The organism is Galbitalea soli (genome assembly GCF_010686725.1).
Classification (GTDB): domain Bacteria; phylum Actinomycetota; class Actinomycetes; order Actinomycetales; family Microbacteriaceae; genus Galbitalea; species Galbitalea soli.
The window spans coordinates 566616-790566 of the sequence record NZ_JAAGWZ010000002.1 but is presented as its reverse complement, the minus strand read 5'-3'; the positions used below and the strand labels follow the sequence as shown (position 1 = coordinate 790566).

At 69.5% G+C, this 223951-nt stretch carries 218 protein-coding genes, 4 tRNA genes and 1 riboswitch (2 of these 223 only partly in view); of the genes, 75 read left to right on the top strand and 147 right to left on the bottom strand.

The window, feature by feature from the left end; all coding sequences use genetic code 11:
• Window positions 1-503 carry the 5' portion of a DUF8185 domain-containing protein gene (locus tag G3T37_RS09915; protein WP_163473525.1) on the bottom strand. 181 nt of this gene lie to the left of the window's left edge, so the window shows 503 of its 684 coding nt (coding positions 1-503); its start codon is at window positions 501-503; its stop codon lies beyond the left edge, outside the window.
• A 20-nt stretch (window positions 504-523) separates the two neighbouring features.
• On the opposite strand from G3T37_RS09915, the gene G3T37_RS09910 reads away from it, so the two are divergent.
• On the top strand, window positions 524-1399 hold the full coding sequence (locus tag G3T37_RS09910) for an acyl-CoA thioesterase (RefSeq protein ID WP_163473523.1): 876 nt from the start codon (window positions 524-526) through the stop codon (window positions 1397-1399).
• Between the two features lie 6 nt (window positions 1400-1405).
• Here G3T37_RS09910 and G3T37_RS09905 read toward each other — a convergent pair whose 3' ends face one another.
• The 5 genes from G3T37_RS09905 to msrA form a co-directional block, all read right to left on the bottom strand.
• Window positions 1406-1882 carry an acyl-CoA thioesterase gene (locus tag G3T37_RS09905; protein ID WP_163473768.1) on the bottom strand — a complete coding sequence of 159 codons (477 nt, stop codon included), beginning with the start codon at window positions 1880-1882 and terminating at the stop codon, window positions 1406-1408.
• Window positions 1883-1893: 11 nt separating this feature from the next.
• Complete coding sequence (gene ettA, locus G3T37_RS09900; RefSeq protein ID WP_163473521.1) at window positions 1894-3576, bottom strand: energy-dependent translational throttle protein EttA; 1683 nt, start codon at window positions 3574-3576, stop codon at window positions 1894-1896.
• 62 nt (window positions 3577-3638) lie between these two features.
• Window positions 3639-4127: a single-stranded DNA-binding protein gene (locus tag G3T37_RS09895; RefSeq protein ID WP_163473519.1), complete on the bottom strand. Its 489-nt coding sequence runs from the start codon at window positions 4125-4127 to the stop codon at window positions 3639-3641.
• Between the two features lie 174 nt (window positions 4128-4301).
• Complete coding sequence (locus G3T37_RS09890) at window positions 4302-4514, bottom strand: methyltransferase (RefSeq protein ID WP_163473517.1); 213 nt, start codon at window positions 4512-4514, stop codon at window positions 4302-4304.
• A 90-nt stretch (window positions 4515-4604) separates the two neighbouring features.
• Complete coding sequence (gene msrA, locus G3T37_RS09885; RefSeq protein WP_163473515.1) at window positions 4605-5132, bottom strand: peptide-methionine (S)-S-oxide reductase MsrA; 528 nt, start codon at window positions 5130-5132, stop codon at window positions 4605-4607.
• Window positions 5133-5240: 108 nt separating this feature from the next.
• Between msrA and G3T37_RS09880 the strand changes: the two genes are divergently transcribed.
• The 6 genes from G3T37_RS09880 (at window position 5241) to G3T37_RS09855 (ending at window position 10690) form a co-directional block, all read left to right on the top strand.
• Window positions 5241-6248 (top strand): aldo/keto reductase, encoded by a 1008-nt coding sequence (locus tag G3T37_RS09880; RefSeq protein WP_163473513.1) that lies wholly within the window; start codon window positions 5241-5243, stop codon window positions 6246-6248.
• A gap of 2 nt (window positions 6249-6250) precedes the next feature.
• Window positions 6251-7204, top strand: a complete 954-nt coding sequence (locus G3T37_RS09875; protein WP_163473511.1) for an EamA family transporter — start codon at window positions 6251-6253, stop codon at window positions 7202-7204.
• 51 nt (window positions 7205-7255) lie between these two features.
• Window positions 7256-7609 (top strand): hypothetical protein, encoded by a 354-nt coding sequence (locus tag G3T37_RS09870; RefSeq protein ID WP_241732294.1) that lies wholly within the window; start codon window positions 7256-7258, stop codon window positions 7607-7609.
• A gap of 132 nt (window positions 7610-7741) precedes the next feature.
• Window positions 7742-8665, top strand: coding sequence for a hypothetical protein (locus G3T37_RS09865; protein WP_163473509.1), 924 nt, complete (start codon window positions 7742-7744; stop codon window positions 8663-8665).
• Between the two features lie 235 nt (window positions 8666-8900).
• Window positions 8901-10052 (top strand): glycoside hydrolase family 6 protein, encoded by a 1152-nt coding sequence (locus tag G3T37_RS09860; protein ID WP_163473507.1) that lies wholly within the window; start codon window positions 8901-8903, stop codon window positions 10050-10052.
• Between the two features lie 80 nt (window positions 10053-10132).
• A complete protein-coding gene (locus G3T37_RS09855) occupies window positions 10133-10690 on the top strand; it encodes a GIY-YIG nuclease family protein (protein WP_163473505.1) in 558 nt (185 codons plus the stop codon).
• Between the two features lie 71 nt (window positions 10691-10761).
• Here G3T37_RS09855 and G3T37_RS09850 read toward each other — a convergent pair.
• The 3 genes from G3T37_RS09850 to G3T37_RS09840 form a co-directional block, all read right to left on the bottom strand.
• Window positions 10762-10834: transfer RNA gene (locus G3T37_RS09850), tRNA-Arg, on the bottom strand.
• A gap of 24 nt (window positions 10835-10858) precedes the next feature.
• Entirely contained in the window at window positions 10859-11077 is a 219-nt protein-coding gene (locus G3T37_RS09845; protein WP_241732293.1) for a thioredoxin, read from the bottom strand.
• An 83-nt stretch (window positions 11078-11160) separates the two neighbouring features.
• Window positions 11161-11436 (bottom strand): oligoribonuclease, encoded by a 276-nt coding sequence (locus G3T37_RS09840; protein WP_163473501.1) that lies wholly within the window; start codon window positions 11434-11436, stop codon window positions 11161-11163.
• A gap of 120 nt (window positions 11437-11556) precedes the next feature.
• Here G3T37_RS09840 and G3T37_RS09835 point away from each other — a divergent pair, with 120 nt between their 5' ends.
• The 8 genes from G3T37_RS09835 to G3T37_RS09800 all read left to right on the top strand — a co-directional run bounded on the left by G3T37_RS09835 (window position 11557) and on the right by G3T37_RS09800 (window position 16028).
• Window positions 11557-11985: a MarR family transcriptional regulator gene (locus G3T37_RS09835; RefSeq protein ID WP_163473499.1), complete on the top strand. Its 429-nt coding sequence runs from the start codon at window positions 11557-11559 to the stop codon at window positions 11983-11985.
• Window positions 11985-13205 (top strand): MFS transporter, encoded by a 1221-nt coding sequence (locus G3T37_RS09830; protein WP_163473497.1) that lies wholly within the window; start codon window positions 11985-11987, stop codon window positions 13203-13205. Before G3T37_RS09835 ends, G3T37_RS09830 begins: the two co-directional genes overlap by 1 nt.
• 142 nt (window positions 13206-13347) lie before the next feature.
• On the top strand, window positions 13348-13980 hold the full coding sequence (locus G3T37_RS09825) for a hypothetical protein (protein WP_163473495.1): 633 nt from the start codon (window positions 13348-13350) through the stop codon (window positions 13978-13980).
• Window positions 13981-14048: 68 nt separating this feature from the next.
• Window positions 14049-14669 (top strand): oligoribonuclease, encoded by a 621-nt coding sequence (gene orn, locus G3T37_RS09820; RefSeq protein WP_163473493.1) that lies wholly within the window; start codon window positions 14049-14051, stop codon window positions 14667-14669.
• A gap of 32 nt (window positions 14670-14701) precedes the next feature.
• Window positions 14702-14777 (top strand) — tRNA-His (locus G3T37_RS09815).
• A gap of 117 nt (window positions 14778-14894) precedes the next feature.
• Window positions 14895-15185 (top strand): ATP-dependent Clp protease adapter ClpS, encoded by a 291-nt coding sequence (gene clpS / locus G3T37_RS14935; RefSeq protein ID WP_422110978.1) that lies wholly within the window; start codon window positions 14895-14897, stop codon window positions 15183-15185.
• Window positions 15182-15673 (top strand): DUF2017 family protein, encoded by a 492-nt coding sequence (locus G3T37_RS09805; RefSeq protein WP_163473489.1) that lies wholly within the window; start codon window positions 15182-15184, stop codon window positions 15671-15673. The genes clpS and G3T37_RS09805 overlap by 4 nt, the downstream gene beginning before the upstream one ends.
• A gap of 73 nt (window positions 15674-15746) precedes the next feature.
• The gene (locus tag G3T37_RS09800; RefSeq protein ID WP_163473762.1) at window positions 15747-16028 is read left to right on the top strand and encodes a metallopeptidase family protein; all 282 of its coding nucleotides are present in this window, start codon (window positions 15747-15749) and stop codon (window positions 16026-16028) included.
• Window positions 16029-16097: 69 nt separating this feature from the next.
• Here the strand turns inward: G3T37_RS09800 and G3T37_RS09795 are convergent, their stop codons facing one another.
• The 5 genes from G3T37_RS09795 to G3T37_RS09775 form a co-directional block, all read right to left on the bottom strand.
• Window positions 16098-16616 (bottom strand): nucleoside/nucleotide kinase family protein, encoded by a 519-nt coding sequence (locus G3T37_RS09795; protein WP_194241519.1) that lies wholly within the window; start codon window positions 16614-16616, stop codon window positions 16098-16100.
• Window positions 16606-17394 (bottom strand): energy-coupling factor transporter transmembrane component T family protein, encoded by a 789-nt coding sequence (locus G3T37_RS09790; protein WP_338401234.1) that lies wholly within the window; start codon window positions 17392-17394, stop codon window positions 16606-16608. Before G3T37_RS09790 ends, G3T37_RS09795 begins: the two co-directional genes overlap by 11 nt.
• Entirely contained in the window at window positions 17391-18848 is a 1458-nt protein-coding gene (locus G3T37_RS09785) for an ABC transporter ATP-binding protein (protein ID WP_338401233.1), read from the bottom strand. Before G3T37_RS09785 ends, G3T37_RS09790 begins: the two co-directional genes overlap by 4 nt.
• Window positions 18849-18898: 50 nt before the next feature.
• Window positions 18899-19504: an ECF transporter S component gene (locus G3T37_RS14930; protein ID WP_163473485.1), complete on the bottom strand. Its 606-nt coding sequence runs from the start codon at window positions 19502-19504 to the stop codon at window positions 18899-18901.
• 32 nt (window positions 19505-19536) lie between these two features.
• Window positions 19537-19647, bottom strand: a riboswitch (TPP riboswitch).
• Between the two features lie 42 nt (window positions 19648-19689).
• Window positions 19690-20253 (bottom strand): DUF1697 domain-containing protein, encoded by a 564-nt coding sequence (locus G3T37_RS09775; RefSeq protein ID WP_163473483.1) that lies wholly within the window; start codon window positions 20251-20253, stop codon window positions 19690-19692.
• 72 nt (window positions 20254-20325) lie between these two features.
• On the opposite strand from G3T37_RS09775, the gene glgX (G3T37_RS09770) reads away from it, so the two are divergent.
• From glgX (G3T37_RS09770) to G3T37_RS09750, 5 genes are all read left to right on the top strand, one after another.
• Window positions 20326-22533, top strand: coding sequence for a glycogen debranching protein GlgX (gene glgX, locus G3T37_RS09770; protein WP_163473482.1), 2208 nt, complete (start codon window positions 20326-20328; stop codon window positions 22531-22533).
• The gene (gene treY, locus G3T37_RS09765) at window positions 22530-24839 is read left to right on the top strand and encodes a malto-oligosyltrehalose synthase (RefSeq protein WP_163473480.1); all 2310 of its coding nucleotides are present in this window, start codon (window positions 22530-22532) and stop codon (window positions 24837-24839) included. Before glgX (G3T37_RS09770) ends, treY begins: the two co-directional genes overlap by 4 nt.
• Window positions 24836-26557: a malto-oligosyltrehalose trehalohydrolase gene (gene treZ / locus G3T37_RS09760; protein WP_163473478.1), complete on the top strand. Its 1722-nt coding sequence runs from the start codon at window positions 24836-24838 to the stop codon at window positions 26555-26557. Before treY ends, treZ begins: the two co-directional genes overlap by 4 nt.
• 143 nt (window positions 26558-26700) lie before the next feature.
• Window positions 26701-26925 carry a hypothetical protein gene (locus G3T37_RS09755; protein WP_163473476.1) on the top strand — a complete coding sequence of 75 codons (225 nt, stop codon included), beginning with the start codon at window positions 26701-26703 and terminating at the stop codon, window positions 26923-26925.
• A 202-nt stretch (window positions 26926-27127) separates the two neighbouring features.
• Window positions 27128-27457: a DUF7882 family protein gene (locus G3T37_RS09750; protein ID WP_163473474.1), complete on the top strand. Its 330-nt coding sequence runs from the start codon at window positions 27128-27130 to the stop codon at window positions 27455-27457.
• A gap of 25 nt (window positions 27458-27482) precedes the next feature.
• On the opposite strand, the gene G3T37_RS09745 is transcribed toward G3T37_RS09750, so the two are convergent.
• Window positions 27483-28565 (bottom strand): VIT1/CCC1 transporter family protein, encoded by a 1083-nt coding sequence (locus tag G3T37_RS09745; protein ID WP_163473472.1) that lies wholly within the window; start codon window positions 28563-28565, stop codon window positions 27483-27485.
• Window positions 28566-28620: 55 nt separating this feature from the next.
• Here G3T37_RS09745 and G3T37_RS09740 point away from each other — a divergent pair, with 55 nt between their 5' ends.
• On the top strand, window positions 28621-29640 hold the full coding sequence (locus tag G3T37_RS09740; protein WP_163473470.1) for a magnesium and cobalt transport protein CorA: 1020 nt from the start codon (window positions 28621-28623) through the stop codon (window positions 29638-29640).
• A gap of 6 nt (window positions 29641-29646) precedes the next feature.
• On the opposite strand, the gene G3T37_RS09735 is transcribed toward G3T37_RS09740, so the two are convergent.
• The gene (locus tag G3T37_RS09735; protein ID WP_163473468.1) at window positions 29647-30138 is read right to left on the bottom strand and encodes a DUF427 domain-containing protein; all 492 of its coding nucleotides are present in this window, start codon (window positions 30136-30138) and stop codon (window positions 29647-29649) included.
• 49 nt (window positions 30139-30187) lie between these two features.
• Window positions 30188-31021: a DUF3097 family protein gene (locus G3T37_RS09730; protein ID WP_163473758.1), complete on the bottom strand. Its 834-nt coding sequence runs from the start codon at window positions 31019-31021 to the stop codon at window positions 30188-30190.
• A gap of 202 nt (window positions 31022-31223) precedes the next feature.
• Between G3T37_RS09730 and G3T37_RS09725 the strand changes: the two genes are divergently transcribed.
• A complete protein-coding gene (locus G3T37_RS09725) occupies window positions 31224-31661 on the top strand; it encodes a DUF1801 domain-containing protein (RefSeq protein ID WP_163473467.1) in 438 nt (145 codons plus the stop codon).
• Here G3T37_RS09725 and G3T37_RS09720 read toward each other — a convergent pair.
• Complete coding sequence (locus G3T37_RS09720; protein ID WP_163473465.1) at window positions 31658-32512, bottom strand: LysR substrate-binding domain-containing protein; 855 nt, start codon at window positions 32510-32512, stop codon at window positions 31658-31660. The genes G3T37_RS09725 and G3T37_RS09720 overlap by 4 nt on opposite strands.
• Window positions 32513-32687: 175 nt before the next feature.
• Between G3T37_RS09720 and G3T37_RS09715 the strand changes: the two genes are divergently transcribed.
• Entirely contained in the window at window positions 32688-33968 is a 1281-nt protein-coding gene (locus G3T37_RS09715; RefSeq protein WP_163473757.1) for an MFS transporter, read from the top strand.
• Between the two features lie 93 nt (window positions 33969-34061).
• On the opposite strand, the gene G3T37_RS09710 is transcribed toward G3T37_RS09715, so the two are convergent.
• A complete protein-coding gene (locus G3T37_RS09710) occupies window positions 34062-35603 on the bottom strand; it encodes a DUF7059 domain-containing protein (protein ID WP_163473462.1) in 1542 nt (513 codons plus the stop codon).
• 78 nt (window positions 35604-35681) lie between these two features.
• Here G3T37_RS09710 and G3T37_RS09705 point away from each other — a divergent pair, with 78 nt between their 5' ends.
• Both G3T37_RS09705 and G3T37_RS09700 read left to right on the top strand, forming a co-directional pair.
• Window positions 35682-36659: an aldo/keto reductase gene (locus G3T37_RS09705; protein WP_163473755.1), complete on the top strand. Its 978-nt coding sequence runs from the start codon at window positions 35682-35684 to the stop codon at window positions 36657-36659.
• Window positions 36660-36744: 85 nt separating this feature from the next.
• On the top strand, window positions 36745-37242 hold the full coding sequence (locus G3T37_RS09700) for an FBP domain-containing protein (RefSeq protein ID WP_163473460.1): 498 nt from the start codon (window positions 36745-36747) through the stop codon (window positions 37240-37242).
• Between the two features lie 129 nt (window positions 37243-37371).
• On the opposite strand, the gene G3T37_RS14550 is transcribed toward G3T37_RS09700, so the two are convergent.
• Window positions 37372-37545 carry a hypothetical protein gene (locus G3T37_RS14550; protein ID WP_174247761.1) on the bottom strand — a complete coding sequence of 58 codons (174 nt, stop codon included), beginning with the start codon at window positions 37543-37545 and terminating at the stop codon, window positions 37372-37374.
• Window positions 37546-37740: 195 nt separating this feature from the next.
• Between G3T37_RS14550 and G3T37_RS09695 the strand changes: the two genes are divergently transcribed.
• A complete protein-coding gene (locus G3T37_RS09695) occupies window positions 37741-39909 on the top strand; it encodes a UvrD-helicase domain-containing protein (protein WP_163473459.1) in 2169 nt (722 codons plus the stop codon).
• Window positions 39910-39925: 16 nt separating this feature from the next.
• Here G3T37_RS09695 and G3T37_RS09690 read toward each other — a convergent pair whose 3' ends face one another.
• Together G3T37_RS09690 and G3T37_RS09685 are read right to left on the bottom strand one after the other, a co-directional pair.
• A complete protein-coding gene (locus G3T37_RS09690; protein ID WP_163473457.1) occupies window positions 39926-40306 on the bottom strand; it encodes a DUF3054 domain-containing protein in 381 nt (126 codons plus the stop codon).
• A 10-nt stretch (window positions 40307-40316) separates the two neighbouring features.
• A complete protein-coding gene (locus G3T37_RS09685) occupies window positions 40317-41699 on the bottom strand; it encodes an LLM class flavin-dependent oxidoreductase (RefSeq protein WP_163473455.1) in 1383 nt (460 codons plus the stop codon).
• A 164-nt stretch (window positions 41700-41863) separates the two neighbouring features.
• Here G3T37_RS09685 and G3T37_RS15145 point away from each other — a divergent pair, with 164 nt between their 5' ends.
• Window positions 41864-41986, top strand: coding sequence for a hypothetical protein (locus G3T37_RS15145; RefSeq protein WP_277814851.1), 123 nt, complete (start codon window positions 41864-41866; stop codon window positions 41984-41986).
• Window positions 41987-42098: 112 nt separating this feature from the next.
• Here G3T37_RS15145 and G3T37_RS09680 read toward each other — a convergent pair whose 3' ends face one another.
• On the bottom strand, window positions 42099-42716 hold the full coding sequence (locus G3T37_RS09680) for a malonic semialdehyde reductase (protein WP_163473453.1): 618 nt from the start codon (window positions 42714-42716) through the stop codon (window positions 42099-42101).
• Between the two features lie 73 nt (window positions 42717-42789).
• Between G3T37_RS09680 and G3T37_RS09675 the strand changes: the two genes are divergently transcribed.
• From G3T37_RS09675 to G3T37_RS09665, 3 genes are all read left to right on the top strand, one after another.
• Window positions 42790-43122, top strand: a complete 333-nt coding sequence (locus tag G3T37_RS09675) for a winged helix-turn-helix transcriptional regulator (protein WP_163473451.1) — start codon at window positions 42790-42792, stop codon at window positions 43120-43122.
• Between the two features lie 41 nt (window positions 43123-43163).
• The gene (locus G3T37_RS09670; RefSeq protein WP_163473449.1) at window positions 43164-43724 is read left to right on the top strand and encodes a DinB family protein; all 561 of its coding nucleotides are present in this window, start codon (window positions 43164-43166) and stop codon (window positions 43722-43724) included.
• Window positions 43725-43858: 134 nt separating this feature from the next.
• A complete protein-coding gene (locus tag G3T37_RS09665) occupies window positions 43859-45343 on the top strand; it encodes an MDR family MFS transporter (RefSeq protein ID WP_163473447.1) in 1485 nt (494 codons plus the stop codon).
• Between the two features lie 30 nt (window positions 45344-45373).
• Here G3T37_RS09665 and G3T37_RS09660 read toward each other — a convergent pair whose 3' ends face one another.
• The 6 genes from G3T37_RS09660 to G3T37_RS09635 are packed head-to-tail and all read right to left on the bottom strand — an operon-like array spanning window position 45374 to window position 47683.
• Entirely contained in the window at window positions 45374-45553 is a 180-nt protein-coding gene (locus G3T37_RS09660; RefSeq protein WP_163473445.1) for a CsbD family protein, read from the bottom strand.
• Window positions 45554-45611: 58 nt separating this feature from the next.
• Entirely contained in the window at window positions 45612-46160 is a 549-nt protein-coding gene (locus tag G3T37_RS09655; RefSeq protein WP_163473443.1) for a hypothetical protein, read from the bottom strand.
• On the bottom strand, window positions 46157-46723 hold the full coding sequence (locus G3T37_RS09650) for a hypothetical protein (protein WP_163473441.1): 567 nt from the start codon (window positions 46721-46723) through the stop codon (window positions 46157-46159). Before G3T37_RS09650 ends, G3T37_RS09655 begins: the two co-directional genes overlap by 4 nt.
• The gene (locus G3T37_RS09645; RefSeq protein WP_163473440.1) at window positions 46720-47082 is read right to left on the bottom strand and encodes a hypothetical protein; all 363 of its coding nucleotides are present in this window, start codon (window positions 47080-47082) and stop codon (window positions 46720-46722) included. The genes G3T37_RS09650 and G3T37_RS09645 overlap by 4 nt, the downstream gene beginning before the upstream one ends.
• On the bottom strand, window positions 47082-47270 hold the full coding sequence (locus tag G3T37_RS09640) for a DUF2273 domain-containing protein (protein WP_163473438.1): 189 nt from the start codon (window positions 47268-47270) through the stop codon (window positions 47082-47084). Before G3T37_RS09640 ends, G3T37_RS09645 begins: the two co-directional genes overlap by 1 nt.
• Window positions 47267-47683, bottom strand: a complete 417-nt coding sequence (locus G3T37_RS09635; RefSeq protein ID WP_163473436.1) for an Asp23/Gls24 family envelope stress response protein — start codon at window positions 47681-47683, stop codon at window positions 47267-47269. The genes G3T37_RS09640 and G3T37_RS09635 overlap by 4 nt, the downstream gene beginning before the upstream one ends.
• 127 nt (window positions 47684-47810) lie before the next feature.
• Here G3T37_RS09635 and G3T37_RS09630 point away from each other — a divergent pair, with 127 nt between their 5' ends.
• The 6 genes from G3T37_RS09630 to G3T37_RS09605 all read left to right on the top strand — a co-directional run bounded on the left by G3T37_RS09630 (window position 47811) and on the right by G3T37_RS09605 (window position 51922).
• Window positions 47811-48359: an RNA polymerase sigma factor gene (locus G3T37_RS09630; RefSeq protein WP_163473435.1), complete on the top strand. Its 549-nt coding sequence runs from the start codon at window positions 47811-47813 to the stop codon at window positions 48357-48359.
• Window positions 48356-49009 (top strand): Asp23/Gls24 family envelope stress response protein, encoded by a 654-nt coding sequence (locus tag G3T37_RS09625; RefSeq protein ID WP_163473433.1) that lies wholly within the window; start codon window positions 48356-48358, stop codon window positions 49007-49009. The genes G3T37_RS09630 and G3T37_RS09625 overlap by 4 nt, the downstream gene beginning before the upstream one ends.
• Complete coding sequence (locus G3T37_RS09620) at window positions 49006-49320, top strand: hypothetical protein (protein ID WP_163473432.1); 315 nt, start codon at window positions 49006-49008, stop codon at window positions 49318-49320. Before G3T37_RS09625 ends, G3T37_RS09620 begins: the two co-directional genes overlap by 4 nt.
• 155 nt (window positions 49321-49475) lie before the next feature.
• Window positions 49476-49895, top strand: a complete 420-nt coding sequence (locus tag G3T37_RS09615; RefSeq protein WP_163473430.1) for an Hsp20/alpha crystallin family protein — start codon at window positions 49476-49478, stop codon at window positions 49893-49895.
• Window positions 49896-50030: 135 nt separating this feature from the next.
• Complete coding sequence (locus G3T37_RS09610) at window positions 50031-51464, top strand: serine hydrolase domain-containing protein (RefSeq protein ID WP_338401232.1); 1434 nt, start codon at window positions 50031-50033, stop codon at window positions 51462-51464.
• Window positions 51461-51922: a hypothetical protein gene (locus G3T37_RS09605; protein WP_163473426.1), complete on the top strand. Its 462-nt coding sequence runs from the start codon at window positions 51461-51463 to the stop codon at window positions 51920-51922. Before G3T37_RS09610 ends, G3T37_RS09605 begins: the two co-directional genes overlap by 4 nt.
• A gap of 72 nt (window positions 51923-51994) precedes the next feature.
• Here G3T37_RS09605 and G3T37_RS09600 read toward each other — a convergent pair whose 3' ends face one another.
• The 4 genes from G3T37_RS09600 to G3T37_RS09585 form a co-directional block, all read right to left on the bottom strand.
• Window positions 51995-52834 (bottom strand): aldo/keto reductase, encoded by an 840-nt coding sequence (locus G3T37_RS09600; RefSeq protein WP_163473424.1) that lies wholly within the window; start codon window positions 52832-52834, stop codon window positions 51995-51997.
• Window positions 52835-52843: 9 nt separating this feature from the next.
• Window positions 52844-54847 (bottom strand): acetate--CoA ligase, encoded by a 2004-nt coding sequence (gene acs, locus G3T37_RS09595; RefSeq protein ID WP_163473423.1) that lies wholly within the window; start codon window positions 54845-54847, stop codon window positions 52844-52846.
• 71 nt (window positions 54848-54918) lie between these two features.
• Window positions 54919-55416, bottom strand: coding sequence for an SRPBCC family protein (locus G3T37_RS09590; protein WP_163473421.1), 498 nt, complete (start codon window positions 55414-55416; stop codon window positions 54919-54921).
• Window positions 55417-55453: 37 nt separating this feature from the next.
• Window positions 55454-56518, bottom strand: a complete 1065-nt coding sequence (locus G3T37_RS09585; RefSeq protein ID WP_163473419.1) for a DNA glycosylase AlkZ-like family protein — start codon at window positions 56516-56518, stop codon at window positions 55454-55456.
• Window positions 56519-56608: 90 nt separating this feature from the next.
• On the opposite strand from G3T37_RS09585, the gene G3T37_RS09580 reads away from it, so the two are divergent.
• Entirely contained in the window at window positions 56609-57349 is a 741-nt protein-coding gene (locus tag G3T37_RS09580) for an alpha/beta fold hydrolase (protein ID WP_241732291.1), read from the top strand.
• Between the two features lie 13 nt (window positions 57350-57362).
• Here G3T37_RS09580 and G3T37_RS09575 read toward each other — a convergent pair whose 3' ends face one another.
• On the bottom strand, window positions 57363-57659 hold the full coding sequence (locus tag G3T37_RS09575; RefSeq protein ID WP_163473418.1) for a DUF1905 domain-containing protein: 297 nt from the start codon (window positions 57657-57659) through the stop codon (window positions 57363-57365).
• 10 nt (window positions 57660-57669) lie between these two features.
• Window positions 57670-59757 carry an SGNH hydrolase domain-containing protein gene (locus G3T37_RS09570; RefSeq protein ID WP_163473417.1) on the bottom strand — a complete coding sequence of 696 codons (2088 nt, stop codon included), beginning with the start codon at window positions 59755-59757 and terminating at the stop codon, window positions 57670-57672.
• An 83-nt stretch (window positions 59758-59840) separates the two neighbouring features.
• On the opposite strand from G3T37_RS09570, the gene G3T37_RS09565 reads away from it, so the two are divergent.
• Window positions 59841-60533, top strand: a complete 693-nt coding sequence (locus G3T37_RS09565; protein WP_163473415.1) for a DUF1294 domain-containing protein — start codon at window positions 59841-59843, stop codon at window positions 60531-60533.
• A gap of 21 nt (window positions 60534-60554) precedes the next feature.
• Here G3T37_RS09565 and gatB read toward each other — a convergent pair whose 3' ends face one another.
• A complete protein-coding gene (gene gatB / locus G3T37_RS09560) occupies window positions 60555-62069 on the bottom strand; it encodes an Asp-tRNA(Asn)/Glu-tRNA(Gln) amidotransferase subunit GatB (protein WP_163473413.1) in 1515 nt (504 codons plus the stop codon).
• A 29-nt stretch (window positions 62070-62098) separates the two neighbouring features.
• Window positions 62099-63094, bottom strand: coding sequence for an EamA family transporter (locus G3T37_RS09555; RefSeq protein WP_163473412.1), 996 nt, complete (start codon window positions 63092-63094; stop codon window positions 62099-62101).
• Window positions 63095-63176: 82 nt separating this feature from the next.
• Here G3T37_RS09555 and G3T37_RS09550 point away from each other — a divergent pair, with 82 nt between their 5' ends.
• Window positions 63177-63728, top strand: a complete 552-nt coding sequence (locus G3T37_RS09550; RefSeq protein ID WP_163473410.1) for a CGNR zinc finger domain-containing protein — start codon at window positions 63177-63179, stop codon at window positions 63726-63728.
• Window positions 63729-63740: 12 nt separating this feature from the next.
• Here G3T37_RS09550 and gatA read toward each other — a convergent pair whose 3' ends face one another.
• Entirely contained in the window at window positions 63741-65279 is a 1539-nt protein-coding gene (gatA, locus tag G3T37_RS09545) for an Asp-tRNA(Asn)/Glu-tRNA(Gln) amidotransferase subunit GatA (protein WP_163473408.1), read from the bottom strand.
• Window positions 65276-65575: an Asp-tRNA(Asn)/Glu-tRNA(Gln) amidotransferase subunit GatC gene (gene gatC, locus G3T37_RS09540; RefSeq protein ID WP_163473406.1), complete on the bottom strand. Its 300-nt coding sequence runs from the start codon at window positions 65573-65575 to the stop codon at window positions 65276-65278. Before gatC ends, gatA begins: the two co-directional genes overlap by 4 nt.
• A gap of 93 nt (window positions 65576-65668) precedes the next feature.
• Between gatC and G3T37_RS09535 the strand changes: the two genes are divergently transcribed.
• Window positions 65669-66472, top strand: a complete 804-nt coding sequence (locus tag G3T37_RS09535) for an META domain-containing protein (RefSeq protein WP_163473404.1) — start codon at window positions 65669-65671, stop codon at window positions 66470-66472.
• The gene (locus G3T37_RS09530; RefSeq protein ID WP_163473402.1) at window positions 66469-67275 is read left to right on the top strand and encodes a hypothetical protein; all 807 of its coding nucleotides are present in this window, start codon (window positions 66469-66471) and stop codon (window positions 67273-67275) included. Before G3T37_RS09535 ends, G3T37_RS09530 begins: the two co-directional genes overlap by 4 nt.
• A gap of 6 nt (window positions 67276-67281) precedes the next feature.
• Here the strand turns inward: G3T37_RS09530 and G3T37_RS09525 are convergent, their stop codons facing one another.
• The 6 genes from G3T37_RS09525 to G3T37_RS09500 all read right to left on the bottom strand — a co-directional run bounded on the left by G3T37_RS09525 (window position 67282) and on the right by G3T37_RS09500 (window position 74644).
• Entirely contained in the window at window positions 67282-67722 is a 441-nt protein-coding gene (locus G3T37_RS09525; RefSeq protein ID WP_163473400.1) for a hypothetical protein, read from the bottom strand.
• 36 nt (window positions 67723-67758) lie between these two features.
• Window positions 67759-69117, bottom strand: a complete 1359-nt coding sequence (locus tag G3T37_RS09520) for an alpha/beta hydrolase (RefSeq protein ID WP_163473398.1) — start codon at window positions 69115-69117, stop codon at window positions 67759-67761.
• 209 nt (window positions 69118-69326) lie between these two features.
• Window positions 69327-71597: an NAD-dependent DNA ligase LigA gene (gene ligA / locus G3T37_RS09515; protein ID WP_163473396.1), complete on the bottom strand. Its 2271-nt coding sequence runs from the start codon at window positions 71595-71597 to the stop codon at window positions 69327-69329.
• 95 nt (window positions 71598-71692) lie between these two features.
• Entirely contained in the window at window positions 71693-72799 is a 1107-nt protein-coding gene (gene mnmA / locus G3T37_RS09510) for a tRNA 2-thiouridine(34) synthase MnmA (RefSeq protein ID WP_163473394.1), read from the bottom strand.
• Window positions 72800-72912: 113 nt separating this feature from the next.
• Entirely contained in the window at window positions 72913-73473 is a 561-nt protein-coding gene (locus G3T37_RS09505; protein ID WP_163473392.1) for a hypothetical protein, read from the bottom strand.
• Entirely contained in the window at window positions 73466-74644 is a 1179-nt protein-coding gene (locus G3T37_RS09500; RefSeq protein ID WP_163473390.1) for a cysteine desulfurase family protein, read from the bottom strand. The genes G3T37_RS09505 and G3T37_RS09500 overlap by 8 nt, the downstream gene beginning before the upstream one ends.
• Window positions 74645-74705: 61 nt before the next feature.
• Here G3T37_RS09500 and glgX (G3T37_RS09495) point away from each other — a divergent pair, with 61 nt between their 5' ends.
• Both glgX (G3T37_RS09495) and ybaK read left to right on the top strand, forming a co-directional pair.
• The gene (glgX, locus tag G3T37_RS09495) at window positions 74706-76754 is read left to right on the top strand and encodes a glycogen debranching protein GlgX (protein WP_163473388.1); all 2049 of its coding nucleotides are present in this window, start codon (window positions 74706-74708) and stop codon (window positions 76752-76754) included.
• Between the two features lie 15 nt (window positions 76755-76769).
• Window positions 76770-77243, top strand: coding sequence for a Cys-tRNA(Pro) deacylase (gene ybaK / locus G3T37_RS09490; protein WP_163473386.1), 474 nt, complete (start codon window positions 76770-76772; stop codon window positions 77241-77243).
• Window positions 77244-77429: 186 nt separating this feature from the next.
• Here ybaK and G3T37_RS09485 read toward each other — a convergent pair whose 3' ends face one another.
• A complete protein-coding gene (locus G3T37_RS09485) occupies window positions 77430-77627 on the bottom strand; it encodes a hypothetical protein (RefSeq protein WP_163473384.1) in 198 nt (65 codons plus the stop codon).
• A gap of 321 nt (window positions 77628-77948) precedes the next feature.
• Entirely contained in the window at window positions 77949-80504 is a 2556-nt protein-coding gene (gene glgP, locus G3T37_RS09480) for an alpha-glucan family phosphorylase (RefSeq protein WP_163473382.1), read from the bottom strand.
• Window positions 80505-80652: 148 nt separating this feature from the next.
• Between glgP and G3T37_RS09475 the strand changes: the two genes are divergently transcribed.
• Both G3T37_RS09475 and glgB read left to right on the top strand, forming a co-directional pair.
• Window positions 80653-82689, top strand: a complete 2037-nt coding sequence (locus G3T37_RS09475; RefSeq protein ID WP_174247760.1) for a maltotransferase domain-containing protein — start codon at window positions 80653-80655, stop codon at window positions 82687-82689.
• Entirely contained in the window at window positions 82689-84872 is a 2184-nt protein-coding gene (gene glgB, locus G3T37_RS09470) for a 1,4-alpha-glucan branching protein GlgB (protein ID WP_163473380.1), read from the top strand. Before G3T37_RS09475 ends, glgB begins: the two co-directional genes overlap by 1 nt.
• 92 nt (window positions 84873-84964) lie before the next feature.
• Here glgB and G3T37_RS09465 read toward each other — a convergent pair whose 3' ends face one another.
• Window positions 84965-85870, bottom strand: coding sequence for a tetratricopeptide repeat protein (locus G3T37_RS09465; protein ID WP_163473379.1), 906 nt, complete (start codon window positions 85868-85870; stop codon window positions 84965-84967).
• Window positions 85867-87606 carry a DUF8094 domain-containing protein gene (locus G3T37_RS09460; RefSeq protein ID WP_163473377.1) on the bottom strand — a complete coding sequence of 580 codons (1740 nt, stop codon included), beginning with the start codon at window positions 87604-87606 and terminating at the stop codon, window positions 85867-85869. Before G3T37_RS09460 ends, G3T37_RS09465 begins: the two co-directional genes overlap by 4 nt.
• 266 nt (window positions 87607-87872) lie before the next feature.
• On the opposite strand from G3T37_RS09460, the gene G3T37_RS09455 reads away from it, so the two are divergent.
• On the top strand, window positions 87873-90518 hold the full coding sequence (locus G3T37_RS09455) for a DivIVA domain-containing protein (protein WP_163473375.1): 2646 nt from the start codon (window positions 87873-87875) through the stop codon (window positions 90516-90518).
• 32 nt (window positions 90519-90550) lie between these two features.
• Window positions 90551-91612: an AI-2E family transporter gene (locus tag G3T37_RS09450; protein WP_163473373.1), complete on the top strand. Its 1062-nt coding sequence runs from the start codon at window positions 90551-90553 to the stop codon at window positions 91610-91612.
• Between the two features lie 34 nt (window positions 91613-91646).
• On the opposite strand, the gene G3T37_RS09445 is transcribed toward G3T37_RS09450, so the two are convergent.
• The 10 genes from G3T37_RS09445 to rpsB all read right to left on the bottom strand — a co-directional run bounded on the left by G3T37_RS09445 (window position 91647) and on the right by rpsB (window position 100206).
• The gene (locus G3T37_RS09445) at window positions 91647-92375 is read right to left on the bottom strand and encodes an alpha/beta hydrolase (RefSeq protein ID WP_174247759.1); all 729 of its coding nucleotides are present in this window, start codon (window positions 92373-92375) and stop codon (window positions 91647-91649) included.
• On the bottom strand, window positions 92372-92677 hold the full coding sequence (locus tag G3T37_RS09440; RefSeq protein WP_163473371.1) for a hypothetical protein: 306 nt from the start codon (window positions 92675-92677) through the stop codon (window positions 92372-92374). The genes G3T37_RS09445 and G3T37_RS09440 overlap by 4 nt, the downstream gene beginning before the upstream one ends.
• Window positions 92678-92738: 61 nt before the next feature.
• Entirely contained in the window at window positions 92739-94490 is a 1752-nt protein-coding gene (locus G3T37_RS09435; protein ID WP_163473370.1) for a cation:proton antiporter, read from the bottom strand.
• A gap of 89 nt (window positions 94491-94579) precedes the next feature.
• Window positions 94580-95146, bottom strand: a complete 567-nt coding sequence (locus tag G3T37_RS09430) for an aggregation-promoting factor C-terminal-like domain-containing protein (protein WP_241732289.1) — start codon at window positions 95144-95146, stop codon at window positions 94580-94582.
• A 148-nt stretch (window positions 95147-95294) separates the two neighbouring features.
• Complete coding sequence (locus G3T37_RS09425) at window positions 95295-95846, bottom strand: DivIVA domain-containing protein (protein ID WP_163473368.1); 552 nt, start codon at window positions 95844-95846, stop codon at window positions 95295-95297.
• Between the two features lie 14 nt (window positions 95847-95860).
• Complete coding sequence (locus tag G3T37_RS09420; RefSeq protein WP_163473366.1) at window positions 95861-96808, bottom strand: phosphatidate cytidylyltransferase; 948 nt, start codon at window positions 96806-96808, stop codon at window positions 95861-95863.
• On the bottom strand, window positions 96808-97362 hold the full coding sequence (gene frr / locus G3T37_RS09415) for a ribosome recycling factor (RefSeq protein ID WP_163473365.1): 555 nt from the start codon (window positions 97360-97362) through the stop codon (window positions 96808-96810). The genes G3T37_RS09420 and frr overlap by 1 nt, the downstream gene beginning before the upstream one ends.
• 145 nt (window positions 97363-97507) lie before the next feature.
• The gene (pyrH, locus tag G3T37_RS09410) at window positions 97508-98221 is read right to left on the bottom strand and encodes a UMP kinase (protein WP_163473363.1); all 714 of its coding nucleotides are present in this window, start codon (window positions 98219-98221) and stop codon (window positions 97508-97510) included.
• 96 nt (window positions 98222-98317) lie between these two features.
• Entirely contained in the window at window positions 98318-99145 is an 828-nt protein-coding gene (gene tsf, locus G3T37_RS09405) for a translation elongation factor Ts (RefSeq protein WP_163473362.1), read from the bottom strand.
• Window positions 99146-99156: 11 nt separating this feature from the next.
• Window positions 99157-100206, bottom strand: coding sequence for a 30S ribosomal protein S2 (gene rpsB, locus G3T37_RS09400; RefSeq protein ID WP_163473360.1), 1050 nt, complete (start codon window positions 100204-100206; stop codon window positions 99157-99159).
• 319 nt (window positions 100207-100525) lie between these two features.
• Here rpsB and G3T37_RS14645 point away from each other — a divergent pair, with 319 nt between their 5' ends.
• Window positions 100526-101197: a M23 family metallopeptidase gene (locus G3T37_RS14645; protein WP_206673809.1), complete on the top strand. Its 672-nt coding sequence runs from the start codon at window positions 100526-100528 to the stop codon at window positions 101195-101197.
• Here the strand turns inward: G3T37_RS14645 and G3T37_RS09390 are convergent.
• Together G3T37_RS09390 and G3T37_RS09385 are read right to left on the bottom strand one after the other, a co-directional pair.
• Window positions 101160-102080 carry a tyrosine recombinase XerC gene (locus G3T37_RS09390; RefSeq protein ID WP_338401231.1) on the bottom strand — a complete coding sequence of 307 codons (921 nt, stop codon included), beginning with the start codon at window positions 102078-102080 and terminating at the stop codon, window positions 101160-101162. The genes G3T37_RS14645 and G3T37_RS09390 overlap by 38 nt on opposite strands.
• The gene (locus G3T37_RS09385) at window positions 102058-103326 is read right to left on the bottom strand and encodes an MFS transporter (RefSeq protein WP_338401230.1); all 1269 of its coding nucleotides are present in this window, start codon (window positions 103324-103326) and stop codon (window positions 102058-102060) included. The genes G3T37_RS09390 and G3T37_RS09385 overlap by 23 nt, the downstream gene beginning before the upstream one ends.
• 145 nt (window positions 103327-103471) lie before the next feature.
• Between G3T37_RS09385 and G3T37_RS09380 the strand changes: the two genes are divergently transcribed.
• The gene (locus G3T37_RS09380) at window positions 103472-104161 is read left to right on the top strand and encodes a GntR family transcriptional regulator (protein ID WP_163473356.1); all 690 of its coding nucleotides are present in this window, start codon (window positions 103472-103474) and stop codon (window positions 104159-104161) included.
• A 4-nt stretch (window positions 104162-104165) separates the two neighbouring features.
• Here G3T37_RS09380 and G3T37_RS09375 read toward each other — a convergent pair whose 3' ends face one another.
• A complete protein-coding gene (locus G3T37_RS09375) occupies window positions 104166-105089 on the bottom strand; it encodes a metallophosphoesterase (RefSeq protein WP_163473355.1) in 924 nt (307 codons plus the stop codon).
• Window positions 105090-105134: 45 nt separating this feature from the next.
• Between G3T37_RS09375 and G3T37_RS09370 the strand changes: the two genes are divergently transcribed.
• Window positions 105135-105722 (top strand): YdeI/OmpD-associated family protein, encoded by a 588-nt coding sequence (locus G3T37_RS09370; RefSeq protein ID WP_163473353.1) that lies wholly within the window; start codon window positions 105135-105137, stop codon window positions 105720-105722.
• 15 nt (window positions 105723-105737) lie between these two features.
• Window positions 105738-106337, top strand: a complete 600-nt coding sequence (locus G3T37_RS09365) for a hypothetical protein (protein ID WP_163473352.1) — start codon at window positions 105738-105740, stop codon at window positions 106335-106337.
• Window positions 106338-106344: 7 nt separating this feature from the next.
• Here the strand turns inward: G3T37_RS09365 and dprA are convergent, their stop codons facing one another.
• From dprA to rplS, 7 genes are all read right to left on the bottom strand, one after another.
• Window positions 106345-107550, bottom strand: a complete 1206-nt coding sequence (dprA, locus tag G3T37_RS09360) for a DNA-processing protein DprA (RefSeq protein ID WP_163473350.1) — start codon at window positions 107548-107550, stop codon at window positions 106345-106347.
• Entirely contained in the window at window positions 107547-109073 is a 1527-nt protein-coding gene (locus G3T37_RS09355) for a YifB family Mg chelatase-like AAA ATPase (RefSeq protein WP_163473348.1), read from the bottom strand. The genes dprA and G3T37_RS09355 overlap by 4 nt, the downstream gene beginning before the upstream one ends.
• Complete coding sequence (locus G3T37_RS09350; RefSeq protein WP_163473347.1) at window positions 109073-109426, bottom strand: YraN family protein; 354 nt, start codon at window positions 109424-109426, stop codon at window positions 109073-109075. Before G3T37_RS09350 ends, G3T37_RS09355 begins: the two co-directional genes overlap by 1 nt.
• Window positions 109427-109522: 96 nt before the next feature.
• Window positions 109523-109846: a DUF2469 family protein gene (locus G3T37_RS09345; protein WP_163473345.1), complete on the bottom strand. Its 324-nt coding sequence runs from the start codon at window positions 109844-109846 to the stop codon at window positions 109523-109525.
• Window positions 109847-109858: 12 nt separating this feature from the next.
• Window positions 109859-110506 carry a ribonuclease HII gene (locus G3T37_RS09340; protein ID WP_163473344.1) on the bottom strand — a complete coding sequence of 216 codons (648 nt, stop codon included), beginning with the start codon at window positions 110504-110506 and terminating at the stop codon, window positions 109859-109861.
• A 2-nt stretch (window positions 110507-110508) separates the two neighbouring features.
• Complete coding sequence (gene lepB, locus G3T37_RS09335) at window positions 110509-111270, bottom strand: signal peptidase I (protein WP_163473342.1); 762 nt, start codon at window positions 111268-111270, stop codon at window positions 110509-110511.
• Between the two features lie 70 nt (window positions 111271-111340).
• Entirely contained in the window at window positions 111341-111685 is a 345-nt protein-coding gene (gene rplS, locus G3T37_RS09330; RefSeq protein WP_163473340.1) for a 50S ribosomal protein L19, read from the bottom strand.
• A 153-nt stretch (window positions 111686-111838) separates the two neighbouring features.
• Between rplS and G3T37_RS09325 the strand changes: the two genes are divergently transcribed.
• On the top strand, window positions 111839-112489 hold the full coding sequence (locus G3T37_RS09325; protein WP_163473338.1) for a TetR/AcrR family transcriptional regulator: 651 nt from the start codon (window positions 111839-111841) through the stop codon (window positions 112487-112489).
• A complete protein-coding gene (gene map, locus G3T37_RS09320) occupies window positions 112482-113249 on the top strand; it encodes a type I methionyl aminopeptidase (RefSeq protein ID WP_163473336.1) in 768 nt (255 codons plus the stop codon). Before G3T37_RS09325 ends, map begins: the two co-directional genes overlap by 8 nt.
• A 19-nt stretch (window positions 113250-113268) precedes the next feature.
• On the opposite strand, the gene trmD is transcribed toward map, so the two are convergent.
• From trmD to G3T37_RS15140, 5 genes are all read right to left on the bottom strand, one after another.
• Window positions 113269-113946: a tRNA (guanosine(37)-N1)-methyltransferase TrmD gene (gene trmD, locus G3T37_RS09315; protein WP_163473335.1), complete on the bottom strand. Its 678-nt coding sequence runs from the start codon at window positions 113944-113946 to the stop codon at window positions 113269-113271.
• Between the two features lie 52 nt (window positions 113947-113998).
• On the bottom strand, window positions 113999-114667 hold the full coding sequence (gene rimM / locus G3T37_RS09310) for a ribosome maturation factor RimM (protein ID WP_338401229.1): 669 nt from the start codon (window positions 114665-114667) through the stop codon (window positions 113999-114001).
• A gap of 2 nt (window positions 114668-114669) precedes the next feature.
• On the bottom strand, window positions 114670-114906 hold the full coding sequence (locus G3T37_RS09305; RefSeq protein WP_163473334.1) for an RNA-binding protein: 237 nt from the start codon (window positions 114904-114906) through the stop codon (window positions 114670-114672).
• Between the two features lie 3 nt (window positions 114907-114909).
• Window positions 114910-115347, bottom strand: coding sequence for a 30S ribosomal protein S16 (gene rpsP / locus G3T37_RS09300; protein WP_163473332.1), 438 nt, complete (start codon window positions 115345-115347; stop codon window positions 114910-114912).
• A gap of 218 nt (window positions 115348-115565) precedes the next feature.
• Entirely contained in the window at window positions 115566-116465 is a 900-nt protein-coding gene (locus G3T37_RS15140; RefSeq protein ID WP_174247758.1) for an EamA family transporter, read from the bottom strand.
• A 143-nt stretch (window positions 116466-116608) separates the two neighbouring features.
• Between G3T37_RS15140 and G3T37_RS09290 the strand changes: the two genes are divergently transcribed.
• Complete coding sequence (locus G3T37_RS09290) at window positions 116609-117784, top strand: glutamate--cysteine ligase (protein WP_163473330.1); 1176 nt, start codon at window positions 116609-116611, stop codon at window positions 117782-117784.
• Between the two features lie 29 nt (window positions 117785-117813).
• Here the strand turns inward: G3T37_RS09290 and G3T37_RS09285 are convergent, their stop codons facing one another.
• Window positions 117814-118617, bottom strand: coding sequence for an LLM class F420-dependent oxidoreductase (locus G3T37_RS09285; protein ID WP_163473328.1), 804 nt, complete (start codon window positions 118615-118617; stop codon window positions 117814-117816).
• A gap of 38 nt (window positions 118618-118655) precedes the next feature.
• A complete protein-coding gene (gene ffh, locus G3T37_RS09280; RefSeq protein ID WP_163473326.1) occupies window positions 118656-120221 on the bottom strand; it encodes a signal recognition particle protein in 1566 nt (521 codons plus the stop codon).
• A gap of 72 nt (window positions 120222-120293) precedes the next feature.
• Between ffh and G3T37_RS09275 the strand changes: the two genes are divergently transcribed.
• Window positions 120294-120806, top strand: a complete 513-nt coding sequence (locus tag G3T37_RS09275) for a gamma carbonic anhydrase family protein (RefSeq protein WP_163473324.1) — start codon at window positions 120294-120296, stop codon at window positions 120804-120806.
• A 51-nt stretch (window positions 120807-120857) separates the two neighbouring features.
• Here G3T37_RS09275 and ftsY read toward each other — a convergent pair whose 3' ends face one another.
• Both ftsY and G3T37_RS09265 read right to left on the bottom strand, forming a co-directional pair.
• On the bottom strand, window positions 120858-121727 hold the full coding sequence (gene ftsY, locus G3T37_RS09270; RefSeq protein ID WP_163473322.1) for a signal recognition particle-docking protein FtsY: 870 nt from the start codon (window positions 121725-121727) through the stop codon (window positions 120858-120860).
• 125 nt (window positions 121728-121852) lie between these two features.
• The gene (locus tag G3T37_RS09265; RefSeq protein WP_163473320.1) at window positions 121853-125587 is read right to left on the bottom strand and encodes an AAA family ATPase; all 3735 of its coding nucleotides are present in this window, start codon (window positions 125585-125587) and stop codon (window positions 121853-121855) included.
• Between the two features lie 263 nt (window positions 125588-125850).
• Here G3T37_RS09265 and G3T37_RS09260 point away from each other — a divergent pair, with 263 nt between their 5' ends.
• Complete coding sequence (locus tag G3T37_RS09260) at window positions 125851-126534, top strand: response regulator transcription factor (RefSeq protein WP_163473318.1); 684 nt, start codon at window positions 125851-125853, stop codon at window positions 126532-126534.
• Window positions 126531-127892, top strand: coding sequence for a sensor histidine kinase (locus G3T37_RS09255; RefSeq protein WP_163473316.1), 1362 nt, complete (start codon window positions 126531-126533; stop codon window positions 127890-127892). The genes G3T37_RS09260 and G3T37_RS09255 overlap by 4 nt, the downstream gene beginning before the upstream one ends.
• 121 nt (window positions 127893-128013) lie before the next feature.
• On the opposite strand, the gene mutM is transcribed toward G3T37_RS09255, so the two are convergent.
• The 8 genes from mutM to G3T37_RS09215 form a co-directional block, all read right to left on the bottom strand.
• Complete coding sequence (gene mutM / locus G3T37_RS09250) at window positions 128014-128973, bottom strand: bifunctional DNA-formamidopyrimidine glycosylase/DNA-(apurinic or apyrimidinic site) lyase (protein WP_163473314.1); 960 nt, start codon at window positions 128971-128973, stop codon at window positions 128014-128016.
• A gap of 6 nt (window positions 128974-128979) precedes the next feature.
• Window positions 128980-129747 (bottom strand): ribonuclease III, encoded by a 768-nt coding sequence (rnc, locus tag G3T37_RS09245; protein WP_163473737.1) that lies wholly within the window; start codon window positions 129745-129747, stop codon window positions 128980-128982.
• 41 nt (window positions 129748-129788) lie between these two features.
• The gene (gene rpmF / locus G3T37_RS09240; protein ID WP_163473313.1) at window positions 129789-129992 is read right to left on the bottom strand and encodes a 50S ribosomal protein L32; all 204 of its coding nucleotides are present in this window, start codon (window positions 129990-129992) and stop codon (window positions 129789-129791) included.
• A gap of 2 nt (window positions 129993-129994) precedes the next feature.
• Window positions 129995-130585: a YceD family protein gene (locus tag G3T37_RS09235; RefSeq protein WP_338401228.1), complete on the bottom strand. Its 591-nt coding sequence runs from the start codon at window positions 130583-130585 to the stop codon at window positions 129995-129997.
• 46 nt (window positions 130586-130631) lie between these two features.
• Window positions 130632-131987, bottom strand: coding sequence for an aspartate aminotransferase family protein (locus tag G3T37_RS09230; protein WP_163473311.1), 1356 nt, complete (start codon window positions 131985-131987; stop codon window positions 130632-130634).
• A 69-nt stretch (window positions 131988-132056) separates the two neighbouring features.
• Window positions 132057-133088 (bottom strand): TIGR03842 family LLM class F420-dependent oxidoreductase, encoded by a 1032-nt coding sequence (locus G3T37_RS09225; protein ID WP_163473309.1) that lies wholly within the window; start codon window positions 133086-133088, stop codon window positions 132057-132059.
• An 8-nt stretch (window positions 133089-133096) separates the two neighbouring features.
• A complete protein-coding gene (hydA, locus tag G3T37_RS09220; protein ID WP_163473307.1) occupies window positions 133097-134515 on the bottom strand; it encodes a dihydropyrimidinase in 1419 nt (472 codons plus the stop codon).
• Window positions 134516-134537: 22 nt separating this feature from the next.
• A complete protein-coding gene (locus G3T37_RS09215; protein ID WP_163473305.1) occupies window positions 134538-135386 on the bottom strand; it encodes a nitrilase-related carbon-nitrogen hydrolase in 849 nt (282 codons plus the stop codon).
• 99 nt (window positions 135387-135485) lie between these two features.
• Between G3T37_RS09215 and G3T37_RS09210 the strand changes: the two genes are divergently transcribed.
• Entirely contained in the window at window positions 135486-136808 is a 1323-nt protein-coding gene (locus tag G3T37_RS09210) for an aminotransferase class I/II-fold pyridoxal phosphate-dependent enzyme (protein WP_163473304.1), read from the top strand.
• 76 nt (window positions 136809-136884) lie between these two features.
• On the opposite strand, the gene G3T37_RS09205 is transcribed toward G3T37_RS09210, so the two are convergent.
• The 3 genes from G3T37_RS09205 to G3T37_RS09195 all read right to left on the bottom strand — a co-directional run bounded on the left by G3T37_RS09205 (window position 136885) and on the right by G3T37_RS09195 (window position 141718).
• Window positions 136885-139311 carry a transglutaminase TgpA family protein gene (locus G3T37_RS09205; RefSeq protein ID WP_163473302.1) on the bottom strand — a complete coding sequence of 809 codons (2427 nt, stop codon included), beginning with the start codon at window positions 139309-139311 and terminating at the stop codon, window positions 136885-136887.
• Between the two features lie 78 nt (window positions 139312-139389).
• Window positions 139390-140733 (bottom strand): DUF58 domain-containing protein, encoded by a 1344-nt coding sequence (locus tag G3T37_RS09200; protein WP_163473300.1) that lies wholly within the window; start codon window positions 140731-140733, stop codon window positions 139390-139392.
• A gap of 10 nt (window positions 140734-140743) precedes the next feature.
• Complete coding sequence (locus tag G3T37_RS09195) at window positions 140744-141718, bottom strand: AAA family ATPase (protein ID WP_163473733.1); 975 nt, start codon at window positions 141716-141718, stop codon at window positions 140744-140746.
• A 324-nt stretch (window positions 141719-142042) separates the two neighbouring features.
• Here G3T37_RS09195 and cofD point away from each other — a divergent pair, with 324 nt between their 5' ends.
• Both cofD and G3T37_RS09185 read left to right on the top strand, forming a co-directional pair.
• Complete coding sequence (gene cofD, locus G3T37_RS09190; protein ID WP_163473298.1) at window positions 142043-143116, top strand: 2-phospho-L-lactate transferase; 1074 nt, start codon at window positions 142043-142045, stop codon at window positions 143114-143116.
• 224 nt (window positions 143117-143340) lie between these two features.
• Window positions 143341-145989, top strand: a complete 2649-nt coding sequence (locus tag G3T37_RS09185; RefSeq protein ID WP_338401227.1) for a bifunctional FO biosynthesis protein CofGH — start codon at window positions 143341-143343, stop codon at window positions 145987-145989.
• Between the two features lie 23 nt (window positions 145990-146012).
• On the opposite strand, the gene G3T37_RS09180 is transcribed toward G3T37_RS09185, so the two are convergent.
• The gene (locus tag G3T37_RS09180; protein WP_163473296.1) at window positions 146013-147422 is read right to left on the bottom strand and encodes an HNH endonuclease signature motif containing protein; all 1410 of its coding nucleotides are present in this window, start codon (window positions 147420-147422) and stop codon (window positions 146013-146015) included.
• A 226-nt stretch (window positions 147423-147648) separates the two neighbouring features.
• Between G3T37_RS09180 and G3T37_RS09175 the strand changes: the two genes are divergently transcribed.
• Entirely contained in the window at window positions 147649-148161 is a 513-nt protein-coding gene (locus G3T37_RS09175) for a hypothetical protein (RefSeq protein WP_163473294.1), read from the top strand.
• Between the two features lie 126 nt (window positions 148162-148287).
• Here G3T37_RS09175 and cofC read toward each other — a convergent pair whose 3' ends face one another.
• From cofC to G3T37_RS09150, 5 genes are all read right to left on the bottom strand, one after another.
• Window positions 148288-148944 (bottom strand): 2-phospho-L-lactate guanylyltransferase, encoded by a 657-nt coding sequence (gene cofC, locus G3T37_RS09170; protein WP_206673808.1) that lies wholly within the window; start codon window positions 148942-148944, stop codon window positions 148288-148290.
• Entirely contained in the window at window positions 148941-149789 is an 849-nt protein-coding gene (locus G3T37_RS09165; protein WP_338401226.1) for a coenzyme F420-0:L-glutamate ligase, read from the bottom strand. The genes cofC and G3T37_RS09165 overlap by 4 nt, the downstream gene beginning before the upstream one ends.
• A gap of 5 nt (window positions 149790-149794) precedes the next feature.
• Window positions 149795-150796, bottom strand: a complete 1002-nt coding sequence (locus G3T37_RS09160; RefSeq protein WP_163473292.1) for a TIGR03557 family F420-dependent LLM class oxidoreductase — start codon at window positions 150794-150796, stop codon at window positions 149795-149797.
• Window positions 150797-150861: 65 nt separating this feature from the next.
• On the bottom strand, window positions 150862-151341 hold the full coding sequence (coaD, locus tag G3T37_RS09155; protein ID WP_163473291.1) for a pantetheine-phosphate adenylyltransferase: 480 nt from the start codon (window positions 151339-151341) through the stop codon (window positions 150862-150864).
• 51 nt (window positions 151342-151392) lie between these two features.
• Window positions 151393-153570 (bottom strand): DEAD/DEAH box helicase, encoded by a 2178-nt coding sequence (locus G3T37_RS09150; protein WP_163473289.1) that lies wholly within the window; start codon window positions 153568-153570, stop codon window positions 151393-151395.
• A gap of 51 nt (window positions 153571-153621) precedes the next feature.
• Here G3T37_RS09150 and rsmD point away from each other — a divergent pair, with 51 nt between their 5' ends.
• A complete protein-coding gene (rsmD, locus tag G3T37_RS09145) occupies window positions 153622-154230 on the top strand; it encodes a 16S rRNA (guanine(966)-N(2))-methyltransferase RsmD (protein ID WP_163473287.1) in 609 nt (202 codons plus the stop codon).
• Here rsmD and G3T37_RS09140 read toward each other — a convergent pair.
• Together G3T37_RS09140 and thiL are read right to left on the bottom strand one after the other, a co-directional pair.
• A complete protein-coding gene (locus G3T37_RS09140) occupies window positions 154167-154442 on the bottom strand; it encodes an ArsR/SmtB family transcription factor (RefSeq protein ID WP_163473285.1) in 276 nt (91 codons plus the stop codon). The two genes, rsmD and G3T37_RS09140, sit on opposite strands and share 64 nt — an antisense overlap.
• Window positions 154439-155413, bottom strand: a complete 975-nt coding sequence (gene thiL, locus G3T37_RS09135; RefSeq protein WP_163473284.1) for a thiamine-phosphate kinase — start codon at window positions 155411-155413, stop codon at window positions 154439-154441. The genes G3T37_RS09140 and thiL overlap by 4 nt, the downstream gene beginning before the upstream one ends.
• On the opposite strand from thiL, the gene G3T37_RS09130 reads away from it, so the two are divergent.
• The gene (locus G3T37_RS09130) at window positions 155412-156026 is read left to right on the top strand and encodes a DUF3515 family protein (protein ID WP_241732288.1); all 615 of its coding nucleotides are present in this window, start codon (window positions 155412-155414) and stop codon (window positions 156024-156026) included. The two genes, thiL and G3T37_RS09130, sit on opposite strands and share 2 nt — an antisense overlap.
• A gap of 90 nt (window positions 156027-156116) precedes the next feature.
• Here the strand turns inward: G3T37_RS09130 and G3T37_RS09125 are convergent, their stop codons facing one another.
• The 8 genes from G3T37_RS09125 to G3T37_RS09090 all read right to left on the bottom strand — a co-directional run bounded on the left by G3T37_RS09125 (window position 156117) and on the right by G3T37_RS09090 (window position 164746).
• Window positions 156117-157208 carry a D-alanine--D-alanine ligase gene (locus G3T37_RS09125; RefSeq protein WP_163473282.1) on the bottom strand — a complete coding sequence of 364 codons (1092 nt, stop codon included), beginning with the start codon at window positions 157206-157208 and terminating at the stop codon, window positions 156117-156119.
• Between the two features lies 1 nt (window position 157209).
• Window positions 157210-158214, bottom strand: coding sequence for an NAD(P)H-dependent glycerol-3-phosphate dehydrogenase (locus G3T37_RS09120; protein WP_163473281.1), 1005 nt, complete (start codon window positions 158212-158214; stop codon window positions 157210-157212).
• Entirely contained in the window at window positions 158211-158987 is a 777-nt protein-coding gene (locus tag G3T37_RS09115; protein WP_422110976.1) for a lysophospholipid acyltransferase family protein, read from the bottom strand. The genes G3T37_RS09120 and G3T37_RS09115 overlap by 4 nt, the downstream gene beginning before the upstream one ends.
• A 7-nt stretch (window positions 158988-158994) precedes the next feature.
• Entirely contained in the window at window positions 158995-160362 is a 1368-nt protein-coding gene (gene murA, locus G3T37_RS09110) for a UDP-N-acetylglucosamine 1-carboxyvinyltransferase (protein ID WP_163473277.1), read from the bottom strand.
• Window positions 160363-160959 carry a 3-isopropylmalate dehydratase small subunit gene (leuD, locus tag G3T37_RS09105; protein WP_163473276.1) on the bottom strand — a complete coding sequence of 199 codons (597 nt, stop codon included), beginning with the start codon at window positions 160957-160959 and terminating at the stop codon, window positions 160363-160365.
• Window positions 160959-162512 carry a 3-isopropylmalate dehydratase large subunit gene (gene leuC / locus G3T37_RS09100; RefSeq protein ID WP_241732287.1) on the bottom strand — a complete coding sequence of 518 codons (1554 nt, stop codon included), beginning with the start codon at window positions 162510-162512 and terminating at the stop codon, window positions 160959-160961. The genes leuD and leuC overlap by 1 nt, the downstream gene beginning before the upstream one ends.
• 124 nt (window positions 162513-162636) lie before the next feature.
• On the bottom strand, window positions 162637-163659 hold the full coding sequence (locus tag G3T37_RS09095; RefSeq protein ID WP_174247757.1) for a TerC/Alx family metal homeostasis membrane protein: 1023 nt from the start codon (window positions 163657-163659) through the stop codon (window positions 162637-162639).
• Between the two features lie 196 nt (window positions 163660-163855).
• A complete protein-coding gene (locus G3T37_RS09090) occupies window positions 163856-164746 on the bottom strand; it encodes an SDR family oxidoreductase (RefSeq protein WP_163473275.1) in 891 nt (296 codons plus the stop codon).
• Between the two features lie 52 nt (window positions 164747-164798).
• On the opposite strand from G3T37_RS09090, the gene G3T37_RS09085 reads away from it, so the two are divergent.
• Both G3T37_RS09085 and G3T37_RS09080 read left to right on the top strand, forming a co-directional pair.
• Window positions 164799-165452, top strand: a complete 654-nt coding sequence (locus G3T37_RS09085) for a TetR/AcrR family transcriptional regulator (protein WP_163473273.1) — start codon at window positions 164799-164801, stop codon at window positions 165450-165452.
• Window positions 165453-165460: 8 nt separating this feature from the next.
• On the top strand, window positions 165461-165973 hold the full coding sequence (locus tag G3T37_RS09080) for a CarD family transcriptional regulator (protein ID WP_163473271.1): 513 nt from the start codon (window positions 165461-165463) through the stop codon (window positions 165971-165973).
• Between the two features lie 10 nt (window positions 165974-165983).
• Here G3T37_RS09080 and G3T37_RS15315 read toward each other — a convergent pair whose 3' ends face one another.
• The 4 genes from G3T37_RS15315 to G3T37_RS09060 form a co-directional block, all read right to left on the bottom strand.
• The gene (locus tag G3T37_RS15315) at window positions 165984-167834 is read right to left on the bottom strand and encodes an adenine deaminase C-terminal domain-containing protein (RefSeq protein ID WP_163473269.1); all 1851 of its coding nucleotides are present in this window, start codon (window positions 167832-167834) and stop codon (window positions 165984-165986) included.
• Window positions 167831-169036 carry a metal-dependent hydrolase family protein gene (locus G3T37_RS09070; protein ID WP_163473268.1) on the bottom strand — a complete coding sequence of 402 codons (1206 nt, stop codon included), beginning with the start codon at window positions 169034-169036 and terminating at the stop codon, window positions 167831-167833. The genes G3T37_RS15315 and G3T37_RS09070 overlap by 4 nt, the downstream gene beginning before the upstream one ends.
• A 28-nt stretch (window positions 169037-169064) precedes the next feature.
• Window positions 169065-170702: an amidohydrolase family protein gene (locus G3T37_RS09065; RefSeq protein ID WP_206673807.1), complete on the bottom strand. Its 1638-nt coding sequence runs from the start codon at window positions 170700-170702 to the stop codon at window positions 169065-169067.
• A gap of 224 nt (window positions 170703-170926) precedes the next feature.
• Window positions 170927-171718, bottom strand: coding sequence for a GntR family transcriptional regulator (locus tag G3T37_RS09060; RefSeq protein WP_163473264.1), 792 nt, complete (start codon window positions 171716-171718; stop codon window positions 170927-170929).
• Between the two features lie 138 nt (window positions 171719-171856).
• Here G3T37_RS09060 and G3T37_RS09055 point away from each other — a divergent pair, with 138 nt between their 5' ends.
• Together G3T37_RS09055 and add are read left to right on the top strand one after the other, a co-directional pair.
• Window positions 171857-172318 (top strand): PCC domain-containing protein, encoded by a 462-nt coding sequence (locus G3T37_RS09055; RefSeq protein ID WP_163473262.1) that lies wholly within the window; start codon window positions 171857-171859, stop codon window positions 172316-172318.
• Between the two features lie 64 nt (window positions 172319-172382).
• Window positions 172383-173468 carry an adenosine deaminase gene (add, locus tag G3T37_RS09050; protein WP_163473260.1) on the top strand — a complete coding sequence of 362 codons (1086 nt, stop codon included), beginning with the start codon at window positions 172383-172385 and terminating at the stop codon, window positions 173466-173468.
• Window positions 173469-173667: 199 nt separating this feature from the next.
• Here the strand turns inward: add and G3T37_RS09045 are convergent, their stop codons facing one another.
• From G3T37_RS09045 to G3T37_RS09025, 5 genes are all read right to left on the bottom strand, one after another.
• Entirely contained in the window at window positions 173668-174171 is a 504-nt protein-coding gene (locus G3T37_RS09045) for a hypothetical protein (protein ID WP_163473258.1), read from the bottom strand.
• A gap of 174 nt (window positions 174172-174345) precedes the next feature.
• The gene (locus G3T37_RS09040) at window positions 174346-175293 is read right to left on the bottom strand and encodes an ABC transporter permease (protein WP_163473256.1); all 948 of its coding nucleotides are present in this window, start codon (window positions 175291-175293) and stop codon (window positions 174346-174348) included.
• On the bottom strand, window positions 175290-176423 hold the full coding sequence (locus G3T37_RS09035) for an ABC transporter permease (protein ID WP_163473255.1): 1134 nt from the start codon (window positions 176421-176423) through the stop codon (window positions 175290-175292). The genes G3T37_RS09040 and G3T37_RS09035 overlap by 4 nt, the downstream gene beginning before the upstream one ends.
• Window positions 176420-177952 (bottom strand): ABC transporter ATP-binding protein, encoded by a 1533-nt coding sequence (locus G3T37_RS09030; RefSeq protein WP_163473254.1) that lies wholly within the window; start codon window positions 177950-177952, stop codon window positions 176420-176422. Before G3T37_RS09030 ends, G3T37_RS09035 begins: the two co-directional genes overlap by 4 nt.
• Before the next feature lie 38 nt (window positions 177953-177990).
• Window positions 177991-179004: a BMP family ABC transporter substrate-binding protein gene (locus G3T37_RS09025; protein ID WP_163473252.1), complete on the bottom strand. Its 1014-nt coding sequence runs from the start codon at window positions 179002-179004 to the stop codon at window positions 177991-177993.
• A gap of 377 nt (window positions 179005-179381) precedes the next feature.
• Here G3T37_RS09025 and G3T37_RS09020 point away from each other — a divergent pair, with 377 nt between their 5' ends.
• Both G3T37_RS09020 and G3T37_RS09015 read left to right on the top strand, forming a co-directional pair.
• Window positions 179382-180116: a creatininase family protein gene (locus G3T37_RS09020; protein ID WP_163473250.1), complete on the top strand. Its 735-nt coding sequence runs from the start codon at window positions 179382-179384 to the stop codon at window positions 180114-180116.
• Window positions 180113-180877 (top strand): TatD family hydrolase, encoded by a 765-nt coding sequence (locus G3T37_RS09015; RefSeq protein WP_163473248.1) that lies wholly within the window; start codon window positions 180113-180115, stop codon window positions 180875-180877. The genes G3T37_RS09020 and G3T37_RS09015 overlap by 4 nt, the downstream gene beginning before the upstream one ends.
• A gap of 64 nt (window positions 180878-180941) precedes the next feature.
• Here the strand turns inward: G3T37_RS09015 and G3T37_RS09010 are convergent, their stop codons facing one another.
• On the bottom strand, window positions 180942-182072 hold the full coding sequence (locus tag G3T37_RS09010; RefSeq protein WP_163473247.1) for an acyl-CoA dehydrogenase family protein: 1131 nt from the start codon (window positions 182070-182072) through the stop codon (window positions 180942-180944).
• A 270-nt stretch (window positions 182073-182342) separates the two neighbouring features.
• On the opposite strand from G3T37_RS09010, the gene G3T37_RS09005 reads away from it, so the two are divergent.
• Entirely contained in the window at window positions 182343-182921 is a 579-nt protein-coding gene (locus tag G3T37_RS09005) for a helix-turn-helix domain-containing protein (RefSeq protein ID WP_163473246.1), read from the top strand.
• Window positions 182908-183498 carry a DUF6036 family nucleotidyltransferase gene (locus G3T37_RS09000; protein ID WP_163473244.1) on the top strand — a complete coding sequence of 197 codons (591 nt, stop codon included), beginning with the start codon at window positions 182908-182910 and terminating at the stop codon, window positions 183496-183498. Before G3T37_RS09005 ends, G3T37_RS09000 begins: the two co-directional genes overlap by 14 nt.
• Window positions 183499-183974: 476 nt before the next feature.
• On the opposite strand, the gene G3T37_RS08995 is transcribed toward G3T37_RS09000, so the two are convergent.
• Window positions 183975-184202, bottom strand: coding sequence for a hypothetical protein (locus tag G3T37_RS08995; protein ID WP_163473242.1), 228 nt, complete (start codon window positions 184200-184202; stop codon window positions 183975-183977).
• A 172-nt stretch (window positions 184203-184374) separates the two neighbouring features.
• Between G3T37_RS08995 and G3T37_RS08990 the strand changes: the two genes are divergently transcribed.
• Window positions 184375-184671 (top strand): HigA family addiction module antitoxin, encoded by a 297-nt coding sequence (locus G3T37_RS08990; protein ID WP_163473241.1) that lies wholly within the window; start codon window positions 184375-184377, stop codon window positions 184669-184671.
• A gap of 31 nt (window positions 184672-184702) precedes the next feature.
• The gene (locus G3T37_RS08985) at window positions 184703-184984 is read left to right on the top strand and encodes a hypothetical protein (protein ID WP_163473240.1); all 282 of its coding nucleotides are present in this window, start codon (window positions 184703-184705) and stop codon (window positions 184982-184984) included.
• A 17-nt stretch (window positions 184985-185001) separates the two neighbouring features.
• On the opposite strand, the gene G3T37_RS08980 is transcribed toward G3T37_RS08985, so the two are convergent.
• The 4 genes from G3T37_RS08980 to G3T37_RS08960 all read right to left on the bottom strand — a co-directional run bounded on the left by G3T37_RS08980 (window position 185002) and on the right by G3T37_RS08960 (window position 188160).
• Window positions 185002-185289 (bottom strand): HigA family addiction module antitoxin, encoded by a 288-nt coding sequence (locus tag G3T37_RS08980; RefSeq protein ID WP_163473721.1) that lies wholly within the window; start codon window positions 185287-185289, stop codon window positions 185002-185004.
• A 230-nt stretch (window positions 185290-185519) separates the two neighbouring features.
• Window positions 185520-185595: transfer RNA gene (locus tag G3T37_RS08970), tRNA-Glu, on the bottom strand.
• A gap of 84 nt (window positions 185596-185679) precedes the next feature.
• A complete protein-coding gene (locus G3T37_RS08965) occupies window positions 185680-187131 on the bottom strand; it encodes an MFS transporter (RefSeq protein WP_163473238.1) in 1452 nt (483 codons plus the stop codon).
• A gap of 111 nt (window positions 187132-187242) precedes the next feature.
• A complete protein-coding gene (locus G3T37_RS08960) occupies window positions 187243-188160 on the bottom strand; it encodes a diacylglycerol kinase family protein (protein ID WP_163473236.1) in 918 nt (305 codons plus the stop codon).
• Window positions 188161-188225: 65 nt separating this feature from the next.
• Here G3T37_RS08960 and G3T37_RS08955 point away from each other — a divergent pair, with 65 nt between their 5' ends.
• On the top strand, window positions 188226-188861 hold the full coding sequence (locus G3T37_RS08955) for an MBL fold metallo-hydrolase (RefSeq protein WP_163473235.1): 636 nt from the start codon (window positions 188226-188228) through the stop codon (window positions 188859-188861).
• Here the strand turns inward: G3T37_RS08955 and G3T37_RS08950 are convergent.
• From G3T37_RS08950 to G3T37_RS08930, 5 genes are all read right to left on the bottom strand, one after another.
• Window positions 188858-189583, bottom strand: a complete 726-nt coding sequence (locus G3T37_RS08950) for a MerR family transcriptional regulator (RefSeq protein WP_241732284.1) — start codon at window positions 189581-189583, stop codon at window positions 188858-188860. The two genes, G3T37_RS08955 and G3T37_RS08950, sit on opposite strands and share 4 nt — an antisense overlap.
• A gap of 34 nt (window positions 189584-189617) precedes the next feature.
• Complete coding sequence (gene prpB, locus G3T37_RS08945) at window positions 189618-190511, bottom strand: methylisocitrate lyase (RefSeq protein ID WP_163473234.1); 894 nt, start codon at window positions 190509-190511, stop codon at window positions 189618-189620.
• Entirely contained in the window at window positions 190511-192010 is a 1500-nt protein-coding gene (locus G3T37_RS08940) for an MmgE/PrpD family protein (RefSeq protein ID WP_163473233.1), read from the bottom strand. The genes prpB and G3T37_RS08940 overlap by 1 nt, the downstream gene beginning before the upstream one ends.
• Entirely contained in the window at window positions 192007-192777 is a 771-nt protein-coding gene (locus tag G3T37_RS08935) for a GntR family transcriptional regulator (RefSeq protein ID WP_163473231.1), read from the bottom strand. The genes G3T37_RS08940 and G3T37_RS08935 overlap by 4 nt, the downstream gene beginning before the upstream one ends.
• Window positions 192778-192951: 174 nt before the next feature.
• Complete coding sequence (locus tag G3T37_RS08930; RefSeq protein WP_163473230.1) at window positions 192952-193326, bottom strand: hypothetical protein; 375 nt, start codon at window positions 193324-193326, stop codon at window positions 192952-192954.
• 143 nt (window positions 193327-193469) lie between these two features.
• Here G3T37_RS08930 and G3T37_RS08925 point away from each other — a divergent pair, with 143 nt between their 5' ends.
• Window positions 193470-193748, top strand: coding sequence for a hypothetical protein (locus tag G3T37_RS08925; protein WP_163473228.1), 279 nt, complete (start codon window positions 193470-193472; stop codon window positions 193746-193748).
• Here the strand turns inward: G3T37_RS08925 and G3T37_RS08920 are convergent.
• The 22 genes from G3T37_RS08920 to G3T37_RS08815 all read right to left on the bottom strand — a co-directional run.
• A complete protein-coding gene (locus G3T37_RS08920) occupies window positions 193733-193942 on the bottom strand; it encodes a nucleotidyl transferase AbiEii/AbiGii toxin family protein (RefSeq protein ID WP_206673805.1) in 210 nt (69 codons plus the stop codon). The two genes, G3T37_RS08925 and G3T37_RS08920, sit on opposite strands and share 16 nt — an antisense overlap.
• A 44-nt stretch (window positions 193943-193986) precedes the next feature.
• Window positions 193987-194577: a type IV toxin-antitoxin system AbiEi family antitoxin domain-containing protein gene (locus G3T37_RS08915; protein WP_163473226.1), complete on the bottom strand. Its 591-nt coding sequence runs from the start codon at window positions 194575-194577 to the stop codon at window positions 193987-193989.
• A 55-nt stretch (window positions 194578-194632) separates the two neighbouring features.
• Entirely contained in the window at window positions 194633-194956 is a 324-nt protein-coding gene (locus tag G3T37_RS08910) for a hypothetical protein (protein ID WP_163473225.1), read from the bottom strand.
• Between the two features lie 244 nt (window positions 194957-195200).
• On the bottom strand, window positions 195201-195821 hold the full coding sequence (locus G3T37_RS08905; RefSeq protein ID WP_163473223.1) for a hypothetical protein: 621 nt from the start codon (window positions 195819-195821) through the stop codon (window positions 195201-195203).
• Window positions 195818-196369, bottom strand: coding sequence for a hypothetical protein (locus G3T37_RS08900; RefSeq protein WP_163473221.1), 552 nt, complete (start codon window positions 196367-196369; stop codon window positions 195818-195820). Before G3T37_RS08900 ends, G3T37_RS08905 begins: the two co-directional genes overlap by 4 nt.
• A 64-nt stretch (window positions 196370-196433) precedes the next feature.
• Window positions 196434-197588, bottom strand: a complete 1155-nt coding sequence (locus G3T37_RS08895) for a hypothetical protein (protein ID WP_163473219.1) — start codon at window positions 197586-197588, stop codon at window positions 196434-196436.
• Window positions 197585-199936, bottom strand: a complete 2352-nt coding sequence (locus tag G3T37_RS08890; protein WP_163473218.1) for an ATP-binding protein — start codon at window positions 199934-199936, stop codon at window positions 197585-197587. The genes G3T37_RS08895 and G3T37_RS08890 overlap by 4 nt, the downstream gene beginning before the upstream one ends.
• Window positions 199933-201645, bottom strand: a complete 1713-nt coding sequence (locus tag G3T37_RS08885) for an Eco57I restriction-modification methylase domain-containing protein (protein ID WP_163473205.1) — start codon at window positions 201643-201645, stop codon at window positions 199933-199935. The genes G3T37_RS08890 and G3T37_RS08885 overlap by 4 nt, the downstream gene beginning before the upstream one ends.
• A 100-nt stretch (window positions 201646-201745) precedes the next feature.
• A complete protein-coding gene (gene brxL / locus G3T37_RS08880) occupies window positions 201746-203881 on the bottom strand; it encodes a BREX system Lon protease-like protein BrxL (protein WP_163473203.1) in 2136 nt (711 codons plus the stop codon).
• Window positions 203882-203891: 10 nt separating this feature from the next.
• Window positions 203892-206387: a BREX-1 system phosphatase PglZ type A gene (pglZ, locus tag G3T37_RS08875; RefSeq protein WP_163473201.1), complete on the bottom strand. Its 2496-nt coding sequence runs from the start codon at window positions 206385-206387 to the stop codon at window positions 203892-203894.
• On the bottom strand, window positions 206384-207643 hold the full coding sequence (locus tag G3T37_RS15310) for a Shedu anti-phage system protein SduA domain-containing protein (protein ID WP_163473199.1): 1260 nt from the start codon (window positions 207641-207643) through the stop codon (window positions 206384-206386). The genes pglZ and G3T37_RS15310 overlap by 4 nt, the downstream gene beginning before the upstream one ends.
• Window positions 207640-211143, bottom strand: a complete 3504-nt coding sequence (pglX, locus tag G3T37_RS08865) for a BREX-1 system adenine-specific DNA-methyltransferase PglX (protein ID WP_163473197.1) — start codon at window positions 211141-211143, stop codon at window positions 207640-207642. The genes G3T37_RS15310 and pglX overlap by 4 nt, the downstream gene beginning before the upstream one ends.
• A complete protein-coding gene (gene brxC, locus G3T37_RS08860) occupies window positions 211143-214631 on the bottom strand; it encodes a BREX system P-loop protein BrxC (RefSeq protein ID WP_163473715.1) in 3489 nt (1162 codons plus the stop codon). The genes pglX and brxC overlap by 1 nt, the downstream gene beginning before the upstream one ends.
• 5 nt (window positions 214632-214636) lie before the next feature.
• Window positions 214637-215239, bottom strand: coding sequence for a DUF1788 domain-containing protein (locus G3T37_RS08855; RefSeq protein WP_163473195.1), 603 nt, complete (start codon window positions 215237-215239; stop codon window positions 214637-214639).
• Window positions 215236-215853 carry a DUF1819 family protein gene (locus tag G3T37_RS08850; protein ID WP_338401225.1) on the bottom strand — a complete coding sequence of 206 codons (618 nt, stop codon included), beginning with the start codon at window positions 215851-215853 and terminating at the stop codon, window positions 215236-215238. The genes G3T37_RS08855 and G3T37_RS08850 overlap by 4 nt, the downstream gene beginning before the upstream one ends.
• A gap of 82 nt (window positions 215854-215935) precedes the next feature.
• Window positions 215936-216127: an excisionase family DNA-binding protein gene (locus G3T37_RS08845; protein WP_163473192.1), complete on the bottom strand. Its 192-nt coding sequence runs from the start codon at window positions 216125-216127 to the stop codon at window positions 215936-215938.
• Window positions 216128-216263: 136 nt separating this feature from the next.
• Window positions 216264-219704 carry a MobF family relaxase gene (gene mobF, locus G3T37_RS08840; RefSeq protein ID WP_163473191.1) on the bottom strand — a complete coding sequence of 1147 codons (3441 nt, stop codon included), beginning with the start codon at window positions 219702-219704 and terminating at the stop codon, window positions 216264-216266.
• 853 nt (window positions 219705-220557) lie between these two features.
• On the bottom strand, window positions 220558-221766 hold the full coding sequence (locus tag G3T37_RS08835; RefSeq protein WP_163473190.1) for a tyrosine-type recombinase/integrase: 1209 nt from the start codon (window positions 221764-221766) through the stop codon (window positions 220558-220560).
• Window positions 221759-221959: a helix-turn-helix transcriptional regulator gene (locus G3T37_RS08830; RefSeq protein WP_163473188.1), complete on the bottom strand. Its 201-nt coding sequence runs from the start codon at window positions 221957-221959 to the stop codon at window positions 221759-221761. Before G3T37_RS08830 ends, G3T37_RS08835 begins: the two co-directional genes overlap by 8 nt.
• A 190-nt stretch (window positions 221960-222149) precedes the next feature.
• A tRNA-Gln gene (locus tag G3T37_RS08825) sits at window positions 222150-222221 on the bottom strand.
• 118 nt (window positions 222222-222339) lie between these two features.
• Window positions 222340-223821 (bottom strand): glutamate--tRNA ligase, encoded by a 1482-nt coding sequence (gene gltX / locus G3T37_RS08820; RefSeq protein WP_163473186.1) that lies wholly within the window; start codon window positions 223819-223821, stop codon window positions 222340-222342.
• Between the two features lie 11 nt (window positions 223822-223832).
• Window positions 223833-223951, bottom strand: partial view of a putative sulfate exporter family transporter gene (locus G3T37_RS08815; protein ID WP_174247756.1) — the final stretch only. 898 nt of this gene lie beyond the right edge of the window; the window shows 119 of its 1017 coding nt (coding positions 899-1017); its start codon lies beyond the right edge, outside the window; the stop codon is at window positions 223833-223835.

Below are 223951 nucleotides of genomic sequence, written 5' to 3'. Positions count from 1 at the left end.
CGCCCCCACACCTCGGAGCGGACCCGGTGCACGATCTGCTCGCCGGTGCCGGTGGGGATGACCGCCGCCACCTCGTCGATGCCCGCCCGGGCCACGGTGTCGAGGAGGGTGCTACCGGTGGGTGGGAGGGCGACCCAGCCGCCCTTGGGCGGTGAGATGGCGGCCCAGGTCACGGTGTTCACCTCGATCGGGAGGGTCACGGTGACCTCGGCCTGGTCATCCGTCACCTGGTCGATCAGGCGGGTCAGGCGCTCCGTGAGCGAACGGATCGGCACGACCGCGTCGAAGGTCTCATCGGCGTGCACCGCAAAGGTGCGGAGGCCGAGGACGGTGGGCGCCTCGTCGAGCAGCCCGATCGGATACAGGATCGCGGTGTAGACCGCGAGCACTCCGTCGGCCGCGATGAGGCGCACAGAACCCTCCTCGATGCGGGCGGCGCGACCGAGGTAGATCTGCAGGTCGCGGAGGGCGAGGGAATCGGTGAGAGTGAATGTGCGGCTCATCTGCATCTAAACTACAGGGCATGAGCGACCCCCTGTCGGCACTGTTGGCAGCACTCGATCTCACCGACACGGGGGCGCGCACCACGGAGGACATCTTCACCGGTCCGAGCCAGTGGCAACCTCAGGGTCGCGTGTTCGGTGGCCAGGTGCTCGCGCAGTCCCTGATCGCGGCGATGCGCACCGTCGACGCGGAGCGGATCGTGCACTCGATGCACGGGTACTTCCTGCGGCCGGGCGACATGGCCGAGGGGATCACCTTCTCGGTCGACCGCATCCACGACGGTCGTTCGTTCAGCACGCGCCGCACACAGGCCTACCAGAAGGGTCTGCCGATCCTCTCGATGATCGCCTCCTTCCAGACGCCCGATGAGGGCCTCGACCACCAGGCCGCGATGCCCGCCGACATCCCCGATCCGGAGTCGCTGCCGAGCCTCGCCGAGTCACTCGACGGGGTCGATCATCCGGTCGCCCGCTACTGGGCGACCGAGCGGCCGTTCGACATGCGGCACGTCCCCTCACCCATCTACTTCGCGGTGGAGGGCGAGCGCACGGCTCATCAGGCGGTGTGGATGCGCGCGGTCGGCCCGCTGCCCGACGACCCCAATCTGCATCGCGCGGCCATGGCATACGCGAGCGACTACTCGATCCTGGAGTCGGCGATGCGCGCCCACGGCGTCGCCTGGGCGACCAGGGGGCTGCGCGCGGCGAGCCTCGACCACGCGATGTGGTGGCACCGCTTCGGCCGGGTGGACGAGTGGTTCCTCTATGTGCAGGAGTCCCCGAACGCGGTCGGCGGTCGCGGACTCTCGACCGGTCGCATGTTCAGCCGCGAGGGGCTGCTGCTCGCGAGTGTCGCCCAGGAGGGCATGATCAGGGTGCCCGCAGCGGCCGACTGAGGGCGATCAGCGCTTGGTGAACACGACGGGCTCTTCGACGTAGCCCGACCACACCTCACGAAGGTGCTCGGGAATCCGCTCCGGCCTGCCAGTGGCTGCCGTCACCATCACGAGTGTGGTCGCCGCCTTGGTGAAGAGGGTGCGCGGCGTCACGCCCACCGGCGAGTACAGCTCGTAGCAGATCTCCAGGCTGGCGCCGCCGATGCGTCCGATCCACAGCTCGATGTCGATGGGGGCGCGCATGTACGGGATCGGCGCGAGGTACTCGATCTCCTGCCGCGCGATGAGGGCGATTGTCTGCGCGCCGGGCCGCGCATCCATCACAGCCGTCTCGGAGGCCGGCTCGGTGCTCCCCTCATCGGGTCGCCAGAACGCCTGGATGCGCGCCTCCTCCAGGAGGCGCAGCATCTCGGCGTTGTTGACGTGAGCGTAGGCGTCGAAGTCCGACCAGCGGAGGGGGATCGCGATGTTGAGGCGCGTCATCGCCATCGCCCCTAGTCGCGGGTGAGCTTGCGGTAGGCGGAGCGGTGCGGCTTCGCCGCGTCCGGCCCGAGCCGCTCGATCTTGTTCTCCTCGTAGGCTTCGAAGTTGCCCTCGAACCAGTGCCAGTTGCCGGGGTTCTCGTCGGTGCCCTCGTAGGCGAGGATGTGCGTCGCGATGCGGTCGAGGAACCACCGGTCGTGGGTGATGACCACCGCGCAACCGGGGAACTCGAGCAGCGCGTTCTCGAGGCTGCCCAGGGTCTCGACGTCGAGGTCGTTGGTGGGCTCGTCGAGCAGCAGGAGGTTGCCGCCCTGCTTGAGGGTGAGGGCGAGGTTGAGTCGGTTGCGCTCGCCACCGGAGAGAACACCCGCCTTCTTCTGCTGGTCGGGCCCCTTGAAGCCGAACTGGGAGACGTAGGCGCGCGAGGGGATCTCGGTCTTGCCGACCTGGATGAAGTCGTGGCCGTCGCTCACGACCTCCCACAGCGTCTTGTTGGGGTCGATTCCGCCGCGACTCTGGTCGACGTAGGAGATGTCGACGGTCTCGCCGACCTTGAGGTTTCCGGCGTCGAGCGGCTCGAGCCCCACGATCGTCTTGAACAGCGTCGTCTTGCCCACGCCGTTCGGGCCGATCACTCCGACGATGCCGTTGCGCGGCAGCGTGAAGCTCAGGCCATCGATGAGCACGCGACCCTCGAAGCCCTTCTCGAGCTTGCTGGCCTCGATCACCTGCGAGCCGAGGCGGGGACCGACAGGGATGACGATCTCCTCGAAGTCGAGCTTGCGGGTCTTCTCGGCCTCCGCCGCCATCTCCTCGTAGCGCGCGAGTCGCGCCTTGGACTTCGCCTGCCGACCCTTCGCGTTGCTGCGCACCCAGTCGAGCTCCTCAGCGAGGCGCTTGGAGAGCTTTGCATCCTTCTTGCCCTGCACCTGCAGTCGCTCCTGCTTCTTCTGCAGGTACGTGGAGTAGTTGCCCTCGTAGGGGTAGAGGTGACCGCGGTCGACCTCGGCGATCCACTCCGCGACGTGGTCGAGGAAGTACCGGTCGTGAGTGACGGCGAGCACGGCGCCGGGGTATTTGGCGAGGTGTTGTTCGAGCCACAGAACGCTCTCGGCGTCGAGGTGGTTGGTCGGTTCGTCGAGGAGCAGCAGATCGGGCTTCTGCAGGAGCAGCTTCGTGAGCGCGACGCGCCGCTTCTCACCACCGGAGAGGTTGGCGATGGTGGCGTCGCCGGGCGGCGTGCGGAGAGCATCCATGGCCTGCTCGAGCTGGGAGTCGAGATCCCAGGCATCGGCCGCGTCGATCTCCTCCTGCAGCGTGCCCATCTCGGCGAGGAGCGTGTCGAAATCGGCGTCCGGGTCGGCCATCGCGAGGGAGATCTCGTTGAAGCGGTCGACCTTCGCCTTGATCGGCCCGACGCCCTCCTGAACGTTCTCGAGCACGGTCTTGCTCTCGTCGAGTTCGGGCTCCTGCATCAGGATGCCGACGCTGTAGCCGGGGCTGAGGCGCGCCTCCCCGTTCGACGGGGTGTCGAGCCCGGCCATGATCTTGAGGATGGTGGACTTTCCGGCGCCGTTGGGGCCGACCACTCCGATCTTCGCTCCAGGCAGGAAGGACATGGTGACGTCATCGAGGATGAGCTTGTCGCCGACCGCTTTCCGGGCGCGGACCATCGAGTAAATATATTCGGCCATGTCGCCCAGTCTACCGAGGTGCCCTCATCGGCCAGACAGCGCCGATGCACGCGCGACCCGCATCAGAACGGAACCGGCGTCGCGTCGTCGGGCACCGGCGAGGAGGGGTTCGCCGCGCTCTCCGCGGTGGGCTGATCGCTACCTGGGGCCGCACCTCCGCCGGGTGTGGGGCGGTCGGCAGCATCGTGCGCGGAGGAGGGATTGTGCGAGTACACCGCGGTGCCCCAGCTGAGGTCGGGCCCGATGGCCTCGGCCTCCACCTCCACCGTGGTGCCGCTCTTCTCCCCCGACTCCCAGTTGCGTACCCGCACCCGCCCGGCGACCACGACGCGGTCGCCCTTGCGCAGGGTGACTCCGGCGTTGCTGGCGAGCTGTCGGAACGCGGTCACCGTGTACCAGTTCGTCTCCACATCCACCCATCGCTCTTTCGCGCGGTCATACCGGCGCTGGCTGGAGGCCAGACGGAAGCTCGTGATGGCGAGGCCCTCCGCGGTCGTGAGGCTGCGGGGTGGCGTCGCGACCAGACCGGTGAGGCTGATGGTGTCGGGCATGGGATCTCCTTCGCGGCACGACAAGTGAGGCGAGGCCGGGGCGGCAGTCGTGCCGGGGATGAGCGCCCCGGCCTCGTGCGCACCAGTCTGTTGTGCACGCCGGTAACGACGATGCCGACCGCACTCCGCTGGGGAGTCCGGTCGGCATCGGGCCGCTGTGGAGGAGTGGCGGGGTCAGTGCTCCCGGAACTCCGGCCAGTCGGCCCCGTTCTCGAGAGCCGCGTGGAGCGCGCTCTTGGCGATCACCAGGCTCGGGTAGACCGACCTCGGCGAGGTGTCGCCGAGAAGCCGGAAGGTGTAGCCCTCCTCGACCTCGTGGACCGATCCCAGTGCACCCGCGGGGCCGAACGCGACCCAGGTGTGCCTTACCAGTGTTGTGTCACTCATCGTTGAGTTCCTTTTCTGTGCGTGCGGCCGCAGCCGTCGCATCCATTGTGCGCCCGAATCTCCGCAGACGCCGAGATTCGGGCGCTTCGCTCAGGATGCGAGCACGTACTCCGCGTACGACTTGCGGATCTTGTTGACCTTCGGCAGCGCGACCGCGAGGCAGTAGCCCTGCCCGGGGTTCTTCGCGAAGAAGTCCTGGTGGTACTCCTCCGCCTTCCACCAGTCGGCGAGCGGGCTGATCTCGGTGACGATCCCGCCGTCCCAGTACTCGGATGCGCGGTCTCGGGCAGCCTCGAACAGCGCCTTCTGCTCCTCGTCAGCGTAGAACATCGCCGAGCGGTACTGGGTGCCCACATCGTTGCCCTGGCGGTTCAACTGGCGCGGGTCGTGGAGGCTGAAGAAGACGTCGAGGATCACCGAGGCGGGAATCACCGTCTCATCGAAGGTCACCGCGACGGCCTCCGCGTGCCCGGTGCGCCCGGTGCAGACCGACTCGTAATCGGGGCGGGCGGTCTGCCCACCCGTGTAGCCGGACTCCACCTCCTGGACACCCTTGAGCGTGCGATAGACGGCGTCGAGACACCAGAAACAGCCACCGGCGAGAACGAATGTGGTCATGGTGCAACCCTACTTTCGGTTGGGTGATGGGGCACGAGCTGTGCCTCCTTCTACAACCTTCGATTCGGAGCGCGCATTCCTGTCGGCGGGCCGCCCTAGGCTGGGAACATGCCTTACTCCGCGAGCGATGACCGGTACGACTCCATGCACTACAAGCGGGTGGGCACGAGCGGCCTGAAGCTGCCGGGGGTCTCGCTCGGACTGTGGAACAACTTCGGTGGCGACCGCGCGCTGGAGACCCAGCGCGCCATCCTTCGCCGCGCCTTCGACCGGGGTGTGACGCACTTCGATCTCGCCAACAACTACGGGCCACCCGCGGGTTCGGCCGAGTCGAACTTCGGCCTCGTGCTGGCAGCGGACTTCCTGCCCTACCGCGACGAGATGATCATCTCCACGAAGGCCGGCTACGCGATGTGGGACGGGCCCTACGGGGAGTGGGGGTCGCGCAAGTCGATGCTCGCCTCCCTCGACCAGAGCCTCGGGCGCATGGGTCTCGACTACGTCGACATCTTCTACTCGCACCGACCCGACCCGGAGACGCCGATCGAGGAGACGATGGGCGCGCTCGCGACCGCCGTGCAGCAGGGCAAGACCCTCTACGTCGGCGTGTCGAATTACAGCCCGGAGCAGACGAGTGCGGCCGCCGCGGCACTCGCCGCCCACGGCATCCCGCTGACCATCCACCAACCCCGGTACAACATGTTCGATCGGCACATCGAGGCGGGGCTCTTCCCGGTGCTCGACGAGATCGGCGCGGGCAGCATCGTCTTCTCCCCGCTCGCCCAGGGGCTGCTCACCGACCGCTACATCGACGGCACCGTGCCGGCGGGCTCGCGCGTCGCCGAGGGTCGGTGGCTCAACGAGTCGACGATCACGGCGACCTACCTCGAACGAGTGCGCGCGCTCAACGAGATCGCGGCCGCTCGCGGCCAGTCGCTCGCACAGCTCGCCCTGAGCTGGGTGCTGCGCCACCGACAGGTCACCTCCGCACTCATCGGCGCGAGCAGTGTCGCCCAGCTCGACAACAATCTCGGGGCTCTCGATTCCGCTCCGCTCACGCCCGAGGAGATCGCCGCGATCGAGCCGTTCGCGGTCGACGGCACCAGCCTCGGCTGACCGTGGGCTATGTCTACGCGCTGCTCGCGGCGCTGCTGTTCGGCGCGAACGGCACGGTGACGAAGGTCGTCGTCGAGTCGGGACTCACGCCCCTGCAACTCACTCAGTTCCGGGTGCTCGGCACCGCCGCCATCGCGGGCGGCGTGCTTCTTGCGAGCAATCGCGGCGGCTTCCGCCTGCGCCCGAGGCAGCTCGGCACGATGGCGTTCCTCGGCGTGGTCGGAGTCGCCCTCCTGCAGGCGAGCTACGCGGCGGCCCTGCAGTTGCTCCCCGTCGGCATGACCCTCCTCATCGAGTACACCGCCGTGCTCCTCGTGGCACTCGTGGCGTTCTTCGTGTTCCACGAGCGCGTGCGGGCACGGCTCTGGGTGGCCATCGGCTGTGTGCTGCTCGGGCTCGCCGTCGTCGCCCGCATCTGGGCGAGCACGCTGAACCCGCTCGGGGTCGCCTTCTCGGTCGTCGCCGCTCTCACCCTCGCGATCTACTTCATCTTCGGCGAACGTCAGGTGGGGCAGACCTCACCGCTCGTCGTCGCCTTCTGGACGATGACCTTCGCCGCCGGGTTCTGGGCCTTCTTCTCCGGGTGGTGGATGATCGACCCCGCCGTGCTCGTCCGCCCTGTGTCGCTCGGCGGCACCCTCGCGGGCGTCCACCTCCCGCTCTGGGCTCCGCTCGCGTGGAACGTCGTGATGGGCACCTTCGCTCCGTTCTTCCTGTCGTTCCGGGCGCTCGGGCGGCTCAGCGCGACGGCCGCCGGGGTCGTCGCCACCTCCGAGGTCGTCTTCGCATTCCTCGTCGCGTGGCTGTGGCTGGGCGAGGGGCTGGACCTCGTGCAGATCCTCGGCGCCGCGGTCGTTCTGGTGGGAATCGTGCTGGCACAGACGGCCCGGGCGGAGAAGTCCGTCGATGCGGACCTCGCGCTCGCGCGCGCCGCCGATGTCGGTGGTCGGCCATAACCTGAGCGTGTCCTTGACCAGTCGGGCCGGCTGACCACCACGGAGTCCACCATGACCATCCTCGATTTCGCACCTCGTGAATCCCCCGCCCGCGCCGCGACCGGCGCCGGGTTCGACCCCCGCGCCACGACCGGCGCCGATGCGCAGCTCCACCACGCAGCCGTCGCCGGGCTGGGCGAGGTGGTGGTGCCGGCTCGCTACGGCATCACGCTCGTTCAGCTGCACGACAGCCTGTGGCGGGTGACCCGCCCGAGCGGTGACGTGCTCGGCTACATCGAGTCGTTCCCGGAGCGCGGCGAGACCCGGTTCCGCGCCAAGCGCATGTTCTCCTCCTCGCGACGCTCCCTGCCCCTCGGCGAGTTCTGGAGTATCGACGACGCGATCACCTGCTTTCGTTTCAGCTGAGCCGGCGGCAGCCGCGGCACGCGGCACCGCCCCGCGCCGGGCCTGCCAGACCAGAACGTGAAGCAATTTCGGCTCTGAGACACTCTGGGTGACCGCCCTCTTAACGGGGGCTTCACAGGTAGGGTGCGAGTTATGCAGTTCTGGAACGATTTCGTGACCTGGTTCAACTCCGCGGATGGCCAGCGCGTTGTCGGCGCGACCGTCCTCCCCTTCCTCGGCATCGTGGTCGCGGGAGTCATCGCCGCGCTCATCGGCCGCAGTTTCGCCACCCGCGTGCTCGACCAGCAGGATCGCGAGCTCAAGTCCGCCGCGATCATGGCGCTGATCGGTGCCGGGCGCAAGGCGACCATCTGGAGCTCGCTCGGTCTCGACGAGAAGCAGCACGTCGACAGCCTCGTGAGCGAGGCCGACATCCGCGTGCGGCTCCTGCCCATGACCGGCGCGAACGCCGCCGCCGACTGGGCCGCACACGAACTCAATGAGATGAAGAAGAACTCCGCGACCTTCAGCTTCCAGGCCGAGCAGAGCTTCGTCGACTACCGCGACCGGCTTCTCGAGTGGCAGAACAAGCCGAAGCGGGCGCGCAAGCTGTTCGCGTACGACCTCGCGCAGTGGCGCTACGAGACCGATGCCGCCGACAAGAAAGTCGTCGAGGAGCAGCAGCAGTGGGCCACCTCCCACGTCGACACCCCCGTCGCGAAGGCGGCACCCGTCGCCCTGGCCACCGCACCAGTGACGGCGCCCGCAACCGCGCCGACGCCGGCGAGTGCGCCGGTGGCGGCCACGGCTCCGGTGACGGCGAGCACGCCCGTCGTCGCACCGGCCACCTCCAGCTTCGCGCCGCCGCCCGCCCCCGCGAACCCCGACACGGCGTCCGTCCCGGTCGCGGCCGAGTCCACCGACGGCACCTGGACGGTCGACTCGACCGGCTCCGCCCGTCGCGAAGACGACGATGATGACACCGGCGACGAGCAGCCGGCGGGCTACGCCCCCGTCACCGCGGGCACCGTGCGTCAGCGCATCAACCCGGATAACTCGATCGACGAGGACCGCTGACCCGAGCGAGCCAGGCGTGGCACGCGAGCCCCGCGCGCCCCGTCAGCCCCGCGCGCCCTGTCAGTTGAGTGGGCCGCGCCCGCGCACACTGCCGCCGATCATCCACGACGCTTCCTGAAACCGGCCACAGCCTCGGGGTGGGTGCTGCGGTGGAACGGTCTGTCGTGCCACAATCGAGGCGAGGGCATCCGGGTCGGGTGGATGCCCGTTCGACAGGTTATGGGGGTGACTTGCCATGCGCATCACGCGTTCCACCGCACTTCTCGGGGCTTTCATCATCGGGGCGGCGACTCTCGTCGCGGTGCCGCTGCTCTCCCCGCGCCACACCCCGGCGTCGTCATCCCAGACCTCCGCCGTGCGCGGTGACGAGCCCGCCGCCACCGCCGCGCCTGCTGCGCCGACTGCCGCGCCCGCGCCCGCCACGGCGACGCCGCGCCCCAGCCGCAGCGCGCCCTCGCCGCTGCCCACGATGACGCTCACGAGCTCGACCGGGCGCTGGCAGGATACGGCGACCGCCACCGAGATCTACGCCGGGGGCCTGTGGCGCAACCCGCGCTCGCAACCCGCCCAGCAGGTGACGGCGCTGCTCGCGAGGGGCGACACGACCACCGCCACGCAGTTGACGCCGATCTCGTCGCAGCCCATCGCGACCTGGCTCACCGATGGCGCCACGCCGTCCATCACGATCAAGCACGTGCAGGAGGACATCGCGGCGGCGACGGCCGCCCACCGCACCGCGGTGTTCGTCACCTACGCCATCCCCAACCGCGACTGCGGCGGGTACTCGGCGGGCGGCTTCTCCACCTCCACCTATCTCGCGTGGAACGCGTCGATCGCCTCGGCGCTCGCCGGCCACCACGCGGTCGTGCTCATCGAGCCCGACTCCATCGCGATGCTCGGTCAGGCGAAGTGCGCCTCCGTCGCGACGAGCCGGCTCGCGCTGCTGCGCTCCGTCGTGCACGGGTACGCGTCGCACCACATCGATGTCTATCTCGACGGCGGCAACAGCCACTGGGTGAAGCCCGACGTGATGGCCTCCCGACTGCAGTCGGCCGACGTCGCCGAGGCCCGTGGCTTCTTCACCAACGTGAGCAACTTCTACACGCTGACCGATGAGCGCAACTACGCGGGCGCGATCAGCTCCCGCATCGGCAACAAGCACTTCGTGATCGATATCTCGCGCAACGGCCGCGGCTGGCTCGGCACCTGGTGCAATCCACCGGGGGCCGGGCTCGGGGCGAATCCCCACCTCGTCGGCTCGTCCCACCTCGACGCGGCCCTCTGGGTGAAGACGCCGGGGTCGAGCGACGGCACCTGCAACGGCGGCCCGCCCGCCGGAACCTGGTGGACGGACTACGCCGAGGCGCTCGTCCGCAACCGCGGCTGACCGTCGGTTGCAAGCAGCGAGGCACGGCCACGCTCCGGTCGCGCGACCGCACCGTCGGTGGCCCCGCCTAGAGTGCGGGCATGACAGAGTCGGGCGGCTGCGCGATCGCCGGTTGCGAGACGCGCCCCGATGCGGATGCCCCGCTCCCGCTCTGCGCCCCACACCTGCTCACCGCCTACGACTGGGTGGCCCGCGCGGTGGGCGTGACCGATGTGCTGCCGTCGCCGTGCCTCGCGTGCGGCTCGCGGACGGGCATCCGCTACCCCAGCGGCTGGCTCTGCGCGGTGTGCGAGTGGCGCGTGGGCGCCCTGCCCGACGGGGAGGCCGGTCGCACGCGTGTCGACGTGGTCTACTACCTGCGGTTCCGCGACCGGGTGAAGATCGGAACGACCGGCAACCCGCGAGCGCGCCTCGCCCAGCTGCGCTACGACGAGGTGCTCGCGTTCGAGCGGGGCGACCGGATGCTCGAGCAGCGGCGACACGCGCAGTTCGCCGCGCACCGCATCCACCGCTCCGAGTGGTTCGACCGTCACGCGGCGCTCGACGAGCACATCGCGCGGTTGAACGGGCCGGGGGTTGACCCGTGGGGGCTGCACCAGCGCTGGGTGAGCGAGGCGATCGCCGTCGCCGGGCGGTGACCCGGTCGGCGACGCACCCGCGTCACACTCCTCGCCTTCGGCGAACGCTGTGCACGCGGCTATCCGTGGCGTGCCCCCGGCAGGATTCGAACCTGCGACCAAGAGATTAGAAGGCTCCTGCTCTATCCCCTGAGCTACGGAGGCGGCCCCGCCAGATTACTACGCGGCTCAGACCGCCTTCGCGAGTGCGACGAGCACCTGGTTGAGCGTGGGGATGCCTTCCGCCCGAAACACCTCGCCGCCGTTCCCATCGCTCACGATGACGGTCGGCGCGGAGCGCACCCCGCGAGCCTCGGCCTCCGCCTCGTGGAGAACCACGTCGTGCTCGGCGAGGGTCATTCCGGGCACGAGGCGCGCCGCATCCGCGAGCACGGTGCGTGTCACCATGCACGGCTCGCAGAACGTCGTCGAGTAGAAATCCACCTTCATAGCAGGGTCAACGCCCGGGGCACCGCGACGATTCCGCGGGCTCAGCTGTCGTAGCGCTCGCTGGTGTCTTCGAGGTCGTCCGCGGTGGTCGGATCCCACACGTAGGTGACGTGCACGCTGTCTCCCACCTTCTTCGCCCCGCTCGCCCGGTAGGCGAATTCGGCGGCGGCGGTCGACTCCAGGCCGTTGACGATGATCTGCTCGTCCCAGCCCGCCTCGGTGGCGATGCGGTGGTCGGTCTGGCCGTCGCTCGGCCCGCCCGAGAAGATCACGATGTACTCGTCGCCTTTGGCGAGCGTGGGGGTTGCGTCTGTCATGACACCAGTCTTACACCCCGCGACCGACCGGCAGGATGCCCGGCGCGGACAGCATCCCACCCCTCGCGCTATGCATAACCTCGTTATGCACTTTGCATAACTACGTTATACAATTGTCGCGTGACCAGAACAGACGTAATCGAATCCCTCATCGTCTCCAGCACGCGCCTCACCCGCATCGCGGCGCAGCAGACCGGGAGCAAGACCCCCGCCTCCGTGTGGCGAACGCTGGGCATCCTCTCGGCGGACGGCGCCATGCGCGTGGGCGAGCTCGCCGCCGCGAGCCGCATCAGCCAGCCCGGCATGAGCAAGCTGATGCCCGGCCTCATCGAAGACGAGCTCGTGTACCGCATCGCCGACACCGCCGACTCGCGCGCCTGGCTCATCGCCATCAGCCCGAAGGGCGAGCGGGCGCTCGCCGACTGGCGCGTCGAACTCGCCGAAGCCATGACGCCGATGTTCGGCGACCTGGGCGAGGAGGAGTGGGCGACACTCACCGCAGCGGCAGGAATCCTACAGTCGCGCATCGCGCGGAAGGCGATCGCGTGATGGCCCGCCAGAGCAAGCAGGTCTGGGCCGTCGCGTTCGCCTGCGTCGTCGCGTTCATGGGCATCGGCCTCGTCGACCCCATCCTGCCCGCCATCGCGAGCGAGTTGAAGGCGACCCCGACCGAGACCGAGCTGTTGTTCACGAGCTACCTCTTCATCACCGGCGTCGCCATGCTCATCACGAGCTGGGTGTCGAGTCGCATCGGGGCCAAACGCACCCTCCTCATCGGACTCGCCCTGATCGTGGCGTTCGCGCTCGCGGCCGCGCTCAGCCCCACCGTGTGGTCGATCATCGGATTCCGGGCCGGCTGGGGGCTCGGCAACGCGCTGTTCATCTCCACGGCGCTCGCCACGATCGTGGGGGCGGCGAGCGGGGGGACCTCCGCGGCGATCATCCTGTACGAGGCCGCGCTGGGACTCGGCATCGCGATCGGGCCCCTGCTCGGTGGGTTGCTGGGGTCGATCAGCTGGCGGGGACCGTTCTTCGGAACGAGCATCCTCATGGCCATCGCCTTCGTCGCGATCGTCGCGCTGCTCGGCACCGACACCGCGGCGCGCACGCCGATCCGACTGTCGGCGCCGCTGCGCGCGCTGCGCCACCCCGCCCTCGGCCGCCTCGCGATCATCGCCCTGTTCTACAACATCGGTTTCTTCACGCTGCTGGCGTTCACGCCGTTCCCGCTGCAGCGCTTCGCCCACCAGACCGCGCTCGGGCTGGGCCTCACCTTCTTCGGCTGGGGCGTTGCGCTCGCCGTGACCAGTGTCTGGGTGGCACCACTGCTGACCAGGCGGATGTCGCGCACGACCGTGCTGGCGATCATCCTGCCGCTGCTCGCGGCCGACCTCGTGGTGGCGGGTGCCTTCGTGACCACCGCCGCCGTGCTGATCGCGTGCGTCGTCGCGGGCGGACTCCTCCTCGGCGTGATGAACACCGTGCTCACCGAGAGCGTGATGGAGGCCACCGAGCTGCCGCGCACGGTCGCGTCATCCGCCTACTCCGCGGTGCGGTTCATCGGCGGCGCCGTCGCACCGCCCCTCGCCGCGGTGCTCGCCGGCAGCGACCTCGCTCGGGCGGGACTGCCCTACTTCGTGGGCGCGGCCTCGCTCCTCGTCGCCATGATCGTCGTCATCACTGGGCGGCGCACGCTCGCCGTCGTCAATACGGGACCGGAGGACGCCCTCGAGGAGGCGGAGGCGATCGGCGCGGGCGAGGCGGCGTGACGGGTCGTGCGGCTCGCACCGTCGCGCGGTGATGCCCTCGCCGCAGCGCACAGTCGGCGACGAGACGCCATTGCAGTGACCGCGCACCACGGTGCACACTGGGCCTGTCCCGGGTCTGACCGGGTGAGGGAGGCATTCACTCATGGGGACGAACACCACCTCGGCGATCCACCGCACGACGCTGCTCGGGGGCGCGCTGCTCGCTGTCGCGGGCCTCATCGCCCTCCTCGGGTCGGCGCGCGTCACACTGCCGGACTCCGCAATCCCCTTCGGCAGCATCATCCCGGCCACGATCGCCGACATCGTGCTACTGGCCGCCTTCATCACGCTCGCTGTCGGGGTGCGGGGTGAGACCGGCATCGTCGGCACCTCAACCGTGGGTCGCGTGGCACTCATCCTGTTCGGCTGCGGGTATCTGCTCTTCGGCCTCTTCTCGCTGCTCCCCCTGAGCCCGGGCAGCGGAGCCGCGCTCGCGGCCGGGATCGTGCTCCAGGTGCTCATCGTCGCCGCCGGGCTCGTCGCCGGAGTGATCGCGCTGCGGGCCGGAGTGGTGAATGGCGCCGCGCGGTGGATTCTGCTGGCGGTGGTCGTGGGGAACGCCCTGTGGAGCATTCCCGCGTTCATCCCCGATGCCGCTCTGGCCCTCAGTCTGGCTGTTTGGAAGGCCGAGCTCGTCATGCCGGTCGGATTCGTGATCCTCGGCGTCAGCCTCGCGGTGCACGGGCGGTCCGCCGCGATCCGACACCGGCTCCACGCCATCAACGAGAACTGGTGACCGCGGCCTGATCGCGGCGGCCGCACCGGCCGCGAGGGCGCGTCGGGGGCCGTCGTTAGGATGGTCGCATGAGCTCTGCGGATGACCGTCTCGTCTGGATCGACTGTGAGATGACGGGGCTCGACCTCACCATCGACGAACTGGTCGAGGTGGCGGTCGTCATCACCGACTACGACCTGACGCCCGTGCATCCCGGATTTGACATCGTCATTCGCCCCGACCAGGCCGCGTGGGATCACATGGGCGACTTCGTGCGCGCCATGCACACCACGAGCGGTCTCATCGAGGAGATCCCGCGAGGGGTGACGCTCGCCGACGCCGAGTACCAGGTGCTCGAGTACATCCTGAAATACGTGCCCGCGCCCCAGAGCGCGCCGCTCGCCGGCAACACGATCGGCACCGACCGGGCCTTCCTCGCGAAGTTCATGCCCCGGGTCGACGGGCACCTGCACTACCGGAGCGTCGACGTCTCGTCGATCAAAGAACTCGCCCGGCACTGGTTCCCGCGGGTCTACTTCAACGCCCCGGCGAAGAACGGCGGGCACCGCGCCCTCGCCGACATCCTGGAGTCGATCCGAGAGCTGGAGTACTACCGCAGCGCCGCGTTCATCGCCGATCCGGGCCCCACCTCCGAGGAGGTTCAGGCGGTCTCGGCCGACGTGGTGGCGCGCTGGGCCTCCCGCTTGTAATAGAATCTTCGGGTTGCCCTTGGCAACGCATGGTGGGCGTAGCTCAGTTGGTAGAGCGCTGGCTTGTGGTGCCGGATGTCGCGGGTTCGAGTCCCGTCGTTCACCCCAGAGGATTGGCTCGGCTTCGGTCGGGCCAATTCGTCTTTGGGGCGCGGGCCGCGCGGCGACCGCCGCGCGAAGACAGGGGCTGACAGAGGCGCGGGAGGCGGCGACGTGGCACAGACGCTGGATCGCACCGACGCCGAACAGGGCACCGCCCTGCTCGAGGAGGTTCGGCTCGACACACCGTGGGTCACCGTCGTCTGGAACGACCCGGTCAACCTGATGTCGTACGTCTCCTACGTCTTCCGCAGCTACTTCGGGTTCAGTCGCGCCGAAGCCGAGCGACGCATGCTGCTCGTGCACAACGAGGGTCGGGCGGTCGTCGCCGCAGGGCCCCGCGAGGAGATGGAGCGCCACGTCGCCGCCATGCACGACTATGGGCTGTGGGCGACCGTGCAGAAGGACGACTCGTGAGCGGGTTCCGATCCGCGCCCGGGGGTGGGGCGCGAATCCGCCTGCACCCGCAGGAGGCGGCGTTCCTCGCCGACCTCGCGCGCCAGGTCGCCACCCTCATCGCCGACCGCACCGACGCCCACGACGATCCCGTGCTCGAACGACTGCTGCCCGACGCCTACCTCGACGCCCCCGAGGATGCGGCCGAGTTCCGGCGATTCACGGAAGACGAGCTCGGTGACGCGAAGGTGCGCAACGCGATGACGGTGCTCGAATCGGTGACGGCGGAACCCGGGGCGAAGCGCGTGGACATCGTCCTCGACGCCGCGGGAGTGGGCGCCTGGCTGCGGTCGCTCACCGACATCCGGCTGGCCCTCGCCATCCGGCTGGAGATCACCGAGGAGGGCGCGCCCCCCGACCTCGACGAGCCGGACCGCATCAACTACGCCATCTACAACTGGCTCGGGACCCTGCAGGGCTCCCTCGTCGCGGCCATCGATCGCCGGTGACCGCGTGATCGCGCCCTCGCCCGAGGAGTTCGAGGCGCTCGTCATCGCCGAACTCGACGCCCTCCCCGATGAGATGGTGGAGGGCCTCGACAACGTCGCCTTCGTGACCGAGGATCGGCCCGACGACGGATCCCTCGACCTCCTCGGTCTCTACGACGGGGTCGCCCTCACCGAGCGCGGCGAGTACGGCTACGGCGAACTGCCCGACCGCATCGTGCTCTACCGCGAACCGCTCGCCGACGTCTCCCGCGATCTCGACGAACTCCGGGAGCAGATCCACGTGACCCTCGTGCACGAGATCGCGCACTACTACGGCATCGATGACGAGGAACTGCACGAGCTCGGCTGGGGCTGATCGCGGGCGGTGAGAGGCAGACGCCTGGCGACGTGAGTCGCGGGCGATGGGTGGCAGACGCCCGGCGGCTCAGCCCGGCACGACGAGGTCGGCGAGCAGATCGGGTCGCTCGCGCGCGAAGAACTCCCGCTCCTGCGCGGCCCAGCGATCCCAGAACGGCGCGTACCGCTCCCCGTCGCGGGCGAGCGCCCGACTCTTGCGCGTGGGCTCGTCCAGCTCGATCCAGACACCGAGCGTCGCCCGTTCGCGGTTTCGCGCACTGAGCGCGCCCGACCCCTCGATGACGAGTCCACGCGAGGCATCGACCGGGTGCCACTCAGCGGGGCGGTCGGCCGCCCAGTCCCAGCGCCGCCAGCGCGAGGCGCCGAGCACGTCATCCCGCACCATGCGACTGGCCGCTTCGAGTCCGTCCCAGCCCGGGTAGAAGTCTTCGAGGCAGACGAGCTCGGCGCCCAGCAGCGGGGCGAGCACGCGAGCGAGTTCGGTCTTGCCCGCGCCCGAACCGCCGTCGAGCAGCACGATCGGGCGCGGCGCGGCGGAGGCGAGGGCCGCGATGCGGGCGGCACGGGCATCCGGCTCAGGTACCAAGGAATCTCCAGTGGCCGGTCGCGACCGACACCGTGATCGAGGCGGCCGCGATGAGAGCCCCGATCAGCATGAGCACGACGTCCGCGCGGTGCAGGGAGGATGGCCGTGCCCAGCTGCGGGGAGCCGAGGAGCCGAACCCCCGCGCCTCCATCGCCGTCGCGAGCTTGGTCGCCCGCCGGATCGACAGCACGAGCAGGGCGAACGCCTGGCTCAGCAGTCGCCGCAGGCGCCCCCGATCGGCGACGCCGCGGGCGCGGCGGGCGCGTTCGAGCGAGCGCCAGTCGTCGATGAACAGACCGACCAGCCGCACCGCGGCGAGCGCCCCGATCACGAACCGCGCGGGCAGCCGGAGCACCTGTGCGAGGCCGTCCGCGAGGTCGGTGGGGTCGACTGTGAGGAACAGCACGACGGCCGGGACCCCCACTGCGAGGATGCGCGCGAAGGTCGCGGTTGCCAGCTCGATCGAACCGGCGGTCACGTGCGCGAACAGGATGTTCAGGTAGCTGGCGCCCGACTCCGGCGCGTAGAGGGCGGTCATGAACGCCGCGGTGACAGCGCCGACGAGCACGGGGCTCAGTCGGATGGCCAGCCGACGCGGCGGGACGCCGGCCCAGAACAGCAGCACCGACTCGCAGGCGAGCGCGACCGAGGCCGACACCCAGTCGATGGAGAGCAGCACGCCCAGCCCGATGAGGAACGCCGCCGCCATCTTAGCCACCGGATTGATTCGGTAGATGAGCTGGGGTCCCGCGGTCGGCGTCAGGAGGTCGGCGGTCACCGCGCACCCACCGGGAGGTCGAAGGAGAGCACGTCATCGGCGAGCGCATCGACGAACGCCGCGTCGTGGGTGACGGCGACGAGCGCGCTGCCCTCGTCGAGCAGGGCGGACAGGAGGGCGACGAGCTCACGCCAGGTGCGGGCATCCTGCCCGAACGTGGGCTCGTCGAGTACGAGAAGGGCGGGCCGCGTGACGAGCGCCGTCGCGACCGACAGGCGTCGCTTCTCCCCGCCCGAGAGCGTGAACGGATTCGCCTCGAGCAGGTGCCCGAGCCGAAGTCGTTCGACGGCCGCATCGATGCGGCGACTCGCCTCGGCGCTCTCCACCCCGGCCGCTTTGGGCCCGACCGCGAGCTCGGCCGCGACCGTCGCCGCGACGAACTGGTGCTCCGGATCCTGAAAGACGCTGCCGATGCGCGAGACGAGGTCTCGGGAGCGCCAGCGATGCGGCTCGGCAGGCAGACCGCCCGCGATCGCCGAGGCATCGAGCGTGCCGCCGAGCGGTGGCAGGAGCCCGCCGAGCGTGAGGCCCAGCGTCGACTTGCCGGTGCCGTTGCTGCCGGTGACGGCCAGGGTGCGGCTCGCCGACACGGTGAGGTCGATTCCCTCGCGGATGACCACCCGCCGCTCCCTCCCCACCGCGAGGCCGCGCGCCTCCAGCACGGGCGTGCCCGTCGCCCCGCGGTCACGTGCCGGGGCCGCGGGCTCGAAGCCGGGCACCCACACCCCGCTCTCCGCGAGTCGCGCTCCCTCCGCACGCAGCACCTGGTCGGGGGTGCCGTCCGCCAGCACTCCCCCGCCCGGCGACAGCACGATGACGCGCGTGACGAGGTCGGCCCAGACGGCCACGCGATGCTCGATGACGATGAAGGTCGCGCGGGTGCGGTCGAGCACCTGCGCCATGGCCTCCCGCACCTCGGCGACGCCGAGCGGGTCGAGATTGGCGGTCGGCTCGTCGAGGAGGAGGAGCCCGGGGCGCATGGCGAGCACGCCCGCGAGCGCGAGTCGCTGCTTCTGGCCGCCGGAGAGCCCGCTCGTGGGGTGGTCGAGCGGCAGCGCCAGGCCGACCGCGTCGAGCGCCTCTCGCACCCGGGGCCAGATCTCGTCCCGGGGCACGCCGAGGTTCTCGCAGCCGAAGGCGACGTCGTCGCCGACTCGCGCGAGGATCACCTGGGAATCGGGGTCTTGGAGCACGAGCCCGACGCCGCCCCGGGCATCCCGCGGATTTCTGCCGTCGACCCGCAGCTCGCCGATCTCCTCGCCCGCCTCCTCGTCACCGAGCAGGCCGGCGAGGGCGGCGACGAGCGTCGACTTGCCCGCGCCCGAGGCACCGAGGAGGAGCACCCGCTCCCCCGGTTCGATACGAAGGTCGAGGCCCGAGACCGCGAAGCCCGGGCGATCGGCGTGCCGCCAGCCCCAGCCGCGCGCGTCGACTGCGACCGGGCGCGGCTGCACCCGGTCGACCGCCGTGCGTGATGTCGTGGTGTGCCCCTGAGCTCGCGCCGCTACTTGGTGCGCCCGGAGGCGAACCGCGCGAGCGCGCCGGTCTTGGCGAGGGCCCGGGTGAGGTACCACGACCCCAGCCCGGCGATCACGGCACCCGAGATGAGTCCGCCGACGATGTACGCGATCTTGTAGGGGACGCCCTGCGCCGCGTCGTACTGGAGCAGATCGTTCGCGACCATGCCGACCGCGGCACCCGCGCCCGCGAGCACGGCGACCCAGCGGTTCCAGGTCGCGTAGGCGAAGATCAGGAAGACCAGTTCCGCCCCCGCGCCCTGGATGACGCCCGACAGGATCGTCTGGAATCCGCCCCAGCTCGCACCGAGCAACGCCTCGACCACCGCGGCGACGACCTCGGTGAAGAGCGCGGCACCGGGCTTGCGCACGACGAGCCCGCCGAGCACGCCCGCGAACAGCCAGACCGCGTAGAGAAGGGCACCCGAACCGGGCAGAACCGCGGTGAACGGCGCCGTGACCGGAGCGTAGATCTGGTCCCAGCCGAAGAACACCACCCCGGCGGCGACGCCGATGACGGCGGCCACGATGATGTCGACCACCCGCCAGCGCGCGGTGATCCTGCGGGCGGAGAAGAGAGTTGTTACTGCCATGGACGTGCCTTTCGTGGAGGAAATGGCACGGGTTTCAAGAGAATCTGCCTCCCTGCGCTGGCATGATCCAGATCAGGTTCGACGGTCGAAGCTTGGAGAAGCTTCCTCTCAGCCCGGCTCACCGGACTCCCGTGTTCGCCCATCAGTGTACTCGCGCGGCGGGGCGACGAGCAGCACGCGCGGGACTAATGCGATGCGGTGAGCAGCGCGGCGATGCGACGCGAGGTCCGCAGGTTGCGTGCGGTCGCCTCCGCGCCGAACTGCCGCAGAAACGAGCTCGGCAATCTCGTGGCGAGCACGCCGTGGGGCAGCCACTGATAGATCGCCTCGCGGCCCAGGGCCAGGCGCTCGGGCGCGAGCTCGGCATCGCTCGGGCGCACGATCTGCGCGGGGTCGGGCATCCGCTCGACGAAGGTGATGAGGGCCCTCGATTCGTCGTCGGCCACCTCGCTGAACGGGAAGGCGTCGACGATCGCGAGGAACCGCGCGGCATCGACGACGACCACGCGACACGAGACCCCCGTGGCGGCCGCGATCGCCGCCTCCAACGCCCGGGCATCCGGATGCCCGGCCGCCGCATCCACGACCGCGTTGCCGCTCTGCAGCACCGTCTGCACCCGCTCGAAGCCCGCCTCCTCCAGCACCCGACGCAACTCGGCCATGGCGATCCTCTTCGACGGACCGACGTTGATTCCGCGCAGGAGGATCACGAATCTGCCGACGGGAGGCACTTCCCTAGCAGCAACCATGGGGCCAGTGTAAGTACCGCCCCCGTCATCGCCTTACGGCTAACGTGGAGAGTCGTCAACGATAAGGACCTCATGAAAACCTGGCCTGGATCCGCGTACCCCCTGGGCGCGACCTTCGATGGGAACGGCACCAACTTCGCGCTGTTTTCGGAAGTGGCGGAGAAGGTCGAGCTCTGCCTGTTCGACGACGCCGGCGCCGAGACGCGGGTCGAGCTCATCGAGGTCGACGCCTACGTCTGGCACGCCTACCTGCCGCAGATCCAGCCCGGGCAGAAGTACGGCTACCGCGTCTACGCGCCCTACGACCCGAAGTCCGGCAGCCGCAGCAACCCCTCCAAGCTGCTGCTCGACCCCTACGCGAAGGCGACGAGCGGTCAGATCGACTGGGATCAGGCGCTCTTCTCCTACAATTTCGGCGACCCCGACTCGGAGAACAACGACGACTCCGCCCCGCACATGATGATGGGCGTCGTCATCAACCCCTTCTTCGACTGGGCGGGAGACCGGCACCCGCGCGTGCCCTACGCGCAATCGGTGATCTACGAGGCGCACGTCAAGGGGCTCACCGAGCTGCACCCCGGAATCCCCGACGAGATCCGCGGAACCTACAGCGCGGTCGCTCACCCCGTGATCATCGAGCACCTCCAGAAGCTCGGCGTGACGGCGATCGAGCTCATGCCGGTGCACCAGTTCGTCGACGACTCCACGCTTGTCGAGAAGGGCCTCCACAACTACTGGGGCTACAACACCATCGGCTTCTTCGCGCCGCAGAACACCTACTCGGCGAGTGGCGACCGCGGGCAGCAGGTGCAGGAGTTCAAGGGCATGGTGCGTGCCCTCCACTCGGCCGGCATCGAGGTCATCCTCGACGTCGTCTACAACCACACCGCCGAGGGCAACCACCTGGGCCCCACGCTGTCGTTCAAGGGCATCGACAACGCGGCGTACTACCGGCTGGTCGACAAGACCCCGGAGTACTACATGGACTACACCGGCACCGGCAACTCGATGAACGTCAGCAACCCGCACTCGCTGCAGCTCATCATGGACAGCCTCCGCTACTGGGTGACCGAGATGCACGTCGACGGATTCCGCTTCGACCTCGCCGCCGCCCTCGCCCGCGAGTTCTACGACGTCGACCGCCTCGCCGCCTTCTTCGAGCTCGTGCAGCAGGATCCGATCGTGTCGCAGGTCAAGCTCATCGCCGAGCCCTGGGACGTCGGTCCCGGCGGCTACCAGGTGGGCAACTTCCCGCCGCTCTGGACGGAGTGGAACGGCAAGTACCGCGACACCGTGCGCGACTTCTGGCGCGGCGAGCCCTCGACGCTCGGGGAGTTCGCCGAGCGGATCACCGGCTCGAGCGACCTGTACGAGCACGAGGGCCGGCGGCCGGTCGCCTCCATCAACTTCGTGACCGCGCACGACGGCTTCACCCTCGCCGACCTCGTCTCCTACGACGAGAAGCACAACGATGCCAACGGCGAGAACGGGCAGGACGGCGAATCGACGAACCGCTCGGCCAACTACGGAGTCGAGGGCCCCACGACCGATCCCGCCATCCAGGCGATCCGCAGCCGCCAGCAGCGCAACTTCCTCGCGACGCTCATGATCTCGCAGGGCGTGCCGATGATCCTGCACGGCGACGAGCTCGGCCGCACCCAGGCGGGCAACAACAACGGCTACGCCCAGGACAACGAACTGACCTGGGTGCACTGGGACGAGGCGGACTCCTCGCTCATCGAGTTCACCGCCGCGGTCACCCGCCTGCGCAAGGAGCACCCCAGCTTCCGCCGCTCGCGATTCTTCGACGGTCGACCGGTGGTGCGCGGCGCGGGCGAGCCCCTGCCCGACCTCGTCTGGCTGCAGCCCGACGCCGCGGTCATGGCGCCCGAGGACTGGGATTCCGGCTTCGGCCGGTCGATCGCGATGTTCCTCAACGGCAACGGCATCGGCACCCGCGATCAGCGCGGCGAACCGATCACCGATGTGCACTTCCTCGTGCTGTTCAACGCGCACACCGACGTGGTGGAGTTCACCCTCCCCGCAGACGAGTACGCGGAGTTGTGGGAGATCGTGGTCGATACGGCGGGTGTGCAGGCCGACTCGCAGCCGCGAGGCCCCGGCGCGGTCATCCCCGTCGAGGCCCGCTCGCTCATGGTGCTGCGCCAGCACATCCCCACCGAGGCCGACAACGACCACTCGGTCGCCGCCTCGCTCACGGTGCTCACCGGCTCCACCGCCGACGACACCTCGAGCGCCCAGCCGGAGATGGCCGGATGACCGTCCCCGCCTCCACCTATCGCCTGCAGATCCGCCCCGGCTTCACGCTCGACGCCGCCGCCGACATCGCCGACTACCTCCGCGATCTGGGCATCGACTGGGTGTACGTCTCCCCTCTGCTCACGGCCGCCACCGGCTCCGACCACGGCTACGACGTCGTCGACCACGCCACGGTCGACCCGGCCCGCGGCGGAGCCGCCGCCCTCGAGCGCCTCTCGAGTGCCGTGCACGACCGCGGACTGGGCCTCCTCATCGACATCGTGCCCAACCACATGGGTGTCGCCGAGGCCGATCAGAACGCGTGGTGGTGGGACCTGCTCGAGCACGGGCGCGAGTCGCGCTACGCAGACGCCTTCGATGTCGACTGGGGCTTCGGCGACGGCAAGGTGCGCCTGCCGGTGCTGGGCGGCGCCGTGGAGGACGCGGTCGCCGCGGGCGAGCTGCGGATCGAGGCGGGCGAGCTGCGCTACTTCGAGCACCGCTTCCCGCTCGCGCCGGGATCCACCGACGACGGCGCCGACGTGCTCACCGTGCACCGCCGCCAGCACTACGAGCTCATGGACTGGCGTCGCGCCGATGCCGACCTCAACTATCGCCGCTTCTTCGCCGTGAGCTCGCTCGCCGCGATCCGCGTCGAGGTGCCGTGGGTGTTCGAGGAGAGCCACGCCGAGATCGTGCGCTGGGTGCGCGAGGGCATCGCGGACGGCCTGCGGGTCGATCATCCGGATGGGCTCGCCGACCCGGGCGGGTACCTCGACGACCTCGCCCGCGCGACCGGCGGCACCCAGGTCTGGGTGGAGAAGATCCTCGAGGGCAGCGAGCGCCTGCCCGCCTACTGGGCGACCGCCGGCACCACCGGCTACGACGCGCTCGCCGACCTCGACCGCGTGCTCGTCGATCCGGGCGGCCGACCGGCCCTCGACGAGCTCGACACCGAGCTGCGCGGGCGCGCCCAGCCGATCAACTGGGGCACGCTCATCCACGGCACCAAGCGGACGATCGCCGACGGGATCCTGCGCTCCGAGGTGCTGCGCCTCGAACGCGAGCTGCCCAACCGCATCGAGGGGGCGGCGGATGCCCTTGCCGAGCTGCTGGCGTGCTTCCCGCTGTACCGCTCCTACCTGCCCGACGGCGTGGAGCACCTGAACACCGCGGCGACGCTGGCCCGCAAGCACCGGCCCGAGCTCGTGCCCGTGATCGACCAGCTCGTCCCGGTGCTGCGCAACCCGGCCCAGCCCGCGGCACGCCGGTTTCAGCAGACCTCGGGCATGGTCATGGCCAAGGGGGTCGAAGACACGGCCTTCTACCGCTACTCCCGGCTCTCCTCGCTCACCGAGGTCGGCGCCGACCCCGCCGAGTTCTCGATCAACGTGGCCGAGTTCCACCGCCGTCAGATGGTGCGCCAAGCGAGCTACCCCGCCTCGCTCACGACGCTCTCCACCCACGACACGAAGCGCGGCGAAGACACCCGCGCCCGCATCTCGGTGCTCGCCGAACTGCCCGCGCTGTGGGAGGCGACCCTCGGCGAGCTGCGCGAGCGCTACCCGCTCGATGACGGCACGCTCGAGAACCTGCTGTGGGAGTCGATCATCGGCGCCTGGCCGGCGAGCCGCGAGCGCCTGCACGACTACGCGGAGAAGGCGGCCCGCGAGGCGGGCACCTCCACCAGCTGGAACGCGCCCGACGAGGAGTTCGAGGCGCGCATGCACGCGCTCGTCGACGCCGTCTTCGACGACGAGGAGATCGCGATCACGGTCTCGCGTTTCGTCGCCGTGACCCAGGATGCGGGCTGGTCGAACTCCCTCACCGCGAAACTGCTCCAGCTCACCGCCCCCGGCGTGCCCGACGTGTACCAGGGCAGCGAGCTGTGGGAGACCAGTCTCGTCGACCCCGACAACCGCAGGCCCGTCGACTTCGACATCCGTCAGCTCTACCTCGCCGCGATCGACGCCGGGGCGCACCCGCCCGTCGACGAGTCCGGCGCGGCGAAACTGCTCGTCACCGCGCGTGCCCTGCGACTGCGCCGGGATCATCCTGAGCTGTTCACCCGCTACGCCCCGCTGGGCGCGATCGGGGAGGCGGCGCGCCACGTGATCTCCTTCGACCGCGGCGGGGCGATCGCGATCGGAACGCGGCTTCCGGTCGGGCTCGTCGAGCGGGGCGGCTGGGGGGAGACGCAGCTGCTGCTGCCCGGTCATCCGATGGTCGACGTGATCTCGGACCGACGCCACAACGGCGGACCGACGCGACTGGATGACCTGCTCGCCCAGTACCCCGTCGCCCTCCTGGCCCCGGTCGCCGAGTGACCGTGCAGGTGTGGGCGCCCCTCGCCCAGCGCGTGCGTCTCGTCACCGCCGAGGGCGATCGCGAGATGCTTCCCGGGGAGGACGGCGTCTGGACCTCGGACGCGGTGCTTGAGCACGGCACGGACTACGTGTTCCGGCTCGACGACGCGCTCCCCGTGCCCGACCCGCGCTCGCGCTGGCAGCCCTTCGGCGTGCACGAGCCGAGCCGGGCCTTCGACGCCGAGCGGTACGCGTGGACGGACGGCGCCTGGACGGGCCGGCAGCTCGCCGGCGGCGTGATCTACGAACTGCATCTCGGCACCTTCACGCCGGAGGGCACCCTCGACTCGGCGATCGCGCGACTCGATCACCTCGTCGACATCGGGGTCGACTTCGTGGAGCTCCTGCCCGTGAACGCCTTCAACGGCAGCCACAACTGGGGCTACGACGGCGTGCAGTGGTACGCCGTGCACGAGGGCTACGGCGGCCCGACCGCATACCAGCGCTTCGTCGACGCCTGCCACGCGCGCGGCCTCGCCGTCATTCAGGATGTGGTCTACAACCACCTCGGACCGAGCGGCAACTACCTCCCGCAGTTCGGCCCCGTCTTCGCCGCCGAGGGCGCGAACACCTGGGGAGCCACCATCAACCTGGCGGAGCCCGCCGTGCGCCGGCTCATCCTCGACAACGCGGCGATGTGGCTGCGCGACTACCACGTGGACGGGTTGCGCCTCGATGCGGTGCACGCCCTCGTCGACGAGGCGCCCATCCACATCCTGCGGGAGCTCGCGGAGGAGACCGACGCGCTCAGCGCCTTCCTCGGGCGCCCGCTGAGCCTCATCGCCGAGTCGGACCTCAACGACCAGACGCTCATCCTGCCGAGGGAGGCCGGGGGCTACGGGCTCACCGCGCAGTGGAGCGACGACTACCACCACGCCCTGCACGTGGCCCTCACCGGCGAGACGGACGGCTACTACGCCGACTTCGCCTCGCTCGGCGCGCTCGCGAAGACCACGACCGGGGGCTTCTTCCACGACGGGAGCTACTCCTCGTTCCGGGGGCGGGAGCACGGTCATCCGCTCGACCCGGCGGTACCGTCGTGGCGGCTCGTCACCTTTTCTCAGGATCACGACCAGATCGGCAACCGGGCCGCGGGCGACCGGCTGGGCGACACCTGCGGCTACGGCCAGCTCGCGATCGCGGCGGTGCTCACGCTCACCGGCCCGTTCACGCCGATGCTGTTCATGGGCGAGGAGTGGGGAGCCTCGACGCCGTGGCAGTTCTTCACCTCGCACCCCGAGGAGGAGCTCGGCCGCGCCACCGCCCAGGGTCGCATCGAGGAGTTCGCCCGCATGGGCTGGGACGAGTCGTCGGTTCCCGACCCCCAGGACCCGCAGACCTTTCTGCGCTCGAAGCTCGACTGGGACGAGGCCGGCGAGGGGATGCACGCCCGCCTGCTTCAGCTCTACCGCGAGTTGGCCGCCCTCCGCCGCACGGTGCCCGAGCTGACCGATCCGCGGCTCTCCCGGGTGCGCGCGGAGTACGACGACGCGCAGCGGTGGTTCCGGGTGGAGCGGGGCGCGGTGGAGACCCTCGTGAACTTCTCGGGCGAGACGGTGAGCCTCGCGACGGTGCCCGGGACGGGCATCCTGTTCCGCACGGATCGTGACGCGACGATCGTCGGTGAGGCCGCGATACTCCCGCCGCATTCGGCCCTGATCATCCGCCACCCGGCCTGACCCCCGGCCACAGAACGGGCGTGGTTGTCAAGGGCCCATCGCCTTCTTGTCCTCATGTTTCCGGCGTGTTTCAATTGGCCAAGGCCCCCACTCGGGGGCGTACGGGCTCTTCTGCCCGGAGCTTGTCGGGAAAGGACACGACGATGGTTCTCCTCTCGCCCAAGGCTCGCGATCCACGCAGCGAACCGAACATCGCGCTCGTCTCGGATGACGTCTACAGCGTGATGACCGACCGGGAAACACTGGGCTACGTGCACAGGGTCGGAAACGTCTATGTCGCGCTCCGGGGTGACAGCCTCAAGCACTGTGTCGAGGTCGGCCAGTCGCTCTCCTGGGAGCATGCCCTCAGCCTCGTCCGGTTCGGGTAGGCACCACCCCCCAACCCACAGGGATCAGCCGAGGGGCCCGGATGTTCGCAGAGGAATGTCCGGGCCTCCCCCTGTCGGGACCGACAGCACGACACCGCAGACAGACCCCCGGCACGAATAGGAATGCGAGGGGGCCGAGCGTTACTCTCGGACTACTGCGACAACGCCGCACCGCGGCCATCCGGAAAGAAATGGAGTGCAGATGGGCAAGATCCTCTACGGCGACTCGGGCATCGAGATCGTTTTCGACGATCGTGACATGGCGCACCTGCAACTGGTCATCGGTGCCAAGCTCCGTCGCCACGAGAGCTTCTTCTTCTCCTGGAAGGACGACCCCAGCGTCGGCGACGGCCGCAGCAGCATCTGGATCGACGCCTCCATTCCGCTCTACTTCAAGTACTACGGCTCCAAGCCACCCACGATCAACCGCGAGTGGCTCGAACTCCTCACCCTCTCGGCCAACTCGGCGCAGGGCATGCAGTTCATGAACGAGCCGCAGGGCAACACCGAGCAGCCCAAGACCAAGGTCTGAGCGCGGTCGGTACCGCCAGACGGTCTCAGACCCCCGCGGCGCCGAACAGCAGTCCCAGCAGGTAGGTGATCCCCGCCGCCCCGAAGCCGATCGCGAGCTGACGCAGCGCGCGCCCGAGCGGCGAGGTGCCCGAGAGCAGCCCCACGATCGATCCGGTTCCCAGCAGCGCGATGCCCACGAGCACGAGCGCGACGATCATCGCCGGCACGCCGGTGAGGCCGAAGAGATAGGGGATGACCGGAATCACGGCCCCGCTCGCGAAGAAGCAGAAGCTCGAGAGCGCCGCGCCGATTCCGGTGCCGATCGCCTCGTGCGCGGCGTGCTCGGCGGCCGGTGGCGCCGGCTGCTCCCCGCGCGCGTGGAGGGACGCGAGCATGTCGGCGGCGTGGTCCGCGGCCTCGGCGGCGGTCATCCCCCGCGCCCGGTAGACGAGCTCGAGCTCGTTGGCGTCCACGTCGAGATGGGGCAGGGCGCGGTCGGCGTCCGGGTTGGGGATGCTCGCCTCCAGCAACTCGCGCTGGGACCGCACCGACACGTACTCCCCCGCACCCATCGAGAGCGCGCCGGCGAGGAGCCCCGCGATGCCGGTCGCGAGCACCGCGCCCGCCGGGATCCCGGCGGCGGTCACCCCGAGCACGAGCGAGAGGTTGCTGACGAGGCCGTCGTTGGCGCCGAACACCGCGGCCCGGAAGGTCCCGCTCAGTCGGTTGCGGCCGCGGGCGGCGAGACCGCGCACGACCTCCTCGTGGATCGCCTCGTCGGCCGCCATCGCGCTCGTGGCGTCATCGTCGTCTTCATAGGGCGAGCGGGCCTCGGCCCGCTGCGCGAGCGCGAGCACGAAGACGGAGCCGAAGCGTCGGGCGAGCACCGCGAGCATCCGCGTGCGCAGATCGCCGCGCAGCGGTTTGCCCACCTGGTCGCCCAGCAGTTCGAGCCAGTGCGCCTCGTGGCGGCCCTCGGCCTCGGCGAGCGCGAGCAGGATCTCGCGCTCCTCGCCGTCGCGGCGCCCCGCGAGTTCGCGGTAGACGGCGGCTTCGGCTCGCTCGTCGGCAAGATACTGGCGCCAGCGGCGGATGGTTCGTGGCGGCGGCGGAGTCGTCGTGTTCACACGACCATCCTTTCACCTGAACGATTTTGCTGTCGCGGTGGGTCACACTGGTGACATGCCGATCATCGACAACGCCGTCTACGTGAATGGCGAGCGCACCCGCAACCCCGACAGCCTCGAGGAGACCTACGAGGTGCTCCGCGCGCGTCACGGCATCGCCTGGATCGGCATGTATCGACCGACGCCCACCGAGGTGCAATCGGTGGCGACCGAGTTCAGCCTGCACCACCTCGCGGTGGAGGACACCCTCAACGGCCACCAGCGACCCAAGCTCGAGCGCTACGGCGACACCCAGTTCATCGTGCTGCGCCCCGCCCGCTACCTGGAGGCGTCGGAGGAGGTGGAGTTCGGCGAGGTGCACATGTTCGTCGGCCCCGACTTCGCGATCACGATCCGGCACGCCGAGTCGCCCGACCTCGGCCGCGTGCGCAAGCGCCTGGAGGCCAATCCCGGTCTGCTCGCGCTCGGTACCTACGCGATCATGTACGCGGTGCTCGACCAGGTGGTCGACGAGTACGCCCCCGTGATGTCGGGCCTCGAGAACGACATCGACGAGATCGAGGACCAGCTGTTCAACGAGGATCCGAACGTCTCCCGCCGCATCTACGACCTCTCGCGGGAGGTCATCGCGTTCCAGCGCGCCACCCAGCCGCTCGAGGGCATGCTCGAGACCCTGCGCGAGTACGTCGGTGCCGACAACGAGCTCATGATCGAGCTCCGACGCGACCTGCGCGACGTGCAGGACCACGTCATCCACATCGTCGAGCGCGTCGACGGCTTCCGGGTGCTCCTGCAGAACGCGCTCATGGTGCACTCCACGCTCGTGGCGCAGCGACAGAACGACGAGGTGAAGTCGCTCACGGAGGCGAGCCTGCGCCAGGCCGACCAGGCGAAGCGCATCTCGTCGTGGGCGGCCATCCTGTTCGCCCCGACGCTCGTCGCGGGGATCTACGGCATGAACTTCAAGGTCATCCCCGAGCTGCACTGGACCTACGGCTACCCCTATGCGCTGGGGCTCATGGTCGTGCTCGGTGTCGCCCTGTACGCGGCGTTCAAGCGTCGCGGCTGGTTGTAGGGCGGCTCACCAGCCCCAGGTGCCCGCCGCGCCCTTGAACGGGCCGACGATGTCGGCGGTGATCCAGCCGCCGTAGAAGTCGCCCTCCTGCGCCGTCACCGTCTCGCCGTCGACGGTGCACCGGTCCATCGCCGAGGGGTACACGGCGACCCGACCGGCGAGCAGCTCGAAGCCGGGGCGCGGCGCGGGATAGAACCAGGCGGCCCGTGGTGCACTGCCGACCGAGAGATAGCGTGCCTCGCCCTTGAACTCGCAGACGCTGGAGCCGGGAGCGGGCTGAAGCACCCCGCTCGCGAAGGCCTCCCGCGGCAGGTAGTAGACGGGCGGATGGCTCGTCTCGAGCACGCGCACGGCATCGCTGGTGTCGGCGATCACGCGGCCTCCGAGCTCGATCACGATGCGCTTCGCGGTGCGCTCGACGCGGGGCGGCCGGGGGTAGTCCCACACGGACTCCTGGCCGGGGCCGGGGATGACGGGCTTCGGAGTGCTCCTGCTCATGCGCCCACGCTACGCCCGGGTGCTGGGCGGCGGCCGCGAGCGCGAAGGGCTACTCGGTGACGAAGTCGATGAGCTGCTCGACCCGACCGAGCAGCACGGGTTCGAGGTCGGCGTAGCTGTCGACGCGGGAGAGGATCTGCTTCCACGCGCGCGCGATGTCGGCCTGATCGGCGTGCGGCCAGCCGAGCGCCGCGCAGATGCCGTGCTTCCACTCGACGCCCCGCGGGATCACCGGCCACTCCTGCAGCCCCAGGCGCGACGGCTTGACCGCCTGCCAGATATCGATGAACGGATGACCGACCACGAGCACCGCGTCCCCGTGCGGCCCGTGCGTCACCGCGTCGGCGATGCGGCTCTCCTTCGATCCCGGCACGAGGTGGTCGACGAGAACGCCGATGCGCCGCCCCGGCCCCGGGGCGAAGTCGCGCACGATCGTGGCGAGGTCATCCACGCCCTCCAGGTACTCGACCACGACGCCCTCCACCCGGAGGTCGGCGCCCCAGACCCGCTCGACGAGTTCCGCGTCGTGACGCCCCTCGACGAAGATGCGGCTGGCGCGCGCGATTCGGGCCCGGTGCTGCTCGACGGCGAAGGACCCGGAGGCGGTGCGCGCGGGGGTGGACGGCTTCGTGGGGGCGGGCAGCTTGAGCGCGACCGGCTCTCCGTCGAGCAGAAAGCCGGGGCCGATCGGGAAGAGACGGATCGCGCCGCGCCGATCCTCGAGCCGGATGAGACGTCCCTCGTAGCCGACCACGGCGCCGACGTAGCCGGTGGCGACCTCCTCCACGACGAGGTCGCGTTCGGCCTCCACCACGCGCGGCTGCACGCGGGGAGCGCGCCGTCCGAAGTCGGCCAGGACGTCGCTGCCGTAGGGGTCGTCGATCACCCGTCCACGGTATCCGCGCGGCGGCGCGGGGAGCGCCAGCGCGGCCGCGAACGCGCGCGTGTCGCCGCGATCGGCCGCGCGCCCGGCCGATCCCGCGCGCGCCGCAGCCGCCCGCACGCCGCGCCGTCCGGCCGCGCACCGTCCGGACCGAGCAGTTTCGGAGAAGTGCCGCGCACGGCTCCCTCCCTACGATGGGCTCATGGCAACCACGAAGAAGACATCCTCAGGCCCCGGTTTCTCGGCGGAGGAGAAGGCAGCGATGAAGCAGCGCGCCGCCGAGCTCAAGCTCGCGGCGACCCGGGAGGCGGGAGCGCAGGCCCTGGCCGACGCGATCGCGGGTATGACGGGACTCGATCAGGTGCTCGCGCAGCAGCTCGACGAGATCATCATGGCCGCCGTCCCCGAGTTCGCGAAGAAGACCTACTACGGCTTCCCCGCCTACGTGCGCAATGACAAGACGATCCTGTTCTTCAAGCCCGCGGCGAAGTTCAAGGAGCGCTACGCGACCCTGACCTTCGAGTCGGTCGCGACGCTCGACGACGGCACCATGTGGCCGGTCGCCTACGCGGTGACCGCGCCGCTCACCGCCGAGCAGGCGGCCACGGTGACCGAGCTCGTGCGCAAGGCGGCGGGCTAACCCCGCGCGAGCGCGCGCCCCATGATCGCCGAGATCAGGGCCTCAGTCGGCTCGGCCGGGGCGGCCGGATGCGCGAGCAGGGTGAAATCGACATCGCCGAGGGCCGGCAATGCGAAGCGGTTGGTGACCTTCACGAGGTCTTCGGGGATGAGGCTCTGCGGGAAGACGGCGATGCCGAGACCCGCGCGCACCGCCGCGAGCAGACCGTTGACCTCGCGCGAGTTGCAGGTGATGCGCCAGGTTCGACCCGCCGCCTCGAGCGCGTCGATCGCGATCTGACGGCTCACGCTCGGCGCCTGATAGGTGACGACGGGCACGGGCTCCCCCGGCTCGATGACCGTCTTCTCGTGCCCGACCCAGACCATGCTGTCGCGGCTCACGCGCACCCCGCCCGACTCCTCGTCGGGGTTCTCCTTCACGAAGATGAGGTCGAGCTGGCCCGCGCGCAGTCGGCGATAGAGGGCGCCGGTCTGCGTCACGGTCAGTTCGAGGTTGATCTGCGGGTACAGCTGCCGGAAGTGCCGGAGGATCCGCGGCAGCTGGGTGATGGCGAGGTCGTCGCCGGCGCCGAAGCGCAGCCTCCCCCGCATGGCCGATCCGCTGAAGTAGCTGACGGCGGCCTGGTGCGCGGCGAGGATGGTGCGCGCGAATCCCGCCATCGCGTCGCCGTTGTCGGTGAGCCGCACATCCCGCGTGTCGCGGGAGACGAGCGTGCGGCCCGCGGCCTCCTCGAGTTTGCGCACGTGCTGGCTCACGGTCGGCTGGCTCAGCCCCAGCTGCACCCCCGCGCCCGTGAAGCTGCGGGTCTCCGCGACGGCGAGGAAGGTCCTGAGCAACACGGGATCGAACATCCGGCTCCTATTGCAGATCGCAATGACAGATATAGCTTCAATTTAGTCGCTGAATGATGGATGCGCGAGTACGGTCGAATGAGACGCCCCGCCCCATACGTAACCGACTCGCATCCATCGCACCAGGACTCTCGTGACCTCCGCACCGCTCCAGGCATCACCACCCACCGAACCCATGCCGGTCATCACCGGCCGCATCCCCTGGAGCGAGAGCCTCAGCTCGCTCCGGGTGCACAACTTCCGGCTGTTCACGCTCTCCAACATCGTTGCGATGTCGGGCACCTGGATGCAGCGCATCGCGCAGGACTGGCTGGTGCTGCAGCTCTCCGGCAGCGTCGCCGCGGTCGGCGTGACGGTCGCGATGCAGTTCACCCCGATGCTCCTCTTCGGGCTCTACGGCGGACTCATCGTCGACCGCTACTCCAAGCGCATGCTGCTCATGATGACGCAATCGATCGCGGGAGTTCTCGCCACGCTGCTCGCCGTCCTCGCGCTCACCGGCACGGTTCAGGTCTGGCACGTCTACGCGATCGCCTTCGTCGTGGGCCTCGTGACCGTCGTCGACAACCCCACCCGGCAGGTCTTCGTCAACGAACTCGTCGGGCCGCGCAACCTGCGCAACGCGATCAGCGTCAACTCCTCGGTGTTCCAGCTGGGCGGCCTCATCGGCCCGGCGATCGCGGGCGCGCTGCTCGTCGCGGTCGGCGCCGGCTGGGCCTTCGCGATCAACGCCGCCACCTGCGCGCTCACGGTCGCGACGCTCGGGATGCTCCGCACGGCGAGCCTCGTGCGCAGCGCCGCCGTGCCGCGCAGCAAGGGGCAGCTGCGCCAGGGCCTCGCCTACGCGCTGCGCAAGCCGACCATCCTGTGGTCGGTCGTGATGGTCGCGGTGCTGTCGGTGTTCGCGCTCAGCATGCCGGTCATCCTCGCCGCCTACGCGAACGACGTCTTCGGCGTGGGCGCGGCCGGGTACGGCCTGTTCAACACGCTCGTCGCCGCGGGCGCGTTCACCGGCGCCGTGCTCTCGACCCGGCGCACCCGCGTGCGACTGCGCACGGTCGTCGCCATGGGCGGGCTGTGGGGCGCGCTGCAGGCGGTCGCCGGGCTCATGCCGGGCGAGGGCGGCTTCGCGGTCACCCTCGTCGCACTCGGGGTCGCGAACCTGCTCTTCATCACCGCCGCGAACTCGCTCGTGCAGATGTCATCGAATCTCGGAATCCGCGGTCGCGTCATGTCGCTCTACGTGCTCGTGCTGCTCGGCGGGCAGGCGATCGGCGGTCCGCTCATGGGGTGGATCGTGGAGCGCTGGGGACCGCACATCGGCATGATCGTCTCCGGGGCCGTGCCAGCGCTCACCGCCCTCGTGATCGGTGTCGTGCTCGCGCGTCGGCACCAGCTCGCCCTCAGCGTGCGGCTCGACCGGCGCCTGCCGCGCGTCGCGATCGTGCCGCGCTGACGCCGCGCCCCGCTGCCGCCGCACCCGCGCACCCGCGCACCCCGGCACCGCCGGCAGCCACCGCACCCCGGCATCGCCGCACCCGCGCCGCGATCAGGCGGGCGGCAGCAGGATTCCGACGGTGACGAGCTCGCGCAGGGTCGGAACGAGCTCGGCGAGCAGGGCGTCGGGGCTCAGCGGGGCATCCGGCGACCCCAGCAGCTCGGCGATCGCCGCGCAGATGGCGGCCACACTCAACTCGCCGTCGCTCGCACCGACGACCGCGGCGAGCGCCGTGTCGAGGGGGTAGCTGCGCGCGAATCCGCCGCCCTGGTGCAGGTTCATGACCGCGGGATGCTCGTCGCCCGGCCAGTAGTGGCGCTCCTCGGTCACGTCGGCTGCGACCGTGAGCGCGGCCCGCGCGAACTCCGCGTCGTCGCGGGCCGCCTGCCAATCGTGCGCGGCGAGGGTCGCCGCGATGTGCGGGCCGAGAGCGCCGCCACCCGACTCGACGTGCTCGAACCGGCGCAGCACGCCGGCGCCCGGGAGCGGCCGCCGCACGGTCACGTAGCCGAAACCCACCGCCGAGACCCCGCGCGCGGCGAAGTCGTCGAGCCAGGCCTCCGCGAGGCGGTCGAAATCGGGCCCCGGTCGGGTGCCCCCGTCGCGGATCCAGGTCTCCGTGTACAGCTCGACCGGCTGCACCTCGCGCTCGACCACCCAGGCGTCGAGCGGGTGACCCTCCGCCGCCCGCGCCTCGAGCCAGCCCTCCACCCGCGCGAGACCGCCCGCGCCGGCCCGGTACTCCCAGTTGCCGAGCAGCTGGCCCACGCCGCCGGGCGCGAGGTGGGTCGACATACCCTCGATCACCGCCGCGACTATCGCGTCGCCCACGAGTCCGCCGTCCCGGTACTCGTAGGCGGGCACGCCCTCCGCGCGCGGGGTGATGACGAAGGGCGGATTCGAGACGATGTGGTCGAAGGTCTCCCCCGCGACCGGCTCGAACAGGCTGCCATGCCGGAACTCGATGGTGCTCACGCCGTTGAGCGCCGCGTTGAGGCGCGCGAAGCGGAGGGCGCGCTCGGAGATGTCCGTGGCGATGACCCGGCCCGAGTGACGGGAGGCGTGCAGCGCCTGGATCCCACAGCCCGTGCCGAGGTCGAGCGTGAGGCGCGAGGAGCGGTCGACCATGAGCCCCGCGAGGGTGAGCGAGGCGCCGCCCACCCCGAGCACGTGGTCCTCGCCGAGCGGGCCGCCGACGGCGACCTCTCCGAGGTCGCTCGCGATCCACCACTCGGCCGCGCCCCACGCATCGGTGAAGCTGTAGGGCCGCAGGTCGGCGGTCGGGATGACCGTGCCGCCGTCTGCGCGCACGAGACCGAGCTGCTGCACCCCCGCGACCCCCGCGGCCGGCAGCGCGCGCTCCAGGCGGGCGGCGTCAGCGGGCAGGCCGAGCACGAAGGTTCGGGCGAGGGTGGCGGCGCGGTCATCCGCCCCCGCCGGGAGGGCGTCGAGGGCGCGACGGGCGGGAACCCGGTGGCCGCGGTGCAGTGCCGCATCCGCCTCCTCGCCCCACAGGGCGCGCAGTCCGGCCACGGTGTAGCCGGCGTCGCCCAGGTCGCGGGCGAGGAGGGCGGGCAGCGCGTCGGCGGTCATCCTGCCATTCAAGCGCACGCGCCCCGGTGACGTGCGCGGCGGGCGACGCGGGGTCGCGTCTACTCTGGAGCTATGACGATGAGGCACATTCGACTCGGCAACAGCGGTCTCGAGGTCTCGGCGGTGATCCTCGGCTGCATGAGCTACGGCGATCCGACCCGGGGCGCACACGCCTGGAGCGTGGGGCTCGACGAGAGCAGGCCGTTCTTCCGACAGGCGATCGAGGCGGGAATCACCACCTTCGACACCGCCAACGTCTACTCCCTCGGCTCGAGCGAGGAAATTACCGGAACGCTGCTCGCCGAGTTCGCCCCGCGCGAGGACGTGGTCATCGCCACCAAGGTGCACAGCACCATGCGGCCCGGCCCGAACGGCCGCGGACTCTCGCGCGCCGCGATCATGCACGAGATCGACGCGAGCCTGCGCCGCCTCCGCACCGACTACGTCGACCTGTACCAGATCCACCGCTTCGACCCGCAGGTGCCCGTCGAGGAGACCATGGAGGCGCTGCACGATGTCGTGAAGGCCGGCAAGGCGCGGTACCTGGGCGCGTCATCCATGTACGCCTGGCAGTTCGCGAGCATGCAGCACGCGGCCGACCTCGGCGGCTGGACCCGCTTCGTGTCGATGCAGGACCAGTACAACCTCATCTACCGCGAGGAGGAGCGCGAGATGCACCCGTACTGTCTCGCGACCGGTGTGGGCGTGATCCCGTGGAGCCCGCTCGCGCGCGGAACCCTCACCCGACCGTGGGGCGAGACGACCGGCCGCACCGCCACCGACCTGTTCGGGCAGACGCTGTACCACCAGACCGAGGAGTCCGACCGCCGGATCGTGGATGCCGTCGCCACCGTCGCCGAGGCTCGCGGAGTGCCGCGCGCTCAGGTGGCGCTCGCGTGGGTGGCGCAGCAGGACGCCGTCACCGCCCCGATCGTCGGGGCGACCAAACCGCACCACATCGTCGACGCGGTCGCCGCGGTCGAACTCGAACTGAGCGCCGAGGAGCTGGCGCTGCTCGCCGAGCACTACGTCCCGCACGCCGCCGAGGGGTTCTGAGCTCGCGCCCACCGCGGGCGCCCGATCCCCGCCCGACCCCACGGGCACCCACCCCCACCCCGCCGACCCCGAGGAGAACCGAGGCATGCAGCCGCTGACCGCCGACGAGATCCGCGCCTCCATGGTGAACGTCACCGCCGACGACATCGCCCGGATGCCGCTGCCGGGCCTGCACGAGACCGTGTGGGAGGAGCGCGAGTACCTGGGCTGGCGCGACCCCACCTTCGCGCAGCGCGGGTACATCGTCTACTGGCGGGAGGGCAAGCCCTTCGGCATGGTGCTCCGGTCCGCGAGCTCGACCATGTCGCGCGGGATCTCCGCGATGTGCTCGCTCTGCCGCACCCACCAGCCGGGCAGCCAGGTGAGTCTGTTCACGGTGCCCAAGGCCGGTCAGGCGGGCCGAGACGGCAACACGATCGGAACGTACATCTGCTCCGACCTCGCCTGCTCGACGATCATCCGGATCATCCCGGCGCCCTCAGACATGCAGCCGAACCCCTCCGGCCTGGTGGAGACGCGCTCGTCGGGACTGCTGCGTCGTCTCGACAGCTTCACGAGCGAGCTGATCAAACCGGCCGCGTAGGGCCCGGCGCGGGGCGGTCGGTCGTCGCGCGCGGCAGCCGCCGTGCCGCGGGGCGCAGCGGCCCGGCACTCAGCGGTCCGCCACTCAGCGGCCCGGCGCTCAGCGGCCCGCCACTCAAAGACCCGGCACTCAGCGGTCGGTGCGCTTCAGGATGTGGAACGGGATCGCGAGGGAGATGATGATCGCCGCGAGGCCCGCCAGGAACACGATCGCCTCGGCGCTGCCCGTCTCGAACGAGAAGCCGAACAGCGCGATCCCGCCGACGAAGAAGAGGAACGCGATGATGAAGGCGAAGACGTTCATGATGTCCTGACTGCTCGGAGACTGTGCTCCCTCATTCTCCACCAGTTGCGGGCGTGCCCTCCACCCGGCGCACGGCGACCGCGCGGTCCACTCCCCACGCCCCCCGAAAGTGGAATACTTTCACGCCGGTAGCCCTGTGAGACTGGGGTATCTGGCGCTTCGGGGGAAGCGGCGGACGGGGGAACCGAGGAACACATGACGATCGCATCGTCTGACAGCGCCGGTTCGCGACGGGAGCTGGTACTCGCCGAGGGGCGCGAGCACGCGGTACTGGTCGCGCGGCAGGCTGCGGCGCGCGCTGCGCTCGCGCCCACCGAGCGCGACGTCATCACGGCCCTGTCTCCGCTCACCGCCGTGGGCTTCACCGTCCTTCCCGTCTCCTCGGGGGGCAGCGCTGATCTCGTCGTGGTCGGGCCGAGCGGCGTGTTCATCGTCGACACGAACTCCTGGGCCGACCTCGCGATCGAGAACCGCCGCATCCTGCGCCACGGCGTCGACGTGACCGCCGATCTCGACGCACTCGCCGATCTGGCCTTCGCTGCAGAGGCGGCGCTCGCCGAGATCGGGCTCGCGCCGGGCGAGATCCACCCACTCGTCGTCCTGGCCGGTGCCCACGGAATTCGCGCCCGCATCGGCGTCGTCGAACTCGTGGGCGAGCAGGAGGCGATCGCCTACATCCTGGGCCATGGCACGCGGCTGACACCCGAGCAGGTCGACGCGGTGCTCACGGCGAGCCTCGACTTCTTCGAGCGCTCCGACGACGACCACCTCGCGCAGGGCGACCGCGCCCCCGAGCAGTCCACCATCGACGAACTCGACACGATCCCCCTGCTCTCCAACGCGGAGGTCTCCTACCAATTGCAGACCGGCCTCGCCGCCTCGCGCATCGAACCGTGGATGTCCTTCCTCACGCCCGAGCAGGCCCGCCTCGCCCGGCGCAGCTTCGACGGCCCCTCCCGCATCCGGGGCGCGGCCGGCACCGGAAAGACGGTCACCGCGCTGCACCGAGCGGCGCACCTCGCGCGCACGCAGCCGGGCATCGTGCTCGTGACCTCGTATGTGAGCACACTGCCGGCCGTGCTGGCCTCGCAGCTCGAGCGCATGGCGCCGGAGATCCGCCACCGCGTCGAGTTCATGGGCACGCACGCGTTCGCGAAGCGCCTGCTGTCGGATCGCGGAATCCGCTGCAACCTTCAGCCCGCCATCGCCGACGCCGAGTTCGAGGTCGCGTGGCGGACGGTCGGCCGGCCCGGGCTCCTCGGCACCCTGAGCGAGAAGTACGGGTACTGGGACGACGAGATCGAGAAGGTCATCAAGGGCCGGGGCATCGAGACCTTCGACCAGTACGCGAGTCTGTCCCGGGTGGGTCGCTCTCGTGCCCTCTCCAGTCAGGAGCGGGCGGCGGTCTGGGAGCTCTACCTCGCGTATCAGAAGCGCATGGAGGCGCGGGGGGCGCACGATCAGGCCGACCTCATCCGCCTCGCGGAGCGCTCGCTGCGCGACGAACCGCTCACGCGCTACGCGGCGGTCATCGCCGATGAGGCACAGGATCTCTCGGCCGAGATGGTGCGCATGCTGCACCACCTCGTGGGGGACGCCCCCGATGGACTCACGCTCGTCGGCGACGCGCAGCAGTCGATCTATCCGGGCGGCTACCGGCTGGAGGAGCTGGGCATCTCGGTGGCGGGCCGCAGCGTCTCCCTCAGCCGCAATGTGGGCACCGCGCCGCAGATCACGCGCTACGCCGAGCAGCTGGTCGCCGACGACGTCGTCGACGACATGGAGGGCGGGCACCTGGTACCCGAGCCGGCGGAACCCTCCGTCGCCCCCGGAGTGCCGCCGCTCGTCGTGCGCTTCAGCAATCGCGCAGCCCACGACGCCGAGCTCCCCCGGCGGGTGCGCGAGATCGTGTCGAGCGGGAGCGCGCGCCTCGGCGACATCGGAGTGGTCGCGCCCTCGACCTTCGCCGTGCGGTCGGCAATGGCGGCGCTGCAGAAGGCGAACATCCCGATCGTGGAACTCTCGCGCTTCGACGGCCGACCCGTCGACGCCGTGAAGGTCGGCACGGTGTCGCGCGCGAAGGGACTCCACTTCGAGCAGGTGCTGCTCGTACAGGTGCCGACGGCGCTCATCCCCGACCCGGCGACCGTGCAGGAACCCGTGGTCGACCCGACGCGTCGCTCGCTGCGGGCCGCCGAGGCCGCCCCCCGTGGGCGTCGAGGCGCAGCGCGCGCCGCCGCGGCGAACGCCGCGACCCGCCCGGCTGCCCGGGCCGCCCGGGAGGAGTCGATCCTGCTGGCCCGCGAGCTCTACGCCGCTGCGACCCGCGCCCGGTCGGGACTGTGGATCGGCACGATTCCCTGACGCCGGGTCTCGTCGGCTACCGCCGGCGGCGCCGCCGACCAGCGATCGGGATGGCCAGCGCCCGCCACCCGACGAGGAAGACGCCCAGCACGATCGTCGCCACGATCACGAAACCGAGCTGGATGCCCTGCCCGCTGACGACGCGCAGCAGCATCCCCACGACGACCGTCGCGACCCAGATCCCGACGCCGGTGGGCCACACCCGGAGCGGGGAGCGCCACGCCCTCATGACGAGGTGACCCGCGACGAGGCCGACGAGGAACGGCCAGAGCGTGACGAGCGTGCCGGGCAGCGTGATCGCCTCGTGGTGACTCGACCTCCCGATGAGCACGAACACGAGAACGAGGACGACGTCGATCGCCTGCGCGACGCGCAGGGAGGTGCGGAGCTGGGCCATGCCCCCCAGCCTAGGAGGCGGGCTGGGCGAGATAGCGGTAGCTCGCGCCCTTGTGCTCCTCCGGCAGTCGGTCGCCCCGACCGTGCAGCTTCTGACGCAGTGTCCCTTCGACGTACTCCTCCGGGTAGACGCCGCGCTTGCGCAGCTCGGGGATCACGAACTCCACGACGTCTTCGAAGGTTCCGGGCGTGATGGCGTAGGCCAGATTGAAGCCGTCGACGTCGGTCTCCTCGACCCACTCCTGCAACTGGTCGGCGATCTGCGCGCCCGAGCCGACGATGAACGGGCCGAGCCCGCCGATCGCGCCGTGGCGGCCGATGTCGCCCACGGTCCAGTCGCCGCCGTCCGCGGCCGAGGCCTGGAAGTTGGTCACGACGGACTGGATGGCGTTGCTCTTCACGTTGCCGACGGGCTCGTCGAGCTCGTACTCCGAGAGGTCGACGCCCATCCAGCCCGACATGAAGACGAGCGCGCCCTCCTCGCTCGCGTAGGAGAGGTAGTCCTCGTACTTCGCCTGCGCCTTCTCGGGGGTCTCGTCGGTGATGATCGTGAGGAGCGTGTAGATCTTCGCGGCGTAGCGGTCGCGGCCCGCCGCCTCGATCGCGTCGCGGATCTTCTTCACCGTGGCCTTCAGCACCTCCTTGGTCGGGGCGGCGACGAAGATCGCCTCGGCGTTGCCCGCGGCGAAGGCGATTCCGCGACCCGAGGCACCCGCCTGGTAGATCACGGGCGTTCGCTGCGGCGACGGCTCGGAGATGTGGATGCCCGGCACGGTGAAGTGCGTGCCGTAGTGGCCGATCTCATGCACCTTCGTCGGGTCGGTGAAGACGCCCGTCTCGCGGTTGCGCTGCACCGCGTCGTCCTCCCACGAGCCCTCCCAGAGCTTGTAGAGCACCTCGAGGTACTCGTCGGCGTGGTCGTAGCGCGCGTCGTGCTCGAGCTGGTCGTCGTTGCCCATGTTGCGCGCGGCCGAGGGCAGGTAGCCCGTCACGACATTCCAGCCGACCCGGCCCTTGGTGAGGTGGTCGAGCGTCGACATCCGGCGGGCGAAGGGGTAGGGATGCTCGTAGGCGGTTCCCGCGGTCACCCCGAATCCGAGGTGCTCCGTGACGAACGCCATGGCCGAGACGAGCATGAGCGGGTCGCCGACCGGAACCTGGGCCCCGTGGCGGATCGCGGCCTCGTTCGTGCCGCCGTAGACGTCGTAGGTGCCGAGCACGTCGGCGATGAAGATGCCGTCGAAGGTGCCGCGTTCGAGGAGCTTGGCGAGCTCGGTCCAGTACGTCAGATCCTTGTACCGCCACGACTGGTCTCTCGGGTGGCGCCACAGCCCGGAGGACTGGTGGGCGACGCAGTTCATGTCGAAGGCGTTGAAGCGGATCTGTCTCGTCATTCCTCCATGGTCGCCGATCGCGACGCGCGGCCGGGGATCGCCCGTCACGCAGCGAAACAGAGCGCGGCGGCGACGGCGGCAGGATCGGGTGATGCCGAGCCGCCGCGGGTGGCGTAGTGTTCGCACTAATGAAGCCGTCCGAGCTTCCGAGGGAGGGATGCCCTATGGCAGACAAATCGCCCAAGAAGAACAGCGGCAAGACCGCAGCATCCAAGTCGCTGAAGGAGAAGCGCGCCGACAAGAAGTCCAAGGCGGCGGGCACGTCCAAGGCGAGCATCATCGGATAGGCGGCCATTGCCGTAACTTCGAAGAGCCGGACCCCATCGGGGTCCGGCTCTTTCGTTGTGTGCGCGGGGTGCGCTCCCGGCGGCGGCACCCGGCGCGGGACGCGAGCGCGGGCTACGCGAAGGCGAGCACGTGCTCCTCGTCGAGGCGGGGCAGGCGCGGGCGATAGGCATCCTCGGCCGGGTAGCCGATGTTGACCACCAGGAAGGAGCCCCACTCGCTGTCGGCGAAGAACTCACGGTCGACGCCCGCGGCGTCGAAGCCGCCCATGGGGCCCGCGGCGAAGCCGGCCGCCCGCACCGCCACGATGAAGTAGCCGGCCTGCAGCCAGGCGTTGTTGCGCGCGGTGAGCACGCGGTTCTCGAGGTTCTGCTCGAGGGAGTCCTTCATGTGGGCAAGGTGCGGAACCACCGTGGGGATGTGCTGGTGGAACGAGCCGTCGAAGGCGAGCACCGCGACGGCCGGAGCGGCCAGGGTCTTCGCCCGGTTGCCCTCGCTCATCTGCGCCACGAGTCGCTCGCGCGCCTCGGGGCTCTGAACGTAGAGCACGCGGAGTGGCTGGAAGTTGGCCTGGGTCGGCGCCCACTTGGCGAGCGACCAGATCTCGCGCAACTGTTCGTCGCTCACGGGGATGTCGGCGAACGCGTTCGCGGTGTGGGCGTCGGTGAAGAGCGCGGCGCGGGCCGACTCGTCGACGGGATCGAGCTGTGCGGAGCTGGCGAGGCTGGTCATGACTTCCAATCACGTTGTAACTATGAAAAAACAAGTAACACCGTTCACCATAGCACTTTGCTAGACTGCTGTCATGGCGATCGAGACCGAGCCCCAGCCGCGGGTGTGCGACCGGGCCTTGGTGCGCGCCTTCGAGTTCCTCGGCAAGCGCTGGAACGGCGTCATCCTCGCCACTCTCCAGACCGGAGCGTCGACGTTCTCCGAACTGCGCCGCGCGGTGGGGGGCATCAGCGACTCCGTGCTCTCGGAGCGCCTCGTCGAGCTCACGACGGCGGGCCTCATCACGCGCACCGTCGACGCCGGTCCCCCGGTCGCCGTCGCCTACACCCTCACCGACTCGGGGACCGCCCTCCTGCCGGCCCTCAACGAGCTCACCACCTGGGCCACCGAGAACCTGACGGACTGAGCGGCCCTGCGGGGGTATCCCGATCCTTCTAGGATTGACGCGTGGATCTCACCCAGTGGCTCGTCGCCGAACTCGACGACACCTCGGCCCGCCTCGACGGCCAGATCCTGAGCATCGTGCCGAGCGAGCGACAGGGCGAGCGGATGCCCGGCGGCAACTCGATCACCTGGGCCACCTACCACCTCGCTCGCCACGCCTCCCTCGCGCTCCAGGTCACCGGGTTCTATCCCCTGGAGGCCGACCCGCGTCTCGCGGAGTTCGATCCGGCGGCCACGGTTCCCGGCAGCGGACTGCAGGAGGTGGAACAGCCGTGGGCGGCGGCGCTCGACGCCGCCGAGGTCGCGGCCTTCGCGGGGTCGGTGATCACCGACGTGCGCGAGTACCTCGCCACCCTCGACGGTGCCGCACTCGACGATCGCCCGGACGTCGCGGCAGCGCTGCGCGCCGCGGGAATCGACGAGACGAGCTTCGGATGGCTGTACCGAATGTGGGATGCGCCCCTCGGCTTCCTCGTGCGCTGGCCGCTCCTCGGCCACATCACCAACCACGTCGGCGAGATGATCGGCACCCGCAATCAGATGGGTCTCAGCCCCTTCCGGTGATGTTCGCCCTCAGAGGACGCCCCTGACGAAATGTCGGGGGAATACGCAAGACTGAGAATGCGCTGATGACGGTGCGCCTCTCGCGCACCGCCGGCGTCCCCTCACCCGTACGCCCCTGATCGATGGGATCCCTCATGGCCGACACCGCACTCACCGATCCCCGGGCCGACGCGGAGGCGACGGCCGGCCAGCCCACCTCGATGGGCGCGCGCAATCGCCTGGTCCTCACCCTGCTGCTCGTCTCCACCTTCGTCGTGTTCCTCAACGAGACGATCATGGGCGTCGCGGTGCCCCGTCTCATGGCCGATCTGAGCATTCCGGCGAGCACCGCGCAGTGGCTCACGGCCGCGTTCCTGCTCACCTGCGCGGTGGTCATCCCGATCACCGGCTACCTGCTTCAGCGCTTCAACACCAGGCCGGTCTTCATCGCCGCCATGTCGCTGTTCACCGTGGGCACCCTGATCGCCGCGATCGCACCGGGGTTCTCGGTGCTCCTCATCGCCCGCATCGTGCAGGCGAGCGGTACCGCGATCATGCTCCCCCTGCTCATGACCTCGGCGATCACCCTCGTTCCGGAGGCCTCGCGCGGGCGGGTCATGGGCAACATCTCGATCGTCATCTCGGTCGCGCCGGCGATCGGCCCGGTCATCTCGGGCGTCATCCTGAGCGTGCTCAGCTGGCGCTGGATGTTCATCGTCGTGCTGCCCATCGCGGCCGCCGCGCTCATCGTGGGGGCCGTGCTCATGAAGAACGTGACCACGCCGCGCAAGACGCACTTCGACGTGCTCTCCGTCATCCTCTCGGCCATCGGCTTCGGGGGCGTCGTGTACGGGCTCAGCAACCTCGGCCTCCGCGACGCAGGACCCCTGCAGACCGTGCTGCCGCTCAGCGTCGGTGCCGTCGCCATCGCCGTCTTCATCCTGCGGCAGCTGTCGCTTCAGAAGCGCGATTCCGCGCTGCTCGACCTGCGCACCTTCCGCAACCGCACCTTCACCTTCTCGATCGTCATGTTCACGATCAGCATGATGGCGATGTTCGGAACCTTCGTGCTGCTGCCGATCTACATGCAGAACGCGATCCACGTCTCCTCGCTCACCACGGGGCTCCTGCTCCTGCCGGGGGGAATCATCATGGGACTGCTGGCGCCGCTCGTCGGGCGCATCTACGACCGGGTCGGGCCACGGGCACTGCTCATCAGCGGATCCACCCTCGTCAGCCTGGTGCTCTGGGGGCTCACGTTGCTCGACGAGCACTCGCCGTCGTGGTGGGTGCTGGTCGCCCATGTCTCGCTCAGCATCGGCCTCGCGCTGGTCTTCACGCCGCTCTTCACCTCGAGCCTCGGCGCCCTGACCCCCGACCTCTACTCGCACGGCAGCGCGACGGTCGGCACCGTGCAGCAGGTGGCAGGGGCGGCCGGGAGCGCCCTGTTCGTGACGATCCTCACCGCGCGCGAAGCGGTGCTGGCCGGTCAGGGGGCGAACGTCGCCGTCTCGACCGCGGGGGGCGTGCACAGCGCGTTCCTGGTCGGCGCAATCATCTCGATCGTGGCCATCCCGGTGAGCGCGCTCATCCGCCGCGCACCGCAGACCGGGGGCGCCCCTGCGCCGATGGGACACTAGTCCCCGGCGCGGGGCGCCCCCGCTCGCGGTCTACTTCTCGTCGCGCGTGAAGACGTCCTTGATGTCCTCACCGGCCTGCTTCACCGAGGCCTTGGCCTGATCGGCCTTTCCCTCGGCGACGAGGCGGTCGTTGCCGGTGACCTTGCCGACGGCCTCCTTGCCCGCGCCGACCAGCTTCTGCGCGGCGTTCTTCGCTTCGTTCTCGCTCATGGTGAGCTCCTTTCGTGACATGCCGCCCGGGTGGGGCGACCTCGTTCGCGTCCGCCGGTCAGCGGGCGCGATTCTCCCGTGCGCGGATCACGCGCACGCCCGGTACCACCTGCAGCAGCACCGGCAGTCGTGTGTCGAGGATCGCGTCGAGCGCCCCGATGGCCTCGCTCACCGCCGCGACGAGCGACGACAGATCGGCGGCGCGGCGTGCGACGACGCGGAGTGAGAGCACGGTGCGGCCGCGCATCCGGAACCCGGCCGATCCCACCGAGACCACGTCGGCGTTGTGGGCGAGCGCGTCGGCCACGAGATCCGCGGCGACCCGCGAGTCGAGGGTCAGCACCCCCGCCTCACCGGGCACGACCAGCAGCTGCGAGGTGCGGCCGCGCCCCCGCGTGACGATCCACGCCACCGAGAGCACAACGACGATCGCGGTGGCGACGCTCACGATCGCGAGCGTCGCGGGTGCCAGGGTGTCGGGCGCCGGCAGCCGCAGCGGTGCCGCGCGGCCCAGCAGCGGGAGCAGGAGCACCGCGCCGCCCGCGAGCGCCGTGAGCCCGACGACGAACAGGATGATCCGATTGACCACTCGATTGCTTCGCGTCATGATCCGACCTCTCCCTTCGAGGCTATGTCGACGACGGCGCGCACGGAGGGGCTTGCGCCGAGCTCGGCCAGCAGGCTATCGGCGCTCTCCCTGACCGCCGCGACGTCGATGGGGATTCCGCTCGTGGGCGTCAGCCGCACGCTCGCGCGGCGGCGTGACACCGAGGCGGCGACCCGGTCGGGGGCGAGGGCTGCACTGCGCCGGGCATCCCGGAGGAGGGCACCCGCGATCACAGCGTCGTCCACGACGACCGCGAGCCGATCGTGCGCGAGCGAGTGGCGTGAGCGGCGACCCGGCAGCAGCGCCAGCAGGAGAGCGACGGCCCCGAGCAGCGCCACGACCGCTCCCGCCGTCTCGGTGATCGCCGAGCCGGAGACGGCGAGGCCCAGCAGTCGACCCGGTGCGATGAGCAGCGGTGGCCGGCCGAGTGCCGCGAGAGCGCACTCGGTGCCGATCAGGGCGGCGAGCAGTGCGACGACGACGAGCGTGACGACGGTCGCGCCCGAGCGGGACCGGTGCAGCTCGCGGCGGCGGATCCGACGGTAGAGACGAGGCTCGGTCATGACACCCTTCCCGTGGAGATCGGTGTGGCGGAACGGAAACGCAGGTCGACGCGGGCGACCGCGCGGCCGGTGAGGGCCGGGACCGCGCGCGCGACGGCGGCACGGGCATCCTGACCGCGAGCGATCACCCGGACCCCTCGCTCGGCCGCCTCGCGAAGCGGGGGCGTGGCGAGGGGAGCCGTGAATTCGATCGCGAGGGAGCCGCGGAGGTCGCTGAGCGTCACCGCCACCTGCCGCGGCGGGACGCCCAGCTGCTCGGCCGCGACCGCCGACACCGCGCGCTCGAGAGCGCGCCGGGTCACGTCGATCCGGCCGGCCACGCGGGGCGCCGTCGTGGGGCGCGGGACACTGATCGCCATCAGGCGCTCCGCCTTCCGCGGACGGCGTCGAGGACGGCCGCCAGATCGAGCCGGCCGGTCACGCTCGCGCCGATCACGGCGCCGATGGCGCCGAGCACGACCGCGAGCAGGAAGCCCCAGAAGCCGAAGGCGAGGGCGACGATCGCGAGCACGACGCCCGCGATCGCCCCGATCAGCGTGCCGCTCATGAGACGCGCGACTCTTCCTGCTCGTCCTCCGACGCGATGTGCACGTCGCTCACCGTGACGTTGATCTCGGCGACCTCCATGCCGATCAGCCGCACGATGGCGTCGGAGACGGCGGAGCGCACCTCGGCGGCCACGTCGTGCAGCGGCATCGGGTACTCGACGACGATGGTGACGTCGGCGGCGACCTGGGTCTCGCCGACCTCGACCTTCACGCCCTGGGTGAGGTCGGTGCTGCCGATGGCGTCGCGGATCGCGCCGATCGCGCGGGCGGTTCCGCCACCGAGGGCGAACACGCCGGGCACCTCGCGGGCGGCGATCCCCGCCACCTTCGCGACGACCGAGTCCGCGATCGTGGTCTTGCCCGTGGACGCCGTCGTGGGCGTCGCTGACTGTGCGGTGATCGTGTCAACCATGGTGTGTCCTTTCGTAGCGGTGCCGGTGGGCACCTGACGTATCGTTGTCAGGGATGAGACGCTGCGACCGCCCACTTCGTCACGGTCGTCGTCCAACTTTTTTTTCTGATTCTTCGCGAGGGGCCGGATGACCACCCTCGGCACCGCCTCCGACGAGCTCCTCGCGGGCCGTGCCGCGGACGGCGACACGGCGGCTTTCGCCGTTCTCGCCCGACGCCACGGTCCCTACCTGCGCGCCTTCGCCATCCGGTTGACCGGCTCCTCCGCCGACGCGGACGACGCGGTGCAGGAGGCCCTCATCTCCGCCTGGCGCGCCCTTCCGGGGCTCGCCGACCGGAGCAAGGTGCGCTCCTGGCTGCTCAGCATCGTGTCGCGCAAGGCCACGGACCGCATCCGGGCCCGGCGACCGTCGGACGAGCTCGACGAGGAGCTGCCGGATTCCGACGACTCGAACTCCCCCGAGGAGCGGGCCGTGGCGCAGTCTCGGCTCGACGCGCTGGCCCGGGTTCTCGCGAGCCTCCCGGAGGGCCAGCGCCAGTGCTGGCTGCTCAAGGAGGTCGGCGGGTACTCCTACGAGGAGATCGCTGAGGAATTGGGGCTGACGGTCGCCGTGGTGAGGGGCAGACTGGCCCGAGCGAGAGTCACGGTGATCAGGGAGATGGAGGAGTGGCGATGACCGAGCGCAGTGCCGACATCGGCGGCTCCGGGTACACCCTGGACGAACTCAGTGACTACCTCGACCGCGGAATGAGCCCGGCGATTCCGGCGATCGACGACAACGCCGAGTGCCAGGCGATGCTCGCGACGCTGTCCCGCGTGGCGGGCCTCTCGCGCGAGCTCGTCTCGCGCGACGCGGCGGAGAACCCCACGATCGACGAGGGGTGGCTCGCGGGGCTGCTCTCCGCGGTCGGGCGCGAGGTGCGCGCGGGCCGCGACATCCCGTTCAGCAGCTCCGATCCCACCACGCGGCTGACCATCACGGAGGGCGCGGTCCGCGAGCTCGTGCGCGCTGCCGGCGACTCGGTCGACGGCGTCCTCGTGGGCACGGTCGCGATCGACGGCGACGTCACACAGCCGGGAGCGGAGGTCGCGGTGGCGGTCACTATCAGCATCGTGCCGCGCCGCTCGGCCCGCGAGCTCGCCGAGGCCGTCCGCGAGCGCGTCCGCTCCGAACTGCTGAAGCACACGGAGCTCGCGGTGGGCGCCATCGACGTCACGGTCGCCGACGTGCACCTGCTCCCCTCGGACGAGCCCGCGCCTGGCGCCGTCACGGGCGACGGGACGACCACGGGCCCAGCCCCACGCGACGAGGAGGAGCAGCGATGAGCGCCGATCACGACGAACTGGCTCTCCGCCTCGACGAGGTCGTGGGCGAGGTCGAGGGGGTCGAGGCGGTGTTCTCGGCCGACCCGACGATCGTGCGGTCGGTGCGCAGTCTCGCGAGCGGGCCCGAGCGCATCGCGCTCGTGCGGGTGGTCGAGGATTCGGAGGGCCTGCGCATCCTCGCGTCCGTGGGGGTGTCGGATGACCGGCAGGCGCCCCTCACCGCGCGCCGGGTCTCTGACGCGATCCGTGCTGCCGTGGGCGGTCATCCGATCGCCGAGGTGCACGTCCGCGTGGGTCGCGTCGCGCACTGAGCACCGTTCGCCCTGCGAGAACCGGTGTCGGCACACTTGGCACTCGCGTGTGCAGAGTGCTAATCTTGAGCTACTTGAGTCACTCCGACTCAACTTTGAGACCATGACCGTGTGAGCCGCCGAGGAGGCGGCCCGACGTGAAGGAGTTGATGTAAATGGCCATGATGTTCGACCCATTCCGTGAACTGGACCGCGTCGTCGGCAACCAGGGTCCGCGGCGCATGCCGATCGACCTGTTCCGTGACGGAGACCACTACGTGCTCAGCGCCGATCTGCCGGGGATCGACCCGGGCTCGGTCGACGTCGACCTCGACGGGCAGTTGCTCACCATCCGCGCCGAGCGCACCGCCGGCACGCACGAGGGCGTCAAGTGGCTCGCCCGCGAGCGCAACGCCGGATCCTTCCTGCGCCAGCTGACCCTCGGCAACGGGGTCGACCGCGACAACATCACCGCGACATACGACGCGGGCGTCCTCACGGTGACCATCCCGGTCGCCGAGAAGGCGAAGCCGCGCAAGATCGAGATCACGAGCGGCTCCACCATCACCGCCCCGCGGGTCCAGGTCCAGTCCTGATCCGCAGCGCCGGCATCCTCCTGCACCGCGACGCGAACGACGTCGAGGAGGTGCTGCTCGCCTCTCCGGGCGAGCAGCACTCGGCCGGGAAGGATGCCGGCGCGTGATCGATCGCTCCCGTGGTTTGCTGGAGTGGTGAACTCTCCCACTCCGCTCCCCCGATCCACCCCCGACTCCCAGGGCGTCTCCGCCCGGGGTCTCGCCGAGTTCGTCACCGCCCTCGATGCGGCCGTCGCGCACCCGCACAGCGTCATGGTGATGCGCCACGGCACCGTGATCGCCGAAGGCTGGTGGGCTCCCTACGCCGCCACCCTCCCCCACATGATGTTCTCGGTGAGCAAGAGCTTCACCGCCATGGCCGTCGGCCTCGCCATCGTCGAGGGGCGCCTCTCGGTGGATGACCGCGTCATCGAACTCCTTCGAGACGATGCGCCGGCCGCGCCCTCCCCCCACCTTGCCGCGATGCGCGTCCGCGACCTGCTCACGATGACGGCCGGCCACGCCACCGAGTCCCTCCCGCCCGTCTGGCGGCTGGGTGACCGCAGCTGGGCTGCGGCGATCCTCGACCACCCGGTCGAGCACGAGCCCGGCACGCGGTTCGTCTACAACAGCGGTGCGAGCTACCTCCTCGCGGCGATCGTGCAACGTGTGACGGGCGAGCGGATGCTCGACTACCTGACCCCGCGTCTGCTCGAGCCGCTCGGCATCGCCGGCGCCCAGTGGCAGCAGAGTCCGCAGGGAATCGACACCGGCGGGTGGGGTCTCAGCATCACCACGGAGGACCTCGCTCGCTTCGGGCAGTTCCTGCTGCAGCGCGGAGAGTGGAACGGCCGTCAGCTGGTCCCCCGCGAGTGGATCGAGACGGCGACCTCGGCCGTGGTGTCGAACGCACCCGCGGGCGGTGCGACCGAGAGCGACTGGTCGATGGGCTACGGCTACCAGTTCTGGCAGTGCCGCCACGGCGCCTACCGCGCGGACGGCGCCTTCGGCCAGTTCTGCGTCGTCCTGCCCGAGCAGGACGCGGTGCTCGTGCTGACTGGCGGCTACGAAGACATGCAGGCCGCGCTCGCGGTCGCCTGGTCGACGCTGCTGCCGGCCTTCGAGGGCGCTGACCCGGACGCGACCCGCACCGCAGCCGAGTTGACCGCGCTGCTCTCGACTCTCTCGATCCCCGCTCCGCCGCCCGCGGAACCCGCGACCCTGCGCGTCGAGGTCGAGCCGAACGAGTGGGAGGTGCGGCACGTGACGATCGACGCCGACCACATCCGCTTCGACGGGCGCTTCGGCACCCGCACGATGGCCTTCGGCGAGGGGGTCTGGATGCCCGGCTCCACGACCCTGCACGGCGCCGTTCGTGACATTCCGGAACTGGCGAGCGTGCGCATCCAGTCGGCCGCCGCGTGGCTGTCGCCCACGCACTGGCGCGGGCAGATGATCCTCGTCGAGACCCCGTTCCTGCAGACGCTCGACATCGTGGTCGACGGTGACTCGGCGAGCCTCACCCTCACCCAGAATGTGAGCTTCCGCGGCCCGGACATCGCGCAGCTGGCGGGTAGGGTGGAGAGATGAGAGTCAGTCGTGATCGTCTCGCGATGCTGGGCGCGGAGGTGGATGCCCAGCGCCTCGCCGCACAGGACCGCGCGACCTCGGTGCAGAACAAGGCCTCCTTCCTGGTGCTCGCCGCGGGGCTGCTCGCCGGGTCGAACGTCATCGCACCGAAGGTGGACTGGCTGCTGTCGACGCTCCCGCTGCTGTTCACGCTCGTCACCGTCGTCGCCGCCGCGGTCGCGCTCTGGCCGGCCGACCTGCGGGTGATCGAACCGCGGCTGCTCAAAGACAAGTGGCTGGGGGCGCGCGAGTCCGACATCGCGATCGAGGGGATGCTCCTCGAGGCCAAGGTGCAGGCCTACGAGTACCAGCAGGCGCGCACCACCACGCGCGTGCGGGCGCTCAAGACCGGCTTCGTCTTCTTCGTCGCCGCGGTCACCGCGACCCTGCTCGTGGTGCTCATCGGCGCCCTCGGCTGAGTGCTCCCGAGCGCACGAGCCGCGCCGCCCCGTCCGGGTGAGACCGGGCGGCTCGCGGCGCGGCGCGCGGCGTCAGGGAATCCAGTTGAAGTCGTCGGGGTTCGGGCCGGTGCGCCCGTCCTCGCCCCGGTTCAGCGCCGTGATCGCCGCCAGCTGCTCGCTGCTGAGCTCGAAGTCGAAGAGCTCGAAATTCTCCACCATGCGCGAGTGGGTGACCGACTTGGGGAACACCACATCGCCGCGCTGGATGTGCCAGCGCAGGGTCACCTGAGCGGCGGTCTTCCCGACCGCCTCGGCGATGCCGGTGATGACGGGATCGCCCAGCACGCCGCCCTGCGCGATGGGAGACCAGGCCTCGGTCACGATGCCGTTCTCGAAGTTGTAGCCGCGCACGTCATCCTGGGTGAGGTAGGGGTGAACCTCGATCTGGTTGACCGCCGGCACGGTGTCGGTCTGATCCAGCAGACGGCGGATGTGCGCGGGCTGGAAGTTCGAGACGCCGATCGCCCGCGCCTTGCCGGCCGCATGCAGCTCCTCCATCGCTCTCCACGTCTCGACGAAGTCGCCGACCGCGGGCAGCGGCCAGTGGACCAGGAACAGGTCGACCTGCTCCATGCCGAGCGCCTCGAGGGTGCCGTCGATGGCCGCGAGCGCGTGCTCGCGAGCGTGGAAGCCGTTGTTGAGCTTGCTCGTGACGAACACCTGATCGCGCGGGATTCCCGACTCCGCGATCGCCTCGCCGACCCCCCGCTCGTTGCCGTACATCTCGGCGGTGTCGATGTGGCGGTAGCCGATCTCGAGAGCCTCGAGCGTTGCGCTCTTCGTGTCGGCCGGCGGGATCTGGAAGACGCCGAATCCGAGCTGCGGAATCTCGACGCCGTTGTTGAGGGTGAGGGTGGGAACAGTGGTCATACCCCCACGCTACGCCTGCGCGCGGACGATCTCCGCGATGCGGGAGGGCGCGGCCTCGTCCTGCAGCGAGGTGGTGTCGCCCAGGGGACGCCCATCCACGATGTCGGCGAGCAGGCGGCGCATGATCTTGCCGCTCCGGGTCTTGGGCAGATCCGGCACGAGGTGCAGGTGCTTGGGCTTCGCGACCGCCCCGATCTGGGCCGAGACGTGCGCGCGCAGCCGCTCGCCCAGCTCGTCTGACAGCGCGGCCCAGCCCTCCACCGTGGCCGGATGCTCGCCCGCCGGGATCACGAACGCCGCGATCGCCTCGCCCGTGATCGCGTCCCGCACCCCCGCGACGCCGGCCTCGCCGACCTCGGGGTGCGACACGAGCGCGGATTCGATCTCGATCGTGGAGAGCCGGTGCCCGGAGACGTTGATGACGTCGTCGACGCGCCCCAGCAGCCAGATGTCGCCCTCGTCGTCGTACTTGGCGCCGTCGCCCGAGAAGAAGTAGCCCTGCTCGGCGAAGCGCAGCCAGTACGAATCGCGGTACCGCCCGGGATCGCCCCACACCGTGCGGGCCATTCCCGGCCAGGTGCCCTCGACGACGAGCAGGCCTCCCTCCCCGTTGGCGACCCGCCGCCCCTCCCCGTCGACCACGAGCGTCGACAGCCCGGGCAGGGCGCGCAGCGCAGAGCCCGGCTTGAGCGTCGAGACGCCCGGCAGCGGTGCCATCACGGCCGCGCCGGTCTCCGACTGCCACCAGGTGTCCACGATCGGCGCGCGGCCGCCGCCGATGTGCTCGTGGAACCACACCCACGCCTCGGGGTTGATCGCCTCGCCCACCGAACCGAGAAGGCGGATGGTCGACAGGTCGTGGCGCGCGGGCACGCCCTCGGGAAACCAGGTCATGAGGGTGCGCACGAGCGTGGGGGCGGTGTAGTACGTGGTCACGCCGTACCGCTGGATGATCTCGAAGTGCCGCTCGGGCGTCGGGGTGTTCGGCGTCCCCTCGTAGATCACCGAGGTCGTGCCGTTGGAGAGCGGCCCGTAGAGCACGTAGCTGTGCGCGGTCACCCAGGCGAGGTCGGCGGTGCACCAGTACACGTCGTCGTCTTTCGCGTCGAACACCGCCCAGTGGCTCCAGGACGCGTGGGTGAGGTAGCCGCCCGAGCTGTGCACGAGCCCCTTCGGCTTTCCCGTGGTGCCCGAGGTGTAGATGATGAACAGGGGGTTCTCGGCGTCGAAGTACTCGGGCTCGTGGGTGTCGGGGGCGGTGCTGACGATGTCGTGCCACCAGACGTCACGACCCTCCCGCAGTGTCACCGCGCTTCCTGTGCGACGCACCACGAGCACGTGCTCGACCGAGGCGATGCCCTCGACGGCGGCGTCGACGGCGTCCTTCACAGCGACGGCGGCCCCGCGACGGAACTGCCCGTCCGTCGTCACCACGAGCTTCGCCCCGGTGTCCTCCACCCGGAACCGCAGCGCCTCCGACGAGAACCCGCCGAACACGAGCGAGTGGATCGCGCCGATCCGGGCGATGGCGAGCGTGACGATCACGGTCTCCGGGATGACCGGCAGATAGACCACGACGCGGTCGCCCTGCCCCACCCCCAGCGCCGTCAGCGCGTTCGCGGCGCGCGCGACCTCCGCCTGCAGCTCGCGGTAGCTGATGCTGCGGCGATCACCCGGCTCCCCCTCGAAGTGGAAGGCGATGCGCTCGCCGCGGCCCGCGGCGACGTGCCGGTCGACGCAGTTGACGGCCACGTTGAGCCGGCCGCCCGCGAACCACTCGGCGTGCGGCACCGAGGCAGAGCCGTCGGCGGCGATGGTGACCGCCTGCCAGCGGTGATCGCTCGTCCACGGCTCGGCCCAGTCGAGGCGTGCGGCCTGCTCCGCCCAGAAGGCCACGGGGTCGGCGGCGGCGTGCTCGTACCAGCCCGCGTCGACGTTCGCCGCGGCCGCGAACTCGGCGGGCGCCGGGTAGCGACGGGATTCGGTGAGGAGGTTCTCGATGGTGTCGGGCATGGCTCTCGCGGGGTGGCTGGCGGGGATCATCCCACGCTATCCGGGAGCCGCGCCTGCGCCCGGCGCCGCCGTCACCGCGGGTAATACGCGCCGGCGCCGTCCTCCACCGCGGCCACGATCCCGGGAAGCACGCGCCGCATGTAGGGCCCCCAGAGCACGCGCACGATCGCTCCGACGAGCGGTCCGGCGCCGCGGCGCGGCAGGAAGGTGTAGCTCCAGTCGATGAGCGTGCCCCCGGCGACCTCGCTGAAGGTCCACTCCGCGCGGGCGCCCTCGACGATCGCGCCGAACAGCTTCTGGAAGTCGCTCAAGCGGTAGGCGAAGGTGTGCGGACGGTCGACCACCTCGGTGTGCTCGATGACCCAGCCGCCGTCGGAGAGGAGGAGCCGGCGCGTCTGGCCCGGCGCATCCCAGGCACCCGTCTGATCGCGCACCTCGACCACGGCGGGCAGCGGCCCGCTCTTCGGGTAGTACCCCACCGGGGTCAGCGGCGTCGCGATGTCCCAGGTGCGCGCGAGCGAGGCGCGGGCAACGAGGCTCGCGGTCGCCGTCTTTCCGTGTGCTGTCATGGTGGTGATTCGGAGCCCTCCGGTCGCGCGGTCGGATTCAGGCTGCCATGAACCGGGCGTACCGCGTCGCCGCCCGGCCGACGCCCGCCTCGATCGCGGCGCTGGGGGCGAACAGTTCGGCCGCCACGCCCGTCTCGCCCCCGCGCCGCCACACCCCGGCCACCCTGTCTGCGGCGACGACGATCGGCTGGAAGATGCCGTTCACGCCGGGGATCACGCGCTGCACGTGCTCCGCGGCGAGCGCGAGCGAGCGATCCTGGTAGCCGAGCAGAAACTCGTCGAAGCCCGGCAGCAGGTGCACCTGGGCCGCGGATGACCGCACGCTCGCCCCCGCCGGCAGCAGGTACTCCTGCCCCTCGTGCTCCGCCGCCTCCAGCCCGTCGCCCGCGAGTGCGACCGCGAGGCGCGCATCGGCGAGGGTGAGCTTCGCCCACCAGGCGAGATCGCGCACGGTGACCGGGCCGTGGCCCTGCACGTAGCGGAGCGCGAGCTCGCGCAGGGACTCCTCGCGTGACTGGCGGCGCGGCACGGGGATCCACTCGTCGAAGAGCACGAGGTGCTGCTGGCTGGCGGCGGGCGGACCCCACACGAGCACCTGACGCTGGCAGAGCACGAAGATGAGGTGGTAGGCGCGCTGGCCGTCGGTCGGGATGCCGCGCTCGGCGAGCAGAGCGCCGAACTCGGCGCGGCTGAGGCGACCACCGCCGCGGAGCGCCTCGGTGACGATGTCGCTCGCTCGGTCGACCATCGCGTCGTCGATCTGCAGCTGAGCGAGGCGCGTGCGCACGGAGGCGAGGGTTCGCTCGGCGGTGAGGTCGAGCATCCACCCCGCATCGCGGGCCGCGATGAGATGGAGCGTGCCGCGCATCGGGAGCGTGCGCACGATCTCGCCCCCGGCGAGCGCGCTCAGCACCTCCGAGCGGGTCGATCCAGGTGCGCGCAGACCGACCGCCCAGAGCGCGTTCTGCCAGTCCTGCGCCTGCACGGCGAGGAGGCGGTCCACGACCCCCGCGGGTGTGGGCCGGTCACCCGCGGCGGGCTCGACGAGCAGGGCGCGAAGGCGGAGGCGCAGGATGTCACGCGCGCTGAGCGAGGGGGCCACCCGACCAGTATGGGCGGTGCCACCGACGCTCGGGCATCCGTGATGCAATGGAGTGTGCAGCTTCCCGAGGCGACGCCACCGCGCAGAGTGATGACCTCCGACGGGCTCGCCCTCGCCACCTACGAGTGGGGTGAGCCGGATGCCCCGACGGTCGTGCTCGTGCACGGTTTCGCCTCCGGGGCGCTCCTCAACTGGCATGCCTCGGGCTGGGTGCGCGATCTCACGCGCGCGGGGTTCCACGTCGTCGCGCTCGACCAGCGCGGCCACGGGGCGAGCGCCAAGCCGCACGATCCCGCTGCCTACTCGCTCGCCCGGCTCGTCGACGACCTGCTCACCGTGCTCGACGCCTACATGCTCGGTGAGGTCGCGCTCGTCGGGTACTCACTCGGGGCACGGGTGAGCTGGCAGGCCTGTCTCGAGCTGCCCGAGCGCGTCGCCGCCGCGGTGCTCGGCGGCATCCCCGAGGGCGACACCCTGACGACGTTCCAGCTCGACGAGGCACGCGCCCACATCGCCGACGGCACGCCCGTGACCGAGCGCGTGACCCTGGCGTACCTCACGATGGCGGCGGGAATCCCGGGCAACGACCTGTCGGCGCTCGTCTCCCTCGTCGACGGCATGCGCGGCGGGCCGGGGCCGGACGCGGCCCACCCGCCCACGCAGCCCTACCTCGTGGCGACCGGCGAGCGCGACCCCATCATCCAGGGCTCCCGCGCCCTCGCGGCGGCCTCGCCGCACGGCCGATTCGTCGAGATCCCCGGGCGCCACCACTTCAATGCGCCCACCTCGCGGGTGTTCCGGGATGCGGCGGTCGCCTTCCTCACGGAGTGATCGACGGCGCGCCTCAGCCCACGATCTCGATCTCGACGGTCACGAGATCGCCGGGCTCGATCCCGCGGGCGACGCGGACCGCCTTCTTCAGCGGCAGCACGTAGGCGCCGTCGTGCGACTCCGGGAAGATCGAGGTGCTCCAGCGGGTCATCCCCGCCGATGCCGCGACCTTCACCGAGCCGAAACCCGCGGGCGGCAGCGGCAGCTCCCGGATCTGCTCGGAGACGTCGTCGGGCAACCGCACGAAGAACCAGTTGTCGCGCGCGGCCCACTCCCAGACGGGCGCGGTGAAACTGAACGAATCTCCCACGCGAGCGATGCTATCCACTGCCGGGGACGGTGACGAGAGGCACGAGCGCGCGGCCGAGATACGGCGCGAGGGTGCGCAGGTAGCCGACGGTCACGTGCCCCGCGGAGTCGCCGTAGACGCTCAGCCCGCCGATCACGCTGTGGCAGCGCGTCGCGTCGCAAAAGAAGTCGCTCAGGTCGACGACGCTCACGCGCGCGCCCTCGCTCTCGGCCGCCGTCAGGAGCACGTCCCGGCTGAGCACGGCGGAGCGAGAAGTCCAGCACGGATCGTCGGGCGACCGATCGGTCTCCAGACACGTCGGAGCGTCGACTCCCGCCGTACCGGGAACATCTCGGATGACCACGACCGGCTTCCCCGTCGCCAGGAGCCGGTCCAGGGTGGCGCGAACGTCCGCGGCACGAAGGGACGGCGCGGATTGCGTCCCACCCGTGCGATACAGATGGGCGCTGATCGAGTAGACGATCGTGGTGATGGTGGGATCCCGGGCGATCTGAGCGATCGCCGCACGAGTCCAGGCGTTGCAGTCGGCCGCGACGTGCGCGCGCAGCTGCACCACTCCGGGGCAGGTCGCCTTCAGATAGGTGCGGATCGCCCATCCCTGCGACGCGGCCACGCGCTCCAGCGGCCAGAGCCACAGCGAGGCGTGGGAATCCCCGAAGAGGGCGATCGTGGCGCGCGCCGTCGCGGGATCGCCCCGCACGCAGCTCAACACCGCCGCGACATGGCGCACCTGATTGCACCCCGTGCGATCCCCGCGCGCCGCCGGGGCCAGCTCGGGCGCGACCGTCGCCGTCACCCGATGGATGTCCGCGCACCGGTGACTCGGATCCATCGCCGCCGCGCCCACGCACGACCCGCCCGCCGCGAGATACCGCGACACCACGAGCGGCGAGGTGGTGCGCACCGAGGCCGCCTGCACCCCGGCCGCGGCCACCACGATCGCCATCGCCACGGCGGCGAACGCGAAACTCGGCCAGCGGCGGCCGGTCCAGAACGCGCCGCGCTGGATCGGACGCTCGATGAACCGCATCGTCAGTTCGGCGAGCACGATCGACGCCGCGAGGAGGAGGGCGGCCGCCCCGAGGCTGATCGGGCGGCCCGCGATGAGGGGATACAGCACGACCAGCGGCCAGTGCCACAGATAGATCCCGTAGGAGAGCGCGCCGAGCCTCTGCACCGGCCACAGCCGGAACACGCCGTCGAGCGACGCGCGGGATCCGCTCGACCCCGCCGCGATCACGAGAAGCGCCCCCGCCACGGGAACGACCGCGGCGGAGCCCGGAAACGGGGTCGCCGCGGAGTACGCGACCGACACCCAGGCGATCAGGAGGACGCCGATCCAAGCGGCGGCGGCGCGGGCCCGGGCGGGGGTGCGGCCGGGGGCGGTCATCCACGCCGCGGGGACGAGCGCGAGCAGGCCGCCCGCGGCGAACTCCCACGCGCGCGTCGGCGTGACGAAGTAGGCGGGAGCGGGATCGGCCGCGGTCCAGGCGACCGAGGTCCAGAGCGACACGACGAACAGCAGGCCGAGGAGCAGGGCGGGCAGCGCACGGCGCGGCAAGCGGGAAAGTCGAGTGCCGATCGCCCAGGCAACGAGCAGCAGCAGCGGCCAGACGAGATAGAACTGCTCCTCGACCGAGAGCGACCAGTAGTGCTGCGCGAGCGAGTGCGCTGTCGCGGTGGAGAGGTAGTCGACCGAGTTCGCGGCGAGCACCCAGTTCTCCGCGTACAGCGCGCTCGCCGTGATCTCGGAGAGGTTCTGACGGATCTCGGTGGCCGGAATCCACAGAGCCGTCGCGACGAGGCACGCGGCGAGGACCGTCAGCGCCGCCGGCAGAAGTCGTCGGATGCGACGCGCGTAGAACCGCGCGAAGCGGATCCGACCCGTCTCACGAAGCTCGCCGACGAGGTGCGAGGTGATGAGGAACCCCGAGATGACGAAGAACACGTCGACGCCGACATAGCCCCCGGGGAGCGCGGTGGCCCGCAGGTGGAACACCACGACGGCGAGCACGGCGACGGCTCGCAGCGCCTGGATCTCCGGCCGGAAGGTCTGCTTCGCCACCTCACCCGTTCCCTGCCGCGTGCGACCGGACACGGCACGCGGAGCGAGCCTATCAATCGCGGCGACGGGCGGGCGGCAGTGAGCCGGTGCCCGGGAGCCCGGGTTATCATCGGGCCATGACTCCCCGTTCCGCACACCTCGAAGGCGTGCTCGTGTCATGGAACGCGGAACGCGGATTCGGCTTCATCGCACCGGCCGACGGCGGCAAGGACGTGTTCGCGCACATCCGCGCGTTCCCACGCGGCACCGAGGTGCCGACGGTCGGAGAGCAGTTGCTGTTCGAGGTCGAGACCACGGCGGACGGCAAGGACCGGGCGGCCAGGGTGCTGCCGCGGGCCGACGCGCTCGCGGGCGAGGACGTCGCCCTGGGCGCACCCGCCCGCGGCGAGGAACGCCGCCTCCTCGCGCCGGTGCACACCAAGCCCGGCAACGCCAGCTACTTCGCGCTGCCCGCCTTCCTGGTCGTCTATCTCGTCGTCGCGCACTTCTGGCACCTCCCGCTGTGGGTCGCGGCGCTCTACCTCGTGATGAGCATCCTCACCTTCGTCATGTACCGCGCCGACAAGGCCGCGGCGATTCGGGGCAGCTGGCGGGTGCCGGAGGAGTCGTTGCTCCTCGTCGGCCTAGCCGCAGGCTGGCCGGGGGCGATCGTCGCGCAGCAGGTCCTGCGTCACAAGACCACGAAGGCCGGGTTCCGCCGCCGCTTCTGGGGCAGCGTCGCGCTCAACGTGTTCCTGTTCGTCGGGCTGAGTTCACCGTGGTTCGAGGAGCTGGTCGCGCGCGTGGTGCGCGTGCTCGTCGGTCACTGAGGCTCGGAAAGCCCCAACGCGCTACTGCTGAGCGCGCTCCAGCACGAGTTCGCGCACGCGGGCCGCGTCCGCCTGGCCGCGCATCGCCTTCATGACCGCGCCGATGACGGCTCCGGCGGCCTGCACCTTGCCGTCGCGGATCTTCTCGAGCACGTCGGGTTGCGCGGCGAGAGCCTCGTCGATGGCGGCGATGAGCGCGCCGTCGTCGGAGACGACTTTCAGGCCGCGGGCGTCGACGACGTGGTGCGGCGCGCCCTCCCCCGCGATCACGCCCTCCAGCACCTGCCGGGCCAGGCGGTCGGTGAGGTCACCCGACTCGATGAGCGCGATGAGTTCGGAGACGTGCTCCGGGCTCACGAGGCTGCCGGGCTCCACCTCGCGCTCGTTGGCGACCCGCGCGATCTCGCCCGTCCACCACTTGCGCGCCTGGGCGGGCGAGGCGCCCTCGGCCACCGTCTGCTCCACCTCGACCAGCAGATTGGAGTTCAGGACGTCCTGGAACTCGAGATCGGTGAAGCCCCAGGCCTCTTTGAGCCGACGACGACGCAGCGACGGCGCCTCGGGCAGGGCCGCCCGCAGCTCCTCGATGAGGGCGGCACCCGGCACGACGGGGAGCAGGTCGGGCTCGGGAAAGTAGCGGTAGTCGTCCGCGTCGCTCTTCGGCCGCCCGGCGGAGGTGACTCCGGTGTCCTCGTGCCAGTGGCGGGTCTCCTGGATGATCGTGCCCCCGGCCGCGAGAATGGCCGCCTGACGCTGGATCTCGTATCGGATGGCGCGCTCGACGCTGCGCAGCGAGTTGACGTTCTTCGTCTCGGTGCGGGTGCCGAGCGTTCCCGAGCCGCGCGGGCTCAGCGAGATGTTGGCGTCGCAGCGCAGGTTGCCGCGCTCCATGCGCGCCTCGCTGATACCGAGGGCGACGACGATGTCGCGAATGGCCGAGACGTAGGCCTTGGCGAGCTCGGGAGCATCCTTCTCGGCTCCCGTGATCATCTTGGTGACGATCTCGACGAGGGGCACGCCCGCGCGGTTGTAGTCGACGAGCGAGTACTCGGCGCCCTGGATGCGCCCGGTCGCGCCCCCGACGTGCGTGAGCTTGCCCGCGTCCTCCTCCATGTGGGCGCGCTCGATCTCGATCGTGAAGCTTCTCCCGTCGGAGAGCTCGACCTCGACCGAGCCGTCATAGGCGATGGGCTCGTCGAACTGGCTGATCTGGTAGTTCTTCGCGAGGTCGGGGTAGAAGTAGTTCTTGCGGGCGAAGCGCGACGACTCGGCGATCGAGCAGCCGAGCGCGAGACCGAGGCTGATGGAGTAGCGCACGGCCTGCTCGTTGACGACCGGGAGGCTTCCGGGGAGGCCCAGGTCGACGGGCGTGATCTGCGTGTTCGGCTCCGCGGCGACGGCGCCGAAGGCCGCCGGGTTGGGGGCGTCCGAGAACATCTTCGTCGCGGTGCCGAGCTCCACGTGCACCTCGAAGCCGAGTACCGGCTCGAACAGCTCGAGCGCCTTGTCGAAGTCCATCAGTTCTGCTTTAGCCACCCGACGATTCTACGGGGAGGCCGGTGGGCTCAGGCGTCGGCGGGCGCGGGCTCCAGGGCATCCGGATGACCGGCCACCCCTCGCCCGTCGGCCCCCGACCCCGGCTCCAGCGGTGCGTCGTCCGCCTTCTCCGAGCGCACGAACGCGATCCCCGTGAGGATCAGCACCCCGCCGATGCCCTTCGCGACGGTGAGTCCTTCGCCGAGCAGCACCCAGGCGTACAGGGTGGCCGCCACGACCTCGAGCAGACCCATGAAGGAGGCGAGCCGTGAGCCCAGCAGCTCGCTCGAGGTGATGCTCGCCGCGTAGGCGAGCCCGGTGGAGAGCACCCCCACGATGAGCACGGGCACCCACCACGCCGTCGTCACCCCGCCGAAGCGCACGGCCGTGGTCGTGACCGCGAAGGGGACGATGCCGAGAAGACCGACGGCACCCAGTGCGAGGCCGCCGAGCAGGAGCCCGGAGGCGGCGAAGGCGACGGGCGGCAGACCGTCGCTCGGGATCGCGGCGGCGAGGTAGTAGATGGCGCAGCCGATCATCCCCAGCACCGAGAACACCACGCCCAGCGTGTCGAGCGCGACCCCGCCCTGCGGGGCGACCACCAGCACGAGGCCCGCGACCGCGAGCACCGAGCCGATGATCACGACCAGGCGGGGCACCCGGCGCGTGCGCGCCCAGGCGAGCAGCACGAGCAGGAGCGGGGCGGTGTACTCCATGAGGATGGCGGTCCCGATGGGGATGCGCTGAACGGCGGCGAAGTACACGAGCTGCGTGCCCGCGACGCCGATCCCCGCCATGACGAGGATCCGTCCACGCGCTCGCCACAGTGTGGACCAGCGGCCGCGCAGGGCCACGAGGGCGAAGGGAGCGAGCGCCACCGCGCCGATGAGCGCGCGCGCCGTGACGGCGGCCGCCGGGGTCCAGCCGGCCTCGAGGAGGGGCTTCACGAGTGCGCCTGACATGCCGAAGCAGGCGGCGGCGATGATGGCGATGAGGAGGCCGCGCGTGGTCGTGGAGCGAGCCATGACGACCTCCTGGATGAGGGATGGAGCTGAGCGGACGGGGTGCTACTCCAGACGGTAGTCTTGCCTCGAATAAGGAGTCAAATTGCTTTTTACCCCTGACACGGTCGACACCCTGGAGTTCGCGATCGCCCTCGCCAACACCGTCGCCCGGGCGTCACGAAGTGGAACGGACGAACTCGGCGAACCCGCCCAGCTGACCGCGCTGCTCACGGAGCACCGGTACTCGGGCCGCTTCGACCGGGACGAGGCCGAACTCGCCGAGGTGAGGCTCACCCGCGACGAGTTCCGGCGGATCTGGCTCATCGACCGCGACCGGATGGCGGAGGAGGTCAACACCCTGCTTCACGCGGCGGGGGCGCTGCCGCAGCTCGCCCGCCACGACGGGCTCGACTGGCACCTGCACGCCACGCCCGCCGACGCGCCGCTCGCCGAGCGGATGAGAGTCGAGGTCGCGCTCGCGCTCTCCGACGTCATCCGCGCCGATGCCACCTCGCGACTGCGCGCCTGCGCCGCCTACGACTGCGAGGGAATCCTCGCGGACCTCTCGCGCAACGGCTCGAAGCGCTTCTGCAGCGTGCGCTGCGGCAACCGGATGAACATGGTCGCCTATCGCGAGCGTCAGGGCGAGGACTGACGCCGGCTGCCGTCAGACGGCGCCGGTCTCCGCCGCGTACATCTCCGACTGCGCCAGATCCGGTGCCTGGCTCAGCAGGGTGTGGCCCCACTTCTGCTCGAGGAGGCGCTCGAGCGTCGCTCCGAGGCGGTAGAGCCGGTCATCCGCGCGGGCGGGTGCCATCAGCTGGATGCCCACCGGCAGGCCGTCCTCAGGAGCCAGCCCGATCGGCAGGCCCATGCCGGGGATACCGGCGAGGTTCGCGGGGATCGTCGTCACGTCGTTGAGGTACATGGCGAGCGGGTCGTTGAGCTTCTCCCCCAGCCGGAACGCGGTCGTGGGGGCGGAGGGGCTCACGAGCACGTCCGCCTCGGCGAACGCGGCCGAGAAGTCGCGCTGGATCAGCGTGCGCACCTTCTGCGCGCTGCCGTAGTACGCGTCGTAGTAGCCCGCGCTGAGAGCGTAGGTGCCGAGGATGATGCGGCGCTTCACCTCGGGACCGAAGCCCGCCTCGCGCGTGGCCGCCATCACGTCTTCGACGGTGCCGCCGCCCGCGGGGTTCACCCGCAGGCCGAACCGCACCGAGTCGAACTTGGCGAGGTTGCTCGAGGCCTCCGCCGGGAGGATCAGGTAGTAGGCGGCGACCGCGTACTCGAAGTTGGGGGCGCTCACCTCGACGATCTCGGCCCCCGCGGAGGCGAGCAGCTCGAGCGCCTCGTGGAACCGCTGGCTGACCCCGGCCTGGAAGCCGGGCGCGTCGAGCTGCTTCACGACGCCGATGCGCAGGCCCGCGAGCGACTCCTGGCGGGCGCCCTCGCGAGCGGCCTGGGCGAAAGAGGGCCACTCGTCCTTCAGGGAGGTGGAGTCGCGCGGATCCCAGCCTCCGATGACGTCGTGCACGAGGGCCGCGTCGAGCACCGTGCGGCTGACCGGCCCCACCTGGTCGAGCGAGGAGGCCAGCGCGATGGCTCCGTAGCGCGAGACGGAGCCGTAGGTGGGCTTCACGCCCACGCTGCCGGTGACGGCGGCCGGTTGGCGGATCGAGCCGCCGGTGTCGGAGCCGAGCGCGATCGGCGCCTCGAACGCGGCCACGGCGGCCGCGGAGCCACCGCCCGAGCCGCCGGGGATGCGGTCGAGATCCCAGGGGTTGTGCGTCGGACCGTAGGCGGAGTGCTCGGTCGACGACCCCATCGCGAACTCGTCCATGTTGGTCTTGCCGAGGGGCACGAGATCGGCGGCCCGCAGGCGCGCGACGACGGTCGCGTCGTACGGGGGCACCCAGCCCTCGAGGATGCGCGAGCCCGCCGTGGAGGGCATCCCGAGGGTGCACAGCACGTCCTTGATCGCGATCGGCACGCCGGCGAGCTCGCCCAGCTGCTCCCCCGCGGCACGCTTCGCATCGACTGCCGCGGCGGTCTCGAGGGCGGCGGCGTTCACGTGCAGGAAGGCGTGCACATCGGTGTCGACGGCGGCGATGCGGTCGAGGTGTGCGCGGGTGACCTCGACCGACGAGACCTCTCCGCTCGCGAGCTTCTCGCCCAGCTCGGCGGCACTCAAGTGGATCAGGCTCACTGCTCTTCTCCCAGGATCGCGGTCACGCGGAACCGGCTGCCGTCGTGATCGGGCGCTCCCGCGAGCGCCTGCTCGGTCGTGAGGGTGACACCGGGGATATCGGCCCGGAAGACGTTCTGGAGCGGGATGGGGTGGCTCGTCCCCTCGACATCGGGGGTCGCGACCTCGCTGACCTTCGCGATGTTGTCGACGATGCTGCCCAGTTCGCCGGTGAGCGACGCGACCTCGCTCTCGGTGAGCGCGATGCGCGCGAGACCGGCGAGGTGACGCACCACGTCGGGGGTGATTTCAGACATGCGACTCCGAGCTCAAGGGGTGAGGGATCCCGACAATTCTATTGCGCCTGCCGGCCGCGTCGATCTGACAGAGTGGGCGCAGGAGGTTCAGCGATGAGACGACTCGGTGTGATCGCCGCCGCGACCGCGCTCGCGATCCTCCTCGCCGCCTGCTCCGGGGGCCCGGTCGCAGGCTCCTCCCCCGACCCCCGGTTGCGCGGGTCATGGGAACTCGTGGCCGCCCGCGACGCTCGCGGCGCGATCGCTCTGAACGACCAGTACGTCACACTCGAGATCGCCGACTCCGCGCACAGCGGTGGTCGGGCGCCCTGCAACAGCTACACCGCATCCGTCGCGGGCGGTGTGGGCGCGGTGTTCGTGCGGCTGAGGGTGACCCGGGCCGACCGGTGCAGCGGCGCGATCGACAACGGCCTCGACAGCCGTTACTTCCGCGCACTCTCGGCCACCACGAACGCGAGCCTGGCGGGCGGCTCGCTCCTCCTGCGCTCGGCGCGCACCACACTGCGATTCGTCCGCTCGGTGCGCCCCCCGCTGCTCGACATCATCGGCGACTCGTGGCAGCTGCAGTCGCTCAGCGGCTTCGTCGACTACATCAGCATCGATCAGCCCTGGTTCAACCTGAGCGTGCAGGACGCCCACCTCTTCGAATTCGGGACCCCCTGCGGCTTCATCGTCTTCCACTACCGGGTGACCGGCAGAAATCTCGTCACGGTCTCGGCGGCGGAACGCACCCCCGCCGACTGGTCGCGCTGCGGGTCGCTGCGCGCCATCAGCGAGAACGCCGCGGCGACGCTCAGCGGGCAGTTCCGGCTGCGCTTCACCAAGAACGCGCTCGTCGTGAGCAGCCTCAACAACGGCCTGGTCGCCACCTTCCGACCGCTGGTGTTCGCCGGATGACCCCCCGCCGCGCCCTCGCCGCCGTCACCGCCGCTCTGCTCCTCGCCCTCACCGGGTGCGCGCCGGCGTCCGGCCACGACGCGATCATCGACCCCCGTCTCACCGGGCGGTGGCTGCTCGTGGGCGCCCACGACGATCGCGGTCTCCTGCACCTCAACGGCTCCTACCTCTCCCTCGACGTGGGCGACGCGGGCGCGGCCCACGGCACGACCCCCTGCGAGGACTACCGCGCGCGCGTCACGGGCGGATCCGGCGCGGTCTTCCTGAGCGTGACCCAGGGGCACGCCGACTGCATCGAACAGGGCGTCGCGACGCTGAACTCCCGCTACTTCCGCGCGCTGCGCGAGGTGACGGTCGCCCGCCGCTCCGGGGGCGATCTCGAGCTGAGCTCGCCGTCGGCCCGACTCGAGTTCCGCCGTCGCACCGTCGCCCCGCTCGAGCCCCTCATGGGCGTCACCTGGCTGCTGGATCAGCTTCCGCCGCAGCTCCCGCGCCTCGCCGGCGGCTCCGGGGTGCTGCACCAGGTGGCGGTGCGCTTCATCGCACCCGACCTCCTCCGCATCAGTTCGCCCTGCTCCGAGACGCTCGTTCTCGTGACGACCGTGGCGGGCAGCTCGACCGTCGCCGTCGACGGGGTGCTCGTCGACATCCTCCAGGGCGAGCAGTGCACGCCCGATCAGCGGAACGCGGCGGGGGCGGCGCGCGACCTGCTGACCAACAGCTTCACGGTCGCCGTCGTGCGCGGCGTGCTCGTCGTCAGCGGGCTGTTCGGTGAGACGCGCGCGACCTTCGTGCGGGGGTGAGGCCGGTCATCCGGGGCGGCACTCGCTCTCGCCCTGGAGGGTCATGCCATCGGGACCGAAGCGCAACTGCAGGCTGCGGCTGAGCGAGGCGGTGCCCCGCAGCTGGATGACCGCCCCCACCCGACTCGTCTCCAGGCTGTAGCCCAGGCGCCGCCACAGCACCTCCACCCGGCGCAGCGCGGCCGTCGCGCCCGCGATCGGCGCAGCGGTGCGGAGCCCGGGATACAGCGTGCCCTGCGTCCAGATCGGGAAGGTGCACCCCCGCGGGGTCGGATCGTCGGCGACCACCCAGTCGCCCCCGATGGTGGCCTCGGTGCGGTCGAGCACGCGATAGAGGGTGTCACGGGCGGCCTGGGGGTCGGCATCCCCGCCCGTCGTGAGGGCGCAGCCGGTCAGACCCACCAGCACCAGTGCGAAGGCGGGAATGAGCAGCGCGCGTGACGACATGACCTTCCATCCGCACCGTAGTGCGCGGCCAAACTATCACTGCTCGAGCGCGAGTGTCTTCCGGTTGTCGGAGGAGGAGCCCGTGGTGACGAGTTCGCCGTGGTCGATTCCGATGAGCGCCATGTTGCGCATGGACTCGGTGCCGACGCCGAAGTAGTCGTTGTGACCGAAGGAGGGGGCCAGGAATTCGTTGGTGATCGCGTCGAAGCCGCCGCCCACCGCCATCTTCTTCGCCCCATAGCTGGGCGCGGCGGGATCGCTGCCGAACCAGGCGCTGTTGGGCACCGGGTCGAACGGCGCCTCGCCCACGTAGACGTTGTGGTTGCGCACGTGGAGATCGTTCACCGACTGCGCGGCGCTGCCCGGGGAACCGACGAGCGCGAGCGCGTCGATCTGGAAGTCGTATTCGGTGAGGGCCATGAGCGCGGCGGTGGAGCCGTAGCTGTGTGCCACCACCGTGATGTACGGCTCGGTTCCGGCCCGCTCGGCCTGGAGTCCCTCGATGGTGCGGGCGAGGGCGTCCCTGCCCTGATAGGCCAGGTCGAGGGAGCCGATGTTCGTGAGGTCGGGGGTCTGGTAGCCCATCCAGGCGACGACCGCGACGGTCTTCTTCGCCTCGCCCGGCTTGACCTTGTCAATGAGATTCAGCCAGCTGACCTGCTCGTCGTAAAGGCGCGAGGCGTCGTCGGTCCAGTCGTCGATCTGCCCGTCGACCGTGAAGAACATGCCCGGCACCATGTAGGTGACGTAGTCGGCGTGCGCGAGGTCGCCGAGAACGATCGCGGCCTTGCCCTGGCCCGTCGGGTCGACGGAGAGCAGGGAGCGCTGCGGGATCGACCCGGAGGTGCCCAGCGCGCTCTGGATCTCGCCCAGCATGTGGATCTGGTGACGCGCGTCCTCGGCGATCGCCCGGCCGGAGGCCGAGTTCAGCCGGCTGGTGAGCTGCGCCTGCACCTGCGGGATCCAGGCGCGGTTGGCGGTGTCGCGCACGTCGGCGGGAATGCCATCGAGGTTTCCGACGAGCCGCGGCGCTGCGGTCTCCAGGTTGAGGCGGTCGGGGTCGGACATCGTATTCCACATCGCCGACGTCTCAGCGGGTGCGGGCGGCGACGCCAGGATGTTGTCGACGACCCGGGGATTACTGGCGATGTAGCTCGCCAGCTGGTCGTGCGGCAGGATGGCCAGCTCGCGCAACAGCGTGACGCCGCTGAGCGCTGAGAGGTCGGAGAGGGAGACCGGCCGTGAGCTGAGGGACAGCGGCTGGACAACCGCGGAGGGATCGATCAAAGCGCCGTAGAGGAGGGGCGCGACGCCGTTCGTGACCGCGGGGCTGTAGGGAACGATATCCGCGGTCGTCGGGGTGTCCTGCACCTGAATGAGGGACGTCGCAGGCATGGTTGAAACCTCGGCGGCGTGTTCCAGTGCGGCCGAGGTGAACAGAAGCGCTGCGACGTCAAACAGCAATTCGGGTTTGTCCCCTCTACTGCGCGGACACTGCGTACATTCCCAGGCATGCAATGCCGCGCACCGCCAATAATAGGGGGTATACAGCCCCGTTTGGGGGGTGCGAGGTAAACAACTCATTACGTCTCAGACGCGAGTGGCTATTCGTCGAGTGCGGCGGGCCCTTTTTCCACCAGAATCCTGAACTGCGCGGCGTCGATCACGCGCACGCCGAGCTCCTCGGCCTTGGTCAGCTTCGAACCGGCGCCCGGCCCCGCCGCCACGAAATCGGTCTTCTTGCTGACGCTCGAGGCCGCTTTGCCCCCCGCCTGGATGATCGCCTCCTGCGCTCCCTCGCGCGTGTACCCCTCGAGTGAGCCCGTCGCGACGACGGTGAGCCCCGCGAGGGGACCGGTCGCATCCTGCGCACTGCCGGGACCGGGGTGCCCCGGTGTCGCGAACTGCACGCCGGAGGCGGCCCACCGCTCGATGATCTCCTGGTGCCAGTCGACCCCGAACCACTCGAGGAGCGCATCGGCGATGATCGGTCCGACGCCCTCCACGGCCGCCAGTTCGTCGCGAGCGGCGGCACGGATGGCATCGAGCGAACCGAAGTAGTCGGCGAGCGCGCGCGCCGCGACCGGACCGACGTGGCGGATGCTCAGCGCGACGAGAATGCGCCAGAGAGGGCTCGTCTTCGCCTTCTCGAGGTTGGCGATGAGGCTCTCGGCGTTGCTCGACGGCACGTACAGCTCGTCACCCGCGAAGGTGGGCGAATCCGGGTCGAAGGGACCGTCGCGCTTCTGGCGGCGCCGCTTGAAGGGGGTCTCGCGCTTGGGCTCGCCGCGGTCATCCAGCTTCTGCAGCCCGGTCTCGCTGTCGCGAACGATCACCTCGACCGGGAAGATGTCGTCGATGGTCAGCTCGAAGAGTCCGGCCTCGGTGCGCAGCGGCGGCTCGGCCGGTTCGAAGGGCTGGGTGAGCGCCGCGGCGGTCACCTCGCCGAGCGCCTCGATGTCGAGCGCCCCGCGGCTGCCGACGTGCTCGACGCGACCGCGCACCTGGGCGGGGCAGGCCCGCGCGTTGGGGCACCGCAGGTCGACGTCGCCCTCCTTCGCCGGCGCGAGCGGAGTGCCGCACTCGGGGCAGGCACTGGGCATCACGAACTCGCGCTCGGAGCCGTCGCGAAGCTCCACCACGGGCCCCAGTACCTCGGGAATCACGTCGCCCGCCTTTCGCAGCACGACGGTGTCGCCGATCAGCACTCCCTTGGCCTTCACGACGTCCTGGTTGTGCAGGGTGGCCTGACGCACCGTGGACCCCGCCACGCGGACCGGCTCCATCACGGCGAACGGCGTCGCGCGGCCGGTGCGCCCGACGCTCACGACGATGTCGAGCAGGCGGGTGTTCACCTGCTCGGGCGGGTACTTGTAGGCGATCGCCCAGCGCGGCGCGCGGCTCGTCGCCCCGAGCTCGTCGTGCAGCGCCAGCTCGTCGACCTTCACGACGACGCCGTCGATCTCGTGTTCGACGCTGTGGCGGTGCTCGCCGAAGTGGCGGATGAAGTCGGCCGCCTCCTCCGCGCTGTGGCACACCCGATAGTGCGGGCTGGTCGGGAGGCCCCACGCCCGCAGCAGCTCGTAGGTCTTCGACTGGCTCTCCACCGGAGGGTTTCGCCACGCTCCGATGCCGTGCACGAGCATGCTGAGGCCGGCGAGCCGACGATCCATGCGCCGCAGCTGCGCCTCGTTCTTGTTCTCGCGCACCTGACGCAGGCTGCCGGAGGCGGCGTTTCGCGGGTTCGCGAAGATGCGCTCGCCCTCGGCCGCCTGCAGGGCGTTGAGCGCGGTGAAGGTCGCGACCTCGAAGTAGACCTCGCCGCGCACCTCCACGAGCTCCGGGATCGGCACTCCCGTACCCTCGGTGTCGCGCAGCTCCCGCGGGATCCCGGGGACGTAGGCGATGTTGTCGGTCACGTCTTCGCCGACGACCCCGTCACCGCGCGTGGCGGCGGAGGTCAGCACGCCCCGCTCGTACCGCAGATTGATGGCGAGACCGTCGATCTTGAGCTCGCAGAGGTAGTCGACAGACCGGCCCGAGTCGCGCTCGACCTTCGCCGCCCAGGCCTCGAACTCCTCGATGGAGAAGACGTTGTCGAGGCTGAGCATGCGCTCGGCGTGCGTCACCGGGGCGAAGAGCGTCGTCTCGGCGCGGCCGCCCACCGTCTGCGTGGGGCTGTCCTGGCTCTGCAGCTCGGGGAAGAGTCGCTCCAGCTCTTCGAGCCGGTGCATCAGGCCGTCATACTCCTCGTCGGAGGCGAGCGCCGCCTCCTTCTCGTAGTAGGCATCGCGCAGTTCGAGGATCCGCGCGGTCAGTGCGCGGGCCTCATCGCTCGCGCGGTCGAGCTCTTCGGTCGTGTACGTCTCTGCCACGCCTCCAGCCTAGGACGCGCCACCGACGCCGGGGAGGCGGCCGGACCGGGGCGGGGGCGGTCTGCGGAAGGTCCTCGCCGCGAGTCGCCGCGGGCTCAGGCGGGCGCGGGCACCGCCGAGACGGTGCGGTCGATCGTGCACTGGCCGAGCACGCGGGTGCCCAGGTAGACGACGGCCGACTGGCCGGGAGCGACGCCGCCGAGGGGGGCATCCGGGGTGATCACGAGCTCGCCGTCGCGCACGACAGCGGTGGCGGGAACCGGATCGGCGTGCGCGCGGATCTGCACCTCGCACGCCCACTCGCTCTCCGGGTGCTCGGGCGCGCGACCGGCCCAGCTGAACCGGGATCCGGCCAACTGCGCGATGTCGAGCGCCTCCTTCGGGCCGACGACCACCGTGTTGTCCTTCGGCCGGACCTCCAGCACGAAGCGCGGCCGACCATCCGGTGCGGGATGCCCGATGCTCAGCCCGCGCCGCTGGCCCACCGTGAAGGCGTGCGCCCCCTGATGCGTGCCGACGACGGTGCCGTCACGCTCGACGATCTCGCCCTGCTCGGCGCCGACGCGCTCGGCGAGCCAGCCGCGGGTGTCGCCGTCCGGGATGAAGCAGATGTCGTGGCTGTCGGGCTTGCTCGCGACGCTGAATCCCCGTGCGGCGGCCTCGGCGCGCACCTCCGCCTTCGACGGCGTCGTGCCGAGCGGGAACATGCTGTGCGCGAGCTGCTCCGCGGTGAGCACTCCGAGCACGTAGGACTGGTCTTTGGCCCACGCGGCCGCCCGGTGCAGCTCGCGGTTGCCGTCGGCATCCGTCAGCACGGTGGCGTAGTGGCCCGTCGCGACCGCGTCGAAGCCGAGGGCGAGCGCCTTCTCGAGCAGCGCGGCGAACTTGATGCGCTCGTTGCAGCGCAGGCAGGGGTTGGGCGTGCGACCGGCCGAGTACTCCGCCACGAAATCGTCGACGACGTCGGCCTTGAAGCGCTCGGAGAAGTCCCAGACGTAGTACGGGATTCCGATGAGGTTGGCGGCGCGCTGGGCATCCATCGAATCCTCGATCGTGCAGCAGCCGCGCGCACCCGTGCGCAGCGTTCCCGGCATGCGGCTGAGGGCGAGGTGAACGCCGACGACGTCGTGACCGGCGTCTTTCGCGCGCGCCGCAGCGACCGCGGAGTCCACTCCCCCGCTCATGGCCGCCAGAACACGCATTGCTCCAGTCTACGGTCGACCGGTCGAGGGGGCCCGGGCAGGACGAACGCTGGGCGACAGCGCTGGGCTGGTCCTGGGGCGAACACCACGGCACCGCGACCGCCGAGCGGCCGCTACTGCGTCGGCGGGCCGAGGTCGGGGCTCGCGAGTTGGATCGTGACGACCGGTGACGAGGAATCGGTGGAGTCGGCCCCCACGATCACGAACCACGAGCGCGTCGCATCCGTGCCGCTCGCGAGCGCGTCGAGGTACTTGCCGGTGTCACTGCCCGTCTGGCGCTCGATCCAGCCCGCCGCGACGAGCAGCTTCGCCATGGCGGTGGTCTGCGCGATGGGGTCGAGGCTCGCATCCACGGTCACCGTGCGCAGGATTCCGTAGTACCGCCCGTTGGTCGAGGTCGCCGGAACCAGGCGCGCGTGGTCGTCGACGTGCACGACCGCGGGCGAGGCGATGAGCGCCTGGATCGCGTCGGCGACGCGGGTGGACTCCTTCTCGACGCTCGTATCCGAGACGGGATCCGGGAAGACGGGGTGCAGAGCGCCGAGCGCGGTCACCGGAGCCGCACTGGCGTTGGCGCTGGCGCTGGGTGCGGTCGTGGGTGTCGCCGTGGGCGCGGTGCATCCGACGAGGGCGAGGCCCGCCACGAGGAGGGCCGCCACCCCCGCGCTACGCACCAAAGCCCACCACCCGGTCCGCGAGTCCCGCGCGAGTGGCGCGCTCCACGGCGGCCGGCAGCGCGGCGACGAAGGCGTCGACCTCGCCACCGGTCGTCTCGTGGCCGATCGTGATGCGGAGGGCTCCGCGCGCATCCGGTTCGGAGACCCCCATGCCCAGCAGCACGTGGGAGGCCTCGGGAACGCCCGCCTGGCAGGCTGAGCCGGTAGAGACGCTGAAGCCCGCGACGTCGAGCAGAAAGAGCAGCGAGTCGCCCTCGCAGCCGGGGAAGGTGAAGTGCGCGTTGCCGGGTAGCCGGTCGACCGGGTCTCCCCGCAGGATCGCCGAGGGCACCGCCGCCCTGACGCCCGCGATGAGCCGGTCCCGACGCGCCGCGAGCAGCCCCGAACGGATGCCCAGCTCCCGTGTCGCCTCGGCGGCGGCCACCCCGAACGCGACGGCCCCCGCCGCATCCTGCGTTCCGGACCGCGCGCGCTGCTGGTTGCCGCCGTGCACGAGCGGAGTGACGGAGGAGCTCCGGGCGATGAGGAGCGCCCCGATGCCGACGGGGCCACCGATCTTGTGCGCCGAGACGCTGAGGGCGGCGGCGCCGCTCGCGTGGAAGTCGATCGGAAGGTAGCCGTACGCCGCGACCGCGTCGAGGTGCACGGGCACCCCCTCGGCCGCGGCGAGCGCGACGATCTCCCGCACGGGCTGCACGGTGCCGACCTCGTTGTTCGCCCAGATCGCCGTCACGAGCGCGACGTCGTCGCCGAGCGCGGCCCGCAGTGCGTCCAGGTCGATCCGGCCCACCGCGTCGACCGGCACCTCCTCGACGATCGCGCCCTGAGCCTGCGCGAGCCAGGCGGCGGCGTCGACGGTCGCGTGGTGCTCGCCGGCGGGCATCAGGATGCGCGGCCGCGGCCGCTCGCCCCTCTGGCGCTCCCAATACAGTCCCTTGACCGCGAGATTGATCGCCTCCGTCCCGCCCGAGGTGAAGGTCACCTCCACGGCATCGGCCCCGAGCGACGCGGCGACCCGCTCGCGGGCCTCCTCGAGCATCCGCTTCGCGTTCTGGCCCTGGGAGTGGATCGACGAGGGATTGCCCACGACGCCGAGCGCCTCGAGGTAGGCCTCCCGCACGCGCGGCGTCATCGGGGTCGTCGCGGCGTGATCGAGATAGATCGCCATGCGCACTCCCAATTGCCCCGTCGTAACATTGCCGACTTACGAAGTAACTACTCTAGGTCGCATGCCTGCACCAGACCCGTTGCGTCACCTCGGGGTGCACGTCACCTCGCGGGGCGGCGAACTCAAGGTGTGGTCGCGCAACGCGACCGCCATCGAGCTCGCCATCTTCGACGACAAGGACCCGAGCTGGGTGCGCGCGACCTACCCGCTCGTGCGCGGTGAGGCGGACGTCTGGTCGGTGCGCACGAAGGCGCTCGCACCCGGCACGCGCTACGCGCTCCGCGCGAGCGGGCCGAAGGGCAAGACGCACGCCTTCGACCCCACCCGCAATCTCATCGACCCCTACGCCCGCGGGCTCGCCCGCACCTCCACCGGCGAGTGGCGCTCCTATGTGCAGGATGACGCCTTCGACTGGGGCGGCGTCGCCAAGCCGGCCGTGCCGCTCGACCACACCGTGCTGTACGAGGCCCACGTCAAGGGCCTCACCAAGTCGAACACCGCCGTTCCGGAGGAGCTCCGCGGCACCTACGCCGGTCTCGCGCACCCGAGCACGATCGCCTACCTCAAAGACCTCGGCGTCACGAGCGTGCAACTGCTGCCGATCCACCAGTCGGTGAGCGAGCAGCGACTCATCAAGCAGGGGCTCGCCAACTACTGGGGCTACAACACGCTCAACTTCTTCACGCCGCACGCGAGCTACGCCTCGAAGGCGGCCCAGTTCGGCGGCACCGGCGCCGTCCTGCGCGAGTTCAAGGGCATGGTGCGGCTGCTGCACGAGGCCGGGCTGGAGGTCATCCTCGACGTCGTTTACAACCACACGGCCGAGGAGGGGCCGGGCGGCCCGACCTCGTCGCTGCGCGGCATCGACAACGCCTCGTATTACCGCCAGATGGCGGACGGCGACTACATCGACGTGACGGGATGCGGCAACACCGTCGACTTCTCCCTCCCCGCGGCGCAGCGACTCGTGCTCGACTCGCTGCGTTACTGGGCCACCGAGGTGCAGATCGATGGGTTCCGTTTCGACCTCGCCGCAACGCTGGGCCGCGACGAGAACGTCGACTTCGACAGCGGGCATCCCCTGCTGCAGGCCATCGTGAGCGACCCCGCGCTGCGCGGTGTCAAGATGATCGCCGAGCCCTGGGACGTCGGCATGGGCGGCTGGCAGGTGGGCCACTTCCCCAAGGGCTTCCTCGAGTGGAACGACGGCTACCGCGACCGGGTGCGCGACTTCTGGCTCACCGACGTCGCCTCGGCACGTCACCACGGCTCGGCACCCTCCGGCATCGGCGGCTTCGCCCGGCGCCTGGCGGGCTCCTCGCACGTGTTCTCCGAGGAGCGCGGACCGCTCGCCTCCGTCAACTTCATCACCGCGCACGACGGATTCACGATGGCCGACCTCACGGCCTACAACCAGAAGCACAACCTCGGCAACGGCGAGAACAACCGCGACGGCACCGACAACAACCACTCCTTCAACCACGGCATCGAGGGGCCCACCCGCGATCAGACGGTGCTGGATGCCCGCTGCAAGGCCATGCGCAACCTCCTCGGCACCCTGCTCCTCTCCGCGGGCGTCCCCATGCTCACCGCGGGCGACGAGTTCGGGCGCAGCCAGCGCGGCAACAACAACGCCTACTGCCACGACAGCGAACTGACCTGGCTGAGCTGGGCGGGGCACGAGGAGTGGCAGAACGAGCTGTGGCAGGTCGCGCAGACGCTGCTGCGGCTGCGTCGCGAGAACCCGGCGCTGCGGCCCGTGCGGTTCGCCCGCTTCGGAGAGACCGTGCCCTCGGCGTCGCAGATGGACTGGTACAACACCGAGGGCCTCTCGATGAGCGAGAGCGACTGGAACTCGCCCTCGGCGCGCACCCTCCAGTACCTCGCGGCGTCCACTCCCGAGTTCGAGGAGTTCAACCGCATCCTGCTCATCGTCCACGGGCTCGAGCGCGACGTCACCGTCACCCTGCCCGAGCACGAGGGCGTGACCGGCTACACCCTGCTCTGGAACTCGGCCGACGACGAGCTGCACGACACCGAGCTCGAACACGGCCCCGGCAGCGAGGTGCTCATCGCGGGCACCTCGATGCAGCTGTTCCGGGCGCACTGACACGGGGGTCGGGCGATGGCGGGAACACCGGCGACGGTCGCGCTGGAGGCGGCGGGCATCCGGTTCACGGCCCACAGCTACACGCACGACCCGGCGAACCGCAATTTCGGGCAGGAGGCCGCGGACGCACTGGGGCTCGACCCGGAGCGCGTCTTCAAGACGCTCCTGACCGAGGTGGATGGCCGGCTCATCGTCGCCGTCGTGCCGGTCACCGGCAGCCTCGACCTCGGCGCCCTCGCGAGCGTCCTCCACGGAAAGCGCGCGACCATGGCCGACCCGGCCCTCGCGCAGCGGCGCACGGGGTACGTGCTCGGCGGCATCAGCCCGATCGGTCAGAAGATGCGCCACGAGACGGTGATCGACGAGACGGTCGAGCTCTTCGACACGGTCTTCGTCTCGGGCGGTCGCCGGGGCTTCGACATCGAGCTCGCGCCCGCCGACCTCATCGCGGCGACCGGCGCCGCCGTCGCCGCGATCGCGCGCGACTGAGCGCGGTTCGCCGCGATCGCGAGATCGAGCCGCGCCGCCCCGCGCCGCCGACGCACCCGCCATCGACGGCCGGCATCAACGGTTCGAGGCGCCTGACGGCTTAACAGCGGCGTCCCCGCCCTCTGCCGAAGCAGGTGACGGGGACGACCGGTTGGGCCAGCGAGCAGGCCTGGGGTTGCCGGGCGTCTAGGAGACGTCCCGGAGCGTTCGCGACTGGCGGCGGAACCCGATCCGCTGCAACAGAGGCGCACCCAGAAGGCTGCTCATCTTGCCTGCCGCGCGAGACGGGAACGCTCCCCCGAGCATCCCGTCCGACACGGAGTTGGTGGAACCCGCGACGCGCACGCCGGAGGTCGCTGCGCTGGGCTGCTGCGACTTCGACATGGTGGCGTCCTGTACGGGTTGTGGCCGTGAGGCCGGTTGGGGCCGCCGGTGGTTCTGGCGACACCATTGACACTACGGATGCCCGTGCACCGCCCGCAATAGCGCCCGCACACCCAATACGGGGGTGGTCCGGCGATAAGAAAAGTGCTGATAGCAGCCGGTTTTATGGGGACAGGAGGACCTGTCTATCCTCCATGACCGAGCGGTCGCGCCGAAGCACGACGATGTCGATCACGCAGAAAATACTCCGGTGAAGCCCCGAAAAGCACCGTCAATCGCGGCCTCTACAACGGATTCCGAAGCGCGCTCCAGCGGAGCCTCTCAGTGGGCGACGCTGATGAGCCCGAGTTCGGCCGGGTTCGCGAGCAGGGGGTGCGAGGGGACCACGCGCACGTTGTACCCGAAGCTCCCGGGCGACTCGAGGGTCACGGTTCCCGAGAAGACCGCGGGCTGACCCGGCGTGTGCGAATCGAAGCCGAGCTTCTGGCGCCGGATGTTCGAGAGCGTGTCGCCGTCGCGTGCCCGGCCGTACACGACCTCGACCTTCAGGTCGCTGGGACGCAGCCCGTCGATCTGCACGAGCGCCCGCACCTGGAGGGAGTCTCCGATCTGCGGCACGGAGTCGACTCCGCCGGACTCGACGTGGGTCACGTAGACCCTCGGCCACGCCGCCGTGACGCGATCCTTCCACTCCGCGAGCTCGCGGGCGGGCGCGTACCCGGAGGCGGTGATGTCGCGCTCGGAGCGCGCGGCGGGCATGTACAGGCGCTCGACGTACTCCATGACCATGCGGTCGGCACTGAGCGCGGGAGACAGCGTCGACAGCGTGTGGCGGATCCCCTCCACCCAGCGCGTGGGGACGCCCTGCTCATTGCGGTCGTAGAAGCGCGGGGCGATCTGGTGCTCGATGAGGTCGTACATGGCCTCGGCCTCCAGATCGTCGCGCTCGGAGGCGTCGCCGGCGCTGTCGGCGGTCGGGATGGCCCAGCCGTTCTCACCGTCGAAGTACTCGGCCCACCATCCATCGAGAATCGACAGGTTGAGCGAGCCGTTCAGCGCCGCCTTCATGCCGCTCGTGCCGCAGGCCTCGAGCGGGCGCAGCGGGTTGTTCAGCCAGACGTCGGTTCCCGGGTAGAGCAGCTGCGCCATGGCGATGTCGTAGTTGGGCAGGAACACCATGCGGTGCCGCACATCGGCGCCCGCCGCGAACTCGACCAGCTGCTGGATGAGCCGCTTGCCCTCGTCATCGGCGGGGTGCGACTTGCCGGCGATCACGATCTGCACGGGGTGCGTCGGATGCGTGAGCAGCTTGCGCAGGCGCTCCGGGTCGCGAAGCATGAGGGTGAGCCGCTTGTAGGTCGGCACGCGGCGCGCGAAGCCGATCGTGAGCACGGTCGGATCGAGGATTCCCGAGAACCAGGCGGGCACACCCGCGCCCGGGTTCTGCTCCTCCCACGACGCGATGAGGCGCGTGCGGGCATCCGCGACCAGCTGCTTCTTCATCTGCTGGCGCACGTTCCAGATGTCGGCGTCGCTGATCGCGTCCGAGCGCCAGTCCGCGTGCGTGGTGTTGGTGGTGCCGAGCTTCTCGGAGGCGAGCGCGAGGAGGTGCGGATCGGTCCAGGTGGGCGCGTGCACGCCGTTGGTGACCGAGGTGATCGGCACGTCATCCTGGTCGAAGCCCGGCCAGAGCGCGCCGAACATGCCGCGCGAGACGTCGCCGTGCAGGAGGGAGACGCCGTTGGCCCGCTGGCCGAGGCGGAGGCCCATGACGGCCATGTTGAAGGTGCCCTCGGTGCCGCCCTCGTAGTCCTCGGCGCCGAGCGTGAGCACGCGGTCGACCGCGACCCCCGGCAGGAGGTCGGTGGAGAAGTAGCGCTGCACGAGCGACGCCTCGAAGCGGTCGATGCCGGCCGGCACGGGGGTGTGCGTCGTGAACACGGTGCCCGCGCGGACGACCTGCAGGGCTTCGTCGAACGACAGCCCGCCGCCGATCAGATCGCTGATGCGCTCGAGGCCCAGGAAGCCGGCGTGCCCCTCGTTGGTGTGGAACACCTCGGGTGCGGGCGAGCCCGTGAGGTCGGTGTAGATCTTGATGGCGCGCACGCCGCCGATGCCGAGGAGAAGCTCCTGCAGGAGTCGGTGTTCGCCGCCCCCGCCGTACAGTCGGTCGGTGACGCCGCGAAGCTCGTCGTCGTTCTCGGGAACGTCGGTGTCGAGCAGCAGCAGGGTGACGCGGCCGACCGCGACCTTCCAGATGCGGGCGGCAAGGGCCTTGCCGTCCGGAAGGGCGAGGGTGACCTGCGCGGCGGTTCCGTCCGGGTTGCGGAGCACGCGGAGCGGGAGGCCGTCCGGGTCGAGCACGGGGTAGCTCTCCTGCTGCCAGCCGTCGCGAGAGATGCCCTGGCGGAAGTAGCCGGCGCGGTAGAACAGTCCCGCGGCGATGATCGGCACGCCCAGATCGGAGGCGCTCTTGAGGTGATCGCCCGCGAGGATCCCCAGGCCGCCGGAGTACTGCGGCAGCGCTGCCGCGATGCCGAACTCGGGCGAGAAGTAGGCGATCGCCTTCGGCGCGTCGTCGAGCCCCTGATACCAGCGGGGCTCGGAGAGGTAGCGCGCGAGGTCGTCGCGCAGCTCTTCGGTGCGTCGCACGAAGTCGGCGTCCTGCGCGAGTTCGTGCAGGCGGGCCGGTTCGATCGCGCCGAGGAGGCTGACCGGGTCGTGACCCGTCTCATCCCAGATCGCGGGCGAGATGGAGGCGAACAGCTGCATCGTGGGACGGTGCCACGACCACCTCAGGTTGGTCGCCAGGTCCTCGAGCGCTGTAAGCGCTTCCGGAAGAACGGTGCGGACGGTAAATCGACGGATTGCCTTCACCCCGCAACCCTATTCGAGTTGGAGGCTCCCCTCACAACCTCGGAGCCGATCCGGATCTCCGGCGCCGGCCGTCCGGGTGCCCCTAGACACTCTCTGCGCGCAAGAAAAGCCCGCCCGCCGTCCGGTCTTTAGGGGTACGGTCGGTGTCGTGGCGAAACAGGACAGCACGACCGCCTCCGCGAAGGCGGCGGTCGCAACCGACACGACGTACGAGCCGCGCATCGGCCGCATCCCGATCAGGGGGGTCGAACCGCGACAGCCGGAGAACCGCTGGCCGGCGAAAGCGTTTGCAGGCGAGGTGGTGCCGTTCGCGGCCACCGTGTTCCGCGAGGGACACGATCTGCTCGGCGTCGACCTGCTCCTCGTCGATCCGCAGGGGGTGCAGACCCAGCACAAGATGTCGCCCGGCGCTCCCGGCACCGACCGCTGGGAGGTCGAGGTGCAACTGCACACGACCGGCACCTGGCGGTTCCGCGTCCAGGCCTACAGCGACGACTGGGCCAGCTGGCTGCACGCCGCCGAGATCAAGGTGCCACTGGGCCAGGATGTCGAGCTCGTGTTCAGCGAGGGCGTCGCCCTGCTCGGTCGCATGAGTGCCACCAAGGCCGTCAAAGACGTACTCGCCGCCCTGCGCGATCCCTCGCTCCCCCGCGACGAACGGCTCGCCGCCGCGCACGATCCGCGCCTCGCCGCCCTGCTCGACTCGCGGCCGATCGCCAGTCTGCAGACGCTCAGCGAGGCGTCGAGCATCCGGGTGGAACGCACGCGCGCGGGCGTCGGCAGCTGGTACGAGTTCTTCCCGCGGAGCGAGGGCGCCCGCAAGAACCGCGACGGCAGCTGGAGCTCGGGAACCTTCGCGACCGCCTCGCAGCGGCTCGCCGGCGTCGCCCTCATGGGATTCGACGTCGTCTACCTGCCGCCGATCCACCCGATCGGCCGCAGTTTCCGCAAGGGACCGAACAACTCGCTCACGGCCGGTCCGAACGATCCCGGCTCGCCCTGGGCCATCGGCAGCGCGGAGGGGGGCCACGACGCGATCCACCCCGACCTCGGCACGGTCGACGACTTCGTCGCGTTCCTCGAGGTGGCGCGCAAGCACAATCTCGAGATCGCGATCGATCTCGCGCTGCAGTGCTCGCCCGATCATCCCTGGGTCACCGAGCATCCGGAGTGGTTCACCACGCTGCCCGACGGGTCGATCGCCTACGCCGAGAACCCGCCCAAGAAGTACCAGGACATCTACCCGCTCAACTTCGACAACGACCCGGTCGGCATCCGCGAGGAGATCCTGCGCATCGTGCGCTACTGGATCGGGCTGGGCATCCAGATCTTCCGGGTCGACAACCCGCACACCAAGCCGCTGCAGTTCTGGGAGTGGCTCATCCACGAGGTCAACGCCGAGTACCCCGACGTGGTCTTCCTCGCGGAGGCCTTCACGAGACCCGCGATGATGCAGTCCCTCGCCGGTGCGGGATTCCAGCAGTCCTACTCCTACTTCACCTGGCGCAACACGAAGGCGGAGCTCGAGGAGTTCTTCGTGCAGATCAGCGACACCTGGAGCGCCTTCTACCGCCCGAATCTGTTCGTGAACACGCCGGACATCCTCACCGAGTACCTGCAGTTCGGCGGGCCCGCCGCCTACCGGATCCGCGCGGCTCTCGCGGCCACCGCGGGCGCCAGCTGGGGTGTCTACGCGGGGTACGAGCTCTACGAGGACGTGGCCCGGCCCGGCAGCGAAGAGAACATCGACAACGAGAAGTACGAGTACAAGCAGCGCGACTTCGCCAAGGCCGAGAAGCTGGGCAACTCGCTCGCGCCCTACCTGTCTCAGCTCAATCGCATCCGCGCGGCGCACCCCGCCCTGCGCCAGCTCCGCAATCTCAGACTGCACTGGAGCGACGACGACTCGATCCTCGTCTACTCCAAGTACCTGGCGGGCGAGTTCACGCGCCCGGGCAAGCCCGACGGCATCATCGTCGTCGCCAACGTCGACCCGCACTCCGTCCGCGAGACGACCGTGCACCTCGACCTCCGCGCGCTCGGCCTCGCGCCGGGGGACGTGTTCGAGGTCAAAGATCTCATCACCGAGCAGAGATTCACGTGGAGCGAGCACAACTACGTGCGGCTCGACGCCTTCACCGAACCCGTTCACATCCTCAGCGTCGACTACAGACAAGGATCCTGATGGCCACCGACACCCCGAAGGCGCCCGCGCTTCCCGCCCTGGACCCGGATCACATCGCGTCACTGGTGGGCGGCTACCACCCGCAGCCGCACTCCACCCTCGGCCAGCATCCGGTCGGCGACGGCTTCGTCATCCGCGTCGTGCGCCCCCTCGCCAAGACCGTGACCGCCGTGCGGACCGACGGCTCGCGCGTCGCTCTCTCCCACGTTCAGGACGGCCTCTGGCAGGCTTACGCGCCTGCGCCGGGTCAGGCCTACGTGATCGAGACCGAGTACGAGGGTGCGCCCGGCTGGACCGCCGACGACCCCTACCGCTTCGTGCCCTCCGTCGGAGACGTCGATCTCTACCTGTGGGGCCAGGGCCGCCACGAGCAGCTCTGGGACGCGCTGGGCGCCCACTTCCGCCCCCACGAGGACGTGGTCGGCACCTCGTTCAGCGTGTGGGCGCCGCACGCCAAGGCCGCGCGGGTCGTCGGCGACTTCAATGGCTGGGGTGGCGAGCGGCACGCGATGCGCCGCCTCGACGACAACGGGGTGTGGGAGATCTTCATCCCCGAGCTCGGCCCGGGCTCCGCCTACAAGTTCGAGCTGCAGACCGAGGCGGGCGACTGGGTCACCCGCGCCGACCCGATGGCGCAGTACACCGAGACGCCGCCCGCGACCGCCTCGATCATCGGCGAATCGAAGTACGTCTGGGGCGACGCGGCCTGGCTGCGCCAGCGCGCCGCGCACGACCCCCACAACTCCCCCACGAGCGTGTACGAGATGCACGTCGGTTCGTGGCGTCCGGGGCTCGGCTACCGCGAACTCGCCGACCAGCTGATCGAGTACGTGCACGAGACGGGCTTCACGCACGTCGAGTTCATGCCGCTCGCCGAGCATCCCTTCGGGGGTTCCTGGGGCTACCAGGTCACTGGCTACTACGCGCCGACGAGCCGCTTCGGACACCCGGATGACCTGCGCTACCTCATCGACCGGCTGCACCAGGCATCGATCGGCGTGATCATGGACTGGGTGCCGGGGCACTTCCCCAAGGACGAGTGGGCCCTCGCGCGCTTCGACGGCCGTGCGCTCTACGAGCACGCCGACCCGAAGCGCGGCGAGCAGCGCGACTGGGGCACGCTCATCTTCAACTTCGGCGACTCCCAGGTGCGCAACTTCCTCGTCGCGAACGCGCTCTACTGGCTGGAGCAGTTCCACATCGACGGGCTTCGGGTCGACGCCGTCGCGTCGATGCTCTATCTGGACTACTCGCGGGAGGAGGGCGACTGGGAGCCGAACATCCACGGCGGGCGTGAGAACCTCGAGGCCATCAGCTTCCTGCAGGAGGTCAACGCGACCGCCTACAAGCGCAACCCGGGCATCGTCATGATCGCCGAGGAGTCGACCTCGTGGGCCGGCGTGACCGCGCCCACCGCGAGCGGCGGACTCGGCTTCGGCCTGAAGTGGAACATGGGCTGGATGCACGACTCCCTCCAGTACATCCAGGAAGACCCGATGTACCGTGCCTACCACCACAACGAGATCACCTTCAGCCTCGTGTACGCGTGGAGCGAGAACTTCCTCCTGCCCATCAGCCACGACGAGGTCGTGCACGGCAAGGGCGCCCTGCTCTCCAAGATGCCTGGCGACCAGTGGCAGAAGCTCGCCAATGTGCGCGCCTACCTCGCCTTCATGTGGGCGCACCCGGGCAAGCAGCTGCTCTTCATGGGCTCGGAGTTCGGCCAGCCCTCGGAGTGGAGCGAGGAGCGCGGGCTCGACTGGTGGATCCTCGATCAGCCCAGCCACCAGGGCCTGCTCCGCCTCGTCGGCGCGATGAACCGCGTCTACCGGAGCGAGAAGCCGCTGTGGGAGCAGGACAACACGCCCGTCGGCTTCGACTGGATCGACGGCGGGGATGCCCAGCACAACGTGGTCTCGTTCCTGCGCTGGGACAGCGACGGGCAGCCGATCGCGGTGCTGATGAACTTCTCCGGGAATCCCGTGGGACCGTACCGGGTCGCCCTGCCGTTCGCGGGCGAGTGGGAGGAGATCCTCAACACCGACGCGGTCGAGTTCGGCGGATCAGGCGTCGGCAACTTCGGCACGGTCGTCGCGTACGAGCAGCCCTGGGGCGGTCGTCCCGCCTCCGCGGAACTCACCCTGCCACCGCTCGCGGGGCTCTGGCTCAAGCTGCGGCGGTGACGAGCGGCCGTGGCGGCGGCGAGGGAGAGGGCGGCGGCTCAGAGGAGCGGAGTCACCGGCGACCACAGCGTGGCCGGGCCTGGCGGATCGGCTCAGTAGAGCAGATTCGTGAGGCGGCGGCGCGCGGCGATGACCCGCGGATCCTCGGCACCGACGATCTCGAAGTACTCGAGCAGGCGCGTGCGGATCGCGGTGCGTCCCTCGGGGTCGGCGGAGGGGAACAGGTCGAGAAGACGGCCGAACGCGTCGTCGACGTGCCCGCCGCTCACGTCGAGGTCGGCGACGGCGAGTTGGGCGTCGACATCACTCGGTGCAGAGGCGGCGGCCGCGCGAACCTCGGGAGCGCTCAGCCCGTCCAGTCGCTGCAGGAGCGACACCTGGGCGAGCCCCGCGACGGCGAGGTGGTCGCGCGGATTCTGCGCGATCGCCGTCTTGTACTCGGCGATCGCCGTGTCGTAGTCGCCGGCCGCGATCGCGTCGTACGCCTCCTGATGGTGGGGCGGCAGCGGCTCTTCGACGGGCTCGGCGCTGGGTGCCGCGCCCGCGGGCACAGTGCCGGTCACGCCGTTCTGCTGCGCGAGCTCGAGCACCTGGTCGAGCACGCCGCGCACCTCCTCCTCGGGGTACTCCCCGACGTAGAGCTGCACAGGGCGCCCGCCGAGGACGGCGGCGACGGTCGGAACCTGCTGCACCTGGAAGGCCTGCACGAGCTGCGGGTTGACCCCGCCATCCACCGTCGCGAGCACGAGGCGCCCGCCGTACTGCTCGATCAGCGGGCCGAGCGAGGGCTGGATGCCCGAGCCGTAGAACTCGACGATGACCGGCACCGTCTTCGACAGGTCGAGCACCTGCGTGAAGCTCGCGTCGGTGGCCGCGAGAACCACGGTGGAGGCGGTTCCCCCCGCGGCCGCGGTCTGCGGCGCGGGGCGCGGGTTCACGAGGGACGAGAGGTCGACGGCGCCGCGCAGATTGGCGGGCGTGAGAGGGGCGTTACTCACTTCTTCTTGTACTCCGCTGCATTGATGAGGCCCTGGCTGAAGCCGAGCAGAACAATCTTGCCGCCTTTGAGAGCGCTCGGCACGTAGAAGAGCAGCTGGTCGCCGTAGGTGGCGACGATGCCCTTCGTCGAGGTCGCCTTGCCGAGGATCGCCTTCACCGCGCCCGTCACACTGACCTGCGCGCCCTTCTTCACCGGAGTCACCGTCTCGGTCTCGGCGAGATCGACCGACACGATGGCGCCGTTGTTGTTGGTCGCGAGGGCGACGATCTGCCCCGTGCCGTTGGCGTTGGTGAAGGTCAGCTTGGCCGTCTTGGGCAGCTTCTTCTTCTCCGCGTTCTTGAAGGCGAGACCCACCTGCGTGCGGAAGGTGTCGCCCGCGACCTCGAACTGCGAGTAGCTCGTCGCCGCGGTGTCGCGCTGGAGGATGTCGCCGTAGGCGAGGGCGAGGGCCTGCGGCTGCATGAGGAGCAGCTTGATGTCCGGGGAGATGCGCGGAGCGCCCACGTTCGCCGGCGCGACCTCCGGCAGCACCGCCTTGGGCAGGAGCCGGATCGCGTAGTTGACCTTGTAGTTGGCCCGCGGCGAGTCCTGAATGAGCGTGTACGCCATCGGCGCGAGCTGAGTGTTGGTGTCGCCAACGACGGCGAGCACGGTGCGCGGCCAGGTGTCGCTCTGCTGCGGCAGGGCGAGCTCGATCTTGCCGGAGGCGAAGGCCGCGATCGGCGTCACCTTCTTGTCCTTCTTGCGCGCCGCGTAGTTGGTCGCCCGCTCGTCGAGCGCCGGTCCGGCGAGACGCGTCGCGGCGGTCGCCGCGTTGAGCGTCGTGTCGGACTTCGCGACCGTCGCCGTGACCTCCTGCACGATCCGGGTGAGCTGTCCGGGGGTGACCGCGGTCGCGGGCATGACGGGGGCAGCGGGTCCGGTCGAGGTGGGCGTAGGCGAGGGCGCGGCGACCGGCACCGAGGGGGTGCAGCCGACCAGCACGAGCGCGGTCACGACCCCGAGCGGCACCACCGCGACCATGCGGCTGATGCTGCGGCGGCCCTTGGAGGAGGTCACCGCGCGCGGCCGGGTCGGGCGGTAGCGCGGGCGGCGGGGAAGCTTGGGCATCTTCGGCTGCGAGCGACGTGGACCCCGCGCGCGGCGCATGTGGATGAATGCCCACAGCAGGAGGATGAAGCCGACGAGCAGCAGCACCGCACCACCACCGATGAGCGGGGCGGACCACGGCGTCGAGTTGTCGAGAGGCCAGCTGATGGAGACCTTCGACGGAGCCGGGGCCGTGCCGTCGGTGACGGCGAGGATGGAGACGTCGGGGGCGGCGGTCATCCTGATCGTTCGGGCGGCGTCGCCCGTGAACTGGCCGAGCCACAGGTCGGAGCCCGCTGGGCTGGGCACGGAGCTCTCGGTGCCCCGATGCACGTGTGAGACGAGCGTGCCGGTCGTCGAGTCGTAGCTGAGGCTCGTGTACGACGCGTCACCCACCCAGGCCACCACGTCCTTCGTTCGGCCGTAGGCGGCGAAGAGCGTGCTGCCCGCGGTGAGGGTGACGGTCTGGGTGTGCGGGAACGCGGTCAGCGCGGAGCCCTCGATCACCACCACCGGCGTCGTGATGGGCGAGGTGGTGGTGGCGGTCGCGGTGTCGGGTCCGGCCAAAACGGTGCGCTCGGCGATCCCCAGTCCCATAGAGACCGCGGCCAGAACAAAGCAGACGATGGCGAGTACGAATCGCACGGATTACTCCTTTCGTGTCGTCCTTCCCCACTACGCGGGTATCGGGAACCCCACCGGCGATCGGTGACCCGCGAACGGCGGGCGAGAGGCATTCCCGCGAGGTCTCACGCGAGAGGGACAACAGCAAAGACGTTCAAGAATAGCCGATGGCCCCTTTTCCCGCCTAACCACTGCTCTGTGAATCCACTGGCAACCACGAGTAACGGGCTGTAAACGGCCCTCGCTACACTCGGAGAGTTCGACATTCCCCCTGTAAGGAGTTCCCGTTGGCCTCAGACGACGCCGAATTCGGCACCGAACTTCGTGGATACAAGAAGGACGAGGTCGACCGCGCGCTTCAGGAGCTGCGCCGCGAGCTCATCAAGGCGAACGCCGACCGCGCCGAGGCGGCCAAGGAGATCAAGCGCATCACGGCGGTCGCCGAAGACCTGCAGGCCGAGCTCGACGAGACGGGCAGTCCCACCTACGCGGGGCTGGGCACGAAGCTCGAGAGCACGCTGCGCACCGCTGAAGAGCAGTCCACCCGGCTGATCAGCCAGGCCGACATCGACGCCGAGAAGTTGCGCAGCCAGGTGCAGGCCGAGACCCAGAAGCTCGCGAGGGAGGCCTCGGAGCGGGCCGAGAAGCTGCTCGCCGACGCCACCGCGCGCGCCGAGAACGCCCTCGCCTCGGCGAGTGCCGAGTCGACGCGCATCCTCGACCGCGCGAACGCCGAGGCCGAGACCGTGGTGCAGGATGCCCTGCGCGAGGCCGCCTCGATCCGCGGGGCCGTCGCCACCGAGGCCGCGGAGGCCCGCGCGACCACCAAGCGCGAGGCCGCTGCCCTGCGCGCCGACGGCGAGCGCGAGATCGCGGAGCTGAAGGCTGTCACGGTGCGCGAATCGACCGCCGCCCGCGACGCCGCCGCGCAACTCGCCCGCGACACCGAGCAGGGCCGCATCGCCTGGGAGGCCGACGACGCGCGCCTGCGCGCCGATCTCGAGCGCGAGCTGGAGCAGGCGCGCACGGAGGTCGCGCGCGAGGTGGAGACGCAGCGCACCGAGCTGACCCTCGACGCCGAGCGCGTGCGGGCCGAACTCGCCCGAGAGGCGGAGCACGCGCGCGCCGAGGTCGCCGATCTGCGCGCGGCGACCCGCGCCGAACTCGACAACGAGCTCGCCGCCCGGCGCGCGGAGCTCGACAACGAGATCGCTGCGCGGCAGGCCGAACTCGACGACGAGATCACCTCCCGCCGCGCCGCCATCGACGCCGAGGTGGCGGAGAAGCGCGCCGCCATCGACCAGGAGGTCGAGTCGCGGACGGCGGCGCTCGAGCGCGACATCGCGGACCGAACCGCCGCGGTCGACGCCCTCGTCGCCACCCGCACCGCGCTCATCGAGAACGAGGTCACGACCCGCACCGCGACGCTGGGGGCCGAGATCGAGTCGCGGACGATCGCGCTGGAGAACGAGATCTCGTCGCGCCGTCTCGCCCTCGAGCAGGAGATCGAGTCGAAGACGACCGCGCTCGAGTCCGAGGTGGCGACCCGCACCGAGGCGCTGAACGCACAGATCGCCGCGCGGACCGAGGCGTTGGAGACCGAGATCGCGTCGCGCACGGCGGCACTCGAGACCGAGATCGCGACCCGGACGGCGGCGCTTGAGGCGGAGATCCTCTCGCGCACGACCGCGGCCGACACCGACATCGCCACCCGTACCACCAAGGCGGACGCGGAGATCGCCGCACGGCTGGCGGCGGCGGAGACGGATATCGCCACCCGCACCGCCGCGGCCGACACCGATATCGCCACTCGCACCGCCGCCGCCGATACCGACATCGCGGCGCGGCTGGCCGCGGCGGCAGCCGACATCGAGACGCGGACGGCCGCGCTCGAGGCCGACATCGCCACCCGGACGGCCGCGCTCGAGGCCGACATCGCCACCCGCACCGCCGCCGTCGACGCGCTGGTCGAGTCGCGTACCGCGGAGCTCGAGGGCGAGATCGCGCGCCGCACCACCGAGCTCGACGACCTCGTGGCGACCCGCACCGCCGCCCTGGAGAACGACATCGCGACCCGCACCGCCGCGCTCGACGACGACATCGCCACCCGCACCGCCGCGCTCGAGAACGACATCGCCGCGCGCACGACCGCCCTGCAGGCCGACACCAAGAAGGCGCGCACCAAGCTCGACTCCGAGACCGCGAAGGCGCACGCCAAGGTGCAGAAGGAGCAGGCCGCCGCGCTCGCCGCCGTCGCCGCCGCCCAGGCCGCGAGCGAGACCGCGCTCGCCGCGGAGGCGACCGCCGCGCGCGAAACGGTCGAGGCCGAGATCGCGGATGCCCGTGCCCAGCTCGCCCGCGACCTCGAGCAGGAGCGGGGCGACCTCGCCCGCGACATCGCGGCCCAGCGTGCCGCCCTCGAGCACGAGCTCGCCACCACCCGCGCCGCTCTCGCCCACGACGTCGACGAGACCCGCGCGACCCTCGCCCGCGACGCGGAGCAGGCACGCCTCGATCTCGAGGTCGAACTGAGCGCCCGGCGCGACGAGGCCGAGAAGGAGTTCCTGGCGGCGCACCAGTCGGCGACGCAGCAGATGCAGAAGTATCTGGACGAGGCGCAGGCTCAGCTCGCCGATGCCCAGGCACGGGCATCCGAGCTGCGTGCCGAAGCCGACCGTCTCGAGACGAGCGCCTCGGCGGACGCGCGGAAGATCCGCACGGAGGCGGACGAGACGGCGCGCGAGGTCCTGGGAAACGCCGAGAAGCGAGCGAAGGCGATCGTCGACGAGGCGGAGAAGCAGTCCGCCGATCTCGTCTCGGAGGCCGAGGAGCGCCTCGCGAAGATCCGTCTCGAGCGCGAGGCCGTGGCGGGCTACTTCGAGTCCCTCCGCGGGGTATTGTCGCAAGCGGAGAAAGTGTCACACGACAGCTGATGTCGGCCTCCGCACACTGAGAAGGGCCCTCGTTGAAGATCCAGAACGCGTTCCGCCTCGGCCTGTTCGGAGGGCTCGGTGTGATCGTCGCCCTCGGCATCGGCGCCGCGGTGGGCAGCCTCGCCACCGTCCTCACCTACGTCGGCGCGGCGCTGTTCCTGGCTCTCGGGCTCGACCCGCTGGTCTCCTTCCTCGCTCGCCACCGCTGGCCCCGGGCGCTCGCGATCGTCGCGGTTCTCGCCGCCGTGCTCGGCGCGATGGTCGGGCTCGTGTTCGCACTCATCCCCGTGGTGGTCGACCAGGTCGGCAAGCTCATCACGCAGGTGCAGAAGGTCGTGCCGGCCATCACGCACAACACCTTCTGGAACGACGTGCACCACAACTTCCCGTGGCTGCCGGTCGACTCCCTGCAGACCCAGTTCAACAGCTTCGTCAAGGGACTCGACGTCGCCAGCATCGGCAACGGGATCCTGAGCGCCGGGGTGAGCATCGCGACCGGTGTGGCCGGCGCCGTGGTCGTGTTCATCCTCACCCTGTACTTCGTGAGCTCGCTCGCGAGCATCAAGCGGGGCCTCTATCAGCTGGTGCCCGCGTCGAAGCGCCCCGGATTCATCGACCTCGCCGAGCAGATCAGCGAGGCGGTCGGCAAGTACGTCATGGGGCAGGGCGCGCTGGGGCTCGTCAACGGTCTGCTCTCGTTCATCTTCCTCACGCTCGTGTTCCCGCTGTTCGGCGCGCCCGTCGATTACTCCGTGCTCCTCGCGTTCATCGCCCTGCTCGGCTCGCTCATCCCGCTTGTCGGCACCATCAGCAGCTCGGTCGTCATCACGCTCGCGGTGTGGCTCTTCAACGGCACGCCGAGCGTGATCTTCGTCGGCATCTACTACGCGGTCTACATGCAGGTCGAGGCCTACGTGATCAGCCCCCGCATCATGAAGCAGGCCGTCTCGGTGCCCGGCGTCGTCGTCGTGATCGCCGCCCTCGCGGGCGGCACGCTCCTCGGTGTGCTGGGCGCGCTCGTCGCGATCCCCGTCGCGGCGTCGATCCTGCTCGTGATCAAGCAGGTCGCGATCCCGCGGCAGAACGCGCTGTAGCTCCGCTCAGCGGCTCGCTCTCAGCCCGTCACCGTCACGCGCCCGACCACGTGGTCGGCAGCGGCACCGCGGCCGGATTCAGTCGCGCCACGATCTCGTTGAGCACCCGCGAGGTCTGGGTCTCCCCCACCCACAGGTGGCGCCCGGCCTCCACCGCGATGAACTCCGTCTCGGGCACCACCGAGAACTCCCGGCGCGCCTCAGCGGGCCGCAGGAAGTCGTCGAGCTCCGGAACGACCGCCACCAGGCGCTTGCCGCTGCCCGCCCAGGCGGCGAGCTCCTCGCTCGTCGCGCGATGCAGCGGGGGCGACAACAGGATCGCGCCGTCGATGGGATGCTGAAGCCCGTACTTGATCGCCACCTCCGTGCCGAACGACCAGCCCACGAGCCATGGGTGCGGGAGACCGCGATCGGCCACGAACCGCATGGCGGCCGCCAGGTCGTGCTGCTCGAGCACCCCCTCGCCGAAGGACCCGCCCGACGTTCCGCGCGGCGAGGTCACGCCGCGGAAGTTGAAGCGGAGCACGGCGAGGTCGGCGAGTGCGGGCAGCCGCAACGACGCCTTGCGGAGCACGTGCGAGTCCATGAAGCCGCCGTGGGTCGGCAGCGGGTGCAGCGCGACGATCGTCGCCACGGGGGGCCGGGAGATCGGCAGCGCGAGTTCCCCGACCAGGGTGACGCCGTCATCCGTGTGGAGCTCGATGTCTTCGCGGCGCGCGGGCAGCTCGGTGCCGCTGCGGATCTCGGTGGGGTCAGCGGTCACGGGGTGATCCTCCAGCAGTGCGTGTGCCAGTGCCGGCGGGCGGCCAGGTCATCGGCCTCGCCCATGAGGCCATCGGCGCGCCAGGCGACGACGTGGGCCGTTCCCGGGGCGATGTCCCGGCCGCAGCTCGGGCAGAGATAGTGCTTCGCGGCGTTGGTCGCCGTGAGCGGCTGAACGTTCCACAGGCCGTCGCGCTTGCGTTCCGTCGTCAGGCGCCCGGCGAAGACGCGGGTGGGGTCGAACTCGTCGCCCTCGTCACCGGTGCCGGACCGCCGCCCGCGGGGACGATTCGATCTCGGCATGGTTCCATGCTACTTCGGGCGACGCGGGGGTCGTCCGCACGCCGCTGCGCGGCCCCGGCGATCAGCCCTCGTCCTCGATCTGCTGCAATCGGGTCTCCTCGAGATCGAGGAAGCTCTGCGCACGCCCGAGCACCCGGGAGGGGTAGTCGCCGCGCGACCGCGCCTCGAGCAGCGCATCGCGCTCGGCGCGGATGACCTCGCGGCGGAGGGCGCGATACTGCTGGTGCGGCGATCGGGTCATCTCCTCGCCCGTTCGGGCCCGCTCCCAGGTCGCCTCGGCGCTGAGCAGGGTGTCGTGCCGCACGCGGTCGACGGCGTTGCGATCGAACGCCTCGCCCTCGGTCGTGGTGAGCTCGGGATTGTCGAGCGCCGCCAGCCCCGCTTCGGCGATCGATTCCAGCAGGGTCGCCAGGTTCTCCCGGTCCTCCTGCTCGTCAGCGCCCTTGATCCGGGTCACGCGGATGACCCACGGCAGTGTGCCGCCCTGCAACAGCAGCGTCACGATCGCGACCGTGAACGCGATCAGGATCAGCTGCGGGCGGTAGGGGATGGTGCCGTCGTTGGGCAGCGTCTGCGCCGCGGCGAGCGTCACGACGCCGCGCATGCCCGCCCACGACAGCACGACGCCGCCGCGCCAGCCGAGCCCCTCTGCGCGCAATTGGCTGATGTCGTTGCTGCGACGATCGAAGAGGCGCTGCACCCGCTCCTGCCGTCGTCGCTGCCGCTGGTCACCGGTACCGAGGTGGATGAACGCGTCGAGCCGCTCCGCGAAGCGCTGGTGCTGCTGCTCGTCGCGGTCGCCGCGCCGACGGATCACGACGAGCAAGGGGCCCACGAACGCGAACCGCAGGACGATGAGGATCACCGCCGCCAGCATCCCGATCAGCACCGACTCGATCGCGTTGATCGGCTCCTTCGACTCCCCCACCTCCGCGACGATGCCGCTCAGCTGGGCTCCCATGAGCAGGAACACGCCGTTCTCGAGGATGAACTGGACGGTGCGCCAGTTGAGCCGCTCGCTGATGCGCACCTGGGGGCTGAACCGCTTCGCGCTGTTGTGGCCGCTGTAGAGGCCGGCGACCACGACCGCGATCACGCCGGAGGCGTGCACCTCCTCGGCCGGGATGTACGCGATGAAGGCGACGGCGAAGGAGATCGCGGTGTCGAGCATCGGATCCTTGAGCATCGCCCGGATCCGCACGGTGATCCACCCGATCGCGAGCCCGATGACGGCCGCGACGAGCGCCGAGTAGAAGAAGCTGCCGATCGCGGGCCAGAGCTGGAAGGAGCCGTTCGTGAGACTCAGCGCACCCGCGGCGATCGCGGTCCGCAAGAGCACGAGAGCCGTCGCATCGTTGACGAGGCCCTCGCCCTCCAGGATCGCCATGAGCCGTGGCGGCAGCCCGATGCGCTTGCCGATCGCGGTCGCCGCAACCACGTCGGTCGGCGAGATGACCGCGCCGACCGCGATCGCGGAGGCGAGATCGAGGTCGGGAAGGATCATGAAGATCACGAAGCCGGTGACGAGCGCGCTCACGATCACCAGAAGCACCGACAGCGCGGAGATCGTGTTGAAGTTGCGGCGGAAGTCGACCACGGGCACCGAGATCGCCGCCGCGTACAGGAGGGGCGGCAGCACGCCCATGAGGATCCACTGCGGCTGAACGGGGATGACCGGAACGCCGGGGATGAAGCTGTACCCGATGCCGACGAGCACGAGCAGAAGCGGTGCCGCGACGCCGAGTTTGGAGGAGAAGGCGGTGGCGGCGACGATCGTCACGACGGCGATGACCCCGAACAGCGCGAATTCCATGCCCCGAGTTTACCGGGGGCCCGAATCGGCCCCCTGGGAGCCCGCGACCTCAGCTGGCAAAGGGGAATCGCCGGGGCGCCGTCGCCGGCCTAGTACCAACCGGAGGACTGCGAGTGGGCCCACGCGCCGCAGGGATTGCCGTAGCGGCCCTGGATGTAGCTCAGCCCCCAGAGGATCTGCGTGCGGGGGTTGGACTGCCAGTTCGGGCCCGCCGAGGCCATCTTGCTGCCGGGGAGCGCCTGCGGAATTCCATACGCGCCGGACGGATTGGACGCGTAGACGTTCCACCCGGACTCGCGGTTCCAGAGGGCGACGAGGCAGTTGTACTGGTTGTCGCCCCAGCCCTTGGCCTGCACGATGTCTTTCGCGATCGCCTTCGCCGAGCCGGGGTCGGGCGTGCCGGCAATGGGCGCGAACAGCGAGAGCGCGCCCGCCGAGTCGACCGGCGTCGACGCGGGGGTCGGTACTCGCACCGAATAGCTGTCGCGGGTGACCTTCGTGGCGGCGCTCGCGTCGACGATGACGGTCTGCCCGGAGTGCTGACTCCAGTGGTTCGGCGCGACCACCGCATCCGCGTAGGCACCGGAATAGGGATCGACGACCATGACGAGAACGAAGCCGAACGCAGCGGCGAAAGAGAGGATGGGGAGGGTCAATCGAGACCGCAGTGGCCGTCTGGTCGCCGGTGCCGAGGTGCCTCGTCTGGCGAGCGTCACGAGACCACTGCCGGACGGTGCACTATGCGTATGCCTGCCCATAGTTGAGCCAGCTTAGCCGAGAAGGCTGAGAACGCCGCATCGGCGGTCAGCGCACCGCCAGCATCACGTCGACCACGGCGTCCAGAAGCAGGTCGACCTGCGCCTCGTTGTAGCCGCCGCGGCGGGTGCGGAAAGCGACCGTGCGCACCTCGTCGACGCTCATCGGCTGGCCGTCCTGGAAGTAGCGGGTGAGCCGATCGCCGAAGGCGTCCACGTCTTTCGGGTGGTAGCCGAGCGTGAGCGGAGAGGTGCGGGCGAAGCGGTGCTGCGCCGGTCGATCGAGCCGGTCGAGCACCTCCTGCGCGGTCGCCCGGGCCCTGCCGAACCATGCCTCGTCGCCGATCTGGGCGACGACCCGCTCCCGCTCGCGCACGGCGAAGGCGTCTTCGAGGCGCTCGAGCGCGGCATCCACGTGGCTGATCGAGTAGCCGCCCTTGGCGATGTCGAAGGCGGTGCGACGGATGCTCTCCGCAGTGACGACCGTGGGGGCATCCCGGTCGGCGGCATAGGCCCGACGCGCCTCCTCCAGGAAGTCCTCGACCTGGTCGACGTTGTAACCGGGCTTGGACTTTCTGCTGCGGGGGAAGGTTGTGCTCACCGGACTATCTTGCCTTATCGGGTCAGGAGGTAGAACGCGAACGCGACCGCCGCCGAGGGCAGCGTCGAGTCCAGTCGATCGAGGAAGCCGCCGTGGCCGGGCAACCACGTGCTGATGTCTTTGATGCCGAGATCGCGCTTGATGAGGGACTCGGTGAGGTCGCCCAGGGTCGCGGTGAAGGCGATCGTGAGGCCGAAGGCCAGACCGATCCACCACGGCTGCTGCACCATGAGGATGCCCACGAGAACCCCCGCGAGCGAGGCGACCAGGATCGACCCGGCGAAGCCCTCCCAGGTCTTCTTGGGGCTGATGCGCGGCGCCATCTTGTGCTTGCCGAAGAGGAGGCCGCTCGCGTAGGCGCCCGTGTCGGTGCCGATGACGACGATGAGGAGCGCCAGCGTCCACCACTGGCCGCCGGGCTGGCCCGTGAGCACCACCGCGAAGCTCCCGAGGAAGACGACGTAGCCCTGCACGAACACGCCGCCCAGGATGTCGCGCAGCAGTTCGCGCGGGGCCACCCGGTGCGTGGGGCGGGCGAGCTCGACCAGCCGCCAGAGCGTGACGAAGAGCATCCCCAGCAGGGCCGCGATCCACTGGCCCTTGGTGTGAAAATAGAAGGCGGCGGGAACGATCGCGACGGCGGCCACCGCGGAGGCCACCCGAGGGATCATCCGTCCCGCCACGCGCAGCGCGGTCGACAGCTCGAGAGCGAGCGCGCCCAGGAGCACGGCCGCGAACGCCATGAAGATCTCTTTGATGACGATGAGACTCACGAGGAACAGCGCCCCGAAGACGAGGCCGATCGCGATGGCCGCGACGAGATTGCGCCCCGTTCGCGCCTCGATGCGCGCGTTCGTCGCCCGCACCTGCGCCTCGATGTCGGCTACCGTCGCCTCGAATTCGGCGCGGGAATGCGCTCGCTTGCTCTTATGAGGCGGGAGGCCTTCCGGGGCATCCGACATCAGACCTCGAGGAGTTCGATCTCTTTACGCCGCAGGGCCTCGTCGATCGCGTCGACGTGAACCTTCGTGACGGCCTCGAGCTCCTTGTCGGCACGAGCGAGCTCGTCTTCGCCGACCTCGCTCTTGAGAGCATCCAGCTCGTCCTTCGCCTTGCGGCGGATGTTGCGGATCGCGACCTTCGCCTCCTCGCCCTTGCTGCGGACGATCTTCACGAACTCGCGCCGGCGCTCCTCGGTGAGCTCCGGGAGGGTCACGCGCACGATGGTGCCGTCGTTGCCGACGTTCGCACCGAGGTTCGGCCAGTTGACGATGGCCTTCTCGATCTCCTTGAGGGCGGCCTTGTCGTAGGGGGTGACGATGAGCGTGCGCGCCTCGGGGTTCTGCATGGAGGCGAGCTGCGCGAGCGGCGTGGGCGTTCCGTAGTAGTCGACGAGGATCTTCTGGAACAGTGCCGGGTTGGCGCGCCCGGTGCGAACGGTCGCGAAGTCGTCCTTCGCCACTTCGACCGCCTTGTCCATCTTGGACTTGGCCTCGGACTGTACGTCGCTAATCACGGTGACTCCTTCGTGTCGAATCGAGTTTAGTTGCTGGAGGCTGAGCGACCGTCCCCCGCCGGGCCGCGGGTCAGGAGTGGGTCGGGGACCGGTGAGTGGTCGGCCGGGTGTCGGTCGCGCACGGGTCGAGCGCTCGTCGAGCCCGTCAGGCGCGGACGAGTGTACCGATCCGCTCGCCGCGGATCGCCGCCGCGACATTGCCCTCGGGGCTCATGCCGAAGACCACCATCGGCATGCGGTTGTCCATGCAGAGGCTGAACGCCGTCGAGTCGACCACCTTGAGACCCTGCACGAGCGCCTCCTGGTACGTGATCTCCTCGATCTTGGTCGCGGTGTCGTCGGTGCGCGGATCGGCGGAGTAGACGCCGTCGACACCGTTCTTGGCCACGAGCACGACGTCGGCGCCGATCTCGAGCGCCCGCTGGGCGGCGACCGTGTCGGTCGAGAAGTAGGGAAGCCCCGCACCCGCGCCGAAGATCACCACGCGACCCTTCTCGAGGTGCCGCTCGGCGCGTCGCGGAATGTAGGGCTCGGCGACCTGCGTCATCGAGATCGCGGACTGCACCCGGGTCGCCGCACCGGCCTGCTCGAGGAAGTCCTGGAGCGCGAGGGCGTTCATGACCGTTCCGAGCATTCCCATGTAGTCGGCGCGCCCACGATCCATGCCGCGCTGACTGAGTTCGGCCCCGCGGAAGAAGTTTCCGCCACCGACCACGACGGCGATCTCGACGTCGACCGCCGCGGCCGCGATCTCGCGAGCGAGGCCCGCCACGACATCCGGATTCACCCCGAGGGATCCCCCACCGAACGCCTCGCCCGACAGTTTCAGGAGTACTCGTCGTTTGGCCTGGTTCGTCATGTGGTCTCCTCCGCTGGCTTGCTACAGATTATGTGGTTCAGGGACGAAAAAGGAGGCCCGGAACCTGTGTTCCGGGCCTCCCTCTCACGGTGATGCTTACGCGCCGACCTTGAAGCGCGCGAATCCGGTGACCTGGATCCCGGCATCCGCGGCCACCTTGGCGACCGTCAGCTTGTTGTCACGGGCGTAGTCCTGCTCGAGGAGCGCAACCTGCTTGTAGAAGGCGCCGAGACGGCCCTCGATGATCTTCGGCAGGGCGGCCTCGGGCTTGCCCTCGCCGCGGCTGATCTCCTCGACGATGCGAAGCTCGTTGTCGACCTCGCTCGCGGGCACCTCCTCGCGCGTGACGTAGGCGGGGTTCGCGAAGGAGATGTGCTGAGCGATGCTGCGCGCCGTGTCGGCGTCGTCACCCGTGTAGGCGACGACGACTCCGACCTGGGGCGGCAGGTCCTGGCTGGTGCGGTGCAGGTACACGGCGAACTTGTCGCCGGTCACGAGCGCCACACGACGCAGCTCGACCTTCTCGCCGAGGATGGCGGCCTCCTCGCCGATCACGTCGGCGACCGTCTTGCCGTCGGCGGGGGCTGCGAGGCCCTCCTCCGGCGAGGTCGCGCCCGCGGCCGCGACGGCCTCGAGCACGCGGCCGGCCAGCGAGATGAACTTGTCGTTCTTCGCGACGAAGTCGGTCTCGCAGGCGAGCTCGATGAGGGTGACGGACGTGCCGTTCTCCTTCGCCGCGATCAGGCCCTCGCTCGTCGAGCGGTCCGAGCGCTTCGCGTTGCTCTTCGCACCGCGGAGGCGCAGCAACTCGATCGCCTTCTCCTTGTCGCCACCCGCCTCGACGAGCGCGTTCTTGGTCTCGACCATGCCGGTGCCGAGCTGCTCGCGCAGCGCCTTCAGGTCGTCAAGGCTGAAATCTGCCATGGGGTCTTCCTCTACTTCTTCGCAGCAGCGGGCTTCTTGGCCGCTGCCGGCTTCTTCTCGTCTTCGGTGGCTGCGGCCTCGATCTTCGCCTCGGTCTCCTCGTCGGACTCGACGTGGTGCTCCGGAACGATGGTCGCGTCGGCGGCGGCCTCGTGCTCGGCGACCACGGCATCCGCGTCGTTCTCGGCGACGGGCTCCTCGGCGACCACGGCGGCGACCTTCTCGGCGATGACCTCGGCGCTGTCGACCGGGTTCACGGCCTCGTCAGCCGCCTCGATCTTCTCGGCCTCGGTGGACGGGGTCTCCGAAGCGGCGAGCAGCTCGGCCTCCCACGCGGCGAGAGGCTCGACCTCCGCGCCCTCCTCGGGCTTCTGGTGACGCTGGATGAGGCCCTCAGCGGCGGCGTCGGCGATGATACGGGTGAGCAGGCCGACGGAGCGGATCGCGTCGTCGTTCCCCGGAATCGGGTACTGCACCTCGTCGGGGTCGCAGTTGGTGTCGAGGATGGCGATGACCGGGATGCCCAGCTTGTGCGCCTCGTCGATCGCGAGGTGCTCCTTCTTGGTGTCGACGATCCAGATCGCGGACGGGGTCTTCGTCAGGTTGCGGATACCGCCGAGGCTCTTCTGCAGCTTCGTCAGCTCGCGCTTCTGAATGAGGAGTTCCTTCTTCGTGTAGCCGCGCGTCGTGTCGTCGAAGTCGACCTCCTCGAGCTCCTTCATGCGCGCGAGGCGCTTGGAGACCGTCTGGAAGTTGGTGAGGAGTCCACCGAGCCAGCGCTGGTTGACGTAGGGCTGCCCGACGCGGGTCGCCTGCTCGGCGATCGAACCCTGCGCCTGCTTCTTGGTGCCGACGAAGAGGATCGTGCCGCCGTGGGCGACCGTCTCCTTGACGTAGTCGTAGGTCTTGTCGATGTGCGCGAGCGACTGCTGCAGGTCGATGATGTGGCTGCCCGAGCGCTCCGTCAGGATGAATCGCTTCATCTTGGGGTTCCAGCGGCGGGTCTGGTGTCCGAAGTGAACGCCGCTGTCGAGCAGCTGGCGAATGGTGACGACGGCCATGGCCGTTCTCCTTTACTGGCGCCGGATGCCCGGGCTCTCGCCCTCGTGGCACGCTCATGCGCCTACTCAGTTTTTCCCGTACCGGTTGGCACGGAACCTGGTGCCCGGCACACGTCCGCCACCCGCTCGCGAGAGCAGTTGGACTGAGTGGAAGTGATGTCTCGCTGTGAAGCGCAGCGGGCACGCGTAGTCACCCGGAGTACACCGGATGCTCCGACCACAATAGCACCGCTCCCCCACAGCCCGCATCCCGGGCGACTCGTCCACATCGGGCACGGAGCCGCGGCCGAGACGGCTCGCCCCCGCCGACGATGGACGCATGCCCCGAACAGCCACCACCGCACCGCCGCGCCGCCCGCGCCGCCCGCGCCGCCCGCGCCGCCCGCGCCGAGCCGGCGGAGTGATCACCGGCACAGTGATCACCGGCACAGTGATCACCGGCACGGTGATCACCGGCAGAGTGTTCCGCCGCGCGGCCCTCGCGGTCGCCGTGGGCCTCGTTCTCGCCGCCCTCCCGGGCACACGGGCGCAGGCGGGCGGGGAGCACTGGGCGTGGCCGACGGAGGGGAGGCGGATCATCCTGAAGCCCTTTCTGGCACCCCCGTCGCCGTATGCCGCGGGCCACCGGGGAGTCGATCTGGCGGCCGGAGGCACGACCGTGCGCGCCCCCGCCGACGGCGTCGTGCACTTCGCGGGAATGGTCGCGGGTCGACCGGTGCTCTCGATCGAGCAGGCGGGTGGGGTGCTCGCGAGCCTGGAACCCGTGCGCACCGCGCTGCGGCGGGGCGATCGCGTGCGCCGCGGTGAGGTCGTGGGGGTACTGCTCCCGGGCCACTGCGCCGCGCTCTGCCTTCACCTCGGCGCACGGCGGAACGGGCAATACCTCTCGCCGCTGCTCTTTCTGGGCGGTCTGGTGCGACCCGTGCTGCTGCCGATCGGCGCGGGGCTGCCGCTCAGGCGCGCGGATGCGCCAGGCGATAGCTTTCTTTGAGCCGCTCGGCCGAGACGTGCGTGTAGAGCTGGGTCGTGCCGAGGCTCGCGTGCCCGAGCAGTTCCTGAACGGAGCGCAGATCGGCCCCGCCGTCGAGCAGGTGCGTTGCCGCGGTGTGGCGCAGAGTGTGCGGGCCCGCCGGACCGCTCCCCGGCACCTCGGCGAGCAGGGCGGCGATCAGCTCGTAGACGGCGCGCGAGCCGAGTCGTCCGCCGCGCGCACCCAGGAAGAACGCCGACTGCGCGCCCTGCACCAGCTGGGGCCGCACGTCGCGATACGCGATGATGGCGCGTTGGGCGGGCACGCCGAACGGGGCCACGCGCTCCTTCGATCCCTTTCCGACGACGCGAACGGTGAGGCGATCAAGATCGATGTCTCCCTCCCCGAGCCCCACGAGTTCGCTCACGCGCAGGGCGGAGGCGTAGAGCAGCTCGACGATCGCGACATCACGCACCGCGAGCGCGTGCTGCGGGCCTGGATCGTCGGCGGTGGCCGTGGCCCGGCGGGCCAGGCCGGCGAGGAGACCGTCGATCTGTTCGCGTGTCAGTACCCGCGGCAGGTGCTGGTCGGACTTGGGGGCGCGGAGTCGAGTCGCGGCGTCTCGGGGCTCGCTCCCCGTGCGCGCCAGCCAGCCGGTGAGGCTGCGCACGGCCGCGGAGCGACGAGCGAGCGTGGACTTCGCGAGTCCGCGGCTCGAGCCGTCCCAGAGCCAGTCGCGCAGCAGTTCCAGATCGAGCCCGCCCGTCTCGGCCACCTCGCGCGTGACGGCGAATCGGATCAGATCGGCGAGATCGGCGCGGTAGGCGCGAACGGTGTGCGCGCTGAAGCCGCGTTCCGCGGCGAGGTACGCCGCGAACTCGTCAACCGCCCGCTCGAGAAGCACGTCTCCATGGTGACTTATCGAGAAGTCGCGGCCGCGCAGGCGTGCCGGGAGCCCCATCCCCCGCCGCGGGAACGAGCGGAGTGGCAACGAGAGCGCATGCCGCCGCTGCGAGGAACGCCGCGGGGAATCCGCCGACCCCGATCACGAGACCCATGACCGGTCCGACGATGGACGCGGAGAGGTACTGTCCGGTGTTCTGGGCGCCGAGCGCGCGTCCCGACCAGCGGGGACCCGCGATCTCGGCGACGGCCGCGAACGCGAGGCCGTTGTCGGCGACCGAGATCGTGGTGGCGACGATGAGCAGCACGATCGCCACCGGCGAATGCACGAGGTCGAGCACCGCCAGCAGAACCATCGAGGCGACCGCGGCGAACGCGACCAGCCGGAGCGGACGCATCCGACTTCCCACCCGATCGCTCCACACGCCCACTCCGATGCGGCCGACCGCGCCGACGAACTGCGAGAGGCCGACGATCGCGCCCGCGGCGAGCGCGGGAAGCCGGAACTCGGTGATCATCCAGACCAGCCCGAAGATCGAGATCGTGAACTGCGGTACGACGAGCAGGATCGAGACGAGATGGATGCGCAGGAGCGTGCCGCCCGCACGATAGGGGTTGCCCGCCGCGACAGGCGCGGCGGTCGCGTGCGGGGATCGCGCGGCGTCGCGCAGGACGAGCGCGCAGACGACGGCGAGGACGCCGGTGACGGCGGTGGAGAACAGGATCGCCGCGGCCACGCCCCCGGACTCGGCGAGCGGGGGCACGACGAGGGCCGCCACCGCGACACCGAGCGGCTGGCACATCTGGCGGATTCCCATCGCGAGCCCGCGCCGTCTCGGCGGGAACCAGCCGACGACGAGGCGCCCGCTCGCAGCATTCGCGCTCGCGCTCGCCATTCCAGCGAGGACGAAGAAGACGGTGAGGGCGGCGAAATTCTCCGCCGTGAGGGCCGCCGCACCCGTACTGACCGCCACCGCGGCGATCCCGCCGGAGATCACCCAGCGTTCGCCGGCCCGATCGGCGAGGGCACCCCAGGCGACGAGCGTCAGCACCATCCCGATCGTCGTCGATGAGGCGAGGAGACCGGCGGTCGACAGGGGCACTCCCTGCCGCGTGTGCAGCAGCGGGATCAGGAACGCGGGAGTGCTGAGCACGATCGTGGCCGCCGTCTGCGCGAGCGTGCCGAGGCCGAGCATGACCCAGGGCCGGATGCCCACGCGCGGGGCGCTCGTCGCGGTTTCGGTCACTGGGCTCTCCTCCTGATCGTGCGCCTCACTCGGAGTGCGCCGGACGCTCGCGTGGCGCTCGGCGTTCGCCCGCCATTGGAATACCATACTGGTATACCAGACCGCGAGGGGCGGTCGCGAGAGTGGACGACGGAGGGATCTCGCTATGACCGACCTGGACCCGGAGGCATCTCTTCACGGGCGCCTACGCGCCTCGATCCTCGGCCTCGACCTGGCTCCCGGCCAGCGCCTGAGCGAGCGCGGGCTGGAGCCCGAGTTGGGCGCCTCCCGCACCCCGATCCGCGCCGCGCTCATGCGGCTGGAGTCGGAGGGTCTGGTGCGCCGGGACGGCCGCGGGTGGCTGGTTGCGCCGATCGATCTCGATGAGATCGCCCAGATCGCTGAATTCCGGGAGCTGGTGGAGACGGGCGCGGTGCGTCTGGCGCTCCCCCGTGCCCGTCGCGAGGACCTGCTCGCTCTGGCCGACCTCGCTGACTCCGCCGATGAGACGGGAACGCCGGAACACAGTCTGCACACCGGCACGAGCTTTCACCTGGAGCTCGCGCACCTCGCCGAGAACGCCGAGTTGTTCGCCGCCCTGCAGGGGATTCTGACTCGCCTCTTCCGCACCCGGTGGCTGGAGGTGCAGTCGACGGAGTCGCGCGAGCGGGTTCGGCGAGAGCATTCCGCGATCGCCGCCGCGTTGCTCGCCGGCGACGCCGATGCCGCGGAGCGCGCTCTGCTCGAGCACCTTCGCGGCACGCACGACCGGCTAGCGCTCGCTCTGGGCTCGCGGCGTCGCGAGTTCGCCGCGCGCGGGATCCCGATCGACGGCGCGGGTCTGGCGTCTCGCTGATCGCCTACGCGGCCCCTCCCGTGTTGAACGCGGACTTCTTGCGGGAGAACATCTCGAGGCGCTCGTCGAAGGTCATGGCCTCGATGCGCTGCCGGTACTCGGCGGCGAACCCCGTGACCTCCGGTCCGTGACCGAGCGGAACCACGGTGTGCACGATCGTGTCGTCGTACACGCTGACGACGGTGAAGGCCTGGTTCGCATCCACCCCGGAGAGCAGTTTCTCGCCGTCGCTGAGGTCCATCGTGTAGCAGGTTGCGGCGGCCACCGAGACCGGGATGCCCGCGAAGGTGCCGTGGGTCGAGTAGTGCAGGTGGCCCCCGAGGATGCCCCGCACATCGGTGCCCGCGACGACCTCGGCGAGCGCGCTCTGCCCGTGGAGTTCGAGCATCTCCATGGCCCACAGCAGTGGAGTGGCGATCGGCGGATGGTGCACGGCGATGAGGGTGCCGTGCGGGGCGGGGGTGACGAGCACGCCCCGCAGCCAGTCGAGCTGCTCGGGGTCGAGGGCGCCGTGGTGGTAGCCGGGCACCGTCGTATCGAGGGAGACGATGCGCAGTCCCCCGAGGGTGACGACGCGGTCCTGCGGATGCTCGCTGGGGCTGACGTCGAAGAGGCCGGCCGAGTAGTGCGGCCGTTCGTCGTGATTGCCCATCACCCAGACGATCTCCGCTCCGAGCCTCGCGGCGACGGGTTCGACGATGGCGCGCAGTCGCGCGTACGCATCCGGCTGCCCGAGGTCGGCGAGGTCGCCGGTGAAAACGAGGGCCTCGGGCTGGAGCCCCGAGCTCTCGAGCTGGGCGAGCGCGGTGCGCAGGTTCTTCTCGGTCTCCACCTGGCCGTAGAGCAGCTCGCCGCCGGCGAGGAAGTGCGGGTCGCTCAGGTGGATGACGGTGTGCAGGGGCGCGGGGTGCTGTCCGAGGGGAATCACGGGTTCAGACTAGGACTGTCGGGTGAACAATGGGGGTCGGGAGGCATGGTGGCGGCAGGAACCGGTGCGGAGCGCTCGGTCGAGCAGTTCGCCGACTCGGCCGCGTTCGTCGCGTGGCTGCGGAGCAACCACGACACTCACCCCGGGATCTGGATGCGGATCGCGAAGAAGGCCGCTCCCGTCGCAACGATCAGCTACCCGGACGCCGTGGATGCCGCCCTCGCCTGGGGCTGGATCGATGGGCAGCGTCGCCCGCTCGACGAGCACTTCTTCCTGCAGGGCTTCACCCGGCGAGCGCCGCGCAGCGTGTGGTCGCGTCGCAATGCGGACCGAGTTCGCGCGCTCGAGGAGGCGGGCGCGATGTCGCCGGCGGGCCTGCGCGAGGTCGCTGCCGCACGCGCGGACGGCCGCTGGGATTCAGCGTACGAGGGTGCCGCCACGGCGACGGCGCCCGACGACTTCCTTGCCGAACTCCGCGCGGTTCCCGAGGCGGCGGCCTTCTACGAGACGATCTCGGCCGCGAACCGCTACGCGATCTACTGGCGCGTGACCCAGGCGAAGCGCCCGGAGACCCGGGCGCGCCGCATTTCTCTGTTCGTCGATATGCTCGCCCGTGGCGAGACTCTGCACTGATCGAAAAGGAACTCGATGGGACGTCAGGCACGCGGCACCCTCCTCCTGGATTCGGGAAGGCTGCCGATCGAGTTGCACCTGGAGGCGACGGTGCTGGAGCTGAGAGGCGGGCTTCGCCGCGACCTCGACCGCGCCACGCTCACCGCGGTCTCCGCCGCGGACGGAGTTCTGTCGTTCGTCGCGGGAGCCGATCGCTTCGCCGTAGAACTGGGGCCCGCCGCGGGCCCCTGGGCGAAGGCGCTGCTCACTCCCGCTCCGAGCCTCGCCCACAAACTGGGGCTCCGGCACGGCATCGTCGTGCTGCTCGAGGGCGAGCCTCCCGCGCCGGTGCGAGAGGCCCTCGACGAGGTGGACGCCGGCACGGCCACAGCGGCCTCCCTCGGGCCGGCGGAGCTCGTGATCGCAACGGTTCGCTCTGCGGAACAGCTGGCGGCACTGCCCGCGTGGCTGGCCGGGTCGGCGCCGGGCGCGGCCGTCTGGGTCGTGCACGGCAAGGGCGCGTCGCCGATGCCGGGCGGGACGGGCGTTCGCGAGACTTTGCGCGCGGCGGGCCTGCGCGACACGAAGGTGAGCGCCGTGTCGGACGAGTGGTCGGCGACGCGATACACCCCCTGACCGGCGATCATGACCTGCGCACCCAGCCGCCGGGATGCTCGACCACCCGCTCCTCGAGGTGCAGAACGCCCAGCACCGCAACGACGTCCGCCGGTGCGAGCCCGCTGCGGGCCGCGATGTCGTCGACGGGTCGGGCGCTCCGCACAGCCAGCGCGTCGAGAACGCGCGTCTGTTCCGCCGACCGGCGCTCGGTGACCCTCTCGGTGACCGTGTCCCCCGCGAGTTCGGCCATGTCGCCCGCGCCGGTCACGAGGGTCGCGCCGTAGTCGCGCACCAGTCGGTGGCACCCCGCGGAGGCCGCACTCGTGATCGGCCCGGGCACGGCACCGAGAGGTCGCCCGAGCTGTGAGGCGTGACCCGCGGTGTTGAGCGAGCCGGAGCGCCACCCTGCCTCGAGCACGACCGTCGCGCGGCTCAGCGCAGCGATGATGCGGTTGCGCTGGAGAAACCTCCAGCGGGTGGGAGGCTGCCCGCACGGGAGCTCGGAGATCACGGCACCGCTGTCGACGATTCTCGTGAGCAGGGCATCATGCCCGCTCGGGTAGAAGCGGTCGACCCCGCCGGCGAGCACGGCGATCGTGGTGCCGTGGCTCGCGAGAGCGGCGCGATGCGCCGCCCCGTCGATGCCATAGGCCGCACCCGAGACGATCGCGAATCCTCGCTCGACGAGCCCCACGGTCGACTCCATGGTCACGTGCTCGCCGTACCCGGTCGCGGCGCGGGCGCCGACGAGCGCCACGGACCGTTCCACGACCTGGAAGTCATCGAGGCGTCCGCGCACCCACAGGGCGAGCGGCGCGTGCACCGACAGCTCGTCCACCGGCACGGGCCAGCCCGGGTCCTCCGGGGTGAGAAGCCTGACGGCGAAGCGTGCGGCGTGGCTGAGCGAGCGAAGCACCTGCGCCGAGTTGAGACGCGGTGCCCACCGATCCACCGCGGAGCCGATCTCGGCCGCCGTGACGGTGCCCACGCCCGAGTGGCTGAGCTCGGCCTGCCATCGCTCGGCCGACCATCCGGCGAGGAGCGCCTCCAGCGCGACATCCGCGCCCACCGAGCCGACGACGACGCCCGCCATCCGGTCGCCCGGCTCGGCGATGCCGCTCCAGGCCGCCCGGGCGAACAGGCGCCGCACACCCCGCGCATCGTGCTGGTCGCCCGACACGGCGCGAACATGCGCGATGACCTCGGCGTCGGTCAGACCGAACACGCTCATGCGGCAGTCGCCTTTCTGAGGTACAGGGCCTTGCCGATGTGGGCGGCCGTGGGCGTCGATACGCCCTCGAGGTCGGCGATCGTCCAGGCGACGCGAAGCACGCGCTCGTACCCGCGCATCGTCAATCCGCCCGTCTCGAGTGCCCGATCGAGGGGACGTGTGACTCCGGGGGCGAGCGTGTGCCGCGTGCTGCGCAGCCAGGCTCCACTCACGCGGGCGTTCGTGCGCCACGGGGTGGACCGGAGTCGCGCCGCGGCCGCACCCCGCGCATCCGTCACTCTCGCCCTCGCCGCGGCCGTCGACAGCCCGCCCGAGCGCAGCGAGCGTGCGGCCGTCACGCGGGGCACGCTCAGCTGGATGTCGACCCGATCGAGGAGCGGTCCGGAAAGGCGGGCGAGGTACCGGCGACGCGTGTTGGGCGGGCAGGTGCAGCTGTTGCCGGTGGAGCCGAACTGCCCGCAGGGGCACGGATTCGCGGCGAGGACGAGCTGGAACTGTCCCGGGAACGTCGCGACCGCGCCCGCCCGATGGATCTCGATCGACCCGCTCTCGAGCGGCTGCCGCAGCGTGTCGAGCACCGACCGCGGGTACTCCGGGGCCTCGTCGAGGAAGAGCACGCCGTGCGCGGCGCGAGCGGCGGCACCGGGACGAATCACGCCCGATCCGCCTCCGATGAGCGCCGCCGCACTCGCGGTGTGGTGCGGCGCTTCGAACGGGGGCCGGGAGGCGAGCGCATCCCCGACGGGCAGCCCCGCGAGCGAGCGCACCGAACTCACCTCGATCGCCGCCTCCGGCGTGAGGTCGGGCAGCAGACCCGGGAGACGCGATGCGAGCATCGTCTTCCCCGCGCCCGGCGGGCCGAGCAGAAACGCGTGGTGGCCGCCCGCGGCAGCCACGAGCATGGCATCGACGGCCTCGGCGTTCCCCACGACATCGGCGAGATCCCGGTCATCCTGCACACTCGGCTCGGCGGCGGCCGCCGGGATCATCTCGACCCGCACGGGTTCGAGCTCGGCGCCGTGCCGGATCGCGGCCTCGCGCAGGGAGGCGACACCGATGGCCTCGATACCGGGAACGAGCGCGGCCTCCGCGAGGTTGCCGGCGGGAACCATTACTCTCTCGAAGCCGCAGCGCCGCGCGGCCAGCACCGACGGCAGGATACCCGGCACCGGCCGCACCCGCCCGTCGAGGCCCAGCTCCCCGAGGTGCACGACCCGCCCCACCGAGCGGGCGTCGCACTCCCCGCTCGCGCCCAGCACGGCGACCGCGATGGCGAGGTCGAACGACGAGCCGTGCTTGGGGAGCGCCGCGGGCGAGAGGTTCACGGTGATCTTGCGCGGCGGGAGGGGGCACCCGGAGTTGGCCGCCGCGGACCGCACCCGGTCCTTCGCCTCGCCGAGTGCCGCATCCGGCAGACCGATCAGCACGAAGCCCGGCAGGTTGCTCGACAGATCGGCCTCGATCTCGACCATCGACCCGCGCATCCCGACCATGGAGACGGCGCGAGTGCGCGCAAGCCCCATCAGAACACCCCGCGCACGTGGTCGATCTCGACGAGCCCGTGCGTGGGCGCGACGATTCCGATGGCGTCGATCCGCACGGCCGCGGGATGGCCGTGCTCGCTCGCCCACTCGCGCGCGAGTCGGCGCAGCCGGGCGAGTTTGGGGCCGGTGATCGCGTCGAGCGGATTGCCTCGACTCAGGTTGGATCGCGTCTTCACCTCGACGACCACGACCTCCGCGCCGTCGCGGGCGATGATGTCGAGCTCGCCTCGGGCGGAGCGCCAATTGCGCTCGATGATCTCGAATCCGGTGGCGGTCAGGTGGTCGACGGCGAGCGCTTCGCCCCGCCGACCGAGTTCGTCTTTGTGCGGCATGGCGTCGATGCTGCCGGCACGCCGCCATGCCGGGAGGCGCGACGCCGCCGTCGGTGGAGAGGCTCAGATCGCCCGGCGCTGTGGAGGAGCGCGGCGCTACTCGTCGAGCGCGAGTTCCTTCGGCAGCTCGAGCTCCTTGGCCGAGAGCTCCTCGACGTTGACGTCTTTGAAGGTGAGCACTCGCACGGATTTGACGAAGCGGTCGGAGCGGTAGACGTCCCAGACCCAGACGTCGTTCATGGTCAGCTCGAAGTAGAAGTCGTGCTCGGTGTCCTGGCGCACGAGGGTGACCTCGTTCGCCAGGTAGAAGCGACGCTCGGTCTCCACCACGTAGCGGAACTGCGACACGACGTCGCGATACTCCCGATACAAGGCGAGCTCGACCTCGCGGTCGTAGTCTTCGAATTCGTCTTCTTCCATGCTGCGATCAGTCTAGGCTCCCGGGGCCCGCAGCCACGTTCGTCGGTGCCAGTCGCTCGGGCCGAGGCGGGCGATCGCCTCGAAGTGCTCGGCCGATCCGTAGCCCTTGTTGCCCGACCATCCGTACCCCGGATACCGGGCATCGGCCTCGATCATCAGCCGGTCTCGATGCACCTTCGCGACGACCGACGCGGCGGCGACCGATGAGCAGTCCCGGTCGGCCTTGACGCGAGTGGTCACCCTCGGCGGGTGCGCCAGCGCGGGGGTCAGCCAGTCGAACGAGCCATCGAGCAGCACGATGCTCTCGGTGATGTGCGCGCCCGCCTCGTGCAGCTGCACGAGCGCACGCTTGCCCGCGAGGCCCAGGCAGGCGGTGATGCCCAGCCGGTCGACCTCCTCCGCGCTCGCGAGTCCCACAGCGACCTGACGCGCCCACGCCGCGGCGAGCGGTGCCATCGTCTCGCGACGCTTCTCGCTCAGCAGCTTCGAGTCGCGAAGACCCGCCGGATGCTCGCCCGCCGCCGCATCGAGCACCGCGAGCCCCACGGCCACGGGCCCCGCGATCGCGCCCCGCCCCACCTCGTCGCAGCCGATCACGAATCGTGCCCCTGCGGCGTGCAGGCTGGACTCGACGGTGTAGTCGGGGTCGGCGACGACCACCGTTACTTGCCCGTCGGTGTGCCCGAGGTCACGCCCTTGTAGACGTCCGGGTAGTCGTCGAGCACCGTCCACCGATTCAGCGGCCAGCTCACCACCATCGCCTTGCCCACCACGTCGCTGAGCGGCACATACACGTGCGGATCGTGGTTCGCCAGGTGGTACGCCGAGTCCGCGGACTCGTAGCGGTTGTCGCCCATGACCCAGAGCGATCCCGCGGGAACCGTCACGTCGAAGGAGGTGGGCGCGGCCTTCACCGTGTTCGCCGGGAGTTTGATGTAGGGCTCGATGAGGGGCGTCCCGTTCACCGTCAGCTGGCCGGCCGCGGTGCAGCAGACGACGTGGTCGCCGGGCAGTCCGATGACACGCTTCACGAGATGATCGTTGCTGTCGGGTGCGCTCAGCCCGACGAAGCCGAGAGCGCCGTCCACCGCGCTGGAGAGCGGGCTCTGCACGGGCGGCGGCGTCGCATCCAGCCAGTCGCCCGGGTCTTTGAAGACGATCACGTCGCCGTGCCGGAGCGGGGTGAGGCCCGGCGTGAGCAGGCTCACGATGATGCGGTCGTTCTCGAGGAGCGTGTTCTCCATCGACTGCGACGGGATGTAGAAGGAGCGGATGAGGAAGGTCTTGATCAGAAAGGAGATCACGATCGCCGCGAGGAAGATGACGAGCACGTCCCGGAGGAAGTACTTCCACCCCCGCTTCTTCGCGCGCCTACCCCGCTGGCCGGTACCGCGACGCGGTGCCGTCTCTACTTCGCCTGTCATTAAACCCCTGAGCTCCCGACCCAGTGTAAAGGTCGGGAGCTCAGGATCAGATCAGTGGCCGAGGCAGCGCTCAGCGCTTTTCCTTGATCTTCGCCTTCTTGCCGCGGAGGTCGCGGAGGTAGTACAGCTTGGCGCGACGCACGTCACCGCGGGTGACGATCTCGATGTGGTCGATGACCGGGGAGTGCACCGGGAAGGTGCGCTCGACGCCGACCTGGAAGCTGACCTTGCGCACCGTGAAGGTCTCACGCACGCTGTCGCCCTGGCGGCCGATGACGACACCCTGGAACACCTGGATACGCGAGCGCGAGCCCTCGATGATGTTGACGTGCACCTTGACGGTGTCGCCGGCGCGGAAGTCCGGAATGTCCGAACGGAGGGATGCTGCATCCACTTCGGAAAGGAGGTGGCTCATGGCAATTCGCTCTCTGCAACCGCCACAGGTCGATTACGGTCTTAGGTGTAAGAAGATGAAGTGCGCCCGAAAGCTGAAGAGCTCCCCTGTGGCAGAGCCGGAGCAGGGCACAAGGGGCAATTCTGCCACAAACATTAGAAAGCCGCGACTGCGATGAGTGAATCGCCCGAACCGCCGACCACGGCATCCCTGGTCCGCACCGAACCGGTGCAGCAGCGCAGCGCCCAGCGCATCACCCTGCTGCTCGACGCGGCCGCCGCGCTCATCGATGAGACGGGCATCGACGCGCTCACCACGAGCGAGGTCGCGGCGCGCTCCGAGTCGTCCGTGGGGGTCGTCTACCGGTACTTCCCCAACATCCAGTCGCTCCTGCGCGCTCTCGCGGCGCGCAACCTCGAGAGGTTCACGACGACCATCTACGAGCGCATCGGTTCCGACTCCGTGCAATGGCGCGACTCGCTCGACGTGGCGATCGACGTCTTCATCGAGTTCAACCGCTCCGAGCGCGGCTTCCGCGCCCTTCGCTTCGGCGACATCATCGACGATCGCTTCCTCGAACCCGAGTTCAGCAACAACGGGGTGCTCGCCCGGGCGCTCGTCGGTCTGCTGTCGGAGAAGTACGACTTCACGCCCGACGACGACATCCTGTTCGACATCGAGGTCGTGGTCGAGATCGCGGATGCCCTGCTCCAGCGCGCGTTCCTGCTGGATCGCGCGGGCGACCAGCGGTTCATCGACCGCGCGCGCGAGATCGCGAACGGCTACCTGCGCGACCGCGCCGAACTGCCGGGTCACCATGATTGAGATCCGCACTCCGGCCGAGGTTCAGCAGATGCGCCCGGCCGGCGAGTTCGTCGCCGCCGTCGTCAGCGCCACCGCCGAGGCGGCCGCCGTCGGAGTCAACCTCCTGGCGCTCGACCGCCTCGCGGGCGAGATGATCCGCGCGCGCGGCGCGGAGAGCTGCTATGTCGACTACCACCCCTCCTTCGGCGGGTCGAAGTTCGGGCGCTACCTCTGCACCTCGGTCAACGATGCGGCACTGCACGGCCTCCCGCACGACTACGCCCTGCGCGACGGCGACGTGGTGAGCCTCGACTTCGCCGCCTCCGTCGACGGCTGGGTCGCCGACTCTGCGGTCACCGTCATCGTCGGCACACCGCGCGACGAGGACCTCCGACTCATCGACGTCACCTCCCGCGCCCTCGACGCCGGAATCGCCCAGGCGCGGCCGGGAAATCGCATGGGCGACATCTCGGCGGCGATCGGCGAGGTCGCTCACGCGGCGGGACTTTCGGTGAATCTCGACTTCGGAGGGCACGGCGTGGGGCGGACGATGCACGGCGACCCGCACGTTCCCAACGATGGTCGACCGCATCGCGGTCTCCCCCTGCGGGAGGGTCTCGTCTTCGCGATCGAGCCGTGGTTCATGCTCGGCACCGACCGCATCTACACCGACCGCGATGGCTGGACGCTGCGGAGCGCAGACGGATCGAGGGCCGCCCACTTCGAGCACACGGTGGCGGTGACCGACGGCGACCCGCTGGTGCTGACCGCGCGCGGATAGCCGCCGCGCATCCGCGGGGTCAGTCGAGCAGGTCGGGCCTGACCCGGCGCGTGCGCTGCACCTGCTGCTCGTGGCGCCACGCGGCGATCGCGCCGTGGTTGCCGCTCAGCAGCACGGGCGGAACCTCGTGCCCGCGCCAGACGGCGGGCTTCGTGTAGCTCGGATACTCGAGGAGGCCGTCCTCGTGGCTCTCCTCGTCGAGGCTCTCGGGGTTGCCCACCATTCCGGGCACCAGGCGAGCGATCGCCTCGATCATCGCGAGGGAGGCCACCTCGCCGCCGTTCAGGACGTAGTCGCCGAGGCTGATCTCGCGCACCGCGGCCAGCCCCGCGGTGTTCTCGACCACACGCTGGTCGATGCCCTCGTAGCGACCGCAGCCGAAGACGAGATGCGGATGCTCGGCCAGCTCCCGCGCGATCGACTGGGTGAACCGCTCCCCCGCCGGCGACGGGAAGATCACGGTCGAGGCGGGAGTGATCAGGGCGTCGAGGGCCTCGCCCCAGGGCTCAGGCTTCATGACCATGCCCGCGCCGCCGCCGTACGGGGTGTCGTCGACGGTGCGGTGGCGGTCGTGCGTGAAGTCACGCAGGTCGTGCACCCCCAGCTCGAGCAGACCGGACTGGCGCGCCTTGCCGAGCAGCGAGACGTCGAGCACGGAGAAGAACTCGGGGAAGATCGTGACGATGTCGATGCGCACGAGTCGACCCTACCGACTCGGCCGTGGGGCGGTCGGCGCGGGTACCACCGCGTCAGTCGCCGGCAGGGGTCGCGGGCGTGGCCGGGGCCGGGGCCGCCGCGGGGGCGACGTCGGCAGGGCCAGCGTCGGCAGCGGGAGTTGCGTCGGCCGGAGCATCCTCGTCGTCCGGAAGCTGCTCGAAGAGACCCGCGGGCGGCGTCACGGTGAGGGTGCCCGCCTTGATGTCGACGGTCGGCACGATCGCCTTCACGAACGGCACCAGGACATCGCCCGACTCGGTCTTCACGGTGAGGAGGTCCTGAGCGGGGAAGTGGTCGATCTGGGTGACGAGGCCGACGTCGACGCCGTCGCGCAGCACGCGCAGGCCGACCAGCTGGTGGTCGTACCAGGCGTCGTCCTCGGCGGGAAGCTCGGCCGCGTCCTGCTCGACCCAGAGGATCGCCTTCACGAGAGTCTCGGCGACCGTGCGGTCGGGCACGTCCTTGAAGAACCCCACGGCGTGCGAGTTGTACCAGCGCAGCTCGACGAGTTCGAGCGTCTTGCCGTGCCAGTCGGAGGAGGTGGGAACCTGCAGCGAGAAGACGGCGCCGGGAACGAAACGGCGGTCGGGGTCGTCGGTGTAGAGCTCGATCTTCAGCGCGCCCTTGAGACCGTGGGCCTTGACGAGGCGACCGACGCGCAACTGCGTGCGGTTCGGGTTCGCCTGTTTGGCGGCGGCCACCGTCAGAAGTCTGTGTCGACCACGTCGACGCGCACACGCTTGCCATCGGCGAGTGCCGTGATCAAGGTGCGGAGAGCCTTCGCGGTGCGACCAGCGCGACCGATCACGCGACCGAGGTCCTCGGGGTGCACGCGCACCTCGAGGACCTCGCCGCGTGGAGAGTTCTTTGCTACTACCTGCACCTCTGCGGGGTGATCGACGATCCCCTTGACGAGGTGCTCGAGAGCGGCTGCGAGCACGTGTTACGCCTCGTCGGTGGTGGCGTCGGTCGACTCGGCCGCGGGGGCCTCCTCGGCCTCGGCGGGAGCCTCGACGACGGGCGCCGGCTTCTCGGCCTTGGGCTTGAGCACCGGCTTCTTCTTCTCGTCGGCGACGAACTCGGCCTTGGCCTCCTTCGTCTTCACGATGCTCTTGGCGTTCTTGTCGCCCTTGAAGATGCCCCAGTCGCCCGTGAGCTTGAGGATGGCCTCGACCTGCGGGGACGGCTGGGCGCCGACGCCGAGCCAGTACTGAGCGCGGTCGGACTTGACCTCGATGAACGAGGGCTCCTCAGTGGGGTGGTACTTGCCGATCTCCTCGATCACGCGACCGTCGCGCTTGGTGCGCGAGTCGGCGACGACGATGCGGTAGTAGGGCGCGCGGATCTTGCCCAGGCGCTTCAAACGAATTTTGACAGCCACAATTCTCCTGAATGACGTGTAAGTGGTGGCGAACTGGTTGCCGTGGGCGTGGGGCACACTCGGCACGAAAGCTCTAAGGGTTCTGCCGGCACCTGATTAGAGGGTCGGGCGGCGACAGACTCGACATGCCATTCTGCCAGACTTTTCTCCCGGTGGGGAACCGGATGCCCGAGTCGGGCCACAGCACATGCCCGCGGCCGACCCACCGCGCGCGGAGGTCACGCCGGCCGGGGCCGTCTCCGGCTCAGCGCCACGCCGACCAGGCAGACCACCCCGCCCGCGATCGCGAGCAGCGGAGGCACCTCCCGGAAGAACGCCAGGGCCAGCAGGATGGTGAGCGAGGGCACGATGTAGGTGGTGACGCCGAGCTGGCCGGCGGGCATCCTCGTCAGGGCGTAGGCCCAGGTGCTGAAGGCGAGGGCGGTGGGGATCGCGCCCAGGTAGGCGACGCCGAGCAGCGCTCCCGCCGGTGCGGTGGCCGCCTCCCCGATCAGTTGACCGGCGAACGGCAGGCACGCGACGGCACCGATCGTGCACCCGAGCCAGGTGACCTGCGCCGCGGGCAGGCGCCGCAGGAGCACCTTCTGGAACAGCACCCCGGTCGCGTACGTGAGCGCGGCGAGGAGGCACCAGAGGATGCCGGCGCCGCTGCCGACGCGCACGCCCGAGGCGACCCCGATGAGGATCACGCCCGCGAACGCGACCGCGGCGCCGATGCCGAGCCAGCGCGGAAGGCCCTCGCCGAGGAACAGGCCCGCTCCGAGCGCGATCAGGACCGGGCCGACCCCGACCAGCATCGCCGTCGTGCCGGCATCGAGCGTCTGCTCGGCGATGTTCAGCCCGACGTTGTACGCGCCGAACCAGCAGAGCCCGAAGGCGGCGAGTTGCAGCCACTCGCGACCGGTCGGGCGTACCCAGCGCCGGCCGAGGAGGACGACCACTCCCAGCACGACCGAACCGACCAGGAGCCGGCCGAGCGCGAGCGCCCCTCCGCCGAAGTGCGCTCCGGTCGCCCGGATGACCACGAAGGCGCTCGCCCAGGCGACCACCGTCACGACGATGGCGGCGATCACGGGCGGGGCGAGAGCGGGCGCGCGGAGCGGCGGTGCGGTGGTCACTCCACCACGCTAGCCCGCCCCACCGACGCGGCACCGGCGGGAAGCGGACATGGCAGTCGGTCGCCGAAAGCTGGCAGCATCGGCGTGGGTGACAGGGGCCGTCGGGGGTCGTGCGGGGCGGTCATCCTTGCAAGAATCAGCCAATGGAGATCGAATTCGGCACGTCCAGGAGGTCGAACATCGGTCTCGAGTGGGAGATCGCCTGCGTCGATCACGCGAGCGGGGAACTCACCCGGGCCGCCCCCGTGATCCTCGCCGAGCTGGGCGACGAGTCCGCGGCGCTCGCGGAGGAGGCGCGCGAGCGCGGAGAGGAACCCGCGGAGTACCCGCAGGTGACGAAGGAGTTCCTCACCAACACGGTCGAGATCGTGAGCGGGCCGCACGACCACGTCGGGCACGCGGTCGACGACCTCACGACCATGCTCGCCCGGGTGCGCCGCGTCGCCGACGGGCACGGGGTCGACCTGATGTGCTCGGGCACGCACCCGTTCAGCCAGTGGCACCAGCAGGAGGTGACCCCCGGAAACGCCCGCTACGACACGCTCATCGACCGCACTCAGTGGTGGGGACGCCAGCTCATGATCTGGGGAGTGCACATGCACGTCGGCATCGAGGAGCGCGCGAAGGTGCTCCCGATCCTGAGCGGGCTGCTCACCTTCTACCCGCACTTCCAGGCGCTCTCCGCGTCGAGCCCGTACTGGGCCGGCGAAGACACCGGCTACGCCTCCAACCGCGCGATGATGTTCCAGCAGCTCCCCACCGCGGGCCTGCCGCCGCAGTTGGCGTCGTGGGGCGAGTACGAACGGGTGGTGGATGACCTCACCCACGTCGGCGTCATCGACCACTTCTCCGAGCTCCGCTGGGATCTCCGCCCGTCACCCCGGTGGGGCACCATCGAGTTGCGCTTCTGCGACGGTCTGCCCAGCGCAGCGGAGGTCGCCTCGCTCGGCGCGCTCGCACAGTGCCTCGTCGAGGACCTCTCCTGCCGTCTGGACGCGGGCGAGCAGCTGCCCTCGATGCAGCCGTGGTACGTGCGCGAGAACAAGTGGCGCGCCGCACGCTACGGCATGGACGCCATCATCATCACGAACTCGGCGGGCGACGAGGAGCTCATGACCGAGCACCTCGGTGGCCTGCTCGACCGGCTCGAACCCACGGCGGCCCGGCTGGGCTGCTCGGCGGAGCTGAGCGGCGTGGACACGATCATCCGAACGGGCGCCAGCTACCAGCGTCAGCGGGCGGCCGCGGCCGCGCACGGCGGCAGCCTCAAGGCCGTCGTGGGATCGCTCGTCCGGGAGCTGCGCGACGGCGTCGGCTGAGCGGCGCGCCGTCAGCCGCGTTCAGCGCGTCAGCCGTTCAGCGCGTCGCGCCAGGCCAGCCACTTCTTCACCGGGGTGAGGTCGTAGTCGGGGCCCGAGAGTCCGATCGTGAAGAGGGTCGTGCCGAGCTCGAACAGCTCACGCGCCTCCTTCTCGTCGCGCTGGCGAAGCTCGGTCGAGATCTCGATCTCGCTCACGTCGCGCCCCACGGTCTCGCCGTGCTCGGCGAGGATGCCGAGCTTGCGCTTCAGCGTCTCCGGGTCGGAGAAGCTGTGCCAGATGTCGGCGTGCTTCGCGACGATCTTGAGCGTCTTCTTCTCGCCGCCGCCGCCGATCAGCACGGGGATGTCGCGGGTCGGTGCGGGGTTGAGCCCCGCCCAGCGGGCCTCGATGCGCGGGAGACTCTCGGCAAGGGCATCCAGCCGGCCGCCGACCGTGCCGAACTCGTAGCCGTACTCGTCGTAGTCGCGCTCGAACCAGCCGGAGCCCGTGCCGAAGATGAAGCGCCCCGTGCCCGTGTCCTTCGCGGAGATGTGGTCGATCGTGCGCGCCATGTCGGCCTGCAGATCGGCGTTGCGGTAGCTGTTGCAGTTGACGAGCGCGCCGAACTCGACGCGGCTCGTCTGTTCGGCGATCGCGGCGAGCATCGTCCAGGACTCGTAGTGCTCCCCGTCACGCGGACCGCTGAGCGGGAAGAAGTGGTCCCAGTTGAAGATGACGTCGACCCCGAGGTCTTCGAGGGTCGCGACGGTCTGCCGGATCTTCGGGTAGAGGGCGTGCTGGGGGGCAACCTGCACGCCGAGGCGGACGGGGCGATTCTGCGCTGAAGTCATGTCTCCAGCCTAAGCGCGCCGACCCGGGATGACCGCCGCTAGCGCCCCAGAAACTTCTGCAGACTCGCCAGCTCCTCCTCGGTCGGCGCGGCCTTCTTGCCGGCACCGCCGAGGCCGAACCCGGAGCCTGCGCCTGCGGCGGCCGGGCCGACCGGCTTGCCCGCGGCGAGCGCCGCGTTCTCGGCCGCGCGCTTCGCCGGGTTGCCGGAGCGGGAGCCCTTCTTCTGCTGCGGCTTCTTCGCCTTGCCGGCGAAACCGGCGCCCGGGATGGGACCCATGCCCGGCACCTGCGGCACTCCGCCCTTCGCGACGGTCTTCATCATCTTGGCCGCCTGCTCGAAGCGGTTCACGAGCGCGTTGACCTCGGTCACCGTGGTTCCGGAACCGCGGGCGATGCGGAGGCGCCGCGAGCCGTTGAGCACCTTGGGCTGGCGACGCTCCTGGATCGTCATCGACTGGATGATCGCCTCGGTGCGCGTGAGTTCGCTCTCGTCGAAGTTGTCGAGCTGCTGGCGCATTCCGCGCGCCCCCGGCAGCATGCTCAGCATGCTCTTGATCGAGCCCATGTTCTTGAGCTGCTGCATCTGGGCGAGGAAGTCTTCGAGGGTGAAGGTGTCGGTCGCGAACTTCTCGGCGACCTTGCGGGCCTCCTCCTCATCGAAGTTCTTCTGCGCCTGCTCGATGAGCGAGAGGATGTCACCGAGATCGAGGATGCGGCTCGCCATGCGGTCGGGGTGGAACGGCTCGAAGTCGTCGAGTCCCTCCCCCGTGCTCGCGAAGATGATCGGGCGGCCCGTCACCGAGGCCACCGAGAGCGCCGCACCACCGCGGGCATCGCCATCGAGCTTTGACAGGACCACGCCGGTGAAGTCGACGCCGTCCTGGAAGGCCTTGGCGGTCGTGACCGCGTCCTGACCGATCATGGCGTCGAGCACGAAGAGCACCTCGTCCGGGTCGACCGCCTTGCGGATGTCGGCCGCCTGCCTCATGAGCTCCGCGTCGACGCCCAGGCGACCCGCCGTGTCGACGATCACGATGTCGTGCTGCTTGTCTTTCGCGTACTTGATCGCGTCCTTCGCGACCCGCACGGGGTTGCCGACGCCGTTTCCGGGCTCCGGTGCAAACACCGTGACCCCGGCGTGCGCCCCGACCACCTGCAGCTGGGTCACCGCGTTCGGGCGCTGGAGGTCGGCCGCGACGAGCATGGGGGTGTGGTTCTCGCTCGCCAGCCACTTGGCGAGCTTGCCCGCGAGCGTCGTCTTGCCCGCACCCTGCAGACCCACGAGCATGATCACGGTGGGCGGGTTCTTCGCGAACTGCAGGCGGCGCTGCTGACCGCCGAGGATGGTGATGAGCTCGTCGTTCACGATCTGCACGACCTGCTGCGCCGGGTTGAGCGCCTTGGAGACCTCGTCTCCCAGCGCCCGATCGCGCACGCGGCCCGTGAAGGCCTTCACCACCTCGAGGTTGACGTCGGCGTCGAGCAGGGCCCGCCGGATCTCGCGCACGGTGCCGTCGACATCCGCGGGGCTGAGCTTGCCCTTGCCGCGCAGGTTCTTGAAGGTCGCGGAGAGGCGGTCTGAGAGGTTTCCAAAGGTGGCCATGGTGGGGATAGTTTAACCTCCCGCCGTCTCGGGGTCGCTGACAGCGGCCGATGCCCTGCGGATAATGAGGGGATGATCGTCAGCTACGCGGGCCACACCCCCTCCCTCGCGCCCAGCGCCTTCGTCGCACCGAATGCGACCCTCATCGGCCGGGTGACGCTCGGTGCGGAGGCGAGCGTCTTCTACGGCTCGGTGCTGCGCGGCGACACCGACTCCATCACCATCGGCGCGCGGTCCAACGTGCAAGACAACGTCTCGATGCACACCGACACCGGGCTGCAGCTCGTCGTGGGCGAGGGCGTGAGCATCGGGCACGGCGCCGTGGTGCACGGCTGCGTGATCGAGGACGACTGCCTCATCGGCATGGGGGCGCGGGTGCTGAACCGGGCGGTCGTCGGCGCGGGCTCGCTCGTCGCGGCCGGCGCGGTCGTGCTGGAGGGGACGGTCATCCCGCCGGGCTCGCTCGTCGCGGGCGTACCCGCGAAGGTGCGGCGCGAGTTGACCGAGGACGAGCGCGCGGGCATCCGTCACAACGCCGACCACTACGTGGAGCTGGCCGCCGCACACCGGGTCGCGACCGCCTGAGCCACACCCGCCGAGACCGCGGACACCCGAGGTGCCGACGGTCGCCGCGCGTCAGCCGACGAGGTTCTGCACGAAGACGTGCGGCGTGAAACCGGTCAGATCGCCGATGCCCTCGCCCTGGCCGACGAGCTTGATGGGGATGCCCGTCTTCTCCTGCACAGCGAGCACGAAGCCGCCCTTTGCACTGCCGTCGAGTTTTGTGAGGACGAGCCCCGTGACCCCGGCATGCTCGATGAATGCCTCCGCCTGATTCAATCCGTTCTGCCCGGTCGTGGCGTCCAGCACGAGCAGTACCTCGGCGATGGGCGCCTGCTTCTCGATCACCCGGCGGATCTTGGAGAGCTCGTCCATCAGCCCGCTCTTGGTCTGGAGCCGGCCCGCCGTGTCGATCAGAACGATCTCGATGCCCTCGCGCTGCGCCTTCTCGACGGTCTGGAAGGCGACCGACGCCGGATCCTGGCCGTGCTGCTGCGGCCGCACGATCTGTGCGCCGCCGCGCTCCGCCCAGGTCGCGAGTTGCTCGACCGCGGCGGCACGGAAGGTGTCGGCCGCCCCCACGACGACGGTGCGCCCGTAGGTGGTGAGGAACTTGGCGAACTTGCCGATCGTCGTCGTCTTGCCGACGCCGTTGACGCCGACGACGAGCACGACCGCGGGCCGGTTGCTCAGCGTGAGGGTCGGGTCGAGGCGGGCGAGCCGCTCCTCCAGGGTCTCCCGCAGCATGCGCTTGAGGTCGGCGGGGTCGGTCGTGCGGAAGCGCTCGACGCTGGCGCGGAGCTCCTCGATCACGGCGTCGGTGATATCGGGCCCGAAGTCGGCCGAGATGAGCGCGTCTTCGAGATCGGTCCAGGTGTCCTCGTCGATCGTCTTGCGGGAGAACATGCCGCGCAGCGCGCCGGAGAGCGACCAGGGTGAAGCCATGCCACCAGCATAGGAGGCGCGCGGTGCGGGCCGGTCGGGATGGGGTGCGGGCCGGCGGGGTGCGGTGCCCGGTGCGCGGGGTGAGGTGCCCTGCCGACCGGCGTGGCGGTTCGCCGGCCGCGGTGTCAGCTGGCGAGTTCGTCGTGCTGGGCGATGCGCTGCCCCACGACGGCGCTGATGCCGTCCGCGCGCATCGAGACGCCGTACAGGGCGTCGGCGATCTCCATGGTGCGCTTCTGGTGGGTGATGACGATGAGCTGCGAGTTCTCGCGCAGGTCGCGGAAGATCGTGAGCAGGCGCCCGAGGTTGGCGTCATCGAGCGCGGCCTCCACCTCGTCCATGATGTAGAACGGGCTGGGGCGGGCCTTGAAGATGGCGATGAGGAGGGCGACCGCCGCGAGCGACCGTTCCCCACCCGACAGCAGCGACAGACGCTCGATCTTCTTGCCGGCGGGCTTCACCGTCACCTCGATGCCCGTCGTGAGCATGTCGTCGGGGTCGGTGAGGTGGATGCTGCCGGTTCCCCCGGGGAACAGCACGGGGAAGACCTGATTGAAGGCCGCGCGGGTGTCTTCGAAGGCGCTGCCGAAGATGTCCTGCATCTTCTCGTCGATCTCTTCGATGATCGTGAGGAGGTCGCTGCGGGTGTTGCTGAGGTCGGTCAGCTGTTCGGTGAGGAACTTGTGGCGCTGCTCGAGTGCCGCGAACTCCTCGAGCGCGAGCGGGTTGACGCGGCCGAGCTGGCCGAGTTTGCGCTCGGCGCGCGCGAGCCGGGCCTCCTGCTCGGCGCGGTCGAAGGGGCGCGTTTCGCCGACGGTGTCGGCCCCCGCTGCGTCGGGACCAGCTGCGTCGGCCCCAGCTGCGTCGGCACCAGCAGCGTCGGCACCAGCCGGGTCGGCGTCGGCGTCGGCGGCATCGGCACCCGGGGCGAGAGCGTGCAGGGCGAGGGCATCCGGCGCATCCGCGTTCGCGGCCTCAGCCTCAGCATCGGCGGCGGCGACCGCACGGCTGCCCACGGCGCGCAGCGCCGCGTTCGTCAGGCTCACGTCGTCGGGTACCGGCAACTGCGGACCGTATTCCGCGACGAGCACGTCCTCGACGAGGCCGAGCTCCTCGCCGGCCCGCTCGAGCAGGGTGGAGAGGTGCAGTTTCTTCTCATAGATCTGCATCTCGATGCCGTGCACGGTGTCGCTCAGCGCGGTCAGCCGATCGCGCAGGGCCGTCTCCTGCTCGCGCAGGCCGGCGAGCTCCTGGTTCTGGTGCGAGCGCTCCGCCTCGCGTGCCGCGAGGGCGACCCGGGCCTCGGAGAGGGAGCGGTCGACGGCGTCGAGCACGGCGGGAAGGGCATCCACCACGGCCGTCGCGGTCGCGACCTGGCGAGCGCGGATCACCGCCCGTCTGGCCTGCTCCTCGGCGGCGGCGCGCTCGGCCACGAGGGTTCGGGCAAGCGACTCCGCTCGCGCGTCCTCGGCCCGAACGCGCTCCCGCACCGTCTCGAGCTGGATGCGCTGCTCGAGTTCCGCCGCGCGCGCGGCCTCCAGCTCCTCCAGTAGTCCGTCACGCGCCGAGACATCGAGGATGGGGCGCGGCGTCGACCCGTACTCGTCGCGCTCGGCCCGGGCGCGGTCGACATCGTCCTCCGCGCGCCGCGCGTTCTCGCTCGCGACCTGAACGCCGTGCGCGAGACGCTCGCACTCGGCCTGGGCCGCCTCGAACTGGATCCGAAGTCGACCGAGGCGCTCGGAGTGCGCGGCGAGCGCGGCGTCGAACTCGCGCAGGCGGGCCAGTGCCCGCGCCGACTCCTCCTGCGCCTGCTGCAGAGCGCCGCGCCTCTCGGCGAGCGCGAAGCGGGCCCGCTCGATCGCCGTGCTCACGGTCGCCAGCTTCTCGGCGGCGGCATCCCGCTCCGCGACGAGTTCGAGACGTGAGCGCTTTCCGCCCGATCCGCCCCGAAGCACGTAGTGGGTGAGCACCTCGCCCGCGCGGGTGATCACGGTGAGCCCGCCGACCTCCGCGAGCGCCGGCCACGCGCGACGCGCGGCAGCGAGGTCGTCGACGACGACGACGCGGGCGAGGATGCCGCGCACGCCGGCGGGCGCCACGACGAAGTCGGTCGCGGGTGAGACTCCGGCCGGCAGCGCTCCGAGTTCCGGCGCCTCCTCGGTGTCGGCGACGACGATCTCGACCCGGCCCGCGTCGGAGGCGAGCGCCTGGTCGAGCGCCGCGATCGCGGAGTCGTGGTCGTCGGCGAGCACCGCATCCGCGAGCGTGCCGAGTCCCGCGGCGATCGCCGCCTCGTATCCCGGGGTCACGCGCACGTGCTCGGCGACGAGCCCGCGGATTCCGGGAGCCGCGACGATGGACGCCGAACCGTCACGCTGATCGACCGCCATCGAGAGTGCCGAGTTGCGCGCGGCGAGCGCGTCGCGCTCCCGCTCCAGTCCGTGCAGCTCATCGCGCATCCGCTCGATATCGGCCTGCAGCGCAGCCACCGCCGCCTCGGACTCCGCGTAGGCGGCATCGAGCGTGCCATCGCCCTCGGGAGTCGTCGCGGCCTCCGCCTCGAGAGCGACGAACTCCCGGCGGGTGGTGTCACGCCGCTCCTCCGCCTGCTCGAGGGCATTCTGCTGGCGCAGCTGCTCGCCGCGGGTGGCCGCCAGTCGCGACTGCGCGACCTCGATCTGACTCGCCAGGCGGGCGACCTCGAGGTCGTGCCGCGAGACCAGGGCGCTCTGGAAGCTGATCTCCTCATCGAGGGAATCGAGCGACGCCTTCGCGGTCGCCGTCTGGGCGGCTGCGGCACCCACCTGCGCCTCGGCCGCGCCGACCTCGCCGCGCAGGCGCTGGGCCTCGGCGCGCGCGTCATCGACCATGCCCTGCGAGATGGAGACGGCGGTCATCCCGGGCAGTTCGGACTGCTGCGCGAGGAGGGCGAGACGCTGGTTGGCGAGCGTGAAGAGCCCGCGCAGCCGGTCCTGCACCTGTTCCAGGCCGAACGCGGTCTGCCGCGCGTGGTCGACCGCGTCGCCGACCATCGCCTGCTCGATGTGGTGGACGCGGATACGCGCCTGGTCGAGCTGCTCCTGCAGCACGATGCGCTCGCTCTTGCGCTCGCTCTCGCTGCGGCTGTACTGGGTGATCGACTCGCGCAGCTGAACCACGTCGTCGGCGAGGATGCGCGCGCGGGCATCCCGAACGATCGCCGCGATCGTCGCCGCCTCGCGGGCGATCTCGGCCTGGTGACCCAGCGGCTTCAACTGACGGCGGATCTCCCCCGCGAGGTCGGAGAGCCGCGTGAGGTTGGCCTGCATCGCGTCGAGCTTGCGCAGGGTCTTATCCTTGCGCCGACGGTGCTTCAGGATGCCCGCCGCCTCTTCGATGAACCCGCGCCGGTCTTCCGGGCTCGCGTGCAGCACCGCGTCGAGCTGGCCCTGACCCACGATCACGTGCATCTCACGGCCGAGGCCCGAATCGCTCAGGAGCTCCTGGACGTCGAGCAGCCGGCAGCTCTCGCCGTTGATCGCGTACTCGCTGCCGCCGTTGCGGAACAGCGTGCGGCTGATCGTGACCTCGGTGTATTCGATGGGCAGCGCCCCGTCGGAGTTGTCGATCGTGAGCAGGACCTCGGCGCGGCCGAGCGGGCCCTTCGTCGCGGTTCCGGCGAAGATGACGTCTTCCATCTTGCCGCCGCGCAGGTTCTTGGCGCCCTGCTCGCCCATGACCCAGGCGAGGGCGTCGACGACGTTGCTCTTGCCCGAGCCGTTGGGGCCGACGACGCAGGTCACGCCCCGCTCGAACTGGAAGGTCGTCGACTGCGCGAATGACTTGAAGCCCTTGAGGGTGAGGCTCTTCAGATACACGCGCCACCCCTTCTCCGACTCGGCCGTTGTCCTGGCACCTACGGTACCGGGCGGGCGGGGCGACACGATCCAGGCTCGCTCCGGCGGGGCGGGCGGCGGGCACGCGGGGCGGAGCCGCGGGTGGCCAGCGGGGCGGGCGGCGCGAACCGTGGGCGGTCGACGGCGGAGCCGCCCGCGGGGGCCCGGGCGCCCGAATGTTCGGGGACGGTAAGAGCACCGCGCAAACGCGCGGCGGCGGGCCGACGATGCACTTGAATGGTCGCATGTCCGACAGCAAGGGCCTCATCGTGGTGGTCGAGGACGAGCGCGCCATCGCCGAGCTGCAACGGCTGTACCTCACCGAGGCGGGCTTCGGGGTGCACCTGGAGCGGGATGGCGCGGCGGGACTCGCGCGCATCCGACAGTTGCGGCCGGTCGCGGTCGTGCTCGACGTCGGTCTGCCCGGGATGGACGGCATCGAGGTCTGCCGCCGCCTGCGCGAATCCGGCGACTGGACGCCCGTCATCTTCGTGACCGCGCGCGACGACGAGGTCGACCGCATCCTCGGGCTCGAACTGGGGGCGGATGACTACCTGACGAAGCCGTTCTCGCCGCGGGAGCTCGTCGCGCGGATCCGCACCATCCTCCGCAGACTCGACGGGCCGGGAACGAAGCCGGTGCTGCAGGTGGGGGCGGTGCGGATGGACGTGGCCGCGCGGACGGTCACGGTGGGCGGGGCATCCGTGACCCTCACCAGCACCGAGTTCGATCTGCTGGCCAAGCTCGCGGGCTCGCCCGGGCGGGTCTTCACGCGGGAGGAGCTGCTGTCGAGCGTGTGGGGACAGGCGGACTACGCGAGCGGCCGGACGGTCGACGTGCACGTGGCTCAGGTGCGAGCCAAGCTGGGCGAGGCGAGCCCGATCCGCACCTCGCGCGGCGTGGGCTACGCCGCCGTGGACGAGCCATGACCCCGGAGCCCGGCGCGCGCGGTCGGCGCCCCCTCGGCCTGCGCGGTCGCATCACCCTGGTGACGGTCGCCGTCGCCACCCTCGCCGTGCTCGTCACGGGGGTGGTCTCGCTGCAGCTCGTACGCCAGTCCTCCTTCGACCAGGCGCGCACTCAGCTCGCCGCGCAGGCCACCCTGCTCGCGCGCGTTCCCGCGGGCGGCGGCACCGCAGTGCAGGATCGCCTCTCCATCGCGCTCGGCGACACCGAGGTCGGCATCATCGCGGCCGACGGGTCGCTCAGCGGGCCCGCGGCCGAGCTGCTGCCGCCGCGACTGGTGCGCCGCGCCCTCATCGCGAAGGTGTCGACGACGATCGTGGGACCGAACGGACTCACGCTCGTCGAGGCGCGACCCCGGAAGTCCGGTGGGGCGCTCGTGCTGGCACTGCCGCGCGCCTCCGTGGAACAGCAGGCGCAGGGGGCCCTCTGGCGCATCGCCCTCGCCCTCGGCATCGGCCTCGTGGTGGCCGTGGTCGCGGGCTCCCTGCTCGCCCGCCGACTGGCCGAGCCGCTCGTCGCGGTGGCGCGCACGGCTCGGCGCATGTCTCGTGGCGAGCGGGGCATCCACCCGGCGCGCACCGGACCGGCGGAAGTCACCGCCGTCGCCGACGCGCTCGCCGCCCTCGACGTCGCGCTCGCGACGAGCGAATCCCGCCAGCGCGAGTTCCTGCTCTCCATCTCGCACGAGTTGCGCACCCCGCTCACCGCCCTCCGCGGCTATGCCGAGGCGATCGGCGACGGGATGATCGGCCCCGCCGAACTCCCCGGCGTCGGGCGCGTGCTGCTCACCGAGACCGAGCGGCTGGGTCACTTCGTGACCGACCTGCTGGAGCTCGCGCGGCTGGAGAGCGACGACTTCTCGATCCTCCACGAGCGAGTCGACGTGGGGGCGCTCCTGCGCGCGAGCCGGGACGCCTGGCAGGGGCGTGCCGCGTCACTCGGCGTCGAGCTCCGCGTGGAGGCACCTTCGCTCAGCATCGTGAGCGACCCCCGACGGGTGCGACAGCTGGTCGACGGGCTCGTCGAGAACGCGCTGCGGGTCAGTCCGGAGGGCAGCGCCGTGAGCCTCAGCGCGTCGGGCAGCCCGGCCGGGATCGCGATCGAGGTGCGCGACGGCGGCCCGGGCATCAGCCCCGAGGATGCGGCGGTCGCCTTCGATCGCGGGGTGCTGCACGAGCGCTACCGCGACAGCCGACCCGTCGGCACCGGTCTGGGACTCTCCATCGCGGCGCGGCTCGCCGGCCGGCTGGGCGGGGGCATCCGCGCGGAGAGCACCCCCGGCGGCGGCGCGGTGTTCACGGTGACACTGCCGGCCGCGTGACGCTGCCCGCCGAGTGACACTGCCGGCCGCGTGATCAGCGCCGCGGCCGATCGCGTGATCAGCGCTGCGGCCGATCGCAGAGCCCGCCGACCGCGGAGCCGGCCGATCGCGCAGCCGGCCGTCAGTGGCCGAGCGGCGCGACCGCCGCGCGAATGCGCTGGCAGTGCGGGCAGAAGTGGCTGCCGCGGTTCATGAACTGCTCGCGAACGATCATCCGCCCGCAGCGCGGACACGGCGTGCCCTGCTGGCCGTAGGCGTTGAGCGAGTGCGAGAAGTACCCCGACGCACCGTTGACGTTGACGTATTGCGCGTCGAAACTCGTGCCGCCCTCCGCCAGCGCCCTGCCGAGCACGAGGCGCACCTCCGCGAGCAGGGTGCGCGCCCGGGCCCGACTGAGCGTCGAGGTCGGCTGGTCGTAGTGGATGCGCGAGGCCCAGAGCGACTCGTCCGCATAGATGTTGCCGATGCCGCTGACGAGCGTCTGGTCGAGCAGGGCGCGCTTGATGCCCGTCGAACGGGCGGCGAGGGCGGCGAAGAATCGTGCGTCGTCGAAGTGCGGGTCGAGGGGGTCTCGCGCGATGTGGGCGACCTGGCTGGGCACCCGCTCGCCCGGCACGTCGGGGGTCTCGACCAGTCGGTCGACCGCCATCGAACCGAAGATGCGCTGATCGACGAAATCGAGGCGCAACTCGCCGTGCCTCGGGTGATCGATGTCGATGCGGATGCGCGTGAGCCGGTCGAGCGGCGCCCCCGGGTCGCGCAGCAGCACCTGCCCGCTCATGCCGAGGTGCACGACGAGCGCCTCGGGCTGAGGTGGCCCGCTCTCGAGCGGCTCGCGACCGAGGGGCACTCCCGCGAGTTCCTCCTGGCCCGCCGGCTCGAGCGGCAGCCAGAGGAACTTGCCGCGGCGTTCCGCGCTGAGGAGGCGACGACCGCTGAGGCGCGCGACGAAGTCGAGCGCTCCGGCGCTGTGGCGCTTCAGCGAGCGCTCGTCGAAGACCTCGACCGCGGCGACGGTCGCACCGGTTACCGAGGGCGCGAGACCAGCGCGGACGACCTCGACCTCGGGAAGCTCGGGCACGGCGGGTCAGTGCGTCGCGTGGTGCGCGGTGTCCGGCTTCGGCGCGGTCCTGACCGTGCGCCCCTTCGCCCCGCGTCCCGACTGCTGCGCCTGCAGCAGCGTCCAGGCCTCCAGCGCGGCGGCCATCTCGGCGTGCTTCTTGCTGCTGCCCTCGCCGCTGGCCACGGGCTCGCCGCCGACCAGCACAGTCGCGTGGAACCGCTTCGAGTGGTCGGGTCCGCTGTCGAGCACGCTGTAGCTGGGTAGTCCGCGACCGAGGCGGGCGGCGAGCTCCTGCAGGCTGGTCTTCGGATCCATGGCCGCTCCGAAGCGGTCGGGGTCTTCGAGGAGCGGGCGGATGAGCCGCAGCACGAAATCCGTGGCGACGTCCGGACCGCAATCCAGGTACACCGCGCCGATCATCGCCTCGACCGTGTCGGCCAGGATGGACGACTTGTCGCTGCCGCCCGTGAGCTCTTCGCCGCGCCCCAGGCGAATGTGCTCGCCGAGGCCGATCGACCGCGCCACCTCCGCCAGCGCGACCGAGGACACGAGGCTCGCGCGGCGCTTCGCCAGCTCGCCCTCATCGAGGTCGGGGTTCTCGCGGTAGAGCATGACCGTGACGGCCTGCCCGAGAATCGAGTCGCCGAGGAACTCGAGGCGCTCGTTGTGCGGGAGTCCGCCGTTCTCGTACGCAAAAGACCGGTGAGTCAACGCGAGCTGCAGAAGCTCGGGACCCACCGGTACTCCCAGTCGGGACGCCAGATCGGCTCGGGTGCTCTCCGTGCCGTTCATCGAAGAGTCAGCCACGATCCGAGGGGTGCGACGACTCGCGATCAGACGTCAGCGACCTTGCGGCCCTTGTACTCCATGTACAGGGGCGTGCCGGTCGAGTCGGTGACGACCTTGGCGCGGTGCGGCAGGCTGTAGACGGTCTTGCCGTTCTCGATGGTCTTCACCAGGGTCGGCGCGTCGGCCTTCCACTGTGCACGGCGCATGCGGGTGCTCGCACGCGACATCTTGCGCTTGGGTACAGCCATGACTATCTCTTCTCTTCTTCGGCGTCGGCATGAGGACTCGCCTCAGCAACGTCAACGTGTGGGGTGGAAGCCTCCGTCAACCCTTCGAGCCCCGCAAGCGCAGCCCACCGTGGATCGACGGGAGCGTCATGCTCGTGGCCCGGGTTGTCGAGAAGTCGTACCCCGCAAATCGGGCACAAGCCAAGGCAATCTTCTTGACAGACCGGTTGAAACGGCAGTGACAGCACCACCGCATCTCTGACTACGGGTTCAAGATCCACGTGATCGTCTTGAACCGTGTAGTCAAAAGCTTCGTCGAAAGAATACGCGAAAAGCTCCTGGAATTCGACCTCGACCGGAATTCTCACCTCGATGAGGCAGCGCACGCACTCCCCCGTGGCCTCCGTATCGACGCTGCCGGAGACGAGGATGCCGTCATGCAGCGACTCGAGGCGCGCCTCGATCTCGATCTCGGTGCCGGTGCGCACGCCGATCACCGCGTTGCCGAAGTCCTCGGCGGCCGTGACGTCGATCGACTTCTCGCGCATCTCGCCGGGACGGTGCAGCAGGTCGAACACCGGCACGGTGTACGGGGTCAGAGTGAAGTGGGACACGGTCGTCGATTCTATCGGGGGCCGGGGCGGCAGCGCAGGCGCAGGCTCAGGCCTCCACCGCGGTGAACGCCTCGTCGTAGATCGCGAGCGCGGCCGCCACCTCGTCGGGCGTGACCACGCAGGGCGGCACGACGTGGATGCGGTTGTCGGCCGAGAACGGCAGGAGTCCCCGGGCCATCAGCTCCTTCTTGAGCCGGCCGATGATCGCGGGCGAGACGGGCTCGCGGGTGACGGGGTCGGCGACGAGATCGAGCGCCCAGAACACCCCCACCCCGCGCACCTCGCCGATGAGCGGGTGACGCTCGGCCAGGGCACGGAGCCCGGGGCCGAGGTGACGTTCGCCGATCATCCGCGCGTTGTCGACGATACCCTCGTCGGCCATCGCGTCGAGAGTGCCGACGATGGCGGCCATGGCCAGAGGATGCCCGGAGTAGGTGAGCCCGCCGGGGAAGACCTCCTCGTCGAACGCGTTCGCGATCGAGTCGGAGATGATCACGCCGCCGGCCGGCACATACCCCGAGTTGACCCCCTTCGCGAAGGTGACGAGGTCGGGCTGGACCCGCTCCCCACCGGTCGCCGCGGGCGTCACGAAGGAGAACCACTCGCCGGTGCGACCGAAGCCGCACATGACCTCGTCGAAGATGAGCACGATGCCGTACGCGTCGGCCAGGGCCCGCACGCCCGCCAGGTAGCCCGGCGGCGGTACGAGCACGCCCGCGGTGCCCGGGATGGTCTCGATGAGGATGGCCGCGATCGACTGCGGCCCCTCCGCCTGGATGACCCGCTCCAGGTGGTGCAGGGCGCGCTCCGACTCCTGCTCGGGCGTCGTCGCCCAGAACTCCGAGCGATACAGGAACGGGCCGAAGAAGTGCACGTGCCCGCGCGCGTACTCGTTGGGGACCCGGCGCCAGTCGCCGGTCGCGACGACGGCCGCGCCGGTGTTGCCGTGGTAGCTGCGGTAGGTGGAGAGCACCTTGTCGCGGCCCGTCACGAGCCGGGCCATGCGGATCGCGTTCTCGTTGGCGTCGGCACCGCCGTTGGTGAAGAACACCTTGCTGAAGTGGCCGCCGGCGCGCTCGAGGATGCGGCTCGCGGCCTCGCCCCGCACGATGTTGGCGTGGGCGGGCGCGATCGTCGTCATGACGTCGGCCTGCGCCTTGATGGCGGCGACCACGGCGGGGTGCTGGTGACCGATGTTCGTGTTCACGAGCTGGCTGGAGAAGTCGAGGTAGCGCTTGCCCTCGTAGTCCCAGATGGTGGTGCCGAGTCCTCCCGCCGGAACCCACGGCGCGAGAGCGCCCTGCGCGCTCCACGAGTGGAAGACGTGCGCGCGGTCGAGGCTGAACGCGCGCGTCCCCTCGCTCGCATCGATCGTGACGGTGTCGGGATACTGATCGTTCATAACTGCCTTAGTTAGGGGTGCGGGGTCCGCGAGGGGCCTCCGCTCCAGAGTACTGAGTCGCCGCTCGCGTCAGGCCTTCGCCGTGACGTGATCGCGCATGGCCGGGATGACGGTCTCCCCGTACACGCGCAGTGTCTCCTCCTTGTTGTCGTGCTGCAGGTAGCCGGCGAACTGGTCCACCCCGATCGCCTTCAGCGCCGCCAGCTTCGCGATGTGCTCCTCGGCGGTGCCGATCACGCAGAAGCGGTCGACGATCTCGTCGGGCACGAAGGTGGTGTGCGTGTTGCCGGCCCGCCCGTGCTCGTTGTAGTCGTAGCCCTCGCGGCCCGCGATGTAGTCGGTGAGCGCCTGGGGCACGGCACCCTCCGCCCCGTACTTCGCCACGATGTCGGCGACGTGGTTGCCCACCATCCCGCCGAACCAGCGGCACTGGTCGCGCATGTGGGCGAGGACCCGCGGGTCCGACGAGTCGCCGATGTACATCGGGGCGGCGACGCAGAACTTGATGGCGAGCGGGTCGCGCCCGGCGGCCTCGGCCGCGCTGCGCACCGTCGCGATCATCCACTCGGCGATGTCGAGGTCGGCGAGCTGCAGGATGAACCCGTCGCCCACCTCGCCCGTGAGCTTCAGCGCCAGCGGCCCGTAGGCGGCCACCCACACGTCGAGGGTCGAGCCGACGCTCCAGGGGAACTGCAGCTGGGCACCGTTGTACTCGACCGGCCTCGAGTTGGCGAGCTCCCTGATCACGTGGATCGACTCGCGCAGGGTCTTCAGCGTGGTGGGCGCGCCGTTCGTCACGCGCACCGCCGAGTCGCCCCGGCCGATGCCGCAGATGGTGCGGTTACCGTACATCTCGTTGAGGGTGGCGAAGGTGGAGGCGGTGACCGTCCAGTCGCGGGTGGCCGGATTGGTGACCATCGGCCCGACGATGATGCGCGTCGTCTCGGCGAGGATCTGGCTGTAGATCACGTAGGGCTCCTGCCACAGCAGGTGCGAGTCGAAGGTCCACGCGTGGCTGAACCCGAACTGCTCGGCGAGCTTCGCCAGATGCACGGTGCGCGAGGCGGGCGGGTTGGTCTGGAGTACGACCCCGAAATCCATGGATGCTCCTAGATCAGGTACTGGCTGAGGCCGCGCTTGATGTACCGGCCATCGCCCTTCGCGCCAAGATACTGGCCGGAATCGACGATGACCTTTCCGCGCGAGATGACGGTGTCGACATGGCCGTCGATCTCGTAGCCCTCCCAGGCCGAGTAGTCCATGTTCATGTGATGGGTCTTGCCGAGGCCGATCGAGGTGTGCCCGGCTGGGTCATAGACGACGACGTCGCCATCTGCGCCGGGCTGGATGACGCCCTTGCGACCGTAGAGGCCGAACATCCGGGCCGGTGTCGTCGACGTGAGCTCGACCCAGCGCGAGAGCGAGATCTGGCCGTCGACGACGCCCTGATACATGAGGTCCATGCGGTGCTCGACCGAGCCGATGCCGTTGGGGATCTTGGAGAAGTCGCCGATGCCCAGCTCCTTCTGGCCCTTCATGCAGAAGGGGCAGTGGTCGGTCGACACCATCTGGATGTCGTTGGTGCGCAGGCTCTGCCACATGTGGTGCTGGTGGCCCTCCGACCGGGCGCGCAGCGGCGTCGAACACACCCACTTGGCCCCCTCGAATCCGGGGGCGCCGAGCTGCTCCTCGAGCGAGAGGTACAGGTACTGCGGACAGGTCTCGCCGAAGACGTTGAGGCCGCGGTCGCGCGCGGCGGCGATCTGCTCCACCGCCTGCTTCGCGCTGACGTGCACGACGTACAGCGGGGCGCCGGTGAGGTCGGCGATCATGATCGCGCGATGCGTCGCCTCCTCCTCCGCCTGCCAGGGCCGGGTGAGGCCGTGATAGTAGGGAGAGGTGTTGCCCGCCTCGATGGCCTGCCGCACGAGCACGTCGATCATCGCGCCGTTCTCGGCGTGCATCATCATGAGGGCGCCGTTGCTCGCGCCCTTCTGGAACGCCCGCAGGATCTGGCCGTCGTCCGAGAGGAAGACGCCCTTGTAGGCCATGAACAGCTTGAAGCTCGTCACGCCCTCGGCGATCAGCTCGTCCATCGCGGTGAGCGAGGCGTCCTGCACGTCGGAGAGGATCTGGTGAAAGCCGTAGTCGATCGCGCAGTTGCCCGCGGCCTTCTCGTGCCAGGCGTGGTACTGGTCGAGGATGTTCTGCTCCGGGTACTGCACGACGAAGTCGACGATGCTCGTCGTACCGCCCCAGGCCGCGGCCCGGGTGCCGGTCTCGAAGGTGTCGCTCGCGAAGGTGCCGCCGAAGGGCATCTCCATGTGGGTGTGTGCGTCGATTCCCCCGGGGATGACGTACTTGCCGGCCGCGTCGACCACCGTGTCGACATTCCGCTCGATGTCGAAGCCCAGCAGCGTCGAGCCGGGGGCGAGGACCGCGGCGATCGTCTCGCCGTCGATGAGCACGTCGGCCGCTCCCACGCCCGTGGCGTTGACGACCGTGCCGTTCTTGATGAGGGTCTTCATCGTGTCTCTCCTGCGGGTCGCGTCACGGCTTGGTGATGGAGGTGTAGGAGTCGGGCCGACGGTCGCGATAGAACTGCCAGTTGTCGCGAACCGTGCGGATCATGCTGAGATCGAGGTCGCGGATGACGATCTCCTCGTGCTCGCCGCTGCCATAACCGCCGATGACGTTGCCCTGCGGGTCGACGAACTGGCTGTTGCCGTAGAAGGTGACCGCGAGTTCGCCGTACTCGTTGTCTTCGCGCCCGACCCGGTTGGGCGCGCCGATGAAGTAGCCGTTCGCAGCAGCGGCGGCGGGCTGTTCGATCTCCCACAGCCGGTTGGAGAGCCCCGGCTTCGTCGCATTGGGGTTGAACACGATCTGTGCGCCGTTCAGTCCGAGCTCCCGCCAGCCCTCGGGGAAGTGACGGTCGTAGCAGATGTAGACGCCGATCGGACCGACCGCGGTCTGGAACACGGGGTAGCCCAGGTTGCCGGGCCGGAAGTAGAACTTCTCCCAGAAGCGGTCGAGGTGCGGGATGTGGTGCTTGCGGTACTTGCCGAGGATCGTGCCGTCGGCATCCACCACCACCGCCGTGTTGTAGTACACACCCGGCATGTCTTCCTCGTAGATGGGCAGCACCATGACCAGCCCCAGCTCCTTCGCGAGGGCTGCGAAACGCTGCACGATGGGCCCGTCGGCGGGCTCGGCGTAGGCGTAGTACTTGGCATCCTCGGTGATGCCGAAGTACGGGCCGTAGAAGAGCTCCTGGAAGCAGATGACCTGGGCACCCTGCGCCGCGGCGTCCCGCGCGAACTGCTCGTGCTTGTCGAGCATGGACTCCTTGTCGCCCGTCCAGGTCGTCTGGGTGATGGCGGCGCGAACTACGGTCATGAAAACCTCCGTCGGTGCTTGCTTTTTGTTATTATTCGCCGTAAACATTTCTCGGTTGTTTCGGAGAATGACGATGGGGTAAAACCTACGGGAGGCCGCGTGAAGTCCATAGCATCCGTCATCGAGGAGACCACCCCGAGCGGAATCGCGGGCGCTATCGCACGTCTCATCAACACGGGAGACCTCGCTCCCGGCGACCGGCTGCCGACGGTGCGCGACCTCGCCGCCGACCTCGGCGTCAGCCCCGCCACGGTCAGCCACGCCTGGCAGGCGCTCGCCGGCGTCGGACTCATCGTCTCGCGCGGCCGCAGCGGCTCCTTCGTACGCGCCGAGCGCACCACCCGACTGCCGCCCCGGTCGCGGCACCTCACCCAGCAGCCGGATGCCCGGCTCGACCTCTCCACCGGCACCCCCGATCCCCTGCTCCTCCCCCAGCTCGGGCCCGCGCTCTCGCGCGTGGCGCGGCAAGCGGGCACCGCCAACTACTTCGATGAGCCGGTGATCCCCGAACTGATGGCGCACCTGCTCGCCTCCTGGCCCTTCACCCCCGACTCGATCACGGTCGTCGACGGTGCGATGGACGCGATGTCGCGCACGCTCGACCTCGTGCTGCGCTTCGGCGACCGGGTGGTCGTCGAGAATCCCGGCTTCCCGCCCCTGTTCGACCTGCTGGAGCACTTCGGCATCGAGAAGCTGCCGGTCGCGCTCGACGCCGAGGGGATCCGCCCGGAGTCGCTCGCCGAGGCGATGAAGTCCGCGCCCGCCGCCATCGTGCTGCAACCGCGCACCCACAACCCGTCGGGAGTGTCGATGACGGCCGATCGGGCGCGGGAGCTCGCGCGGGTGATCCGCACCAGTCGGCACGGTGCCGACACCGTCGTGATCGAGGATGACCACTCGGGCGAGATCTCGTCGAGCGCGGATGTGAGCCTCGGCACTCACCTGCCCGATCGCGTCGTGCACATCCGCAGCTTCTCCAAGTCGCACGGACCAGACCTGCGCATCGCCGCCGTCGGCGGCCCGACCGAGCTCATGGACCGCCTGGTCGCGCGGCGGATCCTCGGTCCCGGCTGGACCTCGCGCATGCTGCAGACGATCCTCTACGACCTGCTGACCGACGAGGTGAGCGTCGCGCAGGTCGCCGAGGCGCGGGCCTCGTACCGCCATCGGCAGCAGTCGCTCGCCGCCGCCCTGCGCACGAACGGCTACGACACGGCGGTGGCCGACGGCATCAACCTGTGGATGCCCGTGGCCGACGAGCGCGACGCGGTCGTGCAGCTCGCCGCGGGCGGGATCCGGGTGGCGTCGGGGGAACCGTTCCAGATCGGGGTGGCGGAGCCGTGCATCCGGGTGACGGCGGGGCAGGTGCGCGGCGACTTCGAGGCCGTGGGGGCGCTGCTGGCCGCGGCGGCGCGGCGGTAGCGGGAGGGGAAGCGGCTCAGGCCGGCGCAGCTCGGGTCGGCGCAGCTCAGGCCGGCTCAGCTCGGGTCGGCGCAGCTCAGGCCCGCGCGACCCCGCTCACCCAGTCGAACAGGGTGATCGGCACGAGGATCCCGCGCAGGCGCTGCGGCAGCGGGGTCGCCCGCCGCAGCCCGACGATGACCGCGCTGAGGCTCGCCGCCAGCCGGTCGCCCACGTAGAGCCGCGACGGTGGTGCGAAGCTCTCGCTCTCCACGATCCCGCGCAACTCCTCGAGCGCCTCGCGCGGAACGCCCTCGATGGCGACCTCCCGCGTGATCCAGTCGACGAACTCGCGCGGGGTGTAGGCCGCCTGCACGTCGTAGCCGAGGTCGCGCGTCGTCTCCCGCAACTCGAGCCAGGCGTTCGCGGCCGTCTCCCGCCCGTCGCGGATCGCGGCGAGACGTCGACGCCGGATTCCCCCGCGGATCATCGCCGGCCCGAGGGCGAGCGCCGAGATCACGAGCACCGCGAGCGCGCCCCAGCCGAGGGTTCCCGAGCGCACGACGTCGGTACCGCCGGTGCTGCCGGGGATCGCCTCGTTGGCGAGCCGCGAGGCCCCCGTCGCGCTCGCGCTCGGCGCCGGCGCGGCCGAGGAGCTCGGCTGGCTCGTCGGCGTCGTCGTCGATCCGTCGGGCGCCGTCGTCGGGAAGTCCTGCAGGGTGCCGCGCGTGGGCGTCGGCTCGAACCGCACCCAGCCGATGCCGGCGAAGAAGAGCTCCGGCCACGCGTGCAGATCGTTGGAGGAGACGGTGAACACGCCGATGTCGGCGCCCGGCGGTGAGGTCGGGGTTCCCGGCAGGAAGCCGACCGCGACGCGCGAGGGGATGCCGAGGGTGCGCGCCATGACCGCCATCGTGGTCGCGAAGTGCACGCAGTATCCGGCCTTCGCCTTGAGGAACGGCACGATCACGTCGAGTCCCGAGCCGTCGTAGCCCGCGCTGACCGGGGCCTTCTCGGAGTAGGTGAACTGCCCGCGGAACCAGGTCTGCAGCGCGATCGCCTTGTCGTAGTCGTTCGTCTTGCCGGCGACGACGCGCTTGGCGGTCGCGGCGACGACCGGATCGAGACCCGCCGGCACCCGGGCGAGCGGGTTGCCCGTCGACCGCGGTGCGGCCTCCAGCTGGTTGGTCGTCGGCGTGACGGCGAGGGAGTCGACCCGGTACTTCTGGCCCCGCATATTCGAGTCGGTGCTCGTCACGGCGAGGGCCTTCGGCTCCCAGTACCAGTCGCCCGAGAGCCCCGAGATGGCCGTCGCGGGGTAGGGCACGGGCAGCCACTGGCTCGAGGTGTTCTCGACCTGCACGCTCGTCTCGACCTTCGACGTGGCGATCCCCGCCCCCAGCCCCGGCGCCGCCCCGATCGTCGCGACCCCGTGGCCCGGCCGCTTCACCGCGGTCACCGGCACCCACGAGGTGCCCTGGAAGCGGTCGAGGGTGGTGAGCCGCAGGTACTGGCCGTCGGGCACGTTCGTCGTGTAGGTCAACGCCACGGTCGGCACCCCGCGGCGCAGGTCATCCCCCAGGGTGATGATGGGGTTCACGCTCGTGCTGATGAGTCCGGTGCCGGTCGAGGTGCTCGGCGGCGCGACGGGCGGCAGGATGCTCGGCAGCAGCAGCCCGCCGACGACCGCCGCCGCGCCCACCACGAAGGCGACCGCGGGCTGGATGCGGCGCAGCCGGGTGCGGATGATGAGCAGGTAGACGGCGGCGACGATCACGTAGAAGAACGGGTCGGCGAGGTTCGGCTGCACCGCGCTCGGCACGGTGATGACGATCATGAGGGGCAGGCCGACGAACGCGGGCACCCGCCACCAGATCGCGAGCGCGTCCATGACGACCGCGATGGCTCCGACCGTGGTGACGATGAGGAACACGATCCCCGGAGTGGCGGCCGCGGGGATCGCCTCGCGGGCGATGTCGGCCTGCGCCATCTGAACGAGGAGCGAGAAGCGCTGGAACGACTCCACCGTGGGAACGACCCCGAGCACGGAGCGCGGCCCGCCGAAGAACAGCGTGATCACGCCGACGGCCGCGACCAGAGCGGCCGCCGTTCCGGTCCAGTGCGGGCGCGTGAAGGCGCGCACGACGGCGGCGACACCGAAGACGAGGATGATCATGCCCGCGCCCGCGAGCCACCACCCCGTGCCTGCCAGTAGCGGTCCGAGCGCGGCGAGGGCGAGGCCCAGGGCGAGCGCGAGGAGGCCCGACATCCGGAGGTTCATGGCACCGGTGGGAACGGTGCGCAGGGTGGGGCCGTGCGGGATGCGGTGGTCGCGCGGCGTGCGGTCGGGGTCGCCACCGGGGGCACCGCCGCGGTCACCGCCGCGGCGGGGGCCGCGCGCACCGCGCGAGCCGCGTGCTGTGGAGCCGGGCGTGAGGCTGCGCCAGCTGGGGCCACGGGGGGCGGGGGGCCGGTCATCCGGCTGCTCGTCGCCGGGGCGCGGGCGCTCGGTCAGGACGCTCATCGCGCCTCCCGGATGCGGGGGCGCTCGGTCAGGACGCTCATCGCGCCTCCTGGATGCGCGGGGCTCGACGACCCGCCGTCATCGCAGTTCTCCCGGGCGGCGGCTGCCCGACGCGGTCGGCGAGCCGAAGCGACCGATGCTCGCCCACACCACGGCGGGGTCGTCGCCCGGCCGCACGGGGACGCAGGTCCAGCCCGCCTCCGCCAGGTGCTCCCATGCGCGCATCGACGAGGATCCGACGATGAATGCGACGCCCTCCTCGAAGGCTCGTCGCTGCGCGACGATCCAGTTCAGGGTCACCGTGGAGGGGTCGGAGACGACGGCGAAAATCGGGCCGACGATGCCCGTGGAATCGCGGGTGCCTTCGCGCCCGAGCGCGACGGGGTCGGCGAGGCGCACGCCCGCGAGGCTGAGCAGGAACTCGAGGTCCTGGCCCGCACCCTCGGCGACATCACCCAGCGGGGCGATCTGCGGGGTCGCGGTCTCCACGACGTGGACCAGGTACCCGGAGCGGTGCAGGTGCACGCCGAGTGACGCGACCATGCGGATCGCCCACTCGAAGGCGGCGCTCTCCGCGTTCTCGAACGCGAGGTCGCTCCAGTCGTGCACGTACCCGTCGCTGCGGGTGTCGATGAGGATGCGCGCCTCCGGGAAGCTCCGCTGCTCCTCCTGGCGCACCATGAGCTCGCCCGCGCGAGCGGAGGCGCGCCAGTGCACGCGGCGCAGCGCGTCTCCGCGCCGGTACTCGCGCGTCATCAGGTCGTCCTCGTTGCCGACCGCGAGGCGTTGGATGAGTCGCGCGTTGCCGTCGCCGGAGACGAACAACGGGCCGCCTTCGCCGAGGGGCAGCACCGCCGGGACCACATACATCGACTGGGATGTGCCGACCGTGGCGTGGCCGATCGCGAGGCCGAAGGGATCGGTGAACTCGACCTCGAGCGGCCCGATCGCGTACACGCCGCGCACCTGCGGCCGGAGGGTGTAGCTCAGGCGTGCGCTGCGGCGCGGAGCGGAGTCGCGCGTCTCGGGCCGCATGCCCGCGGGGACCCGGCCCGGGGCGAGCGGTGGCAGCGCACCGGGCCCGGCGGTGCCGGGGGGCCACGGGATGCGGTCGGCCCACGTCGCGGGCGCGCTGCCGAAGGGCGAGGCGTTCTGCACGTCGAGCAGCACGGTGCTCGTGGACCCCGCGCTGACCACCCGCGGCGAGAAGGTGCGCGTGACGTCGAGTCGAAGCGGCCGGATCACGACGACCGCGAGTGCGATGAGGGGAAGGAGGGCGAGGAAGCTGAGCACGTAGACGAGCTGGGTGAGCCCGGTGCCGTAGGCGACGATGCCGCAGCCGAGCGAGCCCCCCAGGAAGTAGAGGCCGCGAAGAGTCAGCCGGGCGACACTGCCCCGCGGTGCGCGCTGTCGTCGGGCCATGATCGGCGGGTCAACCCCTGCCGCGAGAACCCAGGGGCACGGGAGTCTCGGAGACGATTCTGGTGACGATCTCGGCCATCGTCTCGCCCGAGTATCCGCCGACGGTGACCCCGACGCGACCGGCCGGAATCAGGCGATGGCTCAGCACGGGCACGCTGAGGGCGTTGATGTCGTCCGGGAGCACGAAGTCGCGGCCGTCGAGCGCGGCGCGCGCCTTCGAGGCCCGCACCAGTTGGAGCGTGGCGCGCGGGCTGGCGCCGAGGCGCAGCTCCGCGTCGTGGCGGGTCGCCTGGGCGATCGCGACCGCGTACTGTTCGATCGCTGCGCTCGCGTAGACCGCCCGCGCAGTCGCGATCATGGCCGCGAGTTCGGCGGTGCCGACGACCGGCGAGATGGCGTCGAGAGGACTCGAGGTCGCGCGGGTGCGGAGCATCGCCATCTCGGAGCGGGCATCCGGGTACCCCATGGAGATGCGGGCCATGAACCGGTCGCGCTGGGCCTCCGGCAGCGCGTAGGTGCCCTCCATCTCGATCGGGTTCTGCGTGGCGACCACGGTGAAGGGGCTCGCGAGCGCGTAGGTCTTGCCGTCGACGGTGACCTGGTGCTCCTCCATGCTCTCCAGCAGCGCGGACTGCGTCTTCGGGCTCGCGCGGTTGATCTCGTCACCGATCACGATGTTGGCGAAAACCGGCCCCGGCTTGAACTCGAACTCGCGATCGGACTGGTTGAACACGCTCACGCCCGTGATGTCGGCCGGCAGGAGGTCGGGAGTGAACTGGATCCGCGACACCGAGCTGTCCACGCTGCGCGCCAATGCGCGGGCGAGCATCGTCTTGCCCACGCCGGGCACGTCCTCGATGAGCAGGTGTCCCTCGGCGAGCAGCACGGTCAGCGCGATCTCCACCGCGTCGCGCTTTCCGTCGATCACCGTCTCGATCGATTCGATGATTCGGGAGGAGGCCGCAAGGAACTGATCTGCGGGCATGGCCTCCGCAGTCGGGAGCGACACGTCGGCGTGGCCCGGTTCGAATTTGGCCGGGAATGAGTTCACTTTCTGAGTCTGCCAGAACGATGCGGAAACGTTACCTGCGAATGTGCTGTGGCCGAGGGGTCCTCAGCTTCTCCGGGGCGTCTCCGCAGAGTCTCCGGGGCTTGCGCGCGGCTGCTCCGCGGCGTCTCCGGGCGTCTCCGCGAATTCGCCGGAGCTTCTCCGGGGCGTCTCCGCGGCTTCTCCGCGGCCGCGGACCGCCGCGCGCCTGGCTGCCGCGCGCGACGAGCAGGGACACGGCTCGGCTAGCCTGACCTCACTATGACTTCGATCGTCGTCCTCTCCGGCGGGGTGGGTGGGGCTCGCTTCCTGCGCGGCCTGCGCGCGCACCTCGCCGACGCGCCCGGCAGTGCCCCCGGCGGGCCCGCCAGCGCACTCGGCTTGCCCGACAGTAGCCGCGACTTGGCCGCCACTGCCCCAGATTCCGCGACGGTGACCGCGGTCGTCAACACGGGCGACGACATGTGGCTGAGCGGCGTGCGGATCGCGCCCGACCTCGACTCGATCATGTACACGCTGGCCGGGGAGAACGACGAGGTCCGCGGCTGGGGGCGCGTGGGCGAGAGCGAGCGGGTGAGTTCGGAGCTGCGTGCCTACGGCATCGGCTGGCCGTGGTTCACTCTGGGCGATCTCGATATCGGCACCCACTTGGCGCGCACCGCCCTGCTGCGTGACGGTCAGACTCTCACCCAGGCGACGGCGCGGATCACCTCGCGCTGGCCACTGGGTGTTCGCCTCCTCCCCGTGACGGATTCGGAGGTCGAGACTCACGTCGTCGTCGAACCTGACGACGCGGCGGAGGGTCGCAGCTCGATGCACTTTCAGGAGTGGTGGACCCGACACAGGGCATCCCTCCCGGCACGAGCCTTCGTGCAGCACGGGCTCGAGTCGACCACGGCGACCCCGGAGGTGATCTCGGCCATTGTGGACGCCGATGTGATCCTGGTGGCGCCGTCGAATCCGGTCGTGTCGATCGGCACGATTCTGGGCATCCCGGGCGTTCGCGAGGCGATGGCGGCGAGCGCTGCGCCGATCGTCGGTGTATCCCCGATCATCGGAGGCGCCGTCGTTCGAGGGATGGCAGATGCCTGCCTCAGCGCGATCGGTGTTCCCACGGCGGCGGACGCCGTCGCCCGCCACTATGGCGCACGCGCCGACGGAGGGCTTCTCGACGGCTGGCTCATCGATGAGGTGGATGCGAGCCTCGCGCCCGGAATTGAAGAGTCGGGGATCCCGACGCGCGTGGCGCCGCTCTGGATGACCGACGTCGCACGGTCCGCCCGCCTTGCCGGCACTGCGCTGGACTTCGTCCGCGAGTTGCGAGCGCGCGCCTGAGGCAGCGGGCACACCCCCGGCAGCTCGCACGGGCGGGCGCGCCGCCACGACGACGCCCGCGTCGAGGTGTCCGGCAGGGTTAGACTGCCGAGGAATCTGGTTGTGCGCCTGGCTGTGGGTGGTCGTTCCAAGCGAAAGCCGTGCCCCCTGTGCCCGCAGATCTCCCCCTGTCGCCATCCCTCCCGAGGCCGTCCATCTCGGGGCCCTCCACCACGAGGCAATCCGTGCCGAGCGAGTCGGTGACGCCCGCGTCATTCGTGCCCACCGCATCCGCCATCTCCCGCGCCCTGAAACGCGCCGAGTCGGGCGTGACGCTCGACGCCGTCGAGGCTGAGACTCTGATGCACGCACGAGCGGGTGATCTCGAGCGCCTGCTCGTCGCGGCGTCGCGTGTGCGTGACGCCGGCCTCGCGAAGGCCGGGCGCCCGGGTGTGATCACGTACTCGCGGAAGGTCTTCATTCCGGTGACGCACCTCTGCCAGGATCGGTGCCACTATTGCGCGTTCGTCAAGACGCCCGCGCAACTCGCTCGCGAGGGCAAGGCGATGTTCATGTCGCCGGATGAGATTCTCGAGGTCGCCCGGCAGGGCGCAGAGCTCGGATGCAAGGAGGTGCTGTTCACCCTGGGTGACCGGCCCGAGGCGCGCTGGCCCGAAGCAGCCGAATGGCTCGACGCCAACGGCTACGACTCGACGATCGCCTACCTCCGGGCGATGGCAATTCGCATCATGGAGGAGACGGGCCTCCTCGTCCACATGAATCCGGGCGTGATGACGTGGGAGGAGATCCAGCGCCTCAAGCCCGTCTCGCCGTCGATGGGAATGATGCTCGAGACGACCTCCACTCGGCTCTTCACCGAGAAGGGTCAGGCCCACTTCGGCTCCCCCGACAAGGATCCGGTCGTGCGCTTGCGGGTCATCGAGGACGCGGGTCGTTCGAACGTGCCGTTCACGACCGGCCTTCTCCTGGGGATCGGGGAGAGCTACGCCGATCGCGTGGAGGGACTGTTCGCGATCCGGGCCGCGGCGCGACGCCACGGGCATATTCAGGAGGTGATCATCCAGAACTTCAGGTCGAAGATGTCGACCGCGATGATGCGGCGCGACGACCTGCCCCTCGATGAGTACATCGCCGCCGTTGCGGTGTCGCGACTCGTGCTCGGCCCGGCGGCTCGACTCCAGACGCCCCCGAACCTCACCGACGAGACGGAGCTGGCCCTGCTGGTGCGCGCCGGCATCGATGACTGGGGTGGTGTCTCGCCGCTCACGCCCGACCACGTAAATCCGGAGCGGCCGTGGCCCAACATCGACGAACTCGCCCGCCTCACCGGGGCTGCGGGATTCACCCTCAGAGAGCGCCTCACCGTTCACCCTCACTACGTGCGCGCTGAGGAGCCGTGGCTCGATCCACGGCTCCTGCCCCATGTGCGCGCGCTGGCCGACACCGGAGGACTCGCCGTCGAGGGCCGGGTGCCCACTGGCCTCCCGTGGCAGGAGCCCGACCCCGAGTGGCTCGGATCCGGCAGGGTGAACCTGCATACCGAGATCGATACCGTCGGGCGTGCCACTGACCGTCGCAGTGACTTCGAGGACGTCTACGGTGACTGGAGCGAACTCCGCGAGAAGGTCGGGCGCGACCGCGCTGGGGCGATGGGCGTAGCCGGCACCCGCGGCAGCGGGGACCCCGCTGTGCACGCCGCCCTCCTCCGCGCGGAATCCGACCCCGCGGGACTCAGCGACGGCGAGTACCTGGCCCTGCTCGGCGCCGAGGGCGGCGACCTCGATGCGCTGGCCGGGCTCGCCGATCGAATTCGTCGCGAGGTGAACGGTGACGGCATCGGCTACGTCGTCAACCGCAACATCAACTTCACGAACGTCTGTTACACCGGGTGCCGGTTCTGCGCCTTCGCCCAGCGGCGCACCGACGCCGATGCATTCACGCTGTCGATGAAGCAGGTCGGCGACCGAGTCGATGAGGCCTGGATGATCGGCGCCACCGAGATCTGCATGCAGGGCGGTATCCATCCCGACCTTCCCGGCACCGCCTACTTCGACCTCGCCCGCGAGGTGAAAGCCCGGCAGCCGCAGATGCACCTGCACGCGTTCAGCCCGATGGAGATCGTGAACGGCGCCACGAGGACCGGGCTCTCGTACGCGGAGTTCCTGAGCGAGGCGAAGTCGGCCGGGCTCGACACTATTCCGGGCACGGCCGCGGAGATCCTGGATGACGACGTGCGGTGGATTCTGACGAAGGGGAAGCTGCCGGCGTCGGCGTGGATCGAGATCGTGACGACGGCGCACCGGCTGGGCATCCGTTCGTCGTCGACGATGATGTATGGCCACGTCGACAACCCCTCGCACTGGGTGGGCCACTTGCGAACGCTCTCGCGCATTCAGGACGAGACGGGTGGGTTCACCGAGTTCGTTCTGCTGCCGTTCGTACACGCGAACTCGCCGGTGTATCTGGCCGGCGTGGCGCGACCGGGGCCGACAGCGCAGGAGAATCGCGCGGTGCACGCGGTGGCGCGGTTGATGCTGCACGGACGTATCGATCACATCCAGACCTCGTGGGTGAAGCTGGGCACGGAGGGCACCCAGCTGATGCTGCAGGGAGGCGCTGACGACGTGGGCGGCACGCTGATGGAGGAGACCATCAGCCGGATGGCCGGCGCGGACAACGGGTCGGAGAAGACTGTCGACGAGCTGGAGGAGCTGGCCCGCGGGATTGGTCGGCACGCGTACCAACGCACAACGACCTACGGCACCCCGTCGGAGGAGCGTCGCGCCGTGGCACGAGCGCATGCGTCGACGGGGTACGCGTCGACCGGGAAGTCGTTGAAGCTTCTGCCGCTCGAGGTGGCGCAGGCGCGGTAGCACGGGGGCGAGCTGGCGCGCGGTCATCCGGCGGCCGCCAGGACACGGCTTCGGCTGGGCATCGGGATGAGGGACGCCCGGGCGGGGTCGGCAGGGAAATCGTCGGTGTCGGAGCGCGCGGGGTCGGCGTCGAGCCAGTAGTCATCTTCGATTCGCCGCACGCGCCAGTGGTTGGCGTGGATGAGGCCGTGATGGCGACGGCACAGGAGTATGCCGTCGGCGGCATCGGTTCGCCCGCGGTGCCGGTGCCATTCGTTGATGTGATGTGCTTCCGTCCACGAGACGGGGCGATCGCAGCCGGGATACCGGCACCCACCGTCACGTGCAGCGAGCGCGTCTCGTTGGCTGGCGGTGAAGAGCCGTCGGGTTCGGCCAACGTCGAGCGCGCGCGTTCCGCTGAAGAGGAGGCCTTTGAGACCGGTCTCACACACGTGACGGCGAACCGTCTCGATGCTGATGGCGGCGTCACCGTCTTCGTAGTGGCCGACGCCGACTCCGCTCTGGAGAGCAGTCTCGGTGACGACGACGCGGACCGCGGGTCGGTGCCCACCGAAGATGCCGTCGGAGTCGGCGTCGATTCCGGTGCGCAGGAGGGTCGTGAACGTGTCGGCAAGGAGCTGCCCGTCCGTTCGCGGGTCGGCGATGAGTGCACTGACGCGGGTCTCATCCGCCTCGCTTCTGAAGCGCGGCGTGCCGAGACGCGGACCGATCGCGAGATCGCGAATGGACAAGAGCAGTAAGCCGTCGTCATCGGTGAGGCGGAAGGAGCCGGTCACGATCCCCTCGGGGAGACGATGCACGCGGAGGTAGCGTGACGATCGGCGATCACCCTCGCGCGCGGCGACCCCCGCGAGGTCGAGGTCGTCCCGCATGGCGCGCGCAGTGCGCGCAAGAGCGTCCACCGACGACGTCTGGGCATCGGCGAGCAGCGCCGTCATCGCGGTAGCGAGGCGCTCCGGGGGAATCGTCTCGTCGAGATCGCGGAACACTCTCGAGACAGCGTGCACCCCGTCAAGGGAGAGGACACCGTCGCCGTGCGCGTGTGCCGCGACGGCGCGCCAGGTGCCCGCCGGCTCGATGACCTCCTCCCCGGGACGGAGCTCGCGTCTCGACTCGTTGAACAGCGTTCCCACCGCCGCGAGCGCGCGAGCATCCCGACTCGAGACCCCCGTGAGGGACTGAAGGAATCCGTCGACGGTTGGGAATCCGTGCCGGGCCGACAGCCCGCGCGGCCCGAACTCGCGCGAGGAGCGCCCGACGAATTGGGTGGCGACGGCCGCGCTGAGGGGCTCGATCGCGCGCTGGAGTCGGCCGATCATCCGCTGCAACTCGACGAGCGCGTCATCGTCGAAGCCAGCGATGATCGCAGCATCGGCCGCGAGAGCGCGGACCTGCGCGGTCACGGTGTCGATGCATTGCAGAAGATCGGACATGCAGATATTCTCCCAGATTCGAACGTGTGTTCGAATAAGAATTGACGAGTTGTTGATGTAATCGGAGCCCCAGATGCGGGGGTGCCCCGGCAGCGCGGGAGGCAGCGCGGGAGGCAGCGCGGGAGGCAGCGCGGCAGGCAGCGCGGCAGTCAGCGGGCACCACGGCGGCAGACGCACGGTGCCCGGCAGCGCGGCCGACCAGCCGCACCACGAATACGATCAAGGGGTGCCCCCGCCTCCCCTCGCACCCGACTCCCGCCCCTCCACAGCGTCGTCGCGACGATGGCGGATCCGTCGCTGGTATTGGAAGGTCGCCTACGCGGTCGGAGCGTACCTTCTCGTGTCGCTCCTCAATCTCGCCGTCCTCTCAGCACTGCCGTACACGCTCTCCACAGCGGTCAGCCTCGTCGAGGATCTCGTGATCATCGTCGTCGGCGCGCGCGTGTTTCGCGGATCCAACGAGGAGCCGCGGGCTCCCAGACCCTGGTGGCGCTTCACCGCCCGACCCACGCTCAGCGGCGCGGTCGGCGTACTCGCCGCCATCGTCTTCGCGATCGGCATCGTCGGAATCGTGATCTCGGCGTTCACGGACTTCCGCGCGCTCGATTCTGTTGCCGGCGGGCTCGCGGCGGCGGCCATCAGCCTCGCGTTCTACGGCCTCATCGCGGCGCTGTACCTGAACTCCTACGTGCGCCTGAGGCAAGAACTTCCGTTCATCCACCTCACGCGCAGGCGCTGAGCGACGCACGGCTGCGCGCACCCGCTGACGGGAGCCCAGACCAGCGCACGCGAGGACCGCGGTGCACGGCTGCGCACTCCCCGGCGGGAGCCCCGCCCCGCGCACGCGCCGCACAGAGCACTCTTCCTACCGGCCCGACCCGCCCAGCTCGGCCGCCGTTCGCGCCCCCAGGCGACCCGCTGCAGCCAGCGCCGCAAGCTGACCCGGCGTATCGACATCACGACGAAGCCCTGAACCGGCGTCGATCGGCAGTTCCGCATACCCCGCCGCCCGGTGTCGCCCGCGCGAGCCGTCGCCGAAGGCCGGCGCATGATCCGCGCTGACAAGCGCCGTGATGAGCACGCTGCCGTCGCCGTCCGCGTCGGCGACGAGCGCCCGCGGGTGTCGCTCCGCGAAGTCGAGCGCGGCGCGAAGTTCATCGGGCTGGAGCGCGGGCAGATCGCCGAGCAGCACCGCCACTCGAAGCGCGGGGGCCGCCGCGATCCCCGCAGCAATCGCCGCGGTGAGTCCCGCACCCGGATCCGTCACCAGGCGCGCGGCCGGCGCGACGCCGCGCGCCCGCTCGCCCACCTCCGGAGTCGTGACGACGACGAGTTCGGCGACCTGTGCCGCCGCCGCGACCGTGTCGAGCGCGATCGCGAGCGCGAGGGCGGGTGAGCCGCCGAGCCGGGATTTCGCACCGGACCCTCCCTTGATCGGGATGACCACCGTCCAGCGCCGGACGCCGCCGTCGCCCACGCCTCTGTCGCCCACGCCACCGTCGCTCACGCCTCCGACGCTCACGACTCCGACCGCGACGCGCCGGGCACGGGGGCCTCCGCGGAGCCGGACCCCACCGCCGAAGCAGGCGCGGCCGCCGCCGAGGACGCCGCCACCCCCGCCGCGAACCCCTCCGCCCACGCCTCGTCGGTGCCCAGCCGGAACATGTCGGTAGCACTGGAGCGGATCATCGCGCGCGCGCCGGGCGCATCGTCGTCGAGCAGGTGGGCGAGTCCGCGCACGATGGCGAGCGGGCGCCCGAGGCTCTTGCCCTTGACGAGATCGGCTGCGGCCGCGATCTCGTCGCCGACGGCCGGCACGGTCACGTCGAGCACGCGACCCTGCGCGTCGGTGCTGCCGCGCAGGTCATCCAGCACCCGCACCCCACTCGCGCCGATGGTGACGTCGGTCTGCCCTTCGCGCCAGGTGCGACCGAGCGTGTCGGTGATGACGACGCCGAGGCGCACCCCGAATCGCTCCTCGAGGGCGCGGCGCAGCCGGCTCGCCGAGGCGTCGGGGTCGACGGGCAGCAGCAGCACGGTGCCCTCGGCGGTGTTCGACGCGTCCACCCCAGCCGCCGCGCCGACGATGCCGAGCCGGTTCTCGACGATGCGCGTGGCCCCGCGGGTGGCGACGACCCGAACGGTTTCGTCGGTGATGGCCTGCTCGCGGTCATCCGCCCGCACGATGCGACCCTCCGCCTTGGAGACGATCTTGCTGGTCACCGCGAGGATGTCGCCGGTGGCGAGAGACCCGTCGCGACGGTGGGCATCGAGAGCATCGCCCAGGATGACCGCCAGGTCGTCCCCGGGCGCGATCTCGCCGATCCCCTCCACCGCGACGACTTGCAGCGCGTGGCCCGCCGTCACGGCGCCTACCGCACGAGCTTCGGCAGCACGTCGCGGCCGAAGACGTCGATCCACTCGCGCTGGTTGCGACCCACGTTGTGGAGGTAGATGCGGTCGAATCCGAGGTCGACGAATTTCTGGATGTACGCCCGGTGCACATCGGGATCGGAGTCGATGATCATCCGGCCCTCGAAGTCTTCGGGACGCACCAGCTTCGCCATCTGCTCGAGCTCGAAGGGCGATCGGATGTCGCCCTTGGGGAACTTCATGCCGCCGTTCGGCCACTCGACCATGGCGTTGCGCAGCGCCTCCTCGTCGGTCGGAGCCCACGACAGGTGCAGCTGGAGCACCTTGGGCATCGACGACGGGTCTTTGCCCACCTCGCGCGCGCCCTCGTCGAACTTCGCGAACAGTCCGCTGATCTTCTCGAGCGGTGCGCCGACCGTGATGAGGCCGTCGACCGTCTTGCCGGCGCGCTTGGCGGTCACCGGCCCCGCGGTGGCCACGAGGATCTCGGGCGGCGTCTCGGGCATGGTCCACAGCCGCGTGGTCTCCAGCTTGTAGAACGGGCCGGAGTGCTTCACGTCCTTGCCCGCGAGGGAGGCGGTGAAGAGCTTGTTGATGATGTCGATCGCCTCGAACATGCGGTTGATGCGCTCCGGCGCCTCGGGCCAGTATCCGCCGACGATGTGCTCGTTCAGCGCCTCGCCCGAGCCGAGGCCGAGCCAGTGGCGACCGGGATACATCGCCGCGAGCGTGGCCGAGGCCTGCGCGACCATCGCGGGGTGCCAGCGGAAGGTCGGGGCGGTCACGCCGGGGCCCATGTCGCCCGTCGTGCGCTCGCCGATCGCGGTGAGAACGTTCCACACGAAGGACGACTGCCCCTGCTGGGGCACCCAGGGCTGGAAGTGGTCGGCGGCCATGACCCCCGAGAACCCCCGGCTCTCGGCGTACTCGCTGAGGGCGACGGCCTCACTGGGGTGGAACTGCTCGAGCATGGCGGCGTAGCCGACCTGGAGGGAACTCATGACCCCATCCTGCCACCGGAACATTTGCCGACCATCACCGCGGTCGCAGGTCCCGGCGGGCGCCGTTACTGCTGGAGGAAATCCGCGACCACGCGCGGCACATACGGCGAGACATCGCCGCCGAGGGAGGCGACCTGCCGCACGAGCGAGCTCGACACGTGCGCGTGGGCGGGATCGGGAAGAAGGAAGACCGTCTCGACCCCGGCGAGGTTGCGGTTGACGAGAGCCATCGGGGTCTCGTAGGCGAGGTCGACCTGGGAGCGGATCCCCTTCACGATGACCGTCGCCCCCACCTCGGTGCAGTAGTCCACGAGGAGCCCCACGCTCCAGCTCGTGACGACGATCCGGCCCCTCAGCCCCGCATCCGCGATGGATTTCTCGAGCAGGGTGACCCGCTGCGCGATGGGCAGCAGGGCGGACTTGCCCGGGTTGTGGACGACGAGCACGTGGATCTCATCGAAGACGTTCGCCGCCCGCTCGATGACGTCCAGGTGCCCGAGGGTGACCGGGTCGAACGACCCAGGAACGACGGCGATCCTGCTCATGTGTTCACCCTATCGGGCGCACGTTACCGTTTCGTGACGTTACGCTGAGGGTCAGTTCTTGGCGAGGAACGCCGCCTCCGACTCGTCGAGACGGCGGGCGAGCGCGTCGCGCAGGGCCGGATACCCCACCAACGCCGGGTCCCCCTCCAGCACCCCGGTCGCGAGTTCCCGCGCGTCGAGGATCAGGTCGCCGTCGGTCGCCACCCTCAGCAGCCGCAGGCTCGAGCGGCCACCGGATTGCACGCTGCCGAGCACGTCTCCCTCCTTGCGGAGTTCGAGGTCGCGCTGCGCCAGCTCGAAGCCGTCGAGGGTCGACGCGACCGCCTCGACGCGCTCGCGCGCGAGGCTGCCCTGCTCGGCGCCCGTCACGAAGAGGCACAGCCCGGGCACCCCGCCCCGCCCGACCCGCCCGCGCAGCTGGTGCAGCTGGGAGACCCCGAACCGGTCGGCATCGAGGATCACCATCGCGGAGGCATTGGGAACGTCGACGCCCACCTCGATGACGGTGGTCGCGACGAGCACGTCGATCTCGCGGGCGGCGAAGGCGCGCATCACCGCGTCCTTGGCCTCGCCGCTCATGCGCCCGTGGAGCATGGCGATCCGGGCGGAGGCGAGCACCGGGTTGTGGCGGAGGCTCTCGGCGACCTCCGTGACGGTGGCGGGGCGCGGGCGGGGGGTCGCGGGGGTGCCGGGACGGTCATCCTCTGGGCCGTCGGCGGGGTCCGCGTCCTCTACGGCGTCGGTCGCGTCGATCGCCGGGCAGACCACGAAGGCTTGGTGCCCCTGAGCCAGCTCCTCGGCGAGACGCTCCCAGATGCGCGTCACCCATCCGGGGCGCTCGGCGAGCGGCACCACGAAGCTCTGGATGGGCACGCGCCCCGCCGGCAGTTCGCTGATCGTGGAGACGTCGAGGTCGCCGAACACGGTCATGGCGACCGATCGCGGGATGGGGGTCGCGGTGAGGACGAGGACGTGCGGAGGCTTCGCGCCCTTCTGCCTCAGCGCCTCGCGCTGGTCGACACCGAAGCGGTGCTGCTCGTCGACGACGACGAGGCCCAGATCGAAGAATCCCACGTTGTCGCTCAGCAGCGCGTGGGTGCCGACGACGATGCGCGAGCTGCCCGAGACGGCGGCTAGCAGCGCCTTCTTCCGCTCGGCGGCGGGAAGCTGACCGGTGAGCAGCGTGGGGCGCAGCCGGGCCGCGAGGTCGGGGCCGAGCGTGGCGACGATGGAGCGGAGGTGCTGCGACGCGAGAACCTCGGTGGGGGCGAGCAGCGCGCTCTGCCCGCCGGAGTCGGCGACGGTGAGCATGGCGCGCAGCGCGACGAGGGTCTTGCCCGAGCCCACCTCCCCCTGCACGAGGCGGTTCATCGGGGCGAGGCCCGCCAGGTCGCGCGCGACCTCCTCCCCCACGAGTCGCTGGTCGCCGGTGAGGGTGAACGGCATGGCCGCGTCGAATTCGCGCGCGAGGGCGCCCGGCTCCCGTGGGGTCGCCGCCGCCTCGCGGAGGACCGCCCGCTGGCGCAGCAGGGCGCACTGCAGCACGAACGCCTCTTGAAAGCGCAGGGCGGCGCGCGCCGCGCCCCAGTCGGAGTCCTTCTGCGGGCGGTGGATCAGCTCGATCGCGCGCGCGTAGGGCAGCAGCTGACGCTCGCGCCGCACCTCGGCGGGCACCGGATCCTCAAGCGGCGGCAGGGTGTCGAGCACGATCTCGATCGACTTGGCGATCTGCCAGCTGGCGACCGTCGACGTCGCCGGGTAGATCGGGATCGGCTGCTCGATCCAGCTGCGCGCGGAGGTGTCGGCGAGGGCCACCTCGTCGTCGAAGAGCTCGTATTCGGGGTGGGCCAGTTGCCGGGTTCCGCGATAGTCGCCCACCTTGCCGGCGAAGATCCCCCGAACACCCGGCTTCAGCTCGTTCTTGCGCCACGACTGATTGAAGAAGGTGAGGGTCAGGATGCCCTTGCCATCGGTGATCCGGGCCTCGAAGATCGACCCGCGCTTCGCCTTCATCGTGCGCTCCGTCACCTGCAACACCTCGGCGACGATGGTGACGTTCGTGTCCAGCTCCAGTTCGCTGAGCGCGGTGAGCTCCCCCCGCTTGGCGTACCGGCGTGGGTAGTGGCTCAGCAGGTCGCCGACCGTGACGAGGCCGAGGCCCTTCTGCAGGGCACCCGCCGTTCGCCCGCCGAGCGCCGTCTGCAGCTTGGTGTCGAGCGGGGAGGTCACCCTACGAGGGTAGCCGCGGGCGCGGGGTGCGCACGCTAACGTTGTCGCGACATGACGCGCATCATCGCCGGCTTCGCCGGTTCCCTCACGCTCACGGTGCCGCCCTCCGGCACCCGGCCCACGAGCGACCGCGTGCGCGAGGCGATCTTCTCGGCGCTCGACTCGCGCGGTCTTCTCGACGGCGCGCGGGTGCTCGACCTCTATGCCGGGTCGGGCGCGCTGGGGCTCGAGGCCGCGTCGCGCGGGGCCACCGCGGTGACGCTCGTCGACTCCTCGGCGGCCGCGGCGAGCGCCTGCCGCCGCAACGCCGCGCACATCGCGAAGGCGGCCCCGCGCGGTGCCGTGCCCGCGATCGAGGTCAGCGCCTCGCCGGTGCTCTCGTTCCTGACCGGGGCGCGCCAGTTCTGGGACATCGTCTTCGTCGACCCTCCGTACGAGCTGGGCGGCCCCGAACTCGGCCGCGGCCTCGAGGGCCTCGTGCCGCGCCTCTCGCCCGACGCGGTGGTCGTGGTGGAGCGCAGCGCCCGGGATCCCGAGCCGCCACTCCCCGAGGGGCTCCAGCTCGACCGCCGCAAAGACTACGGCGACACCGCGCTCTATTGGCTGAGCGTGCCGATCCAGGAGACGACCGCCTCGAGCGGTCCCGGCACGAGTCGGTAGATCGAGCTGGTCCCCCGCTTCTCGGCGGCGACCAGGCCGACCTCCCGCAGCACGGCGAGATGCTGCGTCACCGAGGGCTGCGCGATCCCCATCTCCGTCGCGATCCTGCCGACCGAGCATTCGCCGCGCGACAGGAGCTCGAGGATGGCGCGCCGCCGCGCATCCCCGATCGCCGCGAAGAGGTCGGGGTTCGCGAGGCGTCCCGGGCTCATCCGCGCTGCCCGTCCCACGCGAGGTACGGGTCCCAGCCGCCGAGCGCGTCGAAGAGATGCCCTCCCACGAGCACCCCGGAGCCCTCGCGCACCACCCCGATCGCCCGGAACCCGCCCGGCAGCCGCGTTCCCGCCGGGAAGGTCGCGAGCAGGGAGTGGTCTTCGCCACCCACCAGGGCCTCCCGCGACCCCGCGCTCGCGGTGTCGAGGTCGATCGCGACGCCGCTCGCCGCGGCCACCCGGCGCGCGTCGAGGGCGAGACCGTCGCTCAGGTCGATCATGGCGGTGGCACCGGCGAGCGCCGCCCGGGGGCCGTCGGCGATGGGCGGGGTGGGGGCGAGCTGCGCCGCGAGCGCCGCGCCCTCTCGGGCCCGAAGCCGGTCGGTGGTCTCGCGGTGGGGTTCGCCCTCGTGCACGCCCTCGGCGAAGAGCAGCGCGAGCGCCGTCGCGGAGGCCCCGAGCGGGCCGGAGACGGCGACGACGTCGCCCGGCCGGGCGCCCGCGCGGGTGACGGGGGCGCGGCCCTCCAGATCGCCGAAGGCGGTGACGGCGATGGTCAGCGTCGCGGAGACCGAGAGGTCGCCACCGACGACGCCGCACCCCGGGGCCATGGCCGCGCAGCCCTCGCGCAGGCCGTCGGCGATGGCCTCCAGAAACGCCACCTCGGTGTGGGCGGGGGCGGCGATGGCGACCACGAGGGCGGTCGGCACGGCACCCATGGCGGCGACGTCGGCCAGGTTCGTGGCGGCCGCCTTCCAGCCCAGATCGTGCCCCGTCGACCAGGCCAGACGGAAGTCGGGACCGTGGATCATCATGTCGGTCGTCACGACGAAGCGCCCGTCCGGGGCGGCAATGACGGCGGCGTCGTCTCCGGGGCCGAGCAGCTGGGCCGCGGCGGCCGGAAGCCGCGGGAAGATGCGGCCGAGGGTCGCCGACTCCCCGATCGAGGCGAGGGTGTCGGCGAGCTCCATGGCATCCACGGTACAGCGCGCGCCCATCTTCGGCGGCCCGCTCCGCGATACCCTGAGGGCGATGAGAGCGACGCTACGGATGACCGCGCTGGCCGCCGCGCTCGCGGCCACCCTCACCGCCTGCACCCCCACTGTGGCGCTCGAACCGGCGGCGCACGCGACCGCCGTCGCCTGTGCATCCCTCGTCACTCAGCTGCCGGACACCGTCGCGGGCCTGCCCTCGCGCGAGACGAACGCGCAGGGCACGGGGGCCTGGGGCGATCCGGCCGAGGTGCTGCTGCGCTGCGGAGTCGCCGTGCCAGGGCCGACCTCCACGCTCGAGTGCGTGACGGTGAACGGGGTGGACTGGCTGAGCGATCCGAGCCAGGAGCCCGATTTCGTGTTCACGAGCTACGGCCGGAATCCCGCGGTGCAGGTCATCATCATCGGCTCGTCGAAACTCTCGGGCGCGACCGTGAGCGGGCAAGCGGTGCTCACCGATCTCAGCAACGCGATGGGCGAGATCCCGCAGAAGCACAAGTGCATCGGGCCGTCGGAGCAGTACCAGAACGGGGAGCCGGTCGACCCCTCGGCGACGGCCACGCCGACCCCCACGCCCAGCCCGTCCCGCTGAACCCGATCAGCGCGCGGCTTCTCGGCCGAGCGCCGCGCCCGGCGCACTCTGCCCCCGGCTTCGAAACCACGGCCCGCGCGCCCGGCGCGATCAGCGAACGGCTTCGAGACCCAGCTGGATCAGCTCGTCGATGAGTTCGGGATAGCTGAGCCCCGAGGCCAGCCAGCACTTGGGAAACATCGAGATGGGCGTGAAACCGGGCATCGTGTTGAGCTCGTTGATGACGAAGCCCTGCTCGGTGAGGAAGAAGTCGGCTCGCGCGAGCCCGGAGCCGCCGACCGCCTCGAAGGCGCGCGCCGCGTAGTCGGCGAGGCTCGCGTACTGCTCGGCGGTGAGCTCGGTGGGGCAGACGAGATCGATGCCGGGAGCATCCAGATACTTCGCGTCGAAGTCGTAGAAGCCGCGACCGGTGACCACGATCTCGCCGGCGAGCGACACCCGCGGGGCGCCGCCGTCGCGACCGCCCAGCACGCCGCACTCGATCTCACGACCGACCATCGCGGCCTCCACCAGCACCTTCGAATCCTCGGCGAGGGCGGTGGCCATGGCGGCCGGGAGTTCGGCGGGCGACTCGGCCCGGGTCACCCCGACGCTCGACCCCGCGCGGGCGGGCTTCACGAAGACGGGCCAGCCGAGCGCGTCGATCGCGGCGCCGGCCGCCTCCGGGTCGGATGCCCAGCCTCGCGCCGTCACCGTGACGCCGGGCGCCACGGGAATTCCGGCCTGCGCGAAGACGACCTTGGCAAAGTGCTTGTCCATGGCGACGGCCGAGGCGAGCACGCCGTCGCCCACGTAGGGCAGACCGATGAGCTCGAGCATGCCCTGCAGCGTGCCGTCCTCACCCCACGCGCCGTGCAGGATGGGAAAGACCACATCGACCTCGCCGAGCGAGCGGATCCCGCCGTCGGGGTCGACGACGCGCAGCTCGCGCGACGCGGTCGACTCCGGCCAGAGGATGCGCGTGCCGTTGTCGCCCACCTCGGGCATCGCCGCGGGGTTGAGCGTGAACTTCTCGGCGCGGTCCTCCTCGAGGGTGAACGCCCCGTCGCGGGTGATGCCGATCGGGATCACCCGGTACTTGTCGCGGTCGATCGCCGAGAGGACTCCGCCCGCGGTCGCACAGCTGATCGTGTGCTCCGAGGACCGGCCGCCGAAGAGGAGGGCGACTGTCAGGACGGGCACGTCATTCTCCCTGGGGCATCGGATCGGTGGTGAGGTGGGGCGCGATGTCCCGCGGAGCCAGCGTACCGGCCAGCACCTCGGCGACCTGGCTGACGATCGGCATTTCGACGCCGCGCTCCAGCGCGAGTTCGAGCACCGGCGCGACCGATGAGAGTCCCTCGGCGGTCTGGTTCATCTGCTTGATCACCTCGGAGAAGCTGTAGCCCTGACCGAGCAGGCGACCCGCGGTGTTGTTGCGCGACAGCGAGGAGCCGCAGGTGGCGATGAGGTCGCCGAGGCCGGCGAGGCCCCGTAGGGTGTCGGCCTGCGCGCCGAAGGCTACGGCGAAGTCGGTCATCTCGGCGAGACCGCGCGTGATGATCGACGCCTTCGTGTTCTCGCCGTAGCCGACACCGTCGACGATGCCGATCGCCACCGCGATGAGGTTCTTGAGCACGCCGCCGAACTCGGTGCCGATGACGTCGGTGTTGACGAAGGAGCGGAAGTACGGATTCGTCGCGACGAGCGCGACCCGGGTGGCGGTGTCGTGGTTCTCGGAGGCGATGACGGCGGCGGTCGGTTGCTCGCGCGCGATCTCGAGCGCGAGGTTGGGTCCGGAGGCGACGGCGATCCGCTCGGGGCCGACGCCGAGCTCCTGCTCGAGCACCTCGCTCATACGGAAGCGGGTGCCCTTCTCCACGCCCTTCATGAGGCTCACGACGACCGCGTCGTCGGGGAGCAGGGCGCGCACGGCCGCCAGGTTCTCGCGCAGCGACTGGCTGGGCACCGAGACGTAGACCTGCTCGCGGCCCTCGAGCACCTCGTCAAGACGCGAGCTCGCCCAGAGCGACCGCGGCAGGTTGATGCCGGGCAGGTAGTCGCTGTTGCGCTTGGACTCCCGGATCTCCCGCGCGAGCTCGGGACGACGCGCCCAGACGGCGACGTCGGCTCCGCCGTCGGCGAGGATCTTCGCGAAGGTGGTGCCCCACGAACCCGCGCCGAGCACCGCGACGCGCTGCCCGCTCAAAAGCGGCCCGTCTCGGACTGGTGATGCTTGGCGGGATCCCAGCGCTCGGCGGGGGCCTTCTCGCCGCGCAGTTCCTCGACCAGCCGGGTGATCGCATCCATGACCCGCTCCGTCGCTGCGGCGAGCATCGCGGAGTCGAGCGGTCGACCCCTGAACTCGTCGAGATCGACCGGGTCGCCGTAGCTGAGCTGCACAGTGTGCCGCGGGAAGACGCTGATGCCCTTGCCGTACCGCGGCATGATCGCCTGCGTGCCCCAGTGGGCGCACGGGATGACCGGCACGCCGGCCTCGAGCGCCGTCCGCACCGCGCCCGTCTTGCCGCGCATCGGCCACAGGTTCGGGTCACGGGTGAGCGTGCCCTCGGGGTACACGATGACCCCGAGGCCGTGCTCGGCGATCATCCGGCCCGCCTGGATCGGGTCACCGCCCGCGCGACCCGCCCCGCTGCGCTGCACGGGGACCTGGCCGGTGCGCCGCATGAAGTAGCCGAGCACGGGCACCCGGAACAGGGACGCCTTCGCGAAGTAGCGCGGGGCGCGTCCCAGCTTCCACATGCCGATGCCCACGACGATCGGGTCGATGTTGCTGAAGTGGTTCGGGGCGAGCACGAATGCGCCCTGGCGCGGAAGCTTCTCGGGGTGGTGGAACTCGTAGCGCGAGATGGCGTACATGAACGGCAGGATGAGCGCCGCGAGCACCCGGAAGGCCGGGGTCTTCTCGCTGCGGATCCGATCGGGGTCGGCGGGGGCTGCCGCGGGCGTCGAGGCGGGCACCTCGCGGCTACCCCTCGTAGATGAAATCGGCGCCGAGGGCATCCAGCTTGTCGATGAAGTGCTCGTAGCCGCGGCTGATGATGCCGACGTTGCTAATGGTGGACTGCCCCTCCGCCGTGAGCGCCGCGATGAGGTGGCTGAAGCCGCCCCGAAGATCGGGCACACGGATGTCGGCGCCGTGCAGCGGCGTGGGACCGGTGATCACGGCCGCCTGCTCGAGCGGGCGCTGCGGAACGCGACGGGTGAGCCCGTACAGGCCGTCCTTGTGCACGACGATGTCGGCGCCCATCTCGATGAGCGCGTCGGTGAAGCCGAAGCGGTTCTCGTACACGGTCTCGTGCACGATCGACACGCCCTCGGCCTTGGTCAGCGCCACGATGAGCGGCTGCTGCCAGTCGGTCATGAAGCCGGGGTGCACATCCGTCTCGACGACGACCGGCTTCAGCGCGCCACCGGGGTGGTAGAAGCGGATGCCGTCCTCGTGGATATCGAAGGCGCCGCCGACCTTGCGGAAGATGTTGAGGAACGTCATCAGCTCCTGCTGCTTGGCTCCCCCCACGAAGATGTCGCCCTCGGTGGCGAGTGCGGCGGAGGCCCAGCTCGCCGCCTCGTTGCGATCGAAGAGCGCGCGATGCGTGTAGCCGCGGAGCTCGTCGACGCCCTCGATGAAGATCACCCGGTTGGGCTCGACGTTGATGATCGCGCCCATCTTCTGCAGGATCGCGATGAGATCCATGATCTCGGGCTCGATGGCTGCGTTCTTGAGCTCGGTGACGCCCTCGGCGCGCACCGCGGTGAGGAGCACCTGCTCGGTCGCTCCCACGCTCGGGTACGGCAGGTGGATCTCGGCGCCCTTGAGGCCGTTCGGAGCGGTGAGGCGGATTCCCTCGTAGCTCTTGTCGACGATGGCGCCGAAGGCGCGCAGCGCATCGAGGTGGAAGTCGATCGGCCGGTCGCCGATGCGGCAGCCGCCCAGGTCGGGGATGAGCGCCTCACCCAGCCGGTGCAGCAGCGGTCCGCAGAACAGGATCGGGATGCGACTCGACCCGGCGAGCGCGTCGATCTCGGCGAAGTGCGCCTTCAAGACATTGCTGGGGTCGAGCATGAGCTCGCCCGGCGCCACCTGCGTGACCGAGACGCCGTAGGCGTTCAGCATGCCCGTGACCACGCCGACATCGCTGATGTCGGGAACGTCTTTGAGGAGGCTCGGCGTCTCGCCGAGGAGGGCCGCCACCATCGCCTTGGTCGCGAGGTTCTTGGCACCGCGCACCTCGATGCGCCCGCGCAGCGGCTTACCGCCGTTGATGACGATCTTGTCCGACTTCAAGCCGACCCTCTCGCCTGCCTTCTGGGCGTCTTTGAGGAGCGAATTCATCTATTTCACCGGCAATGTCTTGGGCCGCCAGGACTCCCGGCGGGCTTCGAACTCAGTAATTCGCGCCTCATCGCGCAGGGTCAGCCCGATGTCATCCAGGCCTTCGAGCAGGCGCCACCTAGTGTAATCATCGATCACGAAAGGAACGCTCAACTCACCGATCGTGGCCACCGTGGCCACGAGATCCACCGAGATCGGGATGCCCGGGGTGGCCTCGGCCAGAGCCCAGATCTTCTCAGCATCCGCTTCGCTGATCTGACCGGCGAGCAGACCCTGCTTGCCGGCGTTGCCGCGGAAGATGTCGCCGAACCGGGGGCTCAGCACGGCGGAGAAACCGAAGTCGCGGAGCGCCCAGACGGCGTGCTCGCGGCTCGAACCGGTGCCGAAGTCGGGGCCCGCGATGAGCACTCCGCCGTGGGCGTACTCGGGACGGTTGATGACGAAGTCCGGGTCCTGCCGCCAGGCGTAGAACAGGGCGTCGTCGAAGCCCGTCTTGGTGACCCGCTTGAGGAAGACGGCGGGGATGATCTGGTCGGTGTCGACGTTCGCGCGCGGCAGCGGCACGGCCGGGCCGGTGACGACGGTGATCTTCTCCATCAGTTGGCCTCCTCGGCGCTCGCGGTGAAGTCGGCGTCGAGGTCGGCGACGCGCCCGCCCCGCGTGGCCGGGGTGCCGGCGGCGGCTGCGGTGGCGTAGTCGCCGTGCTCGATCTCGGGGAGGGTCATCCCCAGGTCCCACGGGCTCGCGAGCGTGCCCCGGATGGCGGTGGCGGCGGCGACGAGCGGGGACACGAGGTGGGTGCGCCCGCCCTTGCCCTGGCGGCCCTCGAAGTTGCGGTTGCTGGTGGATGCGCAGCGCTCGCCGGGCGCGAGCTGATCGGGGTTCATCCCGAGGCACATCGAGCAGCCCGCGAAGCGCCACTCGGCGCCGAACTCCTCGACGATCTTGTCGATGCCCTCGGCCTCCGCCTCGATGCGGACCCGCGCGGAGCCCGGAACGACCATGACGCGCACGCCGTCAGCCTTCTTCTGGCCCTTGATGATGGAGGCGAAGGCACGCAGGTCTTCGATCCGGCTGTTCGTGCAGGAGCCCATGAAGACGGCGTCGACCCGGATGTCTTTCATGGGGGTGCCGGCGGTGAGATCCATGTACTCGAGCGCGCGCTCGGCGGAGGCCCGCTCGTTCGCGTCGATGATGATGGACGGGTCGGGCACCGTCTGCGAGAGGGAGACGCCCTGACCCGGGTTGGTGCCCCAGGTGACGAAGGGTTCGAGCTCGTTCGCGTCGAGGAACACCTCGGCGTCGAAGACGGCGTCGTCGTCGGTCTTCAGCGTCTCCCAGTAGGCGACGGCGGCATCCCAGTCGGCACCCTCGGGCGCGTGGGCGCGACCCTTCAGGTAGTCGTAGGTGACCTGGTCCGGGGCGACCATGCCGGCGCGCGCGCCCGCCTCGATCGACATGTTGCAGATCGTCATGCGGCCGTCCATCGACAGCGAGCGGATCGCGCTGCCGCGGTACTCCAGCACGTAGCCCTGGCCGCCGCCGGTGCCGATCTTGGCGATGACCGCGAGGATGATGTCCTTCGCCGTCACGCCGGGGCGCAGTTCCCCCTCCACCGTGATCGCCATCGTCTTGAAGGGGGTGAGCGGCAGGGTCTGGGTGGCGAGCACGTGCTCGACCTCGCTCGTGCCGATGCCGAAGGCCATCGCGCCGAAGGCGCCGTGCGTCGAGGTGTGCGAGTCGCCGCACACCACGGTGATGCCGGGCATGGTGAGACCCAGCTGAGGGCCGACCACGTGCACGATGCCCTGCTCGATATCGCCGAGGGAGTGGAGGCGGATGCCGAACTCGGCCGCGTTGCGACGCAGCGTCTCGATCTGGGTGCGGCTCGTCAGGTCGGCGATCGGCTTGTCGATCGCGAGGGTCGGGGTGTTGTGGTCCTCGGTCGCGATCGTGAGGTCGGGGCGGCGCACCGGGCGGCCGGCGAGGCGGAGGCCGTCGAAGGCCTGCGGGCTCGTCACCTCGTGAACGAGGTGGAGGTCGATGTAGATGAGGTCGGGCGACGAGCCCTCGCCCTTCACGACCAGGTGGTCATCCCAGACCTTCTCGGCCAGGGTGCGCGGGGTGCGCTCGGAGGTGTCGATTGTCATGCTGCGGTCTTTCTTCGAGATCTTCGGTCAGGTGGCGACGGAACCCCGCGACGAGTGAGGCCGGTGATCAGGACTCGTCGCGGCGACGAAGAAGAAGCCGGTCGAACTGCATCTAAGGAGGCTATCACCCGTCACTCGCACGGATGCGGTCGCGGCGCAGCTTGATGAGGCTCGCCCCCGTGGCCACCCCCATCGAGACGATGATGACGGCGAGCGACTCGACGGTGCCGATCTCGGGCGCCCACTCGACGTGCTCTCCCCCGTTGATGAACGGCACCTCGTTGGTGTGCAGAGCGTGCGCGATGAGCTTTATCCCGATGAAGAGCAGCACGGCCGCGATGCCGTAACTGAGGTAGGCGAGCTTGTCGATGAGGGCGCCGAGCAGGAAGAAGAGCTGGCGCAGGCCCATGAGCGCGAAGACGTTGGCGGCGAACACGAGGAACGGGTTCTGCGTGATGCCGAAGATCGCGGGGATCGAGTCGAGCGCGAAGAGCAGGTCGGTCGTGCCGAGGGCGATGAAGACGACGATCGCGGGGGTGAAGGCCCGCTTGCCGTTCACCGTCGTGCGCAGTCTGACCCCGTCGAACTGGTCGGTGATGTGGATGCGGCGGCGCAGCAGCCGGATCACCGCGCTCTCCGACTCCTCCATCTCGCGGTGACTCGTGAGCGCCTGGTGCACCGCGGTGTAGAGCAGGAACGCGCCGAACAGGTAGAAGATCCAGGCGAAGTTGGCGATGAGGGCGGCACCGAGCAGGATGAACAGCCCTCGCAGCACGAGCGCGATGATGATGCCCACCATCAGCACCTCCTGCTGCAGCTCACGTGGCACCGAGAAGCGCGCCATGATGATGACGAAGACGAAGAGGTTGTCGATGCTGAGGCTGTACTCGGTCAACCACCCGGCGATGAACTCACCGGCGTGACTCGCGTCGCCGATGGCCCACAGCAGCGCCGCGAACACGAGGGCGAGTGCGACGTAGAGGCCCACCCACAGGCCCGACTCCCGCGGTGACGGGATGTGCGGCCGCCGATAGGCGAGAACGAGGTCGGCGGCGATGACGAGCACCATGACGATGGTGGCTCCGGTTTCGAACCAGACGGGGATGACAGCTTCCACGAGGGCTTCCTTCGGGGTGCGGGACGGCATGAGTCGACCCGAAAGTCTCTCCCGCACCGGGGCTTCGACCGAGGCGGCGCTGATGCGCTCGCCCTCGCGATCTCTGCCCGCGATGCCGCCGTGCCCGGAGTCCCGACGGCGGGACTCGTGATGACGATCACGACGTGATTGGGATACTCCCCTTCGCGTACTCCCAGCCTAGCGGGTGCCGGCCGGTACTCGGCGGTCACACCCGGGGCTGGAGGTGCGCGTAGCTCTCGGGGTGGGTGCGGAGGAAGTGGGCGAACGACGTGGGCGGGCGGCCCAGCAGGCGCTGGACATCCGGGCTCACCTCGGCGAGCTCGCCGTTGGCGATGGCCTGGTAGGAGGTGACCCAGCCCTCCACCTCGAACGCGGGCGCCCCGAATCGCGCGCGCGACGCGTAGGCCTCCTCCTCCGTCTCATCGACGTAACCGACGGGGCGACCGGATGCAGTGGTCAGCAGCTCCGCGACCGTCGCCATGCTGATCGCCTCGGGCCCGGTGAGGTCGTAGCTCGCTCCGTCGTGGGGCGAGGCCCCCGGCTCGGCGCCCCGCGCCGCCCGCAGGACCGTCGCCGCGACCTCCGCGATGTCGGCGCGCGCGACCGCGCCCAGCACCCCGTCTCCCGCCGGACCCCGGATGACCCCGTCGTCGCCCGCCATGAACGGGAGGAAGTCCTGGTACAGGCTGTCGCGGAGGAAGGTGAAGGCCAGACCCGTGTCGCGGATGGCCCGCTCGGTGAAGAAGTGCTGGCGACCGAGGGTGAAGGTGCTCGTCGCCGTCGCGCCCAGGAAGGAGATGTAGACGATGCGCCGCACCCCGGCGGTCGCCGCGGCGCGCACGACCGTGCGGTGCTCCTCCAGCCGGGTCGCGCTCTCCCGCCCCGACACGAAGAACAGGGTGCCGACGCCGTCGAGTGTCGCCGTCATCGCCGCTTCGTCGCCATAGCCGGCCGCACGGTGCTCGTGTCCCGGCGCGAGCGCGCGGGCGTCCCGTCCGATCAGTACGTGCCTGCCGGGGAGCTGCGCGAGCACAGCGCCGCCCAGCGCGCCCGTGGTTCCGGTGAGCGCGATCGTGTCGGCCGGGGTCTGAGTCATGCTGCGAGCGTACTTCTCCGACAGGTGTCCGAGAAGTGGTAAACTTGTCGGAATGGATGAGGCAATCGGTCGCGGAGCGACGAAAGCCTCCTCAGATCCCCGGGCCGAGAAGACCCGACAGGAGATCTTCGCGGCGGTCCGCACGATCGCCACCCTCACCGTCGCGTCCAAGCGCAACGAGGGGTTCACGGTCACCGACATCGTGAACATCGCGGGCGTCAGCCGCTCCTCCTTCTACGCCCACTTCGCGAGCCTCGACGAGTTGGCCACGCAGTTCATCCGCGAGGAGTTCGCCGCGATCGGTCTCGCGGGCGTCGATCTCGACAGCGAGGACTCGCTCACCGGTGTCGAGGCCGCGCGCATCGGGTACACCCGCCTCATTGCGCACATGGTCGAGCACTTCCCGCTCTACTCCACGGTGCTCAGCCTGCCGGAGACGCGCAGCGCCTACGACGGCATCGTCGAGGCCTACGCGAAGCGACTGCTGGAGACCGTGATGGTGCTCTCCACAGTTCCCGACGGCGTCGACGCCGACATCGTCACCACCTACATCGCGGGAGGTGCGCTGACCGTGATCGGTACCTGGATGCGCGGCACCCTCGATGCCTCCGACGACGAGCTCGTCGACCAGCTGGTAGCGCTGCTGCCCGCGTGGTTGACCGACGCTCGGGCATCCACCAGACCACCCTCCCACCAGAAGAACTGAGGCACACGATGAAGCTTGAAATCGGCGAGACGCTCGTCTACCCGCACCACGGCGCGGTCACGATCACCAGCATCGACACCCGCACCATCAAGGGCGTCGAGAAGAAGATCATGACGCTCAACGTGCACACCAGCGAGCTCACCATCCAGCTGCCCGTCGACAACGTCGACCTGGTCGGCGTGCGCGACGTCATCGACGAGGCCGGGGTGAAGGCCGTCTACGAGGTGCTGCAGAACGGCTTCGTCGAGGAGCCCGGCAACTGGTCGCGTCGCTACAAGGCCAACCAGGAGAAGATGGCCAGCGGAAGCGTCTACCGGGTCAGCGAGGTCGTGCGCGATCTCTGGCGCCGTGACCAGGACAAGGGCGTCTCGGCGGGTGAGAAGCGCATGCTCGAGAAGGCGCGTCAGATCCTCGTCTCCGAACTCGCGCTCGCCCAGTCGCTCACCGACGAGGAGGCCTCCGTGCTCCTCGGCGAGGTGCTGAGCGAGATGCCCGCCGGAGCGCCGACCCCCGTCGCGTAGTCGCCGCCGCTTATCGCCGCTCGGACTCGATCCGGTCGGCGAGGCGGTGCACGGCGTGGTCGTGCGTCACGCACCGGCAGGCGAAGCGCCCGTCCGTCTCCTGCGGGATGACCAGCGGCGCGAACTCCTGCGCCGCAACGTCGACGAACCCCCGCTCGCTCACCCCGAAGTCGGGCACCCCGATGAAGGCGGCGAACGACAGGATCATGAACGGCGAGCGAATGGTGCAGCCGAGCTCTGCGACCGCGGCGTGCGCGTCGGCGAGGCGCGCCGCCGTGGACTCCCACGGCTCATCGCTCATGAGACCGCCCACCGGGAGCGGCACGGCGGCGAGGACGGTGTCGCCCTCCACCGCGACGAATCCCCCGCCTCTCTCGCGGAGCGCGCGCACGGCTGCCGCGATCTCCTCGTCACTGCAGCCAACCGCCACGATGTTCATGTTGGTGCAGTTGGTGCTGGCGGCGATCGCTCCGCGGGTCAGCCCGAAGCCCCGCACGAAGCCGACCCCGCACATCCCGTCGCCCCAGTGCCGGTCGATCACCGCCATCTTCAGCACGTCGTTGCCGAGGTCGAGTTGCACTGCGCCATCGCGCACCGGCAGGTCGATGTGGAAGCCGCGCTTGAAGTAGCCGTCGTACATCTCGACGGCCTGCACCCGCTCGACCTCCCCGGTGCCTGCGACGCGGAGCGCGTCGGGATCGATGTCGTCGGCGACCACGAGGGTGTCCCGGGTCCACTCGGGCACCGGGTCGTGGTTCTCGAAATCGGCCCGCCCGTCGCGAGCGACCACCTGCCCGCCGACGATCACGAGGTCGGGGCGCACCTCCGCGAGGTCGGGGATCAGCTGCAGGTCGGCGAGGCGCCCCGGCGCGATCGATCCGATGAGGTGGTCGAGGCGGTAGTAGGCGGCCGGCTGCCAGCTGGCCATGCGGTAGGCCTGCGCCGGCTCGACCCCGACCGCGATGGCCGCGCGAACGCTGTGGTCGATGTGGCCCTCGCCGGCGAGGTCGAGGGCGTGCTTGTCGTCGGCGCAGAAGCACATGTGCCCGAGTCCCGCGCGCACCGCCTCCAGCTCGCCGAGGATCGGCCCGATGTTGTCGTTCATGGAGCTCGACATGATCGTGATCATCGCTCCGAGTCGCACCCGCTCCATCGCCTCCGCGGCGGTCGCGGCGTTGTGGTCGTCGGAGATACCGGCCGCGAGGTAGCCCCAGAGCGACTCGTCGAACTGGCGCGCGGTGTGCCCGGTGATGCGCTTGCCGTTCACGAGCGCCGTGCGGAAGCGATTGTCGGCCTCGCGCGAGTAGTCAAAAGGGTTGGACTCCCCGAGTGTCACGGTCGTGGGCTCCGCGAGCGTGGCGAGCACCTCGGCGTCGTCGATGACGGCTCCGCCTCGCTCCAGCGTGCGGCTGATCGGCGTCTGCGGAGTCACCTGGTCGAAGATGCGCAGCGGGGTGCCGGTCTGGCCCATGTACTCGATGCCGCGCATCCCCGAGACGTTGGCGAGGCAGTCGGCGTCGGTGAGCACGGTGGTCGTTCCGCGGGGGATGCTCAGCCGGGCCAGCTCGCCCGGGGTCAGCATCGTGTACTCGATGTGCAGGTGCGCGTCGATGAAGGTGGGCACGACGCTGCGGCCCGCTGCCTCGACGACCGTGGTGGCCTCGAGCCGCCCGACGGGGGTCACCGCGGCGATGTGGCGCCCCGCGATGACGACGTCGCGCGGCAGGAACTCGCCCGTCTGCACGTGCAGAACGTTGCCGCCGCGCACGATCAGATCGGCGGGCTCGCGGCCCGCGGCGACCGCGCGCAGCCGGCCGAGTTCGTCGAGCGTCGGCAGTAACTCCGGCCGGAGCGCGGTCACGCCGCGCCGCCGACGGGCAGGGAGCCCGCGATCAGGCGACCCCGGCTCACGACCGCCTGGATGTTCTCGACCGCCAGATCGGCGATGTCCTCCCACGGCCGACCGCGCACGATCACGAAGTCGGCGCCGAGGCCGACCGTGATGCGCCCCACGGTCGCCCCGAGCCCGATGCTGTCGGCCGCGTCGGAGGTGGCGGCGATGAGGGCCCGCTCTGCCGTCCAGTCGAACGCCGCCGCCATCATCCGCACCTCCCGCAGCTGCTCGCCGTGCCGCACGAAGCGACCGTTCGCGTCGGTGCCGAGCACAAACCGCACCCCCGCGCGCCCCGCCGCGAGGAACGCCGGGTCGCGTCCGCCGACGACCTCGCGGGCCTTCGCGGTCGCGTCCTCGCGAACGCCCTCGAGTCCCGCCGCGACCACGTCGTTGATGATGAGCGTCGGCGACACCGGGATGTTCGCGGCCACGAGCCGGTCGAACTGCTCGGGCAGCACGCCGGTCGCGTGCTCGATCGAGTCGGCGCCGACCGCGAGGGCGATGTCGATCCCCTCCGCCGTGTGCGAGTGCGCGGCCACGAGCATTCCGAGGGCGTGAGCTTCATCGACCGTCGCCTCGAGCTCCGCACGGGTCTGGTTGCGCCAGCCCACCCTGTCGCCCATCGAGAAGATGCCGCCGCTCGTGTAGATCTTGATGCCGTGGGCGCCCTCGCGGGCCCACTGGCGCACGAGCCGGCGGCACTCGTCGGGTGAGTCGGCGACGGGCGGGCGGTCGCGGAAGCGCGGCGGGGTGAAGAGGTCGCCGTGGCCGGCGGTCATCCCCACCGGGCCGTCGCTCAGCAGGCGCGGACCCTGCAGCACGCCCTGATCGAAGGCGCGACCCACCGCCATCTGCACGGGCGTCGCAGCGAGGTCGCGCAGGGTGGTGACCCCGTGGGCGGCGAAGCGCTGGGCGTGGGCGGCGACGTGCATCGCCTTCTCGGCGTCGGGTGTGACGAGCGGCCAGGCGTCGCCGGGGCCGCGTCCGTCGAGCACGCTCGTGTCGAGATGCACGTGCGTGTCGACGAGCCCAGGGATGAGCGAGTAGCCGGGAAGCGCGTCGGTCGCGGCGGTGACCGACTCGATGCGGTCGCCCGACCAGCCGATCGTCACGGCGCCGAGCGAGCGCTCGCCGTCCCACGTGCTGATTCCAGTGATCGTGTCTGTCATGGCGTCCTTCGCGGTGTCGGGGTCGTGGTCAGTGGGCGGAGCGGATCGCGGGGCGCTCGGGGTGGCCGGCGCGGATGACCCTCCCGACGCGCCTCCCCGTGAACCGGGCATCCTCCACCACGCGCTCGCCCGCGAGGAAGACGTCGCGTACGCCGTCGGGCCGCGCGAACGGGGTGTGGGGCGAGCCCGCCTCGTGACCGATGCGGGCGGGATCGAACACCACGATGTCGGCGATCGCGCCCGGCAGCAGCACGCCGCGGTCGACGAGCCCGAACTGGGCCGCGGTCGCGGAGGTCATCTTGCGAATGCCCTCCTCGAGGGTGATCACCCCGAGGTCGCGCGCGTAGCGCCCGAGCACGGTCGGGAAGCAGCCCCAGGCGCGCTGGTGGGCGAGGCCCACGGGAATCGAGTTGTCGGAGCCGATCATGATGAGCGGGTCGGCGAGGATCTGCTCCACGTCGGACTGCGCCATGAGTTCGTAGACCATCATCGAGGACGGGTCCTCCGTCACGACCGCGCAGAGGGTGTCCCACTCGCTCAGCTCTCGTCGCTCCGCGACCTCGGCGAGGGTGCGGCCCTGCACCCCGGGGTCGGAGTGCATGCTGATCATCACGCCGGCCGGAGTCGTCTGGTGCCAGGATCCCGGCGACCCGCCCTCGGCGGGGACCCGACCCGAGGTGGCGACGGCGAGCCAGTGCGAGCGCTCCGCCGCGTCGGCGAGGCGGGCGAGCATCCGGTCGGGGCCGCCCTCCTGCACCGCGCTCGGCAGCAGCGCCGCGAGGAAGGTCTCCCCCGTCGTGTACGGGTACTGATCGCCGTAGGCCTCGATTCCCTCGGCGCGGGCGGCGCGCAGCGCGTCGAGCAGCACGCGGGCGCGACCGTGGTTCGCGCGGCCGGCGACCTTGCAGTGCGAGATCTGCAGCCGCACGCGCGCGCGCCGCGCAACCTCGATCGCCTCGGCGAGCCCCTCCGCGAGACGATCGCCCTCATCTCGCATATGGGTGGTGTACGGGCGCTGCCAGCGCGAGGCGACCCGGGCGATGGCGCTCACCTCGTCGACATCGCCGTAGGAGCCCGGAGCGTAGATGAGCCCGGTCGAGAACCCGATCGCTCCCGCCGCGAAGGCGTCGTCGGCGAGGGCGGCCATCCGCTCGGCCGCCCCGTCCGCGAGCGAGACGGCCATGCCGTTGGCGCTCATCCGGAGGGTGTGGTGGCCGACGAGGGAGGCGATGTTGTTGGTCGGTCCGGCCGCCTCGACCTCGTCGAGGTAGCCCGCAAAGCTCCGCGGATGCGACTCGACCCCCGCCTTGACGGTCGACGAGATGGGGCGGTGGAGCTCGACCGTCGTCTCGTCGACGAGCGGCGCCGCCGAATTGCCGCAGTTGCCCACGATCTCGGTGGTCACGCCCTGATAAAGCTTGAAGGGCTGCGGCTCGGCCATGAACGGCACGACGTCGGAGTGCGTGTGCGGATCGATGAACCCCGGGGCGACCGCGAGTCCAGTGACGTCGATGACGAGCGCTCCCCGCGCGTCGAGCACGGGTGCGACGGCGGCGATTCGGTCCCCGGAGATCGCGAGGTCGGCACGGATGCCCGGCGCCCCCAGCCCGTCGAACACCGTTCCGCCGCGCAGCACGACGTCGTAGCGGGGAGCGGTTGCCGTCACTGTCTTTCCCATCCGGGCGCGCGGCCCGCTCGCCCGGTGTCGCGGATCCCGGCGGGGCGTCGGCCGCGGCGGTGGACCCACGGCGCCGGAGCAGTAAGTGCTGACGACTCTAGCCCGTGGCCCAACATGTCAACAAGTTGGGCGACGGCGCGTGCCGCCCGGCAGGGCGCAGGCGGGACCGGGGCGTCAGGCTCGCGTCGCCCCGCCGCTGCGCCCGGCCCGCGTCAGCGAACGTGCCGCACGATCTGGCTGTCCGCCCCGTGCGGGTTCACCCAGGGCGCGCTCACCGTGCGCACGAAGGAATAGGTCACGATCTGCGGGTTGTGGGTCTCCGCCGCGTGGAAGACCCGGCGCCCGCTCGCCGTCACCCCGATGATCTCGAGGGTGAGCGCCGCGGAGCCGAGCGGGAGCCCGGTGGGCGTCGCCGCGGCCTCATCGATGGTCGTCACTCCCGGGGTCGCGACCTCCCAGACGATCGATTCGCCCCACACCTGCTCGGCGAGCGAGAACACCGACTGCTCCGGGTCGAGCTCCGGCCGCGCGCCGGCCGGGAAGGTCAGCGTGTTCTCGGCGACCATCGCGGCGGTACCGTCGGCACGCCAGCGCTTGACGACCCGGAAGGCGGTGGCGTCGGCATCCGGGGTGAGGATGGAGGCGATGCCGCGCGTGAGCGGCGTGAACCCGGAGTCGATCACCTCGACCTCCGCCCGGTACCCCATTCGCTCGAGAAGCTCGCTGTGCTCGAGCTGGTCTTCCAGCCGCACGCTCATGCGCAGGGCGAGCGGGTCGACGACGGTCGCGGCACCCTGGCGACGGATGACCACCCCCTGTCGCTCGAGGTCGGCGAGCGCGTGCCGCACCTGCTGCCGCGAGCAGTCCAGTCGCTTCGCGATCTCGAGCTCCCCGGGAAGCGCCTGGAACTCGAGCGCGGCTTCGCGCACGAAGCGCAGCACTCCCCCGCGGATCACGTCCTCGTCGGACCGGGTGCGGGCAGCGTGGGTGTCGGTGGCGGACATATCGGTTCACCTTTGCTGTTCGGAGGGCGCGTGGGCGGTGCGATGGTGTGGCAAGCTCGACCGAGATTATCAGTTGCTTGTTCACAAGTACGGCCACCGCGGTGCGTTCGGCGGGGGCCGTTCACCCTGGGAGGCCCCGTGGCATTCGGTTCCGAGATCGCGCGCGGTCGCAGCATCCTCGTCGTTCTGGAGCCCGGCGACGACGCGATCCCGGCGCTCGCCGCGGAGTGCGCGCGCCACGGGATCGCGCAGGGGTTCATCCCGGTGTTCTCGGGCGCGTTCCGGCGGGTCACCGTGGTGGGGACCGATCACGCCATCGACGATGAGGATGCGCCGCTGCCCGAGGCCGTCACCGTGCGGAACGCCGAGGGGTTCGGGTCGGGGACGGTGGCGACGACCGACGGCGAGCTGGTCATCCACCTGCACGTCTCGGTGGGCGAGAAGGCGCGGTCGGCGGCCGCCACGACGGGACACCTGCTCACCGCCGAGGTGCAGTACCCGGTCGAGGTCGTGGTGGAGGAGATCGTCGCGCCAGAGCTCGCGCGGCGCGTGAACGAGGCCTCGCGCGGGCTCGCCACGCTGACGTTTCCGCGGGGCTGAGCGCCGGGTAGACTCTACTTGTCAACAAGTTGAAGTCCGCCCTCGCTCGTCCCGAAAGGCCCGCATGCACTCGTCCCCCCTGGCACCCTCTGCCCGACGCGTCGACGAGAACTCCATCCGGTTGCTGCCCAAGGCCGAGGTGCACGTTCACCTCGAGGGCACCTTCGAGCTCGCCGACCTTCTCGAGCTCGCCAAGGAGTCGAAGGTCGCGCTGCCCGGTCCGGCGGCGACCCTCTTCGACATCGACACCCACTTCGCGGAGTCGGCCGGTCACCCCGGGGGCGCGGGAGCCGGCGCCGCCGGCCTGAGCGGCTTCCTGCGCTTTCTCGACTGGGAGTGCGGGCTGATCCGCACCGCCGCGCAGGCCGCGCGCACCGCCTACCGATTCGCCGCGCGGCAGAGCGCCTCGGGCATCCGCTACACCGACGTAATCATCAACCCGACCCACTGGTCGGGCTGGCCCGGCACGATCGACTCGCTGTTCGACGCGCTCGCGCAGGGCTTCGCCGAGGCGGAGCAGGACGGGCTCTGCCAGGTGCAGATGGCGCTCTCGCTGCTGCGGACGCAGACGCGCGCCGAGGCGACGGGCGTCGTCGAGTGGCTTGTCGAGGCACGCCCGGCGCGGGTGATCGCCCTGTCGGTCGACGGCAACGAGCGCGAGTCGGGGCGCACCGGTGAGAAGTTCGCCGAGGCGTTCACGATGGCCCGGGATGCCGGCCTGCGCCGCACCGTCCACGCGGGCGAGTCCAGCGGCCCCGAGGGCGTGTGGGATGCCCTGCTGCTGCTCCACGCGGAGCGCATCGACCACGGCGTCCGCTCCATCGAGGACCCGAGGCTCGTCGACTACATCGCGGAGCACGGAATCCCCCTCGACGTCTGCCCCCGCTCGAACCTGACCCTCGGGGTCTACCCCGACATGGAGCGGCACCCGCTCGCGGAGCTGCGGGAGCGCGGCGTCATCGTCACCGTCAACACCGACGACCCCGCGCCGATCGGCACGCGGCTGGAGAGCGAGTGGGCGCTCTGCGCCGACAGCTACGGCTGGGACGAGAACGACATGATCGATCTCGCGCGCACCTCGATCGCCGCGAGCTTCGCGACGCCCGAGCTCAAGGCGAGCCTGCTCGCCGAGCTCGCACCGCTCGCCTGACGCCGCGAGCGGGCGTCGCCGCCCGACCCCGCCGCTGGCGGCCGCGCGGTCGCCGGTGTAAACTGAGCAACGCGATCAGCACTAGCTGTTCGAAGTAAGCCTGGCAGTCATCCGGACGGTTCGACGAGCCAGGCTCGCGACTTTAACGCGACCGGGCTCTTTTCCCCGTCGTCAGCCGCAGGCGGACGGACTCACGGCATCAGAGTCGCTGGATATCGGCGATCATCGGGCGTGCGCGACGCAGCCAATCGCCGCCCCGGTAACAGCACCACGCAACGACATCGCTCACCCAGAGGAGCGGGTGTTCGTGGGCGGCAGCATGGCCGTAGGTCACCGACCGATCACGGCGGTGCCGGAGAGCCGCGAGGATGATCTCCCGATCCTTCGCTTCGACTGATTCGTCACGCTCCAGGATGACGTGCTGAGCCCGCGAATCGACGAGATCGTCGAGGAGCGCGGTCAGGCATCGTGCTCGCGCAATCTTGTCCGGCACGCCCCTCACGCAATACACGACGACGTGCAGCTCGAGCCCCGCCAGGGCCGCGAGGAGCGTTCGTCTGCTCGAGTCGGACTCGGAAGTGAAGTGAATCCGCCGCTGGCCGGGGCGCAGAAGCGAGCGGAGGTGCTTCTCCAACCGCGCCACGTCGTTCTGCCCTGCCGCGGTGGCGGCAAGAAAATACCCCTTTGTCTTGCTTTCATCCACGTAAACACGTGATCCGTCGCCGAAGCGTTGCAGAGTCTGCTCCCGTCCTCAGAGGTCCGATGAACCGCCCCGCATACCCCGCAACGCGAAGAAATCCTCGACGAGAATAGCCGACGCCTGACGCCGCGCGCGGGCGTCGCCGCCCGACCCCGCCTCTGGCGGCCGCGCGGTCGGTCAGCCGATGCCGGAGGATGCGGGCGGCGCGGAACGGCGGCGCCCCAGCTGCTTCGAGCGCGCGAGCAGGTAACGCGAAACCACACAGAGGATCGCGACGGTGACGAGGTACGGCAGCGCCTCGAAGATCTCGACCGGCAGCCCGAAGTCCTTCGTCTGCGCCAGGAGGGCGAGGCTGTTGAACAGGGCGAACAGCAGCGCACCGCCGAGCAGGCCGAGCGGACTGCGCCCGGCGATGATGACGACCGCGAGCGCGATGAACCCCGTGCCGCCCGTCATGCCGGGCGTGAAGGAGCCGATGCTCGACAGCGCGACGGCCGCGCCGCCGAGCCCCGCGAGACCCCCGGCGATGATCGCCGCGATGAGCCGATAGGCGCGCACCGGGATGCCGCGGGTGGTCGCGACCACCTCGTCGTCACCGACGGCGCGCAGGCGCAGTCCGAACCGCGTGTGCTTCATGACCCACCAGGCCACGATCGACAGGAACACCGAGAGGTAGAAGAACATGCCGGCGTTCGCGAGCCCCGGGCCGATGAGCGGGATCGACGTCAGCGCGTCGAGGTGCAGGATCGGCTGCGTGGGCGCGGTCTCGTTGGTCTGACCCGCCGGGTTGAGCGCCTGGAAGAGATAGGTGCTGAGGCCCGCCCCCAACAGCCCGATCGCGACCCCCACGATGATCATGTCGGCCTTGCCGAACGCCGTGGCGAGACCGAGCAGCAGCCCGAAGACGGCACCGGCGAGGATGCCCTCCAGAGCTCCCGCCCAGAAGCCGCCGCGCAGCGAACCGATGACACCGAAGACGGCGCCCATGAGCATCATGCCCTCGATGCCGACGTTGAATCCGCCCGCTCGCTCCAGGAAGATCTCGCCGAGCCCGGCGAGCACGATCGGTGCGCACAGGGAGAACGCGCCGGCGATGACGACGGCCCAGAAGGTGAGTCCGGTCATGGGGTGGCCTCCACTTCTCTCGTGACCGCGGCGGCGGCCGGTCGCGGATCCTCATCGTCGCCCGATGCCGCCCTGGAACGTCGGCTGAGCAGCGTCTGCCGGAACCTCCCGCTCGCCAGCGCGAGCCCGGCAGCGAGCAGCAACACGCCCTGGGTGACGGTTCCGATCGACGCGGGCGTCGTGCCCGTGGCGACCTGCACCCCGTTCGCACCGGTCGTCAGGGAGGAGTACAGGATCGCGGCGATAAGGATGCCGATGGGGTTGCCCCGCCCGAGCACCGCGACGGCGAGCCCGGCGAAGCCGATCCCCGCGCTCACCCCCGGGCCGAGCCGGCCGGCCACGCCCGCGAGCTGCATCCATCCGGCGAGTCCCGCGGTCACGCCCGAGACGAGCATCGTCGAGACGACGGCGCGGGTCGGGGTGAGACCGAGACGCGCGGCGAGGATGGGGCGCTGCCCGTAGACCTCGATCAGGAAGGCTCCCCGGCTGCGGTTCCAGATGACGGCAGCGACGACGAGCACGAGCACGAGCGCGGTGCCCCAGTGAAGCTGCCCCTGCACCGGGAGCAGGGGGATATCGAAGGAGTCGGGCAGAAGCTTGCTCTGCGACGCGACCACCTTTCCCGGGTCGCGCAGTGCGGTTCGCAGGAGGAAGGTGAGCAGGTAGCTCGCGATGTAGTTGGCCAACAGGGTGAACAGGATCTCGTTCACACCCCAGCGCACGCGGGCGAGTGCGGGAAGGAGCGACCAGAGCGCCCCGCCGAGGGCACCGGCGAGGGCACCGATGACGAGACCCACGAGGAGCGGCACGTGCGGACCCACCGCGAAGGCCGCCACCGTCGAGAAGATCGCCCCGACGACCATCTGGCCCTCGGCGCCCACCGTGACCACGTTGGCGCGCAGGGCGACGCCGACACCGACGGCGACGAGGGTGAGCGGTGTGGCGTAGGCGAGGGTCTGAACCAGGTTGAAGCCGTTGCCGAAGGCGCCCTCGAACCAGCCGGAGAGCGCGAGACCGACGTCGCCGCCCGTTCCCGCGATGAGAATGAGCACGATCACGAAGCCGAGCACGACGTAGGCCGCGCCGATCGCGGTCGAGCGTCGGTTCAGAAAACTGCGAAGACGGGTCATCGTGCTCCTCCCGCGGGGGCGTCCGCCGTGTGGTCGACGAGCCCCGCCATGGCGCGGCCGAGCCGTTGCAGGTCGAACTCGGCGGCCGTGAACTCGTCCACGATGCGCCCCTTCGAGAGAACCAGGATGCGGTCGGCCAACTCCCGCACCTCGTCGACGTCGGCCGACACGAGCAGCACCGCGGTCCCCGCGTTCGCCGCGCGCCGGATATCGGAGCGGATCGCGGCGGCCGCGTGCAGATCGAGGCCCTGCGTGGGACCGTGCAGCACCGCCACCGCCGGGGCACCGTCGAGCTCGCGACCGACGAGCAGCTTCTGCTGGTTGCCGCCCGACAGGGCGCCCGCGTTGATCGCGGGGTTGCGCGGCCGCACGTCGTGGCGCTCCATGAGCCCCTTGGTGAACTCGGTGATGGCGCCCCACTGAAGCGCCCCGCGCCGCCGGAAGGCGGGATCCGAGAGCCGGCGCAGCACGGCCGAGCGGGTGACGGGCGAATCCGAGAGCAGGAACTCCGCCCGCACCTCCGGCACGTAGGAGACACCGTGCTCCCGCGCCACCTCGGGGCGCCCGCCGATCTCTGCGCCGCCCACGCTCACGGAACCGGCCAGGGGCTCGATGATGCCCACGGCCGTGTCGGCGAGCGTGCCCTGGCCGTTGCCGGCGACACCGAGGATGCCCACGATCTCGCCCGCGCGCACGGTCAGTGACACGTCCCGCAACGGCACGACGCCCGACCCCTGGGCCGTGACCCCGTCGAGGACCAGCCGGTCGTCACCGCCCTCGTAGAGGGTGTGGGTCTCGGGGGCGGGGATTTCGCCGACCATGGCGAACACGAGGTCATCATCCGTGACGTCGGCGACCTCGGCATCGAGGGTGACACGCCCGTGCGAGAGAACCGTCACGTGGTCGGCGACGCTGCGGACCTCGTCGAGCCGGTGGGTGATGAGGAGCACGGTCACGCCCGTCGAGGCGAGCGCGGTCACCTTCTCGAAGAGCAGTCCGGACTCGTGCGGCCCTATCGCGGAGGTCGGCTCGTCGAGCAGGAGCACCCGCGCGCCCTGGGCGAGGGCGATGGCCAGCTCGCCGAGCTGCCGCTCCGCGAGGCCGAGCGTGCGCACGGGAGCGCTGAGATTGAGGGTGAGGCCGGCCTCGTCGGCGACCGCGCGCAGCGCGCTGGCTGCGGCACGGCGATGCGCGAGCTGGGTGGGGCGGGTGAGGATGAGGTTCTCGACGAGCGACATCTCGCCGATGAGGCTGAGCTGCTGCGGAACGAGCCCGACGCCCGCGCGGATGGCGGCCGTGCGGTTGCCGAAGACGACGGGTTCACCCGCCAGTTCGATGCGACCGGCGCTGGGCTGCTCCAGGCCGGCGAAGATCTTGAGGGCCGTCGACTTGCCGGCGCCGTTCTCGCCGACCAGGGCGTGGACGGTTCCGGGTTCGAGTCGAAGGTCGACGCCCACGAGCGCCTGGGCGCCTCCGTAGTTCTTGGAGACGCCCAGGAGGGAGAGTTCTGTTCCGCGTGCGGTGCTCATCGCTCTCCCTGTGCTCTGGTGGACGGTGGTGCGATCGATTACGGCAGGGTCGCCGGGATCTTGGTGGTGCCGTCGACGATCGACTTGCCGAGCGCCGTGATCTGGGCGCCCAGATCGGAGGTCACACCGGGAGCTGCCGCAACGGGGTTGAGGTCGTTGAAGACGAGACCGCCGTTGTCGATCGTGGCGATGTAGGACTTGTTCGCGAAGTCGCCCGAGGCCACGTTTCCGACGATGCTGCGCAGTGCCGGAGTGAAGTCGAGGGAAACGAGCCCGATGTTGACCGCCGCCGCGTCGGAGGAGGAGGTCTTCGAGGCACCGAGGGTCGCGATCCCGGCCTGCTTGGCCGCGGAGAGCACGCCGGGCGTGTAGCCCTCGGCTCCCGTGATGATGAGCTTCGCGCCGGCCGCGATCTGCGCCTTGGCGGCCTGGTTGGCCAGCGAGGAGTCGGTCCAGCTGCCGGTGAAGATCGGCTTGAGCACCTTGACGCTCGGGTTCGAGGCCTTGAGTCCGTAGTCGACGTACTTGTAGGTGGTCTCGTTGAACGCGGCGAGCTCGCCGTCGACGACACCGACCGTGTCGACACCCGTCTTGCCTGCGATCCAGCCGATGAGGTAGCCGTCCTGCTCGCTGGAGAAGGTCCAGGTCTCGACGTTCTTGGTCGCCTGCTTGAGGATGTCCTCGCCACCGGTCGCGACGAAGTCCGTGTTCGGGTCTTCCTTCGCGACCTTGAAGACGGAGTCGGAGAAGCCGATGCCCCAGCCGATGATGAGGTTGTAGCCCTCGGCGGCGTACTGGCGCATGATCGGCTCGGAGTCGGTGGCCGTGGTGACGGACTCGCGGATGGAGAGCGAGATCTTGCCCTCCTTCACCAGTGTCTTGGCGGCGTCGGCGACGTACTCGTTGAAGCCGCCGTCGTTCTGCAGACCGCCCAGGATGACGGCGACCTTCGGCTTGGCGACCGCGCCCGAGCTGCTGGTGCTCGAGGCGGAGGGGGTCGCGGAGGAGCACGCCGTCAGGACGGCGAGCACGGCGATGGTGGCGGCTGCCACGGCTACTTTTCTCAGTTTCATGGTGCGGGGACCTTCCGAGTGCGGGATAGGGAGTCGGTGCAGATGCAGGGTGGCAACGAGCGGAGCCGCACAGCGGGGCTAACTTGTTGACAAGTTGGATTCTACGCACCCGCTCCGAGCCGCGCGCAACGTTACGGCGCATTTCGTCACACGGCCCGTCGTGCAGAAATTGCTGGTCAAAGGCGCATTGACTCGCCGATCATCCGGCCCGCAGGCCCTCAGGTGCACGGTGTCCCCTGCCAGAATAAATGCGAACTTCACGACTTGGAAACATGTCCGTCACAAAGCGACACAGGCGGATGACCGCGGCCCCGGTCGCGGCGTCCGAACCGCTCGGCTCCCGGTAGTGTCGGCCCATGATCGATGCGTACACGACCCCCTGGACCGAGGTGCGAGACCGGATCGCCGGAGGCACGACGATCGCGATCCTCCCCTTCGGCGCGCTTGAGGAGCACGGGCCGCAGCTGCCGCTCGGCACGGACACCATCGTCGCGGTGCACACCGCCCGGCTGCTCGCCGAGCACTTCGACGCCCTCCTGCTGCCCGCGATCTCCTATGGCGACACCTGGGCGACGAGCGGCTACCCGGGCACCGTGGGCCTCTCCCCCGCGACGGTGACCGCCATCGCGGTCGACATCGGTCGCGCGGTGCACTCCTTCGGGATCCGGCAGTTCGTGATCCTCAACGGGGACTTCGGCAACCGGCTGCCCCTCGGTGCGGCGGTGCGGGCGCTCGAGGGCGAGGGGATCGCCACCCTCCAGCTCGACTACCCCGGCATGGACGCGGCGATCGCCGAGGTGCGCGAGAGCGTGCAGGCGACCGGCGGGATGAACCACGCGGAGGAGATCGAGACCTCGATGGTGTGGGCGGCGGCACCGGAGACCGTTCATCCCGAGCGATTCGCGCCCGAGTACCCCGTGTTCCCGGTGGACTTCGGGCTGCGGCCGCTGCGCCTGCACGAGGTGTCGGTGAGCGGCGTGTTCGGCGACCCGACGCCGGCGACGCCCGAGAAGGGGCACCTGCTCTATGACGCCGTGGTGGCGGCGAGCATCCCGATCATCGAGCGGTTCGTCGCGGGGACGACCGCGTGACCGAGTGGCTCGGCGTCGACACGCACGTGCACCTGGGCGCCTACGACGACCCCGCCGCGGAACTCGAGCACAGCACGCGGGCGGGCGTGCGGGTGTTCGCCTCCACGACGCTGGCCTCCGAGTACCGACGACTGGCGGCGACGCTGCCGCCGACGCACGGCCTCGAGCTCGGGCTCGGCGTGCACCCGCTCCATGCGGACTCCCCCGACATCGAGCAGGAGCTCGCCGTGTTCGCGGAGGAGTTCCCGCGGGCGCGCTGGATCTCGGAGATCGGCCTCGACGGCTTCTTCGCGCGCGGCGACGGACCCGGGCTCGCCGCCCAGCGACACGTGTTCGAGACGATTCTCGCCGCCGGCGTCGGTGACCGCATTCTCTCGGTGCACAGCCGGGAGGCCGAAGACCTGAGTGCCGAACTCGTGCTCGCGGCCGCCCCCGCGGCGGCCGTGTTCCACTGGTATGACGGCACCGTGGCTCAGGCGCGACCGCTCGCCGACGCGGGCTACCTGTTCTCGGTGAACGCCTTCATGGTGCAGAGCGCCGCGCACGAGGAGCTGCTGCGGTGGTTGCCGCGCGACCTCCTCATCACCGAGACCGACGGCCCGACGACGACCATGCCGAGCGGTGCGGGCACCCACCCCGCCGACGTGATCGAGATAGCGCGACTGCTGGCGGTGATCCGCGGCGACGAGGTGGATGCCCTGCGCCGGCAACTCGTCGCGAACGCCGAGCGCGTCGACGCCGCGGCCCCGCCGCGCGGGTGAGCGGGCTGCCCGGCCGCCCGGCCCGCCGACCTCGCGACTTGGCTGAGTCGACCGGCCCCGCCGCTCAGACCGCCCGTTCGAGCGCCCAGCCGCCGACGATCTCCTGGCTGAACGGCACGGAGTAGGCCATGACGGCGCCCGCCTGAGCGTCGCGGAAGATGCGTTGGATGGGCGACTTCTCGAGGTATCCGCTGCCGCCCCCCACCTTGACGGCGGTCGCGGCCGCGCGCTTGGCGACCTCGTTCGCGTACATCTTCGCCTCCGTGGCCGAGGGCATCGCGGCCGGATCGCGCCGGTCGGCGAGCCAGGCGGTGCGCTCGGCGACGAGGCAGGCGGCGCGCACCTCGGCGGAGGTTATCCCCACTTCCATGCGCACCCAGCTCGCGTCGGCGAGGGTGCCGTCGAGGCCGGGCCCGGCGGGACGAGCGGTCGCATAGTCGGCGAGGGCGGCGAGCGCGGACTCGGCGATCCCGACCGAGATGAACGAGAAGCCCACCGAGATCAGGTTCGCGTAGTCGGCCGCGGGCGGCGCGCACAGGCGGTCGGCGCGCAGCAGGGTGCCGTCGAAGGCGATGCTGCGGCTGCGGGTGGCGCGCATGCCGCTCGTCAGGTCGATGGGCGGGAAGGTGACGGTGTCATCCACCGACACCCCGAAGAACGCCGGATGCCCGTCCACCCGCACATTCGCCATGAGGTGGTCGGCCGCCTCCGCGCCCGAGACGAACATCTTGCGCCCCGTGAATGACCAGCCTCCCTCGACCGCCGGAACGTCCTGCTGCGAGGAGAGGAAGTAGTTGCCGCCGGCCGGCTCGGAGAGCGCGTTCGCGAAGCGTCGCCCCGCACGAAGCTCGGCCGCGAAGAACTCCGCGGCCTCGGGTGGGGAGGTCGAGACGAGGGCGTGGGCCGCGCCGATGTGCATGAGCCAGACCGCCGCGAGCGCGGGGTGCGCGGCCGCGATCGTGCGCACCACGGCGCCGAGCGTGGCGTAGGAGAGCGACTCGCCGCCGTGCTCCGCCGGGAGGAACGCGACGTCGAGGCCGCTGGAGGAGAGGGCGGTGAGGTGGTCGACGGGGAGGCGGGCGGAACGGTCATCCTCGGCGACGGTCTTGGCGAAGAAGTGGGCGAGGTCGCGCACCGTCTGCACCCAGTGCTGCTCGTGTTCGGGAATCTCGACGGGGGAAGTGCGAGGGAGCATGGTGGCCTTTCGACGGCGCACGGGGGATGCGCGAGCTGCGAGAACGAGCAAGGAACTGCAGGGTCCAGATGGCGGAGATCTGGCGCTTGTTCACAACAGTACCCGACGACGCCGAAGCGGCCGCAAAGTTACGAGCGTTTACAGGGGTATTTCGGGGGCGCGGTCCGCCGCGCGCGTCACTTGTTCACAAGTACGCGTAGGTCTGACTCGCGATCACCTCTTGCGTCGACGTTGTTGTACGATTGCTATACCTACTTAGATATAGGAGGAATGGTGACCGCATCCCAGCTGCTGCGCGCATCTCGCCTCGCGAGCGGAATTAGTCAGGGCGAACTCGCAGCCCGAGCCCACACCAGTCAGCCCGAGGTCTCGAGCATCGAACGAGGCAGACGTGTACCCACCGTGGACACGCTCGAGCGCCTTCTCCGTCAGACCGGTCACCGCTTGGTCTCCGTTCCGGGAGTCGGTGCGGACTCGTCCGAGACGGGTGACCGCATCGCATCCGCCCTGCAATCCGGGTCGGCCGACTCCGCCCTGCGGGCCTTCCTGGACTACTCCGACAACCTCGCCCGTCACTCCGGTACGAGTCGATTCGCGCTGGCGATCGCCGAACCGCGTCCGACCGGTTCGGCAGCCTGGGATGCCGCGCTCGCCGCGCTCGTCGACTACTGGTTCGCAAAGTCGCGGTTGCCTAAGCCCGAATGGACTCAGGAAGCGTCGCGCGTGTTGTCCCACGCCCAATCTCCACAACTCAGCAGCTACGACGTGGCGCCCAACCTCGATGATGTGCCGCCGGAGTTCCTGCGCCGCAATGTACTGATCGAACGGTCCACCCTTGCCAGCATCTGAGACGCCGCGTCTTGACCGCGGGGACCTCCTCGACGGATTACGAGAGCTGATTCGATCAGCGCACACCGAGCGTCTCACCGGTGTCACGATACGTATTGTCGGGGGCGCCGCGCTGAGGCTTGCGTACTTCGACCGAGACACCACCTTGGATATCGACGCTCAGATTGCGCCGATCGACCAGCTTCAGCCGATTATTGATCGGATCGCGACAAGCCGAGGTTGGCCTGCAGACTGGCTCAACAACAATGCTGCGATGTTTTTGCCCAGTTGGGGACGGCGCATCGATTGGGAAACCATTTTCGACGACGGCGACGTCTCCATTGAAGTCGCACCGATTGACGCGCTCCTGGCGATGAAGCTCCTTGCCTGCCGGCCCGGACGCGACACTCCGGACATCACGAAGCTGCTCGCGCTGACCGACATCAGATCCCTCGACACGGCCGAAGAGCTGTTCGAATCCTTCTATCCGGGCGAGCCGCTGCCCGACAAGGCGATCCGGCTTCTCTCGAGAATCTTTGAGATCGGGCTGCCGCCGAAACCGACGGCTCCCCCTCGCCTCGATCTCGGCGGCACATGAACTGAACGCACTCGCAGCATTCGGCGCGTATCCGCCCGACGCGCCACACTGTAGCCATGGCGCGAACGCGAGCACGTCCCCTTGGGTTGCTCATTGCTGCGGTGGGCGCGTCGCTCGTCGCCTGCACGGCGCCCGCCCCGAGCGTCGGGCGCTGACCTCACCGGCGCGGACTCGCCCGGAAGACCTCTGGCCACCGAGAGATCGGCACCGACCGCAACTGCCGGAGGATGTCGGCTGCCTCTTCGGCGGGCGCGCTCGACCGTCGCCTCGTATTCGGCCCGATCGAAAAGCAGGTCAGCGAACGGGAGCGGCACCCCGTGGTCCGTGCCGAGGAAGGCGGACTCATCCCGCGGGGCGAGCGTCGGTTTGGTGAACACACCGGTGTAGCGCCGAAAGTCCGACCATCGAACGAGCTCGCCCTCCACTGCGACGAGCGGAGCAACCGCCCCGCATCCTGGTTCGCCGCAGGAACATCGTTACACCGCGACGCGGCGGGCCGTCTCCGTCACGCTCAATGCGTCGGTATCCCACAGCATGCTTGCGGGGTCGAATCCTTGGAATCGGGCCGAACCGGCCGCTTCGAACACCGAGCGACCATCGATCAGCATCGACAGCGAGGGTTCATCTTCTTCGTCGTCAAGAAAGTCGACGCGGAGTTCCAGAGCGCTGATGTGCGGAGTCGCCGACTCCATTTCACGATGCATCTCAATCCCCTCGACTCGCGCGTTGCGCGCCCAACCGGCGAGCGGCGTCCGGCCTAAGGTATACCGCCGCGGTCGCGGCAGGAGGGTCAGCCTAGTCAGCGCTGCAGAGGCCCACAAGCCGGCCGGCGCCAGCTGCCGCCGCAATCGTCGACCACCACGAGAGCGAGAGATTATGAGTACCGCACACCAGCCGATTCACCCCGGAGAGATCCTCCTGGAGGAGTTCCTCAATCCGATGGGCATCACCCAGTACCGACTCGCACAAACGATCTCGGTGCCACCGCGGCGCATCAATGAGATCGTGCACGGGCGCCGCGCCATTACCCCGGACACCGCGCTGCGGCTCGCCCGCGCATTGGGAACCTCGGATCGCTTCTGGATGAACCTACAGAGTCGCTACGATCTTGACCTCGCCTTCGAGCAGCACCGGGCCGAGTTCGACAGGATCACGCCGCTGATATCCGCGTAGCCATGCGGGGCGCCCTGAGTTGGGAGGAACAGTGAAACCCGAATACCGCCTATCGGTGGACTACCTCCAGGACTGGCCGCTGAACGACATCATGCTGCCGGATCCGCGGCCCGACTGGGACCGGATTCTCACCCCCGAACTCTCCACCCGTCTATTCGCGTGGGCCACGTTCTTCAACGACCACGTCGATATGGAGACGGGGATGTTCGGGAGTGAGCTGCGTCGACTGCAATTCGATCAGGAGGGGGCGGAGCTGCTGCACGAGCTGCAGCAGCAGGCGGGCCACCTCTTCGATTTTCGGCTCGTGCTCTGATGGGGCACGCGCTGGAGTCAGGCGGAGGCGAGCTCCAGCACGCTGACGTTCGCTAGGTCGAGGCTCTGCCGCGCGACCGCGAGGTCGTGGCTGTCCTGCATCGCGAGCCAACTCTCGGCGCTCCGGCCGAGCGCCTTCGAAAGGCGAAGTGCCATCTCCGGCGTCACGTGGCTCGCGCCGGTGAGCACCCGGCTCAGAGTCGACGGAGACACTGCGAGCCGCTTCGCTAGGTCACGCCCACTCACCCCGAACGGCTCAAGGTAAACCTCGGAGATGAACTCCCCCGGGTGGGGCGGATTGTGCATCGGTTTGAGCTCGTCCATCAGTGATAGTCCTCGTAGTCCAGGACGTAGGAGCTACCGTCACGGAACTCAAACGTCACTCTCCAGTTGCCGTTGACGGAAAACGACCAGCGCCCGGCCAACCCGCTTTTCAGCGGACACCGTACCCCACCCTCCCGAAGCGGCGCGCCCGCACGAATGGCCAGAAACAAAAAAGTCCGGCCCCGCAGAGACTGCGGTTCCGGACTTCGAGTTGGTGACCCCAACCGGATTCGAACCGGTGTTACCGCCGTGAGAGGGCGGCGTACTAGGCCACTATACGATGGGGCCGTCACGACAACTTTACGAGTATGCCACACCGCGGGGCCGCTCGGCAAAACGGGCGGGGCGGTGCGGCCCGCGGCCGGTCATCCCTCAGTCGCGCTTCACAACCGAGAGGGGTTCGGTGACCGACTCCAGCGATTGGCGTTCCGCGTTGACGCCGAAGATAAGCGCGACGACCCCGCCGACGATCATGATGCCGGCGCCCAGGTAGTACCCGGCCGTCAGCGGTCCGCGGGAGTGCCCATCGCCGATGAGCAGGCCATAGGTGAACGGGGCGGAGGCGCCGAAGATCTGCGCGATCGAGAAGAAGTAGGAGATCGCCTGGCTGCGCACCTCGAGCGGGAAGATCTCGCTCACCGTCAGGTACGCGCTCGACGCCCCCGCCGAGGCGAAGAAGAACGCGACGCACCAGAAGATCGTCTGCGTCGTCGCGGTGAGAACGCCGGCACTGAACATCGCGGCGGAGACCGCGAGCACCGCCCCCGCGAGACCGTAGGTGAGGAAGATCATCTTGCGACGCCCCCACGAGTCGAAGAGACGCCCCAGCACGAGCGGGCCCGCGAGGTTGCCGATCGCGAAGGGGAAGAAATACAGCGCGGTCGTCGCGACCGGCACCGAGTAGAAGTTCTCGAGCACGAGAGCGTAGGTGAAGAAGATCGCGTTGTAGAGGAACGACTGGGTGATCATCATGGTCGCGCCCACCAGCGTGCGGCGCGGGTAGGTGCGGAACAGCACGTGCATGATCGTCGCGAAGGGGATGCGGTCGGTCGCCGTCACCTCGATGGCACGGTCATCCGGAACCTCGTCGAGGGTGTGCCCGTCGGCGGTGACGCGACGCTCGATCTCGTCGACGGTCTGCTCGGCCTCCTGCTCGCGGCCGTGCGTCATGAGCCAGCGCGGGCTCTCGGGGATGCTGCGGCGCAGGAAGATGATCGCGAGGCCCAGTACCGGGCCGATGAAGAAGCCGATGCGCCAGCCGATGTTCACGTCGAAGTTGGAGGTGTTCAGCAGCAACACGTTCGCTGCGGCACCGAGGGCAGCGCCACCCCAGTAGGTGCCGTTGATCGCGATGTCGACGTGCCCGCGGTACTTGGAGGGGATCAGCTCGTCGATTGCGGAATTGATGGCCGCGTACTCGCCGCCGATGCCGAGGCCGGCCACGAACCGGAAGACGAACAGGAACCAGACGGCGGGGGCGAGCCCCGCGATCCCGCTGCCGAGCAGGTAGATGAGCAGCGTGAGGATGAACAGCTTCTTGCGCCCCAGCCGGTCGGCGAGGCGACCGAAGACGAGCGAGCCGACGACCTGCCCCACGAGGTAGGTGGTGCCGAGCCAGCCGACCTGCGCCGCGTTCATGTGGAACTCGCTCGCGAAGCCCGCGTTGGCGACGATCTGGATCTCCAGGCCGTCGAGGATCCAGGAGACCCCGAGCCCGATCACCACTGACCAGTGGAACCTGGTCCAGGGCAGACGGTCCATCCGGGCGGGGACGAGGCTGCGGGTGGCGCCGGTGCTCCTGTGCGTTTCGACCGAACTCGACATGGGCATCCTCCTCGCGCCGCCGGCATCGGCCGGCCATCGGGAGACGTTACGCCCGTCGAGGAAGTCTCGCCTGCCCTTGACGAGCACGGGACGAGACGATACGGCCGCCCGCTACGCCCTCGGTGGCGCGTAGACCGCGAGTGCGCCGGGCTCCACCACGATGTCGACCGGCAGGGGCGAGAACCGCTCGCCGTCGGTGTAGGCGACGACACCCTCCGCCTCCAGGCGCACGGTGCGAGCACGGTGGATGCTCACCTCGGGTTCGCGCACGTGGGTGCCCGCGAACACCCGCGGGTAGATGCTCAGGAACCTCCGCCGCGTCATCGCCCCCACGACGAGCACATCGACGAGGCCGTCATCGAGCAGCGCGTCCGGGGTCACCTTCATGCCACCACCGAGCGACACGCCGTTGCCGACGGAGACCAGCAGCCCGCGGGTCTCGAGCACCTCGCCGTCGAGCGTGATGCGATAGGAGAGGGGCTCGAGGGTCGCGAGTTCGAGCAGCATCGCGATCGTGTAGCGGCTCTTGCCGCGGGGCCTGCGCATGCGGTTGGCGCGCTCGTTGACGAGCGAGTCGAACCCGGCGGAGAGCATGCAGCCGTACCAGCGGGTGTTCCCCGCGTCGTCGCGCACCCGCACCGCGTCGATGACGCGCGGCGGCAGCTCGAGCGCCGCCAGCAGGGCGGCGATCGCGGCCTCGGCGTTCTCGATCGGAATTCCGAGGCTGCGGGCCATGTCGTTGCCGGTGCCGCTGGGGATGATGCCGAGGGGCACGCCCGTACCGGCCACGAGGTTGGTGCCGAGGTTGATCATCCCGTCGCCGCCGACCAGGATGAGCGCGTCCGGACGGCCCGCGACCACCTCGCTCGCCCTCGCCTGCAGGGTGGCGAAGTCGGCCTCGAGGAGGGCGGTCACCTCGTGGCCCGCCGCACCGAGGCGTTCGACGACCAGCGGACCGACGCCCCGGCTCGCACCGAACCGCGCGGAGGGGTTGATCGCCACGGCCAGTCGCTTCGGCGTCGTCGTCATGTGCTGATTATGGGGGCTGGGCCGCTCCCCGGAGGCACGCATCGCGGGAGGCGTACGCTCGGATCATGCGAATCACCAAGTACGAACACGCCTGTTTTGCCGTCGATCTCGACGGCGCTCGCCTCATCGTCGACCCGGGGGCCTTCACGACTCCCCTCACCGGCCAGAAGGACGTCGTCGGCATCGTGGTCACCCACGAGCACGCGGATCACTGGACCCCCGACCAGCTGACCGCGATCCTCGCGGAGAACCCGGGCATCCCCATCTTCGCCCCCGCCGGTGTGGCCGCTGCCGCCACCGGCTTCGACGTGACGGTCGTCGACGATGGCTCCACCGCGACCGCGGGGCCGTTCTCGCTGCGTTTCATCGGCTCGAAGCACGCGGTCATCCACTCCTCCATTCCTGTCGTCGACAACGTCGGCGTGCTCATCAACGACACCGTCTTCCACCCCGGCGACTCCTTCACGCTGCCGCCCGAGGGCGTCGAGCTGCTGGCCGTGCCCGCGAGCGCACCCTGGCTGAAGATCGGCGAGGTGATCGACTACGTGCTCGCCGCGAAGGCGAAGCGCACGTTCCCGGTGCACGAGCGGGTCAACTCCGACATCGGAAACGGTATGGCGTACGACCGGATCAAGGGCGCGACGGAGCAGAACGGTGGAGAATTCTTCCCGCTCGCCGTCGGTGGAGAACTGGAGCTCTAAGCCCGGCCCTCGCCCGGCGTGCGCCGGGAATCCCGTCGATGCTGCTCGGCGACGTGCTCCTGCGCGAGCTGTCGAAGGCCCGCGAACAGCGCGTCGCCGAGCACCGTTCCCAGCATGCCGGCCGCGACCCGCGCCTGGCGGCCGTCGACGAAGTCCAGCACGGCGCGATCGGCCTGCGCGACCGCGATCGCCGCGATGAGGTACTCGGGCAGCAACTCGACCAGTTCGTCATGGCCGAGCGCGAGGTAGGCGTCGAGCACGCGACCCGCCTGCGCGATGCCAGGGTTGTCGGCGCGGATCGTGTAGCCGCCCCCCTCGAGGAATGCCCGCAGCTCGCTCTCGCCGGCGCTCGGTTCGGCGGCCGTCGCACCGCCCTTGGGCGCCGGGGCAGTGCCCGCAGGCGCCGCCGCACTGCCGCGGAGCGCCGCCGCACTGCCCGCGGGCACCGCCGCTCGCTCGGCCATCGCGCGATGCGTCGCCGACAGCACCTCCTCGGGGCCCGAGCGATCCATCGCGGCGAGCACCTCGCGCACCGAGGCGACGCTGAGACCGCCGACCTCCACGAGCGCCCGGATCAACCGCAACCGTTCCACGTGGGAGTCGTCGTACTGCGCCTGATTGGGGCTCGTGAGCACCCCGTGGGCGAGCAGTCCCTCCCGCACATAGAACTTGATGGTGGGGATGGCGACGCCGCTGCGCCCGCTGAGCTCCGACATCCGCATGACGGACAGCCTAACTATCCGTCGCCCGCCCGCCTCAGAGGGTGAAGGTGTACACGCTCGTGTCGAAGGCGTTGTAGGCCTCGTAGTCGAGCAGCTCGTAGAGTCGCGCCCGCGTCTGCATCGCGGGCACCTGGCTGTTCAGCGAGCCCTCCGCGACGAGGGCGTCGAGGCCGCGCTCCGCCGCGCCCATCGCGAGACGCAGCAGGGACACCGGGTAAATGACGATGTTGATGCCGACGTCGGCGAGCTGGCTCGTGCTGAACAGCTCGCTCTTGCCGAACTCGGTCATGTTGGCGAGCACGGGCACGTCGACCGCGGCGCGAACCGCCTCGAACTCGGCGAGGTCGCGCATGGCCTCCGGGAAGATCGCGTCGGCACCGGCGTCGACGAGCCGCTTGGCGCGGTCGATCGCGGCGGCGAGCCCGTCGATCGCCCGGATGTCGGTGCGCGCCATGATGAGCAGATTGGGGTCGCGGCGGGCATCGGCGGCGGCCCGGATGCGCTTCACCGCGGTATCCGCGTCGACCACCGACTTGCCGTCGAGGTGCCCGCACCGCTTCGGGTTCACCTGGTCCTCGATGTGCAGACCGGCCACCCCCGCGTCTTCGAGGGTCTGCACGGTTCGCGCGACGTTCATGGGCTCGCCGAAGCCCGTGTCGGCGTCGACGAGGGCGGGGAGGCTGGTCATCCGGGCGATCTGCTGGGAGCGCGCGGCGACCTCGGTGAGTGTGGTGAGGCCGATGTCGGGCAGCCCGAGCTCGGCGGAGAGCACCGCGCCCGAGATGTAGACGCCCTCGAAGCCCTTCTCTTCGATGAGCTTCGCGCTCAGCGGGTTGAAGGCGCCCGGAAACCGCAGCAGTCGCCCGCTGGCGAGCTCGGCGCGGAAGGCCGCACGCTTGTCGGCGGCGGAGACGTTGGAATACAGCATCAGAAGAGTCCCTTCGGGGCGGTGACGTCGGAGAGGTCTGCGGTCACGGTGAGCCCCGCCAGTTCGGCGGCGTCGAGCTCGGGCAGTCGCTGGGCGAGGTCGAGGAAGCGCTCCACCTCGGCGGCGGCGAGCACACCGTCGGCGAGGGTGCGGAACTTGTGCACGTACTGAGCCCGTGCAAACGGGCGGGCACCGAGCGGGTGGGCATCCGCGACCGCGATCTCGTCGACGACTCGGCGGCCGTCGCGCAGCTCGATCTCGACGCGACCGCCGAACGCCTTCTCGGCCGGATCGAGCGAGTGGTAGCGGCGGGTCCACTCGGGATCCTCCTCGGTGCTGACCGTTCGCCACAGCGCCACGGTGTCGGGGCGGGCCGCCCGCTCGGGCGCGTAGGAGCGCTCGTGGTGCCACTCGCCGTCCTGCAGGGCGACCGTGAAGATGTAGGGAATCGAGTGGTCGAGGGTCTCGCGGCTCGCGCCCGGGTCGTACTTCTGCGGGTCGTTCGCCCCGGAACCGATCACGTGGTGCGTGTGGTGGCTCGTGTGCAGCACCGCGCGCACGATGGCGTCGGGGTCGCGGAGTTCCGGATGCTCCCTCCCGAGTTTTCGCGCCAGATCGATCCAGGCCTGCGCCTGGTACTCGGCCGAGTGCTCCTTCGTGAAGCTGTCGAGGATGGCCGTCCGCGGCTCCCCGCGCTCCGGCAGCGGCACGCGGTAGTGCGCCGTCGGCCCGTCCAGCAGCCAGGCGATGACGCCGTCCTCCCCCTCGTAGATGGGGGTCGGACTGGTCTGGCCGCGCATCGCCCGGTCGACCGCCTCCACCGCCATCTTTCCCGCGAACGCCGGCGCGTAGGCCTTCCACGTGGAGATCTCGCCCTTGCGCGACTGGCGCGTCGCCGTCGTCACGTGCAGGGCCTGCCCGATCGCCTGGAAGATGGTCGCCGTGTCGAGCCCGAGGAGGGTGCCGATGCCGGCCGCGGCCGAGGGGCCGAGGTGGGCGACGTGGTCGATCTTGTGCGCGTGCAGGCTGATCGCCTTCACGAGGTCGATCTGGATCTCGTAGCCGGTCACGATGCCGCGCAGCAGCTCCTCGCCCGTGCGACCCGCGTGCTGAGCGACCGCGAGGATCGGCGGGATGTTGTCGCCCGGGTGCGAGTACTCGGCCGCCAGAAAGGTGTCGTGGTAGTCGAGCTCGCGCACCGCGACGCCGTTCGCCCAGGCCGCCCACTCCGGCCCGAAGCGCCCGTCGACCCCGAAGACGGTCCCCCCCGGCGCGTAGGGATGATCGGTCGCCTGCGCCCGCGCCGCGATGACGGGTGCCCGCCCCAGCGACGCGGTCGCGACCGCGGCGTTGTCGATGATGCGGTTGATCACCATGTCGGCGACCGCGTCCGTCGCGTCGATGCGCTCCGACGCGACCTCCGCGATCTTCCAGGCGAGCTGATCCTCGCGGGCGAGGGCGTCGTCGCTGGGGTGAACGGTGACGTCATGGAGTTTCATCGAAGGGTCCGTTCTGCGCGCGGGGCGCGGGTGGGGGCGGGAGTGCGGGCCGGGTCGGACGCGCGAGCGGAGAGCCGCTTCGGCGCGGATGCTGCGCCGTGGTCGATCGTGTCGAGAACGGTGCGCAGGCTGTTGTGGAGGTGCACGCGGGTGGCGGCTTCGGCGAGCCGGGCATCCCCCTCGATGATGGCGTCGACGATCTGGCGGTGCTCGCGGGCGGCGTCGATGAGGCGGGCCGGGTTGTCGCGCGAGAGGCGACGGATGCGCGCGACGTGGGTACGCACCCCGTCGAGCGCGGCGACGAGGTAGGGGTTCTGCACGGCGGCGTCGATCGCGTCGTCGAATCGGCCGACGAGGTCGTAGTAGTCGTGCACCGGGCCGATGACGGACTCGCCCGCGGCCACGGACTCGCCCGCGGCCACGAACTCGTCGCGGAGGGCCTCGAACACCCGCGGGTCATGGCGCTCGGCGGCGAGCGCGGCGGCCTGACGCTCAAGCGCCTCGCGCAGCTCGAAGATCTCGACCACGTTTTCGACCGACACGGGCGCGACGACGAGGCCGCGACCGCCGAGCGGTTCGGCGAGCCCGTCGGCGACCAGCCGGGCGAGGGCCTCCCGCACCGGGGTGCGCGAGATGCCGAGCCGGGTGGAGAGCTCGACCTCGGCGAGCACCGCCCCCGGCGCAAGCGCCCAGTCGAGGATGTCGGCCCGCAGCCGCGCGTAAGCGAGGTCGCTCGCGCGCGGTGCCGCGCCGGGCGTCGGGGCCATTGACGAGGCGGGAGCCGAGCTGCGCCTCGGGGGCGTGTGCGAGGTGGGGACCGAGGGCAAAGCTGGGGCCGAGCCCGGCGACGTCAGCGATTGTGCATGCACAAGCTCGAATCCTACGCCGCACCGCGGGTGTCGTGCGGGTTTATGTATACACAGGGCCGCTAGCCGCGGAAATCAGCGAGATTGCGGCCTGAATCGCAGCGCCGACCAGGTGTCGTCGATCGCCACCTGGCGCACGGGCTGGCCGCCCCGATCCCGTACCAGCTGGGCGAGACTGTCGCGGTTGAGGTCGGTGCTGAGCTGACCGGCCTTCGGGTAGGCGATCCAGGCAAGCCGGTCATCCCGGGCCGCGACGATGACGGGGGCCGCCACGGTGTCGATCCCGGAGGCGGTGCGCACGAACGCGATCACGACGGAGGAGTCGCTGGCGGAGGCGGGATCGTCGCTGCGCGTGCATCCGTCGGGCAGTTCGAGGTCGATGCCCTCGGGTGCGCCCAGTACGGAGACGGTCGCTGGGGACTTGATCTGGAGTTTGCTGCCGATGGTCACGGGACCATCATCGCGGAGGGAGGCGCGGGGGTCCATCGGGCGAGTTCATGCCGACCCGGGTGCGGGAGCGACATCGATGAGCCGCGCGTCATGCTGTCTGTGGAAACTGCCCGATGCGTTTGATGACGATACATACTATGCGCATGACATCGCCCATCGACCCGGTCCGGTCAGTGCAGCCCCCGCGCGACGGGAGTCTGCTCCTCGCCTTCGGCATTCTCATCCTGGCGACCATTCTGGCGGGAGGTGCCGTGCCCGGTGGCGGGCTCCTTCTCGCAGGCATGATCGCCGTATCCCCACTTCGGCGCCACCGATGGACGATCGGCACCCTGTTCGCCATCGGCGCAACGATGCTCGCGCTCTACCTCGTCGTCGTGATCTCGAGCCACCTGAGCGTGCCCGTCGTTCACGAGTTCGGGTGAGCGTTGATGTGCGCGAGGGCGTCGGCGTCGATCGTGGGACGCCGGGTGCCGCAGGAGGCCAGCAGCATCCCGCCCTTCAGGATGAAGTCCTCGGCGTACGGTGAGCGCGACATACGCGACAGCCACCGCTCGACGATGTACATCGTGAGTAGTTCCTGTGTGCCGCGCTTCTGGCTGCGAGCCTCGTTCTGCAAGTCGAGGTATGCGCGCCCTGCGGCGCTATCTCGCGTGGGCCGGCTCATCGGGCACTCGCCACATCGAGCGCAGCGCTCATCGGCCCGAACGTCCCCAGCGCCTCGGCGTACTCCAGCAGCAGGGCGGGTCTTGGGCCTGGTGCTGCCAGGTAGCGATGCAGGGCGGCGTAGGCGATCGGCTCGCCAAAGCGTTTCCGAAATCTCATGAGATCCACCACCGTCCTCGCCGCGTCGTAGATGCGGGCTGACTCGGCCGGCCCCGCCTCGAACGAAGTCAGCCCAAGTTCGAAAGAGGCTTCGTCGAAGCGGAACACCATCACCGGAGGGTAGGTGATTACCGGCGTATGCGACCGCGTGGGAACTGCGATCTGCACCGACGCCGGCATCTCGTCCGTCAGTTCGTGAATCACTGCCGCCGAAATACAGCACACAATGGCGCGAGGAGAGCGGTGCGCCACGGCGACCATGTCGGGGTAGGACGCCGGGGGCGCGTCTGCTCGACGGAAGGCTCCGCGCGAGAGTTCGATGATCTCCCCGCCATCTCGCCAGGAATACAGGTCTCGCGGATGCACACCGTGCGCCCGTGAGGTCTCAGTCGTGATCGTCGACGGGAGCGATTCGTCCAGCTCCTTCATGGATACAATCCGTGAACAGGCAACTCAACTATGTGTGGTTTTTATCCAAACCTGGTCACGCGTTCCTCTCGTTCCGGTCAACAGCCTCCGGATGGAGACCCCTTCGCGTGTCGATGTCCTCCTCTCCGGTCAGCTCTCGTCGCAGCGCTTGAACGACGAGGGCCTGACATCGATCGGGCGGCGTCCGATACCGCGGGTCCTCCAGCACTCGCCGAACGGTCGTCGCCGGAACGCCCTCGTAGCGAATGAGATCCTCATCGGGCACCTCGGTCCGGTTCTCCAGCTCCATCCACTCCGGCCGCGTGCGCCGCACACGGCGACGTGTGCCCACGCGCACCTTCGGTGGATTGATCTGTCCGAGCCCGAGCAGATCGAGCACGGACTCACGGTGCAGGAAAGCCCTTCCCAGCAAGCGCCACGGCAATCGTCGGCTCGGTGAACGAGGTCGGACGATCACGACGCCGTTGCGGGGGCAACCTCCACAGATCCTGCCGGTAGCCCGCCATGACTTCTCGTCATCGTCAATATGGCACCACGATCAGTGCGCTATTACCCCTCCGTCTGGAACCAGATCCCTCGGAAGCACGGTGACCCACGAGTGGGATGCAATCCCACACCGAGCCTCAGACCAGATCGAGCTCGCTGTAGAGATGCTCGCCGGGGAAGATGTCGCGACTGCTCAGCGCCGCAAGCTCTCGGTAGATCGCTTTGCGCTTTACCGCCTTCTGGACCTTGACCAGGTGCCGCGCCACTTCGACGAAAGTGCTACTCGTCACGCCGTGCTTGGCAGCCAGGAAGTGGGCATCGGCATCGTTCGCGATCACCTCGGCCGTAGTGCTCTTCGCCCAGAAGACCGACTCCGCCTCACCGTCGTTTTTCAATGGATGCGGGCTGGTGCCCGGCGGGAGGGTGGCCAGAGCTCGAGTTTGCAGCTCCGTCTTCATCGTCCCCAAGAGAGCGGGCTCGGGAGTCGGGACTACCTCGGCCGCCGTGATCAGCTGCTTGTAGCGTCCTTGCACTGCGCGCGCTGCCTGCTTCACCCCACGCTTTCGATGTGGACCCACCGGGGGCAAGACCAGGTTCGCGTTGTGTGCAACCTCCGCGACGACGGCACCGACGACCTTCGACCGCGGCAGGAAGTGCACGTCGAATAGATCGGCGAGAACTTGCGACCCACCGAGGCAAAAGAGCGGGCCGGAGTCGAGGTAGTGGTCACCAATCTGAGCACGCTGCGGTGCGGTCATTGCGACGCCCATCTCAGGTCCAAGACCGAGTTCACTACGTCTCCGATGTCGACACCCTCCCGCACGAGCCGCTGCAGCTCCCTAAGAACTTGCTTCGGTTTGACATCCTGTTGGCAGCTCACCAGCCGCCGCGCAATATCGGCGAAGGACTCGTGCGCGACGGAACGAGCACCTGCGACGTGGCGCGCGCCGTCGTCGTTCGATACGAATCGAAGCGAGCGCACCGCGGTCTCGTGGACGGAGTCCGTCTCCCCAGCATGTCCATTCGCGCGCAGTGTCCGCCCGGGACGCTTTCTAGCCACATGATCTTCGAGATCCTGTCGAATCGCCGAGATCGTCGCCGGCTCGGGCACGGGCGTCGGGATTGCGGTGGAAAGCAACGTCTTGCCATACCTGGCCACCGCACCTGAGCCAGCACGCTTCACACCGCTGATCCGGTGAGGATCGCCCGGGGCCACGTGGGCAGACGACCAACCACGAACTTCGTCGGCAACCACGGCGAAAACTGCGCCTTCACCGGCGAGGTGGACGTCATACAACTCGGCCATCACCTCTAATCCACCGAGACAAAGCACGGGGCCGGTGTCCAGCAGGTGAGGTCCGATGGCGCGGCTACTCACCGTCGTCTTCCGCGACGTCAGCGCGGTCGTCGATGACGATCAGCTTTGCGAGCGAAGCCTCTGCGTCGATGGAAGTCGTTGCAAGCCATGGGTCATCGGCATATGACGGCCAGCCGTCGGGCTGGAGTCTCACCGCCTCCGTGATCTCGAGCGGCTCATCGACCAAGTTGTAGTCGGCGTCGATCTGGAACACGGGGTGCCGCAGTCCGAGGACATCGAGGTCCGTACCGTGGAGCGCGGCAAGCGCGCGCGAAATGTCGTCCGCGCTCCGCCCCTCGGCAGTTTCAAGGGCGAGCTGCTTCACGGCTGCGATCCCGGCGCGCCACCATCTCCGCCCGGCAAACGCCGCGAGCTGACCGGTGTACTTGGCCTGCTTGAGGGCACCGGCGGCGTCGCCGTCCCCTTCAAGCAGAACATCGAGGGCGCTCGGCTTCAGCCCAAGGTAGCTCGCCGCTCGACGATCGTCGACGAGGAAGGTTGGGAACGGCAGGATGCGCTGGATGAACCACGATAGCCAGCGACGTCCCGCCGACGTTGCCGCGAGCACGGTCCACGGAGGTCGACACAGTTCGATCTGAGCGATCGCGTCTTCTCGCCACGGCTGCTCCTCGAGGGCAAGCCACTGCAATTGAGCCGTTGGGTCAGTTGGGTCGCCCCACTCGGTCGGAAGCGCCTTGGTCGCGACCGCCAGCGCCGCGAAGCGCGCCAACGTCTCGGCGTCGACTTGCGCCTTCTCTGCAACCCACTCAAGGTCATGACGGCTGGCCACGGTCATTGGCCGGATGAACGCAGGAGTTCCTTCTGCAAGAACCGCGAGGTGACCAGTGCGCAGCACCAGCGCAGTGTTCCGCGGAGTGGGCGCCGTCTCAGGGCTCGGCCCGCGTCCGTCCAGTGCAGAACGAAGGACAGCGGCAAGGGCAACACCGTCCCGGACGAACAGCCCGATGCGGTCCTCCACGGCCTCGCGCGCAGTCCAGTTCTCAATGAACTCGTCGATCAAGACCAAGCTCGCGCGGTTCAGGTCTCCGGCCGTCAGGTCGTCCGGAAGAACATGCTTCGCTTCGACGCCATGCGCACTGAGCGCGAGTGCGAACGCCTCCTGCTGCGGATCGTCGTCCACCAGCAGGACGAACGGCTGCTCCGTCATTGCGCTTTGCCCTTCTTCGGGAGAACCACTTTGATCGACGTACCAGGACCATGCGTTGGCTCGATGAATCGGACATCACCGCGATAGTCGTCCGTCAACGCCCGGACGATGGGTAGGCCAAGTCCTAGGCCCTGGCCGAGCACGTCGTCAACGACTGTCGTTGTGCTCTCGAACGGGAGGAACCAACGTTCGGCCTCGTCAAGGTCGACAGCCGCACCGTCGTTACTGATGATGACCTCGACTGCGTTGCCCAAATCCCGCCCGTCGATCCAGATGTTGCCCCCCTCGGCTGCATTCTTCACTGCATTGGTGAGCAGGTTCGTGAGCATGATCATCACCTCAGCCGGAAACATCGGTGCCGTCCGAAGATCGGAACCGACCTCGACTCTGACGCTGATCCCCTTCGCTGAGATTGGGCCCGCGAGGAAGCGGAGCACCGACTCCACGCGTTCACGGACCTTGACCTGCGACCGGCGTCTACGCGGGTCCGCGCTGAGAACATCGGTCAGGTAGGAGCTTTGGCGGGCGAGCGTGTGAGCAAGCTCGTCAGCCGTGCGTAGCGTGACCTGGAGCGTGTTCCGTTGCGCGGGCTCTACGACTCTGTCCAGGAGTCCGCGAAGCAGCTCCCGGATGGTCGTTGCCGACGCAAGCATGCCGTTGATGTCGTGTACGAACGCGCCGAGTTGGAGCCCTACACCGGCGAGGATGCGCAACTCCGGCTGGTAGCTCTGGACCGCCTGCAATGCGGCGCGCACCGCATTGAAGCCCGCGGCAAGCTGCTGCGTACGGTCGTCAATCGGCTCCGCGCCTTTGTCCCCCTGCTGCACAGCCACCCTTGCGGCCGCTTCGGCTGCAGCGGCGATCTTGTGATCGTCTTCTTCAGTCGGTCCATGCGGTGCAAGAACTTCGAAGGGCGTCCGACCCGCCGGGTCGAAGACAGGCTCGTTCCCCGTCGTGGATTGGGGATGCTCAGAAGTCTCCTGAACTGGCTCGACAGGGGTAATCGCGTCGAGTCGCTCCCGCTGGTTAAAGACCGACCGCCGAACCCGAACACTCAGCCGGACACCGTCCTGCACAATCTCCCGAATCGCCCTGAATGTTGATCCGGGGACGAATCCCTCACGGTTGATCAAACTCTCCAAGCCGGGGGCACCTAACGTGGTGAGGAATACCGCGCCGAAGTAGCCGCTGCTCGGAATGGCGTTGAGCGCTTCTCGCTTGTCCACATCCAGGTCGTCGCTGGCCGACTCGTCCAGGTCGATCGTGTAGAAGCGCGGTCCGGACCGGTATTCGCGATCGATCTCTAGCCAATCGTCGCCGTACTCGGCGTACGGAAGTACGCGGAATCCCTCAAGGTAGACACGAATCCCACTCGTTGATCGAACGAATCCCTTGAGCGGCCCCCGTCGGCTGCTCGCACCCGGCATCATGTAGAACCGGGCCTGGAAGCGCAGCGCAGGATCAGCCTGCGCCTCGAACGAGTACGCCCGCGCCAAGGACTCAGAACGCGCATAGGTCGTCGTGGGAGAGATGCGGTATCTGGTCCGGCCGCCGGAAACATCGATCTCGATGCACCATTGGAAGTCCTCCGCCGCCTTCGCCCAGAAGTCGTCGGCGGGCGCAAGCTCACCCGAGAGTTCCAGTTCGAAACCTGGGTCGTTCTCCGTGGTACCTCGAACCGCGGGCCTGCCGATGAGCGACTCACCAGCGATCGCAAGTGACTCGGAGTCGGAGCCAAGCAAGAGCGTCGGCGGTTGCGCCGACTGCATCTCGTCGACGAATTTGCCGATTTCCGAGCTAGTCCAGGTTCGCTTCAGCGATCGCATGGACAGCACCGTTCCGGTGGGCGTTCCCGGTGAAACCGGAACGTCGGTAACCGAGAGGCCCTCTTTCAGGTCGTTGAGAGTCTGCTGCTTGTCGATAGCCTCCCAGTCGATCCGGGCTTCGACACCAGGCTCATCGCCGCCGGCGTCCGCGTGGTCCGGCACGCTCCGGACCTCCAACACCTTGGCGAGCTTCTGGCTGGCGAGCCGGCCGATGCCCTTCTGCCCGGTGTACGCACGCTTGTACTTGGGCGAGAGCCGCTCGCCCTCCTCCTTGTCTCGCCCAGCGATTCGTAAGAACGCCGATCGAAAACGAGCTGCCGTCATCCCGTTGCCGTTGTCCTCGACGGTCAGCACGGCGTCGTCCGGGTGCGCGAGGTTCTGTGCGTCGATCCGAACGACCGTTGCGTCGGCGTCGTAGCCGTTCTTGACGAGTTCAAGGATCGCAGTGCTGTCACGGCCCACAAGGAGATCGCCAAGTTCGCGCAACAGGTGGGTGTCGACGATGAAGCCCTCCTGACTCATTTCGACCTCCCTCCGCCTACGACGAGTCCGGTTAAGCCTAGGCGGACGGGCATGGTCGACAGGGTCGGGAGGTTCACCGTGAGCTCTCCGATCGTCTTCGGGCTCAGACGATGAAGGCCGTTTGCTTCCACGGATGCGCTCGATCTCAGGGTCGCCTGGCCCCCAGCGCTGCGAAGCCAATCGAGCAGCGTAGTGCGCTCCTCTGGTGTCGCGTCTGCGGTCCAGTACAGCCCGAACAGGTTGTTGGTGATCGCCAGCCCGGTCGGGTTCTCAAGCACGTGGAATACGTCGCGAGCGAGCGCCGAAATGATCACATCGGGGATCTTCAGTTCGGCCGACAGGTCGAACCAGCGTGCGCGCTTCGAGCAAAGGTGCAGTTCATGAAGCCCTTCGTTCTCGCCCGCGCCGATCCACGCGTCCACACGGTCGTCGGTGCCCCGGTCGTACCTTTCCAAGACCAAGAGCTCTGCCGTCTCGAGGGTCGGCAATGTACTGTCACTACCAGGACGCAGGCGCCGGGCAAGCGTCCGACGAAACTCTGCCGGAATGTGCAGCTCATCCCAAGCCCTCATCGTCCTCACAAAGAACTGATTCGCGCCCGTCGCCGTTCCCCGGGTCACTCTGCCGAAGTCACCGAAGGCTCTCCCCCGATCTTGCTGGCGCGCCACAGCGAGGCGCGCTCTGCCCGGCGCAGCAAATGCCGCCTCGCCTTCCGTTCGACTCAGTGTCAACCGCTCGGAACCGGACCAGTCGGATACCTCGATCGGCTGAGCCGTTGAAACCTCCGGACCGACCTCGACCAAGACGGCGTCGACAATCGCCTCATGAAACCGCCACGAGTCGGCAAGCCGCAGAGATACTTGGCGCTGCGTCAGTGCCCTCAGACGGCCTCGCAGCTTTCTCCCGTAGTCGGCGCGCATCCACCCCGCCGGAATGATCATCGCGAGTGAGTCCTCGGCGCGGAGCTTCGCGAGGGTCATTGCAAGGAACAGCGTCGAGAGGTTAGCTCGTGCGCCGACGAGCCCGCCCGCGGCCTGCAGGAGATCGAGACGCACCACCGGATCAAGCAACTGCCAGCGGGTGTAAGGAGGGTTTCCGAGATAGAGCGTGGGGGCGCTTGGCTGGTTTGAGTTAAGCCAGCGTCGATAGTCCGCAAGGACCAACTCGACGTTCCATGCGGGGAGCTTTGCAGCGGCAACGGCCTGGAGACCGAGAGTGAGCGGATTGATGTCGATTGCTTGAATACTGGCGGCTGGCCACTTGGCACGAGCAATCTCGGAGAAGATCCCAACGCCGGCACCCACGTCAACCACTGCTGAGGGCGCTTCATGGCGGTTAGCAAACCCATCGACGATGGCCTGCGCGTACTCGCGAGGCGTGAAGAAAGTGCCAAGCGGGCGACGCTTGGCTGGAGACACTATGGCCGCATAGAGGTCCGCGAGGTGGACGACCGCGTCCTCCGCGATCAGAGTATCGAGTGCCGCGAGAACACCGTCCGGAGCGTCGATCGCACCGTCCGGGGTCAGCACCGCAACGAGCGCAGCGGACGCATCGCCAACCAGACGCGCTCGCAACAGAGCCCCGAGCCGAGCAAGTTGTCTCAACTCAGAGTCGCTGATTCCAGCGATCGGTCCGAGCGCAGGCGAGTCCGGGGTCACATCGCGAACCCACGCGAGAACCGCGGAAAGCGCCGCTTCGGCGTCGGCCATACTCAACTCTCCACCGCGACAACCGTGGCGTGTCGCGTGACCCGCCGAAACTTGAACTGGACACTACAGTCGGCTCCCGACATGAGGGCTGCCCACGACCTCACAGCCCGCCCTCCCCATGGATGTAGGTCACGCCGAACGCGACGACCTGCCGGAACTCCTGGCGGCGGGCAGCCAGGTCGTACTGGCTGCCGGAGCCCTTCTGGAAGATGTCGAGGCCGCGGCCGAGGAGGATCGTCCAGCCGTTGTCGGCGCGAATCGAGCGGTCGTGAATCGTCTCGTCCCACGTGACCGCGAAGTTGATCCCGGCGGCGGCCGCGCTGTCCTGGATGTCCTTGAGCATCAACAGGTGCGCCTGCTCGTATTGACCTGTCTCGGCCTTGGTCACGAGCGTGACGCTGATCTCGTCGGCGGCGTCCTTTGCTGACGCCAGCAGGGCGAGCAGGTCGACGAGGTTCCGTCCCTGGTGGGGCAGCCGGATGTACGGGTCGATGATCGTGATTTCCGTAGCTTCGCGCAGGTACGGCAGCAGGAGGGTCTCGTAGGAGATGCCGCGCTGGTTCTCCTGGAACTCGCGGTGCCCTTCGAACGGCGCAGGCTCAACTACAACCGGCACTTCTGGCGCGACGGCCACTGGCGCACGAACCTCGGTGGTCGCGGAGACCGGGGTGGCGTCCCCTTCCGGCTCCTCGGGGGTCAATGCCGCCCGCTGGTCGTAGTAGGTCGGGTATTCCTGCTCCTCGAGTGTCGTCACCGGCGACCAGGTTCCGGCCTTGTCGGTGAACCCGAACTTGACGTCGGCCATCGTCGCGTCGATGCGCAGGATCTGATCTTTGACTCGCTTCCGGCCCTCGATGGCGAATCGGAGGATCTCCTCGATCTCCTCCCGAGTCGCTTGGCCGTGGGGGTAGAGCAGCTTCATCAGCCCGGAGAAGGTCTTATGGATGCCGTCGCGGTCGCGTGTGGAAATGTCGGGCGACAGGGTGAAGTGCTGCTGGTACCGGTCGGAGTAGTCGGCGGTGCGCATCGACTTGAGCACTTCGGCGATGTAGTCGACCACGAATCCGTAGCCTTCGGAGAACATCTCGCCGCGGATGGTGTCGACCTCCCACCCGGGAATGTAGTGATGAAGCCGGTCGAGGTAGGCGGAGTCGTGGTAGCTCTCGGGCAGCTCATCGAACAGGTCGGAATGCTTAAGCATGTACGGCACGGTGTGCGAGGTGTTGCCGACGAAGACCATCGACGCCTCGGCACCGAGGGTCTCGACCCCGCGGGAGAAGGACTTGTTCGCCATGTAGTTCTTCATGATGTCGACCAGCGCCTTGTCCGCACGCTTCTTATTGCCCGCGAACTCGTCGAAGGCGACGACATCCCAGTAGCCGACCAGGCCGATGCGGCCGTTCGAGTTGTGGACGAAAAGCTTCGGGACAGTGACCTCTCCGCCGGAGATGAGCATGCCGTGCGGCGAGAACTCCGAGAAGATGTGCGACTTTCCGGTGCCCTTCGGCCCCAGCTCGACGAGGTTGTAGTTGCGCTCGACGAACGGGATCAGACGCACGAGCTGGATCAGCTTCGCGCGCCGTCCGAACAGCTCCGGGTTGAAGCCGATCGACTGGATGAGCAGGTCGATCCACTCTTCCGTGGTGAACTCACGCCGCGCAGCGAGGTAGCCCTCGAAGTCGAAGTTCGAAAGCTGGATGGGCTTGATCGAGCCGAGAATCCACGGGACGACGCGCTGGTCCTCGCTGTGGAAATACTCGATGTCGCAGATGCACCACACGCCGCCCGTGAGGAGTTTCGGGTGCGCCTTGATAGTGGCGGGCTCGACGAGCACGCCCTTGATGCCGAGGTTGGCGAACTCCGCCTGGTAGACGTCGTCCTTCTCGTTGAGCGTGACCGCGACCCTGTCGATGATGCGGTGTCGGCCGCGCTCCCGGATCGTGGACTTCACCAGCTCGGACTGGTTCCGGTGCACGTAGTGGTCGGCGAGAACCTTGCGCACTGCGTCGATCCCAGCCTGGATCGTCGCCTCGTCGTCGGATGCGGCGTACTGGCCGAGCAGGTACTCCAGCACGTAAGAGGGCACGATCGCGTTGCCCTTGACCGCCTTCACGAGGTCCTTACGGACCACGACGCCGGGGAAGAGCTGATTGATCTTGCGGTCGAGGTCAGACTGCGCGGGAGGCGCGTCGGCCTCGGCCGCTACCTCTGCGTTGGTGGTGCTGTCGAGACTCATCGATCCCTCCCTAGAAGTCGAAGTCCGAGGCGAATGACCGCCGGAGTGTGTAGAGCGCCTTTTGGTAAGTGCGCCACTGGTTGGTGTTAGGGATGCGCTCTTCGAGGCGGAACTCCACGGCGCGGTTGTTGAAGTCGTTGGCGTCCTGACTGAGCAGCATGTTGGCGTTCTGGTAGCGGTCGCGCTTGTCGCTCGACTCCTGGTCGAAGGTCAGCTCCGGCTGGTTCGAGATCAGCGTCTCGCCGACGTACAGACCCGCGCGGACGGTGCGTGGCTGCACCTTCTCGCTGACCGGCTCGGACTGGAACAGCTTCACGACGAGCTGACCCGTGGTGATCCTGTCCGACTCGGGCAGCACATCGATGTGAACTAGTCGGGTGTCGCTGCGGCGCTTCTTGTTGATTGTCAGCACCGGCACGACGATCTCCTGGAGGGATGCCCCCCCGTGGACGAACCGAGACCCTGCGCCAGGGAGACGCAGCCGGTGGATGGACTTCGGAATCTGTACCTCGAGGTCGCTGTCCAGGCCGACCTGCGCGGGCTCGAACGTGCGGAACGCGTTGTCCTTCTTCATGCCACGCCCCAGCACGTAGCGCCGGTTCGTGGTAACGATTTCGTGGCCCTGCGGGAGCGTGGAGAGGTAGAAGGCGTCAGCCAGCGCGGTGTCCTGGAAGAGGAAGCCGTGGTCGGCGGTGATGAGGATGTTCGTCGCGTTGGCGTTGGTCAGCCGCTTCACCAGGTCGACGAGTTCTCGCAGAGTCTCCTCTGCGGCCTCGAAGACCTGCCGCTCCGTGCCCGCCTTGTCGCCGGTAGCGTCGATGCGGTTGTGGTAGACGTACAGCACCTGGTGCTGGCTGTAGAGGTCGCGCAGCTCGTCCCGTGACAGTGAGAGCACATCTTCCGCCTGGATAGCCCTGCCGTCGACGGCGCTCAGCACTTTCGTGCGGTTCGCCGAACCGTCGGTGCGCTGCCCGTCGACGAGCACCGGATCGCCGTCCTTGGAGTGGCCGATTGTGCTGTGTGGCAAGAGCGCGGCCATGCCGAGTTGCGTGTAGCTGGGAAGTACGCCCAGCACAGCGTCGAGATCGGCGTCGAACCGGTCTTCCTGACGGATGCGCGTGCCGAGTTCGTCAGCGACCTCGTAGCGGAGGGCGTCAGAGATGATCACGACCGCCTTGTTCCGGCCGCCTTTGGTAATCGGCGCGACGTGCTCGGGGTAGAACGCGGTCTGCGGACGCAGCACGGTTGACCGCCACTTGTCAGCCGCGTCGACGTGAGGCTGCCAGGCGTTGCCCAACTCGAATAGGAACTTGTTCGCATAGAACTTCTCCACCTCGCCTCGCAGCTCCTCCAGCGGCTTCGGATGCTCGGAGGTGCGCGCGGCGTAGACGAACTGCCGGTAGAGCTGGTCGATCCGGTACCATTGGCGCCGGTACCGGTCGAGCCCGTCATCGAACGAGGTGATGGTCAACGTGAGCGTCGAGAGTTCGCTCAGCAGTTCAGAGCCGCTCTCGATCGCAGCGTATAGCTTCCGGTATCCCTCGGCCCAGATGCTGTTCTTGCGCTTGCGGATCACGTCGGCCACCTCGCGGGCGGTCGCGGTGCGGGCGGCTACTTCGCGCGCGAGATCGCTTATGATCTTCTGGTCGACCTCCTCGAAGAGGTCATTGGCGACGACGTCGCGGAAGTCGGCGTTCTCGATCGTGCTCGCGTAGCTGATGCTCGATGCGATCCGCTTGGCGAGTGTTGCCAGTGCGCTCTGGCTCCGCAGGTCGAAGCGCAGGCTGTTGAAATCCAGCTGGATGTTGCGCAGACCGCCCAGGCGGTCGCTGCGGAAGCCGCCGATCGCCTGCTGGAACATCCAGAGCACGAAGTCATCGATGCTCGGGGCCGACGACGTGTACCCGTAGATCCTCGCGACGCCTCCCCAGTAGAAACCCTCGAGTTGCTGGTCCGCGACCGACTTGAACTTGGCGGTACCACCCGCCGCGTTCTCGATGAGGAGCGTGCGGGTCAGTTCAAGCAGGCTGTGGTCCTGTTGGCCGAGGAGCACCGCGGTCATCTTCGCGCGAAGCCGGTCCGGGCTGTCATCCGGCTCAAGAAGTGCCTTGAGGGCCTGCGCCCGCTTGGCGGCGCGGAAGAACTTCTCGTGGGAGCGGAGCACCTCGTCGATCCCGTCAGCCGTGAGGCCGAGATCATTCTGGATGAGGGAGGTGCGATCGGCGGTGAAGACCCCGTAAGCGAGTTCGAGGTCAAGCAGCCAGTTGGCGACACCGGTCGGTGAGGCACCGCCTCGGTATACGAGGAATTTTCCTGCTGGCTCCTCGTGCAGCAACCGGTTCTTGACGCCGTACTCATCGTTCGACAGTCGGATGAGCGAGAATCCAGGTAGGTCGAGCTGTTCGAGGTCTTCGGCGTACTCACCTTCGGGGTCGTGCCAGAACACCACACGCTGACCGGCAAGGCGGCGCACGAGGTGCTCCCTGACGCCAGCGATCTCACTCATGCGGTCACCGGATCTTCAAGGGCGACGCGGCTAGCTGCACTCGCCGTTCGCTTCGTCAGGGACGCAATGATGTTCTCCACCCTTCGGAGGAGGTCGTCGTACGAGATGATGTCCGTCACATTCGAATACGCGCGACGAGCGAACTCCAGATCGAATCGCTCCTTGCTGGACAAGTTGCTGTCTCGTCCAGCCAAGATGAACGCCTTCGGGTTCGAGATGCTGATCTCGATTCCGCTCGGAAGGTCCTTGGAGTGGGCCTCCGTGATGGCGATCTCGCCATCACGACCCGCCTTACTGAGGTAGAACAGGTACTTTTCCGCCTGGATGATCGACCCCGTGAGTTCGCGGACGGGCACGTGGTTGTCTCGGTATCGGCCTTTCGAGACGAGACCGCGTTCGAACGGTTTCTTGATCTCGATCACGTCGACAGTTCCATTGGCCGCCACCAGAAGCAGGTCAATGAACCGATTAGTCGACCCACCTGGGTTGGAGTACCGCTCCTTGACACATACGTTGCGAAGGACGGCCACGTACTGCGGGAAAATGAGGAGGAAGAGATCGGCGACCGTTGCCTGCCATTCGGCCTCGGAGTACACCTCAGCCTCGTGCAGCATCTCGATCAGCCGGTCCCTGACGAACTCGAACTTCGCGAGTTCAAGTTCGTTCGCGGCGGGGATCCGCACACCGGGCTGATCCTGGGTCTTCGACTCCGACCTCGCTCGTCGTGCCATGTAGGCTGCGAGACGCTGCTCCGCGTCTGTCATGGTCTCCATGTACTCGCGAAGCACCCGCGTGATCCTCGTCCAGGCGTAAAGCTTCATCTCGGTAGTGGTCGGGAACGTGTGCAGGAGCCTGCGGAACTCGTCCTCGGGAACCGCGGACGTGTCCGGGCCACCGATAACGATCGGATTGTCGGCAAGTTCATCGACGCGGCGGAAGATCGAGATGTCTCGTTCTGCAACAAACAAGGCCCGCGTGAGCGGGATCGACCTTGAGATGCGTAGGTCGTACTTCAACCCGAGCACGTCGCCACGAATGCTCCGGTACTCGTCGTCGATCGAACCGATCACGAAGGCCCGGGCGTCCCCGTCATCGTCGTCTTCCGCTGGAAGCAGATCCGCCGGACGCACGGTAAACGTCCTAGACAACGTCGCCTCGCCCTCGGCGCGCAGCTTGTCATCGACCCACGTGACCGGCCCCCAATCCGACTCGTAAGTAAGAACGATCTCGGTTCCGCGATCTTCAAAGCTGATCACTCGGATACCTCCAGCCCGGGAATCTTCTTCAGGGCGGCACCGATCTTCGGGTAGTTGGCCTTCACGCCGTCGTCGAGGTCGATCGTGATCTGTTGAGTTGCGAGCGGGTAGAGAACGTCGTGCTCGTACTCGTTCAGCTCGACCAGCACCCTGCGCAGCCGGTCTGCTTCGCGCGCGTTGTTCGAACGTTCCGCCTGGGTCAGGCTCGCCTGGAGCTTCGCCTGGAACTCGCGCAGGTATTCGTTGAGCACCGTCGATACCGTGGAAGGCGTGTAGCGGTGCATGTAGATGAGCGCGTTGAACGATCCCTTCGGACTGGAGAACAACCAGTAGATGGGCCGCTTCTTGTACCGCTGGACGTGGTGCTTGTAAAACGACTTCACGAAGTAGTCACGGAGACTCTTCACGCCGAGGGAATCGGTGACGAATCGCAGGTTGTCTTCGAAGTACTGGTCCCCAAACGCAGCGCGGAGGAACTGGCGAAACCTCGCGACGATGTCGTCCTCGAACCAGTCGCCATCGACGATCGGGATGACACCGTCCGCGTCCGGCATGAATGTCGGAGACTGCACCTTCGCCAGGTAGTCCTGCAACGTCGCATTCTGATCAGCGAGGATCAGCCCCGGCTCATCGAGGCTGTAGCGGCCGAACATGCAGCCGACGGCGTACGAGGCAAGGTCAGCGACGAGTTGGGCTTCAGCAGCTCGATGACGATCGCTCTCCGATGGAAGCGCTCGGAATACGAACTCGGGATTGGAGTTCAGCGCCACATCTGTGAGCGCCACCTCCGATGTAACCGCATCCTTGACCCCGTACTCCCGGGCGAAATACTCATTGTTGGCAACCTCAAGCTCACGCAACTCAGCTGAGATTCGAAGCGCATCTCGCATGCGATCTTGGCAAACCGAGCGAAGAGCCACATGATTCGCCTTAGCCCCGCTTAGGAGTGGCGATCTTTGGAAATCCCACGAATCCTCACGCGAGTCCCAGTCGGCGCGGGCAATCTCGATGCACCGCTCCGCCCTCTCGAGGACTGAGTCGTCATCCGCCACCTCAAATGGTAGTCGCGCGACAGGTCCTTCATGAAAGTCCAAAGTGGGAGAACTCAGGCCCAGGAAGTAGTCGGCGGCTGTGCTGTTCGCGTATGCGATGACGTTCTTGATCAATTCCTCGCTGTCAGCGAAACATGTCGAGCCTTTCGTCTCGGAGATGAATCCTGCGGGGCTCCAGCGCATCGCGAAGGAGTTTCCGGAGATGGTCGACCAAGTACCGCCGGCGCGGAAGTAGAATTGCATGTTCTTTGCCGTTCGAGTCGGCGAACCATAGAGGTCTGTCGCAAGTGCCAGTATCTCGGCACCGTCTTCCGCCCAGTTGACCACTAGATCGTGGTTTCCATACCAACGCCGGAACGGGCCGCCCTTTTGGCACGGGAACCACTTGCGGCCAGATGCGAGCGCCGAGAGCCGGTCAGTGGCCCCCAGCCCAATTCGTGACATCGATGGTTCCCACCATTGGCGCAGGAAGCGAGCGTTGTCATTCGTCTGAAGTCCAGCGCGTGGCATCGCGACGTCGCCGAGCCGACTCATCTCCTTAATCGTCCGCACCGCATCGTCCGAGACCCAGTACGCGAGCGGGCATCCTGGGATCGAGCGCAAGGCCGACGGTCGCGCCCGATAACGACTTTCTGCTTCAGGTGCTTCGACCGCTGCACGGAGCAAGGCGCTCTTCTCCGCCTCGGTCCGTCCCGCTGTCAAACGGATGTATACCCCCTCGTGGTCATCGTCGCGCCCGTCCGACAACACAAAGGCCGCCGTGGAGACGACGGCGCCACCTATGCTGTCGAACGCCCCCGTCCCAAGATGGGCAAACGTCTCGATCGTTGCGTCGTTCAGGACGACGCTCCGCAGTTTCTCGTATGAGGACAGGAAGGCCCACGCTTGCATCGTGATCATTCCAACGTGGCCTCGTCGCACCACTAGCCGAAGTGATCGCTCGATGAACATCGCGAAGAGATCTGCCTTGCTCGCTGGATACTCAGCTTTAGCAAAACCCGATAGCAGCGCACTCATATTTCCGTTGCCCATGTAGGGCGGGTTCGCGATCGCAACTGCATAATGCGGACTGAGGTACTGCGCTTGACATACAGCCGTTCGTGCCCGGTCGAGAGCGTCGGCGCTGAGCATGTCGCCTTCGTCGTCAAGTGTCGCGAGATGCTCAGCGAGCTGGGTGGTCAGCCGGGGATCGGGCTTGATGAGTGAGCCAAAGGTGTCGGCCTCAGCGAACTGGTTCCAGAAGGCTTCTTCTGCGTGGCGGTCGCCGTCCTTGGTGACGAGGTAGTCCAGCTCGTCGGGGCTGAAGGAGATCGGGTCGATGACGCAGATGTTTGGCTCGACCTGCTTGTTGAAGAACGTGCGCTGCCGGGCCCGAGCCTTCATCGTCAGGGCGAACGCCGCCAGGGCCCCTGCGCGCGGGTCGATCTCCGTGCCGTAGAGATTGTGGGCGAGGATCTTGCCGGGAATGTCGGACGGGGCCTCTCCCTGCTCCTGGTAGATCGCGTAGAGCAGGTCGAAGGCATAGGTGAGCATGTGGCCCGAGCCGCAGGCCGGGTCGATGATGGTCAACTCCTCTGCCTTGCCGATCTTGAGAAAGTCGGTCTCCTCGTCGACCGGAGCGATGTAGTAGTCCATCTGGTCTAGCAGGCGCGAGTCCGGGTGGTTGAGCATCCACAGGCGGCCGAGGGAGTTTTCGACGAGGTAACGGACGATCCAGTGCGGGGTAAAGAGCTGGGTCGCGGCGGCGATCTCGTCAGCGCCGGCCTTCTTGTTCTTCTTGAACCCGGCGAAGACCTCGTCCTTCCGCTCCGAGATGTAGAACTGGTAGAGCCAGCCGATGACCTCGACGTCCTGACACACGTCCTCGGTCAGCACCTTGACCGAGCGGTTGAGCACCGAGTCGTCAGCGAGCAGGTTGGCTGGGATCAGCAGTTCGGTGAAGTCACCCTCTCGCTCGAACATGAACGGCATTGACCGGTGCCAGAAACGGCAGTAGTCGGCCAATAGCAGGCTGTATGCCTCACCCTGCGGATCGGCGCTGCGGCGTGTGCCATCCAGGAGCGCGGTGATCGTCTCGGCTGTGCGCTTGCCGACGACATCGGTGTCGATGACGCCGCGCTTGGCGTCAGCGAGTACTTCCGGCTGCCCGGAAGTCTGTCCGCGGTGGGGTGAGACGATGCCGATGCCGGTGTAGCCGTTGGCGTCCATGAACCGCAGCGCGATGATCCGGTTGAACCAGGTGTAGGCGACCTTGTCCGCGACCTTTGCCCGACCGGCAGCCACACTGCCGGCGGCCTTCACGGCAGTCTCCAGCGCCTTGATGGCGGCTGTCTCCTCGACGCGTTCAGTGGACCCCGGGGCGAGCACGGCAGCGATCCGCGCGCTGACCTCCTTGATCAGCTCTGTGCGCGCCCAGGTGGCGTACGACTTCAGCGGTGCGGTTTCCATCAGAGTGCGATCCGCTTTCCGTCTTCGAGGGCGTGGATGAGAGAGCCGCGCAAAGCGGCGAGGTAAGTGTCGACGTCGTCGGGGGTCTCCAGTGGTCCGGTGACGCCATGCGGGGTGATCGTCTTGATGGAAACCGTCTGCTTCACGGGCGGAGGCGGCACGTCAGGATCGGTGTCGCGCCGCGCAATGGCGAGCTGGTCGAGGATGGCCGGGTACCCGGTCTCCTCGAACCCATTGGCCAGCTCGCGGATGACCGCGATCTGATGCTCCGAGTCAATCCTCGCGATGGTCGCGTCGATCTGTGCTGTCGCCCTCGCCTGGGCTTCGTCGGTGGCGTCGGCGTAGATGGCGCTGACTAGCAGTGCGTCGCGGCGGACGACGATCTCGCCGACAGCGTCCGATCGGCTGGTCTTGACCTCGTCGGAGATCTGACCGCTGAGGGTGTCTGCGGCCTGCTTGAGCTGGGTCATCTTGTTGCCGCGGAACGCCTGCGGGTCGTCGAGCAGCCGGGTCACCGTTTCGTCACTGCCGTGCGGAAGGTAGGTGAGGTTGCTGGCGTTGTCCCGGAGCAGCTTGGCCGCGTCATCGTAGATCGTGCGCTGGTTGCCCTTAAAGAATGCCTGGATCGCGTCGATGACGTCGTCCTTGGCCTCCAGCAGCTTGTCCGCGAGGGCGAAGTCGGTCAGGTACCACTCGTCGCTCTTGCCGACGACCTGTTCAAGCAGCGCGATCGGCGCGTCGAGCTGGCTGACGAAGGGGTACTTCGATCCGCTGACGCGGGCCTTGAGTTCGTCGAGCTTCGCGCGCAGCTTCTCGCCGCCGTAGTGCGCCAGCTCGAGCGGATCCTTGGTCACAGCCGGGTCATTGAGGAAGTCGATGCAGAACGAGCGGAACGCGGCGACCTTGTGGTCATCGAATCTCTTCTGCGGTGCGACCACAGCGTGCGGGTGCTTCTGTGTGTTGCGCAGGATCGTGGGCACTTCGCTGCGCTTGAGCATGTTGCCGTCCACGGACAGCATGACCTTCGCGGCCCCGACGAGGTAGGCGGTCACGACTTCGATGGAGGCGAGGCCCCAGCCGTAGGGCTTCGCGCCAAAGGTGTCGACAAGCGCCTTGACGGTGACCTGCTCACCGAGTCGGTCGCGGCGCAGCACGTGCGACAGCACTTCATCACCGGGGGCAGCGAGCTTCGACAGACCCGTCGCGTCGAACATGCCGCCCTGGTCGGGGTTCGCTGCGCCCGCGACCTGCTGCTCGGTGTAGGTCACTCCGCCAAGGAGGCTGAGCTGGGTGTACGTGCGCGCGATGAGGTCCTGAAAGCCATCCGTCACCCGGGCAAGCGGGTCCTGCAACGACGAGGCGACGTCGGCCGCGTTGATCACGAGCTGTGCGGAGCCGACCGCGCGCTTGATGCGCTCGATGAGTTCCTTCTCCCGTTCGACGTTCTGGGCGGCCTTGGAGCGAAGGATGCGGTCTTCATCAGCGGACAGCGAGCTGGTCTGCTTGCGCTTGGTGTACTTCTCGGTCTTGATCAGTAGCCGCAGATCGGCGAGCACACGGTCATCGGGCTGCATGATCACGAGCAGCTCGTCCTTACCCGCACTGTGCATGCGGGTCTCTTCGGGCGAATACGGGTACTCCGGAGTGATGAAGTGCAGCGACAGCTCACGCTGCTGCCCGAAGACCTGGTCGTCGAGCTTGTAGCCGACGGCGAAGTCCTGACCGTTCTTGGCGTACTTCAGCTTGGACGTCTTGATCACGTCACCGGAGAGGATTTTGTTGAGCCGGGCGGAGAGTTCGGAGGCGTCGATGTCGACGGCCTTGATCTCCTTCTCCATGTCCTGCTCGAGGTCCGTCAAGTACTCGTAGGTGTTGCCATTGCGCTGGATATAGGTCTGCGTCTCCAGCAGCGCGAGCGCCTCCTGCACCTGCTTGGCCAGCGCGGGCAGATCGAGGCCGAACCGCTCGTAGACGAGCACGGTCAAGTTGCGGGCCGTCGCGCGGAACCCGTCGACGTACTTGACCAGGAACAGTGCCTTGAGAAGCCGGACGGCGAGAGGGTTCTCCAGGTTGCGCTCGGCGACGTCGATGGACCGCTGCGCCGCCGACTTCAGCGACGAGCGGATGCCCGCGAACATGCGGTCGAACGTTGCGAGCTGCCCGACCTGCACATCGCCGATGTCCTTGGCTACCTGTTGCACGACTCCGAGCATCGAGCGTTCGCCGACCGAGCTGTTGCGGCCCTCGAACACGTTGTGGTCAGAGATGCCCTCGATGGCAGCCTGGAACAGTGGGAACTGGTAGTTCACGAACGGGTAGGTGCCGACGAACTGATCTTCAGTCGTGTAGTTCCGGTACGTCTTCGCCCCGTCGACGAAGTCGAAGAGCGTCTTGAAGTTCGCCGACTCCGCCGCGTACACCGCGCTCAGTGCAGCGGTACCTGCGTCATTCTTCTCCAGCAGACGCTTGCTGATGACCTCTTCGACATCGGCGCTGGTGAGCTTCACGCGGGTCTTGAAGCGGGCCTGAATCTTCGAGAAGTCGTTGCCCTGCTGCTTGGTGCGGTCGCCGATGACGCGGTCCATGTCCTCCTGCGAGGTCACCATGATCCACGCACGGCCCTGGCACTTGGTGTTGAGCGACTCCGCGATGGTCTGGAGGTTCAGCATCAGGTGGGTGTTGTTGCCGATGAACTGACCGACCTCGTCGACGTAGAAGTTCAGCCGGAAGTCCTTCTCCTGCTTGTCCAGCCACGCCTTGACCTCGTCGGCGAAGTCCTCGATTGAGACCGAGTACGTGTCCTGGTAGGTCTTCAGGATGTCCGGTGCCGTTGTCGCGTCGATGCCGGCCACCTGGGCGTACGCCTCGTTGACCTGATTGCGGACGGTCGGCAGCCCGAAGCTCGGACGGCGCTCCTCCCACTCTCGGCCCGCGATGGCGCGGAACGCGTCCTTGAAGGCGTCGAGCTGACCCTCCTCGTCGAGCTGGTGCTCGAAGCGGGCGATGAACCCCTGATCCCCGTAGTAGCCGCGCGACTCGTCGAAGACCTGCACGAACACACGCAGCAGCGCGTCGGCCTGGTCCTTGCTGATCAGCGGAGCCTTCTGGTCGATGTTGAACAGCAAGCTCTTCGCCGGAATCCGGTCGGCCTTGGTGATCAGAGCAGGCAGGAAGGCCCCCTCAGCCTTCGCTCGGAACGTCTCGGAGACCTCGCCACGCGGAAAGTCCTGCCCCTCCACATCGCCGAGGAGGTGGGCGAGCATCTTGAGCAGGTGCGACTTACCGGAACCGAAGAAGCCCGAGATCCATACACCGTTGGCGTTCGTGTAGTTCGTGTACGCCTCCAGGAGTTGCTCCAGCCCCTTAGCGGCCTCGTTCGTAAGGACGTACTCCTCGACCTCGGTGCCCAGGTTCTGGGAGTCGTCCGCCTTGACGACGCCCTCGATCGGACGCTGGACGTCCTTGGCGAAAATCTCTTGCAGCTGCATGGCGGTCACGGTTCCTGTTCCAGGATGTTCTTGGCGCGGTAGTACTGGTCGTCCTTCAGCCGACCGAACAGCACCAGGGACGATCCCAGCGTGTCGGACTGCTCATAGCGGCCAGGGAAGAACATAAGCATGGGCCTGCCGGTCACGACGCTCTGCAGGTTGTTCAGCACGTTGTGCGACCGGATATACGGGAAGACCTCACCGATGCCGGTGAGGAAGAAGATGTCGAACCCTCCGTCGGCGATCTTCGCGGCGATCGCCGGGGCCAGGTGCTGCTGGGGATTGAGCATCGACCGCAGCACCTCGGTGAACTCGGCCTTGTCCACCGTCGGCTCGATCTCCAGGACTTCGTCCCAGTCGCCGCGCTCCTTGAGGATCTCCATCGACAGGTCGTAGAGGTTGACCTCGCGGACCTGGATGCCCTTCTCAGTCGCGAGCCGGGTCTTGATGCGCTTCTTTGCTTTCGCCACGTCGAGCGCGTGCTCGGGCGGATACGGGTAGATGAAGAAGGGCGCCTCGTTGCTCAGGCCCTCCATGTTGAGGAACCGCCTGCCGCTGAGCACCGCGAACAGGTGCTCCTCCTGGCGACTGAGTTCGCCCGGCGTCATCGTGCACCGCCCTGAGTTGTCGGGAAGAACCGCAAATCGCTGGGCTCACGTGCATCGAAGCAATCGAGGAGGCGCCCCGAGATCACGGCAGGGAGGATGTCACCATTGTCGCTCAGTAGGCCTGCCTCGGCGAGCATCCGGAATGCCACCGCGCGGAGCTTCTTTAAGGTGGACTCCTTCAGCTCCCCTAGCTCGGGATGCCACAACGCCTTACTATGCACGAACCCATCGAACTCGTCGTAGGTCAACGTCGGAGTGAGCAGCAGGAACCGCTCACGCAGAACGTCCTCGGCAAACTCTCCGACGAACAAGTATCGACGGCACGCAGCGGCCCACATCAGGTATCCACGTTCCGTGGCACTCGCGTCCACAAGAAGCTCCAACTCATCGTCGCTGAGCACAGTGAGTCGCTGAGCAACCTCCCTTGCCAGCCGGACACCTGATGAGACCGTGCGGGCCTGGAGGAGATTGTCCTCGCCAATGAGTTTGCGAACCGCCGTCCAGTCCCGAGTCGCTTGGTAGAGAGGGGCCGCGACAACTGCTTCCCGAGTCAGGAGCGCGCCGCTTGTGAAGGACAGCGCATACCGCTTCTCATCGTCGCCTTTCGCCGTCACGATGTCTCCTTCCTCTTCTCGACTCCGAAAATGGCAAGTTGTACAAAATACGACTTGCCCCCGACACTCAGTTGCACTCGCGTCAGGTCTCGCTGATGTGGGTGGAGGCACCTCCTCCACGCACCCACTCATCGACCTCGGAGGCCTGGAACTTCCACAGACGCCCCACCTTGTGCGCGGGCATCCCCTTGTCAGCGATCCAGACGTAGACCGTCTCCTTGGTGACGCCCAGGTGAGCGGCGATGTCGTCGGCAGACAGCCAGGGCTCACTCACGAGGGCACCGCCTTGACGAGTTCGATCGTGGTCATATCTCAGAGCCTATCGGCGGAACCATCTTTTGGCCGGTTTCTCCCGGTTTAGTCTCGCTCAGCTCAGCTCAGCTCAGCTCAGCTCAGCTCCCGCGCCGCGACTACAGTGACGGCCCGTCGCGATGTGGGGAGCGACCTCGGTTCCGTTCAAACGCCGGGGCGTCGAGCCGCGTCGCCCGCACTTCCGCCGCTCTGCGGGATTCCTCGGCCGCAAGGCGCTGAGCCTCGTCTTGGGCAGCGCGCTCGTGGACGAGCTTGACCGCTTCATCTGGGGGAAGCGCATCGAGCTGGGCGAGGTAGCGGCGATCCTGCGTCACCTGCTCGCGCAGGGCCTTCACCCTCGCAGCAACCGCGCTCGGACGCCGGTTTCCTAGTACCCGCTCATACAGCGCCATGTGCTCGCGCGACTGCCTCTCGGTCATCTCGCTGACGATCTGGCGGGCCTGCGCGGCTTCCGCGCGTGCTCCAACGGCCTCGGGCATGTGGTCGGCTTCACGCTGGGCGACCGCCTCAGCCCACGCGGACAGTCCACTCTCGCTGTGCGGAGTGCTCTGCCACCGGTCATGCACGGCCCGCTCTGCCTCCTTGCGGCGGGTGTCTGCGTCGTTCGCGGTGCGGGTGGCAAAGCGCTTGCGGAACCGAGACGCGCTCTCCTTCGCCCGGCGTGCAGCGATTGCTTCCCGCTGCGCAGCCAGGAACGCGGCGCCATCGGCGACTGCTTCCTGTGTCAGCGACTCCACAACGTCCGTGAGTACCGCAGCTGCCTTCGCGTCCGCGGCTTCCGCCAGCTCGCGCTGCGGCTCGTATTCGGCCTTATGCCGTTCGGACTGGTCGTGCAATCTGGCGGCTGCCGACACCCAGTGCTCTCGCTCCGCATCAGCTTTCGCGATCCGCTCGATGATCCGGTCGCGCTCCGCGCTCACGGTGGACATAGGCCCGTCCGCAACGAGGTCCGCGACGGCCTCGCGGGCGCGTGCGGTGGCGTCTTCCAGGCCGCGGTCGGCGCGGTCTCGGGCGAGCGCGTCGACGAACTGCTGCTTCGCGTCGTCGAGGTCGGTGGCGACGATGTGCAGGGTGTTCGCCTCGCGGCCGCGGGTCATGCCGACGTAGACACCGGCGGCGTCGAGCCCGTCAGCGAGCACCGTGTGCGAAGCGTTCACGGTCGTGCCCTGGACACCGTAGGCGGTGACCGCATAAGCCAGGTGCGCATCCTCGGTCACGTACTCCGCGGGCAGTGTCACGGTGCGCTGCCGCTTCCGGCCGTTGACGGTCTCCACAATGCTCAGCGCGCCATCGTCGCCCACGTGCTGCACGCTCCAGGTCTGCCGATTCGCGACACCGAGCGTGCTGTCGTTGCGGCGAGTCTGGATCACATCCCCCATCCCGATCGGGAGGCCGTCGCTGCCGAACACTGTCCGCGACTCATCAACCTCGCCGCGATCCACGCGCCCGGCGCGGATACGTTCGTTCAGCATCCGGGCCTCGTCGTTGGTTGCCGTGGTGATCGCGTCCGCCGTGCTCGTGGTCTTCGCGATGGCCGCCAGCACGTCGTCGTCGGTGTCATGCAGAGCGATCAACCCAAGTTCGTTGAGGCGGTCAAAGATTGTCGCGGGGTCACGGCTGTACCGCAGCTCGAGAGTGAGTTCCGCGTAGGCGTCGTCGGTGAAGCGGTGCAGGCTCGTCATGTCCGCGACGGCCGAAGTAAGGCGGGTAGCGACGTCGAGTACGCCTCCGCGGCCGACCGCGGGGAGCTGGGCACGGTCTCCGACGAGCGCCACGGTGGCCCCGGACTCGTCCGCAACCTGCAGCAAGGCAAGAGCGGAGTCCTGGTCGAGCATCCCCGCCTCATCAACCACAATCCGCTCACCCCGCGCGAGCCGCGCCTCCTGCGCCGGGCCGCGGTAGGTGCTCCCGGTCTCGGGATCGGCGTCGCCGGGCTTGAGACGCGTCCACACGCCGTCGCTGTTCCACCGGAATCCGTGCGTGTAGACGAGCGCGGCCACGGAGTCGGCGGGGATGCCGAGTTCCTGGGCGACGACGTCGGCGGCCTTCTTCGTCGGCGTGACGACCCGCGTCCCGCGGCCCTCCACGGCTGCGGCAGCGATGGCCGTCTTGAGCATCGTGGTCTTACCCGACCCCGCGGCACCTTCGACCACGACGAGCGGGTTGACGGATGCGACGACGGCGGCCGCCCGCTCCTGGTCATCATCCAGTCCCGCCAGCACCGCAAACTCATGTACATCCGGGATGCGCTGATTGGAGTCCACCGCGCGCGCGGTGAGTAGGTCGCGCAGTTCCGTCTCGGCCGCGACGACGCGCAGCGATGTCAGATGCGCGACGTGCTCCGGCATCGGCGCACCAAGTGGGAGGACGGAGAGGCAATCCGATGCTGCGAGCTGCGTCGCGAGTTGTACAAACTCCCGCAGCTCCTCGGGTGTGGCGTGCACGCCGTGCTTAGTGGTGATGCGGGTGACGTGCTCGCGCAGCGTGTGCACAGTCCATGCCGAGCTGCCTGCCGCGCACCGGTCCAATGCGCGTGATGCGACTTCTTCGACGTGCAGCTCGTCAAGCGCCATCGGTGCAGGGCGTTGCACGCGCGGCGTGTTCGGACTGTAGCCGGCGTCTTCGAGCTCCGCGCGCCATCCGGCTTCGCTACCGAGCACCGTCGGCTTCTTCCCCGGTCGCTCGTGCTCCCACGCCTTCGCTTTCAAGCGCGCCCGCACCACAGGGCCCGGTTCCTCGCCGGGATGCGCCTGTTCCCATTCGGCTTCGAACCGGGCAAGGTTGCGTTCGACCTGCGTGGCCCGCTTCGACATCACCGCGTTGAACGGCTCCAGCTCCGCGACCTCGCCGGTTGCCGGGTCGAGCGTGAGGCCGTGCTTGTCGAGTACTGCGGCGAGTTGCGGGTGCGCGGCGATGATCGCGGTGCCTAGGGCGCGGATGGCGCCCTGCTGCTTGAAAAGTGCTGCGGTATCCAGGCCGCGCCAGTTCCCCGCGGCGTAGACGCGGGTACCGATCTGGAAGTGGATGTGCCGGTGCGGGTAACCGGCACGGCTGGTCTTGTGCGCGACGGCGACGGTCTGCAACTGCTGCACCGGCACGACCTCTCGTGCGTGCCGAGGCCCGATCCGGGTGACCGAGTGCTGGGCGAGCCACCGACGGATCTCCGCAGCAGCGTCCTGTTGCGCGGCGTCGAGCGCGTCGGAGACTTCCGGGTGCAGGGCGGCGGCGATGGAGAGGGACTTCGGTGCGTTGATCACCATCTCCGCGAACCGCGGCGAACCCCGCATGCCCTCGCCCGCGCCGCGCGGGGTTCCCATCGATGTGTCGCTGATCGGGTTCACCCAGTCCACCCATGCGGCGTACTGCTCCGGGTTGAGCGTGCGCGCCTCGATGATCTCGCCCGCGGCGTCGGTGACGGTGAACTCCGCAAGAGCCGTGCCGCCCTCCAGGTAGTACTCGTCCGCGGTGGATCTGTCGGACTCCAGGTACCGGCGCGCGGCCGCGCCTGTCCCGCGGAACAGGATCACGCCGCCCTTCACGCTGGGCCTCCTCACGAGTCGTCTCATGAGGGAGGTGCGCACGCCCCACCGGCGGTGGCATACGTCCATCAATGGGTTGGAATCGAGATGGCAGCGAACGGCGTGGCGGATGTGCTGGGTGGGCGGTGTCCGTTTCGGAGGAGCTTGTCGCGGTGCGGTTCGCGAGGCTCGTGCGCGGCGTTCGGTCAGGCCGGGGCCGCGGCGTCGCGATGTATCTCTGTGATCGAGTGACCGCGCACGTTGGCGACGGCGGGGCCGTGATCCGCCGGGAATCATGACGTCCGGACGTCCATGACGTCCGGACGGCGAAGTCACTCGCAGTGGCCGGCACCCGGGTCGTCGCGAGGTGCCGCCGGGCCTTCATACCGGTCGAGTGTGACCTGTACGCCATCGCGCCGGCCTGAGCATCGAGAACGAGCCGAGCCTCCGTGCTGCACCGCTGGTATTCGTACGGTGCCGGAAAATTACCGGGACCGTACGCCCTGGTCTTCGAGGCGCCGGGATCGGCGCAGGCTGCGGTGGTGGCAACGTGCCACCACCGCGACGGCATCGGCGGTTGGTCCCGCAGAGTTTGCGGGACCGTGGTGGTGCAGAGTCTGCCTAACCACGGTGGTGCCATATTGGCACCACCGTGGGGGTGCCGAATCGGCGCCCCCCGATCCTGTGGGCACGAGCGCGGTGGTGTCGATTCAACACCACCGCGTCAGAACCTCTGGCGCGGCGGTCGGGAATCCGAACCACCATCGCTTCCTGCCGATGCGTGACCGGTTTGGTTCCGCGGATCATGCTCATATAGTAGCTCCATACCCCATCGACCACTAGATGTTGCGGTCTGCTTCTACGCTCTGCTTGTTCATCTCGGCCCAAGGATGCTGTCGAGGATGTCGGCCGTCACGACGTCGACCTGCTCGGCCGTAATGACGTAGCTGTTGCGGGTGACCATCTCGTTCGCGTGCCCGAGCAACCTCGACGCGATCGTGAGCCCCGCCGCTCGCTCCACGAGGGTCGCGGTGGTGCGACGGTAGATGTGCGTCGAGTACTCATCGACCTTGACCCCGAGTCGCACAAGCTCGTCACTGTTGTCGTCGATGAACGAGCGCAGCAGCCGCTCGTAGTTCGAGACGCTCATCGGCTTGCCGGTCTTCGTCGGGAACAGCAGCGCCTCCGGTCCCTTCTCCGCGAGCGCAAGCCGGCGTCGCACCGCGTCGGCCGCGAGGGCGGGCAGCGCGACACGACGACGCTGTCGGGTGCGTTTGGGCGCGTTCTTGCGCTTGACGCCCTGCACCTTGTTCTGGATCACGGTGCCGTCGATCAGGATCGTCGGCGGAGCGGTGGTCATGTCCACGTCGCAGCGGCGCAGGCCGATGCACTCCCCCACGCGGGCGGAGGTGCCGAGCATGATGTCCATGCCATCCACGAGCGCCCGCCAGTTCAGGCGCGGCCCCATGCCTTCCGCCTCGCGCCAGTGGGTCATGAGGTCGCGGATGGCCTCGATCTGCTGCGGGGTGAGCATCGCGGTCTTCTTCTCCGGCGTCGGCAGCCGGGTGACGTCGCGCACCGGGTTCGTCGGGATCGCGTCGTCGCGCACGGCGAACCCGCAGATGAGCGACAGCACCGAGCGCGCCTTCCGCGCCGACGACACGCCCCGGTTGGCGAGAAGGTTCTGAATGATCCGGTCGCAGCGGCCGACCGTGAGCGCCTCCAGCGCAATGCCACCACAGACGGGGACGAGCGTGAGACGAATGGTGGTCTCGTAGTTCTCATACGTCGACCACGACAGCGTGCCGTTCTCAGCGCGCACCTTCACCGTCGGCAGCCAGGCCTCCGCCGCCTCCGCGATGGTTGATCCGGCAGTGACGATGGCCTTCGTGTGCGTCGTCTGTGCCTTCGCGCGAGACATCAGCTCCTCGCGGGCCGCAGCTTCGGTAGCGCCTTCGGCGCGGAGTTGCACCAGCTCACCGGAGTCGTCGCGCATCCGGGCGCGCGCCCGCCACTTCCGGTTCGCGAGCTGTGTCACCTGCACCTGCCCGACCTCGCCCGCCGCGATCTTCGGCCTAGCCATGACGCTGCTCCCTCGCCCAGGCGAGCACGTCGTCGCGGTCGTACTTGACGTGCCTGCCGAGCTTCAGCCACGGCGGCCCGGACTTCATGAGCCGCCAGCCCTCCAGCGTGCGCTCGGGCACGCCGAGCAGGACGGCGACCTCGGCCTGGGTCAGGAACGCGGGCTCGACCTCGATGTGTGCATGAGCTTCCATGCCAGACAGGTGCGTAGCTCGTACCCATGCGAATGAGCGGGGGCGAGTGCGTACCGCATCAGCAGAGACGACCGCGAAACGTACTCCACGGGGGTTTCTGGTCACCAATCTGGTCACTAGACGCCAGATCGGGCCACTCGAGGGAGTGAGGAGGGAGCCGGACTTCCTAGAGAACTCTAGCGATTCAGTGCTGGGGTACCTGGACTCGAACCAAGAACAAAAGAATCAGAATCTTCCGTGTTGCCAATTACACCATACCCCACCGTCTCAGCCGTGGCCGAGCCGACTAGTTACTCTAACGCACGCCCCGTCGTCGTCCCAAACCGAGGTCGGACGGGCGTCCCCCGACGGCCCGTCAGAGCCACGCGCGCAGGCCGCGGCTAGGAGCCGAGGTGCGCCCTCAGGCGTGCGACGCGGGCGATCGTCGAGGCCTTGCCGAGCAGTTCCATCGACTCGAACAGCGGCGGGCTGACGCGACGACCCGAGATCGCCGTGCGCAGCGGGCCGAACGCGTTCCGCGGCTTGAGCTGAAGCCCGTCGATGAGCGCAGCGCGGAGCGCGGCCTCGATCGGAGCCGCGGCCCAGTCGGAGACGGAGGCGAGGGCCGAGAGGGACGCCTCGAGGATGGTGACGGCGTCACCGCCCGGCAGGGCATCCTCGTCCCAGCGGATCTGCTCGTCGTCGGTGAAGAGGAAGCCCAGCAACCCTGGCGCCTCACCGAGGAGCTGCATGCGCTCCTGCACGAGGGGTGCGGCGGCGGCGAGCAGGGCGCGGTCGTCGTCAGTGCGAATCAGCTCGCCGAGGTACGGCTCGAGCCGCGAGGCGAAGTCCTCCGTGCTGAGCAGGCGAATCTGGTCGCCGTTGATCGACTCGGCCTTCTTCACGTCGAAGCGGGCGGGGTTGGGGTTCACGTTCGTGACATCGAACGCGGCCGTCATCTCATCGATCGAGAACACGTCGCGATCGTGGGTGAGCGACCAGCCGAGCAGCGCCAGATAGTTGACGAGCCCCTCGGGGATGAAGCCGCGGTCGCGGTGATGGAACAGGTTCGACTCGGGGTCGCGCTTCGACAGTTTGCGGTTGCCCTCCCCCATCACGTAGGGCAGGTGGCCGAAGCGCGGCACGACGTCGGTCACTCCGATCTCGATGAGCGCCGAGTAGAGCGCGATCTGGCGCGGGGTCGACGAGAGCAGGTCCTCGCCGCGCAGCACGTGGGTCACGCCCATGAGCGCATCGTCGACCGGGTTCACGAAGGTGTACAGGGGGGCGCCGTTCGGCCGCACCACCACGAAGTCGGTGAAGGAACCGGCCGGGAAGGTGATCGGTCCGCGCACGAGGTCGTCGAAGCTCAGGTCGGTGTCGGGCACGCGCAGCCGAAGAGCCGGGGTGCGGCCCTCGGCGCGGTAGGACTCGCGCTGGGCATCCGTCAGATCGCGCTCGAAATTGTCGTAGCCCTGCTTGGGGTCGCGGCCGAGCGAGAGGTTGCGGGCCTCGATCTCCTCCGCCGTCGCGAAGCTCTCGTAGAGGTGACCCGAGGCCTTCAGGCGCTCGATCAGCTCCAGGTAGATGGAGGTGCGCTGCGACTGGCGGTACGGGCCGTGCGGTCCGCCCACATCGATGCCCTCGTCCCAGTCGATGCGCAGCCAGCGCAGGGCATCGAGCAACTGCAGGTAGCTCTCCTCCGAGTCGCGCTCCGCATCCGTGTCTTCGATGCGGAACACCATAGTGCCGCCGGTGTGCCGGGCGTAGGCCCAGTTGAACAGCGCGGTGCGGATGAGCCCGACATGGGGCGTTCCGGTGGGCGAGGGGCAGAACCGCACGCGAACGTCAGGGCCGGTTGCGGTGGAGAAGGGAAGAGACATCGCCGTCAATTCTACGGGCGCCCGACGGCGACGACCCCGAGATCGAGCACCAGGATGACCACCCACGACACCGCGCCCGCCGCCACCGCCCGCCCGCCCGAGCGCACGAGCTGCTCAACCCGCAGCGACG

Excerpts from the sequence above, each read along its gene's own strand:
- G3T37_RS09910 (WP_163473523.1), top strand. The coding sequence starts at position 524 with ATGAGCGACCCCCTGTCGGCACTGTTGGCAGCACTCGATCTCACCGAC.
- G3T37_RS09905 (WP_163473768.1), bottom strand. The coding sequence starts at position 1,882 with ATGACGCGCCTCAACATCGCGATCCCCCTCCGCTGGTCGGACTTCGAC.
- ettA (WP_163473521.1), bottom strand. The coding sequence starts at position 3,576 with ATGGCCGAATATATTTACTCGATGGTCCGCGCCCGGAAAGCGGTCGGC.
- G3T37_RS09895 (WP_163473519.1), bottom strand. The coding sequence starts at position 4,127 with ATGCCCGACACCATCAGCCTCACCGGTCTGGTCGCGACGCCACCCCGC.
- G3T37_RS09890 (WP_163473517.1), bottom strand. The coding sequence starts at position 4,514 with ATGAGTGACACAACACTGGTAAGGCACACCTGGGTCGCGTTCGGCCCC.
- msrA (WP_163473515.1), bottom strand. The coding sequence starts at position 5,132 with ATGACCACATTCGTTCTCGCCGGTGGCTGTTTCTGGTGTCTCGACGCC.
- G3T37_RS09880 (WP_163473513.1), top strand. The coding sequence starts at position 5,241 with ATGCCTTACTCCGCGAGCGATGACCGGTACGACTCCATGCACTACAAG.
- G3T37_RS09870 (WP_241732294.1), top strand. The coding sequence starts at position 7,256 with ATGACCATCCTCGATTTCGCACCTCGTGAATCCCCCGCCCGCGCCGCG.
- G3T37_RS09865 (WP_163473509.1), top strand. The coding sequence starts at position 7,742 with ATGCAGTTCTGGAACGATTTCGTGACCTGGTTCAACTCCGCGGATGGC.
- G3T37_RS09860 (WP_163473507.1), top strand. The coding sequence starts at position 8,901 with ATGCGCATCACGCGTTCCACCGCACTTCTCGGGGCTTTCATCATCGGG.
- G3T37_RS09855 (WP_163473505.1), top strand. The coding sequence starts at position 10,133 with ATGACAGAGTCGGGCGGCTGCGCGATCGCCGGTTGCGAGACGCGCCCC.
- G3T37_RS09845 (WP_241732293.1), bottom strand. The coding sequence starts at position 11,077 with ATGGTGACACGCACCGTGCTCGCGGATGCGGCGCGCCTCGTGCCCGGA.
- G3T37_RS09840 (WP_163473501.1), bottom strand. The coding sequence starts at position 11,436 with ATGACAGACGCAACCCCCACGCTCGCCAAAGGCGACGAGTACATCGTG.
- G3T37_RS09830 (WP_163473497.1), top strand. The coding sequence starts at position 11,985 with ATGGCCCGCCAGAGCAAGCAGGTCTGGGCCGTCGCGTTCGCCTGCGTC.
- G3T37_RS09825 (WP_163473495.1), top strand. The coding sequence starts at position 13,348 with ATGGGGACGAACACCACCTCGGCGATCCACCGCACGACGCTGCTCGGG.
- orn (WP_163473493.1), top strand. The coding sequence starts at position 14,049 with ATGAGCTCTGCGGATGACCGTCTCGTCTGGATCGACTGTGAGATGACG.
- G3T37_RS09800 (WP_163473762.1), top strand. The coding sequence starts at position 15,747 with ATGGTGGAGGGCCTCGACAACGTCGCCTTCGTGACCGAGGATCGGCCC.
- G3T37_RS14930 (WP_163473485.1), bottom strand. The coding sequence starts at position 19,504 with ATGGCAGTAACAACTCTCTTCTCCGCCCGCAGGATCACCGCGCGCTGG.
- G3T37_RS09775 (WP_163473483.1), bottom strand. The coding sequence starts at position 20,253 with ATGGTTGCTGCTAGGGAAGTGCCTCCCGTCGGCAGATTCGTGATCCTC.
- glgX (WP_163473482.1), top strand. The coding sequence starts at position 20,326 with ATGAAAACCTGGCCTGGATCCGCGTACCCCCTGGGCGCGACCTTCGAT.
- treY (WP_163473480.1), top strand. The coding sequence starts at position 22,530 with ATGACCGTCCCCGCCTCCACCTATCGCCTGCAGATCCGCCCCGGCTTC.
- G3T37_RS09755 (WP_163473476.1), top strand. The coding sequence starts at position 26,701 with ATGGTTCTCCTCTCGCCCAAGGCTCGCGATCCACGCAGCGAACCGAAC.
- G3T37_RS09750 (WP_163473474.1), top strand. The coding sequence starts at position 27,128 with ATGGGCAAGATCCTCTACGGCGACTCGGGCATCGAGATCGTTTTCGAC.
- G3T37_RS09740 (WP_163473470.1), top strand. The coding sequence starts at position 28,621 with ATGCCGATCATCGACAACGCCGTCTACGTGAATGGCGAGCGCACCCGC.
- G3T37_RS09735 (WP_163473468.1), bottom strand. The coding sequence starts at position 30,138 with ATGAGCAGGAGCACTCCGAAGCCCGTCATCCCCGGCCCCGGCCAGGAG.
- G3T37_RS09725 (WP_163473467.1), top strand. The coding sequence starts at position 31,224 with ATGGCAACCACGAAGAAGACATCCTCAGGCCCCGGTTTCTCGGCGGAG.
- G3T37_RS09720 (WP_163473465.1), bottom strand. The coding sequence starts at position 32,512 with ATGTTCGATCCCGTGTTGCTCAGGACCTTCCTCGCCGTCGCGGAGACC.
- G3T37_RS09715 (WP_163473757.1), top strand. The coding sequence starts at position 32,688 with ATGCCGGTCATCACCGGCCGCATCCCCTGGAGCGAGAGCCTCAGCTCG.
- G3T37_RS09710 (WP_163473462.1), bottom strand. The coding sequence starts at position 35,603 with ATGACCGCCGACGCGCTGCCCGCCCTCCTCGCCCGCGACCTGGGCGAC.
- G3T37_RS09705 (WP_163473755.1), top strand. The coding sequence starts at position 35,682 with ATGAGGCACATTCGACTCGGCAACAGCGGTCTCGAGGTCTCGGCGGTG.
- G3T37_RS09700 (WP_163473460.1), top strand. The coding sequence starts at position 36,745 with ATGCAGCCGCTGACCGCCGACGAGATCCGCGCCTCCATGGTGAACGTC.
- G3T37_RS14550 (WP_174247761.1), bottom strand. The coding sequence starts at position 37,545 with ATGAACGTCTTCGCCTTCATCATCGCGTTCCTCTTCTTCGTCGGCGGG.
- G3T37_RS09695 (WP_163473459.1), top strand. The coding sequence starts at position 37,741 with ATGACGATCGCATCGTCTGACAGCGCCGGTTCGCGACGGGAGCTGGTA.
- G3T37_RS09690 (WP_163473457.1), bottom strand. The coding sequence starts at position 40,306 with ATGGCCCAGCTCCGCACCTCCCTGCGCGTCGCGCAGGCGATCGACGTC.
- G3T37_RS09685 (WP_163473455.1), bottom strand. The coding sequence starts at position 41,699 with ATGACGAGACAGATCCGCTTCAACGCCTTCGACATGAACTGCGTCGCC.
- G3T37_RS15145 (WP_277814851.1), top strand. The coding sequence starts at position 41,864 with ATGGCAGACAAATCGCCCAAGAAGAACAGCGGCAAGACCGCAGCATCC.
- G3T37_RS09680 (WP_163473453.1), bottom strand. The coding sequence starts at position 42,716 with ATGACCAGCCTCGCCAGCTCCGCACAGCTCGATCCCGTCGACGAGTCG.
- G3T37_RS09675 (WP_163473451.1), top strand. The coding sequence starts at position 42,790 with ATGGCGATCGAGACCGAGCCCCAGCCGCGGGTGTGCGACCGGGCCTTG.
- G3T37_RS09665 (WP_163473447.1), top strand. The coding sequence starts at position 43,859 with ATGGCCGACACCGCACTCACCGATCCCCGGGCCGACGCGGAGGCGACG.
- G3T37_RS09660 (WP_163473445.1), bottom strand. The coding sequence starts at position 45,553 with ATGAGCGAGAACGAAGCGAAGAACGCCGCGCAGAAGCTGGTCGGCGCG.
- G3T37_RS09655 (WP_163473443.1), bottom strand. The coding sequence starts at position 46,160 with ATGACGCGAAGCAATCGAGTGGTCAATCGGATCATCCTGTTCGTCGTC.
- G3T37_RS09650 (WP_163473441.1), bottom strand. The coding sequence starts at position 46,723 with ATGACCGAGCCTCGTCTCTACCGTCGGATCCGCCGCCGCGAGCTGCAC.
- G3T37_RS09645 (WP_163473440.1), bottom strand. The coding sequence starts at position 47,082 with ATGGCGATCAGTGTCCCGCGCCCCACGACGGCGCCCCGCGTGGCCGGC.
- G3T37_RS09640 (WP_163473438.1), bottom strand. The coding sequence starts at position 47,270 with ATGAGCGGCACGCTGATCGGGGCGATCGCGGGCGTCGTGCTCGCGATC.
- G3T37_RS09635 (WP_163473436.1), bottom strand. The coding sequence starts at position 47,683 with ATGGTTGACACGATCACCGCACAGTCAGCGACGCCCACGACGGCGTCC.
- G3T37_RS09630 (WP_163473435.1), top strand. The coding sequence starts at position 47,811 with ATGACCACCCTCGGCACCGCCTCCGACGAGCTCCTCGCGGGCCGTGCC.
- G3T37_RS09625 (WP_163473433.1), top strand. The coding sequence starts at position 48,356 with ATGACCGAGCGCAGTGCCGACATCGGCGGCTCCGGGTACACCCTGGAC.
- G3T37_RS09620 (WP_163473432.1), top strand. The coding sequence starts at position 49,006 with ATGAGCGCCGATCACGACGAACTGGCTCTCCGCCTCGACGAGGTCGTG.
- G3T37_RS09615 (WP_163473430.1), top strand. The coding sequence starts at position 49,476 with ATGGCCATGATGTTCGACCCATTCCGTGAACTGGACCGCGTCGTCGGC.
- G3T37_RS09605 (WP_163473426.1), top strand. The coding sequence starts at position 51,461 with ATGAGAGTCAGTCGTGATCGTCTCGCGATGCTGGGCGCGGAGGTGGAT.
- G3T37_RS09600 (WP_163473424.1), bottom strand. The coding sequence starts at position 52,834 with ATGACCACTGTTCCCACCCTCACCCTCAACAACGGCGTCGAGATTCCG.
- acs (WP_163473423.1), bottom strand. The coding sequence starts at position 54,847 with ATGCCCGACACCATCGAGAACCTCCTCACCGAATCCCGTCGCTACCCG.
- G3T37_RS09590 (WP_163473421.1), bottom strand. The coding sequence starts at position 55,416 with ATGACAGCACACGGAAAGACGGCGACCGCGAGCCTCGTTGCCCGCGCC.
- G3T37_RS09580 (WP_241732291.1), top strand. The coding sequence starts at position 56,609 with ATGACCTCCGACGGGCTCGCCCTCGCCACCTACGAGTGGGGTGAGCCG.
- G3T37_RS09565 (WP_163473415.1), top strand. The coding sequence starts at position 59,841 with ATGACTCCCCGTTCCGCACACCTCGAAGGCGTGCTCGTGTCATGGAAC.
- G3T37_RS09555 (WP_163473412.1), bottom strand. The coding sequence starts at position 63,094 with ATGGCTCGCTCCACGACCACGCGCGGCCTCCTCATCGCCATCATCGCC.
- gatC (WP_163473406.1), bottom strand. The coding sequence starts at position 65,575 with ATGTCTGAAATCACCCCCGACGTGGTGCGTCACCTCGCCGGTCTCGCG.
- G3T37_RS09535 (WP_163473404.1), top strand. The coding sequence starts at position 65,669 with ATGAGACGACTCGGTGTGATCGCCGCCGCGACCGCGCTCGCGATCCTC.
- G3T37_RS09530 (WP_163473402.1), top strand. The coding sequence starts at position 66,469 with ATGACCCCCCGCCGCGCCCTCGCCGCCGTCACCGCCGCTCTGCTCCTC.
- G3T37_RS09525 (WP_163473400.1), bottom strand. The coding sequence starts at position 67,722 with ATGTCGTCACGCGCGCTGCTCATTCCCGCCTTCGCACTGGTGCTGGTG.
- G3T37_RS09520 (WP_163473398.1), bottom strand. The coding sequence starts at position 69,117 with ATGCCTGCGACGTCCCTCATTCAGGTGCAGGACACCCCGACGACCGCG.
- mnmA (WP_163473394.1), bottom strand. The coding sequence starts at position 72,799 with ATGCGTGTTCTGGCGGCCATGAGCGGGGGAGTGGACTCCGCGGTCGCT.
- G3T37_RS09500 (WP_163473390.1), bottom strand. The coding sequence starts at position 74,644 with ATGGCGATCTATCTCGATCACGCCGCGACGACCCCGATGACGCCGCGC.
- glgX (WP_163473388.1), top strand. The coding sequence starts at position 74,706 with ATGCCTGCACCAGACCCGTTGCGTCACCTCGGGGTGCACGTCACCTCG.
- ybaK (WP_163473386.1), top strand. The coding sequence starts at position 76,770 with ATGGCGGGAACACCGGCGACGGTCGCGCTGGAGGCGGCGGGCATCCGG.
- G3T37_RS09485 (WP_163473384.1), bottom strand. The coding sequence starts at position 77,627 with ATGTCGAAGTCGCAGCAGCCCAGCGCAGCGACCTCCGGCGTGCGCGTC.
- glgB (WP_163473380.1), top strand. The coding sequence starts at position 82,689 with ATGGCCACCGACACCCCGAAGGCGCCCGCGCTTCCCGCCCTGGACCCG.
- G3T37_RS09440 (WP_163473371.1), bottom strand. The coding sequence starts at position 92,677 with ATGCCGAGATCGAATCGTCCCCGCGGGCGGCGGTCCGGCACCGGTGAC.
- G3T37_RS09435 (WP_163473370.1), bottom strand. The coding sequence starts at position 94,490 with ATGGAATTCGCGCTGTTCGGGGTCATCGCCGTCGTGACGATCGTCGCC.
- G3T37_RS09420 (WP_163473366.1), bottom strand. The coding sequence starts at position 96,808 with ATGTCGGATGCCCCGGAAGGCCTCCCGCCTCATAAGAGCAAGCGAGCG.
- pyrH (WP_163473363.1), bottom strand. The coding sequence starts at position 98,221 with ATGACGAACCAGGCCAAACGACGAGTACTCCTGAAACTGTCGGGCGAG.
- tsf (WP_163473362.1), bottom strand. The coding sequence starts at position 99,145 with ATGGCAGATTTCAGCCTTGACGACCTGAAGGCGCTGCGCGAGCAGCTC.
- rpsB (WP_163473360.1), bottom strand. The coding sequence starts at position 100,206 with ATGGCCGTCGTCACCATTCGCCAGCTGCTCGACAGCGGCGTTCACTTC.
- G3T37_RS14645 (WP_206673809.1), top strand. The coding sequence starts at position 100,526 with ATGCCCCGAACAGCCACCACCGCACCGCCGCGCCGCCCGCGCCGCCCG.
- G3T37_RS09380 (WP_163473356.1), top strand. The coding sequence starts at position 103,472 with ATGACCGACCTGGACCCGGAGGCATCTCTTCACGGGCGCCTACGCGCC.
- G3T37_RS09370 (WP_163473353.1), top strand. The coding sequence starts at position 105,135 with ATGGTGGCGGCAGGAACCGGTGCGGAGCGCTCGGTCGAGCAGTTCGCC.
- G3T37_RS09365 (WP_163473352.1), top strand. The coding sequence starts at position 105,738 with ATGGGACGTCAGGCACGCGGCACCCTCCTCCTGGATTCGGGAAGGCTG.
- dprA (WP_163473350.1), bottom strand. The coding sequence starts at position 107,550 with ATGAGCGTGTTCGGTCTGACCGACGCCGAGGTCATCGCGCATGTTCGC.
- G3T37_RS09355 (WP_163473348.1), bottom strand. The coding sequence starts at position 109,073 with ATGGGGCTTGCGCGCACTCGCGCCGTCTCCATGGTCGGGATGCGCGGG.
- G3T37_RS09350 (WP_163473347.1), bottom strand. The coding sequence starts at position 109,426 with ATGCCGCACAAAGACGAACTCGGTCGGCGGGGCGAAGCGCTCGCCGTC.
- G3T37_RS09345 (WP_163473345.1), bottom strand. The coding sequence starts at position 109,846 with ATGGAAGAAGACGAATTCGAAGACTACGACCGCGAGGTCGAGCTCGCC.
- lepB (WP_163473342.1), bottom strand. The coding sequence starts at position 111,270 with ATGACAGGCGAAGTAGAGACGGCACCGCGTCGCGGTACCGGCCAGCGG.
- rplS (WP_163473340.1), bottom strand. The coding sequence starts at position 111,685 with ATGAGCCACCTCCTTTCCGAAGTGGATGCAGCATCCCTCCGTTCGGAC.
- G3T37_RS09325 (WP_163473338.1), top strand. The coding sequence starts at position 111,839 with ATGAGTGAATCGCCCGAACCGCCGACCACGGCATCCCTGGTCCGCACC.
- map (WP_163473336.1), top strand. The coding sequence starts at position 112,482 with ATGATTGAGATCCGCACTCCGGCCGAGGTTCAGCAGATGCGCCCGGCC.
- G3T37_RS09290 (WP_163473330.1), top strand. The coding sequence starts at position 116,609 with ATGGAGATCGAATTCGGCACGTCCAGGAGGTCGAACATCGGTCTCGAG.
- G3T37_RS09285 (WP_163473328.1), bottom strand. The coding sequence starts at position 118,617 with ATGACTTCAGCGCAGAATCGCCCCGTCCGCCTCGGCGTGCAGGTTGCC.
- ffh (WP_163473326.1), bottom strand. The coding sequence starts at position 120,221 with ATGGCCACCTTTGGAAACCTCTCAGACCGCCTCTCCGCGACCTTCAAG.
- G3T37_RS09275 (WP_163473324.1), top strand. The coding sequence starts at position 120,294 with ATGATCGTCAGCTACGCGGGCCACACCCCCTCCCTCGCGCCCAGCGCC.
- ftsY (WP_163473322.1), bottom strand. The coding sequence starts at position 121,727 with ATGGCTTCACCCTGGTCGCTCTCCGGCGCGCTGCGCGGCATGTTCTCC.
- G3T37_RS09260 (WP_163473318.1), top strand. The coding sequence starts at position 125,851 with ATGTCCGACAGCAAGGGCCTCATCGTGGTGGTCGAGGACGAGCGCGCC.
- G3T37_RS09255 (WP_163473316.1), top strand. The coding sequence starts at position 126,531 with ATGACCCCGGAGCCCGGCGCGCGCGGTCGGCGCCCCCTCGGCCTGCGC.
- rnc (WP_163473737.1), bottom strand. The coding sequence starts at position 129,747 with ATGAACGGCACGGAGAGCACCCGAGCCGATCTGGCGTCCCGACTGGGA.
- rpmF (WP_163473313.1), bottom strand. The coding sequence starts at position 129,992 with ATGGCTGTACCCAAGCGCAAGATGTCGCGTGCGAGCACCCGCATGCGC.
- G3T37_RS09230 (WP_163473311.1), bottom strand. The coding sequence starts at position 131,987 with ATGAACGATCAGTATCCCGACACCGTCACGATCGATGCGAGCGAGGGG.
- G3T37_RS09225 (WP_163473309.1), bottom strand. The coding sequence starts at position 133,088 with ATGGATTTCGGGGTCGTACTCCAGACCAACCCGCCCGCCTCGCGCACC.
- hydA (WP_163473307.1), bottom strand. The coding sequence starts at position 134,515 with ATGAAGACCCTCATCAAGAACGGCACGGTCGTCAACGCCACGGGCGTG.
- G3T37_RS09215 (WP_163473305.1), bottom strand. The coding sequence starts at position 135,386 with ATGACCGTAGTTCGCGCCGCCATCACCCAGACGACCTGGACGGGCGAC.
- G3T37_RS09205 (WP_163473302.1), bottom strand. The coding sequence starts at position 139,311 with ATGAGCGTCCTGACCGAGCGCCCGCGCCCCGGCGACGAGCAGCCGGAT.
- G3T37_RS09200 (WP_163473300.1), bottom strand. The coding sequence starts at position 140,733 with ATGGCCCGACGACAGCGCGCACCGCGGGGCAGTGTCGCCCGGCTGACT.
- G3T37_RS09195 (WP_163473733.1), bottom strand. The coding sequence starts at position 141,718 with ATGCCCGCAGATCAGTTCCTTGCGGCCTCCTCCCGAATCATCGAATCG.
- cofD (WP_163473298.1), top strand. The coding sequence starts at position 142,043 with ATGACTTCGATCGTCGTCCTCTCCGGCGGGGTGGGTGGGGCTCGCTTC.
- G3T37_RS09180 (WP_163473296.1), bottom strand. The coding sequence starts at position 147,422 with ATGTCCGATCTTCTGCAATGCATCGACACCGTGACCGCGCAGGTCCGC.
- G3T37_RS09160 (WP_163473292.1), bottom strand. The coding sequence starts at position 150,796 with ATGAGTTCCCTCCAGGTCGGCTACGCCGCCATGCTCGAGCAGTTCCAC.
- coaD (WP_163473291.1), bottom strand. The coding sequence starts at position 151,341 with ATGAGCAGGATCGCCGTCGTTCCTGGGTCGTTCGACCCGGTCACCCTC.
- rsmD (WP_163473287.1), top strand. The coding sequence starts at position 153,622 with ATGACGCGCATCATCGCCGGCTTCGCCGGTTCCCTCACGCTCACGGTG.
- G3T37_RS09140 (WP_163473285.1), bottom strand. The coding sequence starts at position 154,442 with ATGAGCCCGGGACGCCTCGCGAACCCCGACCTCTTCGCGGCGATCGGG.
- G3T37_RS09130 (WP_241732288.1), top strand. The coding sequence starts at position 155,412 with ATGGCATCCACGGTACAGCGCGCGCCCATCTTCGGCGGCCCGCTCCGC.
- thiL (WP_163473284.1), bottom strand. The coding sequence starts at position 155,413 with ATGGAGCTCGCCGACACCCTCGCCTCGATCGGGGAGTCGGCGACCCTC.
- murA (WP_163473277.1), bottom strand. The coding sequence starts at position 160,362 with ATGAATTCGCTCCTCAAAGACGCCCAGAAGGCAGGCGAGAGGGTCGGC.
- leuD (WP_163473276.1), bottom strand. The coding sequence starts at position 160,959 with ATGGAGAAGATCACCGTCGTCACCGGCCCGGCCGTGCCGCTGCCGCGC.
- leuC (WP_241732287.1), bottom strand. The coding sequence starts at position 162,512 with ATGACAATCGACACCTCCGAGCGCACCCCGCGCACCCTGGCCGAGAAG.
- G3T37_RS09095 (WP_174247757.1), bottom strand. The coding sequence starts at position 163,659 with ATGCCGTCCCGCACCCCGAAGGAAGCCCTCGTGGAAGCTGTCATCCCC.
- G3T37_RS09090 (WP_163473275.1), bottom strand. The coding sequence starts at position 164,746 with ATGACTCAGACCCCGGCCGACACGATCGCGCTCACCGGAACCACGGGC.
- G3T37_RS09085 (WP_163473273.1), top strand. The coding sequence starts at position 164,799 with ATGGATGAGGCAATCGGTCGCGGAGCGACGAAAGCCTCCTCAGATCCC.
- G3T37_RS09080 (WP_163473271.1), top strand. The coding sequence starts at position 165,461 with ATGAAGCTTGAAATCGGCGAGACGCTCGTCTACCCGCACCACGGCGCG.
- G3T37_RS09070 (WP_163473268.1), bottom strand. The coding sequence starts at position 169,036 with ATGACAGACACGATCACTGGAATCAGCACGTGGGACGGCGAGCGCTCG.
- G3T37_RS09060 (WP_163473264.1), bottom strand. The coding sequence starts at position 171,718 with ATGTCCGCCACCGACACCCACGCTGCCCGCACCCGGTCCGACGAGGAC.
- add (WP_163473260.1), top strand. The coding sequence starts at position 172,383 with ATGCACTCGTCCCCCCTGGCACCCTCTGCCCGACGCGTCGACGAGAAC.
- G3T37_RS09040 (WP_163473256.1), bottom strand. The coding sequence starts at position 175,293 with ATGACCGGACTCACCTTCTGGGCCGTCGTCATCGCCGGCGCGTTCTCC.
- G3T37_RS09035 (WP_163473255.1), bottom strand. The coding sequence starts at position 176,423 with ATGACCCGTCTTCGCAGTTTTCTGAACCGACGCTCGACCGCGATCGGC.
- G3T37_RS09030 (WP_163473254.1), bottom strand. The coding sequence starts at position 177,952 with ATGAGCACCGCACGCGGAACAGAACTCTCCCTCCTGGGCGTCTCCAAG.
- G3T37_RS09020 (WP_163473250.1), top strand. The coding sequence starts at position 179,382 with ATGATCGATGCGTACACGACCCCCTGGACCGAGGTGCGAGACCGGATC.
- G3T37_RS09010 (WP_163473247.1), bottom strand. The coding sequence starts at position 182,072 with ATGCTCCCTCGCACTTCCCCCGTCGAGATTCCCGAACACGAGCAGCAC.
- G3T37_RS09005 (WP_163473246.1), top strand. The coding sequence starts at position 182,343 with ATGGTGACCGCATCCCAGCTGCTGCGCGCATCTCGCCTCGCGAGCGGA.
- G3T37_RS08995 (WP_163473242.1), bottom strand. The coding sequence starts at position 184,202 with ATGCATCGTGAAATGGAGTCGGCGACTCCGCACATCAGCGCTCTGGAA.
- G3T37_RS08990 (WP_163473241.1), top strand. The coding sequence starts at position 184,375 with ATGAGTACCGCACACCAGCCGATTCACCCCGGAGAGATCCTCCTGGAG.
- G3T37_RS08980 (WP_163473721.1), bottom strand. The coding sequence starts at position 185,289 with ATGCACAATCCGCCCCACCCGGGGGAGTTCATCTCCGAGGTTTACCTT.
- G3T37_RS08965 (WP_163473238.1), bottom strand. The coding sequence starts at position 187,131 with ATGTCGAGTTCGGTCGAAACGCACAGGAGCACCGGCGCCACCCGCAGC.
- G3T37_RS08960 (WP_163473236.1), bottom strand. The coding sequence starts at position 188,160 with ATGACGACGACGCCGAAGCGACTGGCCGTGGCGATCAACCCCTCCGCG.
- G3T37_RS08955 (WP_163473235.1), top strand. The coding sequence starts at position 188,226 with ATGCGAATCACCAAGTACGAACACGCCTGTTTTGCCGTCGATCTCGAC.
- G3T37_RS08950 (WP_241732284.1), bottom strand. The coding sequence starts at position 189,583 with ATGCGGATGTCGGAGCTCAGCGGGCGCAGCGGCGTCGCCATCCCCACC.
- prpB (WP_163473234.1), bottom strand. The coding sequence starts at position 190,511 with ATGCTGTATTCCAACGTCTCCGCCGCCGACAAGCGTGCGGCCTTCCGC.
- G3T37_RS08940 (WP_163473233.1), bottom strand. The coding sequence starts at position 192,010 with ATGAAACTCCATGACGTCACCGTTCACCCCAGCGACGACGCCCTCGCC.
- G3T37_RS08935 (WP_163473231.1), bottom strand. The coding sequence starts at position 192,777 with ATGGCCCCGACGCCCGGCGCGGCACCGCGCGCGAGCGACCTCGCTTAC.
- G3T37_RS08925 (WP_163473228.1), top strand. The coding sequence starts at position 193,470 with ATGACATCGCCCATCGACCCGGTCCGGTCAGTGCAGCCCCCGCGCGAC.
- G3T37_RS08915 (WP_163473226.1), bottom strand. The coding sequence starts at position 194,577 with ATGAAGGAGCTGGACGAATCGCTCCCGTCGACGATCACGACTGAGACC.
- G3T37_RS08905 (WP_163473223.1), bottom strand. The coding sequence starts at position 195,821 with ATGACCGCACCGCAGCGTGCTCAGATTGGTGACCACTACCTCGACTCC.
- G3T37_RS08900 (WP_163473221.1), bottom strand. The coding sequence starts at position 196,369 with ATGGCCGAGTTGTATGACGTCCACCTCGCCGGTGAAGGCGCAGTTTTC.
- G3T37_RS08895 (WP_163473219.1), bottom strand. The coding sequence starts at position 197,588 with ATGACGGAGCAGCCGTTCGTCCTGCTGGTGGACGACGATCCGCAGCAG.
- G3T37_RS08890 (WP_163473218.1), bottom strand. The coding sequence starts at position 199,936 with ATGAGTCAGGAGGGCTTCATCGTCGACACCCACCTGTTGCGCGAACTT.
- G3T37_RS08885 (WP_163473205.1), bottom strand. The coding sequence starts at position 201,645 with ATGGCCGACGCCGAAGCGGCGCTTTCCGCGGTTCTCGCGTGGGTTCGC.
- brxL (WP_163473203.1), bottom strand. The coding sequence starts at position 203,881 with ATGAGTCTCGACAGCACCACCAACGCAGAGGTAGCGGCCGAGGCCGAC.
- pglZ (WP_163473201.1), bottom strand. The coding sequence starts at position 206,387 with ATGAGTGAGATCGCTGGCGTCAGGGAGCACCTCGTGCGCCGCCTTGCC.
- pglX (WP_163473197.1), bottom strand. The coding sequence starts at position 211,143 with ATGGAAACCGCACCGCTGAAGTCGTACGCCACCTGGGCGCGCACAGAG.
- brxC (WP_163473715.1), bottom strand. The coding sequence starts at position 214,631 with ATGCAGCTGCAAGAGATTTTCGCCAAGGACGTCCAGCGTCCGATCGAG.
- G3T37_RS08855 (WP_163473195.1), bottom strand. The coding sequence starts at position 215,239 with ATGACGCCGGGCGAACTCAGTCGCCAGGAGGAGCACCTGTTCGCGGTG.
- G3T37_RS08835 (WP_163473190.1), bottom strand. The coding sequence starts at position 221,766 with ATGGCTAGGCCGAAGATCGCGGCGGGCGAGGTCGGGCAGGTGCAGGTG.
- G3T37_RS08830 (WP_163473188.1), bottom strand. The coding sequence starts at position 221,959 with ATGGAAGCTCATGCACACATCGAGGTCGAGCCCGCGTTCCTGACCCAG.
- gltX (WP_163473186.1), bottom strand. The coding sequence starts at position 223,821 with ATGTCTCTTCCCTTCTCCACCGCAACCGGCCCTGACGTTCGCGTGCGG.